General features: G+C 56.5%; 159 protein-coding genes, 9 tRNA genes, 2 rRNA genes, 52 pseudogenes, 1 riboswitch and 1 other annotated feature (2 of these 224 running past the window's edge). Of the genes and pseudogenes, 137 read left to right on the top strand and 85 right to left on the bottom strand.

All coding sequences use genetic code 11. The features are described 5' to 3' along the window. Both JZM24_RS04770 and JZM24_RS04765 read left to right on the top strand, forming a co-directional pair. On the top strand, positions 1 to 543 hold the 3' portion of the coding sequence (locus tag JZM24_RS04770) for a carbapenam-3-carboxylate synthase domain-containing protein (RefSeq protein WP_215668796.1). 93 nt of this gene lie to the left of the window's left edge; only the last 543 of its 636 coding nucleotides appear in the window; its start codon lies beyond the left edge, outside the window; its stop codon occupies positions 541 to 543. Beyond that, positions 540 to 917, top strand: a complete 378-nt coding sequence (locus tag JZM24_RS04765; RefSeq protein WP_215668794.1) for a carbapenem self-resistance protein CarG family protein — start codon at positions 540 to 542, stop codon at positions 915 to 917. Before JZM24_RS04770 ends, JZM24_RS04765 begins: the two co-directional genes overlap by 4 nt. A 280-nt stretch (positions 918 to 1,197) precedes the next feature. Here the strand turns inward: JZM24_RS04765 and JZM24_RS04760 are convergent. The 8 genes from JZM24_RS04760 to rluD all read right to left on the bottom strand — a co-directional run bounded on the left by JZM24_RS04760 (position 1,198) and on the right by rluD (position 9,064). Continuing rightward, positions 1,198 to 1,274 (bottom strand) — tRNA-Asp (locus tag JZM24_RS04760). A 134-nt stretch (positions 1,275 to 1,408) separates the two neighbouring features. Then, a 5S ribosomal RNA gene (rrf, locus tag JZM24_RS04755) occupies positions 1,409 to 1,524 on the bottom strand. A gap of 644 nt (positions 1,525 to 2,168) precedes the next feature. Continuing rightward, positions 2,169 to 2,244: transfer RNA gene (locus JZM24_RS04750), tRNA-Ala, on the bottom strand. A 181-nt stretch (positions 2,245 to 2,425) separates the two neighbouring features. After that, positions 2,426 to 2,502 (bottom strand) — tRNA-Ile (locus JZM24_RS04745). A 74-nt stretch (positions 2,503 to 2,576) separates the two neighbouring features. Continuing rightward, a 16S ribosomal RNA gene (locus JZM24_RS04740) occupies positions 2,577 to 4,118 on the bottom strand. A gap of 533 nt (positions 4,119 to 4,651) precedes the next feature. Further along, entirely contained in the window at positions 4,652 to 7,225 is a 2,574-nt protein-coding gene (gene clpB, locus JZM24_RS04735) for an ATP-dependent chaperone ClpB (RefSeq protein ID WP_215668793.1), read from the bottom strand. Positions 7,226 to 7,355: 130 nt separating this feature from the next. After that, the gene (gene yfiH, locus JZM24_RS04730; RefSeq protein ID WP_215668791.1) at positions 7,356 to 8,087 is read right to left on the bottom strand and encodes a purine nucleoside phosphorylase YfiH; all 732 of its coding nucleotides are present in this window, start codon (positions 8,085 to 8,087) and stop codon (positions 7,356 to 7,358) included. Continuing rightward, on the bottom strand, positions 8,084 to 9,064 hold the full coding sequence (gene rluD, locus JZM24_RS04725; protein ID WP_215668789.1) for a 23S rRNA pseudouridine(1911/1915/1917) synthase RluD: 981 nt from the start codon (positions 9,062 to 9,064) through the stop codon (positions 8,084 to 8,086). Before rluD ends, yfiH begins: the two co-directional genes overlap by 4 nt. Positions 9,065 to 9,196: 132 nt before the next feature. Here rluD and bamD point away from each other — a divergent pair, with 132 nt between their 5' ends. The 3 genes from bamD (at position 9,197) to pheA (ending at position 11,943) form a co-directional block, all read left to right on the top strand. After that, positions 9,197 to 9,928: an outer membrane protein assembly factor BamD gene (gene bamD / locus JZM24_RS04720; protein WP_215668788.1), complete on the top strand. Its 732-nt coding sequence runs from the start codon at positions 9,197 to 9,199 to the stop codon at positions 9,926 to 9,928. A gap of 240 nt (positions 9,929 to 10,168) precedes the next feature. Then, entirely contained in the window at positions 10,169 to 10,498 is a 330-nt protein-coding gene (gene raiA, locus JZM24_RS04715; RefSeq protein ID WP_215668786.1) for a ribosome-associated translation inhibitor RaiA, read from the top strand. Positions 10,499 to 10,634: 136 nt separating this feature from the next. After that, positions 10,635 to 10,761, top strand: a sequence feature (Phe leader region). Positions 10,762 to 10,785: 24 nt separating this feature from the next. Then, positions 10,786 to 11,943: a bifunctional chorismate mutase/prephenate dehydratase gene (gene pheA, locus JZM24_RS04710; RefSeq protein ID WP_215668784.1), complete on the top strand. Its 1,158-nt coding sequence runs from the start codon at positions 10,786 to 10,788 to the stop codon at positions 11,941 to 11,943. A 100-nt stretch (positions 11,944 to 12,043) separates the two neighbouring features. Here pheA and tyrA read toward each other — a convergent pair. The 3 genes and pseudogenes from tyrA to JZM24_RS04695 form a co-directional block, all read right to left on the bottom strand. Continuing rightward, a pseudogene (gene tyrA, locus JZM24_RS04705) lies at positions 12,044 to 13,132 on the bottom strand (bifunctional chorismate mutase/prephenate dehydrogenase). Next, a pseudogene (locus JZM24_RS04700) lies at positions 13,126 to 14,217 on the bottom strand (3-deoxy-7-phosphoheptulonate synthase). The pseudogenes tyrA and JZM24_RS04700 overlap by 7 nt, the downstream one beginning before the upstream one ends. A gap of 379 nt (positions 14,218 to 14,596) precedes the next feature. Next, entirely contained in the window at positions 14,597 to 14,734 is a 138-nt protein-coding gene (locus JZM24_RS04695) for a hypothetical protein (protein ID WP_215668783.1), read from the bottom strand. Between the two features lie 576 nt (positions 14,735 to 15,310). Between JZM24_RS04695 and JZM24_RS04690 the strand changes: the two genes are divergently transcribed. After that, positions 15,311 to 15,550, top strand: a complete 240-nt coding sequence (locus tag JZM24_RS04690; RefSeq protein ID WP_246579879.1) for a DUF2799 domain-containing protein — start codon at positions 15,311 to 15,313, stop codon at positions 15,548 to 15,550. A 491-nt stretch (positions 15,551 to 16,041) separates the two neighbouring features. On the opposite strand, the pseudogene JZM24_RS04685 reads toward JZM24_RS04690, so the two are convergent. Beyond that, a pseudogene (locus JZM24_RS04685) lies at positions 16,042 to 17,250 on the bottom strand (IS3 family transposase). A 93-nt stretch (positions 17,251 to 17,343) separates the two neighbouring features. On the opposite strand from JZM24_RS04685, the pseudogene JZM24_RS04680 reads away from it, so the two are divergent. Next, positions 17,344 to 17,558: pseudogene (locus JZM24_RS04680) on the top strand (tyrosine-type recombinase/integrase); the annotation flags it as partial. Between the two features lie 31 nt (positions 17,559 to 17,589). Here JZM24_RS04680 and JZM24_RS04675 read toward each other — a convergent pair. Then, positions 17,590 to 17,665: transfer RNA gene (locus tag JZM24_RS04675), tRNA-Lys, on the bottom strand. An 18-nt stretch (positions 17,666 to 17,683) separates the two neighbouring features. Beyond that, positions 17,684 to 17,759: transfer RNA gene (locus tag JZM24_RS04670), tRNA-Val, on the bottom strand. 247 nt (positions 17,760 to 18,006) lie between these two features. On the opposite strand from JZM24_RS04670, the gene gltX reads away from it, so the two are divergent. Next, positions 18,007 to 19,434, top strand: coding sequence for a glutamate--tRNA ligase (gltX, locus tag JZM24_RS04665; protein WP_215668781.1), 1,428 nt, complete (start codon positions 18,007 to 18,009; stop codon positions 19,432 to 19,434). 108 nt (positions 19,435 to 19,542) lie between these two features. Then, positions 19,543 to 19,618 (top strand) — tRNA-Ala (locus JZM24_RS04660). A gap of 125 nt (positions 19,619 to 19,743) precedes the next feature. On the opposite strand, the gene JZM24_RS04655 is transcribed toward JZM24_RS04660, so the two are convergent. Beyond that, complete coding sequence (locus JZM24_RS04655; RefSeq protein WP_215668779.1) at positions 19,744 to 20,928, bottom strand: NupC/NupG family nucleoside CNT transporter; 1,185 nt, start codon at positions 20,926 to 20,928, stop codon at positions 19,744 to 19,746. Between the two features lie 380 nt (positions 20,929 to 21,308). Between JZM24_RS04655 and JZM24_RS04650 the strand changes: the two genes are divergently transcribed. After that, positions 21,309 to 22,541 carry an Nramp family divalent metal transporter gene (locus tag JZM24_RS04650; RefSeq protein ID WP_215668777.1) on the top strand — a complete coding sequence of 411 codons (1,233 nt, stop codon included), beginning with the start codon at positions 21,309 to 21,311 and terminating at the stop codon, positions 22,539 to 22,541. Position 22,542: 1 nt separating this feature from the next. Here JZM24_RS04650 and mgrA read toward each other — a convergent pair. Further along, a pseudogene (gene mgrA, locus JZM24_RS04645) lies at positions 22,543 to 23,521 on the bottom strand (L-glyceraldehyde 3-phosphate reductase). A gap of 177 nt (positions 23,522 to 23,698) precedes the next feature. Here mgrA and JZM24_RS04640 point away from each other — a divergent pair. Continuing rightward, positions 23,699 to 24,391 (top strand): aspartate/glutamate racemase family protein, encoded by a 693-nt coding sequence (locus tag JZM24_RS04640; protein ID WP_215668776.1) that lies wholly within the window; start codon positions 23,699 to 23,701, stop codon positions 24,389 to 24,391. A 166-nt stretch (positions 24,392 to 24,557) separates the two neighbouring features. Beyond that, positions 24,558 to 25,523, top strand: coding sequence for a glucokinase (glk, locus tag JZM24_RS04635; RefSeq protein ID WP_215668775.1), 966 nt, complete (start codon positions 24,558 to 24,560; stop codon positions 25,521 to 25,523). A 123-nt stretch (positions 25,524 to 25,646) separates the two neighbouring features. Here the strand turns inward: glk and JZM24_RS04630 are convergent, their stop codons facing one another. Together JZM24_RS04630 and JZM24_RS04625 are read right to left on the bottom strand one after the other, a co-directional pair. Further along, positions 25,647 to 26,375: a LytR/AlgR family response regulator transcription factor gene (locus tag JZM24_RS04630; protein ID WP_215668773.1), complete on the bottom strand. Its 729-nt coding sequence runs from the start codon at positions 26,373 to 26,375 to the stop codon at positions 25,647 to 25,649. A gap of 37 nt (positions 26,376 to 26,412) precedes the next feature. Next, positions 26,413 to 28,083 (bottom strand): annotated as a pseudogene (locus JZM24_RS04625) (LytS/YhcK type 5TM receptor domain-containing protein). Between the two features lie 777 nt (positions 28,084 to 28,860). Between JZM24_RS04625 and alaC the strand changes: the two are divergent. After that, positions 28,861 to 30,105: pseudogene (alaC, locus tag JZM24_RS04620) on the top strand (alanine transaminase). Between the two features lie 475 nt (positions 30,106 to 30,580). On the opposite strand, the gene sugE reads toward alaC, so the two are convergent. From sugE to JZM24_RS04600, 4 genes are all read right to left on the bottom strand, one after another. Beyond that, positions 30,581 to 30,898 (bottom strand): quaternary ammonium compound efflux SMR transporter SugE, encoded by a 318-nt coding sequence (gene sugE / locus JZM24_RS04615; protein ID WP_215668772.1) that lies wholly within the window; start codon positions 30,896 to 30,898, stop codon positions 30,581 to 30,583. 452 nt (positions 30,899 to 31,350) lie between these two features. Next, entirely contained in the window at positions 31,351 to 31,545 is a 195-nt protein-coding gene (locus JZM24_RS04610; RefSeq protein ID WP_215668770.1) for a con-10 family general stress protein, read from the bottom strand. A 583-nt stretch (positions 31,546 to 32,128) separates the two neighbouring features. Further along, positions 32,129 to 32,269, bottom strand: a complete 141-nt coding sequence (locus JZM24_RS04605) for a hypothetical protein (protein WP_215668769.1) — start codon at positions 32,267 to 32,269, stop codon at positions 32,129 to 32,131. 625 nt (positions 32,270 to 32,894) lie between these two features. Beyond that, entirely contained in the window at positions 32,895 to 33,068 is a 174-nt protein-coding gene (locus JZM24_RS04600) for a hypothetical protein (RefSeq protein ID WP_215668767.1), read from the bottom strand. Between the two features lie 1,699 nt (positions 33,069 to 34,767). On the opposite strand from JZM24_RS04600, the gene JZM24_RS04595 reads away from it, so the two are divergent. Beyond that, positions 34,768 to 35,034, top strand: coding sequence for a hypothetical protein (locus JZM24_RS04595; RefSeq protein WP_215668765.1), 267 nt, complete (start codon positions 34,768 to 34,770; stop codon positions 35,032 to 35,034). A gap of 1,699 nt (positions 35,035 to 36,733) precedes the next feature. Here the strand turns inward: JZM24_RS04595 and JZM24_RS18385 are convergent. From JZM24_RS18385 to JZM24_RS04575, 4 genes are all read right to left on the bottom strand, one after another. Beyond that, positions 36,734 to 37,009, bottom strand: a complete 276-nt coding sequence (locus JZM24_RS18385) for a chorismate mutase (RefSeq protein WP_246579878.1) — start codon at positions 37,007 to 37,009, stop codon at positions 36,734 to 36,736. Between the two features lie 333 nt (positions 37,010 to 37,342). Further along, positions 37,343 to 38,008, bottom strand: coding sequence for a helix-turn-helix transcriptional regulator (locus tag JZM24_RS04585; protein WP_215670007.1), 666 nt, complete (start codon positions 38,006 to 38,008; stop codon positions 37,343 to 37,345). A gap of 1,019 nt (positions 38,009 to 39,027) precedes the next feature. Beyond that, positions 39,028 to 39,102: transfer RNA gene (locus tag JZM24_RS04580), tRNA-Arg, on the bottom strand. 248 nt (positions 39,103 to 39,350) lie between these two features. Next, positions 39,351 to 40,424 carry a formate/nitrite transporter family protein gene (locus JZM24_RS04575; protein WP_215668763.1) on the bottom strand — a complete coding sequence of 358 codons (1,074 nt, stop codon included), beginning with the start codon at positions 40,422 to 40,424 and terminating at the stop codon, positions 39,351 to 39,353. 281 nt (positions 40,425 to 40,705) lie between these two features. On the opposite strand from JZM24_RS04575, the gene ccmA reads away from it, so the two are divergent. From ccmA to JZM24_RS04495, 16 genes and pseudogenes are all read left to right on the top strand, one after another. After that, positions 40,706 to 41,344, top strand: coding sequence for a cytochrome c biogenesis heme-transporting ATPase CcmA (ccmA, locus tag JZM24_RS04570; protein ID WP_215668761.1), 639 nt, complete (start codon positions 40,706 to 40,708; stop codon positions 41,342 to 41,344). Continuing rightward, positions 41,332 to 41,916, top strand: coding sequence for a heme exporter protein CcmB (locus JZM24_RS04565; RefSeq protein ID WP_215668760.1), 585 nt, complete (start codon positions 41,332 to 41,334; stop codon positions 41,914 to 41,916). The genes ccmA and JZM24_RS04565 overlap by 13 nt, the downstream gene beginning before the upstream one ends. 106 nt (positions 41,917 to 42,022) lie before the next feature. Beyond that, the gene (locus tag JZM24_RS04560) at positions 42,023 to 42,754 is read left to right on the top strand and encodes a heme ABC transporter permease (protein WP_215668759.1); all 732 of its coding nucleotides are present in this window, start codon (positions 42,023 to 42,025) and stop codon (positions 42,752 to 42,754) included. Positions 42,755 to 42,756: 2 nt separating this feature from the next. Then, the gene (gene ccmD, locus JZM24_RS04555) at positions 42,757 to 42,990 is read left to right on the top strand and encodes a heme exporter protein CcmD (RefSeq protein WP_215668757.1); all 234 of its coding nucleotides are present in this window, start codon (positions 42,757 to 42,759) and stop codon (positions 42,988 to 42,990) included. After that, positions 42,987 to 43,538, top strand: a pseudogene (ccmE, locus tag JZM24_RS04550) (cytochrome c maturation protein CcmE). Before ccmD ends, ccmE begins: the two are co-directional and overlap by 4 nt. Beyond that, positions 43,535 to 45,493 (top strand): annotated as a pseudogene (locus JZM24_RS04545) (heme lyase CcmF/NrfE family subunit). The pseudogenes ccmE and JZM24_RS04545 overlap by 4 nt, the downstream one beginning before the upstream one ends. After that, positions 45,490 to 46,031, top strand: a pseudogene (locus tag JZM24_RS04540) (DsbE family thiol:disulfide interchange protein). The pseudogenes JZM24_RS04545 and JZM24_RS04540 overlap by 4 nt, the downstream one beginning before the upstream one ends. Then, positions 46,028 to 46,498 carry a cytochrome c-type biogenesis protein gene (locus tag JZM24_RS04535; RefSeq protein ID WP_215668755.1) on the top strand — a complete coding sequence of 157 codons (471 nt, stop codon included), beginning with the start codon at positions 46,028 to 46,030 and terminating at the stop codon, positions 46,496 to 46,498. Before JZM24_RS04540 ends, JZM24_RS04535 begins: the two are co-directional and overlap by 4 nt. Continuing rightward, complete coding sequence (gene ccmI / locus JZM24_RS04530) at positions 46,498 to 47,655, top strand: c-type cytochrome biogenesis protein CcmI (protein ID WP_215670006.1); 1,158 nt, start codon at positions 46,498 to 46,500, stop codon at positions 47,653 to 47,655. Before JZM24_RS04535 ends, ccmI begins: the two co-directional genes overlap by 1 nt. Positions 47,656 to 47,688: 33 nt before the next feature. Continuing rightward, positions 47,689 to 48,447, top strand: a complete 759-nt coding sequence (gene mlaA, locus JZM24_RS04525) for a phospholipid-binding lipoprotein MlaA (protein ID WP_215668753.1) — start codon at positions 47,689 to 47,691, stop codon at positions 48,445 to 48,447. 584 nt (positions 48,448 to 49,031) lie between these two features. Further along, complete coding sequence (locus tag JZM24_RS04520) at positions 49,032 to 49,328, top strand: YfcZ/YiiS family protein (protein ID WP_215668751.1); 297 nt, start codon at positions 49,032 to 49,034, stop codon at positions 49,326 to 49,328. A gap of 371 nt (positions 49,329 to 49,699) precedes the next feature. Next, positions 49,700 to 50,182 carry a phosphohistidine phosphatase SixA gene (sixA, locus tag JZM24_RS04515; RefSeq protein WP_215668750.1) on the top strand — a complete coding sequence of 161 codons (483 nt, stop codon included), beginning with the start codon at positions 49,700 to 49,702 and terminating at the stop codon, positions 50,180 to 50,182. A 639-nt stretch (positions 50,183 to 50,821) separates the two neighbouring features. Continuing rightward, positions 50,822 to 51,289 (top strand): GtrA family protein, encoded by a 468-nt coding sequence (locus tag JZM24_RS04510; protein ID WP_246579992.1) that lies wholly within the window; start codon positions 50,822 to 50,824, stop codon positions 51,287 to 51,289. Next, positions 51,286 to 52,323 (top strand): glycosyltransferase family 2 protein, encoded by a 1,038-nt coding sequence (locus JZM24_RS04505; RefSeq protein ID WP_246579877.1) that lies wholly within the window; start codon positions 51,286 to 51,288, stop codon positions 52,321 to 52,323. The genes JZM24_RS04510 and JZM24_RS04505 overlap by 4 nt, the downstream gene beginning before the upstream one ends. Positions 52,324 to 52,336: 13 nt before the next feature. Then, positions 52,337 to 53,740, top strand: a complete 1,404-nt coding sequence (locus JZM24_RS04500; RefSeq protein WP_215668747.1) for a hypothetical protein — start codon at positions 52,337 to 52,339, stop codon at positions 53,738 to 53,740. Beyond that, positions 53,730 to 53,957, top strand: a complete 228-nt coding sequence (locus tag JZM24_RS04495) for a hypothetical protein (RefSeq protein WP_215668746.1) — start codon at positions 53,730 to 53,732, stop codon at positions 53,955 to 53,957. The genes JZM24_RS04500 and JZM24_RS04495 overlap by 11 nt, the downstream gene beginning before the upstream one ends. A gap of 122 nt (positions 53,958 to 54,079) precedes the next feature. Here the strand turns inward: JZM24_RS04495 and smrB are convergent, their stop codons facing one another. Continuing rightward, positions 54,080 to 54,610 (bottom strand): endonuclease SmrB, encoded by a 531-nt coding sequence (gene smrB / locus JZM24_RS04490; RefSeq protein WP_215668744.1) that lies wholly within the window; start codon positions 54,608 to 54,610, stop codon positions 54,080 to 54,082. Positions 54,611 to 54,777: 167 nt separating this feature from the next. On the opposite strand from smrB, the gene prmB reads away from it, so the two are divergent. From prmB to JZM24_RS04460, 6 genes and pseudogenes are all read left to right on the top strand, one after another. Further along, positions 54,778 to 55,710, top strand: coding sequence for a 50S ribosomal protein L3 N(5)-glutamine methyltransferase (gene prmB, locus JZM24_RS04485; RefSeq protein WP_215668742.1), 933 nt, complete (start codon positions 54,778 to 54,780; stop codon positions 55,708 to 55,710). 79 nt (positions 55,711 to 55,789) lie between these two features. After that, a pseudogene (gene aroC, locus JZM24_RS04480) lies at positions 55,790 to 56,875 on the top strand (chorismate synthase). Between the two features lie 5 nt (positions 56,876 to 56,880). After that, positions 56,881 to 57,678 (top strand): penicillin-insensitive murein endopeptidase, encoded by a 798-nt coding sequence (gene mepA, locus JZM24_RS04475; RefSeq protein ID WP_215668740.1) that lies wholly within the window; start codon positions 56,881 to 56,883, stop codon positions 57,676 to 57,678. 93 nt (positions 57,679 to 57,771) lie between these two features. Next, positions 57,772 to 58,559 (top strand): annotated as a pseudogene (locus JZM24_RS04470) (sulfite exporter TauE/SafE family protein). Positions 58,560 to 58,568: 9 nt separating this feature from the next. Next, positions 58,569 to 59,123 carry an elongation factor P hydroxylase gene (locus JZM24_RS04465; protein ID WP_215668738.1) on the top strand — a complete coding sequence of 185 codons (555 nt, stop codon included), beginning with the start codon at positions 58,569 to 58,571 and terminating at the stop codon, positions 59,121 to 59,123. Positions 59,124 to 59,150: 27 nt separating this feature from the next. Beyond that, complete coding sequence (locus JZM24_RS04460) at positions 59,151 to 59,426, top strand: YfcL family protein (RefSeq protein WP_215668736.1); 276 nt, start codon at positions 59,151 to 59,153, stop codon at positions 59,424 to 59,426. A 286-nt stretch (positions 59,427 to 59,712) separates the two neighbouring features. On the opposite strand, the pseudogene mnmC1 reads toward JZM24_RS04460, so the two are convergent. Beyond that, positions 59,713 to 61,584 (bottom strand): annotated as a pseudogene (gene mnmC1, locus JZM24_RS04455) (FAD-dependent 5-carboxymethylaminomethyl-2-thiouridine(34) oxidoreductase MnmC1). A gap of 155 nt (positions 61,585 to 61,739) precedes the next feature. On the opposite strand from mnmC1, the gene fabB reads away from it, so the two are divergent. Then, on the top strand, positions 61,740 to 62,951 hold the full coding sequence (fabB, locus tag JZM24_RS04450) for a beta-ketoacyl-ACP synthase I (protein ID WP_215668735.1): 1,212 nt from the start codon (positions 61,740 to 61,742) through the stop codon (positions 62,949 to 62,951). Between the two features lie 166 nt (positions 62,952 to 63,117). Then, positions 63,118 to 64,326 (top strand): MFS transporter, encoded by a 1,209-nt coding sequence (locus tag JZM24_RS04445; protein WP_215668730.1) that lies wholly within the window; start codon positions 63,118 to 63,120, stop codon positions 64,324 to 64,326. A gap of 224 nt (positions 64,327 to 64,550) precedes the next feature. Here JZM24_RS04445 and flk read toward each other — a convergent pair. Then, positions 64,551 to 65,564 (bottom strand): annotated as a pseudogene (gene flk, locus JZM24_RS19630) (flagella biosynthesis regulator Flk). A gap of 284 nt (positions 65,565 to 65,848) precedes the next feature. Here flk and JZM24_RS04435 point away from each other — a divergent pair. From JZM24_RS04435 to hisP, 14 genes and pseudogenes are all read left to right on the top strand, one after another. Beyond that, positions 65,849 to 66,867: pseudogene (locus JZM24_RS04435) on the top strand (DUF3410 domain-containing protein). 148 nt (positions 66,868 to 67,015) lie between these two features. Then, a pseudogene (locus JZM24_RS04430) lies at positions 67,016 to 68,026 on the top strand (aspartate-semialdehyde dehydrogenase). Positions 68,027 to 68,091: 65 nt separating this feature from the next. Beyond that, positions 68,092 to 68,877: a tRNA pseudouridine(38-40) synthase TruA gene (gene truA / locus JZM24_RS04425; RefSeq protein WP_215670004.1), complete on the top strand. Its 786-nt coding sequence runs from the start codon at positions 68,092 to 68,094 to the stop codon at positions 68,875 to 68,877. Positions 68,878 to 68,917: 40 nt separating this feature from the next. Beyond that, entirely contained in the window at positions 68,918 to 69,580 is a 663-nt protein-coding gene (locus JZM24_RS04420) for a DedA family protein (protein ID WP_215668728.1), read from the top strand. Between the two features lie 198 nt (positions 69,581 to 69,778). Beyond that, positions 69,779 to 70,699, top strand: coding sequence for an acetyl-CoA carboxylase, carboxyltransferase subunit beta (gene accD / locus JZM24_RS04415; protein WP_215668726.1), 921 nt, complete (start codon positions 69,779 to 69,781; stop codon positions 70,697 to 70,699). A gap of 84 nt (positions 70,700 to 70,783) precedes the next feature. Beyond that, positions 70,784 to 72,055, top strand: a complete 1,272-nt coding sequence (gene folC / locus JZM24_RS04410; RefSeq protein ID WP_215670003.1) for a bifunctional tetrahydrofolate synthase/dihydrofolate synthase — start codon at positions 70,784 to 70,786, stop codon at positions 72,053 to 72,055. Beyond that, positions 72,045 to 72,770, top strand: coding sequence for a cell division protein DedD (gene dedD, locus JZM24_RS04405; protein WP_215668724.1), 726 nt, complete (start codon positions 72,045 to 72,047; stop codon positions 72,768 to 72,770). Before folC ends, dedD begins: the two co-directional genes overlap by 11 nt. Positions 72,771 to 73,138: 368 nt before the next feature. After that, entirely contained in the window at positions 73,139 to 73,627 is a 489-nt protein-coding gene (cvpA, locus tag JZM24_RS04400; protein ID WP_215668723.1) for a colicin V production protein, read from the top strand. A 33-nt stretch (positions 73,628 to 73,660) separates the two neighbouring features. Beyond that, a complete protein-coding gene (gene purF, locus JZM24_RS04395; protein WP_215668721.1) occupies positions 73,661 to 75,178 on the top strand; it encodes an amidophosphoribosyltransferase in 1,518 nt (505 codons plus the stop codon). A gap of 123 nt (positions 75,179 to 75,301) precedes the next feature. Next, a complete protein-coding gene (locus tag JZM24_RS04390) occupies positions 75,302 to 75,871 on the top strand; it encodes a UbiX family flavin prenyltransferase (RefSeq protein WP_215668719.1) in 570 nt (189 codons plus the stop codon). A 298-nt stretch (positions 75,872 to 76,169) separates the two neighbouring features. After that, entirely contained in the window at positions 76,170 to 76,952 is a 783-nt protein-coding gene (locus tag JZM24_RS04385) for a lysine/arginine/ornithine ABC transporter substrate-binding protein (protein WP_215668718.1), read from the top strand. A 75-nt stretch (positions 76,953 to 77,027) separates the two neighbouring features. Then, on the top strand, positions 77,028 to 77,714 hold the full coding sequence (hisQ, locus tag JZM24_RS04380) for a histidine ABC transporter permease HisQ (protein WP_215668716.1): 687 nt from the start codon (positions 77,028 to 77,030) through the stop codon (positions 77,712 to 77,714). After that, the gene (locus JZM24_RS04375; protein WP_215668714.1) at positions 77,711 to 78,418 is read left to right on the top strand and encodes an ABC transporter permease; all 708 of its coding nucleotides are present in this window, start codon (positions 77,711 to 77,713) and stop codon (positions 78,416 to 78,418) included. The genes hisQ and JZM24_RS04375 overlap by 4 nt, the downstream gene beginning before the upstream one ends. Before the next feature lie 20 nt (positions 78,419 to 78,438). After that, a pseudogene (hisP, locus tag JZM24_RS04370) lies at positions 78,439 to 79,205 on the top strand (histidine ABC transporter ATP-binding protein HisP). 12 nt (positions 79,206 to 79,217) lie between these two features. On the opposite strand, the pseudogene JZM24_RS04365 reads toward hisP, so the two are convergent. After that, a pseudogene (locus JZM24_RS04365) lies at positions 79,218 to 80,083 on the bottom strand (TIGR01777 family oxidoreductase). A 159-nt stretch (positions 80,084 to 80,242) separates the two neighbouring features. Then, entirely contained in the window at positions 80,243 to 80,869 is a 627-nt protein-coding gene (locus JZM24_RS04360; RefSeq protein WP_215668712.1) for a glutathione binding-like protein, read from the bottom strand. Between the two features lie 224 nt (positions 80,870 to 81,093). On the opposite strand from JZM24_RS04360, the gene yfcE reads away from it, so the two are divergent. Together yfcE and yfcD are read left to right on the top strand one after the other, a co-directional pair. Next, positions 81,094 to 81,648: a phosphodiesterase gene (gene yfcE, locus JZM24_RS04355; RefSeq protein ID WP_215668710.1), complete on the top strand. Its 555-nt coding sequence runs from the start codon at positions 81,094 to 81,096 to the stop codon at positions 81,646 to 81,648. Between the two features lie 85 nt (positions 81,649 to 81,733). Continuing rightward, entirely contained in the window at positions 81,734 to 82,303 is a 570-nt protein-coding gene (gene yfcD / locus JZM24_RS04350) for an NUDIX hydrolase YfcD (RefSeq protein ID WP_215668708.1), read from the top strand. 423 nt (positions 82,304 to 82,726) lie between these two features. On the opposite strand, the gene pta is transcribed toward yfcD, so the two are convergent. Both pta and ackA read right to left on the bottom strand, forming a co-directional pair. Further along, positions 82,727 to 84,856 carry a phosphate acetyltransferase gene (gene pta / locus JZM24_RS04345; protein WP_215670002.1) on the bottom strand — a complete coding sequence of 710 codons (2,130 nt, stop codon included), beginning with the start codon at positions 84,854 to 84,856 and terminating at the stop codon, positions 82,727 to 82,729. Between the two features lie 87 nt (positions 84,857 to 84,943). Then, positions 84,944 to 86,149 carry an acetate kinase gene (gene ackA, locus JZM24_RS04340; protein WP_215668706.1) on the bottom strand — a complete coding sequence of 402 codons (1,206 nt, stop codon included), beginning with the start codon at positions 86,147 to 86,149 and terminating at the stop codon, positions 84,944 to 84,946. A 340-nt stretch (positions 86,150 to 86,489) separates the two neighbouring features. On the opposite strand from ackA, the gene yfbV reads away from it, so the two are divergent. The 4 genes and pseudogenes from yfbV (at position 86,490) to JZM24_RS04320 (ending at position 90,195) form a co-directional block, all read left to right on the top strand. After that, positions 86,490 to 86,945 (top strand): terminus macrodomain insulation protein YfbV, encoded by a 456-nt coding sequence (gene yfbV, locus JZM24_RS04335; RefSeq protein ID WP_215668704.1) that lies wholly within the window; start codon positions 86,490 to 86,492, stop codon positions 86,943 to 86,945. Between the two features lie 167 nt (positions 86,946 to 87,112). After that, positions 87,113 to 87,608: pseudogene (locus JZM24_RS04330) on the top strand (YfbU family protein). Then, positions 87,601 to 88,293, top strand: coding sequence for a sugar phosphatase (locus tag JZM24_RS04325; RefSeq protein WP_220098812.1), 693 nt, complete (start codon positions 87,601 to 87,603; stop codon positions 88,291 to 88,293). The pseudogene JZM24_RS04330 and the gene JZM24_RS04325 overlap by 8 nt, the downstream one beginning before the upstream one ends. Before the next feature lie 88 nt (positions 88,294 to 88,381). Beyond that, positions 88,382 to 90,195: pseudogene (locus tag JZM24_RS04320) on the top strand (SLC13 family permease). Between the two features lie 93 nt (positions 90,196 to 90,288). On the opposite strand, the gene yfbR reads toward JZM24_RS04320, so the two are convergent. Together yfbR and JZM24_RS04310 are read right to left on the bottom strand one after the other, a co-directional pair. Further along, the gene (yfbR, locus tag JZM24_RS04315) at positions 90,289 to 90,888 is read right to left on the bottom strand and encodes a 5'-deoxynucleotidase (protein WP_215668701.1); all 600 of its coding nucleotides are present in this window, start codon (positions 90,886 to 90,888) and stop codon (positions 90,289 to 90,291) included. Positions 90,889 to 91,249: 361 nt separating this feature from the next. Then, positions 91,250 to 92,515 carry a pyridoxal phosphate-dependent aminotransferase gene (locus JZM24_RS04310; RefSeq protein WP_215670001.1) on the bottom strand — a complete coding sequence of 422 codons (1,266 nt, stop codon included), beginning with the start codon at positions 92,513 to 92,515 and terminating at the stop codon, positions 91,250 to 91,252. Between the two features lie 933 nt (positions 92,516 to 93,448). On the opposite strand from JZM24_RS04310, the pseudogene JZM24_RS04305 reads away from it, so the two are divergent. From JZM24_RS04305 to JZM24_RS04200, 22 genes and pseudogenes are all read left to right on the top strand, one after another. Continuing rightward, positions 93,449 to 94,380: pseudogene (locus JZM24_RS04305) on the top strand (LysR family transcriptional regulator). Positions 94,381 to 95,030: 650 nt separating this feature from the next. Then, entirely contained in the window at positions 95,031 to 95,468 is a 438-nt protein-coding gene (locus JZM24_RS04300) for an NADH-quinone oxidoreductase subunit A (RefSeq protein ID WP_215668699.1), read from the top strand. 15 nt (positions 95,469 to 95,483) lie between these two features. Further along, on the top strand, positions 95,484 to 96,158 hold the full coding sequence (locus JZM24_RS04295; RefSeq protein WP_215668697.1) for a NuoB/complex I 20 kDa subunit family protein: 675 nt from the start codon (positions 95,484 to 95,486) through the stop codon (positions 96,156 to 96,158). Between the two features lie 78 nt (positions 96,159 to 96,236). Next, complete coding sequence (nuoC, locus tag JZM24_RS04290; RefSeq protein WP_220098811.1) at positions 96,237 to 98,036, top strand: NADH-quinone oxidoreductase subunit C/D; 1,800 nt, start codon at positions 96,237 to 96,239, stop codon at positions 98,034 to 98,036. Positions 98,037 to 98,038: 2 nt separating this feature from the next. Further along, the gene (nuoE, locus tag JZM24_RS04285; RefSeq protein WP_215668694.1) at positions 98,039 to 98,572 is read left to right on the top strand and encodes an NADH-quinone oxidoreductase subunit NuoE; all 534 of its coding nucleotides are present in this window, start codon (positions 98,039 to 98,041) and stop codon (positions 98,570 to 98,572) included. After that, positions 98,569 to 99,918 (top strand): NADH-quinone oxidoreductase subunit NuoF, encoded by a 1,350-nt coding sequence (gene nuoF / locus JZM24_RS04280; protein WP_215668693.1) that lies wholly within the window; start codon positions 98,569 to 98,571, stop codon positions 99,916 to 99,918. Before nuoE ends, nuoF begins: the two co-directional genes overlap by 4 nt. 106 nt (positions 99,919 to 100,024) lie before the next feature. Beyond that, entirely contained in the window at positions 100,025 to 102,754 is a 2,730-nt protein-coding gene (gene nuoG / locus JZM24_RS04275; RefSeq protein WP_215668691.1) for an NADH-quinone oxidoreductase subunit NuoG, read from the top strand. Further along, positions 102,751 to 103,728, top strand: coding sequence for an NADH-quinone oxidoreductase subunit NuoH (gene nuoH, locus JZM24_RS04270; RefSeq protein WP_215668689.1), 978 nt, complete (start codon positions 102,751 to 102,753; stop codon positions 103,726 to 103,728). The genes nuoG and nuoH overlap by 4 nt, the downstream gene beginning before the upstream one ends. Positions 103,729 to 103,742: 14 nt before the next feature. Next, entirely contained in the window at positions 103,743 to 104,285 is a 543-nt protein-coding gene (gene nuoI, locus JZM24_RS04265) for an NADH-quinone oxidoreductase subunit NuoI (protein WP_215668687.1), read from the top strand. Between the two features lie 10 nt (positions 104,286 to 104,295). Then, positions 104,296 to 104,859, top strand: coding sequence for an NADH-quinone oxidoreductase subunit J (gene nuoJ / locus JZM24_RS04260; protein ID WP_215668685.1), 564 nt, complete (start codon positions 104,296 to 104,298; stop codon positions 104,857 to 104,859). Continuing rightward, positions 104,856 to 105,158 carry an NADH-quinone oxidoreductase subunit NuoK gene (gene nuoK, locus JZM24_RS04255; RefSeq protein WP_074011946.1) on the top strand — a complete coding sequence of 101 codons (303 nt, stop codon included), beginning with the start codon at positions 104,856 to 104,858 and terminating at the stop codon, positions 105,156 to 105,158. The genes nuoJ and nuoK overlap by 4 nt, the downstream gene beginning before the upstream one ends. After that, positions 105,155 to 107,005 carry an NADH-quinone oxidoreductase subunit L gene (nuoL, locus tag JZM24_RS04250; RefSeq protein WP_215668684.1) on the top strand — a complete coding sequence of 617 codons (1,851 nt, stop codon included), beginning with the start codon at positions 105,155 to 105,157 and terminating at the stop codon, positions 107,003 to 107,005. Before nuoK ends, nuoL begins: the two co-directional genes overlap by 4 nt. Before the next feature lie 102 nt (positions 107,006 to 107,107). Continuing rightward, positions 107,108 to 108,640: an NADH-quinone oxidoreductase subunit M gene (nuoM, locus tag JZM24_RS04245; RefSeq protein WP_215670000.1), complete on the top strand. Its 1,533-nt coding sequence runs from the start codon at positions 107,108 to 107,110 to the stop codon at positions 108,638 to 108,640. 6 nt (positions 108,641 to 108,646) lie between these two features. After that, positions 108,647 to 110,104: an NADH-quinone oxidoreductase subunit NuoN gene (nuoN, locus tag JZM24_RS04240; protein WP_215668682.1), complete on the top strand. Its 1,458-nt coding sequence runs from the start codon at positions 108,647 to 108,649 to the stop codon at positions 110,102 to 110,104. Positions 110,105 to 110,269: 165 nt separating this feature from the next. Next, positions 110,270 to 110,590 (top strand): stress response protein ElaB, encoded by a 321-nt coding sequence (elaB, locus tag JZM24_RS04235; protein ID WP_215669999.1) that lies wholly within the window; start codon positions 110,270 to 110,272, stop codon positions 110,588 to 110,590. Between the two features lie 190 nt (positions 110,591 to 110,780). Then, a pseudogene (locus JZM24_RS04230) lies at positions 110,781 to 112,069 on the top strand (isochorismate synthase). A gap of 81 nt (positions 112,070 to 112,150) precedes the next feature. Next, positions 112,151 to 113,870, top strand: a pseudogene (gene menD / locus JZM24_RS04225) (2-succinyl-5-enolpyruvyl-6-hydroxy-3-cyclohexene-1-carboxylic-acid synthase). Beyond that, positions 113,867 to 114,640, top strand: coding sequence for a 2-succinyl-6-hydroxy-2,4-cyclohexadiene-1-carboxylate synthase (gene menH, locus JZM24_RS04220; protein ID WP_215668681.1), 774 nt, complete (start codon positions 113,867 to 113,869; stop codon positions 114,638 to 114,640). Before menD ends, menH begins: the two are co-directional and overlap by 4 nt. Before the next feature lie 11 nt (positions 114,641 to 114,651). After that, on the top strand, positions 114,652 to 115,509 hold the full coding sequence (gene menB, locus JZM24_RS04215) for a 1,4-dihydroxy-2-naphthoyl-CoA synthase (RefSeq protein WP_215668679.1): 858 nt from the start codon (positions 114,652 to 114,654) through the stop codon (positions 115,507 to 115,509). Beyond that, positions 115,509 to 116,492 carry an o-succinylbenzoate synthase gene (gene menC / locus JZM24_RS04210; protein WP_215668678.1) on the top strand — a complete coding sequence of 328 codons (984 nt, stop codon included), beginning with the start codon at positions 115,509 to 115,511 and terminating at the stop codon, positions 116,490 to 116,492. The genes menB and menC overlap by 1 nt, the downstream gene beginning before the upstream one ends. An 83-nt stretch (positions 116,493 to 116,575) precedes the next feature. After that, positions 116,576 to 117,924, top strand: a pseudogene (gene menE / locus JZM24_RS04205) (o-succinylbenzoate--CoA ligase). Between the two features lie 127 nt (positions 117,925 to 118,051). Then, positions 118,052 to 119,243: pseudogene (locus tag JZM24_RS04200) on the top strand (nicotinamide mononucleotide deamidase-related protein YfaY). 204 nt (positions 119,244 to 119,447) lie between these two features. Here JZM24_RS04200 and JZM24_RS04195 read toward each other — a convergent pair. From JZM24_RS04195 to ubiG, 8 genes and pseudogenes are all read right to left on the bottom strand, one after another. After that, positions 119,448 to 120,908 (bottom strand): MFS transporter, encoded by a 1,461-nt coding sequence (locus tag JZM24_RS04195; protein WP_312884995.1) that lies wholly within the window; start codon positions 120,906 to 120,908, stop codon positions 119,448 to 119,450. Then, positions 120,885 to 121,016 (bottom strand): annotated as a pseudogene (locus tag JZM24_RS18370) (IS3 family transposase); the annotation flags it as partial. The pseudogene JZM24_RS18370 and the gene JZM24_RS04195, both read right to left, overlap by 24 nt. 256 nt (positions 121,017 to 121,272) lie before the next feature. Further along, positions 121,273 to 122,022, bottom strand: a complete 750-nt coding sequence (locus JZM24_RS04190; protein ID WP_215668676.1) for a leucine-rich repeat domain-containing protein — start codon at positions 122,020 to 122,022, stop codon at positions 121,273 to 121,275. A gap of 20 nt (positions 122,023 to 122,042) precedes the next feature. Then, positions 122,043 to 122,603, bottom strand: coding sequence for a hypothetical protein (locus tag JZM24_RS04185; protein WP_215668675.1), 561 nt, complete (start codon positions 122,601 to 122,603; stop codon positions 122,043 to 122,045). A 398-nt stretch (positions 122,604 to 123,001) separates the two neighbouring features. Further along, positions 123,002 to 123,283, bottom strand: coding sequence for a class I ribonucleotide reductase maintenance protein YfaE (yfaE, locus tag JZM24_RS04180; protein WP_215668674.1), 282 nt, complete (start codon positions 123,281 to 123,283; stop codon positions 123,002 to 123,004). A gap of 1 nt (position 123,284) precedes the next feature. Next, on the bottom strand, positions 123,285 to 124,415 hold the full coding sequence (gene nrdB / locus JZM24_RS04175) for a class Ia ribonucleoside-diphosphate reductase subunit beta (RefSeq protein WP_215668672.1): 1,131 nt from the start codon (positions 124,413 to 124,415) through the stop codon (positions 123,285 to 123,287). Positions 124,416 to 124,464: 49 nt separating this feature from the next. Beyond that, positions 124,465 to 126,747: a class 1a ribonucleoside-diphosphate reductase subunit alpha gene (nrdA, locus tag JZM24_RS04170; protein WP_215668671.1), complete on the bottom strand. Its 2,283-nt coding sequence runs from the start codon at positions 126,745 to 126,747 to the stop codon at positions 124,465 to 124,467. Between the two features lie 537 nt (positions 126,748 to 127,284). Beyond that, positions 127,285 to 128,034, bottom strand: a complete 750-nt coding sequence (ubiG, locus tag JZM24_RS04165) for a bifunctional 2-polyprenyl-6-hydroxyphenol methylase/3-demethylubiquinol 3-O-methyltransferase UbiG (protein ID WP_215668666.1) — start codon at positions 128,032 to 128,034, stop codon at positions 127,285 to 127,287. Between the two features lie 241 nt (positions 128,035 to 128,275). On the opposite strand from ubiG, the gene gyrA reads away from it, so the two are divergent. Beyond that, the gene (gene gyrA / locus JZM24_RS04160) at positions 128,276 to 130,918 is read left to right on the top strand and encodes a DNA topoisomerase (ATP-hydrolyzing) subunit A (protein WP_215668658.1); all 2,643 of its coding nucleotides are present in this window, start codon (positions 128,276 to 128,278) and stop codon (positions 130,916 to 130,918) included. A 98-nt stretch (positions 130,919 to 131,016) separates the two neighbouring features. After that, positions 131,017 to 133,890: pseudogene (gene rcsC / locus JZM24_RS04155) on the top strand (two-component system sensor histidine kinase RcsC). 310 nt (positions 133,891 to 134,200) lie between these two features. On the opposite strand, the pseudogene rcsB reads toward rcsC, so the two are convergent. From rcsB to JZM24_RS04135, 6 genes and pseudogenes are all read right to left on the bottom strand, one after another. Further along, positions 134,201 to 134,850, bottom strand: a pseudogene (gene rcsB, locus JZM24_RS04150) (response regulator transcription factor RcsB). An 8-nt stretch (positions 134,851 to 134,858) separates the two neighbouring features. Beyond that, positions 134,859 to 136,157, bottom strand: coding sequence for an Hpt domain-containing protein (locus tag JZM24_RS19975; protein WP_246579874.1), 1,299 nt, complete (start codon positions 136,155 to 136,157; stop codon positions 134,859 to 134,861). Further along, positions 136,154 to 136,435, bottom strand: coding sequence for a hypothetical protein (locus tag JZM24_RS20030; RefSeq protein ID WP_512699068.1), 282 nt, complete (start codon positions 136,433 to 136,435; stop codon positions 136,154 to 136,156). The genes JZM24_RS19975 and JZM24_RS20030 overlap by 4 nt, the downstream gene beginning before the upstream one ends. 288 nt (positions 136,436 to 136,723) lie before the next feature. After that, positions 136,724 to 137,394 (bottom strand): annotated as a pseudogene (locus JZM24_RS20025) (phosphotransferase RcsD); the annotation flags it as partial. A gap of 174 nt (positions 137,395 to 137,568) precedes the next feature. Next, positions 137,569 to 138,714: an MFS transporter gene (locus JZM24_RS04140; protein ID WP_215668657.1), complete on the bottom strand. Its 1,146-nt coding sequence runs from the start codon at positions 138,712 to 138,714 to the stop codon at positions 137,569 to 137,571. A gap of 236 nt (positions 138,715 to 138,950) precedes the next feature. Beyond that, positions 138,951 to 139,331 (bottom strand): DUF4186 domain-containing protein, encoded by a 381-nt coding sequence (locus JZM24_RS04135; RefSeq protein ID WP_215668656.1) that lies wholly within the window; start codon positions 139,329 to 139,331, stop codon positions 138,951 to 138,953. Between the two features lie 723 nt (positions 139,332 to 140,054). On the opposite strand from JZM24_RS04135, the gene JZM24_RS04130 reads away from it, so the two are divergent. The 7 genes and pseudogenes from JZM24_RS04130 to ddlA all read left to right on the top strand — a co-directional run bounded on the left by JZM24_RS04130 (position 140,055) and on the right by ddlA (position 147,887). Continuing rightward, positions 140,055 to 141,176 (top strand): porin, encoded by a 1,122-nt coding sequence (locus JZM24_RS04130; RefSeq protein ID WP_215668655.1) that lies wholly within the window; start codon positions 140,055 to 140,057, stop codon positions 141,174 to 141,176. A 712-nt stretch (positions 141,177 to 141,888) separates the two neighbouring features. Continuing rightward, positions 141,889 to 142,194 (top strand): glutathione S-transferase N-terminal domain-containing protein, encoded by a 306-nt coding sequence (locus JZM24_RS04125; RefSeq protein WP_215668654.1) that lies wholly within the window; start codon positions 141,889 to 141,891, stop codon positions 142,192 to 142,194. Beyond that, on the top strand, positions 142,194 to 142,385 hold the full coding sequence (locus JZM24_RS04120) for a glutathione S-transferase family protein (protein ID WP_215668653.1): 192 nt from the start codon (positions 142,194 to 142,196) through the stop codon (positions 142,383 to 142,385). The genes JZM24_RS04125 and JZM24_RS04120 overlap by 1 nt, the downstream gene beginning before the upstream one ends. Before the next feature lie 349 nt (positions 142,386 to 142,734). After that, positions 142,735 to 143,610, top strand: coding sequence for an ABC transporter substrate-binding protein (locus tag JZM24_RS04115; protein ID WP_312884900.1), 876 nt, complete (start codon positions 142,735 to 142,737; stop codon positions 143,608 to 143,610). A 399-nt stretch (positions 143,611 to 144,009) separates the two neighbouring features. Next, positions 144,010 to 144,954, top strand: a pseudogene (cbl, locus tag JZM24_RS04110) (HTH-type transcriptional regulator Cbl). 1,081 nt (positions 144,955 to 146,035) lie between these two features. Continuing rightward, positions 146,036 to 146,578 (top strand): lipid IV(A) palmitoyltransferase PagP, encoded by a 543-nt coding sequence (gene pagP / locus JZM24_RS04105; protein WP_376775535.1) that lies wholly within the window; start codon positions 146,036 to 146,038, stop codon positions 146,576 to 146,578. 190 nt (positions 146,579 to 146,768) lie between these two features. After that, a pseudogene (gene ddlA, locus JZM24_RS04100) lies at positions 146,769 to 147,887 on the top strand (D-alanine--D-alanine ligase). Positions 147,888 to 147,968: 81 nt separating this feature from the next. Here ddlA and JZM24_RS04095 read toward each other — a convergent pair. Beyond that, positions 147,969 to 148,603 (bottom strand): annotated as a pseudogene (locus tag JZM24_RS04095) (LysE family translocator). A 220-nt stretch (positions 148,604 to 148,823) separates the two neighbouring features. Further along, a complete protein-coding gene (locus JZM24_RS04090) occupies positions 148,824 to 149,474 on the bottom strand; it encodes an SOS response-associated peptidase family protein (RefSeq protein WP_215668651.1) in 651 nt (216 codons plus the stop codon). A 657-nt stretch (positions 149,475 to 150,131) separates the two neighbouring features. On the opposite strand from JZM24_RS04090, the gene JZM24_RS04085 reads away from it, so the two are divergent. The 11 genes from JZM24_RS04085 to JZM24_RS04050 all read left to right on the top strand — a co-directional run bounded on the left by JZM24_RS04085 (position 150,132) and on the right by JZM24_RS04050 (position 158,206). Next, positions 150,132 to 150,551, top strand: a complete 420-nt coding sequence (locus JZM24_RS04085; RefSeq protein ID WP_215668650.1) for an enolase-like domain-containing protein — start codon at positions 150,132 to 150,134, stop codon at positions 150,549 to 150,551. A 27-nt stretch (positions 150,552 to 150,578) separates the two neighbouring features. Next, positions 150,579 to 151,235, top strand: a complete 657-nt coding sequence (locus JZM24_RS04080) for an enolase C-terminal domain-like protein (protein WP_312884899.1) — start codon at positions 150,579 to 150,581, stop codon at positions 151,233 to 151,235. Between the two features lie 342 nt (positions 151,236 to 151,577). Further along, complete coding sequence (locus tag JZM24_RS19620) at positions 151,578 to 152,015, top strand: hypothetical protein (RefSeq protein ID WP_376775511.1); 438 nt, start codon at positions 151,578 to 151,580, stop codon at positions 152,013 to 152,015. Further along, entirely contained in the window at positions 151,897 to 152,943 is a 1,047-nt protein-coding gene (locus JZM24_RS04075; RefSeq protein WP_376775510.1) for an MFS transporter, read from the top strand. The genes JZM24_RS19620 and JZM24_RS04075 overlap by 119 nt, the downstream gene beginning before the upstream one ends. 547 nt (positions 152,944 to 153,490) lie before the next feature. Next, complete coding sequence (locus JZM24_RS18345; protein ID WP_246579868.1) at positions 153,491 to 154,312, top strand: MFS transporter; 822 nt, start codon at positions 153,491 to 153,493, stop codon at positions 154,310 to 154,312. Next, positions 154,309 to 154,929 carry an MFS transporter gene (locus JZM24_RS18340; RefSeq protein WP_246579867.1) on the top strand — a complete coding sequence of 207 codons (621 nt, stop codon included), beginning with the start codon at positions 154,309 to 154,311 and terminating at the stop codon, positions 154,927 to 154,929. The genes JZM24_RS18345 and JZM24_RS18340 overlap by 4 nt, the downstream gene beginning before the upstream one ends. 2 nt (positions 154,930 to 154,931) lie before the next feature. After that, complete coding sequence (locus JZM24_RS04065) at positions 154,932 to 156,035, top strand: mandelate racemase/muconate lactonizing enzyme family protein (RefSeq protein WP_215668647.1); 1,104 nt, start codon at positions 154,932 to 154,934, stop codon at positions 156,033 to 156,035. Between the two features lie 28 nt (positions 156,036 to 156,063). Then, positions 156,064 to 156,891: an SDR family oxidoreductase gene (locus JZM24_RS04060; protein WP_215668646.1), complete on the top strand. Its 828-nt coding sequence runs from the start codon at positions 156,064 to 156,066 to the stop codon at positions 156,889 to 156,891. Continuing rightward, a complete protein-coding gene (locus JZM24_RS04055) occupies positions 156,885 to 157,790 on the top strand; it encodes a dihydrodipicolinate synthase family protein (RefSeq protein ID WP_215668645.1) in 906 nt (301 codons plus the stop codon). The genes JZM24_RS04060 and JZM24_RS04055 overlap by 7 nt, the downstream gene beginning before the upstream one ends. Continuing rightward, positions 157,777 to 157,911: a hypothetical protein gene (locus tag JZM24_RS19090; protein ID WP_281418179.1), complete on the top strand. Its 135-nt coding sequence runs from the start codon at positions 157,777 to 157,779 to the stop codon at positions 157,909 to 157,911. The genes JZM24_RS04055 and JZM24_RS19090 overlap by 14 nt, the downstream gene beginning before the upstream one ends. A 55-nt stretch (positions 157,912 to 157,966) precedes the next feature. Then, positions 157,967 to 158,206: a GlcG/HbpS family heme-binding protein gene (locus tag JZM24_RS04050; protein WP_215668644.1), complete on the top strand. Its 240-nt coding sequence runs from the start codon at positions 157,967 to 157,969 to the stop codon at positions 158,204 to 158,206. A 96-nt stretch (positions 158,207 to 158,302) separates the two neighbouring features. Here JZM24_RS04050 and JZM24_RS04045 read toward each other — a convergent pair. The 3 genes from JZM24_RS04045 to JZM24_RS04035 form a co-directional block, all read right to left on the bottom strand. Then, positions 158,303 to 158,379 (bottom strand) — tRNA-Pro (locus tag JZM24_RS04045). Between the two features lie 78 nt (positions 158,380 to 158,457). Then, positions 158,458 to 160,233 (bottom strand): LPS biosynthesis-modulating metalloenzyme YejM, encoded by a 1,776-nt coding sequence (gene yejM, locus JZM24_RS04040; RefSeq protein ID WP_215668643.1) that lies wholly within the window; start codon positions 160,231 to 160,233, stop codon positions 158,458 to 158,460. A 20-nt stretch (positions 160,234 to 160,253) separates the two neighbouring features. Beyond that, the gene (locus JZM24_RS04035; protein WP_215668642.1) at positions 160,254 to 160,481 is read right to left on the bottom strand and encodes a DUF1414 domain-containing protein; all 228 of its coding nucleotides are present in this window, start codon (positions 160,479 to 160,481) and stop codon (positions 160,254 to 160,256) included. Positions 160,482 to 160,663: 182 nt separating this feature from the next. Here JZM24_RS04035 and JZM24_RS04030 point away from each other — a divergent pair. Then, positions 160,664 to 161,026, top strand: a pseudogene (locus JZM24_RS04030) (nucleoid-associated protein); the annotation flags it as partial. A gap of 32 nt (positions 161,027 to 161,058) precedes the next feature. Here JZM24_RS04030 and JZM24_RS04025 read toward each other — a convergent pair. Then, positions 161,059 to 161,880, bottom strand: a pseudogene (locus tag JZM24_RS04025) (DDE-type integrase/transposase/recombinase); the annotation flags it as partial. Positions 161,881 to 162,115: 235 nt separating this feature from the next. On the opposite strand from JZM24_RS04025, the pseudogene JZM24_RS04020 reads away from it, so the two are divergent. Together JZM24_RS04020 and dusA are read left to right on the top strand one after the other, a co-directional pair. Further along, a pseudogene (locus JZM24_RS04020) lies at positions 162,116 to 162,833 on the top strand (DDE-type integrase/transposase/recombinase); the annotation flags it as partial. 692 nt (positions 162,834 to 163,525) lie between these two features. Further along, entirely contained in the window at positions 163,526 to 164,557 is a 1,032-nt protein-coding gene (gene dusA / locus JZM24_RS04015) for a tRNA dihydrouridine(20/20a) synthase DusA (RefSeq protein WP_215668641.1), read from the top strand. Here dusA and JZM24_RS04010 read toward each other — a convergent pair. Next, positions 164,537 to 165,259 (bottom strand): helix-turn-helix transcriptional regulator, encoded by a 723-nt coding sequence (locus tag JZM24_RS04010; RefSeq protein WP_215668640.1) that lies wholly within the window; start codon positions 165,257 to 165,259, stop codon positions 164,537 to 164,539. The genes dusA and JZM24_RS04010 overlap by 21 nt on opposite strands. Positions 165,260 to 166,361: 1,102 nt before the next feature. Here JZM24_RS04010 and JZM24_RS19615 point away from each other — a divergent pair. From JZM24_RS19615 to pspG, 5 genes and pseudogenes are all read left to right on the top strand, one after another. Next, a pseudogene (locus tag JZM24_RS19615) lies at positions 166,362 to 166,961 on the top strand (S-methyl thiohydantoin desulfurase family protein). A 3-nt stretch (positions 166,962 to 166,964) separates the two neighbouring features. Beyond that, complete coding sequence (locus JZM24_RS19610; protein WP_376775534.1) at positions 166,965 to 167,462, top strand: S-methyl thiohydantoin desulfurase family protein; 498 nt, start codon at positions 166,965 to 166,967, stop codon at positions 167,460 to 167,462. After that, positions 167,459 to 168,037, top strand: coding sequence for a hydantoinase/oxoprolinase N-terminal domain-containing protein (locus JZM24_RS18335; protein ID WP_246579866.1), 579 nt, complete (start codon positions 167,459 to 167,461; stop codon positions 168,035 to 168,037). Before JZM24_RS19610 ends, JZM24_RS18335 begins: the two co-directional genes overlap by 4 nt. A gap of 12 nt (positions 168,038 to 168,049) precedes the next feature. After that, positions 168,050 to 169,021: pseudogene (locus tag JZM24_RS18330) on the top strand (hydantoinase/oxoprolinase family protein); the annotation flags it as partial. A 222-nt stretch (positions 169,022 to 169,243) separates the two neighbouring features. Then, a complete protein-coding gene (pspG, locus tag JZM24_RS03995) occupies positions 169,244 to 169,462 on the top strand; it encodes an envelope stress response protein PspG (protein ID WP_312884994.1) in 219 nt (72 codons plus the stop codon). 302 nt (positions 169,463 to 169,764) lie between these two features. On the opposite strand, the gene JZM24_RS03990 is transcribed toward pspG, so the two are convergent. Together JZM24_RS03990 and JZM24_RS03985 are read right to left on the bottom strand one after the other, a co-directional pair. Beyond that, positions 169,765 to 170,757 carry a quinone oxidoreductase gene (locus JZM24_RS03990; RefSeq protein WP_215668638.1) on the bottom strand — a complete coding sequence of 331 codons (993 nt, stop codon included), beginning with the start codon at positions 170,755 to 170,757 and terminating at the stop codon, positions 169,765 to 169,767. Positions 170,758 to 170,777: 20 nt separating this feature from the next. Then, a pseudogene (locus JZM24_RS03985) lies at positions 170,778 to 171,895 on the bottom strand (IS3 family transposase). 91 nt (positions 171,896 to 171,986) lie between these two features. Here JZM24_RS03985 and JZM24_RS03980 point away from each other — a divergent pair. Continuing rightward, positions 171,987 to 172,459: pseudogene (locus tag JZM24_RS03980) on the top strand (Mom family adenine methylcarbamoylation protein); the annotation flags it as partial. A gap of 125 nt (positions 172,460 to 172,584) precedes the next feature. Here JZM24_RS03980 and JZM24_RS03975 read toward each other — a convergent pair. From JZM24_RS03975 to pepA, 4 genes and pseudogenes are all read right to left on the bottom strand, one after another. Then, positions 172,585 to 172,747, bottom strand: a pseudogene (locus JZM24_RS03975) (GNAT family N-acetyltransferase); the annotation flags it as partial. Between the two features lie 136 nt (positions 172,748 to 172,883). Next, positions 172,884 to 175,739 carry a valine--tRNA ligase gene (locus JZM24_RS03970; protein WP_215668637.1) on the bottom strand — a complete coding sequence of 952 codons (2,856 nt, stop codon included), beginning with the start codon at positions 175,737 to 175,739 and terminating at the stop codon, positions 172,884 to 172,886. A gap of 13 nt (positions 175,740 to 175,752) precedes the next feature. Beyond that, entirely contained in the window at positions 175,753 to 176,202 is a 450-nt protein-coding gene (locus JZM24_RS03965) for a DNA polymerase III subunit chi (protein WP_215668636.1), read from the bottom strand. An 80-nt stretch (positions 176,203 to 176,282) separates the two neighbouring features. Beyond that, positions 176,283 to 177,789: pseudogene (pepA, locus tag JZM24_RS03960) on the bottom strand (leucyl aminopeptidase). 279 nt (positions 177,790 to 178,068) lie between these two features. On the opposite strand from pepA, the gene lptF reads away from it, so the two are divergent. After that, a complete protein-coding gene (gene lptF, locus JZM24_RS03955; protein ID WP_215668635.1) occupies positions 178,069 to 179,169 on the top strand; it encodes an LPS export ABC transporter permease LptF in 1,101 nt (366 codons plus the stop codon). Then, positions 179,169 to 180,239 (top strand): LPS export ABC transporter permease LptG, encoded by a 1,071-nt coding sequence (gene lptG / locus JZM24_RS03950; RefSeq protein WP_215668634.1) that lies wholly within the window; start codon positions 179,169 to 179,171, stop codon positions 180,237 to 180,239. Before lptF ends, lptG begins: the two co-directional genes overlap by 1 nt. Positions 180,240 to 180,351: 112 nt before the next feature. Here the strand turns inward: lptG and JZM24_RS03945 are convergent, their stop codons facing one another. After that, positions 180,352 to 181,251 carry a LysR family transcriptional regulator gene (locus JZM24_RS03945; protein WP_215668633.1) on the bottom strand — a complete coding sequence of 300 codons (900 nt, stop codon included), beginning with the start codon at positions 181,249 to 181,251 and terminating at the stop codon, positions 180,352 to 180,354. 644 nt (positions 181,252 to 181,895) lie between these two features. Between JZM24_RS03945 and JZM24_RS03940 the strand changes: the two genes are divergently transcribed. Then, entirely contained in the window at positions 181,896 to 182,405 is a 510-nt protein-coding gene (locus JZM24_RS03940; RefSeq protein WP_215668632.1) for a YncE family protein, read from the top strand. 166 nt (positions 182,406 to 182,571) lie between these two features. Next, positions 182,572 to 183,708, top strand: a pseudogene (locus tag JZM24_RS03935) (IS3 family transposase). A 369-nt stretch (positions 183,709 to 184,077) separates the two neighbouring features. On the opposite strand, the gene nadS reads toward JZM24_RS03935, so the two are convergent. The 3 genes and pseudogenes from nadS to JZM24_RS03920 all read right to left on the bottom strand — a co-directional run bounded on the left by nadS (position 184,078) and on the right by JZM24_RS03920 (position 185,312). Next, on the bottom strand, positions 184,078 to 184,362 hold the full coding sequence (gene nadS, locus JZM24_RS03930; RefSeq protein ID WP_281418202.1) for a NadS family protein: 285 nt from the start codon (positions 184,360 to 184,362) through the stop codon (positions 184,078 to 184,080). 10 nt (positions 184,363 to 184,372) lie between these two features. Continuing rightward, positions 184,373 to 184,683: pseudogene (locus JZM24_RS03925) on the bottom strand (type II toxin-antitoxin system RelE/ParE family toxin). Between the two features lie 553 nt (positions 184,684 to 185,236). Continuing rightward, positions 185,237 to 185,312 (bottom strand) — tRNA-Ile (locus JZM24_RS03920). 137 nt (positions 185,313 to 185,449) lie between these two features. Between JZM24_RS03920 and mug the strand changes: the two genes are divergently transcribed. Then, positions 185,450 to 185,971, top strand: coding sequence for a G/U mismatch-specific DNA glycosylase (gene mug / locus JZM24_RS03915; RefSeq protein WP_215668630.1), 522 nt, complete (start codon positions 185,450 to 185,452; stop codon positions 185,969 to 185,971). A 244-nt stretch (positions 185,972 to 186,215) separates the two neighbouring features. Here the strand turns inward: mug and rpoD are convergent, their stop codons facing one another. The 3 genes from rpoD to rpsU all read right to left on the bottom strand — a co-directional run bounded on the left by rpoD (position 186,216) and on the right by rpsU (position 190,306). Then, positions 186,216 to 188,063, bottom strand: coding sequence for an RNA polymerase sigma factor RpoD (gene rpoD, locus JZM24_RS03910; RefSeq protein WP_215668629.1), 1,848 nt, complete (start codon positions 188,061 to 188,063; stop codon positions 186,216 to 186,218). Positions 188,064 to 188,214: 151 nt separating this feature from the next. Beyond that, complete coding sequence (gene dnaG, locus JZM24_RS03905; RefSeq protein WP_215668628.1) at positions 188,215 to 189,963, bottom strand: DNA primase; 1,749 nt, start codon at positions 189,961 to 189,963, stop codon at positions 188,215 to 188,217. A 127-nt stretch (positions 189,964 to 190,090) separates the two neighbouring features. Continuing rightward, the gene (rpsU, locus tag JZM24_RS03900; RefSeq protein ID WP_215668627.1) at positions 190,091 to 190,306 is read right to left on the bottom strand and encodes a 30S ribosomal protein S21; all 216 of its coding nucleotides are present in this window, start codon (positions 190,304 to 190,306) and stop codon (positions 190,091 to 190,093) included. Between the two features lie 455 nt (positions 190,307 to 190,761). Here rpsU and tsaD point away from each other — a divergent pair, with 455 nt between their 5' ends. Next, entirely contained in the window at positions 190,762 to 191,781 is a 1,020-nt protein-coding gene (gene tsaD, locus JZM24_RS03895; RefSeq protein ID WP_215668626.1) for a tRNA (adenosine(37)-N6)-threonylcarbamoyltransferase complex transferase subunit TsaD, read from the top strand. 1 nt (position 191,782) lies between these two features. On the opposite strand, the gene plsY is transcribed toward tsaD, so the two are convergent. Next, on the bottom strand, positions 191,783 to 192,412 hold the full coding sequence (gene plsY, locus JZM24_RS03890) for a glycerol-3-phosphate 1-O-acyltransferase PlsY (RefSeq protein ID WP_215668625.1): 630 nt from the start codon (positions 192,410 to 192,412) through the stop codon (positions 191,783 to 191,785). Between the two features lie 105 nt (positions 192,413 to 192,517). On the opposite strand from plsY, the gene folB reads away from it, so the two are divergent. After that, on the top strand, positions 192,518 to 192,877 hold the full coding sequence (folB, locus tag JZM24_RS03885) for a bifunctional dihydroneopterin aldolase/7,8-dihydroneopterin epimerase (protein WP_215668624.1): 360 nt from the start codon (positions 192,518 to 192,520) through the stop codon (positions 192,875 to 192,877). Positions 192,878 to 193,041: 164 nt separating this feature from the next. Then, positions 193,042 to 193,839: an undecaprenyl-diphosphate phosphatase gene (gene bacA / locus JZM24_RS03880; RefSeq protein ID WP_312884993.1), complete on the top strand. Its 798-nt coding sequence runs from the start codon at positions 193,042 to 193,044 to the stop codon at positions 193,837 to 193,839. A gap of 169 nt (positions 193,840 to 194,008) precedes the next feature. Here the strand turns inward: bacA and JZM24_RS03875 are convergent, their stop codons facing one another. Then, positions 194,009 to 195,256, bottom strand: a complete 1,248-nt coding sequence (locus tag JZM24_RS03875) for a multifunctional CCA addition/repair protein (protein ID WP_215668623.1) — start codon at positions 195,254 to 195,256, stop codon at positions 194,009 to 194,011. A 100-nt stretch (positions 195,257 to 195,356) separates the two neighbouring features. Further along, entirely contained in the window at positions 195,357 to 195,974 is a 618-nt protein-coding gene (locus tag JZM24_RS03870; protein WP_215669996.1) for a TIGR04211 family SH3 domain-containing protein, read from the bottom strand. Between the two features lie 403 nt (positions 195,975 to 196,377). Here JZM24_RS03870 and JZM24_RS03865 point away from each other — a divergent pair, with 403 nt between their 5' ends. From JZM24_RS03865 to hldE, 3 genes and pseudogenes are all read left to right on the top strand, one after another. Beyond that, a complete protein-coding gene (locus JZM24_RS03865) occupies positions 196,378 to 197,667 on the top strand; it encodes a CYTH domain-containing protein (RefSeq protein ID WP_215668622.1) in 1,290 nt (429 codons plus the stop codon). A gap of 60 nt (positions 197,668 to 197,727) precedes the next feature. Next, positions 197,728 to 200,441 (top strand): annotated as a pseudogene (glnE, locus tag JZM24_RS03860) (bifunctional [glutamate--ammonia ligase]-adenylyl-L-tyrosine phosphorylase/[glutamate--ammonia-ligase] adenylyltransferase); the annotation flags it as partial. 276 nt (positions 200,442 to 200,717) lie between these two features. Further along, positions 200,718 to 202,151: a bifunctional D-glycero-beta-D-manno-heptose-7-phosphate kinase/D-glycero-beta-D-manno-heptose 1-phosphate adenylyltransferase HldE gene (gene hldE, locus JZM24_RS03855; RefSeq protein ID WP_215668621.1), complete on the top strand. Its 1,434-nt coding sequence runs from the start codon at positions 200,718 to 200,720 to the stop codon at positions 202,149 to 202,151. A 352-nt stretch (positions 202,152 to 202,503) separates the two neighbouring features. On the opposite strand, the pseudogene ubiK reads toward hldE, so the two are convergent. Continuing rightward, a pseudogene (gene ubiK, locus JZM24_RS03850) lies at positions 202,504 to 202,758 on the bottom strand (ubiquinone biosynthesis accessory factor UbiK); the annotation flags it as partial. Positions 202,759 to 202,887: 129 nt separating this feature from the next. After that, a riboswitch (FMN riboswitch) is annotated at positions 202,888 to 203,048 on the top strand. A 110-nt stretch (positions 203,049 to 203,158) separates the two neighbouring features. Here ubiK and ribB point away from each other — a divergent pair. Next, positions 203,159 to 203,812 carry a 3,4-dihydroxy-2-butanone-4-phosphate synthase gene (gene ribB / locus JZM24_RS03845; protein ID WP_215669995.1) on the top strand — a complete coding sequence of 218 codons (654 nt, stop codon included), beginning with the start codon at positions 203,159 to 203,161 and terminating at the stop codon, positions 203,810 to 203,812. A 45-nt stretch (positions 203,813 to 203,857) separates the two neighbouring features. On the opposite strand, the gene JZM24_RS03840 is transcribed toward ribB, so the two are convergent. Continuing rightward, positions 203,858 to 204,502, bottom strand: a complete 645-nt coding sequence (locus JZM24_RS03840; RefSeq protein WP_215668620.1) for an NAD(P)H-binding protein — start codon at positions 204,500 to 204,502, stop codon at positions 203,858 to 203,860. A gap of 129 nt (positions 204,503 to 204,631) precedes the next feature. On the opposite strand from JZM24_RS03840, the gene ygiD reads away from it, so the two are divergent. Next, on the top strand, positions 204,632 to 205,414 hold the full coding sequence (ygiD, locus tag JZM24_RS03835) for a 4,5-DOPA-extradiol-dioxygenase (RefSeq protein ID WP_215668619.1): 783 nt from the start codon (positions 204,632 to 204,634) through the stop codon (positions 205,412 to 205,414). Between the two features lie 38 nt (positions 205,415 to 205,452). Here the strand turns inward: ygiD and JZM24_RS03830 are convergent, their stop codons facing one another. The 3 genes and pseudogenes from JZM24_RS03830 to tolC form a co-directional block, all read right to left on the bottom strand. Next, positions 205,453 to 206,613 carry a glutathionylspermidine synthase family protein gene (locus JZM24_RS03830; protein ID WP_215668618.1) on the bottom strand — a complete coding sequence of 387 codons (1,161 nt, stop codon included), beginning with the start codon at positions 206,611 to 206,613 and terminating at the stop codon, positions 205,453 to 205,455. Positions 206,614 to 206,619: 6 nt separating this feature from the next. After that, on the bottom strand, positions 206,620 to 207,267 hold the full coding sequence (locus JZM24_RS03825; RefSeq protein WP_215668617.1) for a DUF1190 family protein: 648 nt from the start codon (positions 207,265 to 207,267) through the stop codon (positions 206,620 to 206,622). Between the two features lie 244 nt (positions 207,268 to 207,511). Beyond that, positions 207,512 to 209,021, bottom strand: a pseudogene (gene tolC, locus JZM24_RS03820) (outer membrane channel protein TolC). Positions 209,022 to 209,223: 202 nt separating this feature from the next. Here tolC and nudF point away from each other — a divergent pair. From nudF to JZM24_RS03780, 8 genes and pseudogenes are all read left to right on the top strand, one after another. Next, positions 209,224 to 209,856, top strand: a pseudogene (nudF, locus tag JZM24_RS03815) (ADP-ribose diphosphatase). 2 nt (positions 209,857 to 209,858) lie between these two features. Further along, entirely contained in the window at positions 209,859 to 210,281 is a 423-nt protein-coding gene (locus JZM24_RS03810; RefSeq protein WP_215669994.1) for a DUF1249 family protein, read from the top strand. A gap of 27 nt (positions 210,282 to 210,308) precedes the next feature. After that, positions 210,309 to 211,136 carry a 3',5'-cyclic-AMP phosphodiesterase gene (cpdA, locus tag JZM24_RS03805; RefSeq protein WP_215668616.1) on the top strand — a complete coding sequence of 276 codons (828 nt, stop codon included), beginning with the start codon at positions 210,309 to 210,311 and terminating at the stop codon, positions 211,134 to 211,136. Beyond that, positions 211,136 to 211,717 carry an esterase YqiA gene (gene yqiA / locus JZM24_RS03800; RefSeq protein ID WP_215668615.1) on the top strand — a complete coding sequence of 194 codons (582 nt, stop codon included), beginning with the start codon at positions 211,136 to 211,138 and terminating at the stop codon, positions 211,715 to 211,717. Before cpdA ends, yqiA begins: the two co-directional genes overlap by 1 nt. 94 nt (positions 211,718 to 211,811) lie before the next feature. Beyond that, on the top strand, positions 211,812 to 213,707 hold the full coding sequence (gene parE, locus JZM24_RS03795; protein ID WP_215668614.1) for a DNA topoisomerase IV subunit B: 1,896 nt from the start codon (positions 211,812 to 211,814) through the stop codon (positions 213,705 to 213,707). A 399-nt stretch (positions 213,708 to 214,106) separates the two neighbouring features. After that, a complete protein-coding gene (locus JZM24_RS03790; RefSeq protein ID WP_215668613.1) occupies positions 214,107 to 214,721 on the top strand; it encodes a methylthioribulose 1-phosphate dehydratase in 615 nt (204 codons plus the stop codon). Further along, positions 214,718 to 215,404, top strand: coding sequence for an acireductone synthase (mtnC, locus tag JZM24_RS03785; RefSeq protein ID WP_215668612.1), 687 nt, complete (start codon positions 214,718 to 214,720; stop codon positions 215,402 to 215,404). Before JZM24_RS03790 ends, mtnC begins: the two co-directional genes overlap by 4 nt. Then, entirely contained in the window at positions 215,404 to 215,949 is a 546-nt protein-coding gene (locus JZM24_RS03780) for a 1,2-dihydroxy-3-keto-5-methylthiopentene dioxygenase (RefSeq protein WP_215668611.1), read from the top strand. Before mtnC ends, JZM24_RS03780 begins: the two co-directional genes overlap by 1 nt. Before the next feature lie 216 nt (positions 215,950 to 216,165). Here JZM24_RS03780 and JZM24_RS03775 read toward each other — a convergent pair. After that, positions 216,166 to 217,110: pseudogene (locus JZM24_RS03775) on the bottom strand (S-methyl-5-thioribose-1-phosphate isomerase). A 125-nt stretch (positions 217,111 to 217,235) separates the two neighbouring features. On the opposite strand from JZM24_RS03775, the pseudogene mtnK reads away from it, so the two are divergent. Beyond that, a pseudogene (mtnK, locus tag JZM24_RS03770) lies at positions 217,236 to 218,434 on the top strand (S-methyl-5-thioribose kinase). A gap of 216 nt (positions 218,435 to 218,650) precedes the next feature. Continuing rightward, positions 218,651 to 218,734, top strand: a complete 84-nt coding sequence (locus JZM24_RS19960; RefSeq protein ID WP_442976089.1) for a small membrane protein YohP — start codon at positions 218,651 to 218,653, stop codon at positions 218,732 to 218,734. Positions 218,735 to 218,851: 117 nt separating this feature from the next. Here the strand turns inward: JZM24_RS19960 and JZM24_RS03765 are convergent, their stop codons facing one another. Beyond that, positions 218,852 to 219,163 (bottom strand): putative quinol monooxygenase, encoded by a 312-nt coding sequence (locus JZM24_RS03765; protein WP_074011749.1) that lies wholly within the window; start codon positions 219,161 to 219,163, stop codon positions 218,852 to 218,854. Between the two features lie 270 nt (positions 219,164 to 219,433). Between JZM24_RS03765 and parC the strand changes: the two genes are divergently transcribed. The 3 genes from parC (at position 219,434) to ftsP (ending at position 224,255) form a co-directional block, all read left to right on the top strand. After that, complete coding sequence (gene parC, locus JZM24_RS03760; protein ID WP_215668610.1) at positions 219,434 to 221,707, top strand: DNA topoisomerase IV subunit A; 2,274 nt, start codon at positions 219,434 to 219,436, stop codon at positions 221,705 to 221,707. A 156-nt stretch (positions 221,708 to 221,863) separates the two neighbouring features. Then, positions 221,864 to 222,598, top strand: a complete 735-nt coding sequence (locus tag JZM24_RS03755; protein WP_215668609.1) for a 1-acylglycerol-3-phosphate O-acyltransferase — start codon at positions 221,864 to 221,866, stop codon at positions 222,596 to 222,598. A 235-nt stretch (positions 222,599 to 222,833) separates the two neighbouring features. Continuing rightward, positions 222,834 to 224,255 carry a cell division protein FtsP gene (gene ftsP / locus JZM24_RS03750; RefSeq protein ID WP_215668608.1) on the top strand — a complete coding sequence of 474 codons (1,422 nt, stop codon included), beginning with the start codon at positions 222,834 to 222,836 and terminating at the stop codon, positions 224,253 to 224,255. 38 nt (positions 224,256 to 224,293) lie between these two features. Here ftsP and dkgA read toward each other — a convergent pair whose 3' ends face one another. From dkgA to JZM24_RS03735, 3 genes and pseudogenes are all read right to left on the bottom strand, one after another. Next, complete coding sequence (dkgA, locus tag JZM24_RS03745; protein WP_215668607.1) at positions 224,294 to 225,124, bottom strand: 2,5-didehydrogluconate reductase DkgA; 831 nt, start codon at positions 225,122 to 225,124, stop codon at positions 224,294 to 224,296. A 144-nt stretch (positions 225,125 to 225,268) separates the two neighbouring features. Continuing rightward, positions 225,269 to 225,931: a DedA family protein gene (locus JZM24_RS03740; protein ID WP_215668606.1), complete on the bottom strand. Its 663-nt coding sequence runs from the start codon at positions 225,929 to 225,931 to the stop codon at positions 225,269 to 225,271. A gap of 148 nt (positions 225,932 to 226,079) precedes the next feature. Then, positions 226,080 to 227,089: pseudogene (locus JZM24_RS03735) on the bottom strand (PLP-dependent transferase). Between the two features lie 383 nt (positions 227,090 to 227,472). Here JZM24_RS03735 and exbB point away from each other — a divergent pair. After that, positions 227,473 to 228,351 carry a tonB-system energizer ExbB gene (gene exbB / locus JZM24_RS03730; protein WP_376775509.1) on the top strand — a complete coding sequence of 293 codons (879 nt, stop codon included), beginning with the start codon at positions 227,473 to 227,475 and terminating at the stop codon, positions 228,349 to 228,351. 23 nt (positions 228,352 to 228,374) lie between these two features. Continuing rightward, positions 228,375 to 228,800, top strand: coding sequence for a TonB system transport protein ExbD (exbD, locus tag JZM24_RS03725; protein WP_215668605.1), 426 nt, complete (start codon positions 228,375 to 228,377; stop codon positions 228,798 to 228,800). Between the two features lie 263 nt (positions 228,801 to 229,063). Here exbD and JZM24_RS03720 read toward each other — a convergent pair. The 3 genes and pseudogenes from JZM24_RS03720 to JZM24_RS03715 form a co-directional block, all read right to left on the bottom strand. Beyond that, positions 229,064 to 229,731 (bottom strand): annotated as a pseudogene (locus tag JZM24_RS03720) (SDR family oxidoreductase). Positions 229,732 to 229,815: 84 nt separating this feature from the next. Next, positions 229,816 to 229,947 (bottom strand): annotated as a pseudogene (locus JZM24_RS19605) (IS3 family transposase); the annotation flags it as partial. An 83-nt stretch (positions 229,948 to 230,030) separates the two neighbouring features. Beyond that, positions 230,031 to 230,686, bottom strand: the 3' portion of a protein-coding gene (locus JZM24_RS03715) for a retropepsin-like aspartic protease (protein WP_215668604.1). It continues 154 nt past the right edge of the window; 656 of the gene's 810 nt are visible here — the last part of the coding sequence; its start codon lies beyond the right edge, outside the window — the gene reads right to left on this strand; its stop codon occupies positions 230,031 to 230,033.

Genomic DNA, 230,686 nt, shown 5'->3' with positions numbered 1-230,686 from the left:
CGCAACGGATGCCTGTTTACCGGTCGCAAAACACCGGTGCAAAGTTATCGCTTTGCCACCGGTAGCGCCTATCTTATCGGGCTGCTACGTAACAAGCGCCTGTTGCGCCATCTGGCGACGCATTTTACCGGCGGCGTACCCGTGGTTAACGGGGCCGAAGTGCTTTACCAGCTCAGCACGCAATTAGGTTCGGCGGCGCTCGGTCTGGCCGAAGGGGACTTCTGTTTCTTTATTGAAGACAGAAACGGTACCCTGACGCTGCTAACCGATGCCTGTGGCCATAATCCGGTGTATCTGGTCAATGCAGGCGATCGTTGGATCACTGATAAATTGAAACTCATCAGCGCGCTGCATGACCGCGATATCCAGCACGACCCGCAGACAGGCGAAACTGCGGTGAGCATGGGTTGCCATATCCAGCGCATTTTGCCGGGAACGTTAAACGTATTTCGTTTTAGCGACGCCGACTGTGAGGTCTGCGAAAGCCGACAATTATTGCGCCCGGCCAAGATGCCCATGACGATTGAGAGCGGCATTCTATGAGGGCGTTACTGCTCGCCCTATTTTTCTCAGTCAGCGCGACGGGCGCCAACCTGACGCCGGTTCCGGGCGGTAATCAGGTAGACATTGATAATAATGGTAAACCTGACCTGGTGATACTGGGGCAATTCGATAACAATCACACGCACAATTGCCATGGCATCAGTTTTTTCATTCACCACCCGGACGGCGGCTTTAGCATGGTGCCCGTCGCTAACAGCGACAAATTTGTTTGGCTCGATAATCGCCTCACCGCCAGTTCCGCCAAGGTGCTGGTCAACCGCCTGTTTCACGATGGCAGGCGCTATTATTTAGTGAAAGCGCAAAAATATGGCGCCAATCTGTATACCCTACTGCCGGTGAAATTTACCTTATAACTCCTCGGCAAGTATCAGGGTGAACCCGGCGAGCCGCACTATCGCTGGCACGCCTGGCGCTGGCGCAGTTTTCTTAGTCAGCAGCGTTATGCGTCCGTTGAGGAGTCTTTTGCCGAGATCGCCATCCTCAACCCGGATATCCCCGAGAAACGCTATGTTGCGCCATTGCCCGAGGTTGCGCCGTGAGGCGCTTACTCCACGATCAGCAACGGGATACAGCCAGTTATTTTGAACAAATACAAAAAAGCCCTGAACCAATGCTCAGGGCTTTCAATGGAAGTGGCGGTGCGGACAGGACTCGAACCCGCGCCCCCCGGCGTGACAGGCCGGTATTCTAACCGACTGAACTACCGCACCACCGAATCACTACACCCGCCGGATTAACATGAGCGTGGTCAGACGCCTGTTGACCATCCCGGGTGTTACCGCAGCTCGCGCTGCCTGTTGAACCTGCTTGTCACCCCGTGCTGACCCGGTGCGACGTATTGGATGCCTGGCAGCTCCCTACTCTCGCATGGGGAGACCCCACACTACCATCGGCGCTACGGCGTTTCACTTCTGAGTTCTGCATGGGGTCAGGTGGGACCACCGCGCTAGTGCCGCCAGGCAAATTCTCTCTCCGTGCCGCTCCCGCCGCACAGACTGCTCTTGCCGCCCGACCATCACTTGCGTGACCGTCGGGCATTATCCGGAACATCGCTGATATCGTCTCGTCTCTTGCGTTTTTGACGTCAACGTTCGCTTTCGCTCTCGTCTCGCACACGCTCTCAAACAGCTCAGGTGTTGTAAGGGTACGCTTAGTCACTTAACCTCACAACCCTGAGCTGTCTGCACCTTGTCCGACAGGCTGCACGACCGAAATCCGGCGTTGCGCGGTACTCGGCATCCTCATGGACATACAGTCCACCGCGGTGCCTGCGTGCCGTGCGCCTGGGCTTTCAGCCGTTCGCGCCGTCTCGCTCGAGTATCGCCATACAGGCGAGACCCGGCGTAGTCTGCGAAGACCGCGCGGAGACAACAGTGCCTGTCGCGCTACAGTGATAACGCTTACGCGTTATCTCAGGTTTGCTTACTTCGTTTGAGAGACTCGCATACTGAGTTTGCACTTCAGCATGTGTTTCAAATTTTCAGCTTGTTCCGGATTGTTAAAGAGCGGTATTTCGCAGCTCGCTTGATAAACGCGCTCTGAAATACATCAACAGTAGAAAAACCTCTCATCCCACAAGATGACAAAAACATTCCGTGACGGAATGGTGGAGCTAAGCGGGATCGAACCGCTGACCTCCTGCGTGCAAAGCAGGCGCTCTCCCAGCTGAGCTATAGCCCCATGTCGTTCACCTTGCATATGCCGTCGCTCACCCGCGACGATACCGTTTACCCGATACCGGACCGCGACAGGACGACAGCCAGTCTCGATTTCTCCGCTCCAGACGCACAGTCTCGCATGCCGCCTGTCGGCAACAGGTTGCACTGACCATTACGGGAAACACCACGGGAATAAGCAGAACTGGTAGGCCTGAGTGGACTTGAACCACCGACCTCACCCTTATCAGGGGTGCGCTCTAACCACCTGAGCTACAAGCCTATAGAAGGTTTTTCTTTGCTCGCGACAGTTATCAGACAATCTGTGTGGACACGTCACTTAACGTATCGTTTTGATAAGGAGGTGATCCAACCGCAGGTTCCCCTACTGTTACCTTGTTACGACTTCACCCCAGTCATGAATCACAAAGTGGTAAGCGCCCTCCCGAAGGTTAAGCTACCTACTTCTTTTGCAACCCACTCCCATGGTGTGACGGGCGGTGTGTACAAGGCCCGGGAACGTATTCACCGTGGCATTCTGATCCACGATTACTAGCGATTCCGACTTCATGGAGTCGAGTTGCAGACTCCAATCCGGACTACGACGCACTTTATGAGGTCCGCTGACTCTCGCGAGATCGCTTCTCTTTGTATGCGCCATTGTAGCACGTGTGTAGCCCTACTCGTAAGGGCCATGATGACTTGACGTCATCCCCACCTTCCTCCGGTTTATCACCGGCAGTCTCCTTTGAGTTCCCGACCGAATCGCTGGCAACAAAGGATAAGGGTTGCGCTCGTTGCGGGACTTAACCCAACATTTCACAACACGAGCTGACGACAGCCATGCAGCACCTGTCTCAGAGTTCCCGAAGGCACCAAAGCATCTCTGCTTAGTTCTCTGGATGTCAAGAGTAGGTAAGGTTCTTCGCGTTGCATCGAATTAAACCACATGCTCCACCGCTTGTGCGGGCCCCCGTCAATTCATTTGAGTTTTAACCTTGCGGCCGTACTCCCCAGGCGGTCGATTTAACGCGTTAGCTCCGAAAGCCACGGCTCAAGGCCACAACCTTCAAATCGACATCGTTTACAGCGTAGACTACCAGGGTATCTAATCCTGTTTGCTCCCCACGCTTTCGTACCTGAGCGTCAGTCTTCGTCCAGGGGGCCGCCTTCGCCACCGGTATTCCTCCAGATCTCTACGCATTTCACCGCTACACCTGGAATTCTACCCCCCTCTACGAGACTCTAGCCTGCCAGTTTCAAATGCAGTTCACAGGTTAAGCCCGGGGATTTCACATCTGACTTAACAGACCGCCTGCGTACGCTTTACGCCCAGTAATTCCGATTAACGCTTGCACCCTCCGTATTACCGCGGCTGCTGGCACGGAGTTAGCCGGTGCTTCTTCTGCGGGTAACGTCAATCGATAGCGCTATTAACGCCACCGCCTTCCTCCCCGCTGAAAGTGCTTTACAACCCGAAGGCCTTCTTCACACACGCGGCATGGCTGCATCAGGGTTTCCCCCATTGTGCAATATTCCCCACTGCTGCCTCCCGTAGGAGTCTGGACCGTGTCTCAGTTCCAGTGTGGCTGGTCATCCTCTCAGACCAGCTAGGGATCGTCGCCTAGGTGAGCCATTACCCCACCTACTAGCTAATCCCATCTGGGTTCATCCGATGGTGTGAGGCCCGAAGGTCCCCCACTTTGGTCTTGCGACGTTATGCGGTATTAGCTACCGTTTCCAGTAGTTATCCCCCGCCATCGGGCAGATCCCCAGACATTACTCACCCGTCCGCCGCTCGCCGGCAAAGAAGCAAGCTTCTTCCCGCTGCCGCTCGACTTGCATGTGTTAGGCCTGCCGCCAGCGTTCAATCTGAGCCATGATCAAACTCTTCAATTAAAAGCTTGATGCTCAAAGAATTAAAACCGGTATTCATAAGAATATTCGTTGTTCACTCTTCAAGACTCGATATTTCGTGTATCGATATCGTCTTGTGAGTGCCCACACAGATTGTCTGATAAATTGTTAAAGAGCAGTGCCGGGAGGCTGTTTTCTCGACCGGCGCGGGCGACGTATATTACGCCTTCCTCTTACAGAGTCAAGCTTTTATTCGCCCGTAGCGGGCTGCCTGCCTCTGGCTGAGCCGGTGCACCGCAGCGACTGTTCACCGGTCAGCAGAGGCTGCATCATAGGGCCTTCCCGGCCGGTGGCAAGTGCTAAATGCAAAATAAGTTTTAACTGGCAAAATATGCAGCAATTGCGACGGAATAAACGAGACAAACGCGGTAAGGTTTCATGACAAAAACCGCGTCCCGAGGGCCGTGTGCCGTCGTCGGGAGAGGTTTTACCATGAAGATCGGTTATAGGGGGGATAACGTGCCATATCGAGACTACACGGACCGGAGTAATCGTCTTGACCCGCCGCCGTGGGTTTACTGGCTGGCGACGATATGATCGTCCTGTACATCCAGTTTGATCGGTTTGCCCGGCAATAGCTGACCGGACAAGATCTGCTGCGATAACGGGTTTTCGATCTCTTGCTGAATGGCGCGTTTCAGCGGGCGTGCGCCATAGACGGGATCGAAGCCGGATTTGCCCAGCAGCGCCAACGCCTCGTCGCTGATAGTCGTGGTGTAACCCCGCTCTTCCAACCGCTGATAAAGACGCTGCAGTTGGATCTGGGCAATCTCGGTAATATGCTTCCGGCTCAGCGGATGGAACACGACGACTTCATCCACACGATTGATAAACTCCGGCCGGAAATGGTGGCTGACGACATCAAGCACCATATCCTTCATTTCCTGATAGTTCATCTGGCCGAAGCGCTCTTGGATGACGTCCGACCCCAGATTGGAGGTCATAATGACCACGGTATTGCGAAAATCCACCGTGCGTCCCTGACCGTCGGTCAGACGGCCATCATCCAACACCTGCAGCAAGATGTTGAAGACATCGGGATGCGCCTTTTCGATCTCATCTAGCAGAATGACTGAATAAGCACGGCGACACACCGCCTCGGTCAAATATCCACCCTCTTCGTAACCGACATAGCCGGGAGGGGCGCCAACCAACCGCGACACCGAATGTTTTTCCATAAATTCGGACATATCGATACGCACCATGGCATCGTCGCTATCGAACAAGAACGTGGCCAGCGCTTTACACAATTCCGTTTTACCTACTCCCGTCGGTCCCAGGAACATGAAAGAGCCGATGGGACGGTTGGGATCCGCCAGGCCCGCACGGCTGCGGCGAATGGCGTTGGAAACCGCTTCCACCGCTTCATTTTGCCCAATAACCCGATGATGTAAATCCTGCTCCATACGCAGCAGCTTTGCCCGCTCGCTTTCCAGCATCCGCGAAACCGGAATTCCCGTCCAGCGGGCCAGCACTTCGGCAATCTCAGTGTCGGTTACGCGATTACGCAGTAAGCGCATACTTTTTCCTTCAGCTTGCGAGGCCGTCGCCAGCTGTTTTTCCAGCTCGGGAATTTTGCCGTATTGCAGTTCAGACATCCGCGCCAGGTCTCCAACGCGCCGGGCCTGTTCGATCGAGATTTTTGCCTGTTCCAATTCTGCCTTCAAATGCTGGGTGCCCGACAAAGAGGCTTTCTCCGCTTTCCATTCCTCTTCAAGTTCGGAGTAATCGCGTTCTTTTTGCGCCAGTTCGTCATTAAGCATCGCCAATCGCTTGAGACTGGCGTCATCCGATTCTTTCTTCAGCGCCTGCTGTTCCAGCTTCAACTGGATGATTCGGCGATCCAACCGGTCAAGCTCTTCCGGTTTGGAATCGATTTGCATACGTATGCTGGATGCGGCTTCATCAATAAGGTCAATAGCCTTGTCCGGCAGTTGCCTGTCGGCAATATAGCGATGGGACAGCGTCGCGGCGGCAACAATGGCCGGGTCGGTAATCTGCACATGGTGATGCAGCTCGTAACGTTCTTTCAAGCCGCGCAGAATAGCGATGGTATCCTCCACGTTCGGCTCGGCGACAAACACCTTTTGGAAACGCCGTTCCAGCGCGGCGTCTTTCTCGATAAATTTGCGGTACTCATCAAGCGTCGTTGCGCCCAAGCAGTGCAGTTCACCGCGCGCCAAGGCAGGTTTGAGCATGTTACCGGCATCCATCGCGCCATCGGCCTTGCCGGCGCACACCATGGTATGCAACTCATCGATAAACAGGATGACATTGCCCTCTTGCTTGGACAGATCGCTCAAAACGCCTTTCAGGCGCTCTTCAAATTCACCGCGATATTTCGCGCCCGCCACCAGCGAGCCCATATCCAACGATAAAACCCGGTTGTTCTTAAGACCTTCGGGCACTTCGCCATTGACAATACGCTGCGCCAGCCCTTCGACAATGGCGGTTTTACCCACCCCGGGTTCACCGATGAGGACCGGATTATTTTTGGTACGCCGCTGGAGCACCTGGATGGTGCGGCGAATTTCTTCGTCACGCCCGATAACGGGATCGAGTTTGCCTTGTTCGGCGCGCTCGGTCAGGTCAATGGTGAACTTTTTCAGCGCCTGGCGCTGATCTTCCGCGCCCTGATCGTTCACCTGCTCGCCGCCGCGCATCTGCTCAATGGCCTGGGTGATGGATGCTGTCGTGGCGCCCGCCGACTTCAGCAGCTCGGCCAAGGTGCCGCGCGACTCCAGCGATGCGAGAACGAAGAGTTCGGAAGAGATAAAACTGTCGGTGCGTTTTTGCGCCAGCTTGTCGCACAGGTTCAGCACGCGCACTAGATCTTGCGAAGGCTGCACGTCGCCGCCAGTGCCTTCCACCTGCGGCAAACGCTCGCAGGCCTGTTCCACCGCGCTGATAAACGGCACCACGTTAACCCCGGCAGATTGCAGCAGCGGGCGCACGGTACCGCCCTCCTGCTTTAGCAGGGCCGCCATCACGTGTAGTGGTTCGATAAATTGATCGTCGCGCCCGAGAGCCAGGGACTGGGCGTCGGCGAGGGCAAGCTGGAATTTATTGGTAAGACGATCCAGACGCATAACTCCTCCCAAATTGGTCAAAATTGCTACTCTGGAGATTAAATAAGGTCGTTTATTTAAAATTCAAGGATATTTCGCCAATAAGTTGGGAGAAAATTGCTATCCATCCTGGATCGTCTTGGGCAAGAGATTATATCAGCCAGACCAAAGTTGCCATACGTCCGGTGACACCTTCGCGCCGATAAGAGAAAAAAGTGTCGTTTTCCTGCACCGTGCAATGCTTACCGCCATATATGGCGCGGATCCCGGCCGTCCGCAGACGTAAACGCGCCAGTTGATAGAGATCGGCCAGATATTTTTCGCCCCGGGGGATAAAGGCAGCGGCCGCTGCGGGGTCATGGCGGGCGAAGGCATTTTTGACTTCGGCGCCCACCTCAAACGCCTTAGGCCCAATGGCCGGCCCCAGCCAGGCAAGAATGTCCGCGCGCGGCGCCTGAAACGCCGCCAGCGTCTGCTCGAGTACGCCGGCGCACAACCCTCGCCAGCCGGCGTGTGCCGCGGCGACTTCCCGCCCTGCCCGATCGCAAAATAGCACCGGCAGACAATCGGCGGTCATGACGGCGCAGACCTCGCCGGGCGTCCGGGTGTAAACCGCATCCCCACGCAGCGACGGCGGCGGAGCACCATTGAGCGTGATCACATCCATACCGTGCACCTGCGTTAACCAGCGCGGCGCGGCGGGCAAATCTGCCAGCGCCGCCTGCCGGCGACGATTTTCCGCCACGGCCTCGGGATCGTCCCCGACATGGTCGCCTAAATTAAGCGAATGCCATGGCGCGCGGCTCACGCCGGCCTCGCGGGTGGTGCTGCAGGCCCGGACCCGGGCGGGTGCAGGCCAGTCGGGCAGAATCAGCCGGCTCACAGCCAGTCCATACTATCTTTGAACAGTTCTGTATCAGCCTTTAACGCCGCTATAAGCGCCACCATATCCTGCGGCAGCGGCGCGTGCCACTCCATTTCAATCGAGGTAATGGGATGGTAAAGCCGCAGCAGGGTGGCATGCAGCGCCTGACGATCAAAACTGCGCAGCACCTCATTGAAGGCGTCGGAAGCCCCCTTCGGGGGTCGCGGACGCCCGCCGTAAAGCGGATCGCCCACCAGCGGATGATTGATATGCGCCATATGCACGCGGATCTGATGTGTTCGTCCGGTTTCCAGACGCAACCGCAGACGCGTATGGACGCGGAAGTGCTCCATAATACGGTAATGGGTCACCGCCGGCTTGCCCATCGGGTGCACCGCCATGTGCGTCCGCTTGGTAGCGTGGCGCGCGATCGGCTGCTCCACGGTGCCACCGGCGGTCATGGTGCCGATAGCAACCGCTTCGTATTCGCGGGTAATCTCCCGCGCCTGCAGCGACTCCACCAGACGAGTCTGGGCCGGCACGGTTTTCGCCACCACCATCAAGCCGGTGGTGTCTTTATCCAGACGATGCACGATACCTGCACGAGGAACATCCACAATGGGCGGAAAACAGTGCAGCAGCGCATTCAACACGGTGCCATCGGCATTGCCGGCGCCGGGATGCACAACCAGGTCACGCGGTTTATTGATAACGAGGATATCGTCATCTTCATAAACGATATTCAGCGGTATATCTTGCGCTTCCCAGCGCGGCGCTTCTTCGATAAGCGCCTGTATTTCAACAGATTCACCGCCAAGCATTTTTTCTTTGGGTACCGTCGTGACCTGTCCGTTCACCCTCACCAGGCCGTCAAGGATCCAAGCTTTTATCCTCGATCGTGAATAATCAGGGAACAATTCCGCCAAAGCCTGATCTAAACGTTGCCCGAGTTGTGATTCGCTCACCATACCGGTGAGGTGTTGATGCTGTGCCATAATAAGGTATCTTCGTTAACGTTGGGTTTTCACGGCGATGCCGTTTAAAATAGTATGCTATTGTAACTGGTCTCATCCGGGAGCTAAACGGACAGCCTCCCGGAACAACACTCTGAGGATAAGCAAAACGTCATGATGCGTATGAAATATCTGGTGGCAACCGCCACACTTTGCCTGGTGCTGGCGGGCTGTTCCAGTAACAAAGACGTCGTTCCCGATAATCCCCCCTCCGAGATCTATGCTTCCGCGCAGCAAAAACTGCAGGACGGTAATTGCAAGGGCGCAATCAAGGAGCTGGAGGCGCTGGACAACCGCTATCCGTTCGGCCCTTACGCGCAACAGGTTCAGCTTGACTTGATTTATGCTTACTACAAATCCGCCGATCTGCCGCTGGCGCAAGCCTCCATCGATCGTTTTCTGCGGCTCAATCCGACCCATCCCAATGTCGACTACGTCCTTTACATGCGTGGTTTGACCGATATGGCGCTGGATGACAGCGCATTGCAGGGATTCTTCGGCGTGGACCGTTCCGATCGCAACCCGGAACATGCCCGCGCGGCGTTTCGTGATTTCACACAATTGATTCGAGGTTATCCGAACAGCCAGTACGCCATGGATGCCACCAAAGGTCTGGTTTATCTCAAAGACCGGCTGGCCAAGCATGAATTATCCGTGGTGGAATACTACGACAAACGCGGCGCGTACGTTGCGGTAGCCAACCGCGTGGAGCAGATGCTGCGCGACTTTCCCGATACTCAGGCGACGCGCCAGGCGCTGCCATACATGGAAAAAGCCTATCGGGAATTGCAGTTAAGCGGCCAGGCGGACAAAGTGACAAAAATTACGGCGGCGAATCCGGCCTGACGGCCCGGCGAGACGTGATATAGACGGCGGCTTAGGCCGCCGTTTCTATAAGGTTAACCTGATAATATTGCCCCATCGCGCAGACGTTGACAAGGGTAGAAATCCCGTTCCTGACCCCCGCTCACAGATCCCGTTCCCCCCACTGCTACGCCGGGAAAAAAGTGATCTAAATCACACAAAAGATGCGGGCCGCAGATATGCTTAAACTATGTCGACGGAAACACGCAGAGAGGTAAGTCTATGATAATCAACATTACCGGTAAGCAAATGGAGATCACTCCCGCCATTCGTCAATACGCGGAAGAACGGCTGGCTAAATTGGCGAAATGGCAGACCCAGCTGATTAATCCCCATATTATCCTCTCCAAACAGCCGCAAGGTTTTGTGGCCGATGCCACCCTGAGCACGCCCAATGGACAACTGGTGGCCAGCGCGACCCACCAGGATATGTATCTGGCCATCAACGAGCTGCTGGCGAAACTTGAACGTCAAATCAATAAAGTCCAGCACAAGGGTGAAGCGCGCCGCGCCTCGGAATGCGTCAAAACCACGAATCTCATGGCGGTGTAACCCTGCCGTCCGGGTAAACCACCCGCCCGTCAGTGAGCAAGAAGTCGAACAACGCGCCCCCAGGGCGCGTTTTATATTGACAGAGAGAAAAGCGAGCGGTTACTATACCCCCTATTCTTCATTCCATAGAGTTAACCATAACAACACCGTAGTTTTTCTTCGCTTTCTTTTTTATCTTCCGTTGCTAGTAGTCCGCGCTCGTCGTGTGAGAAATAAAGCGAAGACGAACCACTAAGCCTCCTGAAACAGGGGGCTTTTTTTTGCTGGCGTGAAAGGTAACCCACATTATGAATGACAACACTTTATTGACGCTGCGCGATCGAATAAGCGCACTGGATCTCAATTTGCTGTCTTTACTGGCGGAAAGACGCGCTCTGGCATTGGACGTCGCGCGAAGCAAAATAGCCTCCCAGCGACCAATACGCGATATGGCGCGCGAGCGCGAACTGCTAAAACGCCTGGTCACCGAGGGGCAAAAACGTGATCTTGACGGCTTCTATGTTACCCGATTGTTTCAAATGATTATTGAAGATTCGGTATTAACGCAGCAGGCCCTGCTGCAGTTGGATCTGAATCACCAGGAACAGCGTTCAGCGCGCGTCGCCTTTCTTGGCCCCAAAGGCTCCTATTCTCATCTGGCGGCGCGGCAGTACGGCGCGCGCTATTTTGAGCAGGTGGTCGAATGCGGTTGCCAAAAATTCTCAGATATCGTGCAGTTAGTGGAAACGGGCCAAGCGGAATACGGTATTCTGCCGATCGAAAACAGCAGCTCAGGTTCTATCAACGAGGTGTACGACCTGCTGCAACACACTCACCTGTCTTTGGTGGGCGAAATCGCTATCCCGATTGATCACTGCATTCTGGTTAGCGGCAATACCAACCTCGAGCGTATCGAGGTCATCTACAGCCATCCGCAGCCTTTCCAACAATGCAGCCAGTTCTTAGGACGTTTTCCACAGTGGCAATTCGATTATTGCGAAAGCACCGCCGCAGCCATGGAAAAAGTGGCGCAGCTCAACCGTCCGACGGTCGCCGCGCTGGTCAGCGGCCAGGGTGGCGCTTTATACGGTCTACAGGTGCTGGAAAGTAACCTGGCCAACCAGCAGCAGAATATAACCCGCTTTATTGTGCTGGCCCGCAAACCCATCGATGTCACCGAGCAAGTGCCGGCTAAAACCACGCTTATCATGGCAACCGGCCAGCAGTCCGGCGCCCTGGTTGAGGCGCTGTTGGTGCTTCGGACCCACGGTATTGTGATGACGCGCCTGGAATCCCGGCCGATACACGGTAATGCGCATGAAGAGATGTTTTATATTGATGTGCAGGCCAATTTGCGTAGCGGAAAAATGCAGAAAGCGCTGCGCGAACTGCAAGCCATTACGCGTTCGTTAAAGGTGTTAGGCTGCTACCCCAGCGAAAATGTCTTGCCGGTGGATCAGGAGTAACCTGCATCTGCAATCTGCATCTGTAACCTGCACGGCGTCGGTGCCGCCGTGCTTCCTGTTTACCTGTTCCCACGCCTATGTACAGCTATCTTTGGACCTATCAACGGCTATCTTTGGCCTGACGCAGTAACACCCGGCTTTCCGCCAGGAAATGGTCGGCATAATCACCAAACCAGCGGCCGATGTGGGCGAAACGGGCGATAAACGCCTGCTTGTCGCCCTGTTCCAAAAGTTCGATTGCCGCCCCGAAACGTTGATAGTAACGTTTAATAAGCGCCAGGTTATCCTCCGACGCCATAATGATATCGGCATACAGCTGCGGATCCTGCGCAAACAGGCGACCTATCATCGCCAGCTCGAGGCGATAAATCGGTGAGGACAGCGCTAACAATTGCTCCAAATCGACATTTTCCTCGGCCAAATGCATGCCGTAGGCAAAAGTGGCGAAATGACGTAGCGCCTGGATGAAGGACATATTTTGGTCGTGTTCGATGGCGCTAATGCGATGCAATCGCGCGCCCCACACTTGGATCTGTTCCAGCAGCCATTGATAAGCTTCCGGCTCGCGCCCCTCGCAGTAAACGACCACTTGTTTAGCCAGGCTGCCACTATCGGGACCGAACATGGGGTGCAGGCCCAAGACCGGCCCATTGTGCACCGCCAGCATCGCCTGCAGCGGCGCGTTTTTCACCGAGGTCAGATCCACCAAAATGCAATCTTCCGGCAGGGGTGGCAATTGCTCAATAACCGGCACGGTCAAATGGATCGGCACGCTGACGATGACCAACCCCGCATCGGCCAATAAGGCTTCAGCGCGCGGCCAGTCCTATTTTTCCAAAACGCGTACACTGTATCCCGACAGCGTCAACATTTTGTCAAACAAGCGCCCTATTTGGCCGCGGCCGCCAATGATCACCACCGGGCGCAATTGTGGGCACAGCATTTTAAAGCCTTTGTCGTTTTCGCTGGTGTAAGATTCCCGCATCAGGCGGCGCAAAACATCCTCAATCAAATCGGGTTGCACGCCCATTGCTGCCGCCTCACGATCGGGCGCATAGATAGGCAGGCCGGCACGGCTTTTCACTTCACCGACCGCGGCCACCAGCGACAGGCGTTTGGCCAACAGATCCAGCAGGGCCTTATCCACTTCATCAATCTTGTCCCGCAGGACGCTAAGCTCTGCTACCATGCCGCGACTTCCCCCGCGACCTGTCGCGGCGGCAGCACCTTTTGCAATTCGTCGTGCAGCTGACGCAGCAGGCTATCGGTGCTTTCCCAATCAATACAGGCATCGGTCACCGACACGCCGTAACGCATTTCCTCTCGCGGCAATTCCGAGTATTGATTACCGGCATGGATATGGCTTTCCAGCATTAAACCGATAATGGAACGGTTACCGGCTTTGATTTGCGCCAGCGCCGACTGCGCTACCTCGGCCTGGCGGCGGTAATCTTTATTGGAGTTACCGTGGCTGCAATCGATCATCAAGGCCGCAGACAGCCATGCCGCCGCCATCTGGCGCTCGCAGTCGACGATATCTTGCGGGTGATAATTCGGCTGCTTGCCGCCGCGCAAAATCACATGACCGTCAGGATTACCCCGTGTTTGCAATAAACACACCTGTCCTGCCTGATTAATGCCCATAAAACGGTGGGCCATTGCCGCAGCACGCATCGCATTAATCGCGGTCGCCAGACTACCGTCGGTGCCGTTTTTGAAGCCTACCGGCATAGACAGCCCGGACGCCATTTCCAGATGGGTCTGGGATTCGGTAGTCCGTGCACCAATCGCCGACCAACTGAACAGATCGCCAAGGTATTGCGGGCTATTGGGGTCCAAGGCTTCCGTTGCCAAAGGCAACCCTATCCGAACCAGTTCCAGCAACAGACCGCGGGCGATTTGCAGCCCGGCCTCGACATCAAACGAACCATCCATGTAGGGATCGTTAATCAGGCCTTTCAAGCCAACCGTGGTACGGGGTTTTTCAAAATAGACGCGCATAACAATATACAGCTGATCGCTCAATTCAGCTGACAGGTCTTGCAAACGGCGGGCATAGTCAAGGGCTGCATCGGTATCGTGGATAGAACAAGGTCCACAGACCACCAACAGGCGCGGATCGCGGCCATGAAGGATGTTGGCGATCGTGCGCCGGGATTCAGCAATAGCGTGCTGCTACGCCTCGCTTAAAGGAAATTGACGTTTTAATTCTTTGGGGGTGATCATTACCTGTTCATCACTAATATGGACATTATTGAGCGCGTCTTTTTGCATGATACTGATCCTGACTAAAATAAGATGGCCGCAAAGCATTACATTAAACCATTACGCCAAAGCGTATAAATAGCTACCTTAACAGCAATCGTAAAGTTTTCAATCCAAAAGTGTAAATAATTTATTACTCATGGAACTTTATCCTGTGCCGACCTTGATCGGCAAATCAGCTTCAAAAGAAGCGGCGTCTGGAAAAAAATTACGCTGAAAGCGCGCGATACAGCGGTATGATACGCATCCCACGCCAAAATTTGAATCATTTGTTAGACATAAGAAGGCAAAAAACTAGCCAACGTGTAAATAATAAATTACACTTACCGCCCGAAGTAGAGCAGGTCCCTCATGCTTTGTGACTGAGAATGCGGCTGAGGGGGAGGTTCTACGCCAGCATGGCGAACAAAGCGACGTCGATATAGCGGCCGACTCTAATGGTCGGCGGCGGGCCCGCCAGCATGGCGAACAAAGCGACGTCGGTATAGCGGCCGACTTTGATGGTCGGCGGCGGGCCCGCCAGCATGACGAATAAAGCGACGTCGGTATAGTGGCCGACTCTGATGGTCAGCGGCGCTCCCCCGGCGTGGCGAACAAAGAGACGTCGGTATAGCGGCCGACTCTGATGGTCAGCGGCGCTCCCCCGGCGTGGCGAACAAAGAGACGTCGGTATAGCGGCCGACTTTTATGGTCGGCGGCGGTCCGCCAGCGTGATGAATAAAGCGACGTCGGTATAGCGGCCGACTTTAATGGTCGGTGGCGGGCCGCCAGCATGGCGAATAAAGCGACGTCGGTATAGTGGCCGACTCTGATGGTCAGCAGCGGGCTCCCCCCCGGCGTGGCGAATAAAGCGACGCCGTTAGAGCGTCAAGTTTTGGTGGTCGGCGCCACCCGCCAGCATGGCGAAGACTGCCTATCGCCTTGAGACGGGTTTACCCTATAATTAATTCAGTCACTCTTTACCGATAATTAAGATGAGAATAAAAACGCTTTTTTTCCCCTGGGCGTTACTCATGCTGGCAGGCTGCAGCAGTAGCGCGATATAACCGCCAGCGCAGCCTCAGGGGAGTCAGCATGGCATCAGGCCGGCTATCGCGACGCTATGGCCGGTAAAGCGGTGCGCGATAATGACACCCTGACCGAATGGTATGGCACGCCACACGTTGATAGAGAGGACTATCTCTCGGGCTACACGGCGGTACAGGCCGACCTCTGTCGTGCCGCCACCCTACGTGCGTGGGGGGAAAAAGGCCGTAATTTCCCTGCCAGTTGCGATGGTATCGCCAACGCTGAGCAATTGCGCCAACAATGGCAAACGGGAATGGATCGCGCTAGCCGATAAATCACACCTCCCTTCAGGCGGTATAGGAAACCCCGACCAAAATGACTGTGTTGAGTTATCCGCTTTTGTTGCCAATACTCTATGGCTGGGAAACGACGGCGCCCGACGTCCATAGTGTCTCAGTCATAATGGGGCAGGTTTGCGACTCGCGCCGATAAGTCATTCACTATTACAGAATAAGGATCGGTCGTCGCACGCGAGCAGAATAACGTTCCGGTGCGGCAGCGGCTTTTTCAAAACCAAACTGTAGCGCTATTCTATAATTATGGAATGATGGCTTATGCTATTGCTGATAGCCTTAATACCGAACTTAAATATTAACGCAACATGAAGTCAGAAAGATTCTCGTGTTATGAAAACAACGACTCTTCTGCTCGATGGTTATCCTGCTGTCAAAGTCGATTTGCGTTACGAGGTTGAAAATAGATATGGTAAATCAGACTGAAATGCGGTTTGATCTTGCCCCGCCATCTCCGTACAGCTTTTGTATCTTAAGTTAACGAAGCCCGCTGCCGCCGGTATTCTCTCGGAGAAGTGATATCCCAGCGCGCTGTGCGGATGGTTTTCATTGTAATGCGTGAAAGCTGCTGCAAGGTTTCGCAGGGCTGTTCTCGCATCCGGTTTTGGCATGAACTCGATATAGTCTTCCTTCATCGTCTTCACGAACCGTTCGGCCATGCCATTGCTCTGCGGGCTGCTCACCGCTGTTGTGCAGGGCTCCAGATCCAGTTCTCTGGCGAACCTCTGCGTTTCATGCGCGGTATACGCTGAACCGTTGTCCGTCAACCACTGCACCGCTGTATCGGGTAACCTGTCGCCGAAGCGCTTTTCTACCGACCTCAGCATCACATCCTGCACGGTCGAACTGTCGTAGCCTACAGTGCTCGCAGACCAGTCTATGGCCTCTCTGTCGCAGCAGTCCAGTGCGAACGTGACCCGCAGTTTTTCACCGTTGTCGCAGCCGAACTCGAAGCCATCTGAACACCAGCGCATATCGCTTTCTGCCACCGCGATCCTGCCCTTATGCTCACGCCTCGGCCGCTCTGGTTTTCAATGTAATAACAGCAGGTTATGCTCACACATGATCCTGTAAAGTCGTTTCGCATTTACCGGCGTCAGTCCCTCTGCGCGACGTTGTTTACACAGGATGCCCCACACCCGCCGATAGCCGTAGCTGGGCATATCGCTGATGATGTCGAGGATGTCCGACAGTATTTCAGCGTCTGCTTCGTCATTACGCCGGTTACAGCGCCTGTCCTGCCAGTCGGCAGAACGCTTAATCCGCAGTGACAGCGGCGCACGCGACCCGCTCATGGCGCGGCTGACCTGTGCTATTCCCCGGCCTTTGGCAACAAGGGCGCGTGCGCTATCCATTTTCGTGACTGGCCGTACTCCACGGCTTCTTTTAGGATCTCAACCTCCATCGTCTTCTTACCCAGAAGGCGCTGGAGCTCCCGGACCTGCTTCAATGCAGCTGCAAGCTCAGAGGCAGGAACAACGTCCTCCCCGGCAGCCACGGCGGTGAGGCTGCCTTCCTGATATTGCTTTTTCCACTTAAACAGCAGGCTGGGCTGGATACCGTGCAGTCGTGCGAGATGGGAGACATTCATGCCGGGCTCCATCCTCTGCTGAATAATGGCCATTTTTTCCTGAGGAGTTTTACGTTTACGGACTTCTTGACCTAACAGGATCCCGGTCATATCAAAATTGGCGTTAGTGTTAGACATATATTCAAGCCTATCTCTTATCTGGAGATACAGCTACTGTCTGGTGTTTCAGGGGGATAAATCAGCTTTCGATTTCATGATCTGAGGCATACTTGGGCGAGTTGGTTAATCCAGTCTGGTGTACCTCTACCAGCATTGCAAGAAATGGGGGATGGGAAAGTATCCAAATGGTAAAAAGGTATGCTCACTTATCCCCTGCACAATTGAAGAAACACGCTAAAAACATTAATGTCATACTCGGATTTCATGTCACTAATATGACGCTTAAGGAAGTTACATAAGATGTCATCAACTGTAACTCCTTGTTTTAATTGGTGGGTCGTACAGGATTCGAACCTGTGACCAATTGATTAAAAGTCAACTGCTCTACCAACTGAGCTAACGACCCACTTAAAAAACATCAGAATGGTGGGTGATGACGGGATCGAACCGCCGACCCCCTCCTTGTAAGGGAGGTGCTCTCCCAGCTGAGCTAATCACCCCCGCTGTGTGGAGTCGCATTATAGGGAACCGCCGAAATGAGTCAACGATTTTTCCCGTGAATTTGCGTGTTCGTATTAAATTTAGCCATCCCGGGCGGGTTTTGCCCCGGCCTGAGCAAAAAAACCGCCCGGATGAGGACAGGCGTTGAGGATTCTCCCCCAAGTGGTAGACTATTCCCCACTTTTTATTGTGGGCCGGAAGCGCCATTCCGGCTCTTCGCCCTGCGTAATGAAGGCAATGTAGCTGATGAAAATTAAAACCCGTTTCGCGCCCAGTCCCACCGGCTATTTACATGTCGGTGGCGCGCGCACCGCGCTCTATTCGTGGCTGTTTGCCCGCCATCTGGGCGTAGAGTTTGTGCTGCGCATAGAAGACACCGATCTTGAGCGCTCAACGCAGCCGGCGATCGACGCCATTATGGACGGTATGAACTGGCTCAATCTGGATTGGGACGAAGGCCCCTATTTCCAGACTAAACGTTTCGACCGCTATAACGCGGTCATTGACGATATGCTGTCCAAGGGCACCGCCTATCACTGCTATTGCTCTAAAGAGCGGCTGGAAACGTTGCGCGAAGCGCAGATGGCCCGGGGCGAAAAACCGCGCTACGACGGCCGCTGCCGCTACAGCCATGAGCATCACGCCGCCGATGAACCCTGCGTGGTGCGTTTTCGCAACCCGCAGGACGGCTCGGTGGTGTTTAATGACCTCATCCGTGGGCCGATCGAATTTAGCAATCAGGAGCTAGATGATCTCATCATCCGCCGCACCGACGGGTCGCCCACCTACAATTTCTGCGTGGTGGTGGACGATTTTGATATGGCGATAACCCACGTTATCCGCGGGGAAGACCATATCAATAACACGCCGCGCCAAATCAACATCCTCAAGGCGCTGGGGGCGCCGGTGCCGGCCTATGCCCATGTCTCGATGATCCTGGGCGACGATGGCAAAAAACTCTCCAAACGCCACGGCGCGGTGGGGGTCATGCAATACCGCGATGACGGTTTTTTGCCGGAGGCGCTGCTGAACTATTTGGTGCGTCTGGGATGGTCCCACGGCGATCAGGAGATTTTCAGCGTCGACGAAATGAAACAGCTCTTCAGCCTTGAGGCGGTGAGCAAGTCCGCCAGCGCCTTCAACACTGAAAAACTGCTATGGCTGAATCACCATTACATTAATCACCTGCCGGCCGACTATGTTGCCACCCATCTGGTCTGGCATATCGAGCAGCAGGGAATTGATACCCGCACCGGCCCACAGCTGGCGGCGCTGGTGAAGTTGCTGGGCGAGCGCTGCAAGACTCTGAAAGAGATGGCGGCCAGCTGCCGCTACTTCTATGAGGATTTCAGCGAATTCGATGCCGACGCGGCCAAGAAGCATTTGCGCCCGGAGGTGGCTCCGGCGCTGGAGGCGGCACGCGCCAAACTGGCGGTGCTCGGTGAGTGGACGCCGGCCACTGTGCATGCGGCTATTGAGCAAACGGCGGAGGCGCTGCAGGTCGGCATGGGTAAGGTCGGTATGCCGCTGCGCGTTGCGGTTACCGGCGCCGGCCAGTCCCCCGCCCTTGACGTCACCGTGCATGCCATAGGTCAGTCGCGTTGTTTGACGCGCATCGAAAAGGCGTTGGACTTTATCGCCCGCCGGGCGCAGGAAAGCGCCGGTCAGCCCTGACTTGACGGCTTTTTCAGCGTTTGACCCGTTTGGTGAATTTAGCCGTTGACAGAGTTTGTTGGAATTCATATCATGCGCCCCGTCCACCAGAGACGACATCCGTAGTACGGGGCTATAGCTCAGCTGGGAGAGCGCTTGCATGGCATGCAGGAGGTCAGCGGTTCGATCCCGCTTAGCTCCACCAATTAAAAAACCGGCGTTGGCCGGTTTTTTTTCGTCTGGACATTATGCTGTCGATGGCGTAAGCTGACTGCCTGACTGGGCTGGTCCGACCACGGCCGTCTGTCCGGGGAAAAGGAGAGTGCGGCGTCAGATAACCAGGCCGGCAATGGCGGCGGACAATACGCTAACCAGCGTGGAGCCATAAACCAGTTTCAGGCCGTAACGGGAGACAACGTTGCCCTGATGTTCGTTGAGGCCTTTAATGGCGCCCGCAACAATGCCGATGGAAGAAAAGTTGGCAAACGACACCAAAAAAACCGACAGAATCCCTACCGAGCGCGGTGATAATTCCCCGGCGACTTTTTGCAAATCGATCATGGCGACAAATTCATTCGACACCAGTTTGGTGGCCATTATGCTGCCAACCTGTAGCGCTTCGTGGGCCGGCACGCCCATCACCCAGGCGAAGGGGAAGAAAATATAGCCGAGGATGCCCTGGAAGCTAATACCGAACAACAGGCTAAACGGCGCGTTTACGGCAGCAATCAGCGCGATGAAGCCGATAAGCATCGCCGCGACGATAATCGCCACTTTAAAACCGGCGAGAATATATTCACCCAGCATCTCAAAGAAACTTTGCCCTTCGTGCAGATGACTCATCTGCAAATCTTCTTCCTTATCGACCTGATAAGGGTTAAGCAAAGACAGCACAATAAAGGTACTGAACATATTCAACACCAGCGCCGCTACGACATATTTCGGCGCCAGCATGGTCATATAAGCGCCGACAATGGACATGGATACCGTCGACATCGCCGTGGCGGCCATCGTGTACATGCGACGCTCGGACATTTTGCCGAGAATATCCTTGTAAGCGATAAAGTTTTCCGACTGGCCGAGGATCAATGAACTGACGGCGTTGAACGATTCCAGTTTGCCCATACCGTTAATCTTGGACAGCACGGGGCCAATGATGCGGATAACGAAGGGCAGCACGCGGATATGCTGCAGAATGCCGATTAGCGCTGAGATGAACACAATCGGGCACAACACGTTCAGGAAAAAGAACGCCAGCCCTTGCTTATTCATATTGCCGAACACGAAACCGGTCCCTTCAGCGGCAAAACCAAGCAATTTATCGAACAGGGCAGAGAAACCCTGCACAAAACCCAGGCCTATCTGGGAATTGAGGAAAAAATAAGCGAGCAGTATCTCAATGGCTAACAGCTGAATAATGAAACGGACGCGAACGCTTTTACGATCGCGGCTCACCAACATTGCCAGGAACGCCACCACGGCGAGCGCCAGGACAAAGTGTAAAATGCGGGACATAGTTGCTCCAAAAATGAGGCAGGCAGAATTCGCCGCTTATTCTATGTAACGGTGCAGCTAAAAACGAGTTCTAAGTTGCAAATATAGCAAAATCCTCTCTCTGTGGTGTGATAACCCACCCCACGGCGGGAAATTTATGCATTGGGATTGAAAATGAGCGTCGAAAGGCTAAGTTCTATGCTAGGCTAAAACTTAGCCTGTGCTATATTTTTGGCCGTTAGGGTGAAACGTCGCCGAGTCCGGGCCGTCCCACCGCGCGCACAGATTATGCATTCCTGGCTGCTATCGTAGAGATAAGCAGAATCGCTTTCAGTGCACTTGATAATCATTATCATTTGTATACTATTTCATAAACATGTGAGTTGATAAGGGTTATTGCTATGGTGGACAGCCGTGCTGCGGATAACGCCAATCGTGCAGCGAGAAGAGTAAAGCTTTCCTTACTCGGACCGGCTTTCATCGCCGATATTGGCTATATCGATCCCGGCAATTTCGCCACCAATATTCAAGCCGGCGCCAGTTTCGGCTACCGCCTGCTATGGGTAGTGGTATGGGCCAATATTATGGCCATGTTGATTCAGCTGTTGTCCGCCAAATTGGGTATCGCCACCGGCAAGAATTTAGCTGAGCATATTCGCGATCGTTTTCCCCGTCCGGCGGTGTGGGCCTACTGGGTGCAGGCCGAAATTATCGCGATGGCGACCGACCTGACGGAATTTATTGGCGCCGCCATCGGCTTTAAAATGTTGCTGGGAGTGTCGCTGCTGCAGGGCGCGATAATCACCGGCGTCGTTACCTTTCTGATTTTAATGTTGCAAAACCGTGGACAAAAACCGCTGGAAGTGGTTATCGGTGGCCTGCTGTTATTTGTCGACGCCGCCTATATCGCCGAGTTGTTTTATTCTCGTCCGGTGATAAGCGAATTGGGCGCCGGTATGCTCTGGCCAACGCTACCCAACGGTGAAGCGGTATTTTTGGCCGCCGGCGTACTGGGCGTCACCATCATGACGCACGTCATCTATCTGCACTCTTCGCTGACCCAGAACGGGCGGGTAGGGAGTCGCGCCGAGCGTTATTCCTCCACCAAATTGGATGTGGCGATCGCCATGACCATCGCCGGCTTTGTCAATTTGGCGATGATGGCAAAGGCGGCGGCGGCATTCCATTTCAGCGGTCATACCGGTATTGCTGATTTGGATGAAGCCTATCTGACGCTGTCGCCGTTACTCAACCATACTGCCGCCACGGTGTTCGGCTTGAGTCTGGTTGCGGCGGGGTTGTCCTCCACGGTGGTGGGCACCATGGCCGGGCAGGTGGTTATGCAAGGATTCGTGCATTTCCATATTCCGCTGCTGCTGCGGCGGGTGATAACGATGCTGCCGTCATTCGTGGTTATCATGCTGGGTCTGGATCCGACGCGCATCCTGGTGATGAGTAAGGTGCTGCTCAGCTTCGGCGTCGCGATGGCGCCGCTATTGGTGTTCACCGGTAATCGCCAATTAATGAACGAATTGGTCAACACGCCGCTGATTAAGGCGCTGGGCTGGCTGATTGTGGCGGTGGTCGTCACGCTGAATATTTACTTACTGATCGGCACCGCCATGGGGTATTGACTCAGGCCAGGATGGCGTCGATGTCGGCCAGCTCCCGCTCGCTGAACTGCCGATTGGCCAGCATGGCGACCGCATCGTCAATCTGCGCTGTCTATCAGCACTGATGTCACGCGATCGCCGCGCAACACCCATGCCAGCGCCATTTGCGCCAATTTTTGTCCGCGCGCGACGGCAATTGCGTTGAGACGACGGACTTTCGCCATTTTTTCCTCGGTCAACTGCGCATCGGAGAGAAATACGCTCTGGCTGGCGGCACGCGAGTCTTCTGGTATCCCGTTGAGATAGCGATCGGTCAGAACCCCGCCTGCCAGCGGCGAAAAGGCTATCGCGCCGACGCCGTGGTTGTCCAGACTGGATAATAGCTGCGGCTCTACCCACCGTTCAAACAGGGAATATTTCGGCTGATGGATAAGGCAGGGGGTACCCAATTCGCGCAAAAGATGAAACGCCTGTTCCGCCAGCGGCGCGGGGTAATTCGACAGCCCGATATACAGCGCCTTACCCTGGCGCACCAGAAGGTCGAGCGCGGCCATGGTTTCTTCCAGCGGCGTGTCCAAGTCTGGCCGGTGATGATAGAAAATATCCACATAGTCCAGACCCAAAAGTTTCAAGCTCTGATTCAGGCTGGCCACCAGGTATTTTTTTGATCCCCAATCGCCATAGGGCCCCTGCCACATGGTGTAACCCGCCTTGGTGGAGATAATCAATTCGTCTCGATAAGGCGTAAAGTCTTCGCGCAGAAGCCGACCAAAATTTTCCTCCGCCGATCCCGGGGGTGGACCATAATTATTGGCAAGATCGAAATGGGTAATACCCAGATCGAAGGCATGACGCAGCATGTGACGGCTGGTGTCCAGCAATGTCGCATCGCCAAAATTGTGCCAAAGCCCCAGCGAGACCGCCGGCAGTTTCAGCCCGCTGTTGCCGCAGCGGCGATATTCCATTGTTTCGTAACGGGACGGGCTGGCCTGATATACCATAGAGGTTCCTTACTGTTGGCCAAAAATGTGATGAAAAGACGTCAGAATGACGTGGGCTAATGGTGCGCCAGCAGGTATCTTTATAGAGAGCAGTGAATAACACAAGGTTTATCCGCGCGCGTAAAATGTTAATATCCTGTTAATTTTACCACGGTGACGCACGCCTGAGGAAAAAGAATGAAAACATTAGGATTGCTAGGCGGCATGAGTTGGGAATCCACCGTACCGTATTACCGGCTAATCAATCAGGGCGTCAGCGCCCGCCTGGGCGGCTTGCATTCCGCTTCCTTGCTGCTGGCGAGCGTGGATTTCGCCGATATCGCCCGCATGCAGTCCGCAGGTGCCTGGCAGGAGGCTGCGGACGTGCTCGGTGAACGTGCGCTGGCGCTAGAGCAGGCCGGCGCGCAGGGCATTATACTGTGTACCAATACCATGCATAAAGTGGCCGATCAGATTGCACAGCGCTGCCCGCTGCCGCTGCTGCACATCGCGGATGCCACCGCCGAGTGCCTCCACCGCGCGGGGGTACGGCGGGTCGGTCTGCTGGGCACCCGCTTTACGATGGAGGAGGCCTTTTATCGTGACCGTCTGTCGGCGCCGCACGGGCTGGAGGTGGTCGTTCCGGGTTCCGCCGAGCGACAGCGGGTGCACGATATTATTTTCAACGAACTCTGCCTGGGGATACTACGTGACGATTCCCGACGGGCGTTCAACCAGATTATCTCCGGACTGCAGTTTGAAGGCGTGGACGCTATTGTGTTGGGGTGCACGGAAATCGGCTTGTTGCTCAGCCAGGACCAGGTGTCGGTGCCGCTCTTTGACACCACAGAGATCCATGCGGCGGCGGCGGTAGATTTTGCGCTGGATTAGCGGGGCGGCAGGCGGCAAGAAGGGTATTGCCGGCATTCCTAAATGCTTATCTTGCTTATAGCAATGAAAGATATAGATGTTATAATTGTATTATTAAGAATTATTTAAGCTTGTTATCCGGTTAATGCCTGCCGGCAAGCGGATGAGTCAGTGGAGCATGAAACGAATGACAAATTATGTCCTGGTCGGCGATGTTGGCGGGACCAACGCCCGATTGGCGCTGTGCGATGTGGATACGGGGGAGATCTCCCACATTCACACCTATTCCGGCGATGATTATGACACCTTGGAACGGGTGATCCGCCATTATTTGGCCGGCCAGAAAGTCTCCGTTAAAGAGGCCTGTATCGCCATCGCCTGCCCGATCACCGACGACTGGGTTGAAATGACCAACCATTCCTGGGCGTTCTCGATTCAGGCAATGAAGGCCAGTCTGGGGTTGAATCAGCTCGAAGTCATTAACGACTTTACCGCAGTGTCGATGGCTATCCCGATGCTGGGCGAAGAGGATGTCATTCAGTTCGGCGGCGGTAAAGCGATTGCCGGCAAGCCGGTTGCCATTTACGGCGCGGGCACGGGGCTGGGCGTCAGCCATTTGATCCAGGTTGATAATCGCTGGATCAGCTTGCCGGGCGAGGGCGGCCATGTGGACTTTGCCCCCAACAGCGAAGAAGAAGACAATATTTTGTCGGTGCTGCGTGCAGAGTTGGGACACGTTTCCGCCGAGCGGGTTTTATCTGGCCCGGGGCTGGTTAATTTGTGCCGCGCTATCGTCAAGGCGGACGGCCGGTTGCCAGAAAATCTGCAGCCGAAGCAGGTGACCGAACAGGCATTGGCCGACAGCTGTATCGACAGCCGCCGCGCGCTGTCGTTGTTTTGCGTGCTGATGGGTCGTTTCGGCGGTAATCTGGCGCTGAATATGGGCACCTTCGGCGGCGTGTATATCGCCGGCGGCATTGTGCCGCGCTTCCTGGATTTCTTTCGCGCCTCGGGTTTTCGCGCAGCGTTTGAAGATAAAGGGCGGTTCAAAGACTATTTGCTGGATATACCGGTGTATTTAATTCGCCATGAGCAGCCCGGACTGCTTGGCGCCGGTGCCCACATCCGCCAGCTGATGGGCCATAAGCTTTAGCAGCACGCCGCCTTTGACGCGCCGCGGGCAATGATACCGCGCCGCGTCGGGTCCGGCAATCGCGAGTCGTTTCCTGCGTCTGTCGCAGGCGCCACGATTGCCATCTCCTTTATTCCCACGTCTTTACAGTCCCATCATCAGGCGAAAGGCTTTCACCTTACCGCGGCTGACCGGCACCTCAAAGTCTACATCGTTGAGGCGTAACAGATAGGTGTTATTAAACCAGGGCACTATTTCGCGGATCTTCTCCCTGTTGACGACATAAGAGCGGTTGCAGCGGAAAAAGACCTCTTCCGGCAAACGGGCGCAAAATTCGGTTATCGCTATCGGCATGGTATACACATCGCGGCGCGTATAAACCTGCGTCACCTTTTCCTGGGCGACGGCATAGTAAAGATTATTAATGTCGGTGACGATGATGCGTTCATCTTTCATCAAATTGACCGTGTGAGTGGCGCGGGGACCTTGGTTATTAAGCGCCGCCGCCGTCAGGCGTCCGTGGGCCTCAAGCTTATGCAGCATGGTGACAATACGCTGTTCGTGGTAGGGCTTGAGAATATAGTCGAACGCTTCCAGCTCAAACGCCGCCACCGCATGTTCCTTATAAGCGGTAATGAAAATGATCGCCGGTCGGCGCACGAATTTGCTGATGCTCTGGGCCAATAAAACACCGTCCAGCGACGGAATATTGATATCCAGAAACACCACATCCACTTCATGATTTTGCAAATAACGCAGTACATCCAACTCATCGTCAAACGTGGCGACAATGTCCAGGCGGCTGTGTTTTTCCACCAAATAGCGCAACTCTTCCTGAGCCAGAAACTCGTCTTCAACAATAATGGCTTTCATTCTGTCTCGCTTATCAACCGCGGCAAGGTTGCTTACCTCAGGCGGCCTGTTTGCGGCCGCCGGGGGTCAAGTAAAACCAAATTTCCGTGCCGGGCTCCCGGCGACGAATGTGTAAATCTTCTCCGTATAACAGTGCTACCCGCTGGTGCACATTTAATAACCCGATACGCCGCGACGGCAGTTCTTTGCGTCGTACCTGCTCAATCACCGCCTCGCTGATGCCGCTGCCGGTGTCGGAAACTCGAATACGCTCGCCCTCGGCTTTGATGGCGATAACCACGACACCATTACCGCGGCACGGCTGAATACCGTGGACGATGGCGTTTTCCACCAACGGCTGAATGAGCAGACTGGGGAGCGTAAACGATAATTCCTCGTCAATATCGTAGATGACGGTGAGTTTACTGCCAAAGCTCGCCTGCTCGATGGCGATATAGTCCTGAATTTGATACAGCTCTTTTTTGATGTCGATTTGTTCGTCGTTCAATTCCAGGTTATAGCGTAAATAGCGGGACAAATTAATGATCAACTGACGCGCCGTGTCGGGCTTGACGCGTATCGACGAGGAAATGGCGTTCAAAACATTGAACAGGAAATGCGGATTGATTTTACTTTGCAGCGCGCGCAGCTCGGCGCGGTCGGCCATTTCCCGCAGTTGCTCGATGCGCGACACTTCGATTTGGGTCGAAATGATTTGTGATAACCCAACCGCCATCATCTTCAGCGAGTTGGTAATTTGGTGAGCGTGGCAATAGTAGATTTTTAGCGAGCCGGTGACGACGCCTTTCTCCCACAACGGGATGATGATTAGCGAGTTTATTTGCGGCGTGCGGTCCGCTTCGTCATTGTTTTTGATCGTAATCTTGCCGCTGGCAATCGTTTCGCGGGTTGTTTCGCTGATAATTTCATGGCCGATATTGTAGCGTTAGGCGCCCACGCCAACATAGGCCAGGATATGGTGCTGATTAGTAATGGCGACCTCATCTGCCTTAATATCGGTTCGTATGATATCGCAAACGGTGGTCAAGGATTCGCTATTGATATGACGAAAGTAGGGCAGGGTTTTATTGGCAATGTCCAGCGCCAGTTTCGCCTGACGCGCGGCAATGACTTCTTTCTCATTTTCAACGCCCTGTACCAGCAACACGATCAGACCGATGCTAACGGCCCCCAGAATCATCGGCAAGGCTATCTTGGCGACAATATTCAGCCCCAGCTCCGTAGGTTCGGCCCAAACCACCACCAGCAGCATGGTGAGGGATTCGCACAGCATACCGCCCAGGATCCCTGTGCTCCAGCGGCGTTCCTTCTTGACCCTCAAATGAATGTAGCCAGAAACGATGCCTGCCACCACGCTACTAATCAGGCAGGGGACCGACGTCGGGCCGTGGATATCGATGACGAAGCGATGCAAGCCGGCGACTGCGCCGGTAATGATACCGACCCAGGGGCCAAAAAGAATGCCGCCGGACATGACCGCAATAATGCGAACGTTAATTAGCGACCCTTCCACATGGATACCGGAATAGTTACTGAAGATCGCAAACAGACAGAAAATGGCGGTAACCGCCATCTGTTCCTGGCGACTATGCTCTTCGGTTTGCAATAACTGACGGAAGCGGCGGGTGCGGGTCAATAAAAATAGGCAGATGAGCATTAACGCAGCGCGTTCATACACCGCCAGCAACATTTCAAAAATTTCATTCACAACGGTTATCCGGCCAATGGCAGACCCTTACTATAGGCAAAATGTGATCTCTGTTCCATAACTGAGGCCAAAGTCACGGTTATAAGGTTAGGATCGAAGAGAGCTAAAGCGCTTTTACGCCAGAGTTTTGTCGAAAAGAGGAAACTTGAGTAAAAATTTAAGTAAATTTTTGCAGCGGGTTTTTCGGTGTTTGCGCGCCATAATGCGCTGTAAAAGGAGATGGACTGACAATATATTTCCTTTATTTCCTCTTTTATTTATACATATCGTTACTTTCCCGTCAAGGGATGGCCTGAACAGCCTAAAATGCCTGATATGTGATGGGATGCAATGGGTTGCGTGGGATGCAATGTGAGGGGGCTGCTGCGATGCAGCGCAGTGCGGAGGCGGCGCTTGCCACCGTAATAAAACGCGGCGCTCGCCCCTTATTGAACGCACGCCGTTTATTGACCGCACGCCACCTGACCTGGCCCCGCCGCCACTTGTGCGTTATCGCCATCAAGAACGCGCCTTCTCATAAGCTGAACCCGCTGATGGTTGCCGCTTTAACTGCAGACGTTATTATGCGTCGTCGGCCATCCGGCGCCGCTGCGCATCAATAGCCGCCATAATTCGGCTGCCTCCCTCCCGGAAGAGAACCGCGCTGGGAAGCGCCGGCGACAGAAAAAGTGCCTGCCCCCTCGACAGCCGATAACGAATGAGATAATTTCATTGATGGCCCCGCTCAGGGGCAGCGTCGCTCGGACGGTCCGGGCGCTTACGTCATCAGAGGATATTATGGCTGAATTCGGTTCTGCACGCCGCTTTACGCGCATTGAACGTCTTCCTCCCTATGTGTTTAATATTACCGCGGAATTGAAAATGGCTGCGCGCCGGCGCGGCGAGGATATTATTGATTTCAGTATGGGCAATCCAGACGGTCCTACACCGCCGCATATTGTGGAGAAGTTATGCACTGTAGCCCAGCGGGAAGATACCCACGGTTACTCCACCTCGCGCGGGATCCCGCGTCTGCGCCGGGCTATTTCTCGCTGGTATGCGGATCGTTATGCGGTTGACATCGACCCGGAAAGCGAGGCGATTGTCACTATTGGTTCCAAAGAGGGGCTGGCGCATTTAATGCTGGCGACGTTGGATCACGGCGACACCGTGCTGGTGCCGAACCCCAGTTATCCCATTCATATTTACGGCGCGGTGATCGCCGGTGCTCAAGTGCGCTCCGTGCCGCTGGTTGAGGGCGTAGATTTCTTCCGCGAGTTGGAACGCGCCATCCGTGAAAGTATTCCCACGCCCAAGATGATGATCCTCGGCTTCCCCTCCAATCCCACCGCCCAATGCGTCGAGCTGGATTTTTTCGAGCGGGTCGTAGCGCTGGCGCACCAATATAACGTGTTGGTGGTTCACGACTTGGCTTATGCCGATATTGTTTATGATGGCTGGCAGGCGCAGTCCGTTATGCAGGTACCGGGCGCCAAAGATATCGCGGTTGAATTTTTTACACTGTCGAAAAGTTACAATATGGCCGGCTGGCGTATTGGTTTTATGGTCGGAAATCCGGCGCTGGTCAACGCGCTGGCGCGTATTAAAAGCTACCATGATTACGGCACGTTTACGCCACTGCAGGTGGCGGCTATCGCCGCGCTGGAAGGCGACCAGAGCTGCGTGCACGCTAGCGCCGAGCAATATCGCCAGCGGCGAAATGTGCTGGTGCGCGGGCTGCATGAGGCGGGCTGGATGGTGGAAAACCCCAAGTCATCGATGTATGTTTGGGCCAAAATCCCCGATCATTACGCCGCGCTGTGATCGCTTGAGTTCGCGAAAAAACTGCTGGCCGAGGCAAAAGTATGCGTCTCGCCGTGGATCGGTTTCGGCGATTACGGCGATACCCATGTCCGCTTCGCCTTGATTGAAAATCAGGATCGCATACGGCAGGCGGGGCGCGGTATCAAAGCCATGTTTCGTGCCGACGGCGTACTTAAGACGCCGGCGCTGAAGCAGCCGGGTACCGTTAAATCGCCTTAACGGCGTAGAAGGCTAGCTAGCGGCGCAGGATGTCGACAATCATCACCCCGTGGTCACGGGGTGAAACTCGCGGTATAGCACTTCGCCGCGCCGCGAGTTTGCTGATTATTCCAGTAACAAGAAAAATGTACCTACACAAGCACAGCATGAATGAAATTCCCATCATAAAATATTTCACTGTACCAATTCCTTACTATGACCACGCAAGCCTAGATACTGCAGTGGCAGAGGGTTTAAGGGAGGTCATCGACAGCGGCCCGCCGGCGCATCCTGATCCGGGTATTGCGCGTGGGGACGCGTAACAGGATCGGCGCATAATGTACTCCTGAGTCCAGGAAAAATTCAATAGATTCAGACGGCTGCAGCCCGCAATTTGCAAAAAAAGATATTCGCGCGTTGCGCTATGTGATTATGCTGCTGCGGGCGCTGCCGCCGTTATTTCCTGTCAGCTCGACGTCGGACCGATAGGCAGGCATCAAGGCGTAAAGTATTTCAGCCCGGCAATGCCGGCGATGAGCAGGCACAGGCTGATAATGCGCCCGGCCGTCACCGCTTCGCCCAGTAAACTCATGCCTACCAGCGCGGCGCCAACGGCGCCGATACCGCTCCATATAGCGTAAGCGGTGCCTGCCGGCAGGGTTTTCATGGACCACGAGAGCAGCAGAAAGCTAAGGCACAGGGCGCCAAGGACCATCAGGCTGGGGAGGGGGCGGGTAAAACCGCGGGTATATTTTAACCCGATGGCCCAGATGACTTCAAATAGGCCGGCAACGAAGAGTATGAACCACTGCATTGGACGTTTCCCGTATCGATCGGGTCGTCCCGCAGAGTCAGACTGGCGCCCATGTCGTCCTGTGCGCGATGATAACGTCTGCAGCTTAGCATATCATCCTCCGGGACAGCAACTTTGCCCAGCTGCGGCCAGGCCGAACAATTCGGCCACCGGCGCCAGCGGCGAACCCGCACAACGTTTTGGGCGTGAGTGTCTGAACAGTAAAAGGTAGGCAGGGGATGATGAGTACAAATTCAAAAGTCAGGGGATTTGCGTGAGCCGATTTCGCCGTGAAGCGAAATCGGCCGGAAGGACAACCTGTGCCGAAACTGGCGACTGACAACGGCTCCTTAGAGCGCTACGTCGTCTACTTACCGCACCTGGCGTTTGTTCGCCAGCTAACGGTGATTGCGCTGCGAAAGCACTACACTACTGCGGGCGATAGGGCTCAATCAGGGCACAGAGGGGCAAGGTCAAGAGTTGCGCCCACCACTACCACTATGGCTGTGTTGCCCACCTTTTTTACCGGCTTCAGTAGCCTTTTGCGGATCGTTTTTAAAATTGCCGCCACTGGAGCTGCTACTGCTTTGCCCGCCCTTACGACCGGCATCAGCTGCTTTCTGTTTATCTTCTGCGAAGTTGCCTGAACCGCCACGATGTTCTGCCATGGTTACGCTCCAACTTATATAAGGAAATCAACAATTCATCGTATCCCAAAAAGGCGCTGTTAATAGTCTATTTTTGGGATTCATATTGATGTGGTAATAATGCGCCGTCCATCAATATTATTAATGATAGGTAGGGGATAAGAGGTTGTCAAATTTATCTCAGGCCTTTAAGAATAATATCAGAATATGCTTTAATCCATTGATTGGTATGGTTTTTTAAGGTCACTATTTTAATTACTCAGTATAATCAGACAATTAACGCAGTAGATGATGATTAACAAATTTTAATAAATAGTTACGATTGTGGAGTCAAAAAATTTGGCTTTCTGTCACCGAAAGAAATGTCTCACAAGAAAACAATTGGTTAAAGTCATGAGAACAACTTAGGTTACGTTTATGTGTTATTTCGCGCGCTGACAGCGTGGGTTAAAAATATGGTCGTTAGGTTATCGTCGTCCTGCGCCATAAGACAATAGCAGCCGCAGCTTGAAAAAGAACCTCCCCAGTGTAATGCGGCTAATCGCGGCGGCTTGTGGCTATACAGGGTGGCACGCCAAACACTTAGTCAGGCGTAACGAGTCTGTCAGTCATTACACTGGTTGGTAAACACATCGTGGCCATGAGGACAAACATCTCCGGCATTTGGCAAATTGAACAGGGTCCCCCACAAGCCGCTGCAGCCGGTCAACAATACTACGGTGATAAGCAGCCAACATGCTTTCATCCCTTATCCTGTAGTCTTTGTTATCAGATGCAGCATAACACGTGACGCTACACGCCACAGCCTATTAACGGCATTATATATCAGCCAATAAAAACCAATTGTTGATACCGCCCCCGTTTTTTGCACATGCGACACTAGTCAGGGCGCTTAGGGGTGATGATGGCGAGTTTGTGAAAATGAATGGCGTCACGCACCCGCTGGGGATGTGTCGTGGTGGCGAAATCAATGCGGTTTCGATCGAAAAAAAATTGCCCGGCGTGGCCGGGCAAAGGCGTGCATATTTACACGGCTAGAAGGGATGACCCGAGCAATTATCCTATCCACAACAACGAGGAGAAGCTCTCAGGTATTTCGCCCATTTCATACCGGCGCCATGTCCGTAATACTTACGTCAGATAGAGTCTACGTCGGCAACACCTCTGCCGCCGATCTGTTTCTCGCAAACGACTGCAGACACAGTCAGCGTGCAGGCTGTATTATGTGCTAATAACGACGTGGCTTGATAAAATAATTTAATTGAATAAAAAACGATTCGGCACATGACCAACGGGGAATTATAGAGATAATTTAAATTAACACATCGACAGACGCCGCGATAGGCGCAGGTGTGCGTGAGCTCGCAGCTTCAATAAGCCTCAAAAAAGGTATCCCTTCCGTGCTGGCCGAAATACCATATCGCATCGAGTTCAGCGAAATCCATGGCCAGGGTGCCATCGTCAAACAGCAGGCTGGTTTGCCCCGTAGCCTTAAGTATTTTCGCGAACGCTGTGGTCGTCACGCAGCGTTTTTTTAATTTCAATGCGGGCTTCATAAAGTAGGCGTTGTTTATAGATGTGAGCGTAAACTACTTTTGACATATTACCTCCCATTGCGATGAAAAAAGGAGTTTACGGTCAGCCTAGGGAAAGCAGCTTGCAAAATCCGCCGGCGTTTGCGCGCAATAAGTTATTCTGGAAGGGGCTTTCGACCCGTCATTTATGATGACAGGCACGCAGGCAGGCACGGCATTCAGGCACTCACACATCCTGTCGCCACGAGGCGCCCCCCCAGTCTTTGAACTGCTGTACCGCGCCGGGTGTCTGAGCGGGCAATATAGTGAGCCCAACGCCTGCTTCGCGGATAACGCCTTAGCGTGCGGCAGAGATAACGGCCGGCGCGCAATCCGAGATGCAGCTCTGGCAAGAGCATGGGTTAAGCACCGCACAATACCACAAAGCGTCAACAACACCAACCAAAAACTTGGCTAATAAGCGTAAGAGCCGCCGGCATCACCCGCGCAAAAAAGATGCAATGGCACCGCTGACCCAGCATCGCCACAGTCAGAACGTCTATAAACAAGATGTACAATACGCAGCCGGTGGTCGTTGTATTTAAGGGAAAGAGGTAACCGCACCTGGCAAACTTTGGCACCAAATAGTCCAACCAGTGTACCATGACAACAAGCTATTGTGCCAGCCAAGAAATTTAGCACTATTTTACGGTATTTCAAACATAACCAGTTTACCTTCGTGCCCTGAACAACAAATAATCTTACAGCATTTTCTACGCTAATTTTGTACGCCATCGAAACTGATTCTCTACTCCTTCTTGGCGAATCAGTCCCAAAGGGGAGTAAGCGTAATAACAGAGGGCTTGGCATTATCGAGCTCTAATTATTGGAGCGTATTTTTCCTTTGTGCGCACAATAATGCTCGGCTTTTTGCCATCAGTGCTGGAAATGGGAAATCAAGGCCATGGGTAAGATCCCCGAAGCGCGTCACGGTCATAAGAGGGTGTGACAATGATTTCCTAACCTACAAGGCTAACTTCGGCACTACGGACCTGAATGTTGAATTCAGGCGCCAGCTGTGACCACGGACAAAGAAACTCATCATCCGTTCGCCCAGAGCCCAGAACCCATCGGGGATATTGACAAAATCAATGCAGCCCTGATTAATATTGCTATTACGCGAAGCGATGAGACGAATATTACGGGGTGCGTGTGGATGAACCCTATAAGAAGTAAGAGGCATGTGCTTAGCGAATCAAGAATGAAACTTAATCGTTTTGTGTCAGGGGGTTGCCCAATCATGAGCGCCCATAGCAATAATGAATATGATAGCTTAACTCCCCAGCTGAAAGAGAAGAGTTACAGAGGTGACATATTCAGTTAAGAATATTTTTCGATAAAGCGAGGGCATCAATAATAATATAATAGATCGAACCGTACGGCATACCGCGTGGGGAACAGGGATGCAGACCAATCTGGCTGTATTTCTTATGACCAGGCCACATGCAGGGGGATAATCCAACGGCCAGGAAGCACTTCACGACGCAGATACTCTGCTGGCTATGCCTGTATTCCCTTTAAGCGAAGCAAGTTGCGTTGCGGTTTATTATATACCAACATCGCTTATCTCTCTCCACCAAGACCGTCTGTCTGAGCCTTGATTGGCCATACTAGTATAGTGTGAAGCGTCGGGCGGTCTAATTATTTATGATTAATGTGAGGCGAAATTATGGAACGTAAATCAGACAAATCGCTTGCGCAAAGTTGGCATGCTGATTATTTTGAATTCTCCTATCTGTATCAGCGGCATAGCCTGGCACCCGCATTTACTCTTTTTTACCGCATCACGGGAATGCGGAATACGCATGATGACTTGGTACAAATGATGGATGAAAAGATGCTTATCAACAATATACTCGAGAAGATAGGTTTGCGGAGATCGGTACAGGTCAATTGTTTTATTGAAGCTATGCGGTGTCGCTTGAAAATAAAATAACGGTGTTAAGCACTGTCCCGCCCAGGTATGTGCTTCAACAGAGCCTTTCAGCAGGTTACGAAAGGCTCTGATTATTGTCAGACATGACGGGTTATTTTGACCGCAATGACGGTCATAACCACGGCATAGGCAACGAAAGCAAAGACTACAGCCATAATTACACCTCATAAAGTTGCAGACTTATTTTAGCGCTGTAAACCTGGATGCATTGAACAAAAAATGTCACACGCCAACGATAAATGTGACGCAGTTAATGAAACGAGAAAAGCCATAGCCCCGCGGTCAATGCGCAGCACTCTGGGACAAGGGTTGTTGCAGGCACCCGCGTTCTTAGGCATGCAACCATACGACTGCCCTTGTAGAGCTGGTACAGTTGCATTAAGTCTTGCAAGGCGGGGAGGGTTTAGCCATTACCGCAGCCCGTGGCTGCTCCTTTGCGGCTGAATTTTTATCGCAGCGCGTTGCCTTTAGCAATGCTATTTGCCATCCAGACAGAACCGGAGGCGATATCTCGAGGACAATTTTCCCGAATAAAAGTGATTGCGTGCTAAATGTGTAATTAGCACCACCGGTTGTCTTGCGGTTAGTGCAGACGTTGTGCCTAAACCGTAACCAGGCAGGGGCCAGCCTCTGTTCCCACCTAGTGTCAACGCAGCTTATAATGTACTTTATTGCCATGCCGGATAAATTTGACTAATTAGCTGTGCTTTGGTTTTGGCTTTAATTCTAGGTCTTCGGCAGGACAATGTTCAATCTACCCTGATCGAATTTCACCGACGCAGGCATTGGGGAAAAGCTCTGTGCTTTACCTACCATGCGCAGCCCTTTTCAAAATACTATCACCCGATCGAAGCCAGAAAAAATTGAGCGAGAGAGGGTAGCGAGCTTCTGAGAAAATACGCGGAAGCGTAAAGGTGCGTATTAAACCTTTTATAGCCGCTGATAAGCGTTGACTGAACTTTTGGCCTGCCTTTGTCAGGCGAGCTTTAGTTTAAACTCAACTTGAAAGGTTATATTCTGCTACAGCGTGCATATCCCCTGCTATTAGCGGATGGCAAAGTCCGCTTTAGCGGGCAAACACTGGGTATGTGGAAGATATCAATTGATTTAGTGTATTACTTTTTGGCGTCGTCGGGCAGGAAGTGATACATACTCAATTACCTTTACACATTAAAGTTAAGGTTGCAATGAGGGAGATCACGACATTAAGCAGCCCGCTCTGGTCGGGCGGGCTTACAGTGCATAAATTTTTTCATCGTAGCTATCAACAGAAATTGACTCCCTCCCGGAGGAGCTTTTTAGGAATATAACTATTCAGACCCACGTTATGACAATATTAGATCAGACCAGTGAGTGAATTGACGCTTATCTTCTCGTAGATCTTGAATAATCAATTTTCAACTGTTCTGTGTAAAATTCCTATTTTAGGTGCAATCTCCTTTGCCGGTATTTTCTGTATGGCGTAGAATATCAGCTCTAGCTCTTTTTCGCTAAAAATGTCTACTGGCGGGGTTAAAGTAATAACCGAAGGCTTGATGTTTTCAAAGAAATCGAAGACTGAAACAAAGCTTAGTTTTTTGGCGTAATAAATAGTGCCGATAACTTCATTTTGAGTGTTAAATATGGGGAACTTAGGGCAAAAATAGGGCTCTAATTTTGGAATGCTACCATAATAGGTATTCGATATGATTCCAGCGCCCTACTTGCTACTTTCTGCTTTTCTATCTTGTGCAGAGAATTCTTGCCCAAACTCTGACCATTTACAAGGAAATTCAACATCATTTTTACCCTGATAACTAAATCCCGGCGGTATACTCAAGAAATCTTCGCAGGCTTTATTTAAATATACATGCTTTGACTCCTTATCTCTTATGCACCACGGTAAGGTCGAGTGTTCAATCAACCCAATAAGAGGAATGTCGTTAATAGATTTGAAGGTTAAGTGTCCATTGCTGGCTATCTGTTCATTCTCCATAATATCACCTAAAAACTAATGTTAATGATTAACTATCTCACGACCATAATAAAGAGTATAGAGTAAGCTGTCCCTAAATTTTTAGAGACTAAATAGAATGACTTTCCGTTAAATGTATTGGACGCTATCTTATGATCGAGAATGAACCGTTCGGCGGTTCAGGCTAGCGGCAAAGAGGCATCGGCTATTTTCTGACGCGGGCGGATAAACAACCAAGGGAACATAGTTGGCCAGTCAGTGACCGCTATAGCACTAAGTGTGTTAATGGTTGTATTCGGGCGTTATCGAGTCCGCTTATAACTGGCGGTTAGCAGTGCATTAATAGGTAATCCATCACCAACAAAAATCGACGCCTTCTCTGAGGAGTTTTTTAGGTACGTAATTATTTAATCCAACATTATGGCAATATTTTATAAGTCCATTTAATGAATTTACTTCTGTTTTATTGTATATAGCCAACAATCTGTTCTCTACTGTCCTATGAGAAATGTTCAGCTTTGTTGCAATCAGCTTCGCAGAAATATTTTGAATGGCGTAAAAAATAATTTCAAGCTCTCTGTCAGTGAAAATGTCTACCGGAGGATTAAAACTTATAACGGAAGGTTTCAATTTATCAAAAAAATCATAAATCGAAATAAAATTAACTCTCTTGGCATAAAAAAGCGTTCCTGTTACCTGATTTTCAGAATCATAAATTGGAAATTTATGACAATACCACGGTTCTAGAATTGCGTGACGAGTAAAATATGATGTTGTGATTATCTCAGCACCATCTTGACTGGACTCTGCTTTTCTATCGTGGGCTCGATATTCTTGTGCCATCTCTGACCATGGGGTAGTGAAATCTTCATCTAATCTACCCTCGAAATCAAACCTGTCAGGAATGCGTAGAAAATCTTTTGCGGGTTCATTTATGAAAGCAAATCTTGACTCTACGCTTTTGACGGCCCAAGGTATTTTTGATTTCTCAAGAAATGTTAATAGCGGTAATTTTTCAATTGAATAGTTGCCTTAATCTGAAAATATATTTTTCACGATTGCCTCCTGGCAAAAGCCTCCATTACCATCAATAAATATACATATTTATTGATGCATGTAAAGAGTATGCTTCCCCAATTAAGCATGATGGAAATATCAGATTATCAAGGTAAATATTATCGAGAAAATATTTGAAGTCAAAACGGATCGTGTGTCGGGAGGAAGGGCTTGAAGGTGAGTTACAGAGGAGGGTGAGTCTAACGGCGCGTGATGATTGTCTATGGAAGTGAACGATCGTTTCAGCCTATCTGAAATATCAGCGTACCATTGCATCATTCCTCTGCGCATGTTCAGATACGGAGGATGCTTTAAGATCCCTCTCACATTGTTGCGATCTACATGTGCTGGTCGCCGCTCGTTCAGGTCCGGGTCAAAACCGTGCTCATTAAAATGGTGATCATCTGGTGTCTACATCCGTGTCCGCTGGTGCGGCCTGCAAAGCCAATGCGCCTTATCATGCCAAGGACTGAATTTTTACTCATCGGTTTCGTTTTGTCACTTCTTCAGGGAAAAATAAATTGACAGTGGCCGCAAATCAGCTTCAGTTGCAGTAACAACACTATGGCTTGGGTGGACAGTTGAACCGTGTGCGGTCTACGAAACTTCAGTAGCTCTGCCGGGATCTCCCAAGTCGCGTTGCCAAAATTGACCAATGTCCATTTTGGATAGCGCAGCTTTTCCTTTCCGTTAAGAAAGATTTTTAGCCGCCACGACTGATTGCCTTTTGGTGTCACGTGCAAGAACAAGCCGCCACCAGCCGCTATTTTATCGTGTTTGTGCTTGTGCTTTAACGTCTCAACCTACCTGGCTGCCAGTGGCATCTGGGGAGTGACCTGACAAGGAAAAAAATACCCCCGATAAGATCCTCGCTTTGCGGTTTATTGGCAGTTATTTGAATTTAGGCCGGTTGAGTTCAAACGCTGGCATGGCAACGGTTGAGCGGGGAACGCTAGGTTGGTTTAGCTGAGTATAGTGGAGGATGGTGTCCCCGACAGGAATCGAACCTGTAACTAGCCCTTAGGAGGGGCTTGTTATATCCGTTTAACTACGGAGACACGTAAGCGGCGGCCAGTATAGCCTATCTGGCCGCGGAAATAAGCACCCGACGGCGCGTTTGCTCAATTCCTGGTCAAGCGGAGACTCGGCAGTTCTGAAGGGACGAAAATCGAATGCATGAGGTGTTATTGACACCGGTCAGGTCGGTGCAAAGCGCCGCGTTATCATACCCTCCGCCGTGGGGATTTGCCGCAGCCCGCGCTTTAGGGCTTGCCGAGCGCGTAATCCCTCGTCAACCGCACGTTTCTCACGTCCTGTGTGCTAATCGCATCCCGCGTGCTAACCCGTCCCGCGAGCTACACGCGCCGCGCGTGCTAACCCCGTCCCGCGCGCTACTCCTGCCTTGCGTGCTCCCCCGTCCTGCGGGGGCCGTTTTACTGTTTCTGGCGGCCACTGCTCGCCTATGATGACTCAGATCGTTGCGTATTTGAGCATGGCTTATCAAAGCAAAAATAAAGGTGCCCCCTACGATATTGCCCGCCAGGGTTGGCAGCGCGAACGGATAAAAAAATTTCCACCAGGGAATATCGCCATTAAAAACCAGATACAAGATCTCCACCGATCCCACCACGATATGGGTCAAATCGCCGATGCCCATCAGGTAAGTCATCAAAATGATGATAAGCAGTTTATTATGTTTCGCCGAAGGCATCATCCAGACCAATGATGCAATAATCCAGCCTGAGATGATGGCATTGCAAAACATCTCGCCCGGGGTGTTGGTCATCACCTCCTCGGAGAGCGTAACGAAGGCCGCGCGCGTGGCGAGGTCGAATACAGGCAAATGGATGAAGGCGAAAGCCATTAACGCCGTGCCAATCAGATTGCCCACCAACACTACGCTCCAAAGCCGCATGAGAATGGCGAAATTATGGCGGGTGGGTTTGTGCATAAAGGGCAGCACGGCGGTTAAAGTGTTTTCCGTAAACAGTTGCTGTCGCGCCAAAATGACGATAACGAAACCGAGGGTATAACCCAGGTTCTCGACAAAAAAGCCGACGGCACCCTCGGGCAGCCGGGCGTGAAAAAGGCCCTTCGCCATTAGCGAGGACCCCATCGATAGGCCGGCCGCTACGGCGGACCACCATAATGCTAGGCTGTCCCGTTCCAGTTCTTTCTCGCCCTCCTGGCGGATCTCCTCATGAATGGCGGCGGGTGAGGGCAGGTTTTTCTCCTCGACTTCAATATCGGTCCCTTCTTCATTCTCCTGACTTTCGACTTCATGCTGTTTATCGTCGGGACGCAAACGATCATCGTCACCACGCGGGTTATTATCATTTTGCTGAGTGGCGGCAGGGTTTTTTTCGCGGTTCTGGCGCATAGATTCTTCTCTATTAACGGCTAACAGGATGACAGTCCTCATAAGCGTAGTGGCTGTGGCGTCATCAGTCGCGTAAGTGCGATGTGGGTAACGAAAAAAATGTCTCGCTATAATTTGTGGTTAATGAGTAACAAAATTTTAACGTTACTGGTTTTTCGATCGTTTTATTGATCTAATACAGGCTAACGTTCATCGGCCGTGAGTCGCGTCGGCGGGAGATTTCTTCCAGTGGCACCACGCGATGTGATGCGAACCATTATCAATCAAGAGTTTAATGTCTAATGCTGGCAATCCACAACTTGGCCTGTGTCCGCGATGATCGGCAATTATTCAGCGGATTGAACGAGGCGTTCGCTCCCGGTGATTGGGTGCAAATCGAGGGATCGAATGGTGCTGGCAAAACGTCGCTATTGCGGATCCTAGCCGGTCTGGCACCGCCGGATGATGGTGAGATACGCTGGCGTCAGCGCTCGTTGCGTCAGTGTCGCAGCGAATATTACCGTGAGCTGCTGTATATCGGCCATCTGGCGGGTATTAAATCTGTCCTGACGCCGCGGGAGAATCTGGCCTTTTATCAGGGCATTAGCGGTTCGCAGACTGCAGACGACATTGAGCGGGCGCTGGAACAGGTCGGACTGCTGGGATATGAGGACGTGCGCGCTGCGGGGTTGTCGGCGGGGCAGCAGCGGCGTATCGCTCTGGCCAGACTGTGGCTGACGCCGGCCTCGCTGTGGATCCTGGATGAACCGCTCACGGCTATCGACCATCAGGGCGCCCGGGCGCTTGTCAGGCTATTTGAGCAGCATTGCGCCACCGGCGGCATAGTGATTATGACGACCCACCAACCGCTGCCGGCCTCACGTTGTCGGATACGCAAGGTAGCTTTGGCTATGGCCGAGACAGCGTCATGTTTTGGTTAGTGTTGCGCCGCGAGCTGCGGCTGGCGTGGCGCCAGGGTAATGAGCTGGTGAATCCGCTGTGGTTCTTTCTTATTGTCATTACCCTGTTCCCGTTGGGGATCGGGCCGGAGCCGGCGTTGCTCAGGCGTATCGCGCCGGGAATTATTTGGGTGGCGGCGCTTTTGGTCTGTTTGCTTTCCCTTGAACGGCTGTTTCGTGACGATGCTCAGGACGGCACGCTGGAGCAATTGCTGTTGTTGCCGGCGCCGCTGGCGTCGCTGCTGCTATCGCTGGATGTCGCCACCTGGCGCGCGCTGGCGCTGACGTTGCTTTTGGGGACGCCGACGCTGAGTTTGCTGGGCGTGATAGGGGTGGCGCTGACGTTGGGCGCGCGCCGCGGCAGCGTGCTGCTCAGTCTGCTGTTGCTGCCGCTGTTTGTCCCGGTGCTGATTTTTGCCACCGCCGCCGTGGACAATGCCGCGTCAGGGTTGCCCGTAGACGGCTATCTGGCGGTGCTGGGCGCTTTGCTTGCCGGCAGCGTGACGCTGGCACCGGGCGCCACCGCCGCGGCGCTACGGGTCGGCGCGCCGTGATGGCCGTAAACCGAAAAAGATCGTCGGCCGCTTTTCGTGGCGTGACCCGGCTGAGACTACCCTGCGGACGTTGCGTTTACCGTGTTAACTGTGAGCAATAATTATCATGTGGAAAGTGTTTCGTCAGTGGGCCAAACCGGAACAGCTATACCAGATTTGCGGGCAGTGTATTCCCTGGTTTGCCCTCGCGGCACTCTGTACGCTGCCGCTGGGATGGGTTTGGGGTTTTGGCTTCGCGCCGCCGGACTATCAGCAGGGCGAAAGCGTTCGCATCATGTATTTGCATGTGCCGGCCGCGATGGGGTCGATGGGCATCTATGTGGCGATGGCGATAGCCGCCTTCATCGGCGTAGTGTGGCAAATGAAAATGGCCGATCTGGCGGCGGCGGCGATGGCGCCGGTAGGAGCGGTATTTACTTTTATCGCGTTGATAACCGGATCCGCCTGGGGCAAACCCATGTGGGGGACCTGGTGGGTTTGGGATGCGCGGCTTACCTCCGAGCTGGTGCTTTTGTTCCTGTATTTTGGCGTCATAGCGTTATATAACGCCTTCGACGACAGGCGCATCTCCGGCCGCGCCGCCGGCATCCTGATTCTGGTCGGGGTAGTCAATATTCCCATCATCCATTTTTCAGTGCAGTGGTGGAACACCTTGCACCAAGGCTCCACCGACATGCAGCAAACCATCGATTCCAGTATGCGGACGCCGCTGCGTTGGGCGATGGTCGGTTATTTGTTGCTCTTTATTACCGTGACGCTGATGCGTTTGCGCACGCTAATTTTATTCCAGGAGCGTAAACGTCCCTGGGCTATCGCACTGGCGCAAAAGGAGCGTTGACCATGACCCCCGCATTTTCCTCCTGGCAGGCCTTTCTGGCGATGGGCGGTTATGCTTTTTACGTTTGGCTGGCGGTCGTCGCCACCTTGTTATCGCTGGTGCTATTGGTGGCGCAGACCCTCGTCGCGCGCAGGCAAATGCTGCGCGCCATCCGCCGCCAGCAGGCGCGCGCTGAAAGAAGGCGCCAGGGCGTTTCTCGCCCGACGGCGACGATCCCCCCGGAGAAACATCCGTGAACCCACGTCGTAAAAGCCGTCTATGTCTTGCGATGGTGGTGGTTACCGGAGCGGCGGTGACGCTGACGCTGTATGCGCTGCGCGCCAATATCGACCTGTTTTATACCCCAAGTGAAATCCTCGGCGGTAAAGGGGAGACACACCAATTGCCCCACCTCGGTCAGCGCTTGCGCATCGGCGGTCTGGTCATGCCCGGCAGCGTAAAGCGCGATCCGTAAACGCTACAGGTCACCTTTAAAATCTACGATGCCGCCGGCGCCGTGGCGGTGAATTATGTGGGTATTTTGCCCGATCTGTTCCGTGAAGGGCAGGGTGTCGTGGCGCAGGGCATTTTGGCGCCGGGGAATCGGGTGGAGGCCCTGGAGGTGCTGGCAAAGCATGACAAAAAATACACCCCACCCGAAGTAGCCAACGCCCTGGCGCCGGCGTGTCGGCCAGCGACGGCGGCGATGTTGACGACGGCCGCACCGGCGCAAACGGCTGGCGCGCCGGACGTGAACGCAACGCCGGCGGTGCAAACTGGGGTTCAGCCCCGGGAGAAGCCATGATCCCGGAACTTGGCAATTTTCTGCTTTGTCTCGGCGCCGGCATGGCACTGCTGTTAAGCGTCTATCCACTGTGGGGCGCCAGCCGACAAGATGGGCGCATGATGGCGGTGGCGCGCCCTTTGACCTACGGCGTGTTTATCGCCCTCGCCGGCGCTTTCGCCTGCTTGGTGCAGGCGTTTATCGTTAACGATTTTACCGTCGTTTACGTGGTGAATAACTCAAACAGTCACCTGCCGCTGTATTACCGCATCGCCGCTACCTGGGGGGCGCACGAGGGCTCGCTATTGCTGTGGGTGCTGATTCTTAGCATCTGGATGCTGGTGGTGGCCCGCTTTAGCCGCACTATGCCGGCGGAGGCCGTGGCGCGGGTATTGGCGGTTATGGGGATGATTGCCTGCGGCTTCCTGGCGTTTATTTTGCTCACCTCCAACCCTTTTCGCCGCACGCTGCCAGGGTTTCCCATAGACGGGCACGATTTGAATCCGGTGTTGCAGGACATCGGTCTTATCTTCCATACACCCTTGCTGTATATGGGGTACGTTGGGTTTTCGGTGGCGTTTGCCTTTGCTATCGCTTCGCTGGTCGCCGGCCGACTGGACACGGCCTAGGCGCGCTGGTCGCGGCCTTGGACACAGGCGGCATGGATTTTCATCACCATCGGTATCGTGCTCGGCTCCGCCTGGGCCTATTACGAACTCGGTTGGGGCGGTTGGTGGTTTTGGGATCCGGTGGAAAATGCGTCGTTGATGCCCTGGCTGACCGGCACCGCATTGCTGCATTCGCTGGCGGTCACCGAGAAGCGCGGGACCTTTAAGGCCTGGACGGTGCTGCTGGCGATTGCCGCGTTCTCGCTGTGCCTGTTGGGGACATTTTTGGTGCGCTCCGGGGTGCTAGTGTCGGTGCATGCCTTCGCCTCGGACCCCGCGCGCGGGATGTTCATTTTGGCCTTTTTGGTTCTGGTGATTGGCGGCTCACTGCTGCTGTACGCGCTGAAAGGCCCTGAGGTGCGCATCCGGGCGCAAAACGAGGTGTTCTCCCGCGAGACCTTCTTACTGGGCAATAATATTTTGCTGATGGCGGCCATGCTGGTGGTGCTACTCGGAACGTTGTTGCCGCTGGTGCATAAACAACTCGGGATGGGCAGCATCTCCATCGGCGAACCCTTTTTCAATCAGCTCTTCACCTGGCTGATGGCGCCGATGGCGCTGCTGCTAGGCATTGGCCCCCTGGTGAGCTGGCGGCGCGACGAGGCGCGAAAGCTGCTTAAACGCCTGCTGCTGGCGATGATCGCGACCTTAATCCTGTCCATCCTGCTTCCCTGGGTGCTGGAGGACGAGATACGCGGTATGACGGTGGTGGGGCTGATGATGTCGCTGTGGGTGATTTTCCTCATGCTCATGGAGCTGCATGAGCGCGCCAGTCATCGGCACGGTTTCTGGCGCGGTCTGACCCATTTGACCCGCAGCCATTGGGGGCATGGTGCTCGGCCATTTGGGCGTGGCGGTAACGGTCATTGGCATTGCCTTCAGCCAGAACTATAGCCTAGAGCGCGATGTGCGTATGCAACCCGGCTACAGCGTGACTCTGCGTGATTACCAATTCGTCTTCCGCCGGCTGGAGACGCTGCATGGGCCAAACTATACCGGGGCAGCGGCGGTGATTGACGTCCGACGCCGTGGCCGGCCAGAGGCAACGCTGCAGGCGGAAAAACGCTTTTATACCGTCTCGCGCACCGTGATGACGGAAGCGGCGATCTCACGCGCGATTTGTATGTGGCGTTGGGGGAGGAGCTCGACGGCGGCGCCTGGGCCATGCGCCTATATTACAAACCGTTCGTACGCTGGATTTGGCTGGGCGGTCTGTTTATGGTTGCCGGCGGGGTTTGCTGTCTGCTTGACCCGCGCTATCGGGCGGCGAAGAAGGCCCGCCTAACGGGCAGCGGGGCGTCCGAATGAGCCGCAAACTGCTGTTTATCCCCTTGGCGCTGTTTTTGCTGCTGGCGCTCGCCCTCACGGTGCAATTGATGCGCAATGCCCACGGCGACGATCCTACTCAATTGGAGTCGGCGCTGATTGGGAGACCGTTACCGCCATTGACCCTGACGTCCCTGGACGATCCCGGCAAAGTTTACAGACAAGCGCTTTTGCGCGATGGGCATCCCTGGTTGCTCAACGTCTGGGCCACCTGGTGTCCCACCTGCCGCGCCGAGCATCAATTTCTCAACGGCCTGGCCGCCCGGGGCGTCAGGATCGCCGGCGTCAATTACAAAGACAGCCGCGCCAAAGCAATGGCCTGGCTTAATACCCTCGGCAATCCCTATGCGCTAAGCGTATTCGATGGCGACGGGATGCTCGGACTGGATCTGGGCGTCTATGGCGCACCGGCGATGGCCAGGGGATCGTGCGCTATCGCCACGCCGGCGATATGAACGCCCGGGTCTGGCGCCAGGACGTTGAGCTGCTGTATTGCCGTTATGGGTGGGGACAAAAATGAGGCGCGCGCCGATATTGGCCTTGCTGTCCGGTCTGCTGTTGAGCGCTGCCGCGGCGGCGGCCGTGGATATTCATCAATTCAGCAGCGAGACGCAAGAACAGCGCTATCGCCCGTTGCTAGTCGAGCTGCGCTGCCCAAAATGCCAGAATACCAGCATCGCCGATTCCAATGCCGTGATTGCCGGTGATATGCGCGATAGGGTCTATTCTTTGATGCAGCAAGGCCAGAGTAATCAGCAAATCATCGATTATATGGTGGCGCGTTACGGCCGTTTCGTGACCTATACGCCGCCGTTAAACCCGCTGACGCTGCTGTTGTGGTTGGTGCCGCTGCTGTTTGTAGGGGTGGGCGCAGCGGTGATTATCGTCGCGGCCGCCCGGCGCAAACCTCACGTCAGCGCATTGTCGGTGGCGCAAAAGCAGCGTCTTGCGAGGCTTCTGCCGCACTCGGACAGGAACGCGCCATGATAGGTTTTGTCACCCTGGTCATTGTGCTGTTGCTATTGGCCTGCGCGCTGTTTGTGCTGCCGGCGCTAGGCTATGGTGTAAAGCCTGCCGCCATGAGCCGCGATCAACTCAATACGCGCTTTTATCAACGTCGGCTCGACGAGCTGGCCCACGACGAGCGTGAAGGTGTAGTGAGCGAGCGGGCGCAGCATATTGAAGATTTACAGCGTGCGCTGCTGGCGCCGGGGGTCGTGGTGCTGTTGGTGGTCGCGCTGGGGCTGTATGCGCTGACCGGCGGCGCGGGTCAGGTAGTGCGCTGGCGGCAGACGGTGGATGCGTTTGCCTCGCTGCGGGCGCGCGTGATGGATATTATGCACGGGCAACCTTTGAGTGCGGAAGAGCTGTCTCGTTTCGCGGTCGGCCTGCGCGCCGAGCTGCACCATGACCCGCAGAATCTGCAAAACTGGCTGATCCTGGGCCGTCTCGGCGTGGTGCTCAATAACGCCGAGCTGGCGACACAGGCGCTCGCCAAGGCCCGGCAACTGGCGCTGGAAAATGACACCATCGCGCTGGATTACGCGTCGGTGTTGACCCGCTACGCCGATCCGGGGGACAACGGCGCCGGCAATCGGCTGTTGCAGGCTATACTCGCCAAACGGCCTCATGACCTGCAGGCGCTGGATTTACTGGCGCTCAATGAATATCAGCAAAACAATGATGCCCGGGCTGTCGCTTTGTGTCGCGAGGTGCTGGCACGTTTACCCGCCGCCGATGCCCGCGCCGCCGCCATTCGTCAGCATATCGCGCAGGCAAAGGCGCAGGGCGGGCTAGATCAGGCGACCCTGAACGTGGTCGTGACCTTATCGCCGGCCGCCGCGGCCGGGTTACCGCCTCAGGGAACCCTGTTTATTTCCGTTAGCGATGGGCAAAGTCCAATACCTGTAGCGGTAAAACCTTTTCCGTTGAGTCGCTTTCCGTTATCGTTGTCGCTCGACGATAGTAATGCCATGATCCCCGAACGTTTGCTTTCTGCCCAGCGACAGGTAAAAGTACGGGTCAGAGTGGCGCGGGACGTCACCGCGCAACTGCAGCGCGGTGACTGGTTCGGCGAGAGTTCGACACAGCCATTTGGTGGCAACGGCCGGGTAGCTGTTGAGATTAACCAACAACTTCCCTAGCGATGGCATAAGAATATACAACGGAGTTTTATAATGAATTTCCGCCTGTCAGGTGTGGCGTTTGCCAGCGTCCTGCTTCTGGGTTGCGCTACTCATCAAAATCAGGATGACCAGGGTCTGTCGGATCCTCTGGAAGGCTTTAACCGCAGCATGTTCAATTTTAACTACAACGTGCTGGATCCCTATCTGGTTCGCCCGGCGGCGGTGGCCTGGCGGGATTATGTGCCGAAGCCGGCACGTAACGGTTTGAGCAATTTATTCACTAACCTGGGAGAGCCCGCCACCATGGTCAACTATTTTGTAGAGGGTAAACCCTACAAGGCGATGGTTCATTTCAACCGCTTTTTCCTGAATACTTTGCTGGGGATGGGGGGCTTAATTGATGTAGCGTCGATGGCTAACCCGAAATTGGCCAAAGAGGAGCCACGGCGTTTCGGCAGTACCTTAGGCAATTATGGCGTTGGCTATGGTCCTTATGTAGAGCTGCCCGGTTACGGCAGTTTCACGCCTCGTGAGGACATTGGCGGATTGGTGGATGATCTTTACCCTCTCTTGAGCTATCTCACCTGGTGGATGTCCGCGGGCAAATGGGCGTTGGAAGGGCTGGAAACCTGCGCGCAACTGCTGGACTCCGATGGTCTGCTGCAGAACTCGCAAGATCCTTACGCCTTGGTGCGCGCCGCCTATTTCCAGCGGCATGATTTCCTGGCCAGCGATGGCGTGTTGACGCCGCAAGACAATCCGAACGCCAGCGCCATCCAAGACGATCTTAATTCGATAGATGCGCAGTAAACGGCGGGCAACGCCTGCCGCGTGCGGTCAAGTTGTTGCTGCCGGCCCGGTGGCCCGGTCGCTGGGAGGTCGCGTCGGGAATTACTGCTCGCGGGCGCGCGCAGAAGTTGAGCCGTCTGAGTTGGGTCGCGCGCGCGGAGGCATTATGCAGTCGGAAAGGGTCGCGGGCGCGCGAAAGCGTTGTGTTGCCTGAGTATAGCGGCGCGCGCGGAGGCGTTGTGTTGTCTGAGAGTGGCGGCGCGCGCGGAGGCATTATGCAGTCGGAAAAGGGTCGCGGGCGCGCGAAAGCGTTGTGTTGTCTGAGAATGGCGGCGGGGGCGGAATCACCACCTGTTGCCGCTGGCGCGTTAGGGTTGGCGCCTCTGTCGATGGTGTGTGTTCTGTTTACGGTTCCGCTACATCGATAACCCTCAAGAAACACGCACTGATTACCCTTTACCTCGAGCGGCAAAAACGCGCCTTTAGCAGCCTTTTGTCAGGCCGATTGGCTGTTAACCCTGGCGCAAGTGGCGTATAATTATTCACAATTATGAGGGTTTGATTTATGACTAGCGCCACCCGGGTTACCCGGCAAGGAGAATATCATGGCTAATTCACTGAACAAATGCAGCGCAAATGAAACGGCAGCTTGCTGCTGCGTTGACGTTGGCACCATCATCGATAATGAAGATTGCAAGGCGAGTTTCAGCCGCGACTTTGCAGAGCGCCAACAGGCGGAATCGATGCTGGCCACGCTTACGGAAAAAGCCCGCGCGGTGGAATCCGATCCATGTCAAATTGATGCCAGGATTGAACCTCAGGATAACGGTTTCGTGCTCGACGCGGACTTTACCTTTTGCTGTCAGGCGGAAACGCTGATTTTCCAACTGGGTCTGCGTTGAACCCTTTACCTGCCCCCCGTGAGCTTATACGGTGCGGTGGGGTACCGTTTTGTTCCGCGATAAGAATATTCCCACGATGTTTATGCACCATTCGGCTAACGTGTTGTCATAGCCTGATAATCATCGCAAATCGCGGTACGTTTTCCGGCCCGAAAACGCAGTCCACGTGCGAATGGCCTTGCGCATTGTATTGACTCCCGGGGTGGAGTTGATGTAAAAAAACAGCGTTTTGGTCAGATGTGACTTCTCGTCTGACCCGGTCGTGCTAGCGCCACCGCGGGTGGTGGATGGCGCGACCTGTGCGTCAGTGTAAGGCTACGGGAACTCCCCGGCTGACCGGGCGCGATTTTCCCCAACAACAACGGTGCATTATGCAAGTTCTAATTATGCGGCACGGCGATGCTGTTTCCGAGGCCGCGAACGATGCGGAAAGACCCCTGACCGATCGGGGCCGTGATGAATCCGTCCTGATGGCGCGCTGGCTTAGCGGCCAGGTGGCGGACATTGATCGGGTATTGGTCAGTCCCTACTTGCGCGCCAGGCAGACGCTAGATACCCTGCAAGCGTATCTGGTGTTACCGGACGGCCATGAAGTGCTACCGGAACTGACGCCGGGTGGCGATGCCGGGTTGGTAAGCTGCTACCTGCAGGCGCTGGCGAATGAAGGCGTAAACCGGGTACTGGTCATCTCCCATTTGCCGTTGGTGGGATACCTCGTGGCGGACTTATGCCCTGAAGAGCAGCCGCCGATGTTCGCCACTTCCGCCGTGGCGGGCGTTGATCTTGACGCCGTCAGCGGCAGCGGCACGTTGCGCTGGCAAGTGGGACCGACACAGCTGCTGTCGAAAGTCTGAACGGCGAATACGCCGGCTTTGGCGCAGGGCGGACGATGTTCCTGCGCTATATCACCTCTGCTCCCGTAGCAACCCCATAGCCGCTATAGCCATCGTGGCGCTTGCGGAGTGAACCTGCCTTGTTCCCGTTACGCATGTCGCTAATACTGCCCCTGTGCGCATTGTTTGTTGGCTCATCTTAAAAACCGCCTCTCGCAGTCGCCTGGCGAACGCCTTTACGTTGTGCCTGCCGGCCTTCTTGTGTGAAGGGAACCAATATTTGAGCTTACTCATGACGCCAGTGCAGCCAAAAGAGACGATGTGATCAGAGATTTATCTTCCCGGCGTGATGAAGCAGCGATTTCCCGTGCGTTGCCGGGCGTCTTAAAAAGGCGTTTACACAACAGGTGGCAAAACTAACTGAATACGCAATAGACAACTCTCCATCCCCTGTTTGCCCCGCCTGATGGGCAAGTACGGTTCTAAAATTCCGTGAGACAGCGAAAAGACTTGCCGTCATTAGGTGTTACAGGAAATAAATCAATATTTTCAATCAGTTATCTTAGACCATAAAATCGTGGAGGGTAATCAGAATTCGTGTATAATTAGGCTGGTTATCTTAAATAAGTTAATTATTATAACACCTGCGTATAGTTGGTGATGTCATGGGCGGGTTGTAAAAATATTTCTCTCGGGTGGATTCTGAAAATTCAAGTAATGAAACGCCGTGGGGCGTTACGTCTATTTTCCCGTTCCCCAGATAATACGTTTACACAAACGATAAAATTTTGCCTGGTTGGATTACTGAACACGGCCATTACGGCGGCTGTTATTTTTGCTTTTATCCATATCGGCACTGGCATTTATCTGTCCAATTTCATCGGTTATGCTGTCGGTATTGCTTTCAGTTTCGTCGTCAATAGCCTTTTTACTTTCTCGACATCCCTGTCGTTTCATCGCTTAGGAAAATTTTTGTTGACATGCCTGATTGCCTATTTGGTAAATGTCGGCGTTGTTTGGTTGGTTATTCAGACTCACCCAAGTTTGATTTATTCAAGTCAAATTGCCGGTATGGTGACCTATACGATCACAGGATTTCTATTAACTAAATTATGGGATATGAAATGAATGTGAGCAATCTACCGTTGATAGCAATTGTCGTGCCTTGTTATAACGAAGAAGCCGCTTTCCCCTTTTGTTTGAATTCTTTGATGGAAGTGGTAGAGAAATTACAACGCAGTAATAAAATACGGCAGGGTAGTCATCTCTTATTTGTTGATGATGGCAGTCTGGACAACACTTGGCAATTAATCAGCAGCGCGGCGGCAAACAATAAAGGTGTCCATGGATTAAAGCTATCCAGAAATTTTGGTCATCAGGCCGCTTTGCTGGCAGGACTAAGCCATGCTGACGCTGATGTGGTCATCAGCATCGACGCAGATCTGCAGGACGACACCAATTGCATTGAACTTATGATTGATTGCTACTTAAAGGGTAATGATGTCGTCTACGGTGTCCGTTCGCGTCGAGATACCGATAGCTGGTTCAAACGGACCTCTGCCACACTTTTTTACCGGGTTATGGCTGCGATGGGTGTCGAGCAAATTCATGACCATGCCGATTTCAGGCTCCTTAGCCGACGGGCGCTTAAGGCTTTGTTGAGCTTAAAAGAAAAAAATATCTATTTACGTGGCATGGTGCCCCTGATTGGCTTTCACAGTGCAAAGGTTTTTTATTCACGCGCGGAACGCATCGCCGGCGATACGCATTATCCTTTGGCAAAGATGATATCTCTGGCGGTGAGAGGGATAACATCTTCTTCGATCTATCCCCTGCGAATCATTTTTCATACCGGCTTTATCATCTGTTTGCTGTCAGCAGTGATGATAATATATACGCTATACCAGAAAATCAGCGGGCATACGGTCGCGGGCTGGGCCTCCATTTCTTTAGCCATCTTGTTTTTTGGTGGTGTGCAATTGCTCTGTCTGGGCGTGGTGGGCGAATATATTGGTAAAATTTACACCGAAGTTAAAAATAGACCACTTTTCTTCATCGAGAACGAAATCAACGCGGGCAGTGTCTCAAACACGGATGCCACGGCACAGGCGGTAAGTGCAACTCCGATGACTTACGATACTTCAAAAAAAACTGGTAAATAGAAGACGGCTCGCAATGTATAAACCTTATGCTTCTTTGGCACCGAAGACGGAATCACTGTACGCTAAGCTGGCGCTGTTCATCGCTGTTGTGTTGATTAGGTTTGCCATTGGCTTTATCCACCAATACTTTATCTATCCTATCTATTTTCATGGCGACGCCGCCGCCATGAAAATACTTGCCCGCGCGATAGTTGAAAAGCAAAGTCTGCTGCCGGCCGATTTTTCATATGGCAATCAGATAATCTTCCTGCGCTCCAGTTATTTTATCGCACTTACCATGTTGCTGGGGCTTTCCGGTTATAAGGCCTATATTTTAGGATCGGCTCTGAGCGTTGGATTCTGGTTTCTAGTGACTTATCTGACATTATCCTCGGTATTTTCCCGCCGATCCCAAGCGCTGGTGATCGCCGCAGCCCTTTTTATCCCGTTGGGGCACAGTGATTTTGATATGGTGCTAAGACAGCAATCGCACTTGGCAAACATTGTGTTGTCCCTTGCCGCGGCGGTTTTTGCTTTTCAGGCGTCGCTACGCCCTTGCCGGCGTTATTGGGTGTTAAGTTTTTTGCCCATAACGCTGATGGCCCTGGAGGCACCGATTAGAGGTGCGCTGGTGGCGATACCATTGATAGTGGCATTGATTCTCTGCTTTGGTGTCCGCAAAAGCGTTTATCCTTCTGCTTTAGCGTTGGCCGGTATCATCGCCGGTTATGTAGGCAACGCGGCATTGCTCAAACACACCGGCCCGTTAGAAGTCAATTATTTGCAGTCGTTAACGTTGTACAGCCTGCCAGATATTATCGCTAATCTATCACGACTGGTCATTTCCCTTCTTGGCGGCACAATGGCCACGGATGTTTTTGCCGGAATGAAGATTGTTAGCGTGGGATTCCCGCTCTATATCTTAAGTATTGCTATGCTGCTCTGTTATGTGGCGGCGTTTATTTATGGCATGGTAATGACCACGGCAAGAATCAAAACAAGCATAGCCGCAGTTGAGAATGTTGAACCGAGTTTATTGGACTTTTTCTTAATTCTCACGGCAATAGGCATTGTGATTGGCTTGTTTGCGGTGGCAAGTTTAAATCCTGATTCCTCCCGCCATGTTCAATGGGAGATGTCGCTACTCAAATTATCACTGTTCATTTGGTTTTACGATCAATTATCCCGTTTTATTAAATCGAAAAGCGCTCTGGCGATCATTACCCTGTTAATTGCTCTTTTGACATCGTGCTGGTATCCAGCGGCCGTTAATCACAACAGCCAGATTACCTTTAAGCGTCATCAAGACTTTAATCGCGAAATCCTAGCGTTGATGCAGCAAAACCATCTCTATCGCATTTACGGTGGCGACTTTTGGGGAATATTGCCGCTGAATGCCATAGACAATCGGGTCAACGCGGGGGAACTTGGCCATTAACGGCGATAACGTGGTGCCGCGCCATTGGCTGTCGCGTCCAAGTTGGTTTTGCGCGTCAGGCGACGTGTTGTACTCTCTCAACCAGACTGTCGAAGCCGACAGGCAGATAAAAGATCGGATCGCGGCTCGCCAGGGTGAATTACTCCTGACCAAAGGGGATATGACGATTTGGAAAGGACCGGTGATTTGGCAAAATGACCGGCATTGCGAAAACTGAGCCCCTTCCCGGCTATGGGCGCGTCTATTCCTGCGCCCGAGCCTTGCGACGTGGGATCTTTGCAAACCCATAGACGTGCAAACGGCGCGCTATGACGGCGACCGGGCCACTAAAACGATCCATCAAGACGCCAATTCCACCAGAATTAACAGCGCCGCACTACCGCCAAATTCCTTCGGTGCCTGATGGAAACCTTTGACGTCATGATGCTGCGCCAGCCACAGCGGCGTCTTCTGCTTTAAGATATGTTTGCCGTGCCCGTGCATCACACAGGCGCAATGCACATGCTCACGCCGGCAGGCGGCCATCAGCGCGCCCAATTTTTGCTTGGCCTCCGCCTGCGTCAGCCCGTGCAAATCCAAAAACAGCTCGGGTGTGTAATCGCCGCGCCGCAGCTTTTTCACCTCATAAGGACTGACGCCCGGGCGCACATAGCGTGGCGGCCACTCCTCCTGAAGCAGCGGCTGAAATTCGTCGGAAAAGTAGAAGCTGGCATCCACCTGTTCCTGAATCAACCTTCGCGGGGGGAGGGCGGTTTTGACGCGCCGCGGCGGGGACGGTTTTACCCGGTCCTGCGGCAGCGGCTTGGCGCCCACCACCGTTTGCCTGAACAGCTGCAGATCATCTTCCGCCAGTGTAAATCTTTTCTTCATTGTCTGCTCTGCGCCTCGCGTTTTATTCAGTTTACCCTTTCCTTATCGATGACGGCGAAAAAATCTGGTGCCGAGGTCCTCCTCAAAGGCGCACTGGCTGCTGCTTTGTCGGTCACTTCATGGCACACTAGCGCCTGTTGATGAGAGCGAAGGCCGCGGAGGTCTGATTGGACAAAATTTTTGTAGATGAAGCGGTAGCGGAAATGCATACCATTCAGGATATGCTGCGCTGGACGGTCAGCCGGTTTAACGCTGCGCAAATCTATTATGGCCACGGTACCGACAATCCCTGTGATGAAGCACTGCAGCTGGTGTTGCCCAGCCTGTTTCTTCCGCTGGATCTGCCGCCGGAGATGCACGGTGCGCGCCTGACCTCCAGTGAGCGCGCGCGGGTGGTCGAGCGCGTTATCCGCCGGGTAAATGAACGCATCCCCGTGCCGTATTTGACCAACAAGGCCTGGTTTTGTGGTCTGGAATTTTATGTCGATGAACGGGTACTTATCCCGCGTTCCCCGATTGGCGAGCTGATTACCGAACATTTTCGCGATTTGCTACCGCATCCGCCGGCGCATATCCTTGATATGTGTACCGGCAGTGGCTGTATTGCTGTTGCCTGCGCCTATGCCTATCCAGAGGCGGAGGTGGACGCGGTGGATATTGCCCCCGGCGTGCTGGCGGTAGCGGAGCACAATATACAGGCGCATGGCGTTGAGCATCGGGTTACCCCGATTCGCTCCGATTTATTTCGTGATCTACCGCCGCTGGCCTATGACGCGATTATCACCAATCCCCCCTATGTGGATGAAGAGGATATGAACGATTTGCCGGCGGAGTTTCATGCCGAACCGGTGCTCGGTCTGGCCGCCGGCAGCGACGGTCTTAAGTTGGTACGACGTATTCTGGCCTGCGCGCCCGATTACCTTAGCGAGGATGGCGTGCTGATTTGCGAAGTGGGCAACAGCATGGTGCATCTGATGGCGCAATATCCAGAGGTGCCGTTCCGCTGGCTGGAATTTGCTCAGGGCGGCGACGGTGTTTTCATGCTAACGCGTCAGCAATCGGTGGCCTGCGGTGACATTTTCAAGCTGTATCGTGATTAATATGCCCGGTCAGACCGCAGAGCCCGCGTGGCGCAGCGGCGTGTGTCTCTTAATTATCAGGAATGGGTAAGGAGTTCCGATGGCAGGGAACAGTATTGGACAATTTTTCCGCGTCACCACCTTCGGTGAATCCCACGGGCAGGCTCTGGGGGGGATCGTCGATGGCGTACCGCCGGGTATCCCCCTTTGCGAGGAAGATCTGCAACACGATCTTGACCGGCGGCGACCAGGTACATCGCGCTATACCACGCAGCGGCGCGAGCCGGATCGTGTCAAAATCCTCTCCGGCGTGTTTGATGGCGTCACCACCGGCACTAGCATCGGGCTGCTTATCGAGAATACCGATCAACGCTCACAGGACTACAGCGCCATTAAGGATCTCTACCATCCCGGTCACGCCGATTACACCTATGATCAGAAGTAGGGCCGACGGGACTACCGCGGCGGCGGCCGATCTTCGGCGCGTGAAACGACGATGCGTGTAGCCGCCGGCGCTATCGCCAAGAAATATCTGGCGCAGCAGTGCGGGGTGCTGATACGCGGTTATTTGGCGCAAATGGTCGACATCCACTGCGAGCTGAAAGACTGGGCCCAGGTGGAGCAAAACCCGTTCTTCTGCCCCGATGTCGACCGTCTGGAGGCGCTGGATGCGCTGATGCGCGATTTGAAGAAGGCGGTGGATTCCATCGGCGCCAGGGTGACGGTGGTGGCGGAAAATCTGCCCGCCGGACTCGGCGAGCCGGTATTTGATCGCCTTGATGCCGATCTGGCCCATGCGCTGATGAGCATCAATGCGGTGAAAGGGGTGGAAATCGGCGATGGCTTCGCGGTTATCGGCAAGCGCGGTAGCGAAAACCGCGACGAAATGACCCCTGCGGGCTTTCAAAGCAATCACGCCGGCGGCATTCTCGGCGGGATTAGCAGCGGCCAGCCGGTTATCGCCCATCTCGCCCTGAAGCCCACCCCCAGCATCATGGTGCCCGGCAGGACGGTAAACCGCAGCGGCGACGCGGTAGAGATGGTCACCCGCGGCCGGCACGATGCCTGCGTTGGCATCCGGGCGGTACCGATCGCCGAAGCCATGATGGCTATCGTGCTGATGGATCATTTCTTGCGCCAGCGTGCGCAGTGCGCGGACGTCGTTGCAGCGGCGCCGATAAGGTGATGGCAATGCGCAAAGTATTCATCGGTTGTCTGGCGCTGGCGGCCTTTTGCGCGGCGGCCGCGCAGACGCCGTGGCAAAAAATCGACCATCCGGTCGCCGGCGCGCCCAGTGCCATTGGCAGCTTCGCCAATGGTTGCATTATCTGGGCGCAGCCATTGGCGTTGGAAGCAGGCAACTATCAGGTGCTGCGGCCGGATCAGCGGCGCTACTTTGGCCACCCCGATCTGCTGTTGTTTATTCAGCGCCTGAGCAATCAGGTGAAACATCTGGGGCTGGGTGAGGTGCTGGTAGGAGATATGGCGATGCCGGCCGGCGGCCGTTTTAACAGCGGCCACGCCAGCCATCAGTCGGGGCTGGACGCGGATATCTGGTTGCAGACGCCACGCCAGCGCTTGAGCGCTTATCAGCTGCTTAAACCTCAGCCGCTGAGTCTGGTGGCGGCCAACGGTCGCGGGGTGGTGCCGCGTCTGTGGCGCCCTGAAACCGCGGCGCTGATTAAATTGGCGGCGGAGGATGACCAGGTCACCCGTATTTTTGTCAACCCGGCCATCAAAAAACAGCTGTGCCTGGATGCGGGCAGCGATCGCGATTGGCTGCGCAAAGTCCGGCCCTGGTTCGGGCACCGCGCCCATATGCATGTCCGGCTGCGCTGTCCGCCGAGTAGCCGCGAATGCATCGATCAGCCGATACCGCCGCCGGGGGACGGTTGCGGCGCCGAGCCGGAAAGCTGGTTCCTGCCGGCCAAACCGGGGACCGGCGCACCGGTGAAAAAAACACCGCCGCCACTGCCAGACGTTGCTTGACCGGCATCTGGTAACGCCCTGATAAACGGGCCGTCGCGCTAGCGTCACCGGGGCCAGTGATGGCCCCCGCGTTTCGTCAGTAGAGAAAAGGATATGGATTGGTTAGTGGTTTCGCCCTGGCTGTTGGCAAGGCTGTTTTTTGTGGCAGTGCTGGCCGGGTTTATCGATACGCTGGCCGGCGGCGGCGGTCTGATAACCATCCCGGCACTGCTGGCCGCGGGGTTGCCCCCGACCTAGGCGCTGGCGACCAATAAATTACAGAGCGTAGGCGGCAGCTTTTCCGCCAGTCTCTATTTTGTCCGGCGCGGGACGGTGAAGCTCGCCGGTCAAAAGCGCAATATCGTTATGACCTGCTGGGATCGGCGGCGGGTGCCGTTCTTATTCATCATGTGCGCGCTGACATGCTGCGACGACTGTTGCCGCTGCTGGTGATCGCTTTCCTGCTGATGCCGCGTCTTGGCGCTGAGGATCGCAAGCGACGGCTGTCCGGCTGGCCATTCGCCCTGGTGGGCGGCGGATGCGTCGGGTTTTACGACGGGTTCTTTGGTCCGGGCGCCGGTTCGTTTTACGCCCTGGCCTTTGTTATGCTATGCGGGTTTAACCTCGCCACCGCTACCGCACATGCCAAAGTGCTCAATTTTACCTCCAATTTTGGCGGCCTGATGCTGTTTGTCCTGTCGGGCAAAGTGATATGGGCGGTGTGACTGGTGATGCTGGCCGGGCAAATTCTGGGCGCACGGCTCGGCGCGCGCATGGTTTTAACGAAAGGGCAGCAGCTGATTCGGCCGATGATCGTGGCGGTGTCGCTGCTGATGAGTATCAAACTGATTTATGACAATCACGGTGCCGCTATTGCGCACTGGCTGGCCGTGTGGCTGTAAAGGTAAAGCATGTCCGTCCAAACTCACCATTATCAGCAGTTAATTGACGTCTTCAACGGCTGTTTTGCCGCCACGCAGAATACGCGGTTGGTCAAAGGCGATGACGAACCGCTTTATTTGCCCGCCGACGACGCGGCGCCCTATCATCGCATCATCTTCGCCCACGGCTATTACGCCAGCGCACTGCATGAAATAGCGCACTGGTGTATTGCGGGCGCCCGCCGGCGGTTATTGGTCGATTTCGGCTACTGGTACTGCCCTGACGGGCGCGATGCCGACACCCAGGCGCGGTTCGAGCGCGCCGAAATCAAGCCGCAGGCGCTGGAGTGGATGTTTTGCGTTGCCGCCGGCTACCCCTTTCACGTCAGCTGCGATAATCTCAGTGGAGATTGTGAGCTTGATCGCATTTTATTCCAGCGGCAGGTGCATGCGCAGGTCATGTTGAACCTGGAAAACGGGGTAGCACCCCGCCCGGCGACATTGATACAAGCGCTGCATCGGTTTTACGTAACGCCACCGCTGGCGCGTGAACAGTTTCTTTGTCTATCAGACATTAACGAATAGTAGTACCACATCATCAAGAGGATGAGTATGATCGCGGATTTTGAAGCGCGCATTCTGGCGCAGATCGACGAGATGGTCGAGCATGCCAGTGATGATGAACTGTTCGCCGGCGGCTATCTGCGCGGTCATTTGACGCTGGCGGTAGCGGAGACCGAGCTGAACGGCGAACATACCCTGGAGGCGCTGCATAGCCGGGTTCAGGAGAGCCTTGACCGGGCTATCAGCAAAGGGGAGCTTTCGCCGCCGGATCAAATTTTAGTTAAATCAATGTGGCAAACGCTTTATCAGCGCGCCGCCGACTGAGACGCACCAGCGCCAGGATAGAGCACGGCAGCGGCGTAGCTGTTTGCGCTTAGTGCTTCATGCCAAAGGATGGCGGCAGGATGCGCTGGGCTATCGAGGCGCCCCGTGAAGGGCGGCAATGCGCGTCTCGAAGAGTGGACGTGCTAAAGCACGGCACGCGGCGTGTTAATAACCGGCGGCAACGGTTCGGCCGCTGGCGTGTGGCCTGCACCGCTGCTCTCGGCAAAATCGCGGGGATATTAACGCCCGGCAGGCGGCGTCGACAGTCGGTAGCGTAATTTGCAGACTAGATCCCCTCGACCGGGTGATATCGCCGGGATTTGACAATCTTCTTACCTTTCAGAAGTTTATGTACCCAGAACCGATTGGGATTTAGCGCCTGTGCTACGGCGCGGTTTACCGGCAAAGGCTCGCCAAATATCTGCGCCGCCACGACTTCCGCCGCCAGCGGCGCGCTGCATAAACCGCGGGAACCCAACCCCCCCAACATGAATAAATTGGCATAGCCCGGCGCCACCGGCAGCGCCGCGCCATCCGGCAGAGGAGAATTGCCGTAGGCGCGCAAGGTCGCCTCAAAATCCGGTACGTTACCCACCAGCGGCAAATGATCGCGGGCCGCGCTACGGACCCCGCACCGCGCCTGTCGGACGCTGATATCCACCGCGTCCAGCCAGGGCGCGTCCGGCAGACACGCCCGCAGCCGTTGCAGATTATGCTGCTGTTCACTGTCACGATAGTCCGTGCCGGTGTCGCCGCGTTGGTAACTGGCGCCCAGGCAATGGCTGGCGAAGCCGGGACTTTGCGGCGTTAAATAGCCGCCAAAGCACAGTACCTGCCGTAATGCCGCCAGCGGCGCCATCGCGGGAAGATGGCTCACCTGACCGCGTACCGCATAGAGCGGTAACGCAGCGGTTGGGGCCAACCCATTCATTTCATGCCCATTAGCCAACACGACCGTGGCATGTCGTACATCGTCGCCGCAGGCAAACGTCAGCCGCCAACCGTTGCCATCGTCGGCGCTGAGCGTAGTCAAGCGCCGTCGGTAGTGGGTCTGTAGCCCCTGTTGCGCCGCGAGCCGCAGCACGCCGGCGGTCAACTGCGCCGGATTGAGCCATCCCCCCGCCGGATACGTCAGGCCATCGCGGCCGGTGTCTACGCCCACCAGCGCGGCCATGTCTTCGCGGGTCACCGGTCGCACCAGGGTGCTCGGCCAGCCGGCGGCGAGGATGTGGGTGATTTTGCCGGCGCTTTTCGCATCCCAGGCCAGTTGGGTGACGCCGCACCATTGATGTTCAAATGCCACCCCTTGCGCCGCCAATTGCTGATAGCAGCGCATAAGGAAAGGCGGCGGCATAAAATTGGGCCAGCGCGTCATGTCGATGGTTGAGCAGCGGATAAAGCGCCCCTTGACGATTACCCGAGGCGCCCGTGTGCCGGTGAGCATCTCCCGCTTACGGCCGAAGCCTTTGACCTTCGCCACCGAGAAGACGGCCTGCTGTAGCCCGCGGCGGACAAAACCGGCGGCGGTAAAGGTGGCGAAGCTGCTTTCCGAGCGTGCCAGCCGGGCCATGGCGGCAAAGAGCGTGTCCCGCCACATATCGGGATTTTTCGCCGGCGCTAAGCCGTCCAGAAACCAGGTGTCAACCTGACCGTCCAGGCTGAGGTCCAGCGCGGGAAGTAGCGTGTTGACATCGCCGAAGCCGATATCGAGAATGACCCTGCCGTGGGCCAACAGTAGGCGGTGATAACCTGCGACCGGCTGCGGCTAGAGGGCCAGCAGTTCGCCCGCCAGCGGTGCCAGCGCTTGCCAACGCGCAAGCGCGCTGCGCAAATCTTCCTTACCGAGCGGTAATTTTTCAACGCTGATAAAGTGCAGGCGCCGCGCGCCGGTCGCCGGCTGCTGCCGGCAGTGCGTATCAAAGGCATGCCATAACGCCAGGAAATTAAGGCCGGTGCCAAACCCGGTTTCCGCTACCCGGAAGACCGGGCGCGGATGGGACGTAAAGCGGGCAGGCAAGCCGTTACCGTGCAGAAAAACGTGGCGGCTTTCCGCCAGACCATCCTGATTGGAAAAATAAACGTCATCAAATTTTTGGGATACAGGTGTACCCTGATCGTTCCAGCACAATACGGCGGGTTCAACGGCGTGGCATTTCACGGCAGCAGGCTCAAGGCAGGGGAAGTGGGACGATTCTAACCACGCGGGCTTTACGGTGCAAATTTTGCTAACATCCTCTGATCGGACTTGTTCAGCTTACATCTGTAAGCTAAAGTGCGTGACTGAAACTCAAATATTATTACAAGAGGTATTAAATGAAACGTGCTGTGATTACCGGCCTGGGGATCTTATCAAGTATCGGTAACGACCAAAAAGAAGTCCTGGCCTCGTTGCAAGAAGGCCGCTCCGGGATTACCTTTTCCCAGGAATTGAAAGATTCCGGCATGCGCAGCCATGTCTGGGGCAATGTCAAACTCGATACCACCGGGCTGATTGATCGCAAAATGGCGCGCTTTATGAGTGATGCCTCTGTCTACGCCTTTTTGTCCATGGAACAGGCGATTGCCGACGCCGGGCTAACCCCCGACATGGTGTCTAACAATCGTACTGGTCTTATCGTCGGTTCCGGCGGAGACTCGCCGCGCAATCAGGTCGCCGGCTCCGACGGTATGCGCGCCCGTGGTCTGCGCGGCGTGGGACCCTACATGGTCACTAAGGCAATGGCTTCCGGTGTGTCGGCGTGTCTGGCGACCCCGTTTAAAATCCGCGGCGTCAACTACTCCATCAGTTCTGCCTGTTCGACCTCCGCGCACTGCATCGGCAATGCGGTGGAAATGATCCAGCTTGGCAAACAGGATGTGGTGTTCGCCGGCGGCGGTGAAGAGCTGTGCTGGGAAATGGCCTGCGAATTTGATGCCATGGGCGCGCTGTCCACCCGCTATAACGAAACGCCGAGCAAAGCGTCGCGCACTTATGATGTTAATCGCGACGGGTTTGTCATCGCCGGCGGCGGCGGCATCGTGGTGGTGGAAGAGCTGGAGCATGCTCTGGCCCGCGGCGCCCATATTTATGCTGAAATTATCGGTTATGGCGCGACTTCCGACGGCGCGGACATGGTCGCCCCGTCCGGCGAAGGCGCCATCCGTTGCATGCAAATGGCGTTAAAAGATGTCGATACTCCGGTGGATTATCTGAACGTCCACGGTACCTCTACGCCGGTCGGCGACGTGAAAGAGTTGTGGGCTATCCGCGAAACTTTCGGCAGCCAGCATCCGGCTTTCTCCTCTACCAAAGCGATGACCGGTCACTCGCTGGGTGCCGCCGGGGTGCATGAAACCATCTTTACGCTGCTGATGCTGGAGCACGGATTTATCGCCCAGAGCATCAATATCGAACAGCTTGATCCCCAGGCGGAAGGCATGAATGTGATTACCGAGCCGACCCGGCGAGCGTTGACGACCGTGATGAGCAACAGCTTTGGTTTCGGCGGCACGAACGCAACGCTCGTGATGCGGAAATACGGCTAAGCCGTGTCGGGTGCGGCATTGCCGTGGCGCCGGGGCCCCGCCGTGCGCCGGCGTAAGCGTTCACGCTAACCAACGCGTCCCTTTCTACCGTGACGGCTAAGGAAGGGAAGGGCGTTGGTTTTTTATGCTCTCTTTGCCGTTAATTTGTCAGGAGCAAGCCCGCATCATGCACGCTGAATCGACTACAATGGGCACCATTCCGGCGAATAAGACACTGTTCTCGCTGTGCAGTGCGGTGTTTCTCTGTTATTTGACCGTGGCGTTGCCGTTACCGGTTATCCCTCTTTATGTCCATGACGAGCTGGGACTCAGCAACACGCTGGTAGGCGTGGCGGTTGGCATTCAATTCCTAGCCACGGTCCTGACCCGCAGTTACGCGGGCAGACTCGCCGACCAGTTTGGCGCTAAACGTTCCGCGCTGCAGGGGATGGCGTCATGCGGGTTGGCCGGTGTATTTTATCTGCTTTCGGCGCTGCTGCCATTGCCGGTGTATTCCCGCTACGGGCTGCTGTTGCTTGGGCGCGTCATGCTGGGTTTCGGCGAGAGTCAACTGCTGACCGGTACTTTGAGCTGGGGGTTCGGCTTGCTGGGGCAGGCGCGCGCGGGCAAGGTTATGTCGTGGAACGGCGCCGCCATCTATGGATCGCTGGCGGTGGGTGCGCCGGTGGGCTTGTTGCTCTATCATCGCTCCGGCGGTTTTATCACCCTTGGATTGACCACGCTGCTGTTGCCACTGCTGGCGTTGGCCTGCAATGCCCGTGTCGCATCGATTCGACCCCATGCCGGCATCCGCCCATCGCTGCGTTCGGTGGTCAATCTGATTCGGCTGCCGGGCATGGCGCTGGCGCTACAAGGGGTAGGCTTTGCCGCCATCGGCACCTTCATTTCACTGTATTTCAATTTGCGCCATTGGGATCATGCCGGTTTTGCTTTCAGCGCTTTCGGTATTGCCTTTGTCGCGCTGCGCTTCTGGGGTAGCCATTGGCCAGATCGGCTGGGCGGCGTGCGGGTGACGCTCGTCTCACTGGCGGTGGAAGCGCTGGGGCTGGCATTGCTCTGGCTGGCAAGGGATCCCGGTTTGGCGCTGCTGGGCGCGGGATTGACCGGCGCCGGCTGTTCCTTGATATTTCCTGCGCTGGGAGTGGAAGTCGTGAAACGGGTGCCTGCGCAGGCGCGCGCAACCGCGGTTGGCGGCTATAGCGCATTCCAGGATGTGGCCTACGCCATGACCGGACCCTTGATGGGCATGTTGGCAACCACCTTGGGTTACGCCTCGGTGTTTGGCGCCGCTATGCTCTGCGCGCTGGCGGGCATCGCCGTGACGCTGCTGTTTGCGCGGCAACGGCGTCTTACGAGCCGCGACACCGACGCCTGATGGGCGGCATATGCTCCCGTTGAAAAGGCATTCCTGTCCTGCGCTTTGGCGCCTCTGGCGGGTGGGTCACTGCCACGCGCGCAGGGCGTCGGCCGCAGTAAAATTACCTTGCTCTTCTGTTCTCTGTGCCGCGACGGGCCGGCAGGAGGCTTCGCACCGCGCGCAGGGACGCACACGGCATCATCAAGGTCAGGCTCCTGCGGCGCGTCCGCCCCTTTCGGCCATCAGCGGGCCAGCAGCCATATAACCACCAGCACCACAGCGACAAAGAGCCCGATCACCAGCGTCGATCGCGCCGCGCGGACCGGCCGCGGTTCGTGTTCGGTGGCGATAAGCTGGTGGGTCACCGGCTGAAGCAGCCGGACATCCGGCGTCTGGTGCTGGCTCTGGGTGCGGCTCAGGCGATAAATAAACAAGTACTGCAACACCGCGTTGACCTGAGCGCTGGTCAGCGGCGTCTGGCTGCCGGCGGCGAAATGTTGCCGGCAGTATTGCTCCACCGCCTGCTGCTGCTCGCCGTGGACGGGATGCTTGAGCACCGCCGTGAGCGTGGCCAGCGTGGGATGTCCTTGCTGCGACAGCGTCAAATGGCTTTGCAAGAACTGGCTCAATAACGGGAAATGGCGGGCGGGAATAGGATCGCCGGATTTCAGCCCCATCATACGATGCAGACTTTCCCACAGCTCGGTCGGCGTCTCGCCGGTAAGGGCCGCCAGTCGGGTGATAAGCTGGCTGAGCGCCTGGTGTTCCGCCGGCAACAGGGTGCGATCGGTCATGGCGGCCTGCTGCGGCGCCGGAATGTCCAATTGCCCGCTTTGCAGTAAATGTAGCATCTAGCGCAGTTGGCCGGCGTCCAGCTGGCTGAGAACGGTGTGACCGAACTGGCTGCGAATATAATCGCTCACCGCCTGCCGGTTATTTCCCTGTGGCAACAAATCGGTCAACTGTTGCAACAATTGTCGGCCGGCCAATGTTTCCTGCGCCGTCATCAATCGTCCCTGCAGCAGCTGTTCGGCGGGAAGAAAGTGGCGCACCCGTAACTCGCCGTCACCGGCAATGTTCAGGTGGTGAAACAAAGCGGCCCAGATTTCCGCCGGTTTGCTGGAACTCAGGGCCATAATACGGGTAATCAGCCGCTCAAGCGTCGTGCGCTGGGCGGTGGTCAGGGGTTGATCCGGGCCGGGCGGCGGTGGCGTCTGACCCCGTGGCGGCGTACCGGGACCGGTAACTGGTTGCATAGTGCATATCCTCTCGGGAGGGCAGACGGTGAGATCTCGGTGCGGCCCCGCTAACGGCGCGCTGTCGGGGGCAGATAATAGCAAGTCCCTGCCGGCAGCGGTAGCATCCGGCAACGGGATGGCATTTTCTGCCGACGGGGTCAATGGACCCTGTCGCCGCGAGTCTAACAGGTCTTAGCGGCGACAATGGCAAAATGAAACGTGATAGGGTTGGGATTCCTACGCATTCGGTGGCAGAATATTCCCCCTTTAACGTTTGATGGCGCAGTACTGCGGAGCCTGATGTGAAAATCCTGGTGGATGAGAATATGCCTTATGCCGAGGCGCTGTTCGGTCGTCTGGGTGATGTGCAGACTGTGGCGGGCAAGGCGATTCCCGCGCTGGCGCTGGCCGACGCGCTGATGGTGCGTTCGGTGACCCGCGTCGACGGCGCTCTGCTCGACGGCAGCCGGGTGAAATTTGTCGGTACCGCTACCGCCGGCACCGATCATGTGGATGAAGACTGGCTGGCGCAGCGGGACGGATTCGCCCTGCGCGACAAGACCGTCGGCATTGTTGGCGTCGGTAATGTCGGCGGCCGTCTGCAACGGCGGCTCAACGCCTTTGGTGTGCGTACCTTGCAATGCGATCCGCCGCTGGCGGAAGCGGGTGCCCCCGGCGACTGGCAGCCGCTGTAAACGCTGGTGGCTGAGGCGGATGTGCTGACGTTCCATACCCCCCTCACCCGCGCCGGACGGCATGCCACCTGGCATCTGGTGGATGAGGCAATGTTGGCGGCGCTGCCCGCCGACCGCATTATCATCAATGCCTGTCGCGGGGCGGTGGTGGATAACGCCGCGCTGCTAAAAGCGCTGGAGGGCGGTAAGCCGCTGAGCGCCGTGCTGGATGTCTGGGAGCCGGAGCCCGCGCTGCCGCTGCTGGCCCGCGTCGATATCGGCACCGCCCATATTGCCGGTTATACCCTGGAAGGCAAGGCGCGCGGCACTACGCAGGTTTTCGACGCCTACAGCGCCTTTATCGGCAGTGATGCGCGCGCGAGCCTCGTGGCACTCTTGCCGCCGCCGGCGGTGGAACGTATCCGGTTGCGCGGTGCTATCGATGAAGAGGCGCTGCGTCTGTTGGCGCATCTGGTCTATGATGTGCGGCGAGATGATATGCAATTACGGCGCGCCGCCGGATTGCCGGGGGAGTTCGATCGCTTGCGCAAAAATTACTACCAGCGCCGGGAGTGGAAACCGACGATAGCGTCGGCGCGGAGGCGCTGCGGCAGTTGGGGTTTCAAGCCCGGCCGTTCGCCGGCTGAGGCCGTGCAACGCCGGCGCCTGACCACGGTTGATGCCTTGGCCGCATGATGTGTGGGGCGGGGTGCGCCAGGGGCCTATTACGCTATTTTGATTGACTGATGCCCCGGCGTAACGCGCCGCGGTATCCCATCAACGGGAGATAATATGATGTCTGACGGCTGGAATATCGCTCTTTTGGGAGCAACAGGCGCAGTCGGTACGGCGCTGCTGGAGATTATACAGGAACGCCAATTTCCGTTTGGGGAGCTGTTTTTACTGTCCAGCGAGCGCAGCGCCGGCGAAACGGTGCGGGTTAACGGACAAAGTCTGCAGGTCAGCGAAGCGGCGCAATTCGATTGGTCGCAGGCACAACTGGCCTTCTTTGTCGCCGGCGCGCCGGCCTCGGCGCTGTATGTGGCTGAAGCCGCCGCCGGCTGCCTGGTAGTCGATGTCAGCGGCCTGTTTTCCCTGTAGCCGGACGTGCCGCTCGTGGTGCCGGGGGTCAATGATGACGTGCTGGCCGATTACCTCAACCGCAATATGGTGGCGGTGGCGGACGCGCTGACCAGTCAGTTATTGTTTGCGGTAAAGCCGCTTACCGATCTGGCGGGCCTGGGGCATCTGCACGTCAGCAACTTGCTGTCCGCCTCCGCCCACGGCAAAGCGGCGGTGGATGATTTGGCGGGTCAGAGCGCCATCCTGTTAAATGGCTTGCCCGCCGAGCCGGGCTTTTTCCCGCGTCAGCTGGCGTTCAACCTGCTGCCGCTGCTGCCCGACGACGCTGGCTCGGTGCGCAGCGAACGCCGTCTGGTGGACGAAGTGCGCAAAATCCTGCGTGATGAGGGGCTGCCAATCTCGGTCAGCAGTGTGCAGGCGCCGATATTCTACGGCCATGCGCAGCTGGTCCATCTGGAAACGCTGCGGCCGATGGCTGCGCAAGAGGCGCGCGTGGCGCTGGCGGCCGGCGAGGGGCTAATGCTGAGCGAAGAGCTGGACTATCCGACGCCGGTAGAGGACGCCTCGGGCAGCGTCGCGCTGAATATCGGTTGTCTGCGCAACGATTACGGCATGCCCGATCTGCTGCAGTTTTGGTCGGTGGCGGATAATATCCGCTTCGGTGGCGCGCTGATGGCGGTGCTGACCGCGGAGAAACTGATGGCCGAGGCCAGCGCGTGGTGACGGTGCAAACGGCGCCCCTGTCGGAGGCGGACGAGGCATTGCCGGCGGCGGCCAATGACGGCACGATGAAGCTGGCGCTCGGTATTGAGTATGACGGCAGCGCTTATTACGGCTGGCAGCGTCAGCAGGAAGTGGCGAGCGTGCAGGCGTGCCTCGAACGCGCGCTCTCTACGGTGGCCGATGAAACTGTCACGGTTTATTGCGCCGGCCGTACCGACGCCGGCGTGCATGCCACGGGGCAGGTGGTTCATTTTGACACCCGATCGCGGCGACCGGATGCCGCCTGGACGCTCGGCGTCAATGCCAATCTGCCGGCCGATATTGCCGTGCGCTGGGTGGCGCCGGTAGCGGACGATTTCCATGCGCGTTTCAGCGCCACCGCCCGGCGCTACCGCTATATTATTTATAATCATCGCCTGCGCCCGGCACTGCTCGGCCGCGGGTTGACCCACTATTATCACCCGCTCGATGCGCCGTCGATGGCGCGCGCCGGCCGGTGTTTATTGGGCGAAAACGATTTCACGTCTTTTCGCGCCTTGCAGTGCCAGTCGCGCAGCCCCTGGCGCAACGTGCATCATCTGCACGTCACGCGCCAGGGGCACTATGTGGTGGTCGATATCAAAGCCAATGCTTTTGTTTATCATATGGTTCGTAATATTGTAGGCAGTCTGCTGGAAGTGGGGTGCGGCAACCGGTCGGAAGACTGGATCGCCGAACTGCTGGCGTGCCGCGACCGGACACAGGCCGGCGCAAGCGCCCGGGCGGATGGGCTTTACCTGGTGGCGGTGGATTACCCGTCGCGTTTCGCTCTGCCCGCGTCGTCGCCGGGGCCGTTATTTTTGGCGGATTGACCGCTGACTTTCTATCGACTTGCGTTACCGGGAAAACTGAATGGAATATATTAAATTTATCATCGATTTTATTTTGCATATCGATGTGCATCTGGCAGAGCTGGTGGCGCAGTACGGTGTCTGGGTGTATGCCTTTTTGTTTCTGATTTTGTTTTGCGAAACCGGTTTGGTGGTGACGCCCTTCCTGCCGGGAGACTCATTGCTGTTTGTCGCCGGCGCGCTGGCGGCGCTGCCGAGTAACGGGCTTGATATTCACGTGATGGTGCTGTTGATGGTGCTGGCGGCCATCGCCGGCGATGCGGTCAATTATACGATTGGCCGCCTGTTCGGTGAAAAGCTGTTTAGTAACCCGGACTCCAAAATCTTTCGCCGCCGCTATCTGGACAAAACCCATGAGTTTTATGCCCGGCACGGTGGTAAAACCATCATTTTGGCGCGCTTTGTCCCCATCGTGCGCACCTTCGCTCCGTTCGTGGCCGGCATGGGACATATGCGTTACCGCCACTTTGCGCTGTACAATGTCGCCGGTGGACTGCTGTGGGTGCTGTTGTTTAGCTACGCCGGCTATTTCTTTGGCAATATGCCGGTGGTGCAGCAAAATCTGAAGTGGCTTATCGTGGCGATTATCCTGCTATCGGTGCTGCCGGGCGTGATTGAAGTGTGGCGCCAGCGCCGGATGGTCGCCAAGAGTAAAAGTCAGTAATTTCCCGAAGCCGGCGGGCAGAATGTGAACAAAGCGCAGAGTTTTCTGTGCCAAGTCGCTGGCCATTATGGTTTAATGGACAACCTTTGGCGCCATCCCCGGCGGGGAGCGTGCGAGACGGCGGCTCTCCCGCTGTGGTCAAAGGTCAAGTAGATATAGCGGACTGGCGGATGCCAGGTTCAAACAGAAAGGTTATCGATGAGCTGGATTGAACGAATTCTCAATAAGAGCACTATCACCCCGGCGCGCAGGGCGAACATTCCCGAAGGCGTGTGGACCAAATGTGATAGCTGTGGCCAGGTGCTGTATCGCGCGGAGCTGGAACGCAATCTGGAGGTCTGCCCGAAATGCGATCACCACATGCGGATTACCGCGCGCGCGCGCCTGCACGCTTTCCTGGATAAAGGGAGCGAGTCCGAGCTTGGCAGTGAGCTTGAGCCGAAGGATATCCTGAAATTCAGGGACCCGAAAAAGTACAAGGATCGCCTGGCGGCGGCCCAGAAAGCCACCGACGAAAAAGATGCGCTGGTGGTGATGAAAGGCGAGCTGTACGGTATGCCGGTGGTGGCCGCGTCTTTTGAGTTCGCCTTTATCGGCGGTTCGATGTCCTCGGTGGTCGGCGCGCGTTTTGTGCGCGCGGTGGAGCAGGCGCTGGCGGACGACTGTCCTCTGGTGTGCTTTTCCGCCAGCGGCGGCGCCCGCATGCAGGAAGCGCTGATGTCGCTGATGCAAATGGCCAAGACCAGTGCCGCGCTGGCGCGGCTGCGCGAACGGCGCTTGCTGTACATTTCGGTTCTGACCGATCCCACCATGGGTGGCGTCTCAGCCAGTCTGGCGATGCTGGGCGATCTGAACGTCGCCGAGCCGAAAGCGCTGATAGGCTTCGCCGGTCCGCGGGTGATAGAACAAACGGTACGCGAAAAATTGCCGGCCGGTTTTCAGCGCAGTGAATTTCTGCTGGAGAAGGGCGCTATCGATCTTATCGTGCGTCGCCCGGAGATGCGTCTGCGCCTTGCCGGTCTGCTGGCCAAATTGACCAACCAGCCGCAGCCGCAGGACCCATTGCCGCACGAGCCGCGCCCTGATGCGGTCGCGGAGGATCATCAGGACGAGGCATAAACGGGCGGCGCAAGCCTGCCCGCGGTCATCTGCAGGATCGGGGCAGGCTTAATGAGAACCAAGCATAAGCCAATGAACGGACGTATGGAAAATCTGCCTATTCCCCAAGCCACGTCGCCACTGGTCGCGTGGCTTTATTATCTTGAACGTCTGCACGCCAAACCCATCGATCTGGGCCTGGGGCGGGTATGCCATGTGGCTACCGGCCTGAATTTGCTGGGCCCGGCCCCCTTTGTTATCACCGTCGGCGGCACCAACGGCAAAGGCACCACCTGTCGGCTGCTGGAGGCCATTTTACTGGCCAGCGGCATGCGTGTTGGCGTCTATAGTTCCCCCCATTTGCTTCGCTATACCGAGCGGGTGCGCATTCAGGGCGACGAATTGCCGGAAGCTGCCCACAGTGAAGCGATGGCGGTTATCGAAGCCGGCCGTGGCGCTACGTCGCTCAGCTATTTCGAGTTCGGCACGCTGGCGGTGCTGCAGCTTTTTCGGCAAGCGGCGCTGGATGTGGTGATCCTTGAGGTCGGGCTGGGGGGACGGTTGGACGCCACCAATATCGTCGATGCCGATGTCGCCGTGATCACCGCTATCGCCCTCGATCATACCGATTGGCTGGGGCCTGATCGTGCCAGTATCGCGCGGGAAAAAGCCGGTATCTTCCGTCGCGGCAGGCCGGCGGTCGTGGGTGAGCCCGATAGGCCGGCGACGCTCGACCTCGACGCCGCCGACTGCGGCGCGGCGCTGTATGCCCGCGACAGCGATTGGTGGTGGCAGGACGACGGCCAGCACTGGCGCTGGTGGGACAATGTACGCGAGCTTACCGCGCTGCCGCTGCCGGCCATTCCGCTGGAAAACGCCGCCACGGCGCTGGCCGCGGTTGCCTGCCTGCCGTTCGCGGTTCCGGAAGCAGCAGTGCGCCAGGGGCTGCGCGAGGCTGCGCTCCCGGGACGTTTCCAATGTCTTGGTCGGGCGCCGCTGACGATTCTGGACGTCTCGCACAATCCCCATGCCGCCGGCTACCTGGCCCGGCGTATGGCGGCCTTGCCCCGCACCGGCAAAGTCCGGGCGGTGGTCGGTATGCTGGCGGATAAAGACATTCCCGGCACGCTTGCCTGCCTGCGCGGGCAGGTGGATGTCTGGTATTGCGCGTCGCTCGACGGGCCGCGTGCCGCCAGCGCCGCGCAACTGGCGGCGCATCTTGACGGCGACGCGCAACGGTTTGAGGATGTGCCAAGCGCCTGGCATCAGGCAATGGCGGACGCCGCGCCGGAGGATTGCGTGCTGGTATTCGGCTCTTTCCATACCGTGGCACCGGTCATGGCGCTGGCTGAAAGGGAGAAGCATTGTGGCGAGTAAATTTCAAAACCGCCTGGTAGGGACCATTATTATTGTTGCCCTCGGCGTCATCATTCTGCCTGGTCTGCTGGACGGTAAAAAGAAGCACTATCAGGACGAGTTTGCCGCTATTCCGCTGGTGCCCAAGCCCGGTGACAGCGACGAGCTTGACGCGACGCCGCCGGCCAGCCAGCAATTGCCGAGCCAGCCGCCGGAAGGGGCGGGCGAGGCGGTCGAACAATCCAGCCGGCCGGCCGGCGGTGGGCAGGGTGCGGCGCCGTTACCGGATGCCGCCAGCGGTTCCCGCCAGCCGGAAACGCTGGCGCCGCCGGAGATGAAGGTTAGTCCGCCCGTGGCTGCCAAACCGGAGGTCAAGCCGGCCGTGCGGCCTGATAGCAAGCCGGCGCCCAAACCGCAGACGCCGAAGGTGGAAGCGCCCAAACCACCGACACCGAAACCTGACACAGCACCTGTCGCCGAGCAGGCGCCAAAAGGGCAGGCGTGGGTGGTGCAGCTCGGGGCGTTGAAGAACGCCGATAAAGTGGCGGAAATCGTCGCCAAGCTGCGCTTGTCGGGTTATCGCGTTTATACTTCGCCGTCGGCGCCGGTGCAGGGGCAGATTACCCGGATTTTTGTTGGTCCAGATGCCTCCCGGGATAAACTGCAGAGCGCGCTGGGCGAATTGAACCAGTTGAGCGGCCTTAGCGGTCAATTGCGGCCCTATAGCGTACGGTAGACTTTTGCCGAGCCGAGCAGCGCCTAGACCGGCGATGATGCGGCCGAGGACCGCCGGCGCGCGACGGCGCATGGCTCGGTGTCGATGTGCCTAAGGCCGGTACGCATTAATTGGCGGTGTGAAACCCGGCGCCGATGTGCCAATAGCCGGTAAGCACTAAACTGGCGGAGTGGCACCCGGCACCGTGACGCGCAGGTGCAGCGTCAGGCGGCGCGCCCTGTTGCGCTATCTTGTTGCGGCGATTAATCTTTTTTAATCGCCGTTATTTATTTAAACGGGGGGAATAAATCCCCTAAGCAAACGTTTTCTTTTTCTGTTAGAATTCGCCGCGAACCAGCTGACCGGGCGAATGATCAAGGGATGCATGCATGATCTGGGTTGATTACGTCATTATCGGCATCATTGTTTTTTCCGCTTTGGTGAGTCTGATTCGCGGGTTTGTGCGCGAGGCATTATCTTTAGTGACCTGGGCCTGTGCATTTTTTGTCGCCAGCCATTACTATAGTTATCTTGCGATCTACTTCACCCGCTTTGAAGAGCAGATGGTGCGCAACGGTATTGCGATTGCCCTGCTGTTCGTGGCGACCCTGATCGTCGGGGCCATCGTCAATTACGTCATTAGTTCGCTGGTGGAGCGGACCGGTTTGTCCGGCACTGACCGGGTATTAGGCGTCTGTTTCGGCGCGCTGCGCGGCGTTTTGATTGTGTCGTCGGCGTTGTTCTTTCTCGACACCTTCACCGGTTTCTCCCACAGTCAGGACTGGCAGCAGTCCCAACTGATACCGCAGTTCAGCGGTATCATCAGATGGTTTTTTGACTATCTGCAAAGCACGTCGAGTTTCTTACCGAGGCAGTAGTTGTCCCGGTAACGCTGATGAGGAAATGACAACATGTGCGGTATTGTCGGAATCGCCGGTTTCATGCCGGTAAACCAGTCTATCTATGATGCATTAACGGTGCTCCAGCACCGTGGCCAGGATGCGGCGGGCATCGTCACCATCGATGCCTTGAATTGTTTTCGCCTGCGTAAAGCCAATGGACTGGTTAAGGACGTTTTCGATGCCCGGCATATGCAACGCCTGCAGGGCAACATGGGGGTGGGCCACGTCCGCTACCCGACCGCCGGCAGCTCCAGCGCCTCCGAGGCGCAGCCGTTTTACGTCAATTCCCCGTTCGGCATCACCCTGGCGCACAACGGTAACCTAACCAACGCCCACGAACTGCGTAAAAAGCTGTTTGAAAACGGGCGGCGTCATGTCAACACCACCTCCGATTCGGAAATCCTGCTGAACATCTTTGCCGCCCAGCTGGATCGTTTCCCGGATTATCCGCTGGAGGCGGATAACATTTTCGTGGCGGTGGCGGCGACCCATCAGCAGATCCGCGGCGCCTACGTCTGCGTCGGCATGATAATCGGGCATGGTCTGTTTGCCTTTCGCGACCCCAACGGCATCCTCCCACTGGTTATCGGCAAGCGCACGCTGGCGGACGGGCGCAATGAATATATTGTGGCCTCCGAAAGCGTGGCGCTGGATACGCTGGGCTTTGATTTCCTGCACGACATCGCGCCGGGCGAGGCGGTATACGTCACCGAAAAAGGGCAGCTGTTCACCCGGCAGTGCGCCGAGAACCCCAGGCATCACCCATGTCTGTTCGAGTATGTCTATTTCGCCCGGCCGGACTCGTTCATCGACAAAATATCGGTCTACAGCGCCCGCGTGCGCATGGGCCAGATGTTGGGTGAGAAAATCGCCCGCGAATGGGAAGATCTGGATATCGATGTGGTGATCCCGATCCCGGAAACATCCTGCGATATCGCACTGGAGATTGCGCGGATCCTGAATAAACCTTATCGACAAGGCTTTGTGAAAAACCGCTACGTCGGCCGTACCTTTATCATGCCCGGTCAGCAGGTCCGCCGGCAGTCGGTGCGCCGTAAGCTTAACGCTAACCGCGCCGAATTCCGCGATAAAAATGTGCTGCTGGTGGACGACTCCATCGTGCGCGGCACTACCTCCGAGCAAATCGTTGAGATGGCGCGCGAGGCGGGCGCCCGTCACGTCTACCTGGCTTCCGCCGCGCCGGAAATCCGCTTTCCAAACGTCTACGGCATTGATATGCCGAGCGCTTCGGAACTGATTGCCCACGGCCGAGAGGTGGACGAAATACGGCAGCTTATTGGCGCCGATGCGCTGATTTTTCAGGATTTGGCCGACCTGGAACGGGCGGTGCTGGAAGATAACCCTGACGTCGAGCAATTTGAATCGTCGGTATTCGACGGCATCTACGTGACGCGCGATGTGGATCAGCGCTATCTGGATTATCTTGAGTCGCTGCGCAACGATGATTCCAAAGCGATGCGCGCCCAGACCGAAGTAGAAAACCTGGAAATGCATAACGAAGGTTGATCGGTACCGCGAGAGTGCAGTAGGCTATGCTGCTGACCCGCGCTTTATGGCGGCAGGTCATCTCAAACCGGGCGGTCAACCGCGCCGGGTTTTTTTCGCCTTTCCACTGGCAGGAGTTGAGGTATGAAACGACTGATTGTCGGCATCAGCGGCGCTAGCGGCGCCATTTATGGCGTCCGCCTGCTGCAGGTACTGGCTACGCTGCCGGAGATTGAAACCCACTTAGCCATCAGCCCGGCCGCGCGGCAAACGCTGACGCTGGAAACCCCGTACAGCCTGCGCGATGTGCAGGCGCTGGCGGATGTCGTGCATGATGCCCGCGATATTACCGCCAGCATCAGCTCCGGTTCATTCCAAACCCTGGGAATGATCATCTTGCCCTGTTCGATGAAAACCCTCTCCGCCATCGTCAATAGCTACAGCGATGGGCTGCTGACGCGCGCGGCGTATGTGGTGCTGAAAGAGCGTCGCCGGTTGGTGCTGGGGGTGCGTGAAACGCCGCTGCATCTGGGGCATCTGCGCCTGATGACGCTGGCGGCCGAGCTGGGCGCAGTCATTATGCCGCCGGTGCCGGCGTTTTATCACCGCCCTGCCCAGATAAGCGATATCATCGATCAAACGGTCAACCGGACGCTGGATCAGTTCAACTTGGTGCTGCCGCAAGACCTGTTTCCGCGCTGGCAAGGCGGCTGAGTGCCGCGGCCGGCAATTAACCCTATGGTAAAATTATTCGCATAATAATGGTGCAGTAAAATAACATTGCACCAATAATGAACATGCTAGGTATATGGCTGGTGCAGTGGCGTTTGCATCGTCCGGCGCGTCATCGATACCGGCGGTTTGCGCCAGACGCAAGGAGGTACAACGGCCCTTGCCGCCTTTGGCGCTCATCGCGGGCGCGGCGCGATACATGGCATGAAATGTGCAATGGTTCCGGCGTAAAAGGACACACGATGTGCCGGGCATTAAATAATTATACTGAGGGTAATTTATGAATAAGCTGGTAAAAGTTCTTCCTTTGATGGCGGCGCTAGCTTGCGCGGGCAGCGCATTTGCCGCTGTACCCAAAAATATCCGCATTGGCACCGATCCCACCTATGCCCCTTTTGAATCGAAAAACGCCAGCGGCGAGCTGGTGGGTTTCGATATCGATTTGGCCAAAGATCTGTGTAAACGTATCGAGGCCAAATGTACCTTCGTGGAAAGCGATTTCGATGCGCTTATCCCCTCGCTGAAGGCGAAAAAGATCGACGCGATTATTTCCTCATTGTCGATCACCGAAAAGCGTCAGCAGGAAATCGCCTTTACCGATAAGCTCTACGCCGCCAACGCACGGCTAATTGCCAAAGCCGGCAGCCCGATTACCCCGACGATGGATTCACTGCACGGCAAGCGCGTGGGTGTGTTGCAGGGGTCAACCCAGGAAGCTTATGCCAACGCGATGTGGCAGCAGAAAGGGGTGGATGTGGTCGCCTACCAAAACCAGGATCTGATCTACGCCGATCTGACCGCCGGTCGTATCGATGCCGCCTTCCAGGATGAAGTCGCCGGCAGCGAAGGCTTCCTGAAACAGACCGCGGGCAAGGGGTATATTTTTGCCGGCCCGGCGGCGAAAGACGACAAATTCTTCGGCGTTGGTACCGGCATGGGACTGCGTAAAGACGAGACCGATTTGAAAGACGCGCTAAATAAGGCTTTTGCCGAGATGCGTAAAGACGGAAGTTACGATAAATACGCTAAACAATATTTTGATTTTGACGTGTACGGCGGTTAATCCTGTCATAGGGCATAGGCCCGTGGCGTCACGGGCTATGCCGGTATTTCTCCTCCGCCAGGACAGGTAAGATCGATGCTTTTTGGTTATTCGCAATTAATTATCAACGGCGCGCTGGTGACCCTGGAGCTGGCGCTCAGTTCTGTTTTATTGTCGGTGGTTATCGGTCTTATCGGCGCCGGTGCCAAACTCTCCCGTATCCGCGTGCTGGCGGGCAGTTTTGAAGGCTATACCACGCTAATTCGCGGCGTACCCGACCTGGTTCTGATGCTGCTAATTTTCTACGGGTTGCAAATTGCACTGAACAGCCTGACGGAAGCCTTAGGTTTGGATCAGATCGGCATCGACCCGATGTCCGCGGGTATTATCACCCTGTGCTTTATCTACGGCGCCTACTTCACTGAAACCTTTCGCGGGGCGTTTTTGGCGGTGCCGCGCGGGCAAATCGAAGCGGCCACCGCCTTTGGCTTCAGCGCGTCGCAGACCTTCCGCCGCATTCTGTTTCCCGCCATGATGCGTTTTGCGCTGCCCAGCATCGGCAATAACTGGCAGGTTATTTTGAAGGTTACTGCGCTGGTTTCGCTGCTCGGCTTAAATGATGTGGTGAAGGCCACCAAATTGGCGGGCAAGGGCACCTATCAACCGTTTTATTTCGCCATCGTCGCCGGCGTGGTGTATCTGCTGTTCACCACCCTGTCCAACGGCGTGTTGCTGTGGCTTACGCGGCGCTATTCGCTGGGCGTGAAGAAGGCGGAATTATGATCGATATTCTACAACAATACTGGCATGCGCTGCTGTGGAGCGACGGCTATCGTTTCACCGGGCTGGCGGTGACCCTGTGGCTGCTGATTATCTCGGTAGTGCTGGGCGGTATGCTGGCGGTGCTGTTAGCGGTGGCGCGGGTGTCATCCCGTCGGTGGATCTGTTTGCCGGTCTGGCTATTCACCTATATTTTTCGCGGCACGCCGCTGTATGTCCAGTTGCTGGTGTTTTATTCCGGGATGTACAGCTTGGAAATCGTGCGCGGCACCGATCTGTTAAATGCGTTTTTTCGCAGCGGCATGAACTGTACCCTGCTGGCGTTGACCCTTAACACCTGTGCTTATACCACCGAAATTTTCGCCGGCGCCATCCGTGCGGTGCCGCACGGTGAAATTGAGGCGGCGCGCGCCTACGGTTTCACGCCGTTTAAGCTTTACCGCGCCATTATTTTGCCCTCCGCGCTGCGCACGGCGTTGCCGGCCTATAGCAATGAAGTCATCTTAATGCTGCATTCCACCGCGCTGGCGTTTACCGCGACGGTGCCGGATATACTGAAAATCGCCCGGGATATCAACTCGGCGACCTATCAGCCGTTTTATGCCTTCGGCATTGCCGCGGTAATGTATCTGATGATCTCATTTGTGTTGATTAAACTGTTTAAACAGGCGGAAAAGCGCTGGCGGCGCCATGTCAAACCTCAATAACCCACGTGGAGGATACGTATATGCCAGAAATCAAATTGTTGATCCAGGAGCTGCACAAACGCTACGGCGACCAGGAAGTGTTAAAAGGCGTGTCGCTTGAAGCGCGCGCCGGCGATGTGATAAGTATTATCGGATCTTCCGGGTCGGGCAAAAGCACCTTTTTGCGCTGCATTAACTTCCTGGAAAAACCCAGCGAAGGTTCGATCGCCGTCAATAACGAAAATATTCATATGGTGCGCGATCATGACGGCCAGCTGAAAGTGTTTGATAAAAAACAGCTGCAGCTGTTGCGCACCCGGCTGACGATGGTATTCCAGCATTTTAATTTGTGGAGCCATATGACGGTGCTGGAAAACGTCATGGAAGTGCAGGTGCTGGGCCTCAGCAAAAATGAAGCGCGTGAACGCGCGGTTCGCTATTTGGACAAAGTGGGTATTGATGAGCGTGCGCGCGCCAAATACCCCATCAATCTTTCCGGCGGCCAGCAGCAGCGGGTTTCTATTGCCCGGGCGCTGGCAATGGAGCCGGAGGTGCTGTTGTTCGACGAACCGACCTCGGCGCTGGACCCGGAACTGGTCGGCGAGGTGCTGCGCATCATGCAAAAGTTGGCCGAGAAGGTAAGACCATGGTGGTGGTGACGCACGAAATGGGATTCGCGCGCCATGTCTCTAACCACGTCATCTTATTGCATCAAGGGGTTATTGAGGAGCAGTGGCCGCCGTCGGAGGTGTTCGGCAACCCTAAGAGCCCGCGGCTACAGCAGTTCCTCTCCGGGTCCCTCAAGTAATCGCCCCGTCGGTTAGACCGCGTTGACGATTTCCGTTAGCGCCGCTTCCAGCTCGCTATAGCAGAAGGTAAAACCGGCCTCGGTCGGCCGCCGCGGCATTGCCCGCTGGCCGCCAAGTATCAGCGATGCCCCTTCGCCCAAAAATAGTTGCACCGCCCGTGCCGGCACGCGGGTGAAAGCAGGCCGGTGCAGGACGCCAGCCAGCACGCTGCTGAAATGTTCATTGCGCACCGGATAAGGCGAGCAAACATTGAACGGGCCCGCCAGTCCGTCGGTGGTCAGCATGAATAGCAGCGCGTTGACGATATCGTCGATATGGATCCACGACATGTATTGGGTGCCATCGCCGATGGGACCGCCCAGCCCGACGTCGGCGGCCATTACCACGCCGGTACGCGACAGGCAGACGCGGGTTTTCTCTCTGCGATCCCTGAGCGCCAAATCTTCCCAGCGCGCGCACAGCGTGTGGGCAAAATCGATAATTGGCGGTTCGTCCTCGTCCACCAGCGCATCATCCTGGTCGCCGTAATAGCCGGTGGCGGAGCCGGAGATGAACACCGACGGCGGATTGTCGCTTTGGCGTATCAACAGGCTCAGCTGGCCGGTGACGTCCCAGCGGCTCTGACACAGCTTGTTTTTTGCTCGTCGGTCCAGCGGCGCTCGGCGATAGGCTCGCCGGCCAGGTTAATCACCGCATCGAATTCATTGAGGTGCGACAGCGGCGCCAGCGTGGTCATGGTGGCGATCTCCGGCCCCAACGCTTGCTGTGCGCTTTGGGCGTCGCGGGTCAACACGGTGACGTGGTGTGATAAGGTCTGCAGTCTCATAACCAGGTGCCGGCCAATAAGCCCGGTCCCGCCGGTCACTAAAATTTTCATGGTGGTGTTCTCCGCCCGACGTTAATCGATGCTCGCACCGCAGGGCCCGCGCGCAACGATAGCAAAACTCCATTCTGCCTAAAGCATAGGCCACGGCGGCGGTAAATGCCCGTAGCGGACGCAGCGTCGAGGTCTGCGCCGCCGCCGGGCCGGCAGGGTTTAGCCGTTGGCCCGCCGCCAGGCGCGTTCCACCGCCGGACGGGTCTGAATCTCATTGAACCAGCGCTGGACCGAGGGATAGTCCGCCAGAGAGATATTCTGCTTCTCGTGGGATACCGCCCAAGGGTAAGTGGCGATATCGGCAATGCTATACTGCTCGCCCGCGATATAGCGATTTTCCTGCAGCTGCTTGTCCAGCACGCCGTACAGCCGCGCGGTTTCGGTGCGATAGCGATTGATGGCGTAGGGGAATTTCTCGGGTGCGTACTGGCTGAAGTGGTGGTTTTGGCCGAGCATCGGCCCGAAGCCCGCCATTTGCCAGAATAGCCATTGCAGGGTGGTATGGCGTTCGCGCAGGTCGTGCGACAGCAGCTGTCCGGTTTTATCCGCCAAATAAAGCAAAATGGCGCCGGACTCAAACAGGCTGAACGGCACGCCGCCGTCGGCCGGTTGATTGTCGACAATGGCCGGGATTTTGTTATTCGGCGCTATGGCCAGAAAGGCCGGCTTGAATTGAGCGCCGGCGCTAATATCCAAGCGGTGAAGCTGATACGGCAAGCCGGTTTCTTCTAAAAACAGCGTGATTTTATGGCCGTTGGGCGTGGGCGCATAATAAACGTCGATCATAAAGCCTACATGAGGATAATGCGGATGGCTTAACTGTAGTGCAAAAGCGCAGGGGATAAAAGCGAATAAGCGGCGGGGTGTGAGCGGGCTTAACGGCGCAAAAAGGCGTCAATCGGCCGACTGTAACGGGATAGCGCTGACGCAGGACGGTCGAAGTTTGTTAAGCTTGGCCTGCTGCGCTGTCTGTGCGGGCAGCGTCTCGACATGCATTACAGGAGACGATGATGAAATTGATGATAGCGTCCGATATTCATGGCTCGCTGGCCGCCACACGCCGGCTGTTGGCCGCGTTTGATGTAAGCGGCGCCCGCTGGCTGCTGCTTCTGGGGGACTTCCTGAACCCTGGTCCACGCAACCCTCTGCCCGAAGACTATCGACCGGCGGAGGGCGCCGCCGCGCTTAATACATACGGCGAGCGTATTATCGCCGTACGCGGCAATTGCGACAGCGAAGTGGATGAGATGCTGCTCGACTTTCCCTTTAGCGCGCCCTGGCAGCAGGTGTTGCTGGGGGACACCCGGCGGCTGTTTCTCACTCACGGGCATCTTTACCATCCGGCGCGACTGCCGCCGCTGGCCCCCGGCGACGCGCTGTTGTACGGCCATACCCATCTTCCTCAGGCGGATCGGGCAGGGGAGCATATTCTGTTCAATCCGGGCTCGGTCAGCCTGCCAAAGGGCGGCTTTCCGGCCAGCTATGGGCTGCTGGCCGATGGGCGGTTACAGGTGGTGTCATTAGATGGCGGGGAAACTATTGCGCAAGTCGCAATAACCTTCTAAGTTATGACCCAATACGTCAATCGCGTTTCTTACGTTCAACCATACCGCGCGGTCAGCCCGCGCCATTGCATAAGGGTGTCATAGGATGGAGCAACAGAGTCAGTCTGCCGGTGAGGAATGGGTCGACATTGTCAATGAGAAAAATGACGTCATCGCCCAGGCCAGCCGCCAGCAGATGCGCGCGGAACGTCTGCGTCACCGCGCCAGCTATATTGTGGTGCATGATGGTGCGGGCAATATTCTGGTTCAGCGTCGTACCGCCAGCAAAGACTTCTATCCGGGCTATCTGGATGCGACCGCCGGCGGCGTGGCGCAAAGCGGCGAGGGGATGCTCGATTCCGCCCGTCGCGAGGCGGAAGAAGAGCTGGGCATCGCGGATCTTCCCTTCGCTGAACACGGGCAATTTTATTTTGAGAATGAGGCCTGCCGCGTGTGGGGCTCGCTGTTTAGCTGCGTCACCCATGGCCCGTTTGCGCTCCAGGAAAGCGAGGTCGAGGACGTTAACTGGCTGACGCCGGAGGAAATTACCGGCCGCTGCGATGAATTCACCCCGGACTCGCTGAAAGCGCTGTCGCTGTGGCTGAGCCGCAATAACGCCCAAAGCTTTGGCAAACCGCTGGCCGCGCAAACGTCGGACGATGACGCGGCCCAGTAGCTGTCGGCACGTGCGTCGCGAAAGGCATACCCTGGTCCATCTGCACCGGTGAAACCAGCGTACGCGCGAGGAGGGTGGCAGTACGCTTGGCTGGGCAAACCGACGCGGGTGTGAGGCAGAGCTCTGCACATTTGCACGCGCTTTTCCGGCCTAGGTGCGAGGCAGGGCGCAGCGCATTTGCATGGGCTTTACCGGCGTACGACTGAGGCAGCACGCAGTGTGATTGCTCGGGCAAATCGGGTTTCAGGTCAGACAGTCGCGATAAGTCTATGGGGAATGGCCCGTATTGAGCGCTAGGGAACTCTCGCTCCCGCCATGGTCGGATAGGGACAGCGCGCGGAAAATTCAAAGAAGCCCTTTACGGGGCAAAAAAAACGCCGGCCCGGGGCCGGCGTGGTCGTTTCGGCAGCGGTTAACGCTAAATCAGCCTTCCGCCTGCTTCGATTGGATAGCGGTGAGGGCGACGGTATAGACGATATCGTCGACCAGCGCACCGCGCGAGAGGTCGTTGACAGGCTTGCGCATCCCCTGCAGCATCGGGCCGATGGAGATCAGATCCGCTGAACGCTGCACCGCTTTATAGGTGGTGTTACCGGTGTTCAAATCCGGGAAGATGAACACCGTCGCCTGACCGGCCACCGGAGAGTTGGGCGCTTTCGACAGCGCGACGTCGGCCATGATGGCGGCGTCATACTGCAGCGGGCCGTCAATCACCAGGTCCGGGCGTTTTTCCTGCGCCAGGCGGGTGGCTTCGCGCACCTTCTCGACGTCGCTGCCTGCGCCGGAGGTGCCCGTCGAGTAGGAAATCATCGCCACGCGCGGTTCAATACCGAAGGCGGCAGCGGAATCAGCCGACTGAATCGCGATTTCCGCCAATTGTTCCGAGGTCGGGTCCGGGTGTATGGCGCAGTCGCCATACACCAATACCTGTTCAGGCAGCAGCATAAAGAACACTGACGACACCAGCGAACTGCCCGGCGCGGTCTTGATAAGTTGCAGCGGCGGACGGATGGTATTGGTGGTGGTATGTATCGCACCTGACACCAGACCGTCCACTTCGCCCTGCTCCAGCATCAGCGTGCCCAGCACCACGTTGTCTTCCAGCTGTTCGCGGGCCACCACTTCGGTCATGCCTTTACTTTTGCGCAGTTCAACCAGACGGGCGACATACTTCTCGCGCGCCACTTCCGGATCGATAATTTCGATGCCGTCGCCGAGCGTCACGCCTTGTACTGCCGCGACGCGCTGAATTTCATCGGGATTGCCCAGCAAAACGCAATGGGCTATGCCGCGCTCGGCGCAGATAGAGGCCGCCTTCACGGTGCGCGGCTCGTCGCCTTCCGGCAGGACGATGCGTTTGCCCGCCTGGAGCGCCAGTTCGGTCAACTGATAGCGGAACGCCGGCGGCGACAGGCGGCGCGGACGTTCGGAGCTGGCGGACAGCGATTCGATCCAGGCATTATCAATATGGCCCGCGACATAGTTTTGCAGTTTTTCCACCCGGCTGTGGTCATCGGCCGGCACTTCAAGGCTGAAGCTTTGCAGGCTGAGAGAGGTCTGCCAGGTGTTGGTCTGCACGGTAAACATCGGCAGACCGGTCTGGAAGGCGCGTTCGCACAGTTGCTGAATGCGCGAGTCGATGTCATAGCCGCCGGTCAGCAGCACCGCACCGATTTCCACGCCGTTCATCGCGGCGAGGCAGGCGGCGACCAGCACGTCGGGACGGTCAGCGGAGGTGACCAGCAGCGAGCCGGGGCGGAAATGCTCCAGCATATTCGGCAGGCTGCGCGCGCAGAAGGTGACGGATTTCACGCGCCGGGTCTGGATTTCCCCTTCGTGAATAATCGTCGCGCCCAGATGGCGCGCCATGTCGATGGCGCGGGTGGCGATAAGATCGAAATTCCACGGAATGCAGCCCAACACCGGCAGCGGGCTATTTTCAAACAGCAGGCTCGGGTCAACGTTGGCGACGCTGGCCTTGCTGGAATCGTCGAAAATCTCCGACAGATCCGGGCGGGTGCGACCCTGTTCATCCACCGGCGCATTCAATTTGTTGACGATGACGCCGGTGATGTTTTTATTTTTGCTGCCGCCGAAGCTCGACCGTACCAGCTCGATGCGTTCTTTCAGCTGATCCGGCGAATCGTTGCCCAACGACAGTACAAAGACGATCTCGGCATTGAGCGTCCGGGCGATTTCGTAGTTCAGCGCGATGGCAAACTGATGTTTACGGGTGGGGACCAGGCCTTCCACCAGCACTACTTCCGCCTCTTGGGTATTGGCATGATAGCGGGCGATTATCTCTTCCATCAGCACGTCTTGCTGGTTGGAGCCGAGCAGCGATTCAACATAGCTCATGGCCAGCGGTTCGGCGGAAGGAATGGTGGAGTTAGCGCGAATAATACGGGTGGTGGCGTCGAGGGTGTCCTCACCGGAGCGGGGCTGTGCGATGGGTTTGAACACGCTCAGGCTTACGCCCTTTTGCTCCATGGCGCGGATGACGCCGAGGCTGACGCTGGTCAGTCCGACGCTGGTGCCGGTAGGGATCAACATGATTGTACGGGACACGGCTAAACCTCTTTCAACGGTTGCTCGTTAGTCAAAACAGCCCCGCCGGACAACGCCGGCGGGGGAGGGTAATTACGCGGTCAGACGCGCGGCGTCCTGGGCGATGACCAACTCCTCGTTGGTCGGGATGACGATGGCCGGGCGGCTGGCGTCGGTGGTAATCACGCCGCCATGGCCGAAACGGGCGGCCAGGTTACGTTCATGATCCACCTCAAAGCCCAGCAGCGCCAGTTTTTTCAGCGATAGCTCGCGCACCATCGCGGCGTTTTCGCCGATACCGCCGGTGAAAATCACCGCGTCCAGCCGGCCCTCCATCAGCGCGCTATAAGAACCGATGTATTTGGCCAGACGGTGGCAGTACACATCCATGGCGCGGCGGGCGTCGGCTTTTTCGCGGTAATTGTCCTCGACATAGCGGCAATCGCTGGTCACGCCGGTCAGGCCCAGCAGGCCGGACTCTTTGGTCAACAAGGTATTGATTTGGCCAACGGACATGCCTAACGCATCGTGTAAATGAAAAATGATGGCCGGATCGATATCGCCGCTGCGGGTACCCATCACCAGACCTTCCAGCGGCGTCAGCCCCATGGAGGTATCCACGCACTGGCCGTTGCGAATAGCGGAAACGGAGCCGCCGTTACCCAAATGGCAGGTGATGACGTTCAGCTGGTCAACCGGCTTATAGAGCAGTTTCGCCGCTTCGCGGCTGACATAAAAGTGGCTGGTGCCGTGTGCGCCATAGCGGCGGATAGCATGATCCTGATATAAAGAATAGGGCAGGGCGTAAAGATACGATTCTTCCGGCATTGTCTGATGGAAAGCGGTATCAAAAACCGCTACGTTCTTTTGCGCCAGCTGTGGAAATTCTTTTAGGGCTTCGCGGATGCCGATAAGATGAGCGGGATTATGCAGCGGCGCGAACGGAATGGAATCTTCGATGCCTTTTACCACGTCATCATTAATGATGACGGACTGGGTGAAGTGTTCGCCGCCGTGCACGATGCGGTGTCCGATGGCAGTTAATTGTGCCGAAAGTTCCGGTTTTTGTGTCAACAATATGGTATTAACGATAAAATGCAGCGCTTCACTGTGTGCGCTGCCGGCACCTAACGCCGCTTCTTGTTTGGCGCCGTCCATCTTCCATTTGATACGCGCTTCCGGCAGATTGAAGCACTCGGCGAGACCGGAGAGTTGTTTTTCACCGTTGGCGGCATCGATAATGGCGAATTTCAAAGATGAACTGCCACAGTTAAGAACCAGTACTAGCTTACTCGACATGGAAGTACCTACTTGTTATACGTGGTTAATAATTCGTCAAACAGGCTTTAATCGTAGCGCATTCCGCCGCTGACATTTATGATTAACATCATGGATGCGGTGATTTCGCGGTTATGATGTCGGCAATGCGCTCACGCGGCCCTGATACGTAGCTTAAGGCGGCTTGCGCCCCTGGCTGTCGCGGTCGACCGGAACGCGAATGGCGGCGCAGGCACTGCCCCGCAGCGCGGAATAGGATAACGACAGAGTGCGTTAAAGACAAAATATATTTAATTGTTATAAAATCCATAGTGAAGTTGCGAGAAAATTTTAATCATTGTTCATAAAGTTGAGGTCCGCTATGTCGACACTCCCCTCCGGTTCGGTAAGTTGGTACAAAATATGCCAGCGCGGACAAAACTATATGAAGGCCTGGCCGGCCGAAAAAAGCCTGGCGCCGATGTTCCCGGAACATCGCGTCGTGCGCGCCACCCGTTTCGGCGTCCGCTTTATGCCGGCGGTAGCGGTCTTTACCCTGACCTGGCAAATTGCCATGGGAGGACAGCTCGGCCCGGCGGTGGCGACCGCTATTTTCTCCTGCAGCCTGCCGATGCAGGGCTTGTGGTGGCTCGGTAAGCGCTCGATAACACCGCTGCCCCCCTCGCTGCTGACTTGGTTTCATGAGGTACGGCAAAAGCTCAAAGAGGCGGGCCAGGCGCTGGCGCCGGTGGAAGGCGCGCCGACCTATCAGATGCTCGCCGAGATGCTGAAACGGGCTTTTAAACTGCTCGATAAAGCGTTTCTGGATGATTTATAATCTCTAAAGGCCCTGTCGGCACGCCCGGTGCCGGCTGCGCCGTCATAAATATTTCATCCGGTCATGGTTTACATCAAACAAAGCGGGGTTTGCGCTACCCAGGTGCACAGCGCTATGCCATGCAGACTTTCCTGGCCCTGCCAGGCTTTTAACACCAGGAGTAGATTATGGAGATGACCAACGCTCAACGGATTATCTTGTCTAATCATTATAAAATGATGACCTTGCTCGATCCTGACAACAGCGAGCGTTACCGTCGGCTACAGACCATTGTCGAGCGTGGTTATGGCCTGCAGATGCGCGAGCTGGACCGCGATTTTGGCGCGCTTGGCGAAGACGTTTGGCCGCACGATTATCGATATTATGGAAATGCACCACACCATGCAGGTGTCGTGGTCCAATCTGAAGGAGCGCCATGACATAGATGAACGCCGTCTGGCGTTTCTCGGCTTTGATGCCGCCACCGAAGCCCGCTATCTGGGCTATGTGCGTTTCATGGCGTTCACCGAAGGGCGCTACACCCATTTCGACTCCGGTACCCACGGCTTTAACGCCCAGACCAAAATGCGGGACAAATATTTGCGGATGCTGGCGGTTTGGCAGGCCTGTCCGCGTCAGTACCATTTGAGTGCGGTAGAAATCTCCCAAATTATCAATGCCTGAAGACGGAGTAGAGGAGCGGCTTGTGCGCGGTTTAGGCTTTTTGTTTGACCTGGATGGAACGTTAATTGACTTGCTGCCGGTGGTGGAGTTGGCCTGGGGGAACTGGGCGCGTCGCCATGGCGTGCCGGAAGCGGAAGTGTTGAATTTTATACACGGCAAACAGGCTATTACCTCGCTGCGCCATTTTATGCCGGGGCAAAGCGAAGAGACTATTCAACACGAATACCGTCTATTGGAACGCTTTGAAGCTGAAACGATTGAGGGCGTGAGTGCGCTGCCCGGTGCCCGCGAGCTGCTGACCGAGCTTAACCGCCTGCAGCTGCCGTGGGCAATTGTCACCTCCGGCTCGCTGCCGGTCGCCTCCGCCCGCGTGCGTGCGGGCCAGCTCCCGGCACCGCCGGTGCTTATTACCGCGGAGCAGGTGCCGCTCGGCAAAACGCAGCCGGATCCGTATTTGCTCGGCGCCGAAAAGCTGGGTTTGCGGCCTGCGGACTGCATTGTGGTGGAGGACGCAATCGCCGGCATCCAGTCCGGGCTGGCGGCGGGGTGTCCCGTGATTGCCGTGAATCCGCCGCCGGATACGCCGCAGAAAGACGCGGTGGGGATGATTGTCGCTTCGCTGCAACAGCTCAGGGTGACCCGGGAAGGGGATTTCGCCCTGGTGAGCCGCCGCGAGGTCGCCTGATCGCGCAATAAACGCTGAGAACCCCGCATCGCGGGGTTTTTTTATGGCATGCTGTGGCCGTTGGTTTTTTTCAGGATGGGATGTTGGCATGAACGACGAACTCCTCTGGGTGCTTGGCCTGCTGCTGGTGACGGTGGTGCTGTTCATCACCGGTAAGGTGCGCATGGATGTGGTGGCATTGTTGGTCATTGTCGCCTTCTTGCTGAGCGGTACCTTGACGTTGGCCGAGGCCACCGCCGGTTTCAGCGACCCCAACGTGTTACTTATCGCGGCTTTGTTCGTCATCGGCGACGGGCTGGTGCGCACCGGCATCGCGTTGTCGGTCGGCGACTGGCTGGTGCGCATGGCCGGCAACAGCGAGCTGCGCATGTTGCTGTTGTTAATGGTCACGGTGGCCGCGCTGGGGGCGTTTATGAGTTCAACCGGCGTGGTGGCGATTTTTATTCCGGTGGTAATCAGCGTGGCCGCGCGGATGAAAACCCCGCCGGGGCGGCTGATGATGCCGCTCAGTTTCGCCGGGCTTATCAGCGGCATGATGACACTGGTGGCGACGCCGCCCAATATGGTGGTCAACAGCGAATTATTGCGCAATGACCTGCCGGCGTTCGGCTTCTTCGCGGTAACGCCGATAGGCTGTCTGGTGCTGGTTCTCGGCATGGGCTATATGACGGTGGCGCGTTTCTGGTTGACGGTGCCCGATGATGGCCGCGCCGCACCTTTCGCGATCTGATCCGCGATTACCGGCTATCTGGACGTGCCAGGCGTCTGGCGCTGCGCGCCGGTTCGCCGCTTATCGGCCGCCGACTGGATGATTTGCGCCTGCGCGACCGTTATAGCGCCAATGTGGTCGGCATTGAGCGCTGGCGCAAATTCCGCCTGGTGATGGTAAGCGCTGGCGGCAACACCGAGTTGCGACCGCGGGATGTACTGCTTATCGATATGTCCGCCGCCGAGATGGACTTGCGTCAGTTTTGCAGCGAACAGCAGCTGTAGCCGATGGTACTGCGCGGCGAATATTTTTCCAGTCAGGCGCGCGAGGTGGGAATGGCGGAGGTCAGCCTGATCCCAGACTCTTCTCTGCTGGGCCATACCCTTAGGGAGGTGGCGTTTCGCAGCCGTTACGGGCTGAACGTGGCGGGCATCCGCCGCAGCGGCGAGGCGCTGCCTGGCGTGCTGATCGACGAGCCATTACAGCTGGGGGATATCCTGCTGGTGATAGGCGACTGGAAGCGCATCCGGCAACTGCAGGCCCGCACGCGCGATTTTATTCTGCTCAATTCACCGGCCGAAGTGGACCAGGTCGCGCCGGCGGCCAGTCAGGCGCCACATGCGCTGCTGGCGCTGGTGCTGATGGTCGGGATGATGATAACCGATCATATCCCCAACCCTATTGCCGCACTTATCGCTTGTCTGCTCATGGGCAAGTTCCGCTGCATCGATATGAATAGCGCCTACAGGGCCATCCATTGGCCAAGCATGATTTTGATTGTCGGCATGATGCCGTTCGCGCTGGCGCTGGAGAAAACCGGCGGCGTCGATGTCGTGGTACATCTGTTAATGCGCCTGTCGGGCGGGGCGGGGGCCCATGTGATGCTGCTCAGCATGTTTATCCTGTGCGCGGTAACCGGGCTGTTTCTCTCCAATACCGCCACCGCGTTCTTGATGGCGCCTATCGCACTGGACGCGGCTCATCAGTTGGGCGTCTCGCCGTATCCGTTTGCCATGATTGTTGCCATTGCCGCCTCGGCGGCCTTTATGACGCCGGTGTCATCGCCGGTCAATACGCTGGTGCTCGGGCCGGGAGGCTATAAGTTCAGCGATTTTGTGCGTATCGGCGTGCCGTTCACCCTTCTGGTGATGGCCGCCAGCGTGCTGGTGGTGCCGCTGCTCTATCCTTTTTGACCGGCCAGCGTCGGGTCGTGCGTCAGGGGAAGATGCGTCACAGCCCGGCGGCGGGTCGTGCATTAGGCGAAGATAAGCTACAGCCCGGCGGCGCTACAGCGGCGAATCCTGGCTGATTTCATCCAGTGACAGGCTGAAGCTGGGAATAAACACCTGCTGGAAATAGTCCATCGCGGGGCTGCGCCGCTCGTTGAGCGTTTTTTCCAGGCGCGCCATCGCCAGGGTGAATTCGTTATTACCGGCGGAAATCTCCTCCAGGCATTTCAGGTAGGCGCACAGGGCATCGGCCTGCTTGACGACGGCTTTCTCCGCGGGCAGGTAATACTGCTCGTCGATAAGCAGACGGAAATCTTCCCGCAGCGCTTCCGGCACCATCTCTATCAGTTTTTGCTGTGCAATTTTTTCGATATTTTTGTACTCATGGGCAATCTGCGCATTGTAATACTTGATGGGCGTCGGCATATCGCCGGTCAGCACTTCGCTGGCGTCGTGATACATGGCCAGCAGCGCGATGCGTTCGGCGTTCAGGTCACCACCGAACAGACGATTATTGATGAGCGCCAGCACGTGGGCGACAAATGCCACCTGCAGACTGTGCTCCGAGACATTTTCGGTACGCACATTGCGCATCAGCGGCCAGCGGTTGATAAGTTTCAGGCGTGACAGATGGGCGAAAAAGTGGCTTTGAGTCATAAACGTTTCCAGAAAGATGCGACAACGGAAACGCTATTGTGCGCACCCGGTGGCGGTTATGCAAATCTCCCGATGCCGGCCTGTAGGCTGCTCCTGGGGTGCAACACGATCGCGACGGCGCTGATGAAGTGTTACACCCGCGGGCAAACGACTAAGCCTGCGTCGCACCGGCGGCGCTGGCGGGGTGCTACGCCTGCGGGCAAATGACCAAGCCTGCGTCGCACCGGCGGCGCTGATGGGGTGCTACGCCTGCGGGCAAACGACCAAGCTTGCGTCGCGCTGCCAGCCGTGGCGGCGCTGAGGTCAAGCATGATGTCCGGGCACAATCGGCCAGGCCTGCGGCCACGCCGCCCGGCTGTGCTTATTGGTGGTAGTGCTGCATAAACCGGCCGAATTTGCCGATGGCGGTTTCCAGCTCATCCACTCGCGGCAGCGTCACGATGCGCAAATGATCAGGCCAGGGCCAGTTGAACGCGCTGCCATGAACCAGCAGCACTTTTTCCTGTAGTAGTAAATCAAGCACCAGTTTCTGATCATCATGGATATTGAAACGTTTGGCATCGTAGCGCGGAAACATATAGAGCGCGCCGCTCGGCTTGACGCAGGACACCCCCGGGATATCGTTGATAAGCTCCCAGGCCCGGTTGCGCTGTTCATACAGCCGCCCGCCGGGCTGGATAAATTCGCTGATGCTCTGATAGACGCCCAGAGCGGTTTGAATCGCATGCTGCATCGGCACGTTGGCGCAAAGGCGCATCGAAGCCAGCATTTCCAGCCCTTCAATATAGCTTTTGGCGTGTTTTTTCGGGCCGTTAAGCACCATCCAGCCCTGGCGGAAGCCGGCGACGCGATAAGTTTTCGACAGGCCATTAAAGGTGACGGTCATAAGGTCGGGTGCCAGCGCCGCAATGGAGTGATGCTCCGCCTCGTCGTAAAGGATTTTGTCGTAAATCTCGTCCGATAAAATAATCAGATTATGCTGTCGGGCGATCTCAACCAGCGACAGCAGCATGTCTTTACTGTACACGGCGCCGGTGGGGTTATTGGGGTTGATAATCACCAGCCCGCGCTTGCGGGGGGTTATCTTGCGGCGAATGTCGTCCAAGTCGGGAAACCAACCGGCTTCCTCATCGCACAGGTAGTGCACCGCGTTGCCGCCAGACAGCGAAACTGACGCCGTCCACAATGGGTAATACGGCGCCGGGATCAGCATTTCATCGCCGCTATTGAGCAACGCCTGCATGGATTGCTGGATCAATTCCGAGACGCCGTTGCCGATATAAACATCCTCCACGGTGAGATCCAGCATTTCGCGCGCCTGGTAATGCTGCATGATGGCCTTGCGCGCGGAATACAGCCCTTTGGAGTCGCAATAGCCCTGCGCGGTCGGCAGATTGCGGATCACATCCACCAAGATCTCGTCCGGGGCGTCAAAACCGAACGGAGCCGGGTTGCCGATATTCAACTTGATGACTTTATTGCCTTCTTCTTCCAGGCGCTTTGCCTCTTTCAGCACGGGGCCACGAATGTCGTAACAGACGTTTTCTAGTTTGCTGGATTTTTCTACGGGTGCGCTCACGATATTAACCCTTCTGCCAGATAGCGTATTCCCACCATGGATACGCATGATCTGCATAATGTACTCTTGTCCCGCGCGCTTTTGAAGGATGAAACCGCACAGACGGGGTTTGCGTGGCGCGCCGACGGTAAAAAGCAATGAATGAGTTTCCTTATTTAAAATAACCTCTATAACACTTGGGATAATTATAATCCTGATAATTAGTTGTGCGACATCTGATTCAGCCATTAATCGAAGCCGGCTGGTTGCTTTTTGTACAATTTGATCGCCGAATGGGGTAAGGTGTGAAACACACTAGGATCCCCGGCGACAGAAAGACAGGCAAAAGGGCGGTGGCGGTGCTACCGAGGCGGGATTAGCGTGGGAGCGGCCGTGTGATCCCGCCGTCGCTTTTGGCTCGGCATAGGCCGCATTCACTGTCTTGTTTGGCAAGCTTTTCATTTTGTTCGTCGCTTGGCGCACGCAGATAAATTTAACTTCTTGACCGTCGTGGGGTTAATTATGGTATACTTTTACAGGCGGCCAGATTTAGAAAATACGGACTATTTTTTCGTTTAAACAACAGTTAAGAGAAATTTATGTTAATAAGCTATGCCGCAAGAAAAAATAACGGTTAATCATTAATATATAACATTTAATGCTCTTGTTGTTTGAGCATTCAATTAATTAAATTAACGTTTGTGCCAAGCCGCCAGCTTATTTTGTTTTATACATCAAGGGGAACAAATGTTATCCTTAACAAAGAAAATGTATTGACCGCATTGGTGCTTAATTCAGTTTAGCGGCAGTCTTTTTTAAGTGGTAACGCGATTGTTGAAGAATGAACCACCCGGCACAAATACTGCATATCGTTTGAGGCGTGCGGCCTTACGGACGGCACGATATGTCAAGGACCGGCTTTTGACAATACGGCGGAGTTACCACCTTTTGCAACGCCAGGACAGTAGTTTGTAATTAGAATTCAAACAGTGAAGATAATATATGACCAATGCAAATCGTCCCGTACTCAATATTGATCTCGATCTGTTGAGAACGTTTGTTGCCGTCTCCGATCTTAACACTTTCGCTGCGGCAGCGGCCTCAGTCTGCCGTACGCAGTCGGCGGTCAGCCAGCAGATGCAGCGATTAGAACAGCTTGTGGGGAAAGAGCTTCTCGCCCGTCATGGACGTAATAAGCTTCTAACAGAACACGGGATTCAATTGCTTGGCTACGCCCGCAAGATTTTGCTGTACAATAACGAGGCCTGTACTTCCCTGATGTTCAGCAATATTCAGGGCGTGTTGACCATAGGCGCGTCGGCCGATACCATTCTGCCCTACCTGCTAAACCGCGTTACCCGAATTTACCCCAAATTGTCCGTCGATGTCTGCGTAAAACGCGGTCCGCAAATGGTGGAAATGCTGAATAATGGCGAGGTGGATTTAGCCATCAGCACCCAGAGCGATCGCTATGCCTTCACCCATCCTTCCGTGACGCTGCGTACCTCGCCAACGCTTTGGTACTGCGCGGCGGATTACCGCTTTACGCCCGTCGAGGTCGTGCCGCTGGTAGTGCTCGACGAGCCAAGTCCGTTTCGCACGCTGGCCGTGGAAAGCTTCGATGCTGCGGGGGTTCGTGGCTTGCCTACATCGCTTCTACCCTATCCGCCGTGCGAGCGGCGGTCAAAGCCGGCATGGGCATCACCCTGCGCCCGGTGGAAATGATGAGTCCCGAGCTGCGGGTATTGGGGGCGAGCGACGGTTTACCGGAGCTGCCCGCCACGCGCTACGCGCTGTGTAAAAACCCGCAAGGTGAAAATGAATTGGCGATGGCGATTTTCAATGCCATGCAGTCGGGCAGCGATACCTATACGCCAAAGCCTCCTTCGTCGCTGGAAGGGGAAGGGCAAAGTCCTTCGCTGGAGGATGAATAATTCTGTTAGCTTGAAATAAGCTCCTGATAAAGGAGCTTTTTTTCGACGATAGTTTAATAACCCCCTATTGGTCACAACCTGCTTTCCAATTGAGTAAAACCCGCCATTATCCCCTCACACGCCCGTGCCGTATTTTCCCACCATTACCGCCTGGCAGACAGTGCTATTTAACTGGCTTATCAATAAATTAGAAACAGCATTTCAAAATCAAAGCCATTAAAAAGGTGGTTATTTGCACAATAAAACCTTAGAAAATCTGTTGAAATGTGTCCTGGATCATAAAAAGGGTTTACCGCTAACGCCGAACCATAGGATTTTTCGCGAAAATGGTATAATTGAGCGCAGCTTTTCTTGATGACCGGTCTGCAAGCCTTAATAACGTTTCGGTCACTGACACGATTTAGCTCATTTCCTGTGCAATCCCTGTTAATCGACCTTTACAGGTGTAAATTAACATGGGGTTCATGATGTATAAGTTGACAAAAGGTTATAAAAAGGAGTAAAAAACCCCACACAATGGCTGTGTATCTCATTACCACACGGCTTTTACGGTTTCTTACTTCCTTCCCGTAAATCGATGTGATGCGTAAAACTGCCGAATTTTTATAGAGCAGCCTGCAAATCGCCACTTTTGATGAGTAGCAAAGAGAATGTCGATAACCACTGAAATTACCGCTCATTATTGGGCTTTTGCCGTATTCCTCATAGGTGCGCTGGGTCTGTGCATCTTCATGCTGACCGGCGGTTTCCTGCTGGGCGGCCGCGCGCGGGCGCGCTCGAAAAACGTGCCGTTTGAATCCGGGATCGACCCGGTCGGCACCGCAAGATTGCGCCTTTCAGCCAAATTTTACCTAGTGGCGATGTTTTTCGTCATTTTCGACGTTGAAGCCCTCTATCTGTACGCCTGGGCCACCGCTATTCGCGAAGCGGGCTGGGTAGGCTTCATCGAGGCAACCATTTTCATTTTTATCCTGTTGGCGGGTTTGGTTTACCTGGTGCGTATCGGCGCCCTTGACTGGACGCCGGAGCGCTCCCGGCGTTTGCGCCGGGCAGGCCAGGTTGGCGAATCCCCCCGTCATCAAGAGTAACAGCGAGGCAGCAAAATGGATTACACCCTCACCCACGCGGAGCCGGACGGCGATAACGAGCGGTATCCCCTGCAAAAACAGGAAATCGTGGCGGATCCGCTGGAGCAGCACGTCCATCGCAGCGTTTACCTCGGCAAGCTTGAGAGCGCGCTGCACAATGCGGTGAACTGGGGACGCGGCAATTCGCTTTGGCCTTACAATTTCGGCCTCTCCTGCTGCTATGTCGAAATGACCACCTCTTTTACCGCCGTGCACGACGTGGCGCGCTTCGGTTCGGAAGTTATCCGCGCCTCACCGCGCCAGGCGGATTTCATGGTGGTGGCGGGGACGCCTTTCACCAAAGTGGCGCCCGTCATCCAGCGTCTTTACGACCAGATGCTGGAGCCGAAATGGGTTATCTCCATGGGCGCCTGTGCCAATTCCGGCGGAATGTACGATATTTATTCTGTTGTGCAGGGCGTTGATAAATTCCTGCCGGTGGACGTCTACATTCCCGGCTGTCCCCCGCGCCCTGAAGCGTACATCCAGGCGCTGCTGTTGCTGAAGGAGTCTATCGGCAAAGAACGCCGCCCGCTCTCCTGGGTGGTGGGCGATCAGGGCGTCTATCGCGCCAATATGGAGTCGGAACGTCAACGTAAGCACGGTGAGCGCATCGCGGTCACCCATCTGCGCACCCCCGACGAAATTTAACGCGCGGATACGCATGCCGGCCGCGGCGGGTAAGCGCGGCGGCATGTGCCGGCACAGCCAAATGTGGTGAAGATAACTATGACAGAGTTGATGACGCAGAATTCCGCCCTGCCGGCCTGGCAAACGCAGGATCATCTTGATGATCCGGTGATTGGCGAGTTGCGTAACCATTTCGGGCCGGACGCTTTCAGAGTACAGTCGACCCGTACCGGTATTCCGGTCGTTTGGGTGAAGCGCGAGCAGATCCTCGAAGTGCTGACCTTTCTGAAGAAGCTGCCGAAACCGTACGTGATGCTCTATGACCTGCACGGGGTGGACGAGCGCCTGCGTACCCACCGCCAGGGCTTGCCGGCGGCGGATTTTACCGTTTTCTATCATCTGATTTCCATCGATCGCAATCGCGACATCATGCTGAAGGTGGCGTTGGCGGAAAACGACCTGCATCTGCCTACCTGCACCCGCCTTTTCCCTAACGCCAACTGGTATGAGCGTGAAACCTGGGAAATGTTCGGCATGACCTTTGACGGTCACCCGCACCTGATCCGTATCATGATGCCGAAAAGCTGGGAAGGGCACCCGCTGCGCAAGGATTATCCGGCACGCGCCACCGAATTCGATCCTTTCGTCCTCACCAAACAAAAAGAAGATCTGGAGATGGAAGGGCTGACCTTCAAGCCGGAAGAGTGGGGCATGAAGCGCGGCACGGACAATGAGGACTTCATGTTCCTCAACCTGGGGCCGAACCATCCTTCCGCACACGGCGCGTTCCGCATCATTTTGCAGCTCGACGGCGAAGAGATCGTCGATTGCGTGCCCGATATCGGTTATCACCACCGCGGCGCCGAAAAGATGGGCGAGCGCCAGTCCTGGCATAGCTATATCCCTTATACCGACCGTGTCGAATACCTCGGCGGCTGCGTTAACGAAATGCCTTACGTGCTGGCGGTAGAAAAGCTGGCCGGCATCGTGGTGCCCGATCGCGTTAATGTGATCCGGGTGATGCTGTCAGAGCTGTTCCGTATCAACAGCCACCTGCTGTACATCAGTACCTATATTCAGGACGTGGGCGGGATGACGCCGGTGTTCCTGGCGTTTACCGACCGTCAGAAGATTTATGATGTGGTCGAGGCGATTACCGGTTTTCGTATGCACCCGGCCTGGTTCCGCATCGGCGGCGTGGCGCACGATTTGCCGCGCGGTTGGGAAGGGTTGCTGCGCGAGTTCCTTGACTGGCTGCCGAAGCGTCTGGACAGTTATGTCAAGGCGGCGCTTCGCAACAGCGTATTGCGCGCCCGCGCCGAGGGCGTCGCCGCCTATGGCGCGAAAGAGGCGCTGGATTGGGGTGTGACCGGCGCGGCGCTGCGCGCCACCGGCATCGACTTTGACGTGCGGAAATGGCGTCCGTATTCCGGCTATGAAAACTTCGACTTCGAGGTGCCGGTGGGCGATGGCGTGAGCGACTGCTATAGCCGCGTGATGCTGAAGGTGGAGGAGATGCGCCAAAGTCTGCGCATCCTTGAGCAGTGCCTGAACAACATGCCGGCAGGCCCCTTCAAAGCCGATCATCCGCTGACCACGCCGCCGCCGAAAGAGCGCACTTTGCAGCATATTGAGACGCTTATCACGCACTTCCTGCAGGTCTCGTGGGGACCGGTGATGCCGGCCAACGAATCATTCCAGATGATCGAGGCTACCAAAGGCATCAACAGCTATTACCTGACCAGTGATGGCAGCACAATGAGTTACCGGACGCGCATCCGCACGCCCAGTTTCCCTCATTTGCAGCAAATCCCCTCGGTTATTCGCGGCAGCCTGGTATCGGATTTAATCGTATATCTGGGCAGTATTGATTTCGTTATGTCAGATGTGGACCGCTAATTATGCAGCAACAGCAAGATACCCCCAAGCATGCGGCGGCGGCGGGGCTGGACGTCGCCACCGAAACGTTCGAGCTGAGTCGCGAGGAGCGCGAAGCCATCGAGCATGAGAAGCACCATTACGAGGATGCGCGCGCCGCCTCGATCGAAGCGCTGAAAATCGTGCAGAAGAATCGCGGCTGGGTGCCGGACGGGGCTATCGCCGCCATCGCGCAGGTGCTGGGCATTCCCGGCAGCGATGTCGAAGGGGTGGCCACGTTTTACAGCCAAATTTTCCGTCAGCCGGTGGGCCGCCATGTTATCCGCTATTGCGACAGCGTGGTCTGCCATATTACCGGTTATCATGGCATTCAGGCCGCGCTTGAGCAATCGCTGAACATCAAGCCGGGCCAGACTACCCCCGACGGCCGCTTCACCCTGCTGCCCACTTGCTGTCTGGGCAATTGCGACAAGGGACCGACCATGATGGTGGATGACGATACCCACGTGCATCTGACGCCGGAAGGCATTGGTCCGCTGCTGGAGCAATATCGATGACCAAAACCATTGTCCGCTTGGCGGAAACGCACCCGCTGACCTGGCGGCTGCGCGATGATCATCAGCCGGTATGGCTGGACGAATATCAGAGCAAAAACGGTTATGTCGGCGCACGCAAGGCGCTGAGCGGCATGGCGCAGGACGATATCGTTACGCTTGTGAAGGACTCTGGCCTGAAAGGACGCGGCGGCGCCGGCTTCTCGACTGGCCTGAAGTGGAGCCTAATGCCGAAAGATCCCGCCATGAACATTCGCTATTTGCTGTGCAATGCCGATGAAATGGAGCCGGGCACCTATAAAGACCGTTTGCTGATGGAGCAACTGCCGCACCTGCTGGTGGAAGGGATGCTGATCGCCGCCTTCGCGCTGAAAGCCTATCGCGGCTATATTTTCCTGCGCGGCGAGTACATCGAGGCGGCGGCGAACCTGCGCCGCGCGATAGCCGAGGCCACCGAGGCCGGTTGGCTGGGCAAAAATATTCTGGGCAGCGGGTTTGACTTCGAGCTTATCGTCCACACCGGCGCCGGTCGCTATATCTGCGGCGAAGAGACCGCACTGATTAATTCCCTGGAAGGGCGCCGCGCCAACCCGCGCTCGAAACCGCCGTTTCCCGCCAGCGCCGGCGCCTGGGGCAAACCCACCTGCGTCAACAACGTCGAAACGTTATGCAACGTGCCGGCCATCCTGGAGCACGGGGTTGACTGGTATCAAGGCATCACCGCTGGCAAGAGCAACGACGCCGGCACCAAGCTGATGGGCTTCTCCGGCCGGGTGAAGAACCCCGGCCTCTGGGAACTGCCGTTCGGCATCACCGCGCGCGAGATCCTCGAGGATTACGCCGGTGGCATGCGCGATGGTCTGACGCTGAAAGCCTGGCAGCCCGGCGGCGCCGGCACCGACTTTTTGACCCAGGAGCACCTGGATCTGCCGATGGATTTTGAGAATATCGGCAAAGCGGGCAGCCGGCTTGGCACCGCGCTGGCGATGGCGGTGGACAACGAAATCAACATGGTGTCGTTAACGCGCAATCTGGAAGAGTTTTTTGCCCGGGAATCCTGCGGTTGGTGTACGCCGTGCCGCGACGGCCTGCCGTGGAGCGTCAAGCTGCTGCGTGCGCTGGAGAGCGGTAAAGGCCAGCCCGTGGATATTGAAACCTTGGAGCAGCTGTGCCGCTTCCTCGGCCCCGGCAAAACCTTCTGCGCCCATGCGCCCGGGGCGGTGGAGCCGTTGCAAAGCGCGATTAAATATTTCCGCTCCGAGTTCGAGGCGGGTATCAGCGTTGAACATTTGGGCAATACGCGCGCCATCGCCGGCGTGCAGCCCAACCTATTAAAAGCGCGCTGGTAATCGTCCATGCGACACGAGCGGGTCAGGCGGGCGTAGGCGCTTTGCACCCTGAACGCATTTTTGATTAACGCCCGCCGTTGGCGGGCCTCACCTGAGCATGCTGACTATGGCTACCATCCATGTAGACGGCAAAGAGTACGAGGTTAACGGGTCTGACAACCTGCTGGAAGCTTGTCTGTCTCTCGGCCTCGATATTCCGTACTTTTGCTGGCATCCGGCGCTGGGCAGCGTCGGCGCTTGCCGCCAGTGCGCGGTCAAGCAATACCAAAACGCCGAGGATACTCGTGGCCGGCTGGTCATGTCTTGTATGACGCCGGCCGCCGACGTTACCTTCATCTCTATCGCCGACGATGAAGCAAAACAGTTCCGCCAAAGTGTAGTGGAGTGGCTGATGACCAACCACCCGCACGATTGTCCGGTCTGCGAAGAGGGCGGCAACTGCCACCTGCAGGATATGACGGTCATGACCGGCCAGAATTTCCGCCGCTACCGTTTTACCAAGCGAACTCACCGCAATCAGTATCTGGGGCCGTTTATTTCCCATGAGATGAACCGCTGCATCGCCTGCTACCGCTGCGTCCGCTATTACAAAGATTATGCCGACGGCGGCGATCTCGGCGTGTATGGTGCCCATGATAACGTCTATTTCGGCCGTCCCGAAGACGGGGTGCTGGAGAGCGAGTTTTCCGGCAACCTGGTGGAAATCTGCCCGACCGGCGTGTTCACCGACAAAACCCACTCCGAGCGCTATAACCGTAAATGGGATATGCAGTTCGCGCCTAGCGTCTGCCAGCAGTGCAGCATCGGCTGCAACACCAGCCCCGGCGAGCGCTATGGCGAGCTGCGCCGCATCGAAAACCGCTACAACGGCAGCGTCAACCATTACTTCTTGTGCGACCGCGGCCGTTTCGGCTATGGCTACGTCAATCTGAAAGACCGTCCACGCCAGCCGCTGCAGCGCCGTGGCGACGACTGGATTGCGCTTAACGCCGACCAGGCAATGCAGGGCGCCGCCGATGCGCTGCGCCATGCGCGTAAGATGATCGGCATCGGCTCGCCGCGCGCCAGCGTCGAAAGCAACTTCGCCCTGCGCGAACTGGTGGGCGCCGAGAATTTCTACACCGGTATCGCCGGCGGTGAGCAAGACCGACTGGCGCTGATGCTCAATGTTTTGCGCAACGGCGGTATTCGCACGCCGTCGCTGCGTGAAATGGAAAGCTATGACGCCGTGCTGGTGCTGGGGGAGGATTTGACCCAGACTGGCGCGCGTATCGCGCTGGCGGTGCGCCAGGCCGTGAAGGGCAAGGCGCGTGAGATGGCCGCGGCGCAGAAAGTGGCCGACTGGCAGATAGCCGCCATTATGAACATCGGTCAGCACGCCAAACACCCGCTGTTCGTCACCAACATTGACCGGACCCGTCTGGATGATATCGCCGCCTGGAGCTATTGCGCGCCGGTGGATGATCAGGCGCGTCTGGGTTTCGCCATCGCCCACGCGTTGGATGAGACGGCGCCGGCGGTGAGCGGCCTGGATAATGCGCTGAAGGGTAAAATCGATGTGGTGGTGCAGGCGCTGGCCGGCGCCCGCAAGCCGCTTATTATCTCCGGCAGCAACGCTGGGAGCGAAGCGGTGATTGCCGCCGCCGCCAACGTCGCCCGCGCCTTGAAGGGCCGGTGCAGCGATGTCGGTATTAGCTTTATCGCCGCCGGCGCCAACAGTATGGGCCTGGCGATGATGGGCGGCGGCAGCCTGGACGATGCGCTCGACGCACTCGATCAGGGCTCTGCGGATAGCGTGATCGTGCTGGAAAACGACCTGTATCGCCATGCCCCGGCCGCGCGCATCGACGCCGCGCTGGCCAAGGTTACTAACCTTATCGTGCTAGACCACCAGCGCACCCCCCTTCAGGACAAGGCCAACCTTATCCTGTCGGCGGCGAGCTTTGCCGAAAGCGACGGTACGCTCATCAACCAGGAGGGCCGCGCGCAGCGTTTCTTCCAGGTCTATGATCCGGCGTACTACGATGATCAGGTTGTCATGTTGGAAAGCTGGCGCTGGCTGCATTCGCTGCACTCCACTTATTTGAACCGCCAGGTGGACTGGACACAGCTCGACCATATTATTGATGCCGCGGCCGAGGCGCTGCCGCAGCTCTCGGGGATTAAGGACGCCGCACCCGACGCAAGCTTCCGTATCCACGGACAGAAACTGGCGCGCGAGCCGCACCGCTACAGCGGCCGTACCGCGATGCGCGCCAATATCAGCGTGCACGAACCGCGCGTGCCGCAGGACCAGGACACCATGTTCGCCTTCTCCATGGAAGGCAACAATGCTCCACAGGCGCCGCGCCAACAGGTGGCGTTCGCCTGGGCACCGGGCTGGAACTCCCCACAGGCCTGGAACAAATTCCAGGACGAAGTGGGCGGCCATTTGCGCCACGGCGACCCCGGTGTGCGGCTGCTGGAAGCGGGTGACGACCGGCTGGACTACTTTAGCGCCATTCCGCCCGCGTTTGCGCCGGCCGAGGACGGCAGTTGGCGTATCGCACCTTATTGGCACTTGTTCGGCAGCGAGGAAACCTCGCAGCGTTCTCCGGTTATTCAGGAGCGGATGCCGGCGCCCTATGTGGCGGTGAGCCAGGCCGACGCCGCCCGGCTGGGCGTCAACAGCGGTACCCTGCTTGCCTTTAGCTGCGCGGGGGTGGAACTGCGTCTGCCGGTGCGGTTCAGCCATGAACTGAGCGCCGGACAAGTCGGGCTGCCGCTGGGGCTGCCGGGCATTCCGCCAATGCTGGCGGGACAGCGCGTTGAAAATCTGCGGGAGGCCGCGCTATGAGTTGGTTGACACCGGAGGTCATCGATATCCTCCTGACGGTGGTGAAGGCGGTGGTTATTCTGCTGGTGGTGGTCACCTGCGCCGCCTACATGAGCTTCGCCGAGCGGCGCCTGCTGGGGCTGTTTCAAAACCGTTACGGACCCAACCGCGTAGGCTGGGGCGGTTCGCTCCAACTCTTGGCCGACGTGATGAAGATGATGTTTAAAGAGGACTGGATCCCGCCGTTCGCCGACCGGGGTATTTTTACCCTGGCGCCGGTCATTGCCTTCACATCGCTGCTGATTACCTTCGCCATCGTCCCGGTGAGTCCGACCTGGGTGGTAGCCGATTTCAACATCGGCGTGCTGTTCTTCCTGATGATGGCCGGGCTGGCGGTGTACGCCGTTCTGTTCGCCGGCTGGTCGAGCAACAATAAATACTCGCTCCTGGGTGCTATGCGCGCCTCGGCGCAGACCTTGAGCTATGAAGTGTTTCTCGGTTTGTCGTTAATGGGCGTGGTGGCGCAGGCCGGTTCGTTCAACCTCGGCGCGATCGTTGAGTCGCAAGCGCATCTGTGGAACGTGGTGCCGCAGTTCTTCGGCTTTATCACCTTTGCGCTGGCGGGCGTCGCGGTGTGTCACCGCCACCCCTTCGATCAGCCGGAAGCGGAGCAGGAACTGGCCGACGGCTACCATATCGAATACTCGGGGATGAAATTCGGCCTGTTCTTCGTCGGTGAATATGTCGGCATTGTGACCATCTCGGCGCTGATGGTGACGCTATTCTTCGGTGGCTGGCAGGGGCCGTGGTTGCCGCCGTTTATCTGGTTCGCCATTAAAACCGCTTTCTTTATGATGATGTTCATCCTGATCCGCGCGGCGCTGCCCCGTCCGCGCTATGACCAGGTGATGGCGCTGGGCTGGAAAATCTGCCTGCCGCTGACGCTGCTCAATTTGTTGGCGACCGCAGCGGTCATCTTGTACAACGCGCATTAAGGGGTGGATGAATCATGACGTTAAAAGAATTAGCGATCGGCTGCGGGACCACGCTGCGCAGCATCTGGATGATTGGCATGCAGGCGTTTAACAAGCGCGAAACCCGCATGTACCCGGACGTGCCGGTCAATCCGCCGCCCCGTTTTCGCGGGCGGATCGTGCTGACGCGCGATCCCGACGGCGATGAGCGCTGCGTAGCCTGTAACCTGTGCGCGGTCGCCTGCCCGGTCGGCTGTATTTCGCTGCAAAAGGCGGAAACTAAAGACGGACGCTGGTACCCGGGATTCTTTCGTATCAATTTCTCCCGCTGTATCTTCTGCGGCCTGTGCGAAGAAGCCTGCCCTACCACCGCCATCCAGCTGACGCCGGATTTCGAGATGGGCGAGTTAAAACGACAGGATCTGGTGTATGAGAAAGACGATTTACTGATTTCAGGGCCGGGTAAATACCCGGAATATAACTTCTACCGCATGGCCGGTATGGCGATCGCTGGCAAGGACAAGGGCGAGGCGGAAAACGAAGCCAAACCTATCGATGTGAAAGGCTTGCTGCCCTAAGGAGACTGGCATGGAACTGGCGTTTTATCTTTCCGGTCTGGTGGCGGTGCTGGCGACGTTGCGCGTCATCACCCATACCCAGCCGGTACATGCGCTGCTGTACCTGATTATTTCGCTGCTGGCCATCGCCTGCGTGTTTTTTTCGCTGGGCGCCTACTTCGCCGGTGCGCTGGAAATTATCGTTTACGCCGGTGCCATCATGGTGCTGTTCGTGTTCGTGGTGATGATGCTCAACATGAGCGTCGGCCGCGATAAGCAAGAACGCGCCTGGCTGCGCCCGCGGGCCTGGATCGGGCCCGCGCTGATGTCGCTGGTGCTATTGGCGATATTGGTGCGCGCCCTGGCCGGCGCGGGGGATCACGGCATCGCCGGCGATCTGATTGCGGCGAAAACCGTGGGTATCGCGCTGTTTGGTCCTTATGTGCTGGCGGTGGAGCTGGCCTCCATGCTGTTGCTGGCGGGGCTGGTGGTCGCCTTCCATCTGGGCCGCGACGAACGTGATAACGTCGATGCGCTCTACAAGGGGCCGAAAATCACCGACGCCATCAAGAGAAGAGGGGAGGAGCAAGCATGATCCCGTTATCACACGGTCTCATCCTGGCCGCTATCTTGTTTGTGCTGGGCCTGACGGGGATGATTATCCGCCGCAACCTGCTCTTCATGCTGCTGGGGCTAGAAATCATGATTAACGCGTCGGCGCTGGCGTTTGTTGTGGCCGGCAGCTATTGGGGTCAAGCGGACGGGCAGGTGATGTATATCCTGGCGGTCACCCTGGCCGCCGCCGAGGCCAGTATCGGCCTGGCGCTGCTGCTGCAGCTGCATCGCCGCCGCCGGACCCTGGATATCGATTCAGTCAGCGAGATGCACGGATGAACCTACTCTATTTAACCCTGGTATTTCCCTTGGCGGGGTTCCTGCTGCTGGCGTTTTCCCGCGGCCGCTGGTCGGAAAACCTCGCCGCGACCGTCGGCGTCGGCAGCGTCGGGCTGGCGGCGTTAACCACCCTTTGGGTGGGTCTGGATTTTCACGGCGCCCGCGGCGACGGTGCGGCGGTGTATACCCAGACCTTGTGGCACTGGATGGCGGTAGGTGATTTCCAGATCCCCATTACGCTCAGCCTCGACGGCTTGTCGCTGACGATGCTGTCGGTGGTCACCGGCGTCGGCTTCCTCATCCATCTTTATGCCTCCTGGTATATGCGCGGGGAAGAGGGCTATTCGCGTTTCTTCGCCTATACCAATCTGTTTATCGCTAGCATGTTGGTGCTGGTGCTGGCGGATAATCTGTTGCTGATGTATCTCGGCTGGGAAGGGGTAGGGCTTTGCAGCTACCTGCTTATCGGCTTCTACTATTACTATACCGAGTCGAAAAATGGCGCGGCGGCGATGAAGGCATTTATCGTCACCCGCGTCGGGGATGTGCTGTTGGCGTTCGCGCTGTTTATCCTCTACGACCAGCTCGGAACGTTGAACTTCCACGATCTGATGGTGCTGGCGCCGAAAAAGCTGGCGGAAGGCTATCCGGCCATTACCTGGGCGACGCTGATGCTGCTGGGCGGCGCGGTCGGCAAGTCGGCGCAGCTGCCGCTGCAAACCTGGCTGGCGGACGCCATGGCCGGCCCGACCCCAGTCTCGGCGCTGATACATGCCGCCACCATGGTGACCGCCGGCGTGTATCTTATCGCCCGTACCCACGGCCTGTTCCTGATGACGCCGGACGTATTGCATCTGGTGGGGATTGTCGGCGCGGTAACGCTGGTATTGGCCGGCTTCGCCGCGCTGGTGCAGACCGATATCAAGCGGGTGCTCGCCTATTCCACCATGAGCCAGATAGGCTATATGTTTCTGGCGCTGGGCGTTCAGGCGTGGGACGCGGCTATTTTTCACCTGATGACCCACGCGTTTTTCAAGGCGTTGCTGTTCTTGTCCTCCGGTTCGGTGATCCTGGCCTGCCATCACGAGCAGAACATCTTCAAAATGGGCGGCCTGCGCAAGTCGATTCCGCTGGTCCATATCTGCTTTCTGGTGGGCGGCGCGGCGCTGTCGGCGTTGCCGCTGGTCACCGCCGGCTTCTATTCCAAGGATGAAATCCTCTGGGGCGCGCTGGCCAACGGCCATGGCGCACTGATGATGGCCGGCCTGGTGGGGGCGTTCCTCACCTCGGTCTATACCTTCCGCATGATCTTTATCGTGTTCCATGGCGAGGCGAAGATTAAAGCCCACGCCTGCCGCGGTATCAGCCATCATCTGCCGCTGGTGGTGCTGTTGGTGTTGTCCACCTTTATCGGCGCCTGGATCACGCCGCCGCTGGCGAGGGTTCTGCCGGCCGGCGAGTTCGGTCATGACGGTAAGCTGGCGCTGGAAATCACCTCGGGCGTGGTCGCCATCATTGGTATTGGTCTGGCGGCGGCCCTGTGGCTCGGCCAGCGCCGTCTGGTGAACGCCGTGGCCGCCAGCGCGCCGGGGCGTTTCCTGACGGTTTGGTGGTTCCACGCCTGGGGATTCGACTGGCTTTACGACAAGATCTTCGTCAAACCCTACCTGGCCATTGCGCGGTTACTGGCGCGAGATCCGCTTAATGCGGTGATGAATCTTCCCGCGCTGCTGGCGCGCTGGGCCGGACGTGGCCTGACGGTGAGCGAAAACGGGCAGTTGCGTTGGTATGCGGCGTCGATGGGTCTGGGTGCGGTTATCGTGGTGGCGCTGCTGGTATTCGTCTGAATACCCCGAGCTTCGTTTCCGGCTTAGGTCGGAGCGGCGGGTAACCTACCGCTCCGCTGACACGCAAGTTTATTGATTTTACAGTTAGGGACGCAAAACGCCATGCTACTACCTTGGCTAATTCTTATCCCCTTTATCGGCGGTCTGCTGTGTTGGCAATGCGAGCGTTTCGGTACCCGTGTACCGCGCTGGATAGCCTTGATTGCCATGGGGCTGACACTGGCGCTTTCATTGCTGCTGTGGCAGCAGGGAGGATACACCCTGGCGATGGCGCAGGGGCTGCCGCAATGGCAGGTGGAGTATCTGCTCCCCTGGATCCCGCGCTTCGGTATCAGCATTCATTTGGCGCTGGACGGCCTGTCGCTGCTGATGGTGGTGCTGACCGGGCTGCTCGGTGTGCTGGCTATCCTCTGCTCCTGGCGTGAAATCCAGCGCTACCAGGGGTTCTTCCACCTCAATCTGCTGTGGATCCTCGGCGGCGTTATCGGCGTGTTCCTGGCCATCGACATTTTTCTCTTCTTTTTCTTCTGGGAAATGATGCTGGTGCCGATGTATTTCCTCATCGCGCTGTGGGGGCACAAGGCGTCCGACGGTAAGACGCGTATCACCGCCGCAACCAAATTCTTCATCTATACCCAGGCGAGCGGTCTGGTGATGCTGGTGGCCATCCTCGGCCTGGTGCTGGTGCACTATAACGCCACCGGCGTCTGGACCTTCAATTATGAAGACTTGTTGCGCACGCCGATGTCGGAACGGATGGAATACCTGCTGATGTTGGGTTTCTTCTTGGCCTTCGCGGTGAAAATGCCGGTGGTGCCGCTGCACGGCTGGCTGCCGGATGCCCATAGCCAGGCGCCTACCGCCGGTTCGGTGGATCTGGCGGGGATTTTGCTGAAAACCGCGGCTTATGGGATGTTGCGTTTCAGCCTGCCGCTGTTCCCCCATGCGTCGCATCAGTTCGCCCCCATCGCCATGTGGCTGGGCGTGGTAGGCATTTTCTACGGCGCCTGGATGGCGTTTTCGCAAACCGATATCAAGCGCCTTATCGCCTATACCAGCGTGTCCCATATGGGCTTTGTGCTGATCGCTATCTACAGCGGCAGCCAGCTGGCCTATCGGGGCGCGGTGGTACAGATGATAGCCAACGGTCTGTCGGCCGCCGGCATGTTCATCATTTGCGGCCAGCTGTATGAGCGTTTGCACACCCGCGATATGCGGCAGATGGGCGGTCTGTGGGGACGGCTGAGCTTTATTCCGGCGTTGTCGCTGTTCTTCGCCGTCGCCACGCTCGGGATGCCGGGTACCGGCAACTTTGTTGGCGAGATTACCATTTTGTTCGGCAGTTTCCCGGTGGTCCCGATGATTACGGTGATTTCCACATTCGGTCTGGTGTTCGCGTCGGTCTACTCGCTTATCATGATGCAGCGCGCTTATTACGGCCCGGCTAAATCCACCGAGCCGCTGCCGGGCATGACGCTGCGCGAACGGTTGATTATTTTGTTGCTGGTGGTGCTGGTGGTGCTGCTCGGGTTCTTCCCGCAGCCGATTATGGATACCTCAGCCGCCGCTATGGGCAACATCCAGCACTGGTTCGCCGCCGACGCCGGTTCCACTATTTCAACGACAAGGCCGTAATTCGCCATGACAATAACTCCTCAACAACTGATCGCGTTATTACCACTGTTGATAGTCGGATTGACGGTGGTGGTTGTGATGCTGTGCATTGCGTGGCGACGCAACCACTTTATTAACGCCACCCTGACGGTTATCGGGCTTAATCTGGCGCTGTTGTCGCTGTGGTTTGTGACGCAAAACGGCCCGATGGATGTGACGCCGCTGATGCGCGTCGACGGGTTTTCCATGTTCTATACCTGGCTGGTGCTGGTGGCCAGTCTGGCGACCAGCACGCTGGCCTACGCTTGGCTGGCGGGGTATCCGGGCAACCGCGACGAGTTTTATCTGCTGGTGCTGATTGCCGCGATGGGCGGTATTCTGCTGGTCAGCGCCAATCATCTGGCGGCGCTGTTCCTGGGTATTGAGCTGATTTCGCTGCCGCTGTTCGGCATGGTGGGCTATGCGTTTCGCCAGAAGCGCTCGCTGGAAGCCAGCATCAAATACACGCTGCTGTCCGCGGCGGCGTCGTCTTTCTTGCTGTTCGGTATGGCGCTGGTGTATGCCCAAACCGGGCAGTTGTCTTTCGCCGCTCTCGGTCAGACGCTTAATGACACCATGCTGACGCAGCCGATGCTGCTGGCGGGTCTGGGGATGATGGTGGTCGGTCTTGGCTTCAAACTGTCGCTTGTGCCGTTCCATTTGTGGACGCCGGATGTCTATCAAGGCGCGCCCGCGCCGGTGTCGACCTTCCTGGCCACCGCCAGTAAAATCGCGATTTTCGCGGTCATTATGCGCCTGTTTTTATATGCGCCGGTGACGCACAGCGATACAGTGCGGCTGGTGCTGGCGATTATCGCCTTCGCCTCTATGTTGTTCGGCAACCTAATGGCGTTAAGCCAGAGCAACATCAAACGTGTGCTGGGCTATTCCTCCATCGCCCATCTGGGCTATTTGCTGGTGGGATTAATCGCGGTACAGGCTCATTCGCTGGCGCTGGAAACCGTCGGCGTTTATTTGGCGGGATACCTGTTCGCCAGTCTGGGGGCGTTCGGCGTCGTCAGTTTGATGTCCAGCCCCTACACCGGCGAGGATGCGGATTCGCTGTATTCCTACCGCGGTCTGTTTTGGCATAAGCCGCTGTTGTCATCGGTGCTGACGGTGATGATGTTGTCGCTGGCGGGGATCCCCATGACCCTTGGCTTTATCGGCAAGTTCTACGTCATTGCGCTGGGCGTGAATAGCCACCTGGGCTGGTTGACCGGCGCGGTCGTTGCCGGGAGCGCCATCGGGCTGTTCTACTACCTGCGCATCATGGTCAGCCTCTACCTGTCGCCGCCGGAAAATCTGCGCCGCGATACGCCCTCAAACTGGGCGCTGACCGCCGGCGGTGTGGTGGTGCTTATCTCCTCGCTGCTGGTGTTGCTGCTGGGGCTGTATCCGCAGCCGCTCATTACCCTGGTGCAATTGGCGCAGCCCATTCTCTGACCGAGCGCCGCGGGGAGTGACCCCGCGGCGTTGGTGCGCCTGACGGCGATAATCATTAGCCCAAGCCCGATTTTTCGGATTGCTCCGGCGAGAATAGTCCTCCGGTACGGGCATTTTTTGCCTATAGTTAGTCTGACGCCCTTCATCAGAACACGGAGAACAATGATGACTACACCTCAAGATCCCCTTCAGCCGCACGAAACACATGTTGACGATGGTGTGCAGCTGTTGTCCGAAACGCTGGAAGAAGTCCTGGCTTATTCCGGCGATAAAACCGATCAAAAATATGTCGAGCTGAAGACCCGCGCCCAGCAGGCGCTGGATGATGTTAAAACGCGGGTGAGTCAGGCGTCCGACACCTACTATCTGAAAGCCCGGCAGGCGGTGAGCGCCGCGGATGATTACGTGCAGGAAAATCCCTGGCACGGCGTCGGCATCGGCGCCTCTGTCGGGTTGGTTGTAGGGCTGCTGCTGGCCCGTCGTTAAGGGCGGCCGGATGGATTGACGGCGCCCCGCGCTGCTGCCCCCGCAAGCGCACGCTGAATTTGCGCAGCGTCACGATACCGTGGCCTGCGCATTTTTTTATCCCTGCTGTTGTGAACGGTGCGTTTTGTTTTACCTGCCACCATACGTATAATCCCTCTCATTATTCCGGTTTTGAAATAAACGGTTCGTTATGCTGTCACTGCTTATCTCCACCCTGCGGCAACACCTCAATGCCCATTTGCTACCGGCGGCGCCCGGTGTTCGGCAGCTGGTTCTGCCCTGGCCGGACGGCGCCCCGGTGCCCTTACTGGATTGGCTCAATGCCTGGCCGCTTTATCCGCAATGCTACTGTCAGCACCGCAACGGCCACGAAGAGGTGGCGAGCTGCGGTGCGTCACTTCGCCGGTATCGACGCGGCGCAGCGTTTCCTTGCCGCGCAACCGGCGTCGCCGGATCTGCGAGTTTGGGGGCTTAATGCTTTCGGTGCCGGCGAGGAGGTAGCGGAAAGCGCGCTGTTCTTACCGCGCCTGAGCTGGCGGCGTCAGGGGGAAGGTTATCAGGTGATCCTGACGCTGGGCAGTGCAACATCGCTTGCGGCGGATGCCGCCGATTTCCTCTCCTGGCTGGAGACGCACGGCCCCGCTGCGCCGGCGCCTCTGCCGCCGCTGACGGCCAAGGTTACAGGCGTAGCGCATCTGCCCGATTTACCGGCGTGGCGCCGCTTGGTGCAGCAGGCGCTGGCGCAATTTGGCCAGGGCGGGCTGGATAAAGTGGTGCTGGCCCGCCGCTCCGCGCTAAGCGTCGACCTGCCGCCGTCACCGCTGTCGCTGATGGCGGCGAGCCGTCATGTTAATCACGGCTGTTTCCATTATCTGCTGGCCTGGTCGCCGCATGACGCTTTTCTCGGATCCAGCCCGGAGCGGTTATATCACCGGCACGGCCGCCGCTTGGATACCGAAGCCTTGGCCGGCACCGTCGCCTGCGACCCGGACTCGCAGCAGGCCAGCCGGCAGGCGGCGTGGTTAATGGCGGATGAAAAAAACCAGCGTGAAAATCTGCTGGTGGTGGACGATATCTGCCAGCGGTTGCGGCAGGCGGCGCTGGCGCTGGATGTCAGCGGCCCAGAAGTCATCCCCATGCGCACCGTACAGCATCTGCGCCGGGTGATCCAGGGCGATTTGCAGCACGCCGACGACAGCCGCTGTCTGGCACTGCTGCAGCCTACTGCGGCGTTTATCCGACGTCATGAACCTTTCGCGCGCCAGTGGTACGCCGGTTCAGCGGGCTATCTGACCGCCGACGAGAGCGAGTTTTGCGTGGCGCTGCGCCCGGGTGTCGGATCAGCACATCTGGCTTTGTGCCGGCGCCGGTATTGTGCAAGGATCCGATGCCGATCAAGAATGGCAGGAAGTGGAGAATAAAGCCGCCGGTCTGCAATCACTCTTCACCGGCGAGACGCGGGGGCAGCAAACGACCTAGATCGGTGTTTATATCAATATCCGCTCTTACAATGGACTTACAATGGGGTGTCACCCTCACCCCCTGAGCGCCAGGCCCATCATGTCCGAAATTATGTTTAACCGTCGCTGGGCGACGCTACTGCTGGAAACCCTGACTCGCCATGGCGTACGGCATGTCTGTATCGCGCCGGGATCGCGCTCGACGCCGCTAACGCTCGCCGCCGCAGCGCATCCGCGCCTGACCCGTCATTCTCATTTTGATGAGCGCGGGCTGGGCCATCTGGCGCTGGGTCTGGCGAAAGCCAGCGGCCAGCCGGTGGCGGTCATTGTCACCTCGGGTACCGCCGCCGCCAATCTGTATCCGGCCTTGATTGAAGCCAGCCTGACCGGCGAGCGGCTGGTGCTGCTTACCGCGGACAGGCCGGTGGAGCTTATCGACTGCGGCGCCAATCAGGCTGTCCGCCAGTCCGGCATGTTTGCCGGTTTCGCCGTCGGCGCGCTGGATTTACCGCGGCCGACGCCGGCAATTCCGGCGCGCTGGCTGGTGAGCGCCGTGGATGCGCTGCTGGCGGATGTCCCCCACGGCGGCGTGCATATTAATTGCCCGTTTGCGGAGCCCTTGTATGGCGTAGACCAGGACGAAGAGGATGATTGGTCACCGGCGCTCGGCGATTGGTGGCAGAGCAGTGAACCCTGGCTCAAGGCCGCGACGGCGCCGTTACTGCAAGCGGAGCCGGACTGGCCGGTCTGGCGCCGGCGCCGCGGCGTAGTGATCGCCGGCCGGACCGACGCCGCGCAGGGAGCCGCGATTGCGCAGTGGGCGCGCACCTTGGGCTGGCCGTTGCTGGGCGATGGGCTGTCCCATACCGGGCAGCCGCTGCCCCATGCCGACATTTGGCTTAACGCGCAGGCGGCGCAGGCGGAACTTGCCCGCGAGGAATTGGTGGTGCAGTTCGGCAGCAGTCTGACCGGCAAGCGTCTGCTGGCCTGGCAGGCAGAATGTCCGGCCGAAGCGCTGTGGCTGGTGGATCCTCTGCCCGGCCGGCGGGATCCTGGCCATCACCGCGGGCAGCGTATCTTCGCCGCAGCCGAACCATGGCTGACGTTGCATCCGGCCGTCGCCAATCCCCCTTGGGCCCCGGTTTTGGCGGAGTTGGCCGCTGTCGCCGCGAGGCGGGTAAGTCAGACGCTGCTGCCGGCGGCCGAAGCCGGGTCCGCTGACGCGGCGTGGGCCGCGGCGCCGGTCTGCGAAGCGCGGCTGGCCTATCGGCTGCCGGCGTTATTGCCCACGGGTGGGTGGGGTCTTGCTTGGCAATAGTCTGACCGTCCGCCTTGCGGATGCGCTGGCGCAACTGCCGGCCGGTTATCCGGTGTGGGGCAACCGGGGTGCCAGCGGGATTGACGGCCTGCTGGCCACCGCCGCCGGAGTGGCGCGGGCCACCGCCAGGCCGCTGCTCGCGCTGCTGGGCGACGTATCGGCGCTGTACGACATGAATTCCCTGGCGTTATTTCGCCATTGCCCGGCGCCGGTGGTAATTTTAGTGGTGAACAATAACGGCGGCCAAATTTTCTCGCTGCTGCCGGCGCCGGTGCGCCAGGCGTATTATGTCATGCCGCAGGAGGTGGATTTCCGCCATGCGGCGGCGCTGTTTGGTTTGGATTATCAGCGGCCGGATAGCATGGGGGCGCTGCGGGCGATGTTGGACGCCGTCTGGCGCCGGCAGCCGGCGGCGGGGGCGGCAACGCTCCTTGAGCTGGTGGTGCCGGCGGAGCAGGGGGCTTCTCTTTTGCGTGAACTGGTGGCGGAGATGGCGCGATGACGGGGTGGGCGGCGCGGCACCAGCAAGTCGGTAGCGGTCGGCGGCCCTGTCTGGTGTGGCTTCACGGTCTGCTCGGCTCGGGGGACGATTGGCTGCCGGTGTTGCCGTATTTTGCCGGCTGGCCACAGCTGACACTGGATTTGCCGGGACATGGCGCCAACGCCGCCCTGCCGCCGCAGCCGTTTGCCGCACTGTCGGCGGCGCTGGTGCAGACCCTACGCGGGCTGGACATCGGCGATTACATCATCATCGGTTATTCTCTCGGCGGGCGTCTCGCGTTGTATCACGCCTGTCACGGTCAGGATCCTCGTTTGCGTGCGTTGTATGTTGAAGGTGCCCATCCCGGTTTGGCGGATGCGCCCGCGCGCCGGCAGCGGTTGCGTCACGATAGGGCGTGGGCGCAGCGCTTTGCCGGCGAGCCGCTGGCGGCGGTGTTAACTGACTGGTACCGCCAGCCGGTGTTTGGCGATGTCACGCCGACGCAGCGCGCAGACCTGATACGACTGCGTGCCGGTAATTTCGGCGCGGGGATTGCGGCGATGCTGATGGCAGGTTCGCTGGGTCGTCAGCCGGATCTTCTGATGCCGTTGCGCCGTTTGACCTTGCCCTTCGGTTATCTGTGTGGCGCGCAGGACGCCAAATTTTCCGCGCTGGCCGAGCAGGCGCAGCTGCCCTGGTGGCAGATACCGGCGGCGGGACATAACGCCCATCGCGGCAACCCGCAGGCGTTTGCCGCACGACTTCTTTCTTTGCTGGCTCCGTTTGAATAAAGGAACGCATGATGCTTGAACCTAATGAAGACTCTTGGTATGCCCCCATCGACTGGCGTGATTGCAGCGGCGAGTTCACCGATATTCGCTATCACAAGTCCGCGGACGGTATCGCCAAAATTACTCTTAACCGTCCGCAGGTGCGTAATGCGTTCCGTCCGCTGACGGTCAAAGAAATGATGCTGGCGCTGAGCGACGCCCGCTATGATGAGGGTATCGGCGTGATTATCCTCACCGGCGAGGGGGAAAAAGCCTTCTGCTCCGGCGGCGACCAGAAAGTTTGCGGCGATTACGGCGGTTATCAGGATGACGGCGGCGTGCATCACCTGAACGTACTCGATTTTCAACGCCAGATCCGCACCTGCCACAAACCGGTCGTGGCGATGGTGGCCGGCTATGCCATCGGCGGCGGCCATGTGCTGCATCTTATGTGCGATTTAACCCTGGCGGCGGAGAATGCGGTATTCGGCCATACCGGCCCGAAAGTCGGCTCGTTTGACGGCGGCTGGGGCGCGTCTTATATGGCGCGTATCGTCGGCCAGAAAAAAGCGCGGGAGATCTGGTTTTTGTGTCGTCAGTACAACGCACAGCAGGCGCTGGAGATGGGGCTGGTCAATGCCGTGGTACCGCTGGCGCGTCTGGAAAGCGAAACCGTGCGCTGGTGCCGGGAGATGCTGGCCAACAGTCCCATTGCCTTGCGTTGCCTGAAGGCGGCGCTCAACGCGGATTGCGACGGACAGGCCGGATTGCAGGAGCTGGCGGGGAATGCGACCATGCTGTTTTACATGACCGACGAGGGGCAAGAAGGCCGCAACGCCTTTATCGAAAAGCGCCAGCCCGATTTCAGCCAATTCAAGCGTAATCCCTGATGAGCCGGGCGTCGCTTTACCGCTACCGTCTGCCAATGCAACCCGGCGTGGTGCTGGGGGATCAGCGCCTTGCCCGGCGCGAGGGGTGGGTGGTGGTGCTGGAAGTATCGGGACGGAGTGGCGAAGGCGAAATCGCGCCGCTGCCGGGTTTTAGCCGTGAAAGCCTGGCGGAGGCCGTCACGGCGGCGCGAGATTGGCTGGCGCGCTGGACGCTGGGAAAGGCGTCCGAAGCCCAGCTCGCCGCGGCGCCGCCGTCGGTGGGTTTCGGCATCAGTTGCGCGCTGGCGGAACTCGACGATGGGTTACCGGCGCAGGCGGACTATCGCAGCGTTCCGCTGTGTACCGGCGATCCTGACGAAGCGCTGGTGCATCTGGCGGGGTTGCCGGGACAGAAGGTGGCCAAGCTGAAGGTGGGGATGTATGAGGCAGTCCGCGACAGTCTGACGGTGAATATGCTGCTCTCGGGGCTGCCCGATTTGCGTTTGCGGCTGGATGCCAATCGCCGCTGGACGCGCGAGCGCGCCCTGCAGTTCGCCCGCTATTTGGCTCCGGACTGCCTGTCCCGCATCGATTTTCTCGAAGAGCCCTGCGCCAGGACTGCCGATTCGCTGGCCTTCGCGGCGCAAACCGGCATTCCCATCGCCTGGGATGAGAGCGCGCGCGAGCCGGGGTTCACGCTGCGCTCTGACCCAGGCGTCGCGGCGCTGGTGGTGAAACCCGGGCTGACGGGCACGCTGGCCTACTGCCGGCAGACGTTGGATCACGCCCGGCAGCTTGGCGTGACGACGGTGATAAGCTCGGGGGTAGAATCGAGTCTGGCGCTGACCCAGCTTTCCCGTTTGGCGCATTGGCTAACGCCCGCGGTGACGCCAGGGCTGGATACCTTGTCGCTGATGCAGGCGCAATTGGTGCGGCCATGGCCCGGCTGTGATTTACCGTTGTGGTCTTGGGAACAGCTAGAGCCTGTCGAGATGATGCCATGAACCAAGGTCTTGAGGAATAAGGCAATGCCTGAGCATTTACTGATTGGCCCTGGCGTCACTGGGCACAACAGACGCCAGATGCGGTGGCTCTGCATGGGCCGCAGGGCGATGTGAGCTGGCCCCAGGTGGCCGTGGCGGTGCAGCGGCAGGCGGCGCGTTGGCGACGGGCGGGCGTGCTGCCGGGCTGTGGCGTGGCGTTAATGGGCCAAAATTCGCTGGCGCTGCTGTTGGCCTATTTGGCCGCGCTGGAATGCGGTGCGCGGGTAGCGCCGCTCAATTCCCGTTTGACGGCCGAGTTGTTGGCGCGCCGGCTGCCGACGCTCGATTTGGCGTTTGGTTATAGCTGTGAAAACGCAGCCTGGCCGTCTGGCATCAGACCGCTCGACGTTGATCTGTCATTGCTGTCGCTGGCGCGGGTGCCGGTTGACGTTGACGCTGTAGCGCCCCCGGCGGTGCACTGGGATGCCCAGCGTCTGGCGACCCTGACGCTGACCTCAGGCTCGAGCGGCTTGCCAAAGGCGGCGGCCCACCGCTACGCCGCCCATTTATGTAGTGCGGCGGGGGTCGTGGCGCTGCTGGGTTTTCGACGCACGGACTGTTGGCTCTTGTCGCTGCCGCTATATCATGTTTCCGGGCAGGGCATCGTCTGGCGTTGGTTATATGCCGGCGCGCGGCTGGCGGTGCGGGAAGGCAGGCAGCTGGAGCAGGCGTTGATGGGGTGCAGTCATGCGTCATTGGTGCCGACGCAGTTATGGCGGCTGGTCGGTGGTTCCGTCGCGGCGCTGTCGCTCAGCGATGTTCTGCTTGGCGGCGCGATGATCCCGGCCGAACTCACGACCCGCGCCGAAGCGGACGGTATCCGCTGTTGGTGTGGTTACGGACTGACCGAATTTGCCTCAACCGTCTGCGCCTGGCGTGCGGACGGCTCGGCAGGGGTCGGCTTGCCGCTGGCCGGGCGCAGCTTGCGGTTAGTCCAGGGCGAGATTTGGCTGCGCGGGGCCAGCCAGGCCGTAGGTTACTGGCAACAGGGACAATTGCTGCCGCTTGATGAGGGCGATGGCTGGTTTCATACCCGCGACCGCGGCATGACGCGCGCTGGCCAATTGACCATCGCCGGGCGGCTGGATAATCTCTTTTCTGCGGCGGCGAAGGCGTACAGCCCGAGGACATCGAGCGCCTGCTGTCCGGCCACGACGGCGTCCGCCAGGCATTCATTGTGCCGGTGGCCGACCCGGAATATGGCCATCGGCCGGTGGCGGTGGTGGACGCCGACGTTCCGCTGGCGGCGCTGCGTGCTTGGCTCGAACCGCAATTGTCCCCTTGGAAGCGCCCTGTTGCCTGGCATTACCTACCGCCGGCGCTACACCAAGGCGGTATAAAAATTCCGCGCGGGGCTATCCACGCCTGGCTGGCGCAGACCTCAGGAGAGTGAATCCAGCACGCCTCGCGCCCGCCTCGCCCTCAGGCAATTATCGCATTTCGTGAAAATCCCGCGAACAGGTGTTGTGTTTGTCGATGCCGCTTTTTAAAGTGGCACTACAGGATCACAGGAGAAGAGCATGCTTAGGGTAGAAATGCTGTGCACGGGCGATGAAGTGCTGCACGGTCAGATTGTCGACACCAACGCAGCCTGGCTGGCGAGCTATCTGTTCGAGCAGGGGATGCCGATGTCATCGCGCATGACCGTCGGCGACAATCTGTCCGTGCTGGTGGCGGCGATGACTGAGCGCAGCCTGCGGGCGGATGTGTTGATTGTCAATGGCGGCCTGGGGCCGACCAGTGACGATCTCAGCGCGCTGGCCGCCGCCACCGCCGCTGGCGATGAACTGGTGGAGCATGCGGAGTGGCTGGCGAAGATGGCGGCCTATTTCGCCGAACGCGGCCGCGAGATGGCCCCCAGCAACCGTAAGCAGGCGCTTATTCCCGCCAGCGCCGAGCTGATTGATAATCCGGTGGGCACAGCCTGCGGTTTTGCGCTGCAGCTTAACCGCTGCTTGCTGTTTTTCACCCCCGGGGTGCCGTCGGAATTTAAGGTGATGGTGGAGCGCGAAATCGTGCCGCGCCTGCGCGAGCGGTTTGACCTGCCGGATCCGCCGCTGTGCCTGCTGATGACCACGTTTGGCCGCGGCGAAAGCGATCTGGCCAATGAGCTGGACGGTCTGCCGCTGCCGGAAGACGTGGTGCTGGGTTACCGCTCCTCGATGCGGATTATTGAACTTAAATTGACCGGCCCGGCCCATGAACGCGAGGCGATGGAGCAGGTGTGGCAACAGATCCGCACGGTGGCCGGTGACAGCCAGCTCTACGAAGGGACCGACGATTTACCGGCCCGTCTGGCGCAGTTGCTGCCGCAACGGGGGCTGACTCTGGCGCTGGCGGAGCAGTTTACCGCCGGTATGGTGACCTGGCAGCGCCGGCGTGCCGGTAACGGGTGGCGAATGGTGGCCTGCCGATACCGATAAAGCGGGGGCCGCGCCGCTTGTGGGTTTACCGGCGCTGGCGCAGCGTCAAGGCGCCTCGCTGGGGTTGGTCGTCGGTGATTTGGCGCAAGATCATTTCAGCGTGGCGCTGCATACGCCGGCGCAGGATTTTGCGCAAACCATCGTCTTGCGCAACAATCTGGCGCGGCACCCGCTGCGCGCCCGTCAGGAAGTGGTGGCGTTAATGGCATTGACGATGCTGCAGCGCTGGCTGCAGGGCATAGCGGTTTACGCTGAGTATGGCTGGGTGCGTCTCGCGGCCACGCTTTAAACCGCGCGCCGCGGCGGCGTCATGCGCGTCTGGCGCCGCCGATGTCGCTGCTGGCCACAAATAAACAGGGGGCCGTCGCCAATCGACGGCCCCCTTTGTCATCTTGCCACGGCGGCTTCGCTTAACACGGCGGCTTATTCCGCCAGAGCAGTCCGCTTGCCAGACGACTCATACCGCCGGGGCGGCTTCGCCTGCCGCGGTGGCTTAGCCTACCGCCGTAGCCGATGACGGCGCAAAATCTTCTGCATCCACATCATAACCTGATGGCTCCCAACGCAGCGTTAACAGCGCCAGCAGGACCAGCAGCGGCGCCAGGGCAATCACCCAGAACACGCCGGTGCCGAGCAGCGCCGTTAATACCGGGAACAGAAACAGCGACAGCGTCGAACTGGCGCGCATCAGCGTCTGATTAAAGCCCACGCCTACGCCGCGCAGCGAGGTGGGGTAGCTTAGAGAGGCGAAGGTCATGCTGTGCGAGACGGGGCCGACCCCTTGTCCGAACAGGAATAACGCCAGCATGGCGATAGCCAGACCGGCCTGCATACCATCGTGGGGGCGGCCGATAAGCGCCAGCCCGATGAGCGACACTAATTGCAGGGCATAACCCAGCACGGTCACGGGCCAGGCGCCAAAGCGGGGCACAAAACGCACCGCCAGCAGCCCGCCGACAAACGCGCACAAGAGGTTCAGCCCTAGCGAGAACAAAATAGTGCCCAGCATGGACTGTTCCAGAAAGCTGCTAAGGATAACCGGCAGACCAAAAGCGACCGCATTATAGGCAAACGAGGAGGCAACGGCGATGATGGTCGCCAGCACCGTCCGCCGCAGGTAAACCCCGCGCAGCAGCGCGGCATAATTGCGTAAACCGGCTTTGGCGCGTTGATTGATTTGCGCCGCCGGCGCATCCGGCGCGACCTCGGCATTGATACCGTAGGAATGGCGCAAGATTTTTGCCGCGCCGGCCAAATCGCCCTGGTTGGCGGCCCAGACGGGCGATTCACTCATATAGCGGCTGCGGATGGCAATAATCACCAGCGCCGGCACGGCGCCGAAGCCGAGGATCAGCCGCCATAGCCACGCGGTATGCCATTCCGGCAATATGCCGTACAGCAACAACACCAGCAGATAGGAAATGCTAATCGCGGCATACCAGGTGGGGCACCACATAGCAATGCTGGCGGCTTTGTTACCCCGTCCGCGCAGGCGGGAAAATTCCGCCAAAAATGCCATGGTCACCGGCAAATCGATGCCCACGCCCAGGCCCATCACAAAGCGCGCGGCGGTGAGCACCCATTCATTGGGTGCGAAGGCGCAGGCCAGCGCCGCCAGCACGAAAAACAGCATGTCCGCCATAAAGACGCGATAGCGGCCGATTTTATCGGTCAGGTAACCGCCGAAAAACGCGCCGACAATGGCGCCGAAGGTGATGGCCGACGCCACCATGCCGGTCCCGGCCGGGGTCAGGTTGAACTCCCGCGCGACATCCTTGATGCCAAATGCCAGCGCGCCAAGATCGTAGGCATCGAGAAACACCCCGCCCATCGCAATGGCAATAATAATCGAGGCATGGGAACGATTATCGGTGTGATGATTGACCAGGTCGGAAACATCGCTGGCGCTCAAGGGCGCGTGCGCTATCCATTTTCGTGACTGGCCGTACTCCACGGCTTCTTTTAGGATCTCAATCTCCATCGTCTTCTTACCCAGAAGGCGCTGGAGCTCCCGGACCTGCTTCAATGCAGCTGCAAGATCAGAGGCAGGAACAACGTCCTCTTATCTGGAGATACAGCTACTGTCTGGTGTTTCAGGGGGATAAATCACGCATTCTTGTCCATCTGGGTGCCGTATTGTTTCATGTATTGCTCTTTCTCGATATCACACATTATCTTGTATTGCTTTACATCTTGTTCGCACTGTACCTTGTAGTGCTCTTTATCTTTGTCACAGAGTGCCTTGTATTCTGCTATAGTTCTATCATACCTATTGTCGATTTCGTCATGCGTTACTTTAGACTTTTCTTGAAAATTTCTTAATTGTGTGTGAAACTTTTTTCATCTTCCCTTTTGTCAGTAAGCAATTTTGTAAATAGGTTTTTCATGTGTGCTAATTCTTTTTCCAACTCAGCGATGCGGTTGGCATCCCGCGGCGTGTTATTGGGTATCGGGTTGCCTTTTATTTTGACTCTAGGTAATCCGGATAAAGGGGCGCCCGCCATAGGGGGCTTTTCAAGCTTGTTATTTTCCATGTCTAAAAGAGTCAGTTTGGGAAATCGTTCAATGATATTATCAGGGAGTTCTTCAATCTGGTTATTTTTCACTATTAATTCTTTGAGGGAAGGCGGCAAATTTCTTGGTAGTCGTTTAAGTGCATTCCCTTCGATAACCAGTTTTTCCAATTTAGGTAATTTATCTGCAAGATCATCCATGGCGTCATCTGTGAGATGGCTGTTGTCGGCAAAATGGAGGAACTTGATGGTGGTAGGTAAATCATAAGGCAAACGTTTCCTGTCGCAGACGATAACGGTCAGAGAGTCTAGATTTTTGGCCCGAGCCACCAGGTGGTCAAGGTCGTCTTCTTTCAACGACGTTGAAGAAACTACCTTAAGCGTTCTGAATTCCGCATAAAATGTTTTTGGGAGGTATTCGATGCCCTCCGCGTCAAATTCTTGTAGCGTCGTTGGAAGAGGCGCATCAAACCGGCCTAGTGGATTACCCCTTGAGATAAGCGTACCAAGTGGTGCGATTAAGGTGGGTAAGGAGGTAAGATGACAGTCTTCCAAAGTGAGCGTATCGTTTTTGTTTACCCGTGCAGAGATAATATCATCACGCGCTTGTGCTCTTTTTTCATTTTGACAATCTTCTGTTCGTCACACCATATCTGTAAACGCTTTTCATAAACCTCGCTGGCGCTACACTGGGTCATCGGCTCTTTGAAGCTTGCAGCCGTTGGAGGAAAAGGCGCTAAAAATAGGTTATGGTGAGAAGTCTTATCGTCGCCCACCTCCAGAGTATAAAACTCATGATAAATGGTTATTGATATGATAGTATTATTCTGACTATCGGTTATGGTAAAACGGTTAGCTTCACTATTGATAAAATGGCTTTTATAATTCCCTTTGGCCCTATTTTTTAATGCATCGAACTTTTGGGTGATTTCCAGTAATGTGCTAGCGATAGGAGGATGGAATATATCATTTAATAACCGGGTGCATTCTTGAGTTTCTCCCCCAAAGAAAAAATCCTTAACTCGCTCCCACAGCGTCATGACCAGTGGTGATTCGTGTTTGTTTGCCGCATACTCCCGTATGCGATCTGCGCTAAATGTGTTTGAAAAAATTTTATTGCCGATGACGAAAGACATTGTCCACTCCTGTGAAAAATTAAAGTCTCATGACATTATTCCTTGACGCCATCTTTATTTAATTTCGTCGCTATGTTAATCAGGTATTATATGTATTCGTCCCAGTAGTAAAAGCCCCCTGGTGGATGAATAATTTTCTGACACTGGCGTTAATGTTTTTAAGAAGCCCCTGGGTCAGGGTATTTGCAGGCACGGATGTCGTAATCCATTTTCGAGGTGAGCGCCCTGCAGCACACAATCTATCGCTTCAGGCCGCCGCTGCCGACGTCAGGGGTGACGGGGCATGCCTGTCGTGGCGTGCCGCCGTTGCCGCCATCCAGCTGGTATGCGAATGCCCGGCAGGCCGGTCACTCCCTTACCGGACGACACGGGCTGCGGTCTACTCTGAGTGTCGAGGCTCACAATTTAGGGGGCGGGGATGACAATTCCAGCTCGATATCGTCGACCGGCTGGCAGCAGCAGGGCAGGATTTCCCCACGGCCAACAAAGGCCAGCGGCTCCCGGTGGTATTTCACCTCACCCGCCAGCAGTCGCAGGCGGCAGGCGCCGCAGTATCCGGAGCGGCACTGGAATTCTACCGCTACCTGGTGCGCCTCCAGCGCGTCCAGCAGCGAGCGGTGCGCTTCGCTGCTGGACAGCGCGGCACCGCACGGCCGCAGGTGAATGAGGGGCTGCGCCATGTTACAGCTGGAAGTCGCTAAGGTCGTCGCTGTTAACTTCGGCGTCAATCTGGCCTACCAGATAGGAACTGACCTCCACCTCCTGCGGAGCCACTTGCACGTTATCCGACACCAGCCAGGAGTTAATCCACGGAATAGGATTGGAACGGTTGGCGAAGGGCAGATCCATGCCGACCGCCTGCATGCGGATATTGGTGATGTACTCCACATATTGGCACAGGATATCTTTGTTCAGGCCGATCATCGAGCCGTCGCGGAACAGATAGCTGGCCCACTCCTTCTCCTGCTGCGCCGCCAGAAAGAACAGATCATAGCTTTCCTGCTGACATTCCCGGGCGATCTCGGCCATTTCAGGATCGTCCTCGCCGGAGCGCAACAGGTTCAGCATATGCTGGGTACCGGTCAGATGCAGAGCTTCGTCGCGGGCGATAAGGCGGATAATTTTGGCGTTACCCTCCATCAGCTCGCGTTCGGCAAAGGCGAAGGAGCAGGCAAAGCTGACGTAAAAGCGGATCGCCTCCAGCGCATTGACGCTCATCAGGCAAAGATACAGTTTTTTCTTCAGCTCGTGCAGGTTCACTACCACCGTTTTACCGTTGACCTGATGAGTGCCTTCGCCCAGCAGATGGTAATAGCTGGTCAGCTCGATAAGTCCGTCGTAATAGCCGGAGATATCTTTGGCGCGTTTCAGGATCTCCTCATTGGTGACGATGTCGTCGAACACCAGCGACGGATCGTTGACGATATTGCGGATGATATGGGTATAGGAACGCGAGTGTATGGTTTCGGAAAACGCCCAGGTTTCCACCCAGGTTTCCAGCTCCGGTATCGAAATCAGCGGCAAAAGCGCGATATTGGGGCTGCGGCCCTGGATGGAATCCAGCAGCGTCTGGTACTTGAGGTTACTGATAAAGATATGTTTTTCGTGCTCCGGCAGCGCCTGATAATCGATGCGGTCGCGCGACACATCGACCTCTTCCGGACGCCAGAAAAACGACAATTGTTTCTCAATCAGCTTTTCAAATATGTCGTATTTCTGCTGATCAAAACGTGCGACATTAACTGACTGGCCGAAAAACATCGGCTCCAGCAGCTGGTCGTTTTTAACTTGTGAAAATGTGGTATAGGCCATGGGTACTCCCGTTAAACGCGGGCGGCATCGCTACCGCCCGCGCCCATGTTCAAATCTTGCAGGCGCCGCTTTCGCAATCGTCATGCTGCGTCGCCTGCATATCTTCCTGCGCGTCTTCCGCGCCGTCGCGGGTGTTCTGGTAATACAGGGTTTTCACCCCGAATTTGTACGCGGTCAGCAAATCTTTTAACAGCTGCTTCATCGGTACTTTACCGGCCGGGAAACGGGACGGATCGTAATTGGTGTTGGCGGAAATGCCCTGATCGACGAACTTCTGCATCACCCCCACCAAATGCAGATAGCCATCATTGCCCGGCATTTCCCACAGCAGCTCATAGGCTTTCTGTAACGGGATAGATTCCGGCACCACCTGGCGCAAAATACCGTCTTTGGATGCTTTGATACTGACCAGACCGCGCGGCGGTTCAATGCCATTGGTGGCGTTGGAAATCTGCGAAGACGTTTCCGAGGGCATCAGCGCCGACAGGGTGGAGTTACGCAAGCCGTGCTGCTTAATATCCGCGCGCAGCGCTTCCCAGTCGTAATGCAGGGGTTCGCTAACGATGGCGTCGAGATCCTTTTTATAGGTATCGATGGGCAAAATACCCTGGGCATAGGTGGTCTCATTAAACCACGGGCAGGCGCCTCGCTCACGTGCTAGATCGTTGGATGCCTTCAACAGATAGTACTGAATGGCTTCAAATGTGCGGTGGGTCAGATTGTTGGCGCTGCCATCGGAGTAGCGTACGCCATGTTTGGCCAGATAGTACGCGAAGTTGATCACGCCGACGCCGAGCGTGCGTCGGCCCATGGCGCCGCGTTTGGCGGCCGGGATCGGATAGTCCTGGTAGTCGAGCAAGGCATCGAGCGCGCGCACCGCAAGCGTCGCCAGCTCGCCCAGATCGTCAAGGCTGTCGATAGCCCCAAGGTTGAAAGCCGACAAGGTACACAGGGCGATTTCACCGCTGTCGTCGTTGACATCGTCCAACGGTTTGGTGGGCAGGGCGATTTCCAGACATAGGTTGGACTGGCGAATCGGCGCCACCGCGGCATCGAACGGGCTGTGGGTGTTGCAATGATCGACGTTTTGCACATAGATGCGGCCGGTGGAAGCGCGCTCCTGCATCATCAGCGAGAACAGCTCCACCGCCTTGATGCGGCGCTGGCGGATACTGCTATCCTGCTCATACAGGGTATACAGCCGCTCGAATTCATCCTGATCGGCGAAGAAGGCATCATATAACCCCGGCACGTCGGAGGGGCTGAACAGCGTAATGTCCTCGCCCTTGACCAGACGCTGATACATCAGTTTGTTAAGCTGCACGCCGTAATCCATATGACGCACCCGGTTGGCTTCCACGCCGCGGTTGTTTTTCAGCACCAGCAGACTTTCGACTTCCAGATGCCACATGGGATAAAACAGCGTGGCCGCGCCGCCGCGCACGCCGCCCTGGGAGCAAGATTTGACTGCGGTCTGGAAATGCTTATAGAACGGAATACAGCCTGTATGGAAAGCTTCGCCGCCGCGAATCGGGCTGCCCAGCGCGCGGAGTCGGCCGGCATTGATGCCTATCCCGGCGCGCTGTGAGACGTATTTCACAATCGCGCTGGAGGTGGCGTTAATTGAGTCGAGGCTGTCGCCGCACTCAATGAGCACGCAGGAGCTGAATTGACGGGTCGGGGTGCGTACGCCGGACATAATCGGCGTCGGCAGCGATATCTTGAACATCGAAACGGCGTCATAGAACCGCTTGATGTAATCCAGACGGGTCGCGCGTGGATAGCCAGAGAACAGGCAGGCTGCGACCAGCATATACAGAAACTGGGCGCTCTCATAGATTTCGCCGGTTACCCGATTTTGCGCCAGATACTTGCCTTCCAGCTGTTTGACGGCGGCGTAGGAAAAATTCATATCGCGCCAATGATCGATAAACCCGTCCGTCTGCTCGAATTCTTCGGCGCTGTAGTCGGTCAGCAAATGTTTGTCGTATTTGCCCATGGCGACCAGCCGCGAAACATGATCGTAGAGTTTTGGCGGCTCAAACTGGCCATAAGCTTTTTTGCGCAAATGAAACACCGCCAGCCGGGCGGCGAGATACTGGTAGTCTGGCGCCTCGCGTGAAATCAAATCCGCCGCGGCTTTGATAATGGTTTCATGAATATCGGCGGTTTTGATGCCGTCGTAGAACTGAATATGGGAACGTAATTCCACTTGGGAAACGGAAACGTTTTCCAACCCCTCGGCCGCCCAGTCGATGACCCGGTGGATTTTATCGAGGTTAATGGTTTCTTTACGTCCATCGCGCTTTGTGACGAGCAGACTCTGGTTCATGCGGCAGTATACCTGTCTGAGAGACCCGCAAACGCCCTCGCTGGCGCGCAGGCAAAATAGTGCCTTACCAAGGGTAAAATCACTATATATGGGGTCTTTTTGTTAGTTTGGTAACAAGATAGTGACAAAGCCTGCGCAATGCAAGTGAGTAACTTGCCTACTTTTGTGGATAACGTTGGGGAGAAACGGTCATCAAGCGGGTAAGCCGCTATTGTGCCTGCGCTTCGCGCTTGTCAATTGTGGCGGATAAAAATTTCTAAAATAATGTGATCGTTGCTTAATTGAATGCTAACTGTGATGGCCGCCAAAAGGAGACGGAATCGGCGGACGCGCTAGTAGGGGAAAGGATGGGTAACATGACTGGACCGGCTGGCAGGGGAACAGCAGGGCGAGAAGGCGGTGGTTCGTTGGCAGGAGGGGATAGCCGCGGCCGTAGCAGGCAGGAGAGGAGAATCAGGCGCTGCCGGCGGCAAGGGCAGCGGGGACGGCAATCGCGCCGGCCTTCCATGCCGTTAATTGTCTCAGGCGGCGGGCGCCTTACGCCTGGCGCCGCGTGTGCAGCATATAATTGACATCGACGTTGCCGCCAAGATAGAAACGATCCCGCAGCGGTTGGTAATGCAGACCGATAATGTGCTGCTCGCGCAGCGGGGTCTCATCTACCCACCCCAGCAGTTCGGCGGGCTTAATGAATTTTGTGATATCGTGGGTCCCCCGCGGCACCATACGCAGCACATATTCAGCGCCGACGATAGCCATCAGCCAGGCCTTCGGGTTACGGTTCAGCGTTGAGAAAAACACCTCGCCGCCGGGTTTCACCAAACGGGCGCAGGCCCGGACAATCGACGCCGGATCCGGCACATGTTCCAACATTTCCATACAGGTCACCACATCATAGGCGCCGGGATGCGATTCGGCGTGTTCTTCCACCGTCTGCTGGTGATACGCCAGCGTCACGCCGCTCTCAAGCGCATGCAGGCGGGCGACCGCCAGCGGCTCGGCGCCCATGTCTAACCCGGTGACCTGGGCCCCTTCCCGCGCCATGCTTTCCGCCAAAATGCCGCCGCCGCAGCCCACATCCAGCACGTCTTTGCCAAACAGCCCGCCGGCGCGTTCGAGAATATAATCCAGGCGCAGCGGATTAATGCGGTGCAGCGGTTTAAATTCTCCCTCAAGATCCCACCAGCGGGCGGCGACGGCGTCAAATTTGGCGATTTCACTCGGATCGACGTTTTCCGGACGAGGCGCCGCCGGCTGGATCGCTTCATTACTCACTTCAGGGGTCATGTAACAGCTCCTTATCAATTTATCGGCTAAGTATACGCGCAACCGGACCGTACGGCAGCCCGTTTGCCTGCAAAAGCGGGCATTTTCGCCGCGTCGTTGCGGTTGGGGTGGCTTGTCGCGACATGAGATGATTCCACTGCGCCTTTCAACGGTGACGGTGCCCTTTCACAGAAAAAAGATGGTATACTTTGACACCTTTAAATCCGGGTAGAAGCTTCATTAGTAGAGGGATAGCGGCTCCATGAGCGACCTTGCCAGAGAAATTACACCGGTCAATATCGAAGAAGAGCTGAAACGTTCTTATCTGGATTACGCCATGTCCGTCATCGTCGGACGTGCGTTGCCGGATGTGCGCGACGGGCTCAAGCCAGTGCACCGTCGCGTGCTGTTCGCGATGAGCGTGCTCGGTAATGACTGGAATAAACCTTATAAAAAATCGGCGCGCGTCGTCGGCGACGTCATCGGTAAATATCACCCCCACGGGGATACCGCCGTCTACGACACCATCGTGCGTATGGCACAGCCGTTCTCGCTGCGTTACATGCTGGTGGATGGCCAGGGCAACTTCGGTTCCGTTGACGGCGACTCCGCCGCGGCGATGCGTTATACCGAAGTGCGCATGGCGAAAATCGCTCACGAATTACTGGCGGATCTGGAAAAAGAGACCGTCGATTACGTGCCCAACTATGACGGCACCGAGAAAATTCCCGATGTCATGCCCACCAGTATCCCCAACCTGCTGGTCAACGGCTCTTCCGGCATCGCGGTGGGAATGGCCACCAACATACCGCCGCACAACCTTGCGGAAGTTATCGATGGCTGTCTGGCCTATATCGACGATGAGAACATCAGCGTTGAAGGCTTGATGGAATACATCCCCGGTCCCGATTTCCCGACCGCCGCCATCATCAATGGCCGGCGCGGCATTGAAGAGGCCTACCGCACCGGGCGCGGTAAAATTTACATCCGCGCGCGCGCTGAGGTGGAAACGGACGGCAAGTCCGGCCGGGAAACCATCATCGTGCATGAAATTCCCTATCAGGTAAACAAAGCGCGCCTGATTGAGAAAATCGCCGAGCTGGTAAAGGAAAAGCGCGTCGAAGGCATCAGCGGTCTGCGCGATGAATCCGACAAGGATGGCATGCGCATCGTGATTGAAATCAAACGCGACGCGGTGGGGGAGGTTGTGCTCAACAACCTTTACTCCCTGACCCAGCTGCAGGTGTCGTTTGGTATCAACATGGTGGCGCTGCATCAGGGGCAGCCGAAGATCCTGCCGCTGAAGGACATTTTATCCGCCTTCGTGCGCCACCGCCGTGAAGTGGTGACCCGCCGCACGATTTTTGAATTACGCAAAGCCCGCGATCGCGCCCATATTCTGGAAGCGTTGGCGGTGGCGCTGGCAAACATCGACCCGATCATTGAACTGATTCGCCAGGCGCCGACGCCGGCGGAAGCGAAAGCTGGCCTGGTCGCGCGTTCATGGGCGCTGGGTACCGTCTCCGCCATGCTGGAGCGCGCCGGCGACGACGCCGCGCGGCCGGAGTGGCTGGAGCCGGAATACGGCATTCGCGACGGGGAATATTACCTGACCGAGCAACAGGCCCAGGCGATTCTGGATTTGCGTCTGCAAAAACTGACCGGCCTCGAGCATGAAAAACTGCTGGATGAATATAAGGAGCTGCTGACCCAGATAGCTGAACTTATCCGTATCCTGCAGAATCCTGACCGCTTGATGGAGGTGATCCGCGAAGAGCTGGTGGCCATCAAAGAGCAGTATAACGACCCCCGCCGCACCGAGATTACCGCCAATACGTCGGATATCAATATCGAAGACCTGATTAATCAGGAAGATGTGGTCGTTACACTGTCCCATCAGGGTTACGTGAAATATCAGCCGTTGACGGACTATGAGGCGCAGCGCCGCGGCGGCAAAGGCAAGTCGGCGGCCAGCATCAAGGAAGAGGACTTTATCGACCGGCTGCTGGTGGCGAATACCCACGACACTATCTTGCTGTTCTCCAGCCGGGGACGGATGTACTGGATGAAGGTTTATCAACTGCCGGAAGCCAGCCGCGGCGCCCGTGGGCGGCCGATAGTCAATTTGCTGCCGTTGGAGTCCAACGAACGTATCACCGCTATCTTGCCGGTGCGTGAGTATGAAGAAGGGCGCCACGTCTTCATGGCGACCGCCAGCGGCACCGTGAAGAAGACCTCCCTGATTGAGTTCAGCCGTCCGCGCAGCGCCGGTATTATTGCCGTCAATCTTAACGATGGCGATGAGCTGATTGGTGTCGATCTGACCGACGGCAGCAACGAGGTCATGCTGTTCTCCGCTTATGGTAAAGTGGTGCGTTTCCCGGAAAGCCAGGTGCGCAGCATGGGGCGGACCGCCACCGGCGTGCGCGGTATCAATCTGGCCGAAGGTGACCGTGTGGTGTCTCTCATCGTGCCGCGTGGCGAGGGGCCGATACTGACGGTGGCGCAGCACGGTTACGGCAAGCGCACCGCCCAGGCGGAGTATCCGACCAAGTCCCGCGCCACCCAGGGCGTTATCTCCATCAAGGTAAGCGAGCGCAATGGTGAAGTGGTCGGCGCGGTGCAGGTGGATGACTGCGATCAGATAATGATGATAACCGACGCCGGTACGCTGGTGCGTACGCGGGTCTCCGAGGTCAGCATCGTGGGCCGCAACACCCAGGGCGTGACGCTCATTCGCACCGCGCAGGACGAACACGTGGTGGGGCTGCAGCGCGTCGCCGAACCGGTCGATGACGACGATCTGGATTCGGTGGCGAACCCTGACGCGTTAGCGGATGATGCCCTCGCGGAGGCTGATGACGACATCGATGGTGACGATGATGTCGACGGCGAACGCGAATAATCGCCACCGCCGGCGTGTAACGGTAACCCAAAAGAGCCAGCGCGGTTGCGCTGGCCTTTTTAATTTCGGCTGATTTTCTTTTATCGAACGGTACGGGCTTGAAATATTTCACTTCGTTTCGCACCACGGTCAAAATTTCCCGCTACCTGTTCAGGACGCTGGCACTCATGCTGTGGGCGCTCGGCGCATTATTATCCTTTCTTTATTTTTTCAGTCTGCTGCACCAGCGTGAAGCCGTGCTGCGCCAGGAGTACGATAATAGCTATGAACAGGCGCAAAATTATATCCGTCACTCGGCGGACATCACGCGTCAGCTGAAATACATGGCGGAAAACCGGTTAACCGGCAGCTTGAGCGGGCTGGACATGCTGGATGGCAACACCGGCGCCAAACTGACCCAACCGCGCTACAGCGCGCTGATCCCCAACGGCGATTGCGCCAGTGAAAGTCCGCGCTTTCACACCGCGGTCAACGCGCTGACCTATTTTCTCAGCTATTGGAAAGATAATTTTTCCGACGCTTACGATCTTAATCTGGTGTTTTATATTGGCGGTGAGAGCCTGTGCCTGGCGGATTTCAGCATGCGCAGCGTGGAAAACGGCGACGATGCCGCGCCTAAAAGCCTGGTGCGCCAGGTTATCAAATTCCGTAACGCGCGCCTCACCGAACTGCAAGGCACTCAATATTGGGTTACCCCCGGCAACCGGCACGACAACGGCAACTATTATGTCCTCATCCCCCTGTACAGCGGTAATAAGCTGGAAGCCCTTATCGGCATCGAGCAAACGATGCGGCTGGAGGATTTCGCCAGCGCCAGTAATATGCCTCTCGGCCTGACGCTGCTCGACCAGAACAATTTGCCGTTGCTGACGCTGACCAGCGGCGAGCGCAGCGCGGCGGCACTCAGCACGTTTCCCATGCAGTCGGCCTATTTTGGCTATAACCACGGCTTTGCTAATCTGGTCATGAAAAAAGCGCTGTCGCAGACCGCGCTGAGTATGGCGTTTTCGCTGCCGCGCAGCGCGGTGATAGACAATCTCAACATGCTGCTATTCAAACTGGGGCTGCTGAATCTGTTTTCTGCGGCGGCGCTGATGTGCCTGACCTGGCTGTTTGAGCGCAGGATGCTAGCGCCGGCGGAAAAGAACGTGTTCCAATTGGAAGAGAACGAGCAGTTTAATCGCAAAATCGTGGCTTCGGCGCCGGTGGGGATTTCCATTCTGCGCATCAGCGACGGCGCCAACCTGATTAGTAATGAGTTGGCACATAATTATTTAAGCATGCTCACCTATGAAGATCGCCAGCGCATCACCCATATCATCTGCGGGCAGCATGTCAATTTTGTCGATGTGATCACCAGTAATAACACCAATCTGCAAATCAGTTTCGTCCATTCCCGTTATCGCAATCAGAACGTCGCCATCTGCGTGCTGGTGGATGTCAGCGCCCGGGTGCGCATGGAGGAATCGCTACAGGATATGGCGGCCGCCGCAGAGCAGGCAAGCCAGGCCAAGTCGATGTTTCTGGCGACCGTCAGCCACGAATTGCGTACGCCGCTGTACGGCATCATCGGCAATCTGGACCTATTGAAAACCAAGGTGTTGCCGGATGACGTCGACAGACTGGTCATGGCAATGAGCAACTCTTCGGCGTTGCTATTGAATATCATCAGCGACATTCTCGATTTCTCGAAAATCGAATCGTAATAGCTGAAAATTGAACCGAAGGAATACTCCCCGCGCGAAACGGTGAGCTATATCATCGGCAATTACCTGTCGCTGGTGGTGAAAAAACGCCTGGGGCTGTATTGCTTCATCGACCCGGATGTACCGGACAGCCTGCGCGGCGACCCGGCGCGTTTGCAGCAGGTGCTGTCCAATTTGCTTAATAACGCCATAAAATTTACCCGCAGCGGCAGTATCGTCGTGACGGTGTATTGCCGGGATGGTTACCTGCTGTTTAGCGTACGGGATACCGGCGTAGGCATGCAAACGCGGGAAGTGATGCAGCTGTTTGACCCGTTTGTACAGCTGGGCGACGGCGGTCAGCGCCCGACTCAGGGCACCGGGCTGGGGCTGGCGATTTGTGAGAAATTGGTCAATTTGATGGACGGCGATATCGCCGTGGAATCCGAACGCGGGATCGGCAGCCGTTTCACCATCCGTTTGCCGCTTTATCAGGCGTTCACCCGGCCGGTGGAAAAACAGGATGCCGCCGGCCACACCTGCTGGCTGGCGGTGCGCAATAGCGCCATGGGACGCTATCTGCAGCTGTTGCTGCGCCACCATGGTCTGACGGTGCTGGACTACCACGACGAGGCCCTCAGCTTCGACGATATGTTTATTTGCGATGATCCCCAGCAGCCGTAAGGCAGAGCGCGCGCCACGATATGCTTCTCAAATGATCATATCGGTCCGGCAGAAGAAATCCGCCCCGGCTATTGGCACTTAAGCCCGGCATTTGCGGCCGACCTGCCGCTGCTGCTCAACTATCTCTATCGCGGCGACCAGGCGATATGGACGGCATTGCCGGCGCCGCCGGTGATGTTGCCCGCAAGCGTCGCCAACGAAGATATTCTGATACTGGTAGTGGACGACCATCCCATTAATCGTCGGTTGTTGGCGGATCAGTTAGGCTCATTGGGATACCAGGTCATCACCGCTAACGACGGGCTGGATGCGTTAAATGTGATAAGCCGGCAGGCGGTGGACATTATTCTCAGCGACGTCAATATGCCCAATATGGATGGTTATCAGTTTGCCCGCGCGCTGAGAACGCAGGGCAGGGTGACGCCCGTGGTCGGCGTCACCGCCAATGCCCTGGCGGAGGAGAAGCAGCGCTGTCTGGATGCGGGCATGGACAATTGCCTGTCAAAACCGGTGACGCTGGAGGTCCTGCAGCCGGTGCTTTCGGCCTACAGTCAACAGGTGCGTCAAGCGCGCAAAGGCGCTGACGCAGGTCATGATCAGTAGCGTCCTGGGCGGCGATTGCGCTGGCGCGCTTCGGCGGTCAGTCGCGGGCGGCGATTGTACTGGCGCGCATTGTCGGTCAGTCGCGGGCGGCGGTTGCGCTGGCGTGCTTCGGCGGTCAGTCTGGGGCGGCGGTTGTAATGGCACGCATGGCCGGATCATGCCAGCGTGGCGCCGCTGTGCTGGCGACGACCGGTGGAAAGCCATGAGGGCCTGTTTTGGAGGATAACGCGTGCGGACGCTCTGCACAGAGAGGATGCAGCTTCAAGCGGCGCGGCGGCACATCGTGCCGCGCGACCGAAAGAAAGGCGGATTAGTCTTTGTCGACCGGCGCCATGCTGACCGACGACAAATAATTCAACAGCCCGATATCGTTCTCCACGCCCAGTTTGAGCATGGCCGATTTTTTTGGCTGCTGATGGTCTTGATGCTCCGATTTAGTTTTTTGGCGATTTCGGTCACCAGAAAACCCTCGGCAAACAAGCGTAGCACTTCGCTTTCCTTGGGCGACAGGCGTTTATCGCCGTAACCGCCGGCGCTGATGCGCTCCAGAAGCTTCGCCACGCTTTCGGGGGTGTATTTTTTGCCTTTCTGCAGCGAGGCCAGCGCTTTGGGCAGGTCAGTGGGCGCACCCTGTTTGAGCACTATGCCATCGATATCCAACTCCAGCACCGCGCTTAAAATCGCCGGGTTGTTGTTCATGGTCAGGACAATGATCGCCAGGTGAGGATAATGGCGCTTGATATATTTAATCAGCGTGATGCCATCACCGTACTTTTCACCGGGCATGGAGAGATCCGTCACCAAGACATTCGCATCCAGTTTGCCAAGACTATTAATAATGGCGGTGGAATCCTCGAATTCGCCAACCACGTTGACCCATTCGATTTGTTCAAGTGATTTCCGAATGCCGAACAAGACGATCGGATGGTCATCGGCAATGATGACATTAAGGTTATTCATAGTTAAGGCTACATTGCATGCTGCAGCATTTTAGTGACAAAAACATCAATTTGGTGGATCTCCGATCCCATCTTTGATACATCTTGTTGTTTAATATACAACTCAAGGGATTCGCAGGCACGTTTACCCGGCTCCAGTCCGAGCATCGCAAACACCCCTTTCAGACGATGCGCGGTCTGCGCCAGCGCGTCCAGGTCGCCGCTTTCTGCTTCAGTATACAACCTCTTTACGTCATCGGGTACTGTCTCAACGAACAGGGTATAATAGTCACTGTCCTGTAACCGGTTTTGGTAACCACCGGCGCTTATTGGCTCGCCGGTCGCCTGATCCCGCTCGTCTTCCGGCTCAGCCAGCCGCTGCTCGATCAGCTGCAAAATCGCCTCAAGCATTGGCGCGCTGAAATTGTAATTCACCTGCATACGCCGGGTGGTCAGCGCCATGATACACTGGGTGTCTCCGTCCAGCAGTAGGGCATAATCCTCCATGCGCGCCGGGTCGTCAGTCATCAGCAAATCATGCTCCTGGCCGAGGTGGTGCTCATCGACGTAGACACACTCGGCACCCCATTGTTCCAGCATGACGCTGACAAGGGTGCGTATTTCTTCGTTGCGAATATCCAGCAAGACTAATGTATCTTGCAACAGTTTCTCGGCTTCCTCGCCGTCTTCGCCGTCAAGCGGGGCCAGCGGTAGGCTAAGGCTATACCGCGTGCCGATATCCACCCGGCTTTGTATCGCCAGTCGCCCGCCCATATGGCGGCAGAGCTTGTCGCACAAAAACCAGGTCAGTCCCGAACCGCGCTGGTAGCGGTCCTGCTGCGCCGCGCTGACAAACGGCTGGCTGAGGTTGGCCATCTCCTGCTCTCCGATGCCGGTATCGCTGAGCGAAAAGATTACCGCGCCGCCGGCGTCATCATTGCTCACCCGCAAGGTAATTTTACCGAAATGCGTGGTGGTGATGGCGTAATCAAGGATCAGCGCAATCACTTTGCTGACCGCCTGTGCGTCGCCGGTATAGCAGCGCTCGAATGGCAGCAGGTAATGATGAAACAGCCCCAGTCCCTTTTGACTCAAAAGCGATAACCGGTCCCGCAGCACCTCATCGCACAACTGATGCAGGTTGAAAGGCGCGCTGGCCGGTTGCCACTCTTGCAGTTCCAGGCGGGTAAGCAGCTGCAAGTTGTCCGTCAGCCCCATCAGCCGCGAAGATTCCTGGCGCAACTGCGCTAATAACGTCGCCTGCTGGTCCTCGCTCTCGGCGGTGATGCGATCCACCAATTGCCCGATTGCCGCCAGCGGCGCGTTCAACTCCTGTTTGATATTGTTGAGTATTGCGCTTCGTGATTCTTATCCAATTCCCGCTGGGCCTGCTGCAGTTTTTTATTGACCAACACCTCTTTGTCCTGGTCCAGCAATTGGAATAGCCAGGTCTGCGGCGAGAGCTGACTTTTGAACATCCGGATTTCATACACTTCATTGTTTACCGTCGCCTGGATGACGCCTTGATGTCCCTCGGCCAAATTGGCGATTTTTTGCAAGCTCAGATGCGGCAGCAGGTGATCGGCGATTTTATTACTCGACACCATGGTATTGTCGCTGAAATTATAAATCAGCAGGCCCAGCGGCAGATTGGCGATCACTTCCTGACCCAGCGTTTGGTGGGATTTAAGCTGTTGCACCATATCAATATTGGGGCGCGGCGAGTTTTTGCGTACCAGATATATGCCGAGCAGGGAGAAGGCAATCAGTAATAGATCGATGAGCACCAGCCACAGATTATTATGCAGCAGGTCCAGCGCCAGGCTGATAAGCGATACCCGGTAGGTCATCGACAGCGGTGCATTGGATAACGGCGCGGTAATTTCAAGCATGGCGCCGTTCATCCGGCTGTAGACGCGCGGCGTCTGGGCGCCGTCCAGATCGTCATCGTCCACGCTGCCGTCTGCGGTGTTAAGCTCGGCGGCGCTGTTGAGAACGAAATTGGCGCGCGCCATATTAAGCGGAATAATATCGTTTATCGGTAAATCAAAGGCAATAATGGTCGCCAAGTGGCCTGGCTGATTGAAAATCATGCGCTGAGTAAAATAATAGTCGTTAAGAAACCGATATTTGCGTAGGGGAGAGAAACTCTCTCGTTCATCCAGGATATTGGCCTGTTGCAGCATTTCGTTGCGGCGTGAATCCACCAGTAGACTGATATAGCTGTCGCGAAAGCGGGGATTCGTCTCGCGCAGCGGCTGCGTAGAGATGAGCGTCAGGCTGTTATCGCTGCCGTTAAGGTAATACAACGTGAAGTTGTTATTCTCCGCCCCCCACAGCACATCAAGATAGCGCGACATCGCCAGCGCGCGGGAATAGGTCGCGCTTTCATGACTGCCGAAAATCATCGCGTCGGTTTTTTATGTGGCTTGTCGATAAAATAGACGTCCGGCCGCAGCCGCACTTCCTGGGCGCCGTTTGGCTGCAGCGACAGGGCGTCGTTTTTGCCGGAAGCGTCATAAAGCTGATAGGCGGCGACGCGATATTTGTCGATGCGTTTTTGCATAGAGCCGGCAATGGTGCTCAAACTATGTTGCTTTTCCACGACGTAGGTACTGAAAACCCAGCACCCACAGCGACAGTAGCAGCAACAAGATAAACACCAGAAAACCGCGCAGCAGCGCGGTAGAGGTTAACGCGATTTTTTGATTTGCATAACGGGCCCGGCTGTTATTGTCCTTTAATGGGTCACGAGGCGCGCGCAGGCGCTGACCACCAGTAATAATACTGCTACACAGCAAAAAGCGACATACAGGCTGGTCAAATGGGCGATGAAGCCTATCAGTGCCGGGCCGGTAAGGATACCGGAATAGCCCACGCCGGAAATAGCCGCCAGCGCCAGATGTGGCGGCATATCCCGCTGGTCGCTCACGACGCTTAACAGCAACGGCACCAGATTGGCGGCGCCGAAGCCCAGCAATAAAAAGCTGAACAACGTCACCGCCGGCACGTCGATGGCCAGCAACAAACCCGCCCCAGCGCACAGGCTGCCGCCGAGCAGCATGCGAAAGCGGCCAATATAATTGATGAGCCTATCGCCACACAGCCGGCCGAGGGTCATGCTGATGCAGAACAAAGCGTAACCCAAGCCGCCGGACGCACTGCTCATACCCCATTCATGGGTAAGAAACAGTGCGCTCCAATCCAGCATCGCGCCTTCGGTTAAAAACAGAATGAAACACAGCAAACCGACGGCCAATACCCGCCCGTGGGGACGGACGAACAGCGGCGCGCTCGGATCCTCGCCCGTTAGGGTCAGAAGCTGACCGGCGGCCAGCGCCAGTAGCGCGAATAGCACCGCCACGATCACCAGCACGCTCGCAAGGGGCGACAGCGCACAGGCCAGCAGCGCGCTGACCAGACCAGCGCCGGCAATGCCACCCAGGCTGAAAAATCCGTGAAAGCCGGACATCATGGCGCGGCCGCTGGCTTTTTCCACCGCCATCGCCTGAATATTCATCGTGATATCCAGTGTCCCCAGCCCCGCGCCGAACAGCAGCAGCGTCATGGCCAACAGCGGCATACTCTCAAGCCATGCCAGCAGCGGCAATGTCGACCCCAGCACGCAGGCCGCGGCGATGATGGGCCGTTTGCAGCCTAGCCGGTGTGACCAGGGCGCCGCCAGCGGTATCGCCAGCAGCGAACCGATGCCCAGACACAGCATCAGCAGACCGAGGGATGCATCGTTAATCGCCAGCCGCGCCTTGGCGAAGGGGACCAGCGGCGCCCAGGCGGACATCGCAAAGCCGGCGATAAAAAACACCACGCTGGTGGCGACACGCACCGGATGAGCGGCACGCAAAATGGAAGGCTGGGCAATGGTCATTATAATGGGCCGCGAGCATAAGTCCTGGTGTAAAACGCGGCCGGAAAGGGCCGTTATCATTCCAGTGCTAGCGTACGCGCCTGGGTGACTCGATTTTTCTGTTCAACCTGACGAGCAATCGACGGCGCTGCCATATGCGCCGGGTGCCTTTTTTCACCAGATATAAGGTCGCCGACCTGGCGCCATCCCGCGGCGAACAGCGGAACACAAACTGACGCTGGCAGTTGGGCGTCGGCTTACGTTTGTCCACCGCTGCCGCGACGTTCCAGCCACAGGGCAATCATCGACAAAATAAACGCCTGTTCCGCTTCGCTAAGCGCCACGCCACGCGGTATGCCGTACCACTTCTCCAAACAGCCGCGGCAACAGGTGGCGGTTGCATGCTGGGCGACAAACACCGGATGGCCCCGCCACGGCGTTTGTTTCCCCTTCTCTTTGGCCGGGAACGCCGGTGCCAACCGGCGGGTGATGAAATCCCGCGCGTGGTTCAAGATGACCGACATGCCTTTGGCGTGCAGATACTCGCTATCGCGCGGGTCAAGAGAGAAACGGCGCCGAAAGGCCGATTGTTGCAGGCGTTGCCATATTAGCTCTTTATCCCTTGCATTTTGCGTCATTGGGTTACCTCGCCCCGGTCGGCCGCCTGCTCCGTGTGCACAGGGCGCATAGTGTAACACGCCATGCGCCGGTAAACGATGGACAGCAAAGAGACAAGGCGCGTTGTCTTCGCCCGTCGTCACGGCGCAGGATAATGCCTGGCGACAGGGTAACCAAGAAGAAGGAAATGTAACAAAGTGCCGAAAACAGAGGTGTCGGGATGAAAGATAAGGAATGCTGCGTATATATATTATGTTATTCACTATTGAATTTAAATATGGTTTTACCTCATTTAATTTTCCGTAGTAAAAGTGGTTGTTAATCGCAGTATTATTATCGATCTCTCTCACACTCTGGTTAAAAAAAATTGATGAATGGTGTCATTGAAAGGCCTTTTTTATATTCGTTGTCGAGGTTTTTATTCAATATTTGACGAGGTACATGTGAGGAATTGTTTTATAATGCAATGTTTTTAAAGTCTTTTTGTTTATGTTTGGTGCCATCAATTAGTTGGATAATATGATGCATTTAGTGTTTTTTGTTTATATCATTATGATGTCTGTCGGTTATTTGTTGCCATGCAATGGCTTGAAAGGTCAAAATTCATCGAGTATGATTCCGCCGTAAGCTCAATATCCGATCTATCAGTGACATCAAGATCTGTTGAATGCTCGATTTTATTTGGGCCTCTGCGGATATCAAATTATTAGTGGCAAAATATAATAAATATAGAGGGTATCAACATGAAACTACAGTATCTGTATGTACTCGTTTCGGCTATGGTGATGGCCGGCAGCGCCGGGGCAGCCGAAGTTTATAATAAAGACGGCAATAAGCTGGATTTATTCGGTAAACTTAACGGCATGCGCTATATGTCCAGTGATGATGCTAAAAACGGCGATCGCTCCTTCATCCGTTATGGCTTCAAGGGAGAAGCCCAGCTTAACGAAGAATTCACCGGTTTCGGTACCTGGGAGCAAGAAGTCAGGCTGAACCAAGCCGAAGGTGAAGGCGCGAGAAGCAACTTTACCCGCCTAGGTTTCGCCGGAATCAAGTTCGCCGATGCGGGCAGTATTGACTATGGCCGTAACTACGGCGTGCTGTATGACGTCGGCGCCTGGACCGGCATGATGCCTGAATTCGGCGGCGATACCACCGTAACCGACAATTTTATGACCGGAAGCGCTAACGGTGTGTTCACCTATCGCAATACCAATTTCTTCGGGATGGTTGGCGGCCTGAACTTTGCGCTGCAGTACCAGGGCAAAAACGACGCTAAGGGCGAGGGGAAGGGCGGCCGTGGTTTAAATGAGGCGAATGGCGATGGCTACGGTCTGTCCGCCACCTATGATTTTGGGAACGGCGTTTCCGCCGGTGCAGCTTATACCAGCAGCAATCGCACCTTGGCGCAGCGTATGTCGACCTTTGCCCGTCATGACAATAAAAGGGCTGAAGCTTACTCTTTCGGTCTGAAATATGACGCCAATAACCTCTACCTGGCGGCGCTGTACAGCGAAACCCGCAACATGACACCTTATGGCGATTTCTCGGGCAAACTCGCCGAGGGGCAGAAATACGGCTTCGCGGACAAGGCCCACAACCTTGAATTGGTGGCGCAATATGCGCTTGATTTCGGCTTGCGCCCCTCGATCGGCTATCTGCAATCGCGTATTGACGGCGACGATCAGGGCAAAAGCCAAAACATCAAGAAATACATCGAGGTGGGTGCCAGCTATAATTTCAACAAGAACATGCTGACCTTCATCGACTATCGTATCAATCTGCTGTCTAAAAACGACTTTACCCGTGACACGCAGATCTCTACCGACAATATCTTAGCGTTGGGCATGACGTACATGTTCTGATGTGTTAGTTAACGTAGAGTATCAGATTGGTAAGAAACGGGGCGTACGGTGTGACCGTCCGCCCCGTTGTTTTGTAAGACACGCCGCAACCCTCGCCCGAGACGGGCGGAGATGCCAGCGGTAGAGCGATCCCTACGTGCTGGATTGCCGCGCGAGGCTGGGGGAGGTGATGGGGGGGAGTTAACGATGTTAGCGGTGGCGCTGATTGACAAGCGCTTTTTTGCGCATTTGTTTAACTGCTTTAATCAGCGAAAATACGGCAAAGCCGAGCAAGACGGCTATGAGAATAAAATTCGTCATCTCTTTGCTCTCCTTCTATCCTGGAAGGCGCCTATTATCGGTAAGGAGAGAGAACAGGGTAATAGGATGATTCCGCAAGCGCTACCGCCTCTTCCTTACGCCGGCTTGCTTGGCGCCCCATGTTGCCACCTCGCCAATCGGCCAGGCGTCGCAGGCCCCGCCGTTGCCGCCTGCAAGCGGTGTTGTGTTCCCGCCGGTGCCAATCGTTTCGGCGTGGCGCTGAAGTCTCAGGCCGTTGCCACCCGCAGGCGGTGTTGTGTTCCCGGCGGTGCCGGCCAGCGCCGCACTGCGTGCCGGCGCAGTCGGCCACCTGCACGCCGCAGGATTTTCTGCGGCGTCGGTTTGTGATTGTCTTTTGGTTAAACAATACTTTATTCTGCTTAAGTTCCCCTCTTTGCCGACAGGATGCCCTATGTACTTATTGAGAACGTCACCGGCCTCGCCTTTTGGTTGGAAAGTCGCTTTGGCGGCGGCGGCAACCGGCCTTGCCGATCAACTGACCATCGAGCCGGCGGACGTCAATAATCCCCTCGACAGCCTGTTACAGCAGAATCCGCTAGGCAAGATCCCGACGCTTATCACGCCGGAGGGGCAGAGCCTGTTTGATTCGCGGGTGATTATTGAATTTCTGGATGCCAAAGCCGGTGGCGGCGTGCTGATCCCCAAGGGCGATGACCGCTGGGGGTGCTACGCCAGCAGGCGTTGGCGGATGGTTTGATGGATGCGGCGCTGTTGGTGGTGTATGAAGATCGTTACCGCCCGGCGGACGAACGTTCCCCGGGATGGGTGGCGCGCCAGCAGGATAAAATGGCGCGCGCGCTCAACTACGCCGAAAGCCATTATACGCTTCCCCCGGTGGCCGAATCTTTGCATGTAGGGGAAATTGTGCTGGCCGCCGCGCTGGGTTAACTGGATCTGCGCTTTGACGGCGCCTGGCGCCAACATTACCCAAAGCTGGTCAACTGGCTCACGCTTTTTCGTCAGGCGCTACCGGCTTATGACGCCACCGGTAGCCAGCCGTAGGCGCCCGCATCAGCCCATGCCAGCGGGCGTCGCCCGTCGGTAGGTGAAGCCGCGTGCCCGGTTGCCGGGCGCGTTATGTTCCCGTTGCAAACAAGGATAACAGGCTATGTCGAACTGTTGGCTGTCGAAAGTGGCGGCCCTTGCCGTCGCAGCAGCAGTAGGGTTGGGATCGTTTTGCGCGCCGGCATTTGCCGCCCCGGCGCCCGTAAAGGTCACTTTTGTCTAGGAATGGCCGGTGGCGGATGGCTTCTGGATCCCCTGGACCTTGGGTATCAGCAAGGGGTTCTATCGGGAGGAGGGTATTGATCTCAACTTGGTGGCGCCGCCGACCGTAGCCGATACCATGAAATTCCTCGGTACCGGCCGGGCGGATGTCGCCTTCACCACCGTCATGGACATTATATTTGCCAAAGAACAGGGCGCGCCGGTGATTTCGATCGGTCGCTACGGCACCGGCAATAATTGGGGCATTTTCACCCCGGCGGGTCAGCCGGTCACGCTTGCACAACTTAAAGGCAAGCGCATTGGTATTTATAACGACACCTGGACGAAAGCGCAGCTGTCGTTGATGTTAAAGAGCGCCGGTATGACGTTGGACGATATCCAAATGGTCGCCGCCGCCGACAATACCGTTCCTTTGCTGCTGCAAAAACGCGTGGATGCTACCACCGGGGTTGCCAATGCCGAAGGGACGGAAATTGCGGTGGCCGGCAAGCAGACGCCGGAATTTATGCCTACCACCCGTCACGGCGTGCCCGATACGCCGATTTTCATGTTCGCCGGTAATCAACGCTGGCTGGAAAAGAATCCGCAGTTGGCCAAGGCGTTCATGCGCGCAACGGCGCGAAGTCTGCGCTATGCCATCGAGCATCCTGAGGAAGCCACCGCCGCTTTTGCCGCCAAATACAGCAAATCCTATGACGAGAATTTCGTTAAGCAGCAATGGCATGACACCATGCAGGTGCTGGGCGCGCCCGGCGACGAGCAACTAAAGCAAAACGATGTGGCCTGGCGTGATGTGCTGGACGCGGTGACCTCGCTTGGCATTGTGAAGACCACACTGCCGGTCGATGCGTATTACACCAACGCTTATTTACCGCAGGGGCAGTGATATCCCTGGCCGGCGCCGATCTCTCGCCCGGCGCCGGCAACGCGCGCCGTCAGCGCTGCCGCCATTCCTGTGGTCGTCGGTGCAGCCATTATCTCTCGCGCCGGAGGGGGTAAGTTATCGTCACCGGATTGCAGCGCCTCCGTTCACCGATGGCGTGGCGTTGCGCGCCGCAACGCCGCTAACCGCCTGACGTCGTCTGCTTCGAGAGCCTGGCCAGGCGAATCCCTTTCCTCCCCCTGTGGTTACGCTGAGCGCAGATCCGCCGGTTATGCAGTCATTGCATGGCTAAAGCCATTTTTTGCTTATCATTAAAATGTATAACTTACCGCTTTTTTATTTGTTGATTATATGTAACGCTTGTAAAACTGTATACCTATCAGGAAAAAGGAGTGAACAGGCGTGAACTTTCAGCAACTGCGTATTATCCGCGAGTCAGCCCGCTGCAACTATAATCTGACCGATGTTGCGAGCATGCTTTTCACTTCGCAATCGGGCGTCAGCCGTCATATCCGCGAACTCGAGGATGAACTGGGAGTGGAAATCTTCATCCGCCGCGGCAAACGTCTGATTGGCATGACGGAGCCGGGCAAGACGCTGCTGTCGGTTGCCGAGCGTATTCTTAATGAAGCCAATAATATCCGCCGGATTGCCGATGTGTTTGCCAACAAGGATTCCGGCGAACTCTCTATCGTCACCACGCATACTCAGGCGCGTTACAGCTTGCCGGGCGTTATCAAGCAATTTCGCGAATTGTATCCGCGGGTGCGCTTAGTGCTCAATCAGGGTAGCCCCGAGGAAATCGTCGCCATGCTGCAATCCGGCGATGCCGACGTCGGTATCGCCAGCGAGAAATTGATGACCGAAGAGCAACTGGCGGCCTTTCCTTATTAATACTGGCACCACGCGGTAGTGGTCCCACAAGAGCATGAGTTGACCCGAGCTCCTGAGCTTACGCTTGAAACCTTGAGCCGCTATCCGCTTATTACCTACCGCCACGGCATCACCGGCCGTTCGCGGCTGGATGTAGCTTTCCAGGCGGCAGGGCTTCACCCGGAGGTAGTGATAAGCGCCCAGGATTCAGATGTTATCAAAACTTACGTCGAGCTGGGGCTCGGGGTTGGGCTGCTGGAGGACATGTCCTATAACCGTGAAAGAGACGCCGGCCTGGTGAGTCTGAGCGCGGAGCATTTGTTTGAGGCCAATACCGTGTGGCTCGGGGTAAAACGCGGCCAACTGCAGCGTAAGTATGCCTGGCGTTTTATTCAGCTGTGCAACCCGCAACTGTCGCTAACGGAAATTGAAGAAGCGGTATTCGCCGCCGCCGCCCTCGACTATCAAATTTAACCGCGCGAGCAAGGCCGGGGAGCGGCCGGCCGGGCGGTCACGCGTTTCACGGCCGCCGCCGGTTATCAACGGTAATGTGATAATTATCACTGTAAACAAACTCGGACTAATCCTATAATCACTCATTCTTTACAGAGCTAACGCCATGAGCCTCTCATGAGTGCCGGAGATAAGCGCCGGAAAGGATAAACGCCGTACGCCCCGTGAAATGGGGCTTTTTTTTCAGCAGAAAAGCGCATCGGCAACTTACCTCCTCGCAAGAGGGAGTACAGCAAAGGTCGTCGGTGCGCTTCTCTGTCACGTCCTGGCAAATCGCACGCGTTCAAGCATACATCAGCGAAACAAACCCGATAATGGTCAGCGCCAGTCCAAGTAAAAAAGCAATATCGTTGGTATGCATAACATGACCTCCGTGCTATCACTTTTGTTTCATTATCAATATCATGGCCCCGACTGGCGCCGCAGGCTGTGACGCGCTTTCCATTTTGATTAAAAACAGCGCGATGGCGCAGAACCCGCATCCGGCATCGGTCCGTTCAACCGCCTGAGGGTAAACCCGCGCGCGTCGAGATCCGCCGTCGTTGGATGCCACCTCCTCATTCATCATTATGTTGCTTAACACGTGGTCCACGGCGTGCGTTGGACACCCTGCAACAGGGGCGTCCTGCGGCGATGACCACGGGCGATGTTCGCAACCCCTGGCGCCGTGCTGTTCCTTTATGTCTTTTTAAGGGTACCACTACGCGGGGGCGTATTCCCTTCGCCGTCCGGGCGGCGATGGCATGGCTGGGATTCGCACCCCAGGGCCCAAACGCCCTTGATATCTTTTCAGCCGACCCGTTTAATGCAGCGATGCAAGTGAGATAAGCGCGGTAAGCGGCATTATTGAGCCCAATCCGATGGCCGCCTGACGGCCGTCGGTGTATGGTTTAAACGCCGTTTTGGTTAGCGTGGATATAATGCGTTCCTTTATTTTTTCTCTGATGGTGATTTGCCTTAACTATGCTGTAAAAGACAATGCATTACGAAAGTCTGTAAGGAGTGGGTTGTGCGGTTGTTTTATCAACGTATTTTGCTGTTAATCGGTTTGTGTGGTTTTTTCTCTGCGGCATGGGCGACTGACGACCCGCCGGCGGCGTCAACGGGTCTGTGGCAGCAGTTTACGCACAATGTGGCTGAAACCTGGCATCACTCTCCCAACCAAGATCTCTACGTGTCGGCCATTACCTGGCATAACCGTTATACGTATGACGACGAACATATCCGTCGCTACAATGAACGCCCCTGGGGCGCCGGCTATGGTATTTCACGCTATGACGAGAAGGGAAACTGGCACGCCATTTACCTGATGGCCTTCAAGGATTCATTTAATAAATGGGAGCCGTTCGGTGGATATGCCTGGGAAAAACAATGGCGTCCGTTTGACCGTTATCAGGATATCCACTTTGGCGCCGGTTTCACCGCCGGGGTGACTGCCCGCGACAACTGGAAATACATCCCCGTGCCGGCGCTGCTGCCGCTGGCCTCGGTCGGCTATAAGCAATTGACGTTCCAGGCCACCTATATTCCCGGAACCTACAACAACGGCAATGTTTTCTTTGCCTGGTTGCGCTACCGTTTCTGACACGTATTCCACCTGTCCTAGCCTAATCCTGCTGACGGAAAAAGCGGTTGCTCCCGCCCGCGGCTTTGTATACTCGAACAATGTTGCCGCCCGTGGTGCGACATAACCCATCGCGCTTGACCAGCCGCACCAGCCGGCTGTGCCGGGTCGGTTGACGAGTCTGGGTGGTCCTTTTCCGGGGGAGCAGGGTATGGCGAAAACACGCGTCGGAGTGATTTTTGGCGGCCGTTCGGCGGAGCACGAGGTTTCCCTTCAGTCGGCGAAAAATATTGTCGACGCCATCGACAGGCAACAATTCGACGTTGTGCTGCTGGGCATCGATAAACAGGGAAGCTGGTATCTGCATGATGCCGCAAATTACCTGCTGCACGGCGATGATCCCGCCCGTATTGCGCTAAACGGCAGCACGCGGGAGATCGCCTTGCTGGCGGGCCGGCGGCAGCACCCGCTGATGCAGGCCGACCGGCCTGACACCTTGTTTCAAATCGATGTGATTTTCCCCATTATTCACGGCACGCTGGGGGAAGATGGCTCATTATAGGGGCTGCTGCGTATGGCGAATATACCCTACGTCGGCTCAGACGTGCTGGAATCGGCCACCAGCATGGATAAAGATGTCGCCAAGCGATTGTTGCGTGACGCCGGTCTGGCGGTGGCACCCCTTCTGACCTACACCCGCACACGGCGCGACGACATCCGCTTTGAGCAGGTTACCGCCTCCATGGGGCTACCGCTGTTTGTCAAACCGGACAATCAGGGGTCGTCGGTGGGGGTATCCAAGGTCATCTGTCGGCAAAGCTTCGAGCAGGCGTTAGCGCTGGCGTTTAGCTTCGATCATAAAGTGCTGGTAGAAACCGTTATCGCCGGTCGTGAGCTGGAGTGCGTCGTCCTGGGCAACGACGAGCCCGAGGCCAGTCTGTGCGGCGAGGTCGTCCTGAGCGAAAGTTTCTATTCTTATCACACCAAGTACATTAACGAGACGGTGGCGCAGGTAGTTGTACCGGCCGCCATCATCCAGGCGGCGAGCGATGACGTCCGTCGCATTGCGCTGCGGGCGTTTACCGCACTCAACTGTGCCGGTATGGCGCGGGTAGATGTTTTCTTGACCCCCGAGGGTAAAGTAGTGGTCAATGAGGTGAATACTCTGCCGGGGTTTACCAATATCAGCATGTATCCGAAATTGTGGCAGGCGAGCGGTCTGCGTTATACCGATCTCATCACGCGCCTCATCACGCTGGCGCTGGAGCGTTACCGTCAGGATCAAACGCTTGCCAGCTCGCTGGCCCTAAAAGGTTCAAGCGCATCCTGATGGCGCCCGGCACCGGACCGCGGCTGGTTGCGGTGTTTGCCGCCTGGCGTAGCGGTGGTCAGACTCAGCTGTGAAAGCAGGCTAATGACGACCGCCGAGCGACAATTTGCAGGCCAGTCCGGCGTAAACCGAAGCCAGCATGTAGCGCGGCCAGCTTGAGGGGCGGCGCCCAGGATTGACTAAGCCGTTGCCGATGCGGCTGGCGGTGAGGACCACAATGCCATTAACCACCAATCCGATAGCGTTGAGCACGGTTGCCATCAGCAAAATCTGTAGCGCCACCGATCCCATCCCTGCCTGCGCGGCTGCACAAATTGCGGAAAAAGCGCTAAAACAAACAGCGCCATCTTGGGATTGAGCAGGTTGGTCAGCAGGCCCTGGCGGAAAATCGCGCCCAGCGGTCGCCGGCGGGAGAGCGCCACTGCGCCGGCGGAATCGCGGCGACTCAGGATTTTCCACGCCAGATAAAGCAGATATACCGCTCCGGCGATCAGGACCAACTGGTATGCCAAGGGGGCCGCCAGGAAAAGTTGCGACAAGCCAAATGCCGCGGCCAGCGCATGGCAATAGGTGCCAGCCATAATGCCGCCGAGAGTGGCAAAACCGTCGCCGCGCCCCTGGCTAAGGCTGCGCGAAGCGATGAGCAACATGTCCGGCCCCGGCGTCAACGTCAGACAGGCGCCGGAAAATAACAGTAGTGATGAGGTGATTAACATCCTGTTCTCTCGCCGGGCAGGTCAGATAGACAGCATAAAAGCTCCGGGCAGGGAACACAAGCCGGATTTCACCATGAACTGCCGACGGCGGCGTGCAGTCGACCCACGGCGCCCGAGCCTATCGCCGGCCGGCGCTCAGTGAAACAACCGGTGCGCCAGTTCTAAGACCTGCGCCAGCAATCTAGCAGTAGCATCTCATCATCTGTTCTCGCGCGCGGCGTCAGACCACGGGATCGTTAATGGGCTTGATCAACTGCGGGCTGTCGTTATAAATATTCCCGACCGCCGAGGAAACCGGATGCCAGGCAAACGCCGTAGACGTTAGCGCGGTGGTCTCCGCCAGCACAGTGGCGGCGTCGATATCCAGCGCGGGATCAAGCCATTGCCGCGCGCCTTCGTCAGTTAACGCCAATGGCGGTCGGCTACGGGGATCCACCGGCCCACGCTCACCCGGACCGGTCAACAAAACGAAACCGCTATCATCCTGCGCGTCAGCGGCGGTCGAATGAAAACGGCCGAGGGCGGTAAAAAACAGCGGCCGCCGCGCGCGACGTGATAAATAAAGTTGTTTGCGTTCCACATGACGAAGACAGGTGCGCCACTCATACCAACCATCGGCCAGAATCAGCGCGCGGGTACTGATCATGGCGGGCTGATGGTGCTCTCTTGCCCAAGGTGGATGATAACCCCAGGTCACCGCCTCCAGGTGCAGTTCCGTATCGCGCTGATTCAATATTAACACCCGGCTCCCCGGCGAAATGTTGTAGCGCCCGATAGGCAATCTATTCTCTGCGGCATGACACGCCAGCGGAGAATCCAGCGCAGCCAGATAATCCGAACGCGCTTCATATTGGGCAAAACGTCCGCACATACTGTGCCTCCTGTTTTGTGCTGACAACAGCGTTAAGTATAGATGACGTCCGTCAGAAAAAATGAAAGAGGTTCCAAATATTGGAAAGCAGCGCCGGCATGCCGTAGGCAATACTGCGCGGTGGCGGCGCCTCACCGAGATTATCATCAGCGAGAGGGGGATGTTAACCCTCGTTGCCCAGAACTTGCCCTGCGCTGACCCGCTGCGGAGGCGGCGGCGTGGGTAATGTTTGGCAAAGTTAACGCTTTCATGCACCCCCGCCTGCCGCCTCAGCCTGGCATCAACCTTCGGAATGTTCAGGCGCGCCAATACGTTAGCCTGTGGACGCACCTAACCGCCAGCTGCTCCCCCAGGGATGTTTCATAAAGAAAAGTCTTGTAATATCATTATGTTTCAATGCGTTAAACTATTTATCGTGAACGTTATCACAAATCCAGCAAGGAGGTATTGTCGGTAATATAAATCTCTAATAGATTGCTGATTCGAGTTAGCAAAATTTTATTGTTCTACGTTAATCCCTAGGTGTTTCGAGTCCCGTTTTTGAATGTGATGTAACAGCGTATGGGCTGTTTACCGTGAAGCTGTATGACGCACCGGCGCGGGAAGGTTAAGGTTTCCTCCGCCTTGTTCAGTACATATCAAGCTAAAGGGAAAATCATGTCGCATAAAATCAGCAAGATAGAGGTGCATCTCGTGTCCCTGCCCGCCGCCGCCGGCCTGGCGGATGCTACACGCAAAGTGGAATCGGTGGGGTACACAGTGGTTAGGATCACCACCGATCAGGGCCTTGAGGGATTCGGGCTGACCTATCATGAGGTGGGCGGGGAAGCGACCAAGGCCCTCATTTTGAATAATTTTGCCCCCAAACTTCTTAATAGTGACCCCTTCGCTACCGAGGTGCTGTGGGAGCAATTTTTCCATTATTTGCGCGGCGTGGGCCGTAAATGGTTGACCTTTGGCGCCTTAAGCGCGGTGGACACGGCGCTGTGGGATCTCAAGGGCAAGATTACCGGCCTGCCGCTGTTCCGCTTGCTCGGCGGCACCAAAACCGCAGTGCCGGTTTACGCCAGCGGGTGATGGACGTCGTATAACGACGACCAACTGGTGCAGGAGGCCCAATCCATGGTGGCGCAAGGGTATCAGAAAATTAAAGTCAAACTGGGCGTGGAGGGGGGAACCCGGCCCCGGCGCGATGTCGAACGGATACGCAAAGTCCGTGAAGCCATCGGGCCCGACATTGATGTCCTGGTCGACGCCAATAATTGTTGGGATGCGGCCACCGCGGTGCAGGTAGCCAACAGAATCCGTGATTACGATATTTATCTCTTTGAAGAGCCGGTATTTGCCGATGACATTACCGGCCTGGCCCGATTTAAACGCGGTACCGATATCCCACTTGGCACCGGCGAGCATGAATATACCAAATTCGGCATTAGGGATTTAGTCATCAATGACGCGGTGGATATCGTACAAGTGGATGTGGCGCGCGTGGGTGGCTATACAGAGATATTAAAAGCGGCTGCCATTACCCAGGCATGGAATTTAAAATTTGCCCCACACGCGATGGAGCATATGCATAGCCATCTCGTCAGCGCATTACCCAATGCGCTGTTTCTCGAAAGACTTATGATGTTTGAGGAGATTACCAATGACATTTTTATTGACCCGCCCATGCCCACCAAAGGCTTTCTAGCGGTGCCCGAAGCCACGGGTTTAGGGCTGCGTCTGAATATGGACTTTATTCGCGACAACGAGGAATAGTCTTTCCGGTCGTTAGGGATAAACCAGACAATTTGTGGCAATCACACTCCGGACTTTCAGGGCGCGTCTTTGTGCTCCTGATGGGGGCAAGGCGCTCGGCGCCGTGCCTGCCAGCCTGTGGTAGGCGGGTGATTTATGCGGAAATTACCACATTCAAGCATGATGACAGGGGTAGGCTTACGTTAAATGACCCGCATTGACGTAGTGGTTTTTTGATGATTATCTCACGACCTCCGGGTAAGTCATTAAAGCGTAGGCAAGCATCAGTATCAGAGACGGGTTGCGCCCATCATTCTTGATTGTTGCAAGAATGACACTAAAGCGATAAGAGAGGAATGCATAATGAATACATTAGCTTCTGTTGCCGGCAAACGCTCTGATGATATTGAAAGTAAAGTCGTAAAAAAAATAATGATAAGAATATTGCCATTTTTGATGCTGGGCTATTTTATTGCTTTTATGGATCGCGTCAATATTGGCTTCGCCGCGGTACAAATGAATGCCTCCCTTGGCTTTACCTCGGCGGTCTATGGCGTGGGGGCCGGTATTTTCTTCATTGGCTATTTCCTGTTTGAGGTACCAAGTAATTTGGTTATGCACCGCTTTGGCGCACGGGTCCTGGATCGCCAGAATTATGATAACCTGGGGCATCATATCCGGGATGACCGCCTTCATCAGTGGCGAATATTCATTTTTCACCATCCGCTTCCTGTTAGGCATGGCCGAAGCCGGATTCTTTCCGGGCGTCGTCTACTATTTTTCCTATTGGCTACCGGCTAAAAACCGGGCCAGGGTGCTTAGTGTCTTCTACCTTGCGGTGCCTTTCGCCGTGGTATTCGGTTCGCTCATTTCGGCTCCCCTGCTGATGATGCACGGAGTGGGAGGATTGGAAGGATGGCAATGGCTGTTTATTATTGAAGCCCTCCCGGCGTTCATCCTGGGCATTTACCTCTTTTTCCGCTTAAAAGATAAACCGGAGCAGGCCACCTGGCTGGATGACGAAGAAAAAGCCTGGCTGACCGCGACGCTCAATAGCGAGAAGGCCAATCTGGCTACGCCTGGCCAACATCGTTTGGGCAAGGTGTTTGCCGATCCGCGTGTCATCAAACTGAGTCTGGTCTATTTTGGCATGAATTTCGCCGGCGTCGGCTTAATTATGTTTTTACCGCAAATCGTGGCGGGCTTTGGTTCAGCCATCTCCTGGGTGGGAGTGATTGCGGCCATACCTTATTTTGTCGCCGCGGTGTTGCTGCCTTTTATCGGCCGCTATTCCGACAGGCACCCCGGCAACCGCGCCCTCCAATCAGGCTGCAGCGCTGCGGCGGTGGCTATCGGCCTGGCGTTATGTGTTTTTATCAGCAATCCCGTCGCGATGTTGCTGCTGATTTGCCTCGCCGCGATTGGTATCTACGCCTTTGGCCCCGCCGTTTTGGGCGCTATGCTCCAATCTTTTTGCTGGCTCCGCCTCTGCGGCGGCCATCGCGGTTATCAATTCCGTGGGGAATTTAAGCGGCGTCGCCGGCCCCTTTGTGATGGGGTGGCTGCGGGACACGACCGGCAGTTTTGCCTTTTCCCTGCTCGCCATAGCGGCAGGGCCCGCGTTAGCGGCGGTGGGGTTAGTGGTTATCAAGCTGGGCCGCAAAACCGTTTAACCCGGGAAGCCCTATCAACGCGGAAAGGTTCTAAAAGAGGGGCAGCTGCCGCCTAAATGCTAACTCGACGCAGCTTGGCTATATCCCGAGCCGTGCTCTCTTGTCCGAGCGTAATTCAGTCTAGCGCTAAATGAAAGGCGCGGGCAGCCTGGCGGCAACATCGGCAGGCTGCCCGCGCGATAAGGAAAGGGGCGAGGGCCAACCAAAGCGCGGCCGGGCACGGAGAAAGTGAAGCGACCAAAGGCGCTCAGCGTCTTCTTTGCCCAAGAGCACAGCATGGCGGCACGGGCGCTGGCTTTAGCAGGTTATTGAAAACGGTTTCTTAATGACAATACGCGCGTGTCCGGGCCGGGCAGGCCGCAGGGATGGCTGCCTGATGCGGACGCGCCGGGCGTTATCACGACCGTTTGCGCAACGGCATGATAATGAAACATCACAAGCGACAATGGCACACCCTGTCAGGTAAGTGGATGAATAGCCATTCCAGGCGAACAACACATGACATGACGTTAATGCCCGGGAATGAACGCTAAACGGCGTAGGCGCCATCAGCACATTAACTTTATTCATCACCCTCCAGACGCAGGGTAAAGGGGAGTTGATATGTCTCAGAACGTCAATATCGAGGGGTTGATTTTAACAGCCAAAAAACGGCTGGATTTACAAGAGGCGCCCGGCTCTACCCGGGCAGGCTGGTTAATGATAACTGCTCTGCTTACCGAGTCGAGGGATATCTATTCTATGGCGTTCATCATCTACGCCCTGAAAGATATTTACCATCCCAGTAGTTGGTTACTCGGTTTCACCGCGGCCGGTACACAGTTTGGCGCCATTATCGGCGCTATTCTCGGTGGATGGCTGACCGACAGATTTGGCCGGCGCAAAATCTTTCTCGCGTCGATGCTGCTGTTTTCGGTATTTTCCATCCTGCAAGGGCTGGCCCCCAATATCTTTTGGCTGGCAATTATCCGCTGTTTCGCCGGTATTCCGGTGGGGGCCGATGTTGCCAACGGCTTTACCTACATCATGGAGGTGATGCCGAAAGGTAAACGGGAAGTCATGGCTAATCGCTGGCAGTTCATGTTCTCCCTCGGCATTATCGCCGCCATTTTGCTGGTGACGGTCTTGGTAGCGCTGGGGGTGAATAAGGATCATTTGTGGCGTATCGTATTGGCGGTGCCGGCTATCCCCGCGTTTCTCCTCCTACTATTGCGCCGTGAATTGCCGGAAACGCCCGTCTGGTTTGTGGAGCGGGGCCGGTTTGTCGAAGCGTGCCAGGCCGCTCGGCAGTATTACGGCGACCAGCATGGACGGCAGCTGGACGATCTGCTGCCCGAGCAGAATGTCACCATCGAACCGACGAGCGTTGGCGAAGCGCTAAAAGATTTATTCAGCCGCAGCTTCTCGCGCCGCACAGTCATTTGAGAACTACGCTTTTTCCTTATTATCTGCCGTTGATCCTGGCAACGATAGGCATTTCCGGCCAGATACAAAATAACCTGGCGCTGCTGGCAGTGAATTGTGTGGCGGTGGTATCCGCCTTTGTGGGCCCGCTGTTGCTGCATCGCCTGGGGCACCGCGGGTTAAGTCAGTACGGTTTTGTGTTTGTCACCCTGGGCATTCTCATTGCCGCCTATGGCGTCTATTCGCTGAACTATTTGATGATAACCGGCGGCGCCGCCCTAATGCTCTGGGGACATTATTGGGATGCGGAAAGCGGTATGACCGTAGTATCGCTGGTGGCTAAACCGAAATACCGCGGCGTGGCATCCGGTATTGGCTACACCATCGTGAAAATCACCGCTTTTGTGACCACGCTGGTCTTCCCGCCGTTGTTTGATGCCCTGGGCGTACCGCTGGCCTCCGCGCTTATCGCTATTGCGCCGTTCCTGGCCTTTCTGGCCGCGACATTCCTGCTTTCCGAAGTCTTCGGCCATGTCGCCGGCGACAATGAAGACGACGAGGCCGGTCCTGATGCAGTCCACCCGGGCTCCGGCTTCCCACACCCTGACCTGTTGCATGAAATGAAGAAAGAGGAGTGATCATGACTATCACCAATATGCCCGTTATCGACCATATCGAATTAATGACCGCGCGCGTCCCGCTGCCGGAAGGGCCGTGGGGCGACCAGATCCATCACGTCACCGATATCGAAGTCGCGATAGTCGAGGTAAAGGGCTCCAACGGCCTGGTAGGTACCGGTTTCAGCCATACCTCCGGCTGGTGTGGCGCCACCATTTCGGCGTTGATACGGAAAATTATTCCCGACGTTATCGGCCAGCGCCTGTCGCCGCGAGCGCTATGGGATCGCAGCTACAAATACATTCATGATGTCGGTGGGGCAGGCGTCACCACCCATGCGTTGTCCGCGCTGGATATTGCCTATTGGGATTTGTTGGGCAAAACGCTGAATGTGCCTATTGTCGATCTGCTCGGCAGGGTGCGCGATCGCGTGCCGCTTTACGGCAGCGGTATCAACCTGCACATGTCGATTGAGGAGGTTATTGAGCAGGTGCGTCGTTGGAAAGCGAAAGGTTACCTCGCGGCCAAGGTCAAGGTGGGTAAACCCGATCTGGAAGAGGATGTCGAACGTTTAATCAAAATTCAGGAGGCTGTTCCGGTGTTTCCCCTGGCGCTGGATGCTAACCAAGGCTGGAATTTCCCCCAGGCCCTGCGGGCGTTCAAACTATTTGAACCGCTAAATCTTCTCTGGATTGAGGAACCTCTGCCGTCGGACAATATCGCCGGGCATAAACAATTGCGTGAAAGAACCCGTACGCCGATTGCCCTCGGGGAAAATGTCTACAATCTCAGCCAATTTACCCAGTATATCGAAAGCGGCGCGGCGTATTTTATTCAGGCCGATTTAGGTCGCGTCGGTGGGATAACCGGCTATATGGATGTGGCGACGGTTGACCGCGCCCATAATCTGCCCATGACGCCGCATTTTGTATTGGAGCTCAGCGCCAGTTTATTAGCCGCAGTTCCCAATGTGTCTTATGCCGAAGTGACCGACAGCGGCCGCTGGAAAGACTTGCGGATCGTATTATCCGCCGGAGAAGAGGTGGATGGTTATTACGTCCCGAGTGAGCAACCCGGTCACGGTATTGTATTGGACAAGGATTATCTGCAGGCACACAAAATATAAGTATTGCACGCGGTAAAGGAGGAGCAAAATGGAAGATTCGTTATTTTCTGTTAAAGATAAAATTATCATCGTCACGGGCGGGTTATGGCAACTGGGGGCACAATATGTCACTGAGCTCCATAAGCGGGGGGCCAGGGTGGCGGTCTTTGCCCAGAATATCCAGCAGGAAAGACGCGAAAAAGCGCTCGGCTCGGGCTGTAACTCCCCGCGTTTGGCGTTTTATCAGGTCGATATTACCCTTGAGGAGAGCGTCAGCCGCGCGCTTGACGATATCGAGCAACAATGGGGTACCCCTGACGGTTTGGTCAATAATGCCGGAATCGATACCCAGCCCAGTGCGCCGCCGGAAGTGTCTGGACCGTTTGAACATTTTCCGGCCGCCGTGTTTCGCAAAGTGGTGGAGGTCAATTTGGTCGGCACCTTTTTGGTCACGCAACAGGTGGGCGCCCGAATGAAAGCGGCGGGAAAAAAATGGTCTATCATCAATGTTGGATCCATTTATGGCGTGGTATCGCCTGTCCAGGATATTTATAGCTATAAAAAGGAGGATACCGGCGTGCCCTTCATTAAGCCGGTGGCCTATTCCGCCGCCAAATCGGGTATTTACAATTTCACCCGCTATTGTGCGACTTATTGGGGGCGGGACGGCATACGGGTTAATACCCTGACGATTTCCGGCGTGGCACGGCCGGATCAGGATCCGCGCTTTCAGAAAAATTATACCGCCCGCATGCCGATTGGGCGCATGGCCAACGAGGATGAATACAACGGTACGATAGTGTTTCTGCTTTCCGACGCTTCGGTCTATATGACCGGCGCCAATGTGGTGGTGGATGGAGGATGGACAGCATGGTAACGCACGACAATTGGGATGAATACCGGGGGATTATTTCGGCCATCGTGACGCCGATGCATGATGATGAGTCTATAAACGAAGACGCGTTAGCATCAGTGGTCGCTCATCAATTAAAGCGGGGCGTCGAAGGCTTTTATTGCTGCGGATCCTCCGGCGAAGGGCCACTGTTAAGCCTGGAAGAGAGACAGCAGGTATTGCGCACGTTGGTGGGGCAGGTTAACGGTAAGGTGCCCGTCATTTCCCACGTCGGCGCGGTAAGAACCGCCGATGCGGTATATTTGGCGCAGCATGCGGAGCTGGATGGCGCGGACGCCGTGTCGCCTTATTATTACAAATTCTCCAAATCGGAGATTATTGCTTATTATCGCAAAGTGCTTTCGGCAATATCGATACCGGTCATTATTTACAATATACCTCAATTTACTACGGTAGAGCTCGATGCTGAGATGGCCGGCGCATTATTAACCGATGAACAAGTGCTGGGGGTGAAACACACGTCGCACAATTTATATTCCCTGGAACGGATGGTGGCGACCTACCCGGGAAAAGTCTTTTTCAACGGCTTTGATGAGATATATTTATCGGCATTAGCCGCCGGCGCCACCGCGACCATCGGCACCACCGTCAATGTGCAGCCGGAACTGTTTATGGCGGTGCGCGAGGCTTTTCGGCTGGGCAAGATGCCCCAGGCTCAGGCGTTACAGCAGAAGATCAATAACGTGGTGGCGTTCATGGTGGAACGCGGAATTTTTCAAGCCGCGAAATACCTGGCGTGGCGCAATCTGACCGATCTCGGGCCGGTGCGCGAGCCGTTTACCCCCCTGACGTCGACGCAAAAAAAGGAATTGGACGGGCTGTATCAGCGTATCCAGGAGACTATCGCCCATGGCAAAGGATAGCCCGGCTTTCTCTGCGCGCTATACCCTCAGCGACATCGCGGCGGTCAAAATGGTGGCTGATTTCCTTGCGTCTACGGCCTACGACCCCGGTACGCACGGGCTGGCGGTGGCGGGCTGCTAAGGCGAGCTGGTGGCATTCGGCGCCCATCACAGCTGTCCGCCGCCTGCCGCGGTTATTGGCCCAGCATAAAGCCTATACGGCGCTGATGCTGCGGCGCAGCACCCGTCAAGTGTCCGAAGAGGTGCAGTGCGGTGCACTGACCCTCTGGTTATTGAATGACGCCATGCTATTGCCGATGCCGGGCGGTATGCCGATTCGCCTGCAAGGCACGGTGGTAGGCGCTATTGGCATCAGCGGCTTGCCGGTTGCGCAGGATATCGCTCTGGCGGAGTCCTGGGCACAACGCTTCGGCTAACGGAGAGGTTTGCCAACCCGCCGCCGCGCATCGACGGCGAGCAAATGACAGACGAAGAAAACCAATCACAAGTGATTGGTTTTCTTCGGGATGAATTGGTCGGCACGAGAGGATTCGAACCTCCGACCCCCGACACCCCATGACGGTGCGCTACCAGGCTGCGCTACATGCCGAACTCATGGGCGCTTATACTACCCGTTCTTGCTATGAATGCAATAGCCGACCTGAACGACTGCTTTAGTTTTAAGCGTTTATTTGGCAATAAAGCGTTTTTCATTCGTCAGCACCTGCAGCAGCAGCGTCAGCTGCGGTTTTTGCTGGTATAACTCCTTACCGTTGACGTCGAAGGTGCGGTAACTGCCGTTATTTTCCAGCAGCAGAGTTTCATGCGGCGTGGTGATTGCCAACTGATGTCCGTCCGCGCTCAGCACCCAATCATTGCGGCGGCGCGGGGCGAACAGATCTTCCCCTTGGGAGTAATCGCTGGCGCGATTGCTGGCATGTAACAGACGCTGCATGAGCGTCACGGTCACGTCGTTGTGGTTGGTCAGTTTGGTCACCACCTGCTGCGGCGTGCCGGGCCAATGCACCACCAGCGGTACCTGCAGCTGCGCGCGTTTAAAACGGGTACCGCTCTCGCGCCGTCCGCTGCCGTTATCATCTAATTCCAGCCCGGTGGCGGCGGTGATGACCACCACGGTGTTATCCAAATCGCCGCGTTCGCGCAGAGTGTCCAGCATTTGCCCCAGGATATTATCCAGACGCTGCGCCCCTTGCTGATAGCGGCGGGTAAGATCCGGCGTGTTTGCCAAACTGGCGCTGACGCTAGTGCCGTTAAATGACACATAAGAGAACCACGGCGACGTGCCACTGTAGCTGTCGCGCCATTGCTGCCACTGTTTGGCGGTTTGCGCGTCCGTCTGCCTGACGGGCTCCGGCAGCGTGAAATCGGTTAACAGCGCCTGGCGATAAAGGAGATCGCGAAAACCGTCTGAGGCTAATAGGCTGAGCTGGTAGCCCTGTTTGTTCAGGGCGTCCAATAGCGCCGAGGATTTGCGTGTGGCCAGGATCCCGTCGAGATAGGAGGTGGAAATACCGTAAAACAGCCCGAACAGGCCGGTATCCACCTGATTGCCGGTACTGTAGTGCTGAGTGAAACGCGCGTTTTGTGTAGCAAAGCGCGAAAGGGCCGGCATCTGCTGGTCCAGCGTGTCATTACGCAGCATGCCGGTGGTAATAATGAGCAGGTTCAGACCGCTGCCCTTGTCGCTGAAGCTCACCGGACTTAAGGGGTACTCCACCGCCGCCGCCTCTGGGTTGCCATGCTGCACCAGCCGCCGCTCGAAGGCCTCTGCGTCAAGCAGGCCGTGGCGTTCCAGAAAACGGCGCGCGGTCATCGGATAAGACAGCGGCAGATTGGCGCGTTGCATGGTAATAGGGCGGTAAAAATTGGCATCCGCCCAGATATAGGCCACATGTGAGGTGCAAAAAGCGGCAATAAACAGCGCGGTTACCGGTTTGCCGAAATTATAGCGATTGAGGCTGCGCAGTTTTTGCCAGCTCCAGGTGCTAAACAGCATTTCCACCAGGAATATCACCGGAATGCCGATAAACATCAGTTGCCAGTCGCGGGCCAGCTCGGTCTGATCCGGGTTTATCACCAGTTCCCACACCATCGGATTGAGGTGTTGATGGAAACGGGTGAAGACCTCACTGTCCACCAGCAGCAGCGTCAGGCCTGCGGTGGCGATAATGGCGGACAAGAAACGCAATAAGCGCTGCGACATCACCACAAAGGTGAGTGGAAACACCACCAGTAAATACAAGGTGAAGCCGAGAAAACTGAAATGACCAAGCCAGCTGGCGAACGCGTACAGTCGGCCCGCCAGCGAGACGGGCCAGTCCGCGACAAACAAATAGCGACTGCCCAGCCCCAGGCTGAGCAGAATATTGAAAAGGACGAACCAGTGACCCCAACTGATCATTTGGGATACTTTGTCACGGTAGCGCTGACTCTTTGTCACCATAGCTATGTTTTGGCTTGTGCTTAATGCGTATCGGGAAGCGGCACCGAGGCGTGCAGTGCGTCGGTGAACGATTTAACCAGCGTATTGCGCATCTCCGGCGCGACGCGGGTGTTAATCACATGAGTGACCATATTCCCCAAGACCATCAGCGCGAGATCGGTCGGCGTATGATGTTTTTCCAGTACCGCAGCCAGTTCGGCAAGCAGTGCTTCTATCTGTTCGTCACTGTAACGGGATGCTTGTGGCATAATATTATCTATGTGGCCTGTCAAAGTCCGGTATCTTACCGTATCAACTCCCCTTTTTCCGCACTTTTATCGTTTCTAACCCTTGTAGCGATTCAGCCTTCGGCCGCGGCGGTGGCAACACAGTTGCAGCGACGAGCGATTCGGTGTTTGAATACGCACCTGACCAGAATGGAGAATAGAACATGAGTCTGGATATTGACCAGATTGCACTGCATCAAATGATTAAGCGCGATGAACAGACGCTAGAACTGGTGCTGCGCGATTCCCCGCTTGCTGTCTCGCCGGCGGTGGAAGAGATGATGGCCGAGCTGCACCGGGTTTACAGCGCCAAGAGCAAGGCCTACGGCGTTTTCACGCCCGAGAGTGAACTGGCGGATGCGCTACGCGGTTGCCGCCGGGGGAATGAAAACTTTCTTGCCTTCAGCCGTGCCGCCACGGGGCGACTGCGCGATGAGCTAGCGGAATACCCATTTGCCGAAGGCGGAACGGTTTTGTTTTGCCGGTATCGTTACCTGGCGGTGGAGTATTTGATCATCTCGGTGATCTTGCCCCGCCATCTCCGTACAGCTTTTGTATCTTAAGTTAACGAAGCCCGCTGCCGCCGGTATTCTCTCGGAGAGTGATATCCCAGCGCGCTGTGCGGATGGTTTTCATTGTAATGCGTGAACGCTGCTGCAAGGTTTCGCAGGGCTGCTCACCGCTGTTGTGCAGGGCTCCAGATCCAGTTCTCTGGCGAACCTCTGCGTTTCATGCGCGGTATACGCTGAACCGTTGTCCGTCAACCACTGCACCGCTGTATCGGGTAACCTGTCGCCGAAGCGCTTTTCTACCGACATCAGCATCACATCCTGCACGGTCGAACTGTCGTAGCCTACAGTGCTCGCAGACCAGTCTATGGCATCTCTGTCGCAGCAGTCCAGTGCGAACGTGACCCGCAGTTTTTCACCGTTGTCGCAGCCGAACTCGAAGCCATCTGAACACCAGCGAATATCGCTTTCTGCCACCGCGATCCTGCCCTTATGCTCACGCCTCGGCCGCTCTGGTTTTCAATGTAATAACATCAGGTTATGCTCACACATGATCCTGTAAAGTCGTTTCGCATTTACCGGCGTCAGTCCCTCTGCGCGACGTTGTTTACGCAGGATGCCCCACACCCGCCGATAGTCGTAGCTGGGCATATCGCTGATGATGTCGAGGATGTCCGACAGTATTTCAGCGTCTGCTTCGTCATTACGCCGGTTACAGCGCCTGTCCTGCCAGTCGGCAGAACGCTTAATCCGCAGTGACAGCGGCGCACGCGACCCGCTCATGGCGCGGCTGACCTGTGCTATTCCCCGGCCTTTGGCAACAAGGGCGCGTGCGCTATCCATTTTCGTGACTGGCCGTACTCCACGGCTTCCTAACAGGATCCCGGTCATATCAAAATTGGCGTTAGTGTTAGACATATATTTAAGCCTATCTCTTATCTGGAGATACAGCTACTGTCTGGTGTTTCAGGGGGATAAATCAAAACTATCTTCTGTGACGACGCGGCAGCGAAAAAAAAAGCCCCCGCGCGGCGGAGGCATAATCGTTATGTCGGCAATTCACCGTAAAAGCGTTGTTAGGCCATATCCAGCTGGAGCCGCATCAGTGCGCCGCTGTCACTGCGGATTAAGCGTTCTGCCGACTGGCAGGACAGGCGCTGTAACCGGCGTAATGACGAAGCAGACGCTGAAATACTGTCGGACATCCTCGACATCATCAGCGATATGCCCAGCTACGACTATCGGCGGGTGTGGGGCATCCTGCGTAAACAACGTCGCGCAGAGGGACTGACGCCGGTAAATGCGAAACGACTTTACAGGATCATGTGTGAGCATAACCTGATGTTATTACATTGAAAACCAGAGCGGCCGAGGCGTGAGCATAAGGGCAGGATCGCGGTGGCAGAAAGCGATATTCGCTGGTGTTCAGATGGCTTCGAGTTCGGCTGCGACAACGGTGAAAAACTGCGGGTCACGTTCGCACTGGACTGCTGCGACAGAGATGCCATAGACTGGTCTGCGAGCACTGTAGGCTACGACAGTTCGACCGTGCAGGATGTGATGCTGATGTCGGTAGAAAAGCGCTTCGGCGACAGGTTACCCGATACAGCGGTGCAGTGGTTGACGGACAACGGTTCAGCGTATACCGCGCATGAAACGCAGAGGTTCGCCAGAGAACTGGATCTGGAGCCCTGCACAACAGCGGTGAGCAGCCCTGCGAAACCTTGCAGCAGCTTTCACGCATTACAATGAAAACCATCCGCACAGCGCGCTGGGATATCACTCTCCGAGAGAATACCGGCGGCAGCGGGCTTCGTTAACTTAAGATACAAAAGCTGTACGGAGATGGCGGGGCAAGATCAATAGATCTGACCGTGCACATTTCCGGGTCAGAATAAGGGGACATCCGGCAGAGACCTTGGCACCCTGCTAACGTTGGTAAGCATTAGCGCGTGTCGTTAAACTAACCTGTCGTTAATGGTTATCCTCGGTGCAGACGTTTTTTTATCATTGAGTTATTGTCTCAACCCCTGGATGAGGTCGCACGTCGCAAATATGAGGTTAGATTTCAACAGTGCAGCGCCCATGTCCGTGCCATACCCTTTGCAAGATTATAGGTATTTATAAAAGGCACCGAACGCCTTTCGGCTACATTACACTTTAACCCGTGATGGCTGGCTAATAGCGGCGAATGCGCCAGCGATGCGGGTTAACTGGCGTCGATCGCTGGTGTCTGTCGAAGGCGAAGGTATCAACCGGAGCCCACGGAGAAATCACGTCAATTTCACCGCGTGCCAACCGGCGACCAGATTAAGTGGCCCAGACAGCGTCTCATCACAGAGGGTGTTTGCCGTGGCTTAACTATTCAATCGTGCGCCAGAGGCGGGCGCCTGCTAAGAGGAAATCCCGGCAAGTGCTTTTCTGTGCTATACTCTACCGGAAATTCCCCTGCCGGTGTTTATTGTCACCGCGTCGAGCGGGTAGCCGATTGCCTGAACGGACGTGAAATCATCAGCCATGCTTGAAAACCGCGCTTACCAGAATAGCCTGCCGCCCACGTTAACCTTGGCAGGATCTTCATCGCCTGTGCCCGGTCGGTTCAGCGTCGCACCGATGTTGGACTGGACCGATCGCCATTGCCGTTTTTTTCTGCGCCAATTGAGCCGCCGTGCGCTGTTGTACACGGAAATGGTGACCACCGGCGCTTTGTTGTTTGGTAAAGGCGATTATTTAGCTTATCACGACGCGGAACATCCCCTGGCGCTGCAACTGGGCGGCAGCGAACCCGATGCGCTGGCGCGCTGCGCGAAGATGGCACAAGAGCGTGGCTATGATGAAATTAATCTCAATGTAGGCTGCCCCTCCGATCGGGTGCAGAACGGTCGCTTCGGCGCCTGTTTAATGGCCGAGAAAGATCGGGTGGCGGCGTGTATTGCCGCTATGCGCGAGGCGGTAACGCTACCGATTACGGTCAAAACCCGCATCGGTATTGATGAGCAGGACAGCTATGCGTTCCTGTGTAAATTCATCGATACTGTCGCTAACTGCGGCGGTTGTGAGACGTTTATCATTCACGCCCGCAAGGCATGGCTTAACGGCTTAAGCCCTAAAGAGAACCGCGAAATTCCGCCGCTGGATTATGATCGGGTGTATCAGCTGAAACGCGATTTCCCTGCGCTACGGTTGATGATAAACGGCGGTATCAAAACGCTGCACCACGCCCGTGAGCATTTGCAAAAGCTGGATGGGGTAATGATGGGCCGGGAAGCCTACCAAAACCCGGGCATCCTGGCGCGGGTTGACAGCGAACTGTTTGGCGACGCCGATCCATTGCCGGATCAGGCGGCAGTCATTGATGCTATGTTGCCTTATATTGAACGCGAGCTGTCCCGGGGCGCGGCGCTTGGTCACATTACCCGTCACATGCTCGGGCTGTTTCAGGGAATGCCGGGCGCCCGACAGTGGCGACGCTATTTAAGCGAACACGCCCACCGCCCTGGCGCGGGTGCCGATGTGGTGATCAAAGCGCTATCTTGCGTCCAGCATTAATAGTTGACTTAGCGGTTTCAAAAATTTTTGCGGTACATAGCGGTCAAAACCGGTGTGCCTGCTGTATTCGCTGAACTGCTGCAAACAGTGCACGCCCGCTTTCTGATAAATACCCTGGAGCTTGTTCTCCACCGTGCGATGTGACAGGCCAAGTTGACGACCAATGACTTTGCTGCTCAAGTTTTGTAGAACAAAAAAGATCACATCCAACTCCCCTTCGGTAAAGATGGGTTCCGGCGGATAAAACAGAAAATATCCCGGGCTTTTACCGCATAGCTGCTTTTGCAGCGAGACGTCCTCAACTTTGCGTGCGTGGAAAATGGAGCCGATGCACTCTCGGCTGTACTGATGGTAAAGTGGATATTTATCGAAAAAATAAGGTTGAATAAGATTTTCCCGGCCATAACAGTGAATCTCTATGGAACAGAGACGATCCTGATGTTTGATAGTACAGCGGTCGTGGCGCTGGAAATGTGAAGCAAAATCCGCCACCGGTGACGGTAAATCATGATCGAAACAGCCGGGGATGGTGAAAAGCGATGGATCAATATTCAGCAGATCGTAATAAGCATGGTTGGCATAAAGATAGCGCGAATCAAGATCCTTGACGCCCCATGGCTCACGGGAGGATTCCCATAGCATTAGCAGGTGCGGTGCTATGACGCCATTTTGAGTATCGCAAGACAGGCAATCGCTGTTCATATAAAGTCCTTTTTAAAAATACCGCATGTCCGTTCTATTTTTACCGCAAATGTTATTTCTGGTCCAGCCTGATCTCATATCAATTTATGTTTAACAGCGTTGATGATATAGTCTGGCTTCCCATCGTGTAATATTCCCTCGGCTCATGTTATTAATGAGGTGATAAATAATTTATTTGTTTTGCTACCCGCATTCCTCCGTTTTTGCGATTATTCGTGTGCAGGTAAATCGCAAAACCGATAACCTGGCAACAAGCAATGTGGATTAAATACTTTATCGGTGAAAACGGGCGCTTCGATTAAATACCGGGTTGACAGCCGTTAAGTGGATTAGCCGTGAAACGTCAAATCGGCGAAGGGTAAGATAACAGGTGAATTAAGCCGACAGACACATAAATCGATAGTAAGGATCGATGTGACTAAAGGCGGCTAAACCGACTGTGGCAGGGTGTTAAATCAGTTGGTCAATAAGGCGATAAGCGGTTAACTGGCTAAGTCAATTAAACCGGCAATAGATTCAGTTGACAGTAGGGGAAAGGAAGAGCCGACAGTCGATGGGACACGGATGTCGCACAACCTTAACGTGAGTACGCGTTCTTACCCCAGCCCGCTAGTGGCATGAAAGGGTACAGCCTTGATACGCTACATCAATTAACGATGCGTAAGCGGCGAGGCCTGATACCGTAATGTAACGAGTTACATGGCCGTCAAGTTTGTCACCGGCTTAAGATGAGAGCAATAAATCGGTGACTGAATGAGAATAATGCGTGGGCGCTACCCGAAAAATTATATAGCCTTAAATTATTTGACGCTGATGGCTGATTATAATAACGCTATCGTTTTAACATATTATAATATTAACATTTAATCTATTAATCTAAAAATTAAATTTTTAATTCTGGATTGATTGCAAAAATTTTGTGAGATCGAATAAATTTATGGTTTAATTTCTCTGTCTTGGAAGGGATTGTTAAAGGTGATGGTTATAATATGTCTAATAGTGATGTCATGCCTATTATACGCGCCGCGGCGTATATTCACGCCATACGGTTTTCACCGGAATATAGTGTCAGCGCCTGTGCAGATAGTGGGAGGATCGTGAAATGAAATGGCTGGATTATGAAGCAATTGAGCACATCAGTTACGGCGCCGCTATTCTTGCCAGCGGCGGTGGCGGCGATCCTTATATTGGCAAAATCATGGCACAACGGGCCATTGCCGAACACGGCACCATCCAATTAGTAACACTAGACGAGCTTCAGCCGGAGTAAATGCTGCTGGCGACGGGCATGATAGGTTCGCCGACGATCATGATGGAAAAGGTACCGAATGGACAGGAATCGCTGCTGGCCTGTCGGCATATCGCTGAGCATCTGGGCCGCCCTTTATCTGCTATCTATCCGATCGAAACCGGCGGCATCAACTCATTGTTGCCGCTGGCCTCGGCATGCATTCTCGGGCTGCCGGTAATGGATGTCGACGCCATGGGCCGGGCTTTTCCCGAATTCCAAATGACGACGTTCTATCTGGATGGCATCAATGCCTCGCCGTTTGCCATCGTGGATGAGCATGCAAATGCCGCATTGGTAGAAGCGCAGGACAGTATGAAGGCGGAGAAACTGGCCCGCGCCGTCGCGGTGAAAATGGGCGGTGCCGCAGCCTTCGCAGGTTATCCCGTGACGGTCGACCAGGCGCGTGTTTAGGGGATCGCGGGCACGCTGGGGCTGATGTGGCGCATCGGCGTCGAGGTTCAGGAGGCGCGCGCTGCCCGACGCAACGTTATCGATACCCTGACAGCGCTACTGCAAGGCATTGTACTGTTTCGCGGTAAAGCCAATCGGGTAAATCAGCGTAGTGAAGGCGGTTTCAACTACGGCACCGCCTGTTTTATCGGCGTGGACGACGATAGGGGCGGGCGCTTTGATGTGTTATTTCAGAATGAATACCTGCTTGCGCGGCGAGATGACCGGGCGCTGTGTATGACGCCGGATCTTATCATCCTCCTTGATGAGGAAACGGGCTTGCCGATTCTGGGCGAGAGGCTTTGTTACGGGATGCGCGTGGTAGCGTTTGGCGTTCCCGCCCATGAAAAATGGCGCACGCCACGGGGAATTGAAGTGTGCGGACCGCGGTATTTTCACTATCCCGATGATTATACGCCGGTCGAGACGTTGGCGGCCCGGTACAAGGAGGAAAGTGTATGAGTTTATCTTTGGGTATTGATGTCGGCGGCACCCACACGGATGCGGTGCTGCTTGATGGGCAGCAAAAGATCATCGCTCATACTAAACAACCCACCAGCGCAGACGTCATGCAAGGGATTGATCAGGCGGTAACGGCCCTGTTGGCGCTGGTCGAGGTGAATCGCGGCGCTATTCGACGGGCAATGCTGGGCACCACCCATTGCACCAACGCTATTGTCGAACGTAAAGGTTTGCAGCCGGTGGCGCATTTCCGGCTCGGTGCCCCGGCCTCGCTGGCGGTGCCACCTTTAACCGACATGCCGGCCGATTTTAGCGCACGGTTGCCGGCACGGCTTTTTACCCTTGCCGGCGGCTATCATTACGATGGCGAAATAATATCGGCGCTGGATGAACAGGCCGTCCGCCAGCAACTGCAGGCGGTAAAAGGGCTGGTATGCGCAGTCTCGGTATGCGGTATTTTTTCACCCATCGTTGCTGAGCAAGAGCAACGCGTCGCGGCTCTGGCGCGGGAGATCCTGGGGGCGAAAACGCCGGTGTCTTTGTCGTCTGAGATCGGTTCCATCGGTCTTCTGTAACGAGAGAACGCCACGGTGCTTAACGCGGCGCTATGTGGCGTTGCGCATACCCTTACCGATGGTTTCCGCCAGACGTTGGCGCGGCGGGGCATTATCGCCGAGCTGTTTTTCGGTCAAAATGACGGTACGCTGATGCCGCTGCATCAGGCACAGATGTTCCCGATCCTGACTATCGCCTCCGGGCCCACCAATAGCCTGCGCGGCGCGGCCAGACTCTCCAATTTGCCAAAGGCGCTGGTAGTGGATGTGGGCGGCACAACCACCGACGTCGGTGCGTTGTGCGGCGGATTTCCCCGTCAGTCCGCCATGGCGGCAGAGATAGGCGGAGTACGTACTAACTTCCGCATGCCGGATATTGCCTCAATCGGCCTTGGCGGCGGATCGGTGGTGACCCTGAACGCGGACGGCGCTATTAGCGTCGGACCTGAGAGCGTGGGGTACGCCTTACCGCAGCGGGCGCTGGTCTTCGGCGGTGATACCCTGACGGTGACCGATATCGCGGTAGCCCGTGGCTGGGCGGACATTGGCGATGCCACTTTGGTTGCGCACCTGTGTCCGGCAATGGTAACCCGGGTGGCGGAGCATTATGTGGCAATGGTTGAAAAATGCCTCGCACGGATGAATACCAGCCAGAGCGACATGCCGGTCATTTTGGTGGGAGGCGGTGCGGCGTTACTCCCCATGCGCCTTAAAGGCGCGTCTGAGGTGATCCGCCCTCCTTACGCCGGCGTCGCCAACGCCACCGGTGTGGCCATTGCGCAGGTTAGCGGCAGTGTCGATACCATCGTACTGCCCGGCGATGATTCCCTGGAGTCCTGCCTGCAGCGGGCGGAAAATCAGACACGGGAGGCGGCTATCGCCGCCGGCGCGCTGCCGGAAACCGTGGCCATAATCGAACTGGATTCGCTGCCGCTGAGGTATATGCCCGCAAATGCGGTCAGGATCCGAGCCCGGGCAGTGGGGACGCTCGCGCCAGAGCGCTAGACGGTGCCCGTAGGTCGGGATAATCCGTGGCGTATTTTGCTAAACAGTAGTGAAAACCGCTAACCGGCAATTATTTTCGGCCTACCGGGTCAGCAAAATCAGCTGGTTAGCTCAATGCCAACTTGGCATGCTTCTTGTGTCAAACCATGAGAGCCACTTGTTAGCGTCCAGACGGGCGCTACCCCGCTATTAAGGAGTCCTTCATGCTGGGAATTTTTTGTCATCGGTTTTTTTCTAATGCTGGTGCTGACCGGTATTTCGGTGCTGGGCGTGCTGATGGCGCTGGTGGCGGGGTCTTTGGTGATGCTGTTTGCCGGGCTTTTCGTCACGGCGGTCAAATTGCTACCGTGGTTGTTACTGGCGTTGGCGGCGGCCTGGGTCTGGCGTGCTTTGAAAAAGCCGGCGCCGCCGCGCTCGCGGTTTGATTCCCGGATGCGCTAACGCACCAGGGCAAAATGGGGGATGGATCACAGCTTGGAGTTTTCCTGCCCCGGACGATATTTTTTTCTTATACCGGCTGCTAGGATAAACGCGCCTAGACTTATTGATTTCATCATTACCGGATAATAATAGCGGTGGTTAACTGCATGATCTGGTAATTTCTACTCTGCCCCTACAATTTTACAGTGTGTGTTATGCCTTCGCGGTTTATGACGGGCTTCCTTCGGGAAGCCCGTTGTTTAATATGCCAAAAACATTGCCGGCGCCAGCTGACAGTCTGTGGTCCCAGCGCCACTTTTCTGTCAGGGTATTAGCAATAGCGACCCGTTGGTTTGCCGCTGCTCCAGCGCCTGATGTGCCCGTTGCACGTCAGACAGGGTGAATTTTTGCTCTGCGGGCACGTCGACTTTGATAACCCCGCTGGCTATCATGCTAAACAGTTCATCGGCGGCGTGTTTCAGGCTGGCGCCATCGGTGATATAGCCATTGATCGACGGCCGCGTGACGAACAGCGAGCCATTTTGGTTCAAGATCCCCAAATTTACCCCCGTGACCGGCCCCGAAGAATTGCCGAAGCTGACCATCAATCCGCGGCGGCGCAGGCAATCGAGAGAGGCTTCCCAAGTGTGTTTGCCGACCGAATCGTACACCACATTTACCTTGTTACCGTCGGTCAGGGCAGCGACGCGCTCAGGCACATTTTCCTCGCGGTAATTAATAGTTTCCCGGGCGCCCGCCTGTTTCGCTAACGCCGCCTTTTCCGCGCTGCCGACGGTACCGATCATTTTGGCGCCCAGTGCCTTCGACCATTGGCAGGCGATACGCCCGACGCCGCCGGCGGCCGTATGGAACAGGAAAATCTCATTCGGTTTGATTTCATAGGTTTGGCGCAGTAAATAAAACACCGTCAGGCCTTTCAAAAAGGCGGCGGCCGCCTGTTCAAAGGAGATTGCGTTAGGTAATTGCGCCAGTTTATCCGCCGGCACATTGTGCACGGTGGCGCAGGCGCCCAGTGGGGAATGGGCGTAAACCAACCGGTCGCCGGGCTGAAGATGTTCTACGCCGGGACCGAGCTTGCTCACCACGCCTGCCGCCTCGGTACCAAGACCGGAGGGCAGCGATGGCGTAGGGTAAAGGCCGGAACGGACATAGGTGTCGATGTAATTGATGCCGATGGCTTTATTCTCTACCTGCACCTCGCCCGGACCCGGATCCGACGGCGTGAAATCCACATACTCCATGACTTCCGGTCCGCCGTGGGCGGCAAACTGTATACGCTGATCTTGCCCCGCCATCTCCGTACAGCTTTTGTATCTTAAGTTAACGAAGCCCGCTGCCGCCGGTATTCTCTCGGAGAGTGATATCCCAGCGCGCTGTGCGGATGGTTTTCATTGTAATGCGTGAAAGCTGCTGCAAGGTTTCGCAGGGCTGCTCACCGCTGTTGTGCAGGGCTCCAGATCCAGTTCTCTGGCGAACCTCTGCGTTTCATGCGCGGTATACGCTGAACCGTTGTCCGTCAACCACTGCACCGCTGTATCGGGTAACCTGTCGCCGAAGCGCTTTTCTACCGACCTCAGCATCACATCCTGCACGGTCGAACTGTCGTAGCCTCCAGTGCTCGCAGCCCAGTCTATGGCCTCTCTGTCGCAGCAGTCCAGTGCGAACGTGACCCGCAGTTTTTCACCGTTGTCGCAGCCGAACTCGAAGCCATCTGAACACCAGCGCATATCGCTTTCTGCCACCGCGATCCTGCCCTTATGCTCACGCCTCGGCCGCTCTGGTTTTCAATGTAATAACAGCAGGTTATGCTCACACATGATCCTGTAAAGTCGTTTCGCATTTACCGGCGGCAGTCCCTCTGCGCGACGTTGTTTACGCAGGATGCCCCACACCCGCCGATAGCCGTAGCTGGGCATATCGCTGATGATGTCGAGGATGTCCGACAGTATTTCAGCGTCTGCTTCGTCATTACGCCGGTTACAGCGCCTGTCCTGCCAGTCGGCAGAACGCTTAATCCGCAGTGACAGCGGCGCACGCGACCGCTCATGGCGCGGCTGACCTGTGCTATTCCCCGGCCTTTGGCAACAAGGGCGCGTGCGCTATCCATTTTCGTGACTGGCCGTACTCCACGGCTTCTTTTAGGATCTCAACCTCCATCGTCTTCTTACCCAGAAGGCGCTGGAGCTCCCGGACCTGCTTCAATGCAGCTGCAAGCTCAGAGGCAGGAACAACGTCCTCCCCGGCAGCCACGGCGGTGAGGCTTCCTTCCTGATATTGCTTTTTCCACTTAAACAGCAGGCTGGGCTGGATACCGTGCAGTCGTGCGAGATGGGAGACATTCATGCCGGGCTCCATCCTCTGCTGAATAATGGCCATTTTTTCCTGAGGAGTTTTACGTTTACGGACTTCTTGACCTAACGGGATCCCGGTCATATCAAAATTGGCGTTAGTGTTAGACATATATTCAAGCCTATCTCTTATCTGGAGATACAGCTACTGTCTGGTGTTTCAGGGGGATAAATCGCATCTTGGGGTATTCTCCGGTAGGGCTTTGGTTGGCGTGATGCAGTGGGGGTACGCCCTGAATCCTAACAGTGGCGAAAAAGTGGTCTTTGGTCACGAGCGATCAGCTATGCGCTAAAAACTATCAGGTTACTTTATCCTCAGGTGCAATGGGTGCAATCCTTTGCAGATGAGCGCTGTGGGCGTTGTGGCGTGGTGTATCAGGCGAGTAATTTTGAATATATCGGCAGCCATTACTCGCGATTCTATGAGATTGATGGTGAGTGGTATCAAGAAATAGCCCGCAACGCGATCACGCGAGGCGGCAAGCGAGGAGAATACCTGAGGGCCAATATAGAGCGTGCAACTGTTCATCGCTTCCAGCAATTCCGATATATCCGCTTTTTGGACAAACGCGCGAAGAAGCGCCTCAATACAAAATTATTTAAAGTGCAGCCTTATCCTAAGCCGGAAACGTTAAAACCAAGTTCATGATGTTTTAGGGACAACAAAAGCATTACATCAGTACAGCAATTGGTATCAAATAATTTTCATTTGTGTGATTTTTGAGCGTATCAAATATTTTGCCTTTCGGTATCAAATGATTTGCCGCGCTATAAGAGCTCAAAAAGGTGATCGAAATTGGGATCGGAGACGGTATAGCCTTTATCCGCCGTCAGGCCGAACTCGGCGGAAACCCCGGCGGATCACCTGCGCGATGGCGCTATTATCTGCCAGCGTTATCGGACGCACCCGTATGGCATCTGCAGAGGTCTTGGACATGGTCATGATCCAGATAATGATAAATAAAGGAACGATGGGTTAAAAGTAATAGCACCGCAGGGCCCACCGATGCAACCGAAACCCGCCGGGGCGCTGGCCCCGGCCATGGTGCGCCGGGAAAACCGCACTGGCGCGCTTATAAACCGGCGATAATCGCCTGCTGTTCCAGCAATTTCGCCCTGGATTGCTGGTAGCTTTCCAGCTTCTCGCGCTCTTTCGCCACCACCGCCTCCGGCGCACGGCCGATAAAGCCCTCGTTGCCAAGCTTGGCGGCAATACGGCTGATTTCGCCGTCGATGCGCGCGGCTTCTTTCGCCAGACGGTACAGTTCGGCGTCCTTATCGACCAGACCCGCCATCGGAATCAGCAATTCGGCGCCGTCGATAATCTGGGTGACGGAAACCGGCCCTTTATCGTCCGCCGGCAGCAGGGTAATGCTGTCAAGCCGCGCCAGGGTGAGCATAAAGCTCAGATTCTCGTTCACCCGCCGCACTACCGTGGGGGATGCCTGGCGCAGCAGCACCGCTAACGGCTTGCCGGGGGCGATATTCATCTCGGCGCGAATGGTACGCACCGCGACGATCGCTTGCTTGATCCATTCCAAATCGGTGAGCGCGTCGGCATCCGCTCGCGCCGCATCGTAGGACGGAAACGGTTGCAGCATCAGGGTGTCCCCCTGGTTGCCGGTAAGGGTTTTCACCCGCTGCCAGATGGTTTCGGTGATAAACGGAATGATCGGGTGCGCCAACCGCAGTAGCGCTTCCAGCACCGTAACCAGAGTATGACGCGTACCGCGCAGCTCGGCGTCGCTGCCGCCTCTCATCACCGGCTTGGTCAGCTCCAGATACCAGTCGCAGAACTGGTTCCAGATAAACTCGTATAAAATACCGGCCGCCAGATCGAAGCGATAATTATCCAGCGCCTCGCGGAACGCCTTCACCGTCTGGTTAAATTCCGCCAGGATCCAGCGATCCGCCAGCGACAACACTTTGTCGCCACCGTGGAAACCGCAGTCCTGCGCTTCGGTGTTCATCAATACGAAACGGCTGGCGTTCCACAATTTATTGCAGAAATTGCGATACCCCTCCAGACGTTTCATGTCCCAGTTGATATCGCGACCGGTAGAGGCCAGCGCCGCCAGCGTGAAGCGCAGCGCATCGGTACCGTGCGGCTCGATGCCGTTGGGAAACTGTTTTTCGGTGCGTTTGCGGATTTTGTCCGCCAGCTGCGGCTGCATCATGTTGCCGGTACGCTTTTGGATCAAATCAGCCAGCGAGATGCCATCCACCATGTCCAGCGGATCAATGACGTTACCTTTGGACTTGGACATCTTCTTCCCTTCCTCATCGCGAATCAAACCGGTCATGTAGACGGTTTTGAACGGCACCTGCGGCTTACCATCGTCATCCTTGATGAAATGCAGGGTCAGCATGATCATGCGCGCAATCCAGAAGAAGATAATGTCGAAGCCGCTTACCACTACGCTTGTGTGGTGGAAGGTGCGCAGCGCGTCGGTGTTTTCCGGCCAGCCGAGGGTTGAGAAGGTCCACAGCCCGGAAGAGAACCAGGTATCCAGCACGTCGTCGTCCTGGCGCAGCGTCACGTCATCCGCCAACTGATGCTGCTGGCGGACTTCGGCCTCGCTGCGGCCCACATAGACCCGCCCCTCGGCGTCATACCAGGCCGGTATACGGTGGCCCCACCACAGCTGGCGGGAAATGCACCAATCCTGTATATCGCGCATCCAGCTGAAATACATGTTTTCGTACTGCTTCGGCACGAACTGGATCTCGCCCTGTTCCACCGCGTCCACCGCCACTTTCGCCAGCGGTGCGGTGCGGACGTACCATTGGTCGGTCAGCATCGGCTCGATAACCACGCCGCCGCGATCGCCATAAGGGACCATGAGATCGTGGGCTTTGACCTCGACCAGCAGGCCCAGGCGATCGAATTCCGCCACGATCGCCTTGCGGGCGGCTAAGCGCTCCAGGCCACGTAAGGGCGCCGGAATTTCCCCTGACACGACGTCGCTGGCCTCTCCGGAGGTATCGAATACCTCGCCGTCCTGACGGATATCGCCGTCAAAGGTCAGGATGTTGATCATCGGCAGCGCGTGGCGCTTACCGACCTCATAGTCGTTAAAGTCATGGGCCGGCGTGATTTTGACGCAGCCGGTGCCTTTAGTCATATCGGCGTGCTCGTCGCCGACAATCGGGATGCGGCGGCCGACCAGCGGTAGAATGACGAACTGACCTATTAAATCGCGATAGCGCGAGTCTTCCGGGTTCACCGCCACGCCGGTATCGCCGAGCATGGTTTCCGGCCGTGTGGTGGCGACCACCAGATAATCCAGACCGTCGGCGGTACGCACGCCGTCGGCAAGGGGGTAGCGCAGATGCCACATGGCGCCTTTCGACTCGCGGTTCTCCACCTCCAGATCAGAAATCGCGGTGCGTAATTTCGGGTCCCAGTTCACCAGGCGTTTGCCGCGGTAAATCAAATCTTCCTGGTACAGGCGCACGAACACTTCTTTCACCGCGTTGGACAGCCCTTCGTCCATGGTGAACCGCTCGCGTTCCCAGTCCACGGAGTCACCCAGCCGGCGCATTTGATGGGTAATCGTGCCGCCGGATTGCGCTTTCCACTGCCAAATCTTGTCGATAAAGGCGTCGCGGCCGTAATCGTGCCGGGTTTTGCCCTCTTCAGCGGCGATTTGCCGCTCCACCACCATCTGCGTCGCGATGCCGGCGTGATCGGTACCCGCCTGCCACAGGGTATTTTTGCCCTGCATACGCTGATAACGAATCAGGGTATCCATAATGGTCTGCTGGAAGGCATGGCCCATATGCAAGCTGCCGGTCACGTTGGGCGGCGGGATCATGATGCAGTAGCTATCCTGCCGGGTATCGTTGTTCGGCTTAAAATAGCCCTGCTGCTCCCAGTGCTCATACAGCGGCTGCTCGATATCTTTGGGATTGTATGTTTTGTCCATTATGCGTCGTTAATCAATGCGTTGGCGGCGTGGCCGTAGTCAATTGGAAGCCGACGCTGCGATACGCTTTGTAACGATCGCGCGCCAACTGTTTTAAAGCATCTTCATCCTGGACGAAGTCTATCACTTCATGGAAAGCGGAGGCAAAATCCGCACAGGCCGGCAGCAGGCTAATCAGCAGATCCCGCGGCGCACTGCCGCGGCGCTGCGGCCAGCAAAGTTCCACCGGCGCGCCGTAGCGCGGACCTTCCCCCGCCAGGTTATGCGGCACGAACGCATGGGGATCGCGCGCCCACAGCGCCTCGTCGAGCCTAAGCGCCTGAGCATCGTCCTCACAGGCGATAAGCACCCGTTTCCCCTGCCGCCATTTATCGGCCGCCAAATCGCAGGCGAGCCGCTCCACGGCGGTCAGCCCATCGCTGATGGCATGGTGGTCGAGCAGGTAGAAAGTTGCGTTTTTCATGTGCCGTTAAGTCAACAAGGGGGTTACGGAAAAAACAGCGGGCGGCAAGCGCCGCCCGTGCAAGCATACCTTTTTTACGGTTACTCGTCACCGTTGAGTCCGGCGCGGTTAAGCAAGAATTGCGACAGCATCGCCACCGGACGGCCCGTGGCGCCCTTGGCTTTACCGGAGCGCCAGGCGGTACCGGCGATGTCCAGATGCGCCCAATTATATTTACGCGCGAAACGGGACAGGAAGCAGCCGGCGGTAATCGCGCCGCCCGGCCGGCCGCCGATGTTCGCCATATCGGCGAAATTCGATTCCAGCTTCTCCTGAAACTCATCCCCCAGCGGCAAACGCCAGGCGCGGTCCCCGGCTTGCTCGGCGGCGCCGATAAGCTCATGGGCCAGAGGATTATGGTTCGACATCAGCCCGGTCAAATGATGCCCTAGCGCGATAACGCAGGCGCCGGTCAGCGTGGCGACATCAATTACCACCTCCGGATCGAAACGCTCGACGTAGGCGAGGGCATCGCACAGCACCAACCGCCCCTCGGCATCGGTATTCAATACTTCCACCGTTTGGCCGGAAAGGGTGGTCAACACATTGCCGGGCCGGAATGCGCGGCCGTCCACCATGTTTTCGCAGCCGGCCAGAACGCCGACGATATTCAGCGGCAAATTAAGCTCCATCGCCATGCGCATCACGCCATACACGGTCGCGGCGCCGCACATATCGTATTTCATCCATGCTGTCGGCGGGCTTGATGGAAATGCCGCCGGCGTCAAAGGTCAGGCCTTTACCGACTAGCACAATAGGCCGCGCGTCGGCGTCAGGGCTGCCCTTATATTCGATGACCGACATCAGCTATTCATTGGCCGAGCCCTGGCCTACCGCCAGATAGGCGTTCATCCCCAGCTCTTTCATCTGCTGTTTGCCGATAACCCGGGTGGTGGTGGTTTTGCCGTAGCCGTCGGCCAGCTGGCGCGCCTGGGAGGCCAGGTAAGCGGGATTGCAAATATTAGGCGGCATGTTGCCCAAGTCTTTAGCGGCCTTGATGCCGGCGGCAATCGCCAGACCGTGCGAAATCGCGCGCTCGCGGCTGGTCAGCTCGCGGCGCGTCGGCACATTGAATACCATTTTGCGCCGCGGTCGGCGCGGTTCGATTTTATTGCTTTTCAGCTGATCGAAGGTATAAAGCGACTCTTTCGCCGTTTCCACCGCCTGGCGTACTTTCCAATAGGTATTACGCCCTTTGACATGCAGCTCGGTCAAAAAGCACACGGCCTCCATTGAGCCGGTGTCGTTCAGCGTATTAATGGTTTTGTTAATGACCTGCTTATACTGGCGCTCATCCAGCTCGCGCTCTTTACCGCAGCCGATAAGCAAAATTCGCTCGGACAGCACATTCGGGACATGATGCAGCAGCAGCGTCTGTCCGACCTTGCCTTCCAGTTCACCACGGCGCAGCAGCGCGCTAATATAGCCATCGCTAATTTTATCAAGCTGTTCGGCAATCGGGGACAGACGACGTGGTTCAAATACCCCGACGACGATACAGGCGCTGCGTTGTTTTTCCGGGCTACCGCTTTTTACACTGAACTCCATGCACTCTCCTGAATCTTAAAGACAAAGACGGAAGCGCGGGATAAAATAGACTTTCCCGTCATCGTCCCGCCTTTGCATTCATTCTATGTGTTAATCTGAACGACGCAAAGGACGCTATTCTGTCGACAATCAGTGCGTTCTCATGGCTCAGCCGAACGCTTAATGTTGTTATACTCTATCTAGCGATAAAGGTGGCTGTTTGATACGTATTAATGAGGGATTAGCGATGAAATTATCGATTTTTCTGCAAAAATACAAGTTTTCACAGGCGAAATAAGCGTGATAATCACTAGATATCTGGTTCGGGAGACATTTAAAATCCAGCTCGCCATCCTGTTCATCCTGGTTTTGATTTTCTTCTGTCAAAAGCTGGTGCGGATCCTGGGCGCGGCGGTGGATGGCGATATCCCGACAAACCTGGTTTTGTCCTTACTCGGCTTTGGCGTGCCGGAAATGGCGCAATTAATCCTTCCCCTGAGTATTTTTCTGGGGTTGTTGATGACCTTGAGCCGGATGTACACCGAAAGCGAAATTACGGTTATGCACGCCTGCGGGTTGGGTAAAAGCATTTTGATCCGCGCAGCGCTGCTGCTCAGCCTGATTACCGCGGTACTGGCGGCGGTGAATGTGGTATGGCTTTCACCCTGGTCGTCGCGCCATCAGGATCTGGTCATGTCGGAAGCTAAGGCCAATCCCAGCATGGCGGCGCTGGTCGAGGGGAAGTTTAAACCGGCGGAAAACGGCAATTCGGTGCTATTCGTCGGCAACGTCAAAGATAAAGGCTTTGAACATGTATTCCTGGCGCAGCTTAAGCCGAACAGCAACGCGCGCCCTTCCGTGGTGATAGCGGACCGCGGCCATATGAGCCAGCGGCCGGACGGATCGCAACTGGTCATGCTGGACAAGGGTACCCGCTATGAGGGGACCGCGCTGTTGCGCGATTTCCGCATTACCGATTTCACTCAATATCAGGCGGTTATCGGTCACCGGGCGGTGGCGGTGGACGGCACCGATGCTGAGCAGATGTCGCTGCGCCAGCTGTGGCGCTCGCCGGAGCCCGAGGCGCGCGCCGAACTGAATTGGCGGTTTACACTGGTGGTTTCGGTGCTGATCATGGCTATGATGGTGGTGCCGTTGTCGGTGGTCAACCCACGCCAGGGGCGGGTCCTGAGCATGCTGCCGGCGATGTTGCTGTATTTGATTTTCTTCCTGCTGCAAACTTCGCTGCGTTCTAACGGCGCCAAGGGCAAGCTTGACCCGATGCTGTGGATGTGGCTGACCAATGTGGCGTACCTGGCGCTGGCGCTGATACTGAATTTATGGGACAGCATACCGGCGATAAGGCTTCGCGGGCGTCTGCATGCGAGAGGAGCGGCCTGATGTTTGGTGTGTTAGACCGCTATATCGGTAAAACGATATTCAGTACCATCATGATGACCCTGTTCATGCTGGTATCGCTATCGGGCATTATCAAATTCGTCGAACAGCTGCGCAAAGTTGGCCAGGGCGGCTATTCGGCGCTGGGCGCGGGGTTGTTTACCCTGCTCAGCGTCCCCAAGGACATCGAGATTTTCTTCCCGATGGCGGCGCTGTTGGGTGCGCTGCTGGGGCTGGGTTCGCTGGCGACCCGCAGTGAACTGGTGGTGATGCAGGCGTCCGGTTTCAGCCGTATGCATGTGGCCGGCTCGGTGATGAAAACCGCTATTCCGCTGGTGCTCTTGACCATGGCTATCGGTGAATGGGTGGCGCCGGCGGGTGAGCAAATGGCCTACAATTATCGCACCCAGATGATTTACGGCGGTTCCATGCTCTCAACCCAGAACGGGCTGTGGGCCAAGGACGGTAACGACTTTATTTTCATCGAACGGGTGGTGGGCAGCGATGAACTGGCCGGCGTCAATATTTACCATTTTGATAAAGCGGAGCGGCTGCAGTCTCTGCGTTATGCCGCCACCGCCACGTTCAGCAACGGCAGTTGGAAATTGTCACAGGTGGACGAATCGGATTTGACCAACGATAAGCAAATTACCGGCCGGCAAACCCTGAACGGCGAATGGAAGACCAATCTCACGCCGGATAAACTGGGGGTTGTCGCCCTGGAGCCCAATTCGTTGTCCATCTCGTGGCTGTACAATTACGTCAACTATCTCAAGCAGAGCGGGCAGGAATCCAACCGTTACCAGCTGAATATGTGGAGCAAGATTTTCTCGCCGTTCTCGGTGGTGGTGATGATGCTGATGGCGCTGTCGTTTATTTTCGGACCGCTACGCAGCGTCCCTATGGGGGTACGGGTGGTTACCGGGATAAGTTTCGGTTTCTTGTTTTATGTGTTAGATCAGATCTTCGGACCGCTAAGTATGGTGTACAACATGCCGCCTGTGTTCGGGGCATTGCTCCCCAGTATGGCGTTTCTCATTATCAGCATTGTCATGCTGTTACGGCGTCGGTGACGCGTTCGATATTCCCTGGTGAGGCGCTGATCGGAAATACCGTCAGCGCCGTTTTTTATTGCCGTGGCTTTCATTTTGGACCTTAATGCTGTGTCATGCCGACAGCGTAAAGTTATTTCATGCTGTCAATAAACATGCCTTTGGTCAAATCCCGCAACCACTTATGGCACGGTGAATGATTATGTTTTGAGTGCCATGCCTGGATTATACTGCGCTTACCCAGATCGAAGTCGGCGCTGAAAAATTCCACCGCCACATTCAATTTTTTCATTGTGGTGACCACAAAGTCAGGCACGATAGCCAGCGCATCGGAATGGGTAATGGCGTTCATGGTCGCCATATAGCCCGGAGTGGCCCCCATCACATGGCGTGCCGACCAGAAATATTTCGCCGCCTCGTCGGTCCCCGTCGGATACTTCTCCTTAGTTTGCACAAAGTGATATTTGAGCAAATTGTCCATGCTTTTATCGCTGGCCAGGATAGGATGGCCGCAACGGCACATAAAGTAACATTTCGCCGAGTGAATAGTGCGAATGGTAATCTCTGGGTTTAAATCGCGCATCTCGCCGATATAGAGATCAATATCGTTAGAGCGGAGAAAATCGTCGTCATAGTCCGAATCGTGCACCAGATTAATAAACACATTTGGCGCGCTGCGCTGAACCTCGCAAAACAGCAGCGCGTTGATGGTGAACACGATAGTGGCGTTGGCGGCGATGGTAAATGAGACTGTGGTGGTATGCGGCTCAAACGCCATATTGGTGTTCAGCATGGATTCAATCCGATTGACGAGTTGTCTAACATTCTCCTTTAATGCAATCGCCTTGGGTGTGGGAATTAATTTGGTGCCGCTGCGCACCAGAATCGGATCATTGAATAAGGCGCGGATTTTATTCAGCGACTTGCTGATGGCCGGCGCGGTGACGTTTAGCTTCCTGGCAGCCAGATTGACGCTACAGTCTTCCAGTAATGCGTTGAGAACCACTAATAAATTAAAATCAAAGTTATTCATATAAGAGGCATTCGTTAAATGGCTGGTTTGTGAGATATTCGTTAGTGAACGAATATTAAGGAATCCAAGTCATTAAACGCTCCTGGCAAGGTCGGGAACGAAAATAACATTGGGCGCGATAGTTAACTGCTTTTGGTAACTAATGATTCTATCTTTGATTTTTTAATTATGACAACATTAAATTAACCTTCCCCTTTGGTCCAGAGTTATCGCTTTGCCGACCGATCACCCCGCAGCGGGCGCTATTGCTGGCTTGACCTCCTTTTTGCTTCACATGGAATAATGTTATTATCTGTGGGTAAATAGTAGGTTATTTATTTTAATATGCACGACATACATTAAACCCCCCCGCCGTTCGGCTGCTTTTATTGCTATTTAATATATTATTAAATCTCAAATAAATTAATGGCTAATGATTCTCATGATAATGAGCATCATTTCCGCAAGAAGACCTCACCTGATATCTGGTCGTTGTTACCGCCTTATGCACCCGCCTTGCGTCTATGAAGATACGGGTGTCTGTACCACCGTAGGTGCACTGGTGTCGCTGCTGCAGCCAGAACGAGGGCAGTGCCGTTGTCGCTACCGGCGCCGCAGCCGGTATTGCCAGTGTAAACGCTGCGCGCGTTGGCGCCAAACCTTGCATGATGAACTATTCTCGGGGTAGATATTGCCAAGAAGGGAAAGCCACTATCACCACACTCGCCGGCGCCTATGGCCTGATTGCTGTAGACAAACAAGGCTCAAGCGTCCTGTTTCTTGATCCCGTCAGTTACGCTGTACAGCAAAGGTTAAACGGCTTTCCTCCTCGCCCCCATGAGTTGGTGATCGCGGCGTCAAAAATGAAGGCTTATGTTCCCCTTTACGGCGACGGCGTACACGGCGACAAGCCGCATCCGGGGCATAAAATTGCCGTTATCGATCTGGCGCGACGGGTGCTGAAGGGCTTTATCGACATCAGCCCGCTGCAATCTCCGCATACCGGGCGCATCGGCGATGACGGGCGGCTTCATCTATGCTGTGAGAATAGCCGCGCGATCGTGGTGATCGACACCGATGATGACCGGCTGGTTGACCAGATCGCTACCCCCGATGCTAACACCCACCGCTTGACCATGACCCCCCTCGGGGATAAAACTGTTCACGGAAAATGAGGAAGATGCCAGCATTACCGCGGTAGATATTGCCGTCTCGCCGGGACGCGTGCTGGATACCATTGCGATGCCGGGTGATTTAGCCCCCTGAAACACCAGACAGTAGCTGTATCTCCAGATAAGAGATAGGCTTAAATATATGTCTAACACTAACGCCAATTTTGATATGACCGGGATCCTGTTAGGTCAAGAAGTCCGTAAACGTAAAACTCCTCAGGAAAAAATGGCCATTATTCAGCAGACGATGGAGCCCGGCATGAATGTCTCCCATCTCGCACGACTGCACGGTATCCAGCCCAGCCTGCTGTTTAAGTGGAAAAAGCAATATCAGGAAGGCAACCTCACCGCCGTGGCTGCCGGGAGGACGTTGTTCCTGCCTCTGAGCTTGCAGCTGCATTGAAGCAGGTCCGGGAGCTCCAGCGCCTTCTGGGTAAGAAGACGATGGAGGTTGAGATCCTAAAAGAAGCCGTGGAGTACGGCCAGTCACGAAAATGGATAGCGCACGCGCCCTTGTTGCCAAAGGCAGGGGAATAGCACAGGACAGGCGCTGTAACCGGCGTAATGACGAAGCAGACGCTGAAATACTGTCGGACATCCTCGACATCATCAGCGATATGCCCAGCTACGGCTATCGGCGGGTGTGGGGCATCCTGCGTAAACAACGTCGCGCAGAGGGACTGCCGCGGTAAATGCGAAACGACTTTACAGGATCATGTGTGAGCATAACCTGCTGTTATTACATTGAAAACCAGAGCGGCCGAGGCGTGAGCATAAGGGCAGGATCGCGGTGGCAGAAAGCGATATGCGCTGGTGTTCAGATGGCTTCGAGTTCGGCTGCGACAACGGTGAAAAACTGCGGGTCACCTTCGCACTGGACTGCTGCGACAGAGAGGCCATAGACTGGGCTGCGAGCACTGTAGGCTACGACAGTTCGACCGTGCAGGATGTGATGCTGAGGTCGGTAGAAAAGCGCTTCGGCGACAGGTTACCCGATACAGCGGTGCAGTGGTTGACGGACAACGGTTCAGCGTATACCGCGCATGAAACGCAGAGGTTCGCCAGAGAACTGGATCTGGAGCCCTGCACAACAGCGGTGAGCAGCCCGCAGAGCAATGGCATGGCCGAACGGTTCGTGAAGACGATGAAGGAAGACTATATCGAGTTCATGCCAAAACCGGATGCGAGAACAGCCCTGCGAAACCTTGCAGCAGCTTTCACGCATTACAATGAAAACCATCCGCACAGCGCGCTGGGATATCACTCTCCGAGAGAATACCGGCGGCAGCGGGCTTCGTTAACTTAAGATACAAAAGCTGTACGGAGATGGCGGGGCAAGATCAATCACCACCGTTCATCATAAAAGATGAGGCAAATGTGTGACGTAAAACATGTGACAGTTGACCGGTCGGTAGATACATATTAGCCCGTTCAACTGCTCTACAAAAAGCAGCGTAACAAGACTTGAATAATCTTCCTGACTTTTCTAGTTTTGGTAAAGCTTTATAAAAATCCTCACTGATGGGGACTGTTCGTTGATGGTTACCTTCTGTTTTGTGAAGGTATTTTTCAAATTTCTAATCTGTTTGGAAGTTAGTGATTCAGCTTTATCCCAGCGATCCCCAGGTAGGAAATGTTAAAAAAACCAGCTGGCAAGCTGGTTTGAATTTACGGGTCAAGGTTTAGTTGATAATGCTGGAATCACGTGTAGCGGGTCGCGCTCAATGGCTTTTAAAAGGGCCTTAGCCGGGCCAGTGGGTTCACGTCTGCCCTGCTCCCAATTCTTTAACGTATCAACATTGACCGAAATCAGCTTAGCAAATCCGCTTTGTGACAACCCTGTAGCCGTTCTGATAGCTTTAACCTTAACGGCGATAACATTTGTCTCGCAAGAGGGTTCGCGGGAACCTTCGACGATTTCATTTATTTGCGTCATGCTTTGTTTTAGACGATCAAACAGTTTTTTTCCATTACCAACCCTCGTTTAACGCCCTCAACCAGCGCTTGTCGTCCTGGGATAAATCATCCTGGACGCCCTTTTTATAGATTAGCAATAGCCTGATTTGTGATTCAGTGACCTTGTAATAGTAAATAATAGGGAAACCTCCACGCTTGCCCCTGCCTCTGGCCGCCCAGGGGACTTTACGCAGGCCGCCAGTATTTTGTATTACATCCCCCCAATCGGGGTTATCTGCCATGAACTGCTGAAACTCGCCGTATTCGTCATCGTTCAATAGTTCCTTTACATCTTCGGTGAAAATAGGGTTTCGATAAACAGCATGTTGTGGTACGTCATTGGCGTATATTTTGAGCCATGCTATCGTATCGCGGGTATAAGTCAATGGCGTATAGTTAAGCTAATAGACCGGATTTTTCTCTCACTGCGCGGGAATCACTTGCTGGCTATGTTCACCAAAAGGCTTATTGCCAAAGCGTTTTGTCGCTGATGCTTGAAATTCTTGATCGTGAGGGGAAGCGGAAGCCGCGAAAACTGCCACCAAACTAATAAATAAAAGCTATTTGCCCATGCTGCGCAAAGCCAGCAACGATTAATGACAGCAGATACCATAGCCGACATTTCGCAGAAATTAGTGCTAAGTGCGGGGGCGGAGTCCTAATCAGTTTTCAATTCAGAGATATCCTTCTCCTATTACCCTAGTAGAAAAAGCACATTCGCGGACGTTGGGGGGGGATTTGGTCGGTATTTTTCATACAACCAAAAACAGACGCTAATCCGTGCGTTGTTTGTCTCAGGCTTATCTGCAGGGGCAAGACAGATAACGAAAAAACTATCGTGAGATACGACCTAACCACATAATTTTTATTATAAAACGTGGTGGCCCCTGCTGGACTTGAACCAGCGACCAAGCGATTATGAGTCGCCTGCTCTAACCACTGAGCTAAGGGGCCGCCTTGCGGTCGTTGATTATAAATGATGCCGCCAACCGGGTCTATAGCGACTCCCGCCAGATGGATGATTTATCGCCGTTTTTTGGCTAAAATTGTTAATTATTGGCGTCACGGCCAGAGATGATAGAGAGGGTTAAATGATAGAAGATATTCTCAGGCAGGGGCTAAGGGTGGTGTTCTGCGGTATCAATCCGGGGTTGTCCAGCGCGCATAAAGGGGTGCATTTTGCCAATGCCAATAATCGCTTCTGGAAGATCATTCACCTTGCGGGTTTTACGGCGCACCAACTGCAGCCGGAGGAGGAGCAGCGGTTGCTGGAGACCGGGTGCGGGATCACGATGCTGGTTGGTGACGCGGCCTACCACCGAAGCCTCAGAGTTGTCGCTGGCGGAATACCGGCAGGGTGGCGAGCGGTTGATGGCCAAGATAGAAACGTTCCAGCCGCAGGCGCTGGCGATTTTAGGCAAGCAAGCTTACTCTGCCAGGCATTTCGCGTGAAAAATGCGCCATGGGGGCGGCAGGAAATGCGCATTGGCGCCACGCAGTTGTGGGTTTTGCCCAATCCCAGCGGGCTTAACCGCATGAGCGGCGATGCATTGCTGGCGGCGTATCGCGCTTTGTCCGACGCGCTCCCGCCCCCTTCGTTAACGACACGTTAGCCAATTCCACCGCCGTCATGGCCGGCGGGCTAGTTGGCCACTTCGGTTAATGGAGCCAGCGACCTTACAGAAAGCGTCTCACGACTTAGGCCAGCCGCGTTGTGGGACACGTCTTGATATTTAGATGCGATGGCCTTGCGTGCCTGACGCCCGCGCTGGGCGGCGGGCAATAAAAAACCCCGCAGTGTGATGCGGGGCGATGTGTTGAGAGCCTTAAGGAAAGGGCCGCCAGCAAAACCGGAGCTTAATCGTCCAGGAAGCTGCGCAGGACCTCAGAACGGCTCGGGTGACGCAGCTTGCGCAGCGCTTTCGCTTCGATCTGACGGATTCGCTCGCGGGTGACGTCAAACTGTTTGCCGACTTCTTCCAGCGTATGGTCGGTATTCATGTCGATACCGAACCGCATGCGCAGGACCTTGGCTTCACGCGCGGTAAGTCCGGCCAGCACATCATGGGTGGCTGAACGCAGGCTCTCCGAAGTGGCGGAGTCCAACGGCAGCTCGAGGGTGGTGTCCTCGATGAAATCCCCCAAGTGCGAATCTTCATCGTCGCCGATAGGCGTTTCCATGGAGATAGGCTCTTTGGCAATCTTGAGCACCTTACGGATTTTATCCTCCTGCATCAGCATGCGTTCCGCCAGCTCTTCGGGCGTCGGTTCGCGTCCCATTTCCTGCAGCATCTGCCGGGAGATACGGTTGAGTTTGTTGATGGTCTCAATCATATGCACCGGAATACGGATGGTGCGCGCCTGGTCGGCGATAGAGCGGGTGATGGCCTGACGGATCCACCAGGTGGCGTAGGTGGAAAACTTGTAGCCGCGGCGGTATTCAAATTTGTCCACCGCCTTCATCAAACCGATATTGCCTTCCTGGATCAAATCCAGGAACTGCAGGCCGCGGTTGGTGTATTTTTTGGCGATGGAAATAACCAGACGCAGGTTAGCCTCAACCATCTCTTTCTTGGCGCGCCGCGCCTTGGCTTCGCCGATCGACATACGGCGGTTGATATCCTTCACCTGTTCGATGGTCAAACCGGTTTCATCTTCAATCAGGCGCAGCTTCTGCAGGCTGCGGTGCACGTCATCATCGACTTCGTGCAGTTTTTCCGACCAGGGCTTGTTCATCGCCAGCGCGGCTTTGAACCAGCTTTCGCTGGTTTCATTGCCGGCTAACAGCGTGACGAAGTTTTTCTTCGGCATCTTGCTGATTTCAAAGCACAATTTCATGATAAGACGTTCCTGGGTACGCACGCGATCCATCATGGCGCGCATGTTGTTGACCAGGTAATCAAACTGCTTCGGCACTAAGCGGAACTGTTTGAATACGTCGGAAAGATTCAAAATCTCAGCGGCCGATTTAGCATGGCTGCGCCCGTTGGTTTTGATAACGTTACGAGTAACTTCGTACTGCTCGCGCAGCTCAACGAATTTCTGCCGCGCCAGCTCTGGATCGATGCTGTTATCGTCGTCCGAGCTGTCGTCGTCGCCGTCCTCTTCATCCTCGTCGTCGTCATCGGCGATTTCTTCGGCGGAGAGTTCAGAGCCGATATGGGTCGCGGTAGGCGTCATATCTCCTTCCGCGTTAGGGTCGACGAAGCCGGTGATAAGATCGGACAGGCGGGCCTCGCCGGCTTCGACGCGGTCGTACTGTTCCAGCAGGTAGGTGATAGCCTCAGGGTACTCGGAGACCGAGCACTGGACCTGATTGATGCCATCTTCGATACGCTTGGCGATATCGATCTCGCCTTCGCGGGTCAGCAGCTCCACGGTACCCATTTCGCGCATGTACATGCGCACCGGGTCGGTGGTGCGTCCAATTTCGGACTCGACGCTGGACAAGACCTGCGCCGCGGCTTCCGCCGCATCTTCATCGGTGTCGGAGGTGGTTTCGGCCAGCAGTAGGTCATCGGCGTCCGGTGCTTCTTCCATCACCTGGATGCCCATGTCATTTATCATCTGGATGATATCTTCGATCTGATCGGAGTCGACGATATCCTCCGGCAGATGGTCATTGACCTCGGCAAAGGTCAAATAGCCTTGCTCCTTACCACGTGTGACAAGCAGCTTAAGCTGTGACTGCGGGTTTTGCTCCATAAGACGGTATCCACACTTCAGAGTAATATTCGGTGTTGGTTGGTGAAAGCGCATCACCAACAAGAGATCTGGGATTTATTTCGCGCCGCAGCCCAATACGGCATTACGCAGGGTCTTGCCCTGCCAGATATAGGCAATTAAGCCTCGTCATTCAGGTTTTTTTCGCCAGCGCCTGATTTAGCGACCAGAGCTCCTGGCGTTCTTCGGCCGTCAGGCCGTGGGTCCGGTCGCGGGCGATAAGCGCTTCCTGGCGGTGTTCAAGTATGGAGTCGTAAAGACTCGCCAGGGTATCGACAAATGTCGCCTCGATCATTTCATCTATGATCATGTGGTTCCAGGTCGCCAGGGTTTCAAGCTGGGAGTAGGATTTATTCTCCCGATACTGCTCCAGTAACTGGCCGGTGGTTAACCCCGGCTGGGACTGGCAGGCCTGCACTAATTCAACAAAAAACGGCACACCCGGCTGACTTGCCTGCTCCAGCCCCTGCACCGTGGGTACCAGGATGGAAAGCCGCGGATGTTGCACCAGCAATCCTATCAGTATACGCATGGTTGTGCGTTTTATCCGCGCTTGCGGTGAAATATTTGCCTTTAAGGCCGCCTTGGGCAGCAGTTTCTCCAGTTGGCTGTCGTCAAGGATCCCGAGTTTATTGCCCAACTGCTGGCGCAGGTAGAGACGCAATGTCTCGCCCGGCACCTGGCCTATCAGCGGCAGCGCCAGCGTGCTCAGCTTAGCGCGGCCGTCGGGACTGCTTAAGTCCACCTGTGGCATCAGCGCTTCAAATAAAAACGTCGACAGCGGCTGCGCCTGTTCGATGTGCTGCTCAAATGCCTCTTTGCCAATTTTGCGCACCAGCGTGTCGGGATCCTCGCCGTCCGGCAGAAACATAAAACGCAGCTGGCGGCCGTCGGTGAGATATGGCAACGCGTTTTCCAGCGCGCGCCACGCAGCTTCCCGCCCGGCGCGGTCGCCGTCATAGCAGCAGATCACCCGGTAGGTGGCGCGATATAACAGCTGTATATGCTCGGCGGTGGTCGAGGTGCCCAACGAAGCCACCGCGTAGTCGATACCGAACTGTGCCAGCGCCACGACATCCATATATCCTTCGACCACGAGCAGCCGGGTTAATTCCGGGTGCTGCCGTTGGGCCTCGTACAGGCCGTACAGCTGGCGGCCCTTATGAAAAATATCGGTTTCCGGCGAGTTCAGGTATTTCGGCTGACCCTCGCCCAATATCCGTCCACCGAAAGCGATAACCCGCCCGCGTTTGTCGCGGATGGGAAACATGATGCGATCGCGAAAACGGTCGTAAGTGCGGCCGTTGTCATTGACCACCAGCATGCCGGCGTCGTTGAGCGAAGCGCGATCCTCCGCCGAGCGGCCGAAACGCTTAATGACGTTATCCCAGCCCGACGGCGCGAAGCCGATGGCAAAATGAGTCATGACCGCTTCGCTCAGTCCGCGCTGTTGCAGATAGTGGCGCGCATCCGACGCCGTCTGCGCCCGCAATGCCTGCTGATAGAAGCCGCTGAGCTTGTCCATCAGATGATACAGGATTTGTCGCTGGTGGCGTTCCTGCTGGTTCGGGCCTGTGCCCGTTTCATAGGGCACTTCCAGGCTGTGCTGGGCGGCAAGCTCTTCGATGGATTCGACGAACTCCAGCCGGTCGTAATTCATCAGGAAATCGATGGCGTTGCCATGGGCGCCACAGCCGAAACAATGATAAAACTGCTTTTCGCCGTTCACGGTAAACGACGGGGTTTTTTCATGATGAAATGGACAGCAGGCGTGATAATTCTTGCCCTGCTTTTTGAGCTTTACCCGCGCATCGACAAGATCGACGATGTCGGTACGCGCCAACAAGTCATTGATAAAGACACGTGGGATTCGTCCAGCCATAAGCCCTGTCAGGTAAGCACTTGAACGACAGCAAGCCGCGCAATCCTTCCGGATGGCACGGCCTTCGTATGCAACAGCTAAGTCTGCGGATTAATCACGCGGCCTGGGTGGCTCTCACCCCGGAAAATCAATACAGACGAGTGCGGCGTGCGTTTTCGCGAGCCAGTTTCTTGGCGTGACGTTTAACGGCGGACGCTTTTGCGCGCTTACGTTCGGTCGTCGGTTTTTCATAGGACTCGCGACGACGAACTTCGGCCAGAACACCCGCTTTTTCGCAGGAACGCTTGAAGCGACGCAGTGCTACGTCGAACGGCTCGTTTTCACGTACTTTAATTACCGGCATGTGCCTCTCACTCACCTCGATAGAATTCGGATCTTGTCGCTGACCAGTGCCATCCTTTTCAAAATGGTGCGGAATTTTACTCTAATCCTGCCTGCTTTGTAAAGCGCCGCACTGCGTGATCTTATTCGCGGCACGCCGGTTGCCACACAACCCGCTGATGTCAGGCGTAAATTCGGCCAAAAAAGCGGGCACGAAGTCGGCCCTGATCGGGGCATGACGACGCAAAAAAAACGATCCGATGGCGCTGACCTTCATTAACACCGTCCGCGGGCAAGCGGCGGGAACGCGGTTGACCGCTGTGGCATTCTGCCGCGATCCCGGCCATCGCCAGAGCGGTTTTTGTAGCATGACGGCCGCAGAGATGAAAGGGTTTTACGCCAAATCCGTCGTCCGCAGGCGGCGCAGCGGCGCAGAATATGGTAAACTGTGCGCCGCAAAAAAGGGTGGTAAAGATTATGCGCGTATTGGGTATTGAGACGTCATGCGATGAAACCGGCGTGGCGATTTACGATCAACATCAAGGATTGCTGGCTAACCAGCTTTACAGTCAGGTGAAACTGCACGCCGATTATGGCGGTGTGGTTCCGGAGCTGGCGTCCCGCGATCATGTCCGTAAAACCGTGCCGCTTATCCAGGCGGCGCTGGCCGAGGCCGGCCTGCAGGCGTCGGATATCCATGGGGTGGCCTACACTGCCGGCCCGGGGCTGGTGGGGGCGTTAATGGTCGGCGCCACCGTCGGCCGCGCGCTGGCCTACGCCTGGGAGGTGCCAGCTGTCGCTGTCCACCACATTGAAGGGCATTTGCTGGCGCCGATGCTGGAGGCGAATCCGCCGGCATTCCCCTTCGTGGCGCTGTTGGTTTCCGGCGGTCATACCCAGCTTATCGCCGTGACCGGCATCGGCGAATATCGGCTACTGGGGGAGTCTATCGATGATGCCGCCGGAGAAGCGTTCGATAAAACCGCCAAGCTGATGGGGCTTGACTATCCCGGCGGCCCGATGCTGGCGCGTCTGGCGCAGCAGGGCGTGCCGGGGCGTTACAAATTTCCGCGGCCGATGACCGGCCGGCCGGGGCTGGCGTTCAGCTTCTCCGGGCTGAAAACCTTTGCCGCCAACACCGTGCGCGCCGGTGCCGATGATCACCAGACGCGCGCGGACGTCGCGCGGGCGTTCGAGGAGGCGGTGGTGGAAACGCTCATGATAAAATGTCGGCGCGCGCTCGATCTGACCGGTTGCCAACGGTTGGTGATGGCCGGCGGCGTCAGCGCCAATCAGTCGCTGCGTGCGAGTATGGGCGAAATGATGCGCCAGCGGGGCGGAGAGGTGTTTTACGCCCGTCCCGAGTTTTGTACGGATAATGGCGCGATGATCGCTTACGCGGGCATGGTGCGGCTGCATGGCGGGGCACAGGCGGGTCTGGCGGTGTCGGTACGGCCGCGCTGGCCGCTGGAGGAATTGCCGGCGCTGGGCGCCTGAGTCAATTCTTGCTTTGTTGCCGGTCGATATCCCGGTCTTTTTGCCGGCGACGCCAGATGCGGCTTTCCTGACCGCGCCAGAGGCGCTGAATATTGTCGTGGTGGCGCAGGAGCACCAGACAGGAAAGCATCGCCACCGGGAAGGTGAACTGCGGCTTGAACCACCAGACGTAGAAGGGGGCGATCAGGGCGCTGACGATAGCCCCCAGAGAAGAATAACCGGAGAGCAGCACCGTCAAAAGCCAGGTACCTATCATCAGGCCGGACAGATCATAGCCAATGGGCGCAATGGCCCCCAGCGCGGTAGCGACCCCTTTACCGCCGCGAAAATGGAAGAAAACCGGGTAAATATGGCCAAGACAGGCGGCGATGGCCACCAGACCCAGCCAGAACGGCGGCAGGCCGAGGCCGTAGCCAATCCACACCGGGAGCATCACCTTGAGGAGATCGAAAACCATTACGCCCGCGGCCGCCAGCTTGCCGCCAAGCCGCAGCACGTTGGTGGCGCCGGGATTGCCGGAGCCGCTGGTGCGGGGATCGGGCAGGCGGGCGAGCCTGCAGAGTAGAATCGCGCTGGAGACTGAACCGCATAAGTAGGCGAAGATTATCATGCCAATCGCGATAGCATTCATAACCACATTCCATTCATCAACATTCGTTTTATTTCGCTATCTGTTGATAATACGCATATTCCCGAGGAAGTGGTATCCGATAGCCACAAAAACCGAGTATGGCACATGGACATTATATTTATTGAGCAATTAACGGTAATGGCGGTGATAGGCGTCTATGACTGGGAACAGCAACGGTTGCAGAAATTGGTGTTCGACCTGGAAATGGGCTGGGACAACCGCCCGGCGGCGCGTAGCGATGATGTCGCCGACTGCCTGAGCTATGCTGACGTCACCGACGCCGTGCTGTCGCTGGTGAGCGGCAAGCGTTTCGCACTGGTGGAGCGTGTCGCCGAGGAGACGGCGGAGCGGCTGATGACTCAGTTCAAACTGCCCTGGATACGCATCAAAATCGGTAAGCCCGGCGCGGTGCCGCACGCGGCCACCGTCGGCGTTATCATTGAGCGCGGGCGGCGAAAAGTCTGAAAATAGCGCAGCGGTAATCATTTAGCCATGCGATTGCAACCAAATTACCGTATGTTTGTCTCAATTTGCGGGAGATTTAGCGGCTGGTCTGTTTACATACCGCCGCTTTTTTATTGTCATGACTTTGAGGGAAACGTTGTATGGCAGATATGCACGAGTGAGTTATCGCGTTCATTCTGGGGGTGGTGGAAGGGTTAACGGAATTTCTGCCAGCTTCTTCTACGGGACATATGATATTGGTCGGTAGCCTGCTTGGTTTTACGGATGATAAAGCCAAGACCTTTGAGGTCATCATCCAGCTGGGCTCAATTCTGGCGGTGGTGGTGGTGTTTTGGCGGCGGCTGTTTGGTCTTATCGGTATCCATTTTGGCCAGGTGCCTCACGAGGGGATCGGCAGCGGTCGCCTGCGTCTCGGTCGTATTTTTCTGGGCATGATCCCGGCGGTGGTGCTGGGGCTGGTGTTTCACGAGCAAATCAAAGCCATTTTTGCCCCGATTTACGTGATGTATGCCCTGGTGGTTGGCGGTGTGCTATTGCTGGCGGGGGAATGGCTGAAGCCCAATGTGCCGCGCGCGGCGGGCATCGACGATTTGACTTATCTGCAGGCGTTTCTCATTGGCTGTTTCCAGTGTCTAGCGCTGTGGCCGGGCTTTTACCGCTCCGGCGCCACCATCAGCGGCGGCTTGCTGGTCGGCGTTAGCCGTTACGCCGCATCGGAGTTCTCCTTTATCCTGGCGGTGCCGATGATGCTGGGCGCGACGGTGCTGGATCTGTACAAAAGCCTGCCGTTTCTCGCCTGGCAGGATTTTCCAATGTTCGCTATCGGCTTCGTTACCGCCTTTGTGGTGGCGCTGCTGGCTATCAAATTCTTTGTGCAAATTATTAAGCGTATTTCGTTCGTGCCGTTTGCCATTTACCGCTTTATTCTGGCGGCGGTGGTGTATTGGATTTTGATTGGCTGATTGGCTGACTAACTGGCTGTTTTTGCAGCGCCGCGGCGGGGGGCGATAGCCGCAGGGCAGGGGACGGGGCCGTGCGCGGGCCGCTGAGCGTTATCCGCCCGGCGCCATTGTTAGGGTATCTCTGACAGCATTTGCAGTATCTGACGCACGGTACGCGGTAGGGTAACGGTCAGTCCTGTATGGTCTCGGTATCGCTGTTCTCTTGCTGTCGCTTCCAACTGCTCATCGCCTGCTGGCGTCGGCGGTTGAGCTCCTCGCCGATGTGCGCGCCGCTAAATCCCGCCGCCATCACCTCGCGCGCGCTGACTGAACTGGCTACGCGGAACGCATCGCGCAGAAAATCCCCCTGCGGGTAGGCATGGTTCTCAAAACCGGTACGGCCACGGGCGTCGGTTTCGCTGGCGAGGATCATCTGCTCCAGGCGCGCCGGTCGGCGCCAGACATCAATGGCGCTAAACAATTTTATCAGTGTCTTTGGCGTCAGGCTCTGGGCACCGTGCAGCAGGTCATGGTAGCGGGCCACAATCGTAGCCAGATCGCGCAATGGGTTGGGCACCTTCAGGCGCTGGCACAGCGTTTCCACCACCTTCACCCCCGCCGGGCCGTGGCCGTGGTGGCTGGGCCACAGCTCGCGCGGGGTGAGCGCCTTGCCCACATCGTGGCAAAGCGTGGCGAAGCGTACCGCGATATCGTCCGTCAGCCGGGCCGCCATCGCCACCGTCATCAAAGTGTGGATGCCGGTATCGATTTCCGGGTGCCATTTCGCCGGCGCCGGGACGCCAAACAACGCGTCTATCTCGGGGAACAGCGCTTTTAACGCGCCGCAGTCGCGCAGGACTTGAAAATAGACCTGCGGGTTGCGGGTTGCCAGCGCCCGCTCCGTCTCTTTCCAGACCCGCTCAGGCGCCAGCAGCGGCAGCTCGTCGGTCATTTGCCGCATCAACGCCATCGTTTCCGGCGCGATGCGGAAATTCAAATGGGCGAAACGCGCGGCAAAACGGGCGACCCGCAGTACCCGCAGCGGGTCTTCGCCGAAGGCATCGGAGACATGGCGTAACCAGCGCTGACGGAGATCCTGCTGTCCCTGATAGGGATCAATCAGGTTACCATCGTCGTCGCGGGCGATGGCATTAATGGTGAGATCGCGGCGGCGCAGATCCTCTTCCAGCGTGACTTCCGGCGAGGCGTAGCAGATGAAGCCGGTATAGCCATGACCGGATTTGCGCTCCGTACGTGCCAGCGCATACTCCTCGCGGCTTTCGGGATGAAGAAAAACCGGAAAATCCTTGCCGACCTGCTGATAACATTGCGCGAGCATCTCCTGCGGCGTTGCGCCGACCACCACCCAATCCCGTTCCTTGACAGGGAGCTGTAACAGACCGTCACGCACGGCGCCGCCGACCAGATATTTTTTCACAATTCCCTCCTGGCAAAGCCGGTGTTGCCTTTATCGGTACCGTTCATTAAGTGTAGCCGTATCTCGCGTACGATTCACCGCCGCCCGTGTCGGGGGCGGCTCAGTTCATCCAGCGGTTGTCTTTTTTACGCCGGGGAATGATATGGGGCAGCAGCAGACCCAGCAGCAGGCCAAAGCCAGCCACACCGCCGCCATACATGAACCACTGCATGATAATGGTGCGCTGTTTGTCGTCGAGCTGGACCGCCGCATTGACCTTTTTCTGTGCGGTCGAAAGTTGATCCTTCAGCGCTTGATTCTGTTCTTTGAGATCGTTTATCACACCGTCGCTGGTGGCCACTTTTTGCTGCATGTCGGCGGTGCGCTGATTCCAGCTGGCGTCGATGGTATTGAGCTTTTGCGTCAGCTCCTGAACCTGCTGCTCCAGCGCCGGCACCCGGGTGCGCAAACTGGGCTGAGCGCTTAGCTGATCTTGTGGGATCCAAGCGGTGCGCCCCTTTTCGTCGCGTATCTGGGCGAAGCCGGTGTCGTCATTCTGGCCGAGAAGCGTAACGGCGTCGCCGGAATTCAATGTGCCGACAATGCGGTATTGATTACCCGGACCGCTGTGGATATAGGTCAGCAGGGTGTCGGAAACATAACGTGGCTCGTCGGCGTCGGCGGCGCAGGCGAGGCCCAAACCGACCGCGACGAAGTAAATATGGCTTAATTTCAGCATTATTCCGTCATTTTTAGGCAAATGTTGCACGATAATAGTGGCTTCAGTTTGACGACGCAACGTCGGGTCCGAAATGAGAACACTCTTACTCTCGGACGGAGCGCAAATCCGTTGCTGCCCCCACCACCCGATGATGCCGGCATCTACGGGCCGGCGCCGCGCGGATACAGGCGCGGCGAACCCTCTGCGTCGCCGTCGGCGGCTGGGAGGGTCGAAAATGACAAAACGCGTCAAAAGTAATGAGATCTTTGGACCCCTGGTCACACGAAAAGTGCCGTTGGGCTTGTCCGTTTTGTCCATTAAGGCCATGATTAGGCGTTAACACTTGCCATCTTAAGCGATAAGTCGCCACCAGGGATGGCTTAAGCGTCAATGAATTTTACCGGTATGGCCATAAAACACTATGAATGAAGAAATCGAGTTAAAATTTATCGTTCAGCCCGAGGTGTTGCCCGCGTTGCGGCAGCGGTTATCGGCAATGGGCCATGACGGTCATGCGCTCCGGCAATTGACCAATACCTATTTTGAGACGGATGGCTTTGATTTGCGCCGCCACGGCATAGGGTTACGCATTCGTCAGGTGAACGGGCAATATGAGATGACGATGAAAACCGCCGGTCAGGTCATAGGCGGCTTGCATCAGCATCCGGAATTCAATGTGCCGCTGCCGGGGCCAACGCTGGATCTCACCCGGTTACCGGCACAGGCATGGCCGCCTGAGCTTGATCCCGCCGCGCTGCAATCGCGGCTCAAGCCGCTGTTCACCACCGATTTCGCCCGCGAGAAATGGCGGGTGAGGCAGGATGAAAGCGAGATCGAGCTGGCGCTGGATCGGGGCGAGGTGAGTGCCGGCGCGCTGCATGAGCCAATTTGCGAGCTGGAAATGGAATTGCTGAGCGGGAATGCCCGCGATCTCTTCGCCTTCGCCGGCACGCTGAACGATGCCGGCGGCCTTCGTCTGGGCAGCCCGAGTAAAGCCGCGCGCGGTTATCATCTCCAGCAAGGAAATCTCCCGCGCGCCATTCGGCCACTGCTTAATCCCGCCGCGCAGGCGACGGTGGAGGAGGGCATGAGCGCGGCGCTGCATCTGGCGCTGGATCATTGGCAATATAATGAGGAGCTCTGGTTGCGCGGGCTGGCGCAGGCCAAGACCGGCGTGCTTGAGGGCATCACGCTGATACGTGAAACCTTCCGCGTGATGGGGAATCTGGTCAGCCGCAAAGCCACTGCCGCGCTGCGCGGGCTGCTGGCGGATATCGTGCCGTTGATCGGCGCTGAACAGGCGAGTCAGCAGGTGATCTGTTATCAGCCCGTCTATCTGCGCACCAAGCTGGCGTTGACTTCCTGGCTGGTGTTTAGCGCGTGGCAGAACACCGCCGATGAGGATGCGCGCAAGAAGCTCGCCGGCGCCTACCGGCAATTCGCCGATATGACGCTTGCGCGCTGCGGCGCGGAATTGAAGGTCGCGTTTGGCCGTACGCTTTCCCATGAAGAATACTTGCAGCAGTTGCCGCGGCTGGCGCGCCAGCTTATGGCATTTCATGTCTTGTCCGGCGCCTATCGTCCGACTGAGGTGGTGGCCTATCTGATGCATTGGACAGCGCTGCATCAGTCTATCGTACAGCCAGGATCCGATGACAGGGAACATTTGCGGCGTCAGGCGTTGTCGCAGGTGGGGTTCTGGCTTAAATAGCCAGAACATGGTGTTGACAATCCGCCGGCGAGCCATGTTTGTCTCCAGGGAGTATTGACCATGAATACGCGACCTTTACCGCCGCTTCTGCAAAAGCAAGGGCAACAGTCGGCGACCGGTTTACCGGCGCCGGCTGACGATGCAACCCTGCTGGCGCTGAGTGATTTCATCAGCGATACGCTGCATAGCCATCCGGCGTGGCAGCAGGCGCTGGTGACGCAACCCGGCGAGTGGCGTGATTATGCCGCGCTGCTGGCCGCCCGGCTGGCGGCGGTGGACGATGAATCCGCGCTGATGCGCGAGCTGCGCTGGTTCCGGCGCCGCACGCTGGTGCGTATCGGCTGGGCGCAAATTCTCGGCCTGTGTGATACCCGTGAAACCCTGACCCAGTTAAGCCAGTTGGCGGAGACCTTGATTATTGCCGCGCGCGACTGGCTGTGGCAGGCGTGTTGCCGCGAATGGGGCACCCCCTGCAATGCAAACGGCAAGCCACAGCCGCTGCTGATCCTGGGCATGGGGAAACTGGGCGGCGGGGAGCTGAATTTTTCCTCCGATATCGATTTGATTTTCGCCTACCCCGAAAACGGTTTTACCTGCGGCGGCCGCCGCCAGCTGGATAACGCCCAGTTTTTTACCCGCCTCGGTCAGCGGCTGATTAAGGCGCTCGACCAGCCGACGTAGGATGGCTTTGTTTACCGGGTCGACATGCGGCTGCGGCCGTTCGGCGACAGTGCCACTGGTGCTGAGCTTCGCCGCGCTGGAGGATTATTATCAAGAACAGGGCAGGGATTGGGAACGCTATGCGATGATCAAAGCGCGGCTGATGGGCGGCGATGGCGATCCCTATAGCCAGGAATTGCGCAGCATGCTGCGTCCATTTATCTATCGCCGCTACATTGACTTTAGCGTTATCCAGTCGCTGCGCAATATGAAACAGATGAGCGCCCGCGAGGTCCGGCGGCGCGCCTTAAAGGACAATATCAAACTGGGCGCCGGCGGGATCCGTGAGATAGAGTTTATCGCTCAGGTGTTTCAATTGATTCGCGGCGGCCGCGAGCCGCGTCTGCAGTCGCGCGCCTTATTGCTGACGCTTGAGACTATCGGCGCGCTTGGCCTGCTCACGCCGGCGCAAAGCGCCCGTCTGAGTGCGGCCTACCTCTACCTGCGACGGTTGGAAAATTTGTTGCAGGGCATCAATGATCAGCAGACGCAAACCTTGCCTGCCGACCCGCTCAATCAGGCGCGTCTGGCCTGGGGAATGGACGAGGCGGACTGGCCGCAGCTCACCCGCACGCTGGACGCCCACATGCAAGCGGTCAGGGCGGTGTTCGATGAGCTTATTGGCGACGATGCCCCCGACGCTGAAGATAACGACGTGCCCGGCCCGGCGGCCGCGCTGTGGCAGGAGCCGATGTCGCAAACAACAGAGGCTGACGGCGAAGGCTTGCCCTGGCCGCGTCTGGCGCAGTATGTCGCCGATTTCCGCCGCGATGTCGCCAAACGCACGCTAGTCCCGCGGGGACTGGAAGTGCTGGACGCACTGATGCCGCGGCTGCTGGCGCATATCGGCGAACGGGACGGGGCGGACGAGGCGTTTGCTCGTCTGGCGCCAGTGTTGCTGAGTATCGTCTCTCGTACCACCTACCTTGAGCTGTTACTGGAGTACCCCGGCGCGCTGGGGCACTTGACTCGTCTGTGCGCCGCCTCGCCGATGATCGCCAGCCAATTGGCTCGGCATCCGCTGCTGCTGGACGAATTGCTCGATCCCGCGACCCTTTATCACCCCCCGGCGCAGGCGGCCTATGGCGACGAGCTGCGCCAATATCTGCTGCGGGTGCCCGAAGAGGATGAGGAGCAACAACTGGAGGCGCTGCGGCAATTCAAGCAGGCGCAACAGTTGCGGATTGCGGCCGCCGATATTGCCGGCGTGTTGCCGGTGATGAAGGTCAGCGATCACTTGACCTATCTGGCGGAAGCCATGATCCACGCCGTCATCCAGCAGGCGTGGAAATCGATGGTCGCGCGCCACGGCCTGCCCTCACATATGCATGACGGGCAGGACGCCGGCTTTGCGGTCATCGGCTACGGTAAATTGGGAGGCTGGGAGTTAGGCTACAGCTCCGATCTGGATTTGGTGTTTTTGCATCAGTGTCCTGATGACGCCGTGACCGATGGACCGCGCGTCATCGACGGACGGCAGTTTTATTTGCGGCTGGCGCAGCGGGTGATGCATCTGTTCAGCACCCGGACCCAGGCGGGGGTTTTGTATGAAGTGAACGCCCGACTGCGGCCATCCGGCGCCGCTGGGATGCTGGTAAGTACGCTCTCCGCGTTCGAGGACTATCAGCGTAATGAGGCCTGGACCTGGGAACATCAGGCGCTGGTGCGCGCGCGGATGGTGTATGGCTCCTCAGAACTGCACGACGGCTTCAACGCCATTCGCCGTCGCTTGCTGTGTCTACCGCGCGATCCCGCTACGCTGCGCCGGGAGGTTAGCGAGATGCGCGCCAAAATGCGTCAGCACCTGGCCAGCAAGCAGGCTGATGTTTTCGATATCAAAACCGACGAGTGGGGGTATTACCGATATCGAGTTTCTGGCGCAGTATCTGGTGCTGCGCTACGCCGCAGAAAAGCCTGAACTGACGCGCTGGTCGGATAATGTCCGTCTGTTCGAGCTGATGGCCAGGGAGGGGATAATGGACGGCGACGATGCGGATGGGCTACGCGCAAGCTACACCACCCTGCGCGATACGCTGCACCATCTGGCGCGGCAAGCGTTGCCCGGCCGGGTGCCGGAAGCGCAGTTTGCCCGCGAGCGCGCTTTGATTGTCCGCTGCTGGCGTCAGTGGCTTGATTGAGCGGCGCAGGTATAAGGTCTGCAAAGGTGGCGTGCCCGCTGGTCAGAATTAGCCTCGGGGTTTGCCACCGGAAGGGTTCACGTGAGCGCTGGGGGCACCTTTAACGGGTGGAAGCCGGCGCCGCAGGGGGCGAATTTTCCCCGCCTGTGATATGATCCCGACCCTTGAACAGGATCTCTTTGGAGCGAGTGGATGAAAGTGACCTTGCCTGATTTCCGCCGGGCGGGCGTGCTGGTCGTGGGCGATGTGATGTTGGACCGATACTGGTACGGCCACACCAGCCGGATCTCACCGGAAGCGCCGGTGCCTATCGTAAAAGTGGATGCCATCGAGGAGCGTCCCGGTGGCGCCGCTAACGTCGCGATGAATATTGCCGCGCTGGGTTGCCATTCGCGTCTGGTCGGCCTCACCGGCATTGATGATGCCGCCCGCGCCTTGGGCGCGCGACTCAGTGAAGTGGAGGTGACTTGCGATTTTGTCGCCGTCGCGACCCATACCACTATTACCAAACTGCGGGTATTATCGCGTAATCAGCAGTTGATCCGCCTCGATTTCGAGCAGGGTTTCGACGATGTTGACGCCGCCCCCATACTAGAGCGTATTCAACTGGCGCTGCCAAAAACCGGCGCGCTGGTGCTATCCGATTATGCCAAGGGCGCGCTGGCGCGCGTGCGCGAGATGATCACGCTGGCGCGCGCCGCCGGCGTGCCGGTGCTTGTCGATCCCAAAGGCACGGACTTTGGCCGTTATCGGGGCGCAACGCTGCTGACCCCGAATTTGTCAGAATTTGAAGCGGTAGCCGGGTCTTGCAAGGATGAGGAAACGCTGGTGAACCGCGGCATGGAACTTATTGCCGATTACCAACTGTCGGCGCTGCTGATTACCCGTTCGGAACAGGGGATGACGCTGTTGCAGCCGGGCAAGGACCCGCTGCATTTACCGACGCAGGCGCAGGAAGTTTACGACGTCACCGGCGCCGGCGATACGGTTATCGGCGTGCTGGGCGCCGCACTGGCCGCCGGTAACAGTCTGGAGGAATCCTGTTTTCTAGCCAACGCCGCCGCAGGGGTGGTGGTCGGGAAATTGGGCACCTCTACCGTTAGCCCGATTGAGCTTGAGAACGCCATCCGCGGCCGCTCCGAAACGGGCTTTGGCGTCATGACCGAAAGCGAGCTTAAGCAGGCGGTGGCGCTGGCGCGTCATCGCGGCGAAAAAGTGGTCATGACCAACGGTATTTTCGATATCCTGCACGCGGGTCACGTCAGCTATCTCGCTAATGCCCGTCGGTTGGGCGATCGGCTTATCGTGGCGGTGAACAGTGATGAGTCCACGAAGCGCCTGAAAGGGGAAAGCCGTCCGGTAAATCCCCTGGCGCAGCGTATGACCGTTCTGGCGGCGCTGGAGGCGGTCGATTGGGTAGTGCCTTTCAGCGAAGATACGCCGCAGCGGCTCATTGCCGATGTGCTGCCGGATGTGTTGGTTAAAGGCGGCGATTATCAGCCGCACCAGATCGCCGGCAGCAAGGAGGTCTGGGATAACAGCGGGGATGTGCTGGTGCTGAATTTTGAATACGGCGGTTCCACCACCAATATCATCAACGCCATCAAGCGCGGTGAACGGGGTTAGGCTGTAGGCTAATGGGAAAGGCCGCGCCCGCTGGCGATCGGTTGTCTGATGGCGGTGATGCGCCACCCCAGGCCAGGTCAACCGAGTGCGTGGATGCGTCGCGCCCGCTGAGGTGAGTGACGCGCGGGCGATAATGCCCGCGGCTGACGTCAGTAAGCGGTAGCGGCGGTTATAGCTTTTTGAAGGTGTCTTTAACCGGTTTGTCACCCGGGGCGCCGGTCTTCGGCGCGGTGCGATCGGCGGGGGAAATGCTGGTAGTGTCATCTACGCCGTTCACGCCCGCGGGCTTATCTCCCACCACCGGTGTTCCTGCCGCTGACGATGCGCCGCCGGCAGGCGCCGCCGGGCTGATGCCCGGGTCGCTTTTCGGCATGGTTTCCAGCGCATTCAGGCGCAGTTCCAACTGGCTCAATTTTTCCCGGGTGCGTAACAGCACCTGAGTCTGAACGTCAAATTCCTCGCGGCTGACCAGGTCCATACGGCTGAACTGGTTTTGCAGCACCTGACGGATCTTTTTCTCCACGTCGTCGCCCAGATCGCGGATGCCTTTCGGCAGCGACTCCTGCACCTGGCGGGCAAGCTGTTCAAGTTTCTTTGGATCAATCATCGTCGGTTCCCTAACTTTTCAGAATGGGTTGAGTGTAATGCCTGTTTCACCTGAGTGGAAACAAAAGCATTCATCGAAATTATGCGTTTGCTAATTGCCTCGGCTGCAGGTTGGCGCTATAGTATTTCTGCTTATTCTCAGGGCGGGGTGCAATTCCCCACCGGCGGCAAACCTGGCTAAAGTATTGCACAGGAAGCCCGCGAGCGCTCAGATTGCCTTGCAGTCTGAGGTCAGCAGATCCGGTGTAATTCCGGGGCCGACGGTTATAGTCCGGATGGGAGAGAGTAACGACGTCCAGGTGGGCTACGGCCCGCTATCGTTATTATTTGGCCCGTTCGCGGCCGCCCATAAGTCTGCCCTGATTCTGGTAATCCATAACGATTATGAGGTTTTACTTACCATGAATCAGACGCTTCTTTTCGAATTCGGTTCCCCGTCCCAACGCGTGGAAAACGCGCTGGAGGCGCTGCGCAATGGCCGCGGGGTGCTGGTACTGGACGATGAAGATCGTGAAAATGAAGGCGATATGATATTCGCCGCAGAGAACATGACCGTTGAGCAGATGGCGCTGACCATCCGTCACGGCAGCGGTATTGTCTGTCTGTGCCTGACTGAAGAACGCCGCCAGCAGCTGGCGCTGCCAATGATGGTGGAACGTAACAGCAGTCATTATCAGACGGCGTTTACCGTCACCATCGAAGCGGCTGAAGGTGTTAGCACCGGGGTTTCCGCCGCCGATCGCCTGACGACGATTCTGGCCGCCATCAAAGATAATGCCAAACCCACCGATCTCAACCACCCTGGGCATGTCTTCCCGCTGCGCGCGCAGCCGGGCGGCGTGCTGGTGCGCGGCGGCCATACCGAAGCGGCGGTGGATTTGACCACCCTCGCCGGCCTGAAACCGGCGGGCGTACTGTGCGAAGTGACTAATGATGATGGTTCCATGGCGCATGCCACGGAAATAGTGGCCTTTGGCCGGCATCACCACATGCCGGTACTGACCATTGAGGATTTGGTGGTCTATCGTCGTGCCATGACGCGCGAAGTAAGCTAACATCCCGGCGGATCCGGCGAGATATTAGCCGGCATCCCGCACCAATTACTGCATCTCCGACCAAGTGCAAATATTCACTTCGCCACTAGAGCGCTGAGCGGCGGTAACCATCGCCACGGCGATATCCGCCGCCGTAATAGCGCGGTATTTTTCCGCCCGTCCCCGCAATACAGGGTTTAACCGTCGCCAGACCAGATTTAGCCCCTTCTCCAACGGGCGGTGCTCTCGCCGCCCGCCTAAAATCATGCCGGGTCGAAAAATGTGCGTCCGGGCGGCGTGCAGGGCGATGATATCCCGCTCGGTTTCCCCTTTTATGCGCAAATAGGATGCGTAAGCGCTGACGCTGGCCCCCATTGATGACACCAGCGAGATTGAGCGCGCGCCATGCTCAAGCGCCAGCCGCGCCGCCAGCAGCGGATAGTCGTTATCAATACGGTAGTAGTCCCGCGGGTCAGGGCTGTTTTTGCGCGTGGTGCCGAGGGCGATAAACAAATCCTCCGCCGCCAGCGCGGCCGCCTGTGCGGGCAGCGTGGCGATATCTCCGATAAGCTGTTTCAACTGCGGATGGCGCAGCGGCAGCTCGCGCCTTACCACCGCAATCACCTGCCGGTAGGCGGAATGGCGCAGCAAGGTGGACAGCAGGTGACCGCCCACTAATCCGCTGGCGCCAAAGAGCAATGCTGTTTTCATTTGTTGGCCTCGGTTATTCAATTTTCCTGATTATCTTCATCATGGTTATATCGGTTCATTGCAGAGCGAAAAGGGGTAATGTGATGCCATCAGCCGCCGCAAGCGACGCACAATGAATAAGGATAGACGATGAGTAGCACACGCATGCCCGCCCTTTTCCTCGGCCACGGCAGTCCGATGAACGTACTGGAAGACAACCGCTATACCCGTAGCTGGCGGCAACTGGGTCAGACGCTGCCGCGGCCGGAGGCGATATTAGCTATTTCGGCCCATTGGTACCGGCAGGGCACCGCCGTGACCGCCATGGCGCAACCGCGCACCGTGCATGATTTTGGTGGTTTTCCCCAGGCGCTGTTCGACCAACGTTACCCGGCCCCCGGTTCGCCGGCGCTGGCGCAGCGGGTGCAGTCCCTATTGGCACCGGTACCGGTGCAGGCCGACATCGACGAATGGGGATTGGATCACGGCAGCTGGGGCGTGTTAATTAAAATGTATCCCGAGGCGGATATTCCAGTGGTGCAACTCAGCATCGACGCGACGCGCGATGCCGCCTATCATTACGCCCTCGGGAGAAAACTGGCCGCGCTGCGCGATGAAGGTGTGATGCTGGTGGCCAGTGGCAATGTGGTGCATAACCTACGCACGGTACGCTGGCAGGACAATGACGAACCCTACCCGTGGGCAACGTCATTCAATCAGTTTGTGCGCGAGAATTTCATAGCGCAAGGGGAACCGCATCCCTTGATTGCTTATCAACAGCACCAGGATGCAGCGCTGGCCAATCCCTCGCCGGAGCATTTTTTGCCGCTGCTCTATGTGTTGGGCAGCCGGATAGATGATGAACCCGTCTCGGTGCCCGTGGACGGTATCACGCTGGGCTCCATCAGTATGCTGTCGGTACAGGTTGGCTAAGACGGCGGCGCGGCGTCACCGCGCTGCCGGGGCAAAAATCAATCAAGAATGATGTGGGGATAAAAGCGAGATAGATCCTGGGTAATAATTTGCCGGTCTTCGCGCAGGCCGATGCCGCAGGGCTCATCGTTAACCAGCCAGCTGCCGATAACCGTATAGCTGTCGCCAAAGCGTGGCAGCGGGCAAAACGCCTGTACGATCGAGCCTTCCTCGCCATAAGGGCCGTCTACCCGCGCGGTTTCGCGTCCCTGCTCGAAGACGCGCACGTTGGCGCCCTCGCGGGAAAACAGCGGTTTCACCACATAATTGTCCATCGGCGGGTAGTTGTCTTCGGCAAAATAGGCCGGCAGCAGGTTGGGATGGTCAGGAAACATCTGCCAGAGCATCGGCAGCAGCGCTTTGTTGGACAAAATGCACTTCCAGGCCGGCTCGAGCCAGCGCACGCCGGCATCCTCCAGCTTGGTAGAGAATATCTCGCGCAGCATGAATTCCCACGGATAGAGCTTGAACAGATTGCTGATGACCTGATCTTGCATATCGGTGAATTGGCCTTTCTCTCCCAGCCCCAGCTCCTCAATATACAGAAACGTATTGGGCAAGCCGGATTCCGTGGCGCAATCCTGCAGATACTGCACCGTGCCGCGATCTTCTTCGGTATCCTGGCAGCAGGCCAGGTGCAGCAGGCTGAAACCGTGCTGCGACTGAAGTTCAGCGAAGCGGGCAATAAGCTTCTCCTGCAGGCTGTTGTATTGATCGGCATTGGCCGAGAGCTTACCGGCGTTAATCTGATCTTCCAGCCAGATCCACTGAAAGAACGCCGCTTCGTACAGCGAGGTCGGCGTATCGGCATTATTTTCCAGCAATTTGGGCGGATTATGGCCGTCATAAACCAAATCCAGCCGCGAATACAGCGACGGCTGACGCGTTTGCCAGGCGTTGCGAACGACCAACCAAGTGTGGCGGGGGATACGGAATTTGGTCATCAGCTCATCGCTGGCCACCACCTTTTCCACCACCTGTAAACACATCTGATGCAGGTCGGCGGTGGCCTGCTCCAGCGTCTCGATTTGCGCCAAGGTAAACTGATAGTAAGCCTCTTCACACCAATAGGGTTCGCCGTACAGGGTATGAAAATTGAAGCCGTATTCGGTGGCTTTCTCCCGCCAGTTTGGTCGTTCGTCGATAGTGACTCGTTTCATGTCCCGTTAGCCACCCATGGAGCGGTGAGGGGTGGCGCTGCTGCTGCGCAGGGCGTTCTGCTTGGCGACGGTCTCGCCGAAACCGCCGCGGGTAATGGTCTGCGTAGTCGCCGGTTTGGGCGCCAGAGCGGTTTTGGGCACCGTCATCGAGCGGCCGCTGGTGGCTGCCCCGTAGTTGCGGCCGCTGGCGTCGACAAACTGGCCGCGCGCCGGACTATTCGCGGCGCGCGAGGTAAACAGCGGCTGCTGTGCATATCCGCCGCCCATCATGCGACCCATCATATAGCCCGCCATCAGCGGCATCCACATCCTGCCGCTGTGCTGCGACTCCGCCGCCATGCCGGCCTGCGCCGGGACCTGCGTACATTGATCTTCGCCAAACTCCGCCACGCAGTCGGCACGCGAAGCGTATTTGGGTGCGGTTTTCACCGCTTCCTGCTGTGCGGTGTTGTACGCGGTGGTGCACTGTTCGCCCAGGGAGGGATTGGCGCTGGTGCAATCGTCGCTGTTCATGTATAGCGAAACGTTGTCGTCGCTTTTTTCACAGCCGGCCAGTACAAAAACGGCACCGACGGCCAGAGCGACGGGCGCCATACAGTAAGCGCGCCAGTGCTTGCGAAAGCTGGCGTGATTAATCTTTTGCGTGCGTTTCATGATTATCCTGCTTAAGTTTCATGATTATCCTGCTTAATTAGTATTAGGCTCGACCCAGAGAAAGTCACTGTAGAATAGGGGAAAAACGGTGAAAAATGAAGCATGGGCGGATTGCGGCCGGCATCTTTACGTAGTTATACACTTCCCTGTTATCGTCCCCGCGGACAATGACGGGCAACAAGAGGCACCCGCGACCGACAGGGGAAACGAAAGCAAAGATACTCCATGGCAGCCGGGAAATGACTTATTGCTGGAAATGATTACGTCCGCTAGCGCGACCGGTGCCGGTGGCTGGCGCGGTTGTCACGCTGGCAGCGCGCGGCTGGACGGCCGTTTGCGCAGCACTATTGCGCGCGGGATTGGTGCTACGCGGCGTGTCGGAGCCATCGGCACGGGCGTCCTAAGAAGCATTTTCCGGCGCTACCGTCTGCGGATCGGTCGGCACTGTTTTACCGAGCGTATTATTTAACGTCACCAAATCCGTTTCGTTTAACGTGCCAAGGGCAGATTTCAGGGACAGTTGATTGTTAAGGTATTGATAACGCTCTTGGGAGAGATCCCGCTTGCGATCATAAAGCGTTGTGGTGGCATTCAACACGTCAACGATAGTGCGGGTGCCCACCTGATAACCGGCTTCCGACGCGTCCAGGGAGCTTTGCGCCGACACCACCGCCTGTTCATAGGCGGCAATACTGCTGATGGAAGCGGAGATGTTATTAAACGATGAACGCAGGGTCATAACCATCGAGCGGTGCGCGCTTTCCAGCTGTTCGCTGGCGCTAACAAAATTGTACTGCGCCTGCTTCACTTGGGAGGTGACGGACCCGCCGCTGTAAAGAGTCAGGTTCAGACTCAGGCCGATAGCGTTGCCGCCGATATGACTATTGGGATTGCTCACAGGATCGTTGCGCGAGCCATTGTAGTCGGTATTGCTGACCGTTGACGAGGCGTTAAGATCTAAAGTCGGCAAATGGCCGGCCTGATCTCACGCGCCAAATCCTGCTGCAGCGTGCCGATAACAGGTTGAGATTACGGTTTTCAGCTTCTTTCAACAGGCTGGTTATCACATCGGGACGTTGGGTCTTGAAGCTCGCAATATTTAGCGTCGCCAACTGCGGATATTCCATGCCGGTAATCTGGCGCAGCGCTTCCAACGCATTGTCCAGCTCGTTGCGGGCGCTGACTTCCGACGCCAGAACGGTGTCATAATCCGAACGCGCATTCTGCACATCCGTAATGGCCACCAGACCGACATTAAAGCGTTGGGTAGTTTGGTCCAACTGGCGATAAAGCGCCTGCTTCTGCGCCTCGGTATATGACAGTGTATCAATGGCGTTCAATACGTTAAAATAAGCGGTAGCGGTATTGAGAATTAACGATTGCTGGTCCGTTTGATACGAGACATCCTGAATACCAGCCGTTTTTTCCTGGAGGGTCAGGGCACGCCATTTGGACATATCGAAAATGGTCTGGGTTAACTTCAGTGCGGCGCTTGACGCATTGGAGTTGATATCACGGTTGTCGCGAAAACCCTGTGTATAGGTATAATCTGCTCCCAAACCCAATTGAGGCAGCAGCGGGGCGCACTCTTCATTGATCTTTTCAAAGGCTGCATCGCGATCGGCGGCGGAACGGCGTAAATCCGGGTTGGATAGCCTTGCCTGCTGATACACCTGTAGCAGATTTTCTGCCTGACTCATTGCACTGAAGCCACCGAGACTCAGTCCAATAAGGAGGGGGAGAAGTTTCTTCATTTGCATTCCTTTTGAAACAGCAAAATTGCTAGGGTAGCGCTACAAAAAATTGTGGCTAATTCTAGAAGATACTGCCGGACGGAATAGGTGGCTTAACGTGCCATGCCGGCGCTTTTTACAAAATCTATCATAAACCGTCAGTTTCCGGCAGACTGATTTATCGGGCCGGTTGACGGCGTTAATTGCCAATAGGAGCGCTATGATGACCTCTTCTTTTGTCACGCCGGTGACATTTGGCCGTGATGATGTTGAAATGCTTTCCCGTGAGACGTTGTATAACGGCTTTTTCAAGATGGAGCTTTACCACTTCCGTCACCGGCTGTTTAATGGCGGCATGAGCCAGATGGTGACCCGGTAAATTTTCGAGCGCGGACATGCGGTCGTCCTATTACCCTATGATGCGCGGCGTGATCAGGTGATATTATTGGAGCAAATCCGTATCGCCGCTTATGACAGCAGCCCAACACCCTGGCTGCTGGAGCTGTTCGCCGGTATGATTGAGCCAGGGGAAACGCTGGAGCAGGTAGCCCGACGCGAAGCGATGGAGGAAACGGGGCTCACGGTGGGCCACTGCAAACGGATGCTGAGCTATCTGGCCAGTCCTGGCGGCACCAGTGAACGTTTAACAGTCATGGTGGGGGAAGTGGACGCGCTGAAAGCCCAGGGTATCCATGGACTGGTGGAAGAAAATGAAGATATCCGTCTCCATGCGGTGAGCCGCGAACAAGCGTACCGCTGGGTGGAGGAGGGAGTGATCGAAAACGCCGCCTCTGTCATTGCCCTGCAATGGCTGGCATTACACCATGAATCCTTGAGAAAAGAGTGGGCCGATTAATGATAAAGCGCTACACGCCCGATTTTCCTGAAATGATGCGGTTGTGCGAAACCAACTTCGCCCAGCTGCGCCGGCTGCCGCCGCCGATAAATCAGGTGGATGAAACCGTCGCCTATCAGGTGCATGGCGCCAGCTACCGGCTGACCATCCAGGAGTCCACACGCTATACAACGCTTGTGGCCATCACTCATACCGCGCCGGTCGCCAGCTACTGGAGCCTGCCATCGATGACCGTCAGACTCTATCATGACGCCATGGTTGCGGAAGTGTGTTCCAGTCAGCAGATCTCTCGCTTCAAAGCGCGTTATGATTATCAGAATAAAAAGTTACATCAACGTGATGAGAAACATCAAATCAACCAGTTCCTTGCGGACTGGCTACGCTATTGTTTGGCGTATGGTGCCATGTCGGTTCCTGTTTGTTAGGCAGATTTCGATAACCAAGGACAATCTTTGGAAAGCCTGTTGAAACTTCCTGTGGCGCATGGGGCCAATATCAGGATTTTACAAATCACCGATACTCACCTGTTTGCGGGTGAGGACGAGACGTTGCTCGGGGTGAATACGTTTCGCAGCTACAGCGCGGTGCTGAAGGCGGTACAGGCTGAACAGCGGCATTTTGATTTGGTGGTCGCCACGGGCGATCTGGCGCAGGATCACTCGCCGCAGGCTTATCGGCATTTCGCCACCGGGATAGCCCGCCTGCCCGCGCCCTGCGTCTGGCTGCCGGGCAATCATGATTTTCAGCCGGCGATGGTCGATGTGTTGGCGGAGTGCGGGATGTCCTGCGCCAAACAAGTGTTAATCGGCGACGAGTGGCAATTGTTGCTGCTGGACAGCCAGGTCTACGGCGTGCCCCACGGTGAACTGAGTGATTATCAGCTGGAATGGCTGGCGCAGGCGTTGGCAGGCCAGCCTGAGCGCCATACGCTGCTGCTATTGCATCATCATCCATTCCCCTCCGGCTGTATCTGGCTTGACCAGCATAGCCTGCGTAACGCCCATATGCTGGCGGACGTGTTGCAGCCGCATCCGCGGGTGAACACCCTGCTGTGCGGCCATATTCATCAGGAACTGGACGTTGATTGGCTGGGCCGGCGCGTGCTGGCGACACCGTCCACCTGCGTGCAGTTCAAACCGCATTGCACCAATTTTACCATCGATACCCTCGGTCCCGGCTGGCGCTATCTCGACCTGCTGCCGGACGGCCTGCTCCAGACCGAAGTGCGCCGGATGGACGGGACTGAACACCAGCCCGACACCGATTACGAAGGCTACTGATGGCGACGCTGCTGTATCTCCACGGCTTCAATAGTTCCCCATTGTCTGCCAAGGACACCGCTCTCGGTGCCTGTCTGGCGCGCCATCATCCCGAGATTGAGCTGCTGGTGCCGCAGTTGCCGGTCTATCCCACCGAGGCGGCGGAAATGATGGAGACGCTGGTGATGGAGCGGGCCGGGGAAACGCTGTGGCTGGTGGGCTCGTCCCTCGGCGGTTATTTCGACACCTGGCTGTCACAATCCTTTCTATTGCCGGCGGTGGTGGTCAATCCGGCGGTGCGGCCGTTTGAACTGCTCACGGGCTATCTGGGGGAAAACCTGAACCCATTCACCGGCGAGAAATATGTTCTGGCGCCCCGGCACATCTATGATTTGAAAGTGATGCAGGTCGACGTGCTGGAGTCGCCGGATCTTATCTGGCTGCTGGCGCAAAGCGGCGATGAGATCCTCGATTATCGCCAGGCGGTGGCCTACTACACTCACTGTCGCCAGACCGTCGAGTCCGGCGGTAATCATGCGTTTGTGGGTTTCGACCATTATTTCTCTTCTATCGTGCATTTTTTTGGGCTTACCATCGGGTGAGGCCACAAACGTCACCGCACAGAATATCTGCTTCCCGAAGGCCGGACTTTGCGGTAGGCTCTCCAACAATTTGTCACGAAATATGATTTAAGCCATGACTCAATCAAGCTATAACGCCGACGCGATAGAAGTACTGAGCGGACTGGAACCGGTCCGCCGCCGTCCAGGGATGTACACCGATACCTCGCGGCCCAATCATCTAGGACAGGAAGTCATCGATAACAGCGTCGACGAGGCGCTTGCCGGCCACGCCAGGCGCATTGATGTGATTTTGCACCCCGATCAGTCGCTGGAAGTCACCGACGACGGTCGCGGTATGCCGGTGGATATTCACCCCGAAGAGGGCGTACCGGCGGTGGAATTGATCCTGTGCCGGCTGCATACCGGCGGTAAGTTCTCCAATAAAAACTATCAATTTTCCGGCGGCCTGCACGGCGTCGGTATCTCAGTGGTCAACGCCCTGTCGACCCGGGTCGAGGTGTCGGTGCGCCGTAACGGCAGTGTCTACCGCATCGCGTTTGAAAACGGTGATAAAGTCGAAGACTTGAGCGTGGTCGGCACTTGTCCCAAGCGCAACACCGGTACCAGCGTGCATTTCTGGCCGGACGAGCGCTTTTTCGACAGTCCCCGCTTCTCGGTGTCACGCCTGACCCATTTGCTGAAAGCGAAGGCGGTACTGTGCCCCGGCGTGGAAATCGTGTTTCAGGATCGGGTCAATAATACCGAGCAGCGCTGGTGCTATCAGGCGGGTCTGACCGATTACCTGAATGAAGCGATCAACTGGCTTATCACGTTGCCCGAGACGCCCTTTGTCGGCGCGGTGAGCGGCGATACCGAAACGGTGGACTGGGCGCTATTGTGGCTGCCGGAAGGGGGGGAATTGCTGACCGAAAGCTATGTCAACCTGATCCCCACGCCCCAAGGCGGTACCCACGTTAACGGGCTGCGTCAGGGGTTGCTGGACGCGATGCGTGAGTTTTGCGAGTACCGTAATATTTTGCCCCGTGGCGTCAAGCTGTCGGCGGACGACATTTGGGAGCGCTGCGCCTATGTGCTCTCGGTGAAAATGCAAGATCCGCAGTTCGCCGGCCAGACCAAAGAGCGCTTGTCGTCGCGGCAAAGCGCCGCCTTTGTTTCCGGCGTGGTGAAAGATGCCTTCATTTTGTGGCTGAACCAGAACATACAGGTGGCTGAGCAACTGGTGGAGCTGGCGATCGCCAGCGCTCAGCGGCGCCTGCGCGCGGCAAAAAAGGTGGTGCGTAAAAAGCTGACCAGCGGGCCGGCGCTGCCGGGCAAGTTGGCCGATTGTACCGCCCAGGATCTGGCGCGTACGGAACTGTTCCTGGTGGAAGGGGATTCGGCGGGCGGGTCCGCCAAGCAGGCGCGCGATCGCGAATATCAGGCGATCATGCCGCTAAAGGGGAAAATCCTCAATACCTGGGAGGTGTCTTCCGATGAAGTGCTGGCCTCCCAGGAAGTGCACGATATCTCGGTGGCGCTAGGTATCGATCCCGATAGCAACGATTTAAGCCAGCTGCGGTACGGTAAAATCTGCATCCTGGCGGATGCCGATTCCGATGGCCTGCATATCGCCACGCTGCTGTGCGCTTTGTTTATGCAACACTTCCGCAAGCTGGTGGAAGAGGGGCACGTTTATGTGGCGATGCCGCCGCTCTATCGTATCGATTTGGGCAAAGAGGTCTATTACGCCCTTGATGAGGAAGAAAAAACCGGTGTGCTGGAGCAATTGAAGCGCAAAAAGGGCAAGCCTAACGTGCAGCGCTTTAAAGGGCTGGGCGAAATGAACCCGCTACAGTTGCGCGAAACGACGCTCGATCCCAATACCCGTCGGTTGGTGCAGTTAACGGTCGGCGCTGACGATGTGCAGCAGACGCTGGCGATGATGGATATGCTGCTGGCGAAAAAACGCTCGGAAGACCGCCGCAATTGGCTGCAGGAAAAGGGCGACGAAGCGGAAATCGAGGTCTGAGCCACCGGCAGCCGACGTCCCCCTTCATGCGCCGCGGCTTACCGCTTTCTGAGGTTATGTTTGCGAGCCGCTATGGCGTTATGCTTACGAGCCGCTTTGTTGGCGTTATGCTTTCGACTTACGAGCCGCTCATCGCCAGCGCTAGGCGTCGGCGATGCCCCCAGGCGTCAATTTACCAGACGCCACCAAGCTATTTCCCCCAATCCTCGCCTTGCCAGCGCCGGAATTCGGCGTTTAAGGCCTTCAGCAGGCGCTGAAGGCCAACCTCCCCCTTGCGCGGCAGGACCCGACGTTGGGTTGCCGGCGTCGGGCGTCGGTGTTAGTATTTGGCCATCAAGACATACAGATTGCTAGATCCCCGGATGGCACCGCTTCCGGCCGGTTTTAACAAGGACGCTTATGGCGGAAAATATGCAATTGGCTGAATTGGTCGGGGCCTGCCGTTGGATAGGGGCGAGGGTCTGGAGCCCGGCCACCGGCGGCAACATGTCGCAGCGACGAGGCGCGCGCAGCTGCTATATCACCGAGTCCGGCCTGGATAAAGGCCACCTCGACGCCGACGATTTTCTCACCGTGGATATCCATACCGGTTCGGCGCAGCCCGGCCGCCGGCCTTCGGCTGAAACCGGCTTACATACCTTCCTTTACCGGCGATTTCCCGATGTCGGCTGCGTGCTCCATACCCATTCGGTCAGCGCAACGGTGCTGTCGCTGGCGGAGCAGGGAAGCGCTCTGCGGTTGTCTGGTTACGAAATGCAAAAATCGCTGACGGGACAAACCGATCATCGTGAGGAAGTAACGATCGCCGTTTTTGATAATTCCCAGGATATTCCCGCGCTGGTGCAGCGCATTGCCCGGCACGATGCGATAACCCCCCTGCGCTATGGTTTTCTGACGCGCGGCCACGGGCTGACCTGCTGGGGGCGGGACGTGCGCGAGGCCCGGCGCCATCTGGAAGGTCTCGAATTTCTGTTTGAGTGCGAGTGGCGCCGCCGTCTGCTGGAGGCCAGATGATCCGTGCGGTGATTACCGATATTGAGGGCACCACCAGCGATATTCGCTTTGTGCACCAGGTGCTGTTCCCTTATGCCCGTGAACGGTTGGCGGAGGTAGTGCAAACCCACGCTATTGATGCCGAGATCGCACAGGCGTTACAAGGGCTGCGCGCGGAGATCGGTCAGCAAGACGCCGACAACGCGAACCTGTTGACGGCGCTATACGGTTTTATGGATGAGGATCGTAAATCACCGGCGCTGAAAACCCTGCAGGGCATTATCTGGCGTGAAGGCTATCGCCGGGGTGACTTCCTTGGCCATGTTTACGATGACGTGATGCCGCAGCTCACGGCCTGGCACCGCCAGGGGCTGGTGCTTGGCGTTTATTCGTCGGGATCGGTCGAAGCGCAGCAACTGCTGTTCGGCTATAGCGTCAAGGGCGATCTGTGTGGGCTATTCAGCCACTACTTTGATACCCGCGTCGGCGCGAAACGGCACTGCGACGCCTATCAGACTATCGCCGCCGAACTGGCGCTGCCGCCGGAGGCTATTTTATTCTTATCCGATGTTTATCAGGAGCTTGATGCAGCTCGTGCTGCCGGATGGCGTACCTGTCAGCTTATTCGCGACGATGATACCGCCGGCGGCAGCCACCCGCAGGCGCGTCGTTTTGATCAGATAAACCTGCAGGAGTTTGCTTAATGAGCGCACTGACCATTTATTCCGATACCGATGCCACGGCGCCGCGTTGGCAAAGCCACGAGGGTGATGCCATTCAGCGTGAGCTGAACGCTATCGGCGTGCGTTTCGAGCGCTGGCAGGCCGACAGCGAATTGGGAGCGAACCCCGACGCCGAGACGGTGATCGCTGCCTATCAGCATGCTATCGATCGACTGGTGGCGGAAAAAGGCTATCAAAGCTGGGATGTCATCAGCATGCGCCCGGATAATCCACAGCGCGAAGCTCTGCGCGCGAAATTTTTGGCGGAGCATACTCACGGCGAAGATGAAGTGCGGTTTTTCGTCGAGGGCGCCGGTCTGTTTTGCCTGCATATACAGGGTAAAATCTATCAGATACTGTGCGAAAAGAATGATTTGATCTCGGTACCCGCAGGGACGCCGCACTGGTTTGATATGGGCGAGGCGCCACATTTTACCGCTATCCGGGTGTTTGATAACCCGGAGGGCTGGATCGACCGCTTCACCGGCGATGCCATTGCTGATGCGTATCCACGCCTGGTACGTTAGGCAAGCGGTACCGGCCAACCCGTGGCCGCGGCAACCGCCTTACCGCTTTATATAAACGTCTTACCGACTGAGAGATGCCTTACCGTTGTGGTGAGGGTGTTACCGACGCGATGCTCACCTTACCGGTGCGGTGAGGGTGTTACCGACGCGATGCTCATCTTACCGGTGCGGTGACTGTCAGCCGGTGTTTAGTCGTTTCACCGGCGCGACACCGCCTTAGCACAACGGCCGACTGAACAGCCCTTCTGCTACCTGCTGCGGCGTCACGATGCCGGTATCCAGCACCCAGCCGTCGATCAGCGCCGCCGGCGTGACGTCAAAGGCCGGATTGTAGACCTCCGCCCCGGACGGCGCCCACTGGCACTGGCCGAAGCTGCCGGCGACGCCGGTCACCTCGGCGGCGTCGCGTTGCTAAATGGGGATCGACTCGCCGCTGGGGCAGCGGGCGTCGCAGGTGGTATGGGGCGCCGCCACATAAAACGGCACCCCGTGCCAGCGGGCCAGTACGGCCAGACTGTAAGTGCCAATCTTATTGGCAACATCGCCATTGGCGGCGATTCTGTCGGCGCCGACCCAGACGGCGTTCACCTGGCCGCGCGCCATGAGGTCGGCCGCCATCCCATCGCATATCAGCCGGTAAGGGATGCCCAGATCCCAGGCGGTAAGCCGGCCGCCCTGCAGCAGCGGTCGGGTTTCATCTACCCACACCTGGTCGATATTGCCCTGACGGTGGGCAAGAGCTATCACCCCCAGCGCGGCGCCGTGCCGGGCAATGGCGTCGCACAGCGCCCGATCCTCCGCGACCAGCCGCAGCGCTTCCTGCCCCATGGCGCTGACGAAATCCGGCTGTGTCAACGCCTGCGCCATGCGCGCCAGGTTATTCATCAGGTTTACCGCGGTCGGGCGCGCCGTGCGCAGTATCGCCAAGTCGCGCTCAAGCCGCGTCCGGCTCTGACCACTTTCCGCCAACAGTGCCATCAGCACGCTGGCTGCCAGACCGATAAGCGGCGCTCCCCGCACGCGTAGCATGCGAATGTGGTACACCAACTGCGCCACATTCTCCGCCAGATGCCAGCGCTGCTGTTGCGGCAGCGCCTGCTGATCCAAAATCCATAGCTGATTATCCCTGACCCGCAGGATGGTGGTGCTAAACGTCTGCATCGCTGTTGTCCCTGTCCGGTTATTGCATCTGGTTTACTATTCTGCCAACATGCCATCGAGATGTATAGACGTCTACATGGTTTTACGACTTTACGGCCTTTTTGCAGCGCATCATGGAAGCCGATATGACAATGTACCGTACCCTTACTGCCGCCGACGCGGTAGCCTATGCCCGCCGTTTCGCCGGCCTCAGCAACCCCGAGACGCTTTGCGCCGCACAGGAAATTGGTGACGGCAATCTCAATCTGGTGTTTAAAATTCTTGATGCCGACGGCGTCAGCCGGGTCATCGTTAAACAGGCGCTGCCGTATGTCCGCTGCGTGGGTGAATCCTGGCCGCTAACGCTTGATCGCGCGCGTATCGAGGCGGAAACCCTGTTTATTCATGGTCGCTATTGTCCTGCCTACACGGTGCGGGTCGTGCATCATGACCCGCAACTGGCGACGATGGTGCTGGAAGATCTTTCTGACCACCATATTTGGCGTAGCGAGCTGGTCAAGGGCGCTGGTACCCTGACGCCGCCCGCCAATTGGGCGAATTTCTGGCGCAGAAGTTGTTTCACACCTCCGATTTTTACCAGCCGCCCGAGGAGAAAAAAAAAGAGGTCGCCCGTTTTGTCAATCCTGAAATGTGCCGGATAACGGAAGATCTGTTTTTTACCGATCCCTATCGTGTTCATGAGCGCAATGCCTATGAGCCGGAACTGGCGCAGGACGCGGCGGCGTTGCGTGACGATCGGGAATTGAAGCTGCGGGTGGCGGCGCTGAAACACCGCTTTTTGACGAAGGCGGAAGCGCTGTTGCATAGGGATATTCATAGCGGCTCTCTCTTTGTTGCCCGCGCGCGACTAAAAGTGATTGATGCCGAATTCAACTATTATGGCCCCGTGGGCTTTGATATCGGCACTGCCATCGGGAATCTGCTGCTGAATTATTGCGGTTTGCCGGGGCTGTTAGCGCTGCGCGAAGCCGCGGCGGGACGCGAGCAACGCCTGCTGGATGTGCAGGAGGTCTGGCAGGCGTTCAGCGAGGGATTCCACGCCCTGGCGGCGGAAAAAAGCCGCGATCTCACGCTGGCCGAGCCGGGGTATGTCCAGCTGTTTTTGCGCGAGGTGTTACAAGACGCCATAGGATATTGCGGCACCGAGCTTATCCGGCGCACGGTAGGGATGGCGCATGTGAGCGATCCTGATGGCATACAGGATGCCGATATGCGTCACGCCTGCCAGCGCCAGGCGCTGGCGCTGGGCAAAATGCTTATCCTCGCCGCGCCACATATCACCGACGCCGCCGCGCTGGATGCCCGCATACGTCAACATGCCTGAGCGGCCGCCACTTGCCGTGGACGGGCGCCGGTTTACCCCGAACGACCGGCCCGCATCGATACGGGCCAATCGGCTTTCTGTTGTGCGCAGGCCGTTGCGCGAGGGAGAAATTTCTTCCTGCTGATACGGTAAATCCTGATTCCTCTTCTATACTCAAATAACGATATCATCGACTTATAGTCAAAACGAGCATCACTTAACGAGAAGGAACAGGGAATGAAAATATTTCTGTGGATAATTGCCATTATTTTTATCGTCGGCCTGCTGACGTTGACCGGTGTATTTAAATTGATCTTCTGATGCCGTCCGGCGCTAACGGCGCTCCCGTTAGCGCCAGCCTCACGCCGCTGCGCCTCGCGTGATGCGGGGATAAAAAGGTAAGCCGCAACTTACCCCTATTGATTACCCATGCCGGGTTCAGCCGGTGCGTTTCTCCAAAATATGAAAAGTCACATCCATTACATCATCGCGAATATTGGCGCGGTGGGCATCCATATGCGCCGTTTGTTGGTGCTGCTCCAAATGCCGAATACTCTTCCATTGTTCCAGCATAAAAATGGAGTCGGGAGCAGTTTTACGCCACGGTACTTGCGCTTTATAGTCGGTGAGCAAGGTATATTCGCCACATCCGTCTTCGGCCAGCACGTTGGGCCTAAGCGCTTCGATAGCGGCTAAAACCGCTTCTCTTCGTCCCGGTTTGACTTTGATTTCTGCAATTACCGTGATCATCGCTTCCTCTGTTTCGCTTTCGTTCGGGGGCGCCAATAGTTAACCAAAGACGCGGGTCGGATGCTCGTGATATTTTATCGCATCCGTGATTTGACCCCTTATTATACTGAATGCGGCCACGGCTTAGCCACGCTGACCCAAAAGCGCCCATGCGAGTGATGTGACAGCGGGGGGGCGATAGGGTAGTATCATGCTCACTAACCCCATACCCGCGGCCCAGGGATGTGACTGCTCACGTGACCCTGCCGCGGTCAGAGGAAACAATCATCAATGAGCGAGCTGACTCATGACGGCGCCGAACGCCTGGCGATGCATAAATTTACCGAAAACGCGTACCTCAACTATTCCATGTACGTCATCATGGATCGCGCGCTGCCGTTTATCGGCGACGGGCTCAAACCGGTGCAACGGCGCATCGTCTATGCCATGTCGGAACTGGGGCTGAACGCCAGCGCGAAATACAAAAAATCGGCGCGCACCGTTGGCGACGTCTTGGGTAAATACCATCCCCACGGCGACAGCGCCTGCTATGAGGCCATGGTATTAATGGCGCAACCTTTCTCCTACCGCTATCCGATGGTGGACGGTCAGGGCAACTGGGGGGCGCCGGACGATCCCAAATCCTTCGCCGCCATGCGCTATACCGAATCGCGTTTGTCCCGCTACGCCGAGGTGTTGCTGGGCGAGCTAGGACAGGGCACGGTTGATTATGTGCCAAACTTCGACGGCACGCTGGAAGAGCCGAAAATGCTGCCGGCGCGGTTGCCGAACGTGTTGCTAAACGGCACCACCGGCATTGCGGTCGGGATGGCGACCGATATCCCGCCGCATAACGTTAACGAAGTGGCGACCGCCGCGATTGCGCTGCTGAGCAATCCTGCCGCCACGCTGGAGCAATTGCTGGAATATGTAAAGGGGCCGGATTTTCCCACCGAGGCGGAAATCATTACCCCCAAGGACGATCTGCGCAAAATTTACCAGACCGGGCGTGGCTCCGTGCGCATGCGCGCGCTGTGGACTGTCGAGGACGGCGAGGCGGTCATCAGCGCGTTGCCGCATCAGGTGTCAGGCGCCAAGGTGCTGGAACAGATAGCCAGCCAGATGCGCGCAAAGAAACTGCCGATGGTGGAGGATCTGCGCGACGAATCGGACCATGAAAACCCGACCCGTCTGGTCATCGTCCCGCGCTCCAATCGCGTTGATCTGACGCAGGTGATGAACCATCTGTTCGCCACCACCGATTTGGAACGCAGCTACCGCGTCAATATGAACATGATCGGGCTGGACGGCCGTCCGGCGGTGAAAAACCTGCACGAAATCTTGTCGGAATGGCTGGTTTATCGCCGCGACACCGTTCGACGCCGGCTGAACTTCCGGTTGGAAAAGGTCTTGCGCCGGCTGCATATCCTGACCGGCCTGCTGGTGGCCTACCTTAACCTGGATGAGGTTATCCACATCATCCGCACCGAGGACGAGCCGAAACAGGTTTTGATGCAGCGCTTCGAGCTCAGCGAGACGCAGGCCGACGCCATCCTCGAGTTAAAACTTCGTCATTTGGCCAAACTGGAAGAAATGAAGCTGCGCGGCGAACAGGATGAGCTTGCGAAAGAACGCGACAAGCTGCAGGCAATCCTCGCCTCGGAACGCAAGCTGAGCAACTTGATGAAAAAAGAAATTGATGCGGATGCCGCCGCTTACGGCGACGCGCGCCGCTCTCCATTGGTGGAGCGTGGCGAGGCAAAAGCGCTGAGCGAAAACGAGCTTATTCCCTCGGAGCCGGTGACGGTTATCCTATCCACCATGGGCTGGGTGCGCAGCGCCAAGGGTCACGATATCGATCCCAGCAGGCTCGGTTACCGGTCCGGCGACAATTATATGTCGTCTGTGCGTGGCAAGAGCAATCAGCCGGTGGTATTCATCGATTCTACCGGACGCAGCTACGCGCTTGAGCCCGCCGGCCTGCCTTCGGCGCGCTGCCAGGGCGAGCCGTTGACCGGTAAGCTGACGTTACCGCCGGGCGCATCAATCGAGCAGATGCTCACCGGCGCAGACGATCGAAAACTGCTGATGGCCTCCGATGCCGGCTACGGATTTGTGTGCAGTTTCAGCGATCTAGTGGCGCGTAATCGCGCCGGCAAGGCGTTATTGACGTTGCCGGAAAACGCCAAAGTCATGCCGCCGTTATGGTTGCAAGGCGCCGCCGATAAGCTTCTGGCGTTAACCGAAGCCGGTCGCCTGTTAATGTTCCCGGTTGACGATCTGCCGCAGCTGTCGAAAGGGAAAGGCAATAAAATCATCTCTATTCCCGCCGCGGACGCGGCGGCGGGCAAAGATCGGCTCGCCGGCCTGTACCTCCTGTCTACCAAGGCTTCGGTCACCTTCCACGTCGGCAAACGCAAGCTGACCCTGCGTCCGGAAGATCTGCAGAAATTCAGCGCCGAACGCGGGCGTAAGGGGACGCTATTGCCACGCGGATTGCAGCATATCGACCGGGTGGAAGTCACCGATCCGCTGGCCGGCAGCGGCGACGAGGAAATGGCGTAATTTGCGCGCCGGGCGGGCAATGCCCGGCCGGTTTCTCCATGCTGATAGGTGATGCTCTTCGCTGTTTTCAACCGCCGCCCGGCCACCGGGGGGAATAACCGTGTATTTTGTCAGGAAGCCGGTATACTAGCGACGGCTGAAGGTTAAGAGGTAACTATGCTCGCTATTGTTCGCACCATTTTGGTGGTGCTGTTGTCGATAATCATCTGCGTTTTTGGCTTGATTTATTGCTTGTTCAGCCCGCGAAACCCTCGTCATGTCGCCACCTTTGGCCGCTGGTTCGGCCGTATGTCGCCTTTGTTTGGCATCCGGGTGGAAGTTCGTCATCCCGCAGGTGTGACGCTGCCGCAAAATTGCATTTATATCGCCAATCATCAGAACAATTACGATATGGTTACCGCCGCGTATGTGGTGCAGCCCCGCACCGTCACGGTGGGGAAAAAAAGCCTGCTGTGGATCCCGCTGTTCGGGCCGCTTTATTGGCTGACCGGCAATCTGCTTATCGATCGCGATAACAGCGCTCGCGCCCACAGCACGCTCACCGAGATCGTACAGAGCATCAAAAAGCGCAATATTTCCATCTGGATGTTTCCAGAAGGCACCCGCAGCCGCGGTCGCGGATTGCTGCCGTTTAAAACCGGGGCGTTTTATACCGCCATTGCCGCCGATGTTCCCATTGTGCCGATTTGCGTTTCAAATACCTCGAACAAAATCAAACTCAATCGCTGGTCTAACGGTTTGGTCATCATAGAAATTATGCCGCCGGTGGCAACAGCCGGCTACAGCCGGGAGCAGGTGCGCGCGTTGACCAGACACTGTCGGGATATTATGAAAAACAAACTAGACGATCTGAATGCGGAAGTGGCGCGACGGGAATCCGTCGAGCGCTGAAGGCTCCCGACTCCGCGATGCCGGTTGCAATGCCGGTCGCGAGGCGCACAACGGCGCGTCGAAGCGGACCGGTGTCGAAAGCGTCTCTCTCAGACGCCGTCCGGGGCCGTAACGGTGGCCCCCGGCCCGGCCCAGATGTGGCCCTTCAGCGGTGCCGGTGTACGATTGACGATTTCCCGGCCTGTCCCAGGCCGGACATTACGAGAAAAGCTTTGCCTTGTCTAATGGAGCAGATATGTCACTCAGTCGGCGTCTGTTTATTCAGGCAACGGGGGTTACCCTTGCGGCCAGCGCGTTGCCGCTGCAGGCGCAAGCCGACGAAACGCCCGTTGCGCTGCCGATCCCACCCTTGCTGGAGTCGCGCCGCGGCCAGCCGTTATTTTTGACGCTGCAGCGCTCGCATTGGACTTTTGCCGCCGGTCGGCGCGCCGCCACCTGGGGCATTAACGGCGGCTACCTCGGCCCGACGGTGCGGGTGTTCAATGGCGATGACGTCAAGCTTATTTATAATAATCGCCTGACGGAACCGGTGGCAATGACCATCAGCGGTCTGCAGGCGCCAGGTACGCTCATGGGCGGCGCGGCGCGGATGATGTCGCCGGGTGCCGATTGGTCGCAGGTGCTGCCCATCCGGCAACCGGCCGGCACCTGCTGGTACCATGCCAATACGCCAAACCGGATGGCACCGCACGTCTACAACGGTCTGACGGGGCTCTGGCTGGTGGAGGATGCGGTCAGTAAGGTGCTGCCGCTGCCGAATCATTATGGCGTCGATGACTTCCCGCTCATTATCCAGGACAAACGGCTGGATAACTTTGGTCAGCCGGTCTATAACCCTCCCGCGAGCGGCGGTTTTCTCGGTGATACGCTGCTGGTGAACGGTGCGCAGAATCCGTTTGTGGAGGTGTCGCGGGGTTGGGTGCGTCTGCGGCTGCTCAATGCCTCAAACGCCCGGCGTTATCAGCTGCAGCTGAGAGACGGCCGCGCCATGCAGGTCGTTGCCGGCGACCAGGGCTTTCTGCCGGCGCCGGTGCCGGTTATCCGGCTGTCGCTGGCACCTGGCGAGCGCCGTGAAATCCTTATCGATATGTCCAAAGGGGAAGAGGTAGCCATCACCGCCGGTGAAGCGGCCGGCCTGATGGACAGGGTTCGCGGCTTCTTTGAGCCCTCGTCGATACTGGTCAATACCACGGTGCTGACGCTTAAACCGACAGGGCTGCTACCGCTGGTTACCGATAACCTGCCCATGCGTTTGCTGTTCGACCAGCTCATTGGCGGCGGTATCAGCCGCACACGCGAATTTTCGCTCGGTGGCTCCACTCCCGATATTAATGGCGCGTTATGGAATATGAGCCGTAACGACTTCCAAAGCTTACAGGGCAGTTTTGAGCGTTGGATAGTCCACACCAACACTCCGCATGCGTTTCATATCCAGGGCGTGGCTTTTTTGATTAAGCGCGTCAATGGCAGTATGCCGTTGCCGGAAGATCAGGGCTGGAAAGATACGGTGTGGGTTGATAACGAAGTAGAATTGCTGGTCTGGTTCCCACAAATGGCGCCGGATCACTTCCCTTATCTTTATTATAGCCAGACGTTGGAGATGGCCGATCGCGGCGCGGCGGGGCAATTTGTGGTACAGCCCCCTTCCATGGGGTAACGGCGGCATTCATGCTGCGGCGTCAGATGGCTCTCCAATCAGACTGCCGCCATGGTATCTGGATGCGAACCCAGCCGTTTGCCGCTGTCCAATTTGGCGATGGCGTCAAGGTCATTTTGCGCCAGACTAAATTCAAACACCGCAAAGTTGGCGCGGATCCGCGCCGGCGTTACCGATTTAGGGATCACGACTAATCCGCTATCGATATGCCAGCGAATGACGATTTGCGCCGGCGTTTTACCGTATTTTTCTGCCAGTTCGCGGATGATTGCCTGATCAAATACCCCTTTGCCGCCCTGGGCCATAGGACTCCATGATTCGGTCAAAATCTGGTGGCGGGCATCAAATGTCCGCAATGCCTGTTGTTGTAACAGCGGATGCAGCTCGATCTGATTTATCACCGGCACCACGCCGGTTTCATCCAGCAGGCGCTGAAGATGGTGTGGCTCAAAATTGCATACCCCAATGCTTTTGGCCAGCCCTTCCTCCTTCAGCTTCACCATCTCGCGCCAGGCTTGCACATAGTTATCCTGGCTGGGCACCGGCCAATGCATCAGATAAAGGTCGACATAATCCAGCCGCAGCTTGGTCAGACTTTGATCAATAGCCTTGGGCACTCTGGTTTGATCGCCGTTCCACAATTTAGTGGTAATAAACAGTTGTTGCCGTGGGATCGTTGCGCCCTGCAGCGCCTGACCTACGCCTTCTTCATTTTTATACATCGCCGCGGTATCAATGGAGCGATAACCGGCCTCCAGCGCCGCCTCAACTGCGGTGAGGACTTCCTGGTTAGTGGCTTTCCAGACCCCCAAACCCAATTGCGGCATGGTGTGTCCATCATGGAATGTGACCGTATGTTGCGTTGTCATGATTTCTCCTTTTTTGTCCAACCGCCGCACCCGCGCGGGGCGGCGAAGGTTATTAATAAGGGAACAGGTTCCGCCGACGCCGTTTAACGTGTTGCTCGCCAGCCGCGCCCGCAACACCCGTTGGCACTCAGGTGCAGGGGCGTGCTAAGCGTTTTTGACCAGCAGGCGGCGGATAATCAGCAGCACGCTGCCTATCAAACCGGTGACCAGCAGCACTACGGGCAAAACAATCAACGCCATCATCACTTGATCCTCATGATGCTTAACCACCGGCACATGGCTGATGGCATAGCCGAGCGAAACCAGCACGGTGACCCAGATTAACGCGCTTAACCAATTGAACAGCTGGAAACGGGTATTGCTGAGGCCGGAAATGCCGGCCATGGTAGACAGAAGCGTACGCACAAAAGCCAGAAAGCGGCCGACCAGCAGGGCAGTCAGGCCATGGCGATTGAACATGGTGTAAGCGCGCAAATGATAGTGGGCGGGCAGATGGAGCAGCCAGCTTCTGACAATACGCGTGTCTCCCAACCAGCGACCTTGCAGGTAACTGAACCAGCAGCCAGGTCCCGCCGCCGCGCTGAGAATAATCAACGTGGGAAAGAACGCCATTACGCCTTTGGAGACCATCGCGCCCGAGAGCAGCAGCAGACTATCACCCGGCAAAAAGGAGGCCTGCAGCAGCCCATTTTCTAAAAACAGCGTGGTAAACATTACCCCATAGACCACCCAAATCACCCGGGGATCGGCCAAAGCGGCAAAATCCTGATGCCAGAGCGCCCGGATAATCTCTTCTAGTATATTCATCTCAACCTGCTTACTCACATTTTATCGACAGCTTAGCGCCACGCCGGTCAGCAGTCCTTGATCCATCACCCAACCAAACACTTTTTTTAATCTATTTTAGTCAGCAAAGCGTCAACCGGCGATTAATCGGCGCATAAACGCGAATTCATCACTTGCGTGGCGCGATGCGGGCGAAGCCTGAGGCCAAATCGTCGATCAAATCCTCGCAGTTCTCCAGTCCTATATGCAGCCGAACCAGCGTGCCGGTGAAATAGACGCCACCGGCGGGGCGGATGGCCGCCAGTTCTTCCGGCTGGTTCGCCAATATCAGCGACTCAAAACCGCCCCAGGAGTAAGCCATACTGAAATGAGTAAAGTTATCCAGATAATGTGCCAGTTGATCATCGCTTAATCGTTGTTTAAGCACGAAGGAAAACAGCCCGCTGGCGCCGGTGAAGTCTCGAACAAAGGCTTCATGGCCTTTGCTTCCCGGCAGCGCGCGTTGGCCACCGCGGTGCCGATCATCGCATCGGAATGGCCGATAAGATATTTGGTGCCGGCTTGAAGGGAAATATCCACGCCCAAATCCAACGCTTTTAGCAGTATCCCTGCCGCCCAGGTATTATCCAACATAATGACAATATCTGTATTTTTGGCACGTACCGCACGCACGATAGCAGGAATATCCTGCACTTCCATGGTAATTGACCCTGGCGATTCCAGCATCACCACCCGCGTATTATCCTGAATCAGATCGCCAATATCCGCGCCAATAAGCGGATTGAACCAAGTGGTCGTAATATTCATTTTGCCGAGGATATGCCGGCAGAAGTCCTGCGTAGGCTCATAAGCCGAACCGGTGACCAGAATATGATCGCCCGCCGAGACGAAAGACAGAATAGCGTTGCTGACCGCTGCGGTACCGCACGGATAGAGCGCGCAGCCAGCGCCGCCTTCCAGCTCCACCATCGCCTGCTGCAGGGAAAAGTGTGTCAGCGTGCCGCGCCGACCGTAATACATCTCGCCGCTGGCGCGTCCCGCCGTGGCCTTTTTCTTGTGCTGGACGGAATCAAAGACCAGCGAGGACGCCCGCTGGATGACCGGATTCACCGAACCCTGCGTAAATGCGGGTTTTCTGCCGGCGCTAATCAGCACCGTTTCTAATTTCTTCGACGTCATTATTCGCGCTTTGCCTTCTGCCATATATTTCATGCCGTACGTGGCGGCTGGGATGCCCATCCGATTCAGATTAACACTTATGGCGTGTGCGGGGCAGACGTTTTGCCCGCCTTTGTCCCCCGGCGACAGCGGATATAGCGATCACGCTCCATCGCTTGCAGGCCTCGAACGCTATCCCGGCGGCGGTTTTGAAAACGCGATAGCTTTCATCACTCAGGTGACCCATTTACCCTGAAATTACCCCGCAGGTGACAAGCACAAATAATAATGAGAACCACTATCAATTCCTGTCCCATTTGCTATTATTCTGGCTGAATTATTCTTGGGTCAGTATCGGGTGGAGGCACAGCGTGAAATCTGCTGTTAAGCAACAGAATTTATTATTGAGCGGCGTATCAACCGGGCAAGGCGCAGTATTCGCCATGATGTTGCGCGGCATTTTCCTGAGCCTGCTTCTGAGCGCAGGCGTGGCGGGCAATGCTCTCGCCGCGCAGGCCACTGCTGCGACACCGACCGCCACGCAATCTGATGCTTGCGCGTCCGACACCGGCGCCGCCGATACGTCCCCGGTGCCGGCCGCCGCACAGACAGCGGCCAGCGGCCCGTTATCGCTGCCGGTTCCCGTAGGGGAGACGCCCGCGCAGCAGCAACTGATGCAAATGGATCTCTCCGTTTTGGGCATGTATCTACACGCCGATGTGGTGGTAAAAATTGTCATGATCGGCCTGCTGTTGGCCTCGGTGGTCACCTGGGCATTATTTTTCGGTAAAGGCGCCGAACTGCTGGCGGTTAAACGGCGCCTGCGCCGTGAGTTGCTGCTTTTGAAAGACGTGCGCAGCCTGGATCAAGCGACAACGGTGGCGGCGAATTTCTCCCCCCGCAGCCTGAGCGCCAGTTTATTGGCCGAGACCGCCAACGAATTGGATCTGTCGGCCCGTCTTATCGACAACAACGGGATCAAAGAGCGCGTGGCCTTTCGTTTGGAGCGTCGGGTGGCCGGCGTTAGCCGCGCCATGGGTAAAGGCAATGGCTTTCTGGCCACCATCGGCGCGATTTCTCCCTTTATTGGCCTGTTCGGCACCGTTTGGGGCATCATGAACAGTTTCATCGGTATCGCCCATACCCAGACCACCAATCTGGCGGTTGTGGCGCCCGGTATCGCTGAAGCGCTACTGGCAACTGCGCCGCGCAACTTCTGCTGTTTCTCGGCCGCGATTTGGATCTGGCCGCGGAAGCGGGCAGCCAAGTGTCCGCACAGGTGACTAAATTTCTGGTTGGATAAGTAATGGCGATGCATTTGAATGAGGATGTTGATACCGACGGCGAAATGCACGATATCAACGTTACCACTTTTATCGATGTCATGCTGGTGCTGCTGATTATCTTCATGGTCGCCGCGCCGCTGGCAACGGTGGATATCCGGGTGGATTTACCCAATTCCACCGCAGCGACTAAACCGCGGCCTGATAAGCCATTGTATTTATCGGTTAAAGCGGACAAGCAACTTTTTATCGGCGATAAGACGGTGACAATGGCGACGCTGGCCCAAACGTTGGACGAACAGACCCAGGGTAATAAAGACACGCCAATATTTTTCCAGGCCGATAAGAGCGTGGATTACGCAACGTTAATGTCGGTCATGGATAGCTTGCGCAAGGCGGGGTATTTCAAAGTTGGGTTAGTAGGCTTGGAATCCCCCGGTCAGGGCTAATGTGCTGGCACACCCGGTCGCCAACGTCTCTATTCGCGTTGTCCTGACCCGCCAAAACGCGCCGGCCCTACCCGCGTCCCGGCGCTTGGATGGTTAATGTTGCCGTTGGCCGATGTAATGGTGGGCCCACGGCGGAGCCGGTCACCTGGCGCGCGACAATTCGCCCTATATGAGGCGACCCGACCTGTCCTGTTGGTTTCCCAGTTCACTTGTGAAGCTTTCACCGTCAAACGCGATGAGCTACGCCGCGCCTGGTCTTTACCTTACCACAAATGATTGCCCCCGGTGACGCCATGCACTTCCGCCGTCACGTAACTGGATTCCTGCGAGGCCAGATACACATAGATAGGCGCCAGCTCCGCGGGTTGCCCGGCGCGGCCCAGAGGGGTCGAGGTACCGAATGATGGCAATGCCTCGGTCTGCTGTCCACCGGCCACCTGTAAAACGGTACATATAGGCCCCGGGGCGACACAGTTGACGCGTATGCCTTTCTGCGCCACTTGCTTGGCCAGCCCGCGGGTGAAGTTAAGGATGGCGGCCTTGGTCGAGGCGTAATCCAACAGCGTCGGACTAGGTTGGTATGCCTGAATCGACTAGGTGGTGATAATCGACGCGCCGGGGGGTAAATGTGGCAGGGCGGCCTTGGTCATCCAGAATAAAGAAAATACGTTGGTTTTACGTTGGTTTCAAAGGTTTCTCGAAATTGTTCGGTGGTGAGATCGGCGATATCTTTCACGGCGGTTTGCTTTCCGGCCACCAGTGCCTTGCGGCCTCCAAGACGACCGCTACCGCGATAACTTTTTTCCCCGCAATCAGGTACCGGCGTCATGTCGGTTTGCAGACCGGGCGGATTCTGCTGCTGCTTAGGAAAGCCGTCCTTTGAATATTGAGTCACAGGATTCTGCAATTTATATCGATCATAATCCGCCATTATTCTCTCCATGTACTGTTAAAATTTTGCTGTGATTTAGCCCCCTGAAACACCAGACAGTAGCTGTATCTCCAGATAAGAGATAGGCTTTAATATATGTCTAACACTAACGCCAATTTTGATATGACCGGGATCCATCGTCTGCTGAATAGTGGCCATTTTTTCCTGAGGAGTTTTACGTTTACGGACTTATTGACCTAACAGGATCCCGGCCATATCAAAATTGGCGTTAGTGTTAGACATATATTAAAGCCTATCTCTTATCTGGAGATACAGCTACTGTCTGGTGTTTCAGGGGGCTAAATCACGTTAAACGTCAAGCCGTCTATCAGGTAGTCATTATCGTGGCCCATACCGCTGGCGGTGGCGCTGGGAGATTGCCGGTAGCTTGTGGTGACATTGCAATACTGCTTTTTCATTCTGCCGATCAGATCCTCGCTGACGAAACTTTGTACCGCGCCGGTATCGACCACCATACTGATGGTGTAAGCTTTGTAATCCAGCGTCAATACCGGCGAGCGGCCAAACTGGTCTTCATAAGGCAGGAATTGCTGATATCCCATTAGCGACGGAGAATGACGCCAGGCGGTTAGCCTGTGGCTGCGGTTGTCCACCGCCCAGCTCAGCTGACGGAACACCTCAACGCCCAGAACACCATCCACCTTTTCCCCCAACGATTGGCTGAAAATGTCCAGATCGATTGCCAACCAAGGGTTGACGCCCGTTAGCGTATAGTTGCCAAGCGTTATCGGCAGCGAACGCCTGAGTGTGACCTGGTCGGCACTCAGCTTTCCCTGGGTGCTGACCACGCCGTTGGCCATAATGGTGCGGAAGACTGAAGGAATTTCATTCGACGTCGCGGGTCGGGTAAGCGTTTGCGCCAGCCGTTTATCAATCACCGTATAGCTGGCGCCGGTATCCAGCACAAACCGGTAGGTGTTGCCGGCAATGGTTA

Origin of the sequence: Candidatus Sodalis endolongispinus, assembly GCF_018777395.1 — a bacterium.
GTDB lineage: Bacteria > Pseudomonadota > Gammaproteobacteria > Enterobacterales > Enterobacteriaceae > Sodalis_B > Sodalis_B endolongispinus.
This window is presented reverse-complemented; position numbering and strand designations above follow the sequence as displayed.

What these genes read in the sequence shown, in the direction of transcription:
- rpsU (WP_215668627.1), bottom strand. Translation starts at nt 190,306, where the DNA reads ATGCCGGTAATTAAAGTACGTGAAAACGAGCCGTTCGACGTAGCACTG.
- yfaE (WP_215668674.1), bottom strand. Translation starts at nt 123,283, where the DNA reads ATGGCGCAGCCCCTCATTCACCTGCGGCCGTGCGGTGCCGCGCTGTCC.
- JZM24_RS19620 (WP_376775511.1), top strand. Translation starts at nt 151,578, where the DNA reads ATGAATACATTAGCTTCTGTTGCCGGCAAACGCTCTGATGATATTGAA.
- lptG (WP_215668634.1), top strand. Translation starts at nt 179,169, where the DNA reads ATGTTTGGTGTGTTAGACCGCTATATCGGTAAAACGATATTCAGTACC.
- JZM24_RS04445 (WP_215668730.1), top strand. Translation starts at nt 63,118, where the DNA reads ATGCACGCTGAATCGACTACAATGGGCACCATTCCGGCGAATAAGACA.
- glk (WP_215668775.1), top strand. Translation starts at nt 24,558, where the DNA reads ATGACAAATTATGTCCTGGTCGGCGATGTTGGCGGGACCAACGCCCGA.
- gltX (WP_215668781.1), top strand. Translation starts at nt 18,007, where the DNA reads ATGAAAATTAAAACCCGTTTCGCGCCCAGTCCCACCGGCTATTTACAT.
- nuoC (WP_220098811.1), top strand. Translation starts at nt 96,237, where the DNA reads ATGACAGAGTTGATGACGCAGAATTCCGCCCTGCCGGCCTGGCAAACG.
- JZM24_RS04655 (WP_215668779.1), bottom strand. Translation starts at nt 20,928, where the DNA reads ATGTCCCGCATTTTACACTTTGTCCTGGCGCTCGCCGTGGTGGCGTTC.
- menC (WP_215668678.1), top strand. Translation starts at nt 115,509, where the DNA reads ATGAGCCGGGCGTCGCTTTACCGCTACCGTCTGCCAATGCAACCCGGC.
- JZM24_RS03765 (WP_074011749.1), bottom strand. Translation starts at nt 219,163, where the DNA reads ATGATCACGGTAATTGCAGAAATCAAAGTCAAACCGGGACGAAGAGAA.
- sixA (WP_215668750.1), top strand. Translation starts at nt 49,700, where the DNA reads ATGCAAGTTCTAATTATGCGGCACGGCGATGCTGTTTCCGAGGCCGCG.
- yqiA (WP_215668615.1), top strand. Translation starts at nt 211,136, where the DNA reads ATGGCGACGCTGCTGTATCTCCACGGCTTCAATAGTTCCCCATTGTCT.
- JZM24_RS04510 (WP_246579992.1), top strand. Translation starts at nt 50,822, where the DNA reads ATGTCATGGGCGGGTTGTAAAAATATTTCTCTCGGGTGGATTCTGAAA.
- bamD (WP_215668788.1), top strand. Translation starts at nt 9,197, where the DNA reads ATGATGCGTATGAAATATCTGGTGGCAACCGCCACACTTTGCCTGGTG.
- JZM24_RS04090 (WP_215668651.1), bottom strand. Translation starts at nt 149,474, where the DNA reads ATGTGCGGACGTTTTGCCCAATATGAAGCGCGTTCGGATTATCTGGCT.
- JZM24_RS18335 (WP_246579866.1), top strand. Translation starts at nt 167,459, where the DNA reads ATGAGTTTATCTTTGGGTATTGATGTCGGCGGCACCCACACGGATGCG.
- ubiG (WP_215668666.1), bottom strand. Translation starts at nt 128,034, where the DNA reads ATGACCCCTGAAGTGAGTAATGAAGCGATCCAGCCGGCGGCGCCTCGT.
- yfcD (WP_215668708.1), top strand. Translation starts at nt 81,734, where the DNA reads ATGGAGCAACAGAGTCAGTCTGCCGGTGAGGAATGGGTCGACATTGTC.
- sugE (WP_215668772.1), bottom strand. Translation starts at nt 30,898, where the DNA reads ATGCAGTGGTTCATACTCTTCGTTGCCGGCCTATTTGAAGTCATCTGG.
- nuoE (WP_215668694.1), top strand. Translation starts at nt 98,039, where the DNA reads ATGCAGCAACAGCAAGATACCCCCAAGCATGCGGCGGCGGCGGGGCTG.
- JZM24_RS04630 (WP_215668773.1), bottom strand. Translation starts at nt 26,375, where the DNA reads ATGAAAGCCATTATTGTTGAAGACGAGTTTCTGGCTCAGGAAGAGTTG.
- menB (WP_215668679.1), top strand. Translation starts at nt 114,652, where the DNA reads ATGCTTGAACCTAATGAAGACTCTTGGTATGCCCCCATCGACTGGCGT.
- nrdA (WP_215668671.1), bottom strand. Translation starts at nt 126,747, where the DNA reads ATGAACCAGAGTCTGCTCGTCACAAAGCGCGATGGACGTAAAGAAACC.
- JZM24_RS04325 (WP_220098812.1), top strand. Translation starts at nt 87,601, where the DNA reads ATGCCTGAAGACGGAGTAGAGGAGCGGCTTGTGCGCGGTTTAGGCTTT.
- JZM24_RS04765 (WP_215668794.1), top strand. Translation starts at nt 540, where the DNA reads ATGAGGGCGTTACTGCTCGCCCTATTTTTCTCAGTCAGCGCGACGGGC.
- JZM24_RS20030 (WP_512699068.1), bottom strand. Translation starts at nt 136,435, where the DNA reads ATGGTGTCGAGTAATAAAATCGCCGATCACCTGCTGCCGCATCTGAGC.
- JZM24_RS03940 (WP_215668632.1), top strand. Translation starts at nt 181,896, where the DNA reads ATGATGAACTATTCTCGGGGTAGATATTGCCAAGAAGGGAAAGCCACT.
- JZM24_RS04640 (WP_215668776.1), top strand. Translation starts at nt 23,699, where the DNA reads ATGAAAACATTAGGATTGCTAGGCGGCATGAGTTGGGAATCCACCGTA.
- JZM24_RS04610 (WP_215668770.1), bottom strand. Translation starts at nt 31,545, where the DNA reads ATGGCAGAACATCGTGGCGGTTCAGGCAACTTCGCAGAAGATAAACAG.
- JZM24_RS04560 (WP_215668759.1), top strand. Translation starts at nt 42,023, where the DNA reads ATGTGGAAAGTGTTTCGTCAGTGGGCCAAACCGGAACAGCTATACCAG.
- cvpA (WP_215668723.1), top strand. Translation starts at nt 73,139, where the DNA reads ATGATCTGGGTTGATTACGTCATTATCGGCATCATTGTTTTTTCCGCT.
- nuoF (WP_215668693.1), top strand. Translation starts at nt 98,569, where the DNA reads ATGACCAAAACCATTGTCCGCTTGGCGGAAACGCACCCGCTGACCTGG.
- ackA (WP_215668706.1), bottom strand. Translation starts at nt 86,149, where the DNA reads ATGTCGAGTAAGCTAGTACTGGTTCTTAACTGTGGCAGTTCATCTTTG.
- nuoK (WP_074011946.1), top strand. Translation starts at nt 104,856, where the DNA reads ATGATCCCGTTATCACACGGTCTCATCCTGGCCGCTATCTTGTTTGTG.
- smrB (WP_215668744.1), bottom strand. Translation starts at nt 54,610, where the DNA reads ATGAAGAAAAGATTTACACTGGCGGAAGATGATCTGCAGCTGTTCAGG.
- yejM (WP_215668643.1), bottom strand. Translation starts at nt 160,233, where the DNA reads ATGGTGACAAAGAGTCAGCGCTACCGTGACAAAGTATCCCAAATGATC.
- JZM24_RS04360 (WP_215668712.1), bottom strand. Translation starts at nt 80,869, where the DNA reads ATGATCGACGTTTATTATGCGCCCACGCCCAACGGCCATAAAATCACG.
- JZM24_RS04135 (WP_215668656.1), bottom strand. Translation starts at nt 139,331, where the DNA reads ATGACGCAAAATGCAAGGGATAAAGAGCTAATATGGCAACGCCTGCAA.
- JZM24_RS04575 (WP_215668763.1), bottom strand. Translation starts at nt 40,424, where the DNA reads ATGCGCCAGAACCGCGAAAAAAACCCTGCCGCCACTCAGCAAAATGAT.
- fabB (WP_215668735.1), top strand. Translation starts at nt 61,740, where the DNA reads ATGAAACGTGCTGTGATTACCGGCCTGGGGATCTTATCAAGTATCGGT.
- ftsP (WP_215668608.1), top strand. Translation starts at nt 222,834, where the DNA reads ATGTCACTCAGTCGGCGTCTGTTTATTCAGGCAACGGGGGTTACCCTT.
- JZM24_RS04465 (WP_215668738.1), top strand. Translation starts at nt 58,569, where the DNA reads ATGTCCGTCCAAACTCACCATTATCAGCAGTTAATTGACGTCTTCAAC.
- nrdB (WP_215668672.1), bottom strand. Translation starts at nt 124,415, where the DNA reads ATGGCCTATACCACATTTTCACAAGTTAAAAACGACCAGCTGCTGGAG.
- dusA (WP_215668641.1), top strand. Translation starts at nt 163,526, where the DNA reads ATGCTTGAAAACCGCGCTTACCAGAATAGCCTGCCGCCCACGTTAACC.
- nuoI (WP_215668687.1), top strand. Translation starts at nt 103,743, where the DNA reads ATGACGTTAAAAGAATTAGCGATCGGCTGCGGGACCACGCTGCGCAGC.
- JZM24_RS04385 (WP_215668718.1), top strand. Translation starts at nt 76,170, where the DNA reads ATGAATAAGCTGGTAAAAGTTCTTCCTTTGATGGCGGCGCTAGCTTGC.
- JZM24_RS04055 (WP_215668645.1), top strand. Translation starts at nt 156,885, where the DNA reads ATGGTAACGCACGACAATTGGGATGAATACCGGGGGATTATTTCGGCC.
- dnaG (WP_215668628.1), bottom strand. Translation starts at nt 189,963, where the DNA reads ATGGCTGGACGAATCCCACGTGTCTTTATCAATGACTTGTTGGCGCGT.
- JZM24_RS04065 (WP_215668647.1), top strand. Translation starts at nt 154,932, where the DNA reads ATGACTATCACCAATATGCCCGTTATCGACCATATCGAATTAATGACC.
- JZM24_RS04295 (WP_215668697.1), top strand. Translation starts at nt 95,484, where the DNA reads ATGGATTACACCCTCACCCACGCGGAGCCGGACGGCGATAACGAGCGG.
- JZM24_RS03780 (WP_215668611.1), top strand. Translation starts at nt 215,404, where the DNA reads ATGAGCGCACTGACCATTTATTCCGATACCGATGCCACGGCGCCGCGT.
- accD (WP_215668726.1), top strand. Translation starts at nt 69,779, where the DNA reads ATGAGCTGGATTGAACGAATTCTCAATAAGAGCACTATCACCCCGGCG.
- yfcE (WP_215668710.1), top strand. Translation starts at nt 81,094, where the DNA reads ATGAAATTGATGATAGCGTCCGATATTCATGGCTCGCTGGCCGCCACA.
- mug (WP_215668630.1), top strand. Translation starts at nt 185,450, where the DNA reads ATGATAGAAGATATTCTCAGGCAGGGGCTAAGGGTGGTGTTCTGCGGT.
- nuoL (WP_215668684.1), top strand. Translation starts at nt 105,155, where the DNA reads ATGAACCTACTCTATTTAACCCTGGTATTTCCCTTGGCGGGGTTCCTG.
- JZM24_RS03945 (WP_215668633.1), bottom strand. Translation starts at nt 181,251, where the DNA reads ATGAATAACTTTGATTTTAATTTATTAGTGGTTCTCAACGCATTACTG.
- nuoG (WP_215668691.1), top strand. Translation starts at nt 100,025, where the DNA reads ATGGCTACCATCCATGTAGACGGCAAAGAGTACGAGGTTAACGGGTCT.
- JZM24_RS04595 (WP_215668765.1), top strand. Translation starts at nt 34,768, where the DNA reads ATGGAACGTAAATCAGACAAATCGCTTGCGCAAAGTTGGCATGCTGAT.
- JZM24_RS03865 (WP_215668622.1), top strand. Translation starts at nt 196,378, where the DNA reads ATGAATGAAGAAATCGAGTTAAAATTTATCGTTCAGCCCGAGGTGTTG.
- folB (WP_215668624.1), top strand. Translation starts at nt 192,518, where the DNA reads ATGGACATTATATTTATTGAGCAATTAACGGTAATGGCGGTGATAGGC.
- JZM24_RS18345 (WP_246579868.1), top strand. Translation starts at nt 153,491, where the DNA reads ATGTCTCAGAACGTCAATATCGAGGGGTTGATTTTAACAGCCAAAAAA.
- JZM24_RS04650 (WP_215668777.1), top strand. Translation starts at nt 21,309, where the DNA reads ATGGTGGACAGCCGTGCTGCGGATAACGCCAATCGTGCAGCGAGAAGA.
- JZM24_RS03790 (WP_215668613.1), top strand. Translation starts at nt 214,107, where the DNA reads ATGGCGGAAAATATGCAATTGGCTGAATTGGTCGGGGCCTGCCGTTGG.
- menH (WP_215668681.1), top strand. Translation starts at nt 113,867, where the DNA reads ATGACGGGGTGGGCGGCGCGGCACCAGCAAGTCGGTAGCGGTCGGCGG.
- JZM24_RS19090 (WP_281418179.1), top strand. Translation starts at nt 157,777, where the DNA reads ATGGCAAAGGATAGCCCGGCTTTCTCTGCGCGCTATACCCTCAGCGAC.
- ccmD (WP_215668757.1), top strand. Translation starts at nt 42,757, where the DNA reads ATGACCCCCGCATTTTCCTCCTGGCAGGCCTTTCTGGCGATGGGCGGT.
- yfbR (WP_215668701.1), bottom strand. Translation starts at nt 90,888, where the DNA reads ATGACTCAAAGCCACTTTTTCGCCCATCTGTCACGCCTGAAACTTATC.
- JZM24_RS04185 (WP_215668675.1), bottom strand. Translation starts at nt 122,603, where the DNA reads ATGTCTTTCGTCATCGGCAATAAAATTTTTTCAAACACATTTAGCGCA.
- JZM24_RS04535 (WP_215668755.1), top strand. Translation starts at nt 46,028, where the DNA reads ATGAGGCGCGCGCCGATATTGGCCTTGCTGTCCGGTCTGCTGTTGAGC.
- JZM24_RS03825 (WP_215668617.1), bottom strand. Translation starts at nt 207,267, where the DNA reads ATGAAACGCACGCAAAAGATTAATCACGCCAGCTTTCGCAAGCACTGG.
- JZM24_RS03830 (WP_215668618.1), bottom strand. Translation starts at nt 206,613, where the DNA reads ATGAAACGAGTCACTATCGACGAACGACCAAACTGGCGGGAGAAAGCC.
- mtnC (WP_215668612.1), top strand. Translation starts at nt 214,718, where the DNA reads ATGATCCGTGCGGTGATTACCGATATTGAGGGCACCACCAGCGATATT.
- JZM24_RS04010 (WP_215668640.1), bottom strand. Translation starts at nt 165,259, where the DNA reads ATGAACAGCGATTGCCTGTCTTGCGATACTCAAAATGGCGTCATAGCA.
- ccmA (WP_215668761.1), top strand. Translation starts at nt 40,706, where the DNA reads ATGCTGGCAATCCACAACTTGGCCTGTGTCCGCGATGATCGGCAATTA.
- JZM24_RS04505 (WP_246579877.1), top strand. Translation starts at nt 51,286, where the DNA reads ATGAATGTGAGCAATCTACCGTTGATAGCAATTGTCGTGCCTTGTTAT.
- JZM24_RS03990 (WP_215668638.1), bottom strand. Translation starts at nt 170,757, where the DNA reads ATGGCGGGGCAAGATCAGCGTATACAGTTTGCCGCCCACGGCGGACCG.
- JZM24_RS04085 (WP_215668650.1), top strand. Translation starts at nt 150,132, where the DNA reads ATGTCGCATAAAATCAGCAAGATAGAGGTGCATCTCGTGTCCCTGCCC.
- nuoN (WP_215668682.1), top strand. Translation starts at nt 108,647, where the DNA reads ATGACAATAACTCCTCAACAACTGATCGCGTTATTACCACTGTTGATA.
- dkgA (WP_215668607.1), bottom strand. Translation starts at nt 225,124, where the DNA reads ATGACAACGCAACATACGGTCACATTCCATGATGGACACACCATGCCG.
- hldE (WP_215668621.1), top strand. Translation starts at nt 200,718, where the DNA reads ATGAAAGTGACCTTGCCTGATTTCCGCCGGGCGGGCGTGCTGGTCGTG.
- ygiD (WP_215668619.1), top strand. Translation starts at nt 204,632, where the DNA reads ATGAGTAGCACACGCATGCCCGCCCTTTTCCTCGGCCACGGCAGTCCG.
- elaB (WP_215669999.1), top strand. Translation starts at nt 110,270, where the DNA reads ATGACTACACCTCAAGATCCCCTTCAGCCGCACGAAACACATGTTGAC.
- ribB (WP_215669995.1), top strand. Translation starts at nt 203,159, where the DNA reads ATGAATCAGACGCTTCTTTTCGAATTCGGTTCCCCGTCCCAACGCGTG.
- JZM24_RS04310 (WP_215670001.1), bottom strand. Translation starts at nt 92,515, where the DNA reads ATGCGTATCCATGGTGGGAATACGCTATCTGGCAGAAGGGTTAATATC.
- nuoJ (WP_215668685.1), top strand. Translation starts at nt 104,296, where the DNA reads ATGGAACTGGCGTTTTATCTTTCCGGTCTGGTGGCGGTGCTGGCGACG.
- JZM24_RS04460 (WP_215668736.1), top strand. Translation starts at nt 59,151, where the DNA reads ATGATCGCGGATTTTGAAGCGCGCATTCTGGCGCAGATCGACGAGATG.
- parC (WP_215668610.1), top strand. Translation starts at nt 219,434, where the DNA reads ATGAGCGAGCTGACTCATGACGGCGCCGAACGCCTGGCGATGCATAAA.
- JZM24_RS04500 (WP_215668747.1), top strand. Translation starts at nt 52,337, where the DNA reads ATGTATAAACCTTATGCTTCTTTGGCACCGAAGACGGAATCACTGTAC.
- JZM24_RS04075 (WP_376775510.1), top strand. Translation starts at nt 151,897, where the DNA reads ATGACCGCCTTCATCAGTGGCGAATATTCATTTTTCACCATCCGCTTC.
- mepA (WP_215668740.1), top strand. Translation starts at nt 56,881, where the DNA reads ATGCGCAAAGTATTCATCGGTTGTCTGGCGCTGGCGGCCTTTTGCGCG.
- plsY (WP_215668625.1), bottom strand. Translation starts at nt 192,412, where the DNA reads ATGAATGCTATCGCGATTGGCATGATAATCTTCGCCTACTTATGCGGT.
- JZM24_RS03840 (WP_215668620.1), bottom strand. Translation starts at nt 204,502, where the DNA reads ATGAAAACAGCATTGCTCTTTGGCGCCAGCGGATTAGTGGGCGGTCAC.
- truA (WP_215670004.1), top strand. Translation starts at nt 68,092, where the DNA reads ATGAAGCTGGCGCTCGGTATTGAGTATGACGGCAGCGCTTATTACGGC.
- hisQ (WP_215668716.1), top strand. Translation starts at nt 77,028, where the DNA reads ATGCTTTTTGGTTATTCGCAATTAATTATCAACGGCGCGCTGGTGACC.
- gyrA (WP_215668658.1), top strand. Translation starts at nt 128,276, where the DNA reads ATGAGCGACCTTGCCAGAGAAATTACACCGGTCAATATCGAAGAAGAG.
- JZM24_RS03965 (WP_215668636.1), bottom strand. Translation starts at nt 176,202, where the DNA reads ATGAAAAACGCAACTTTCTACCTGCTCGACCACCATGCCATCAGCGAT.
- JZM24_RS04375 (WP_215668714.1), top strand. Translation starts at nt 77,711, where the DNA reads ATGATCGATATTCTACAACAATACTGGCATGCGCTGCTGTGGAGCGAC.
- JZM24_RS04520 (WP_215668751.1), top strand. Translation starts at nt 49,032, where the DNA reads ATGGCTAATTCACTGAACAAATGCAGCGCAAATGAAACGGCAGCTTGC.
- JZM24_RS04390 (WP_215668719.1), top strand. Translation starts at nt 75,302, where the DNA reads ATGAAACGACTGATTGTCGGCATCAGCGGCGCTAGCGGCGCCATTTAT.
- pheA (WP_215668784.1), top strand. Translation starts at nt 10,786, where the DNA reads ATGAATGACAACACTTTATTGACGCTGCGCGATCGAATAAGCGCACTG.
- JZM24_RS04140 (WP_215668657.1), bottom strand. Translation starts at nt 138,714, where the DNA reads ATGACCATTGCCCAGCCTTCCATTTTGCGTGCCGCTCATCCGGTGCGT.
- JZM24_RS04120 (WP_215668653.1), top strand. Translation starts at nt 142,194, where the DNA reads ATGGATGCGGCGCTGTTGGTGGTGTATGAAGATCGTTACCGCCCGGCG.
- JZM24_RS04695 (WP_215668783.1), bottom strand. Translation starts at nt 14,734, where the DNA reads ATGCTGGCGGGCCCGCCGCCGACCATCAAAGTCGGCCGCTATACCGAC.
- yfbV (WP_215668704.1), top strand. Translation starts at nt 86,490, where the DNA reads ATGTCGACACTCCCCTCCGGTTCGGTAAGTTGGTACAAAATATGCCAG.
- JZM24_RS04605 (WP_215668769.1), bottom strand. Translation starts at nt 32,269, where the DNA reads ATGAAAGCATGTTGGCTGCTTATCACCGTAGTATTGTTGACCGGCTGC.
- nuoH (WP_215668689.1), top strand. Translation starts at nt 102,751, where the DNA reads ATGAGTTGGTTGACACCGGAGGTCATCGATATCCTCCTGACGGTGGTG.
- purF (WP_215668721.1), top strand. Translation starts at nt 73,661, where the DNA reads ATGTGCGGTATTGTCGGAATCGCCGGTTTCATGCCGGTAAACCAGTCT.
- parE (WP_215668614.1), top strand. Translation starts at nt 211,812, where the DNA reads ATGACTCAATCAAGCTATAACGCCGACGCGATAGAAGTACTGAGCGGA.
- JZM24_RS03740 (WP_215668606.1), bottom strand. Translation starts at nt 225,931, where the DNA reads ATGAATATACTAGAAGAGATTATCCGGGCGCTCTGGCATCAGGATTTT.
- tsaD (WP_215668626.1), top strand. Translation starts at nt 190,762, where the DNA reads ATGCGCGTATTGGGTATTGAGACGTCATGCGATGAAACCGGCGTGGCG.
- JZM24_RS04060 (WP_215668646.1), top strand. Translation starts at nt 156,064, where the DNA reads ATGGAAGATTCGTTATTTTCTGTTAAAGATAAAATTATCATCGTCACG.
- mlaA (WP_215668753.1), top strand. Translation starts at nt 47,689, where the DNA reads ATGAATTTCCGCCTGTCAGGTGTGGCGTTTGCCAGCGTCCTGCTTCTG.
- raiA (WP_215668786.1), top strand. Translation starts at nt 10,169, where the DNA reads ATGATAATCAACATTACCGGTAAGCAAATGGAGATCACTCCCGCCATT.
- rluD (WP_215668789.1), bottom strand. Translation starts at nt 9,064, where the DNA reads ATGGCACAGCATCAACACCTCACCGGTATGGTGAGCGAATCACAACTC.
- JZM24_RS03755 (WP_215668609.1), top strand. Translation starts at nt 221,864, where the DNA reads ATGCTCGCTATTGTTCGCACCATTTTGGTGGTGCTGTTGTCGATAATC.
- JZM24_RS03970 (WP_215668637.1), bottom strand. Translation starts at nt 175,739, where the DNA reads ATGGACAAAACATACAATCCCAAAGATATCGAGCAGCCGCTGTATGAG.
- clpB (WP_215668793.1), bottom strand. Translation starts at nt 7,225, where the DNA reads ATGCGTCTGGATCGTCTTACCAATAAATTCCAGCTTGCCCTCGCCGAC.
- pta (WP_215670002.1), bottom strand. Translation starts at nt 84,856, where the DNA reads ATGTTGATCCCTACCGGCACCAGCGTCGGACTGACCAGCGTCAGCCTC.
- nuoM (WP_215670000.1), top strand. Translation starts at nt 107,108, where the DNA reads ATGCTACTACCTTGGCTAATTCTTATCCCCTTTATCGGCGGTCTGCTG.
- JZM24_RS18385 (WP_246579878.1), bottom strand. Translation starts at nt 37,009, where the DNA reads ATGGAGAATGAACAGATAGCCAGCAATGGACACTTAACCTTCAAATCT.
- JZM24_RS04130 (WP_215668655.1), top strand. Translation starts at nt 140,055, where the DNA reads ATGAAACTACAGTATCTGTATGTACTCGTTTCGGCTATGGTGATGGCC.
- JZM24_RS04125 (WP_215668654.1), top strand. Translation starts at nt 141,889, where the DNA reads ATGTACTTATTGAGAACGTCACCGGCCTCGCCTTTTGGTTGGAAAGTC.
- JZM24_RS04690 (WP_246579879.1), top strand. Translation starts at nt 15,311, where the DNA reads ATGGCCGGTAAAGCGGTGCGCGATAATGACACCCTGACCGAATGGTAT.
- JZM24_RS04300 (WP_215668699.1), top strand. Translation starts at nt 95,031, where the DNA reads ATGTCGATAACCACTGAAATTACCGCTCATTATTGGGCTTTTGCCGTA.
- JZM24_RS04565 (WP_215668760.1), top strand. Translation starts at nt 41,332, where the DNA reads ATGTTTTGGTTAGTGTTGCGCCGCGAGCTGCGGCTGGCGTGGCGCCAG.
- folC (WP_215670003.1), top strand. Translation starts at nt 70,784, where the DNA reads ATGGAAAATCTGCCTATTCCCCAAGCCACGTCGCCACTGGTCGCGTGG.
- JZM24_RS03870 (WP_215669996.1), bottom strand. Translation starts at nt 195,974, where the DNA reads ATGCTGAAATTAAGCCATATTTACTTCGTCGCGGTCGGTTTGGGCCTC.
- rpoD (WP_215668629.1), bottom strand. Translation starts at nt 188,063, where the DNA reads ATGGAGCAAAACCCGCAGTCACAGCTTAAGCTGCTTGTCACACGTGGT.
- JZM24_RS04035 (WP_215668642.1), bottom strand. Translation starts at nt 160,481, where the DNA reads ATGCCACAAGCATCCCGTTACAGTGACGAACAGATAGAAGCACTGCTT.
- JZM24_RS04420 (WP_215668728.1), top strand. Translation starts at nt 68,918, where the DNA reads ATGGAATATATTAAATTTATCATCGATTTTATTTTGCATATCGATGTG.
- exbD (WP_215668605.1), top strand. Translation starts at nt 228,375, where the DNA reads ATGGCGATGCATTTGAATGAGGATGTTGATACCGACGGCGAAATGCAC.
- JZM24_RS19960 (WP_442976089.1), top strand. Translation starts at nt 218,651, where the DNA reads ATGAAAATATTTCTGTGGATAATTGCCATTATTTTTATCGTCGGCCTG.